The following is a 198975-nucleotide window of genomic DNA, read 5'->3' as shown; positions in this document are numbered from 1 at the left end:
ACAGGGCAAGCCGGTACATGCTCAACGAATCGACCAGGCGGGTGTCCTAGAGCGAGTGAGTTTGCCGCTGGGCGCTAGTACCGGGATTTTACTCTTACAAATAAGCACGCCTACCCAACGTCAGCAGGTCAAGTTACTACGAACGAATTAAGTCTATCCCACCCTGATTTAGTGAATCGCCCGAGCCATAACTGGTTCGGGCTTTTTTGCTCCTTTCTCTCCTTCGGCACTATTCAATTTAGATAGCGATGGGGTTAAGTCGACCAAGGTGTTCTTCAACAGGTGTGCTTAATCAAAATAAGGACGGATTATAGACGGCGGTTAGCATATGAATAAGTGGGCTACTCTTTTTTTTGAAGTTGGTTGACGAGTTGTTACAGTTTAGCTAGTCCCACTTAGTATGTTTGCTTTAACTGGTTGATTTCTTTCAACTAGTTAAAAGCGCCAAGGGAAGTAGAATTCTATGGGAAACCCCCCGACAGCTGCCTAATAGAGAACGTACATAAAGCGTAAATAAAGATGCATAAAACCACAAGCAATCACTTGCTCAATGATGGTTTTGTTCCTCCAGACTTGGTTAGGCCAGACCGGATCCAAAAGAAATAATACCCCATAAAACCAGTAGGGAAATGACGAAATTGACATAAAAATCGCGATTATGCGCCCCTAACCACTGGTTTCGAATCGCTTCCCAATTAGCCGGTAGGGGAGTGGGGCCCCAGTCATTCATGGCCGCATTCATCGTTACGTTCGTCTTTATGGCAATGATTATCCGTTCGACTTCGACTAAGCTGATAAAACTAGCACTATGGTAGCATTATTATTGGTTGCTCGTATTCTCATTGTTATAGGCATGTACTACGCGCTGCGGAAAGGACGTAAGGACTGGACGCTGTTACTGGGTGCTGCCTTGTTTTTACTGACATTTACTGGTTACAGTCTGGATCGGAATTGGTTTTGGGCAGCCCTTCAGATAGTCGTACTAGTCGTATTTCTTTACAGATGGGTAGCATACAGAAAATCAAACTAAGACAATGCTCATTTTTACGGACTGCTATAGATTTTGGCCTCTAAGTAGTTCGTTATACTGAACAAAAATGTTGCCTATTAAACTGTCTTACAAAAACGCTCCTATTTGAGAAAAATCAATCCTTTTGTATTGCATCCAATGAGGGGCGTTCATGAGGATAGTAGTAAGGGGAGTCGAGCAGAGTTGGTAGCATATGCGAAAACAGAGAAGAGAACGAATACCTTTGCTACTCATACAACCATTCTCTTCATTCTACATGTATAAGTATCTATCAGGCGTTTTTTTGTTGTTCATCTCGCTTCATGTATGTGCCCAACAACGGGCTACCCCTAAAATTAAAATACTGCTATTAGGAAGTGTCCATTTCAACCCCTCCACGCAGGATGTCTATCAAAATAAGCAGATTAACCTCACTGACAGGCAAGGCCAGGTGCAACTTGAACAGCTGCTAGCTCAGTTGAGTCAGTTCGCTCCCAATCAAATCTGCATCGAAGTGCCTACCCAAAAACAAAGCAAAATAGATAGTGCCTACCAGCAATACCTAAAGAGTCAATACAAGCTGGGGACTAACGAAATCGATCAGATTGCCTACCCATTGGCCAAACGGCTCAACTTACCCACGGTAACCTGCGTCAACTATCGAGGTTCGTTCGACTTGGATGCGGTTACCAAATATGCCAAGGAGAACAACCAGACAGCGCAACTGGCGGCCTTGGATCAGTTTGCGGCTGGCACAGCGGCTGGTATAGTAGCCGCACAGCAGGAGAAGTCAATCACTGACCTATTCCGGTTTATTAATTCGAACGAAGAGTTGACTAAAAACGCAGCGATCTACACGGCGTATGCCACGCGGATTGGCCAGGGGTCCGACTATCCCGGTACGGATCTAGTCGCGAATTGGTACAGCACCAATCTGCATATTTACACCAACATCTTACGTGCCATTCGTCCTACTGACAAGTCGATCATGGTTTTGTTCGGCTATGGCCACATTACCATTCTAAAACACCTCTTCCAGTCAAACCCTGATTTTGACGTGGTCGACGTAGCTGACGTCCTTAAGCAATAAGTAGTCGAATGTGAACAAACCGGAGTTAACGGGTATCAGCAAATACTCGTATGAAACCCTCTTTTTTAAGCTATGGACTGGCAACAAACCCTGGAACGCGGTCCTCGGGATGCGATCCCCGAAACAACTTCAGTGGTTTGTTACCAGCCCACTAATTAATCAGTATGTGTTTTCAGTCCGGGTCGCGAGCCGAGTTATCTAAGACGAGCTTATAGAAGACACCCGCCAGAGCCGCCCCCGCAAGCGGGGCTAACCAAAATAGCCACAGTTGCTCTAGAGCCCACCCCCCCACAAACAAGGCTTGACTCGTGCTACGAGCCGGGTTGACCGAAGTGTTGGTGACCGGAATGCTGACCAGGTGAATCAACGTCAGACACAAACCGATAGCTAAACCGGCCAGTTCCCGCGGGGCCTTTTTGTGGGTGGACCCTAAAATGACCAGTAAAAAAATGAACGTCAGGATGAATTCACTAACCAGGGCCGCGGTGAGTGAATAGCCGCCCGGGGAGTGCGACCCGTAGCCGTTAGCCGCGAAATTACCCAGCTCAAAGCCTGGCTTACCGCTGGCGATTAGGTAGAGCAGTCCGGCCCCCGCTACCCCCCCGGCTACCTGAGCCCCGATGTAAGGCAAGATCAGGCGTGGCTCGAAACTGCCACCCAAGGTTAAACCCACGGTGACGGCGGGGTTGAAGTGTCCCCCCGAGATACGGCCCACGGCATAGGCCATGGTCAGTACACTTAAGCCAAAGGCTAGGGCTACTCCGCCGAAGCCGATGCCCAGATCAGGATAGGCTGCTGCTAGCACGGCGCTGCCACAGCCGCCCAAAACTAACCATAGAGTGCCCACGAACTCGGCGGCCAGTTTGCGTTGAATTGTCATAGAAGTATAGGTAGTTGGTTGAGTAAATACTACTGAGTATTTTTCAGTAAGTAAAAGGCAGGATTAAGCAAATTGTTTTATAGTAGTCAATTAATTGGGTCCGTTCAGCGACTAACTACTGGTAGCGTGATGAGCACCTACTAGCAAAGGGATCGATACTTGTAGTTGACCGATCAATCGAGGCACCTGCCAATGTCTTGATGGAAACATATGGGGCAACCTTCCACTGTTGTAAGGCCATGTAACGTTACATCGGGTATACCATATCATCGTGGTCCGGTAGAATCAGGACCTTTGAAGAAATATCCTCAGCGCGGAAGAGTGCATTCATACCGATTGCTTCTACGAATATTTGTTATCGTCAACCCGTAGTGTACACTTGATTCAGCCGTAACAGAGCCGTGCTTGACGCTTCCTTTCGGGTATCAGATAACCGTGAGCAAAAAATAAGGACCGATCGAATCAAAGAAAGTTGACCCCTGATCAACCTACTCGTGAAAACGGAAGCTATTGACAAAGTAGTGGACGACTCGAAAAGTTTGCGTGAAAAAGTCAGCGCAGCCCGACCGTCTTCCACGGAGTAAACACGCACACCTGACTACCGCACTACCCAGACCGAATGAACATCGGCTCGTGCTACATTTTTAGCGGGGGGCTGACATTACGCGGCCTCATGGTTTAGCAATGATAGAGCCGCAAAATGGCAGTGTACGGTTATTGTGCTAACTTTGTTGATTAATCAGTAAACCAAGCAAGCAGTCATTGTCATGGAGGAAAATCGTAAGTGGGTGGTTATTGGGGTTTTCTGTTTCGTTGCCCTGATTTATCTAGCACGCTTATTCTATATACAGGTACTCGACGATACCTATTCGCTTGGGGCTTCCAAGAACTCGATCAATCGGGTCATCGAGACTCCTTATCGGGGACAGATCTATGATCGTAACCATAAACTACTCGTCGACAATACACCCGTTTATGATCTGTACGTTACGCCTAAAAAAGTCATCATGGCGGACACGGCGGCCTTCTGTACCCTCATGAATCTGTCCAAAGCGGACTTTGACAGCCTGATGGGATTGGCCAAGAACTACTCAATGGTGAAACCTTCACTCTTTAAACGGCGACTATCGAAGCAGGACTTTGCCCGCCTTCAGGATGCGTTGGTTGACTATAGAGGGTTTCATGCCCAGATCAATTCGGTTCGGATCTATCCGGGACACACGCTGGCCAATACGCTGGGCTACGTCAGTGAGATCAATCGGACTAAGCTCGATGAGCAGGAGTATCCCTACTACCGGCCGGGCGATTACATCGGTCAGAGTGGACTGGAAAGTTATTACGAAGAGCAGTTACGGGGCCGGCGGGGCGTCAAGTTTATGATGCAGGATGTGCATGGGGTCACCAAAGGTTCCTGGAAAGGTGGTGCCTACGATACCCTGGCGGTGAAGGGAAAAGACCTCCTCATTAGTGTCGACTCCGATTTGCAGCGTTTCGCCGACAGCCTGATGGTCAACAAAGTAGGGGCTATTGTTGCCATTGAGCCCGCTACGGGTGAGATTCTGGCGTCGGTATCGGCCCCAACCTTCGATCCTAACTTGTTATCGGCCAGCAACTTTAGTAACCAATACGGCTCGTTGCTCAAAAATCGTTACAAACCGCTGATTAACCGGCCAATTATGGCTAGTTACCGGCCTGGCTCCACGTTCAAACTCATCCAGGCCCTGGTGGCCCAACAGGAGGGTACGTTGACACCCCATACGGTGTACGGCCATGCTGGTTCGCCGATGCGCTGTCACTGTCGGGGGGGTAACGATCTCCGGGGTGCTATCGGTAATTCCTGTAATCCGTATTTCTATCAGGTGTTTCGCCGGATGTTGTATAACAACTCCGAAACGAACACGTTTAAAGCTTCGGCCGTCGGTTTAGCCAAATGGCACCAACGGGTCGAACAGTTTGGCATTGGTCAGCAATTGGGTGTCGACTTACCCAGCGAACGCCGGGGTAACCTGCCCGATGTGCCTTACTACGACCGGCTCTACAAAGGTGAAAATCGCTGGAAGTTTTCGTACATATCCTCCCTGAGTATTGGAGAAGGAGAGCTGCTGATTACGCCCCTGAAGCTGGCCAACCTAGCCGCGGCCATTGCCAATCGAGGATGGTATATTACTCCTCACTACCTCAAAGGCTTCGAAACGATCGGCGCTCAACTGCCAGACCAATACCGAAAGCACCATGATACAGGCATTGACCACCGCTATTACCTGCCGGTCATCGACGGGATGCGCCGGACCGTTGTGAGTGGTAGCGCTAAATCGGCCAATTTGGCTGGGCTCGACATATGTGGTAAAACAGGTACGTCGCAAAATACGAAATACGGTCACCAGTTTGATCACTCCATCTTTGTGGGCTTTGCTCCCATGAACGCTCCGACCATTGCCGTAGCCGTTTTCGTGGAAAACGCCGGTTGGGGGGGCGACGTGGCGGCACCCATCGCTGCATTGGTGGTTGAGCGCTATATCAAGGGGCGCACCGAGACGAAGTGGTTAGCAAATCGGCTCCGGGCGGCCCGGTATCTACCCCCTATTGGTGGAATAAGGGCTTATAAAAAAGCAGCCCCAGTCAAGAGGGACACCACGCCGGGGCAACGACGGGATCCCGTTAATACTCCTCAACCGCTTCGTCCTAAGCCACTGTTAACCACCGTTCAGCCATCGGCGGTTGGGGCAACAAGTCTACCCTGATAAGTACGCATTTGATGGCTTGCATTCAGCTGATAAAAGTGGAGGTTTCATTACTACTGACTGTTCCAAGGTGCCCACTCGATTGCGAAAGGAAGTGGGCACTCATGTCGCTTTCATTAACTAACGCCGGGCGGTGCCACTCCATTTAATTCAGAAAGGCGTACCTGGCGTACCTGAGTAGGTGTGCCGGTATACCAGCGTAACTCTTTCTTTGTACATTTGAGGAATCACTAGTAAACTAATCCATCTTTATGACCAGTATCAAAAACTTCATACCCGCCTTCAAACTTTTTTTGTTTGGGCTGGCTGGACTAATCATTACAAGTAGTTCATTCGCTCAGACAACAGGCACCGCCATTACGCTGGGTGGTAAAACAATTCATACCGTTGGCAAACTGCCGGCTGTGGGAACACCGATCAAAGAGTTTACCTTGACTGGTATTGATCTCAAGGATAACACGTTAGCCGATTATAAAGGCAAATACGTGATCATGAATATCTTTCCAAGCGTAAATACAGGTGTTTGTTCCAAATCGGTGCGAAAATTCAATGAGGATGCAGCTGGATTAAAGAACACAACCGTGCTCTGCATTTCCAAAGATCTGCCGTTTGCCCAAAAAGCGTTTTGTGGCGCGGAAGGCATCAAAAACGTAGTGATGCTTTCTGATTTCAGAACTGATTTTGGCAATTCTTACGGGGTGCAAATCGCCGACGGACCCATGAAAGGTTTGTTGAGTCGTGCGGTAATCGTAGTGAATCCCGAAGGAAAAATCGTTTACGAACAGCAGGTGCCGGAAATAGGGCAAGAGCCTGATTACGCTGCCGCTCTGGCGGTCATCAAGTAAGATACGGGCTGAAACTTTTCATGTGATGGCTCAATATCTGTGAATGCCGAAGAATACGGATTGACGCATTGTCAAATCACCGTGTCACGAACCACCACTGATTTCGAGAGCCAAGTTGTTTCCTCGCCAGTGGCTGTTGTAAAAGTCTGAATTAGGGTTTATCACCCAAATAATCGGACTAAAACCAGACCGATTACGCGTCAGGATCAGTATCTTGATTCAGTTGATCTGGACCATCCTAGACTTTAGCAACAGCCACGGCACGTATACAACAAAATAGGGTTAGCGTTCAGGTATTGAAGTCTATCATTTCTTCGACTGCTACAAAAATTGTTACATGTTATGTAAGCGTCCTGTAGTAAGGAATTAAACCCAGGATTTGTAGACACTACTTCGTTAGCTTCGTTCTCCGAATCGTGAAATTTAGGCCTCTAGCCCTTGACGCAATCCTGCTACCTCTTGGTGAGAGTGCCTACTTGATTCACTGCATCCAATCCCTGTTTAGAATCAGTAATCTTTTACAAACTCACCTGATCGACCTTGTACCATCGGCAACTTCATCCGCTGTACATATCAAACTCAATTGCTTATTAGCGTTATCGTACCAGTTCGCGTATCTGTACCCGCCTGCGGTATCACTTGGAGCGAATCAGTCATCATCAAACTCATGCTTCAGTTTATAGTAGCCAGCTGCTAGCAACGTTGACTATTTTGAAAGGCTTCTGTTTCAACGGCTATGCGGTTTGCAAACCTTCCAACGAAATTATTTTCGGCTCCCTCGTTCCTGTCCCACAAGTTGAAAATCAGTAGTGATACGCAGGCAAAAAGTATGGATCTGTTGTACAAATGCTTACGTGTAGAGGGACGACATTCCGTCCGTAACGATTGATGGAGATAAGTACGTCGCTAATAAATACGCATCTATACGCTCGTAGGCCATTGTATACTCAGTAAGGATAGAGAGGTTTGTTGCCCACACTCCGATACACACTCCGAATTGTATCAGCGGGTAAAGTATAAGGATTCAATAGTTCGCTCACCGTAATCGTTTCGTTGTTCGTGCCGGTTGCTACATAGTATTTAATAAAACCAGCCCCTCCGTATTTTATTAACACCGTGTTGCGCCCATGATCCACGAATGTATGCGTCGTATCTCTCGACGTTTCGTAAACCCGGCGTTGCAACGTGTCGTTCTTATAAAAGCCGACATAGATTCCCTGCTCATCAGTCCCCCCGGAGAACTGCCTGGTGTAGCCGACCGATTGTGGGGTAAGAACACGAGTTGGTGTTGTTGTACTAACCCACTCCCATTTCCCTTTTGTACTGGTAGTTAGCAGGAAGTAATGTTCTCGTTTCCAGCAACTCGTGACGAGCCAGAAAATACACAGGCAACCGATAAACAGCAGGTAAAAGCGACTAATTTTTTTCATGATATCATCTCCTATAGATGGTAGAATCCTACCATCAATAAAGGGTTGGAAATTTGTTTACCGTCTCTATCGCATAAGGTGCGCAGCTCAGGGCCACCGGAGCAATTGCAAAAGTTAGCGCTGATTCAACTAGTTTTAGCAGGCTATTTTCGTTGTGACACGTCGACAAACCAGACTCATTTTCGTAGCTAACCAAACCCTCGGTAGACATTTGCAAACGCACCGGTGGCCCCGAGTCACTCAGTTGATGGTAGTGCACCAAAGAAGAATTAACTCTCCGTCCAACTAGTGATCAACGTTCCTGTAGTCAATTGTTTATCTGGCTCCTTTACCGGGCTAAACCGTGCAATTCGGATTGAAGGGCTTTGTCACTGGGACGTTTCGCTCTGGCCGATATCAACTTCCCCTGCTTATCGAATAATAAGTAGCGAGGAATGGCTTTCAACTGGTATTGTTTGGCTAAATCAGATTGAAATGAATGAGTCAGTAGGTAGCTAAACTGTTTTTCCAGACCGACCTGTTTGAGGGCATTCAACCAAGCTTGTGAATCCTCATCCATCGAAATGTAAAGGAAACTGATGTTGTCTTTCACCAACGAGTTTCGTAATTGATACGAAGCTGGTAGTTCAGCCCGGCAAGGGGCACACCAGCTTGCCCAAAAATCTACGTATACGATTCGGCCACGATGACCAGCGAGCAATTGAGCCCAAGTGACTGACGATCCTAACCCATCCAGCAACTTGACTTCCTTACCAACCGACGATCGCGTTGTCGTTAGAAAACTCATCGATTTCGTTATGTATTTAACGTAAGCATCCTGTTGGCAATCTGCTTGAAAAGCAGGCAGTAACTGACGAGCGAGTGGTAAATCAAAATCCATGTTTGGTAATTTATCTTCTTTCGGCTGGCTCAAGGTTTTCATAATATAAAATAATAAAAAATCACGAGTACCCGCCGAAAACGAGTGAGTAGCCCTCTGGTACATCTGCGCGAAATCAAGCTTGCCTGTAGGTTGATACGCCAGTATACGCAACAGACTGATCGCCCCGGCACGGTACTCGGGAATGTACAATTTGGTGTCATCCTGAAAAAAACGAACGTACTGGTTGATAGAATCGGACGGAATCTGGGTAGCGGTATGGGTCACTAAGCCTCGTATGTATTGATAGAAAAAGTAGTCCTTCCAGGGAGTTACCTGCTTACTCGTTACGTGGTGTTGATTAGCGTACTGGTTGAGAAAAAGTAAACGGCTTTGATAGCGTTTTTGCAGTTCCCGAGATCGTTGTTCAAACGTTAGTTTGGTGTAAGAAACACCTGTTAAGTATTCCCTTTCAAAGTTCCACTCACCTTGATTAAGTGATCTCTGCGTATTCAAATACTGTTGATGACAGTTAGCAAGGGCCTTGGTCGTATCCCCGGCTGTATCAGCGGTTAAATAATGATTTACTCCCCGAGTTAAGGTGTAAGATTTAGTTGGGAACAGCAAGTATAGGGCCTGACTCCGGTGATCAGCGTCCCGCAAAAAAATAGGTTGCTCAACCGACCACTTCGCCTGTTGATTTGTGTTCGATAAAATAGTCAGTTGGTTATTATTAAAAACGTCAATGTATTCAAGGTAAGTTGGCTCTCTAAGCTGACTTTTCAACCGTACAGTTATTGTTGATTGAGACCAACCGACTTGTACGAGTAACACAATTCCCAGAATGAGCAATATACTTTTCATAATTCGTTATAAAGGTGCAGTTATGACCACTACAAAGCCACTTTCTAGGGTATCTTACTCGTAATTAATGCGTTCAAACTATGGATATTCGCCTTGCCTAAAGAAGGTTTTTACCTCCTATGAAAATCAAATTTAGTTCAACCCGCCCTCCCTTGGTTCACTTTTCTACAACAAGTGGCAAGCCCTGCTTTTTTAATCGTCCTTTTTATTCTCGCCGTAGTATCAATCCTGTTTTAACTCGATTCAAGGTAAACGTTTGGTATATTTTTATCGCCTAAACAATTGCTAAGATGAGCCTCTATTGCGATCGTATCAATCTTTTTTTGGGTTATTTATATAGTCTCAATTTTGAAACTGTTTACGATATAGTTCAACTCCTTTCTCTTAAATAATGCTGGCAAGTTTTTGTATTTTCGTTGACATTTGGTAAGTCAACGTCAATTATTTATCTGTGTTTTTGTCAGTACAAGCACCACCCCATTTTGCCTTCCAGCTCATAGCTGTTAACAGGTTAGTGATTGAAATCCAGCCTTATATAGTTAAATGTCATAGCCTAACGCATAAAAAGTCAATATAGTGATATAAGGCCTTAATTATCAGAAAGATACTGATTAAATTTACAGGTAACTTGAGCATTTTCGCACATATTTTCAGGGCTGTTTTATAACTGCTCTGCTGTGAATAGAATAAATTTATATCTTGAGTCTCTATCGGCCCAGCTCACATCTTTGAGACGTACAATGTGATTAAAATAGGTAGAGATCCTACTTACTGGAGACGCTGACAGATAAATTGTTCCGAGTCTATGAGTGCATACCAATTTAGTCGAATTCTTCTTATCAATTGTTTGCTTATAATAGCTGTTAATGGGTTGTTTTACTGGCAATTCGTCAAAACATTGGTAGCGCAACGACAAATAGCAATCTTATTTGGTTTAGCTATTTATTTCATCCAGATTATAGTAACTTATTTGCTGGCAGGAGACCAAAAGATCTGGCTTACCCAGCCATTCAAAGGCAAGACTATTTTACAGGGGTTAGGCGCTATTATAGTTGTGGAAGTACTGACCACTATGCTCCTATCAACCTTCACTACTCATGCTCACATATTCTCACTAACCGATCGTTTACCCAGCTTCTTTTTACTATTTATCCTGAACTCGTTGCCGGGGGCCATACTGGAAGAGTGGATATTCCGTTACTTACCGCTTCGATTTTCCCAGCAATTCAAAAAAGATCATCGAACTATTTTGCTTTGCATAGGATCGTTAATTCTATTTACGCTTATTCATATTCCTGCTTACATTTTCCAGTATGAGCACAGCTTGAGCGAACTGAGTCGGGTCTTTATGATGGGCTTGTTTTTTCTGGTTGTCTACGTATTGACCCAAAATTTGTTTTTTACAGTGCTATTCCACGGGTTAACCAATAATCCATTATACCTGGTTGAATCGCCCTATTACTGGTTGTACTTTTATGGAAGTACTGTAGTTGTCAGCGGTTTCTGGGCTTTACAAAATTGGAGGAATCGACATCGCTCGATTAGTCTATAATAGCTAAAGAAAATAAAGGTAAAACTGTCTACAAATTGCACCACGAAAAGGGACACGATCTCCAAGGTTTACGGACTGTGCTTACTCAACGGTTTTTATTGACACCTACTAATAAGTCAACGATCGTCTTGTGGCATAATGCGGCCCTGCTGATAATTCTGGTAAACCAATTAGTGAGCATTGAGCCAGATCAACGACTTCATCCTATTGGACCAATGCGTGGGAATCCCCTGAAGGGGTTGTGATAGCTTCCCCCACAAAGGTTCCTGTGGATTCTCGGGATGAAGGATGTCGAAGTTAGGGTAAAAGGGTCCATATCCTGTTTTCAGCTGGAACCACCGCCACTGCTTGTGTAGTCAGCTATCCCGAAAGCGAGTTCACCATAAACTGTTGTGTAACACCCACACGTAGGACACGTTTAGACGCTGTTTTTATGAATAATGGCGGTAATGCTCATCCAACTGAATAAGCATAAAATGGTATCGCATAAAACCGATTCATTTAACCTAGCAAAACGCTCCCGCACATTTTAGTCAAGAGTAGCTATGATCATGAGACTTACGCAAATCAAGCTTCTACTGTTAGTGACTTGCCTGGCACTATTAGCGCCTATCCAGTTGATAACCGCTCAACCAGCAATGGCCAGGCCGATGCTCGACTACTATGAGTTAAAAGGCCTACTCCTGAAACAGGAACGAGCCGTACGAACTATATTAAGCCGGAAGCGATTCGAACTAGTCTCAAGCAGGAAAAGACCGAACGGTACTCTTTACACGTACAAGAAAGAAAATGGTACTACTCAGATTCTGATACAAATTCGTAAGAGCGATGGATTAGTTAGTGAGATAGGTTGGCATGAGAATTCGGAGACGTTCGGAAACCTTACCCACGACGCAGTTGATGATAGTTTTGTGCCAGTAGGAGGTAACAGCCACTACTACAATCGCTTTCATAATATAGCGCTTTTCGTCTATTATGAATTAGCTGATGATATTATGATTCCCTGCGTTTTGAGGGTCGTTCAATAGAGCCGTTGTATTCATAGTTTTTTCTGGACCAGTTATTTTTGACATCTCCCCTAAGAAAAGATAGTAATCGAAAAGCCTGATTCGTGGTTGCGCGACAAGGCCAGACAACGTACAAAACCCAATTTTTAAGATGACCGGAATTTGTACATTGTCTGGTTTACCCGAAGCTATAGAGCAAAGGCCAGGCTTATTAGCTGACCTGTCGAATTCACGTAGGCAAGACCGCCACGGACCTTGCCATCTTGGTAGAGATTTAAACTACTTACGCCCGACCCTTTCCTGTTTAGATTGGGAGCAGTAAGATTATACCGGCTGCGAAGACCAGGAATTAACAAGCCATCCCCCTCTAGGTTTGTTGGTGTAATCACAGCCTCATAGCGGTCATTTACCTGCACAGGCCCATCATCGATCTTAACCTCGATAGTCAGCGTATTGTTGTTTTTGCGTTTTAGTTGAACTAGCGACAGCGACCCACTCGATGGACTTTGCTGACTAGTTGGATCAACAATTAAGTAGGTAGCGTTGAATTGTCCCGCCAACGAGGTGGCTAAATCAGGAGTAGCTTCCTGACTAGTTTGGCTACAACCTCCCAAGATTACAGCCATCAGGCCAAGCATGATCAGTGCAAATTTGTTCATGATTGAAACGTTTATAAAGATGAGTTTATGAAATAAGGGATAGCTAATATAATAATTAATAGAATATGTATAACTCAATCCGTAGTATATGTCAAGTTATATCATTGCAGTTGTAGTGGCTACGATCCATCGTGGGGTTGCTCACTCCTTTCAAAAAACGGGCTTCACACTGTTATAATTTACCCAGGAAACAGTCATACTAAGCTTTGCAACCGCCACGACATTCAGACAACTTCGTTCAGTCGGCTATCAACTGTTAATAAAGCTTAATGATTTCAAAACGTTACAACTGTACCAACGCTGGAAGCGTCTCTACGGCAAACAACTTGTTATACGATGAGACGGTATCTATTACTTTTTTGCCTGGTAAGTCCTTTAGTGGGAAAGACCCAAACCTTAAGCGACGGCAAGCAACAGGATCTATTGGGGAAAGGGCATTTTAATGTAGGGGTCAACGTTGGACAGGGCTACCGGGGCACTTATCCAACCACAACGTACGTGATACCTCGTGTTCAGTACTTCATCATGGACGGCTGGTCCATCGCTGCTGAAGCTCGCTATCTGGTCAGTAACATTTATCCTCAGACAGTTGATAAGCCTGACTATCGGTTAAAGGGCGGGGGCTTATCAACGCGCTACTATTTTCTGCGAGGCAACCGGTTAGCCATGTTTGGCCATTTGGGAGCTTCCTATGGTCAAAGCACACTTAGGATGCGGTCTGACGCCCCTCCCGGCACTGGGTATACCTGGCAAACGGAAATAGGGCTAGGCGCTCATTACCGAATTGCGAAGCGATGGTCAGTCGAAGCAATGGCGGGCCGGAGCTGGTCAAGGAACTCGAATGGTGGCTATTATCTGACACCACCCGACGATTTTAACCGGTGGCAGGTCAGTGTTGGCATAAATTTCCGGTTGAAATAACTACTGCTCCAGCGCATTAATCATCTCGCTTTTAAGCCTGAGCTTAGTACTCAGGCTTATTTCTTGCTGTAAATAGTTTCTTTACCTAGTCCTACGCAGATAGTAAGAGACTATTTTTATAGTTATGTCAAAAAGCTTGTAGTTATAGTAAAATGCCTCATACCCTTGTTCGATAATCTCAACCATAAAATCTCTACCGATTGTCAGCATCCGTCCAGCCGTTTCTGTTCTTGACCGACCGGCATTATTTTACCGGCTTTTCGGCTTGTACACCGCTACGGCTACCCGACTGTCAGCACATCCATAATACAAAAACCACTGGCCCCGATGATATACCAAGCCCTCCACGAAGACTGTACCCGCCGGGTATTGGCCACTTTTCTCGAACGGCTCGGTAGGCACAAAAAAAGGCTTGTCCAAGCGGGCGATGACTCGGGAGGGATCCTGCGCATCAAACAATACCTGGCCAGCGGCATAGGTGTTCGCCGTGTAGGTCGTATCGCGGCCTATGCCCGGCTTATTCTTGCCATTATATAACACCAGGATGCCTTTGTCGGTCAGGATGGCGGGCGGGCCACATTCGGTCAGATCGCTATCGAAATAATGTGGCCGCGTCAAGAGTACCGCTTTCAGTTCGCCCCGCTCATCCACCATAGGCTCCCAGTTCACCAAATTATCCGAAGTAGCGATATTCATGAATTTTTCGCCCCAGTACATCATGTACTTGCCCTTCACTTTGGTGATTACTTGCCGCCCCTTTACCAGTTTGGTCACAATGGAAGCAGATTTACTGGCCAAGTCTTTAAATTTGCCCCCGTAGGCCTGGTAGAAGGCGGGACCATGTTTGGTCCAGGTCGTTAGATTTTTGGATGTAGCAACGGCCAGTCTGGGCACGTGTCTATTCCACTGCGTGTAGAGCATGAGATAGGTACCCTCCGGGGTCATCGCAATGCGGGGGTCTTCGCAGCCGCCTGGCCACTCGAACTCTTTCTGATTATCATCGGCGGGGTAAAATACCGGCGTCGGGCGTCGCTTCATGCGAAGACCATCTTTGCTGGTTGCCAGCCCCAGCCGGGATGTGCGTTTGCCAATGCCTTGTCCAGACTTATCTTCGGACCGATAGAGGACATAAATCTTTTTCTTGCGGATAGTCGCTGCTGGGTTGAAGACATCACTGGCTTCCCAGGCTACCCGTTGGCCACTGATGGGGTCGGGAAAGGTGCTTTTAGGATTGGGGGAAATAACAGGATTTACCCCCTGGGGTCTTACGAAAGGACCTAGGGTCCAGTCTTGTGCGATTAGGTTGGGGCCTGCCAGACACAGGATGGCAGCAAGGGTGCGTGTTACAAAGGCCTTACGGCTTACAAACTGAATCATGGAAGCAAAGAAGGAGTTTCTGCCCGCTACGCAGGGCTACGGCTACTATAAGGCTGAATTGGCTCAGAGTTACCGAATCATGCGTTTCTTTTTATGGTCATCTGTTAATTACCTATGTGCCTATAGTTAATTGTGTGTACAGAAGACAGGAGAACGAGTTAGCAAAAAGGACTCTAGACCATTAATTAGCCCAATGTTAGACGTTTTCGAACCAATCTTTGGCAATAGATGGTCTTAACCTCTCTTATTTACCACTTGAAGAGGTATGCGGTCATCCTGACCTCAAGGACCCTTGGACGACCTGAAAGACTGTATGTGATGCGTTTACTCATCAATACACATAACTTGTTGTAGGTACCGGTAGCTAATTTTCAGTTGTCGACTCGAGCAGCCGGTTTGATTCGAAGTACCAATAATATTGAGACGCTTATTAGTCAATACTACTTTACGAATATCATATTGCCTTTCATCAACTGCCAGGCAATGGTAACGGCTTGATTGATGGCCTTTATAGATTTGCCGCTGGTTCTGCTTAACGGCTTCAGCCGCTAACTGATGAGTTGTTCTAATGGTAAATGATAACTTTATGGTGAATTTATCATCTTTTTTCGCTGGTGCTAGTTCAAGTAAATACTAGCAATACCTTGTAACTCCCCGCTAAGCCACTCACAAAACGTTTTTTCTGGTAAACACGTGACCAATAGAATATACATCAAGGCGTTATCAGTATATTTTGCTAAATGTGGCGAATGCACATCGTTATTCAGAACACAGCTTCGTCAAAGGAGCGAACTCAACTAAGAAAAAGAAGACATGACCAAACAGCGGATATTTTTTACGGGCGGGTCGGGAAAGGCCGGAAAGCATGTTGTTCCCTACCTGCTTGACCAGGGACACCGGGTGCTCAATGTCGACCTGACACCTCTGGATCACCCAGGCGTGGATAACCTAGTAGCCGACATCACGGATTCGGGACAAATCTTCAATGCCATGACTTCGTACGCCGGCTTGGATGAGCTGGAGCCCGGTACGGGCGTGCCCAAGTTTGATGCGGTCGTTCATTTTGCCGCTGTACCCCGAATCTTACTCAAACCCGATAATGAAACGTTTCGGGTCAACACAATCGGCACCTACAACGTCATTGAAGCCGCCGTGAAACTAGGCATTCGAAAGATCATCATTGCCTCCTCCGAGACCACCTATGGAATCTGTTTTTCCAATGGCCAGACCGATCCCAAGGTACTGCCCCTGGAAGAGGACTACGACGTTGATCCTATGGATAGCTACGGCTTATCGAAAGTGGTCAATGAACAAACGGCCCGCAGTTTCCAGCGCCGGTCGGGCTTCGACATCTACGCCCTTCGGATTGGCAATGTGATCGAACCCCACGAATACGCTGAGCTGTTCCCTCATTATTTCACGAATCCTGAAGTGCGACGCCGGAATGCCTTCTGCTACATTGATGCGCGTGACCTGGGCCAGATCGTGGATCTGTGTCTGCAAAAAGACCAGCTAGGCTACCAGGTTTTCAATGCGGGCAACGACCACAACGGGGCCATTCTTCCCAGTCAGGAGTTGGCGGCCAGGTTCTTTCCGGGCGTCCCCTTCAGTCGCGAGATGGGTGAGCACGAAGCCTTGTTTTCCAATCGCAAGATCCGGGACGTGCTGGGTTTCCGCGAGCAGCATAACTGGCAGAAGTACGTGAAGTGGGAGGGGTAAGGTGATTGGGTCCTTTTGTCGATAGAGCGTAGCAATTGCCCCAGGTTTCCTGGGGCAATTTACCATCATAAGGTAACTGATCGTAGAATCAATCAGCATGAACGATCTTATTAACATAGAGGGAACGCAGATTTTAGGGGTAACCCGTCAGTTGACACGGTTGATGATTAGACGGGATACAAAGGCCATGAACAAGATTTTGGATGAAAACTACACGCTAACCCACATGACCGGCTATGTGCAGTCCAAGTCAGAATGATTTGCGGAAGAAAAAAAGGAAAGTATGAGCTATTGTTCGGCCAAAGAGGTTGCTCATTCCGTAAAATTGGATGGTAATCAGGATGAATTTGTTCAGCAAAATCTGGTGGATGCCAGAATCCGGGGTAGCCGAAATACCTGGCGAGCCGATTTCCCGTCTTCCTGATACCAGCCTTCACCTCCTGTTACCAATAAAAGCTGTAAACCACCTCAATGTGTATGCCATCGAACCGCCGAGCGGTTATTTCGGCAGCCTAGTTCAAAGGTCACATTGATAACACCAACGTTCACCTTCGGATTAATAATCAGGGTTTTACGATAACTCTGTCCCACAAATATTGGGTATAGGCGTCTTTAGTTCTTCGGCTAATTTTTTACCAATGCTGGATTAGGCTATTGATAAACTTGTACAGTATAGTGCTTCAGTTCCCGTTACATCTTTACAGAAAAAGGAATTCATGACACCATGAAATTTGGGGGTAAAACGCTATGTGTGCTACTGCAATCTTGTCTACGTAACGTTGATCGCTTTTAACGAATCATATCTTTCTCTCTGATACGAGAACCGTACAAGGCATAGACTAGCATCACTACTTCACAAACAACGGTCAGAAACCAGGTCCATCGCCATGAGCCCAATAGATCGGCGAGCCCACCCTGGATCAGGGTAAAAACCGCTCCACCGAACACGGCGGAAATAAATATGCCGGAGGCTTTTGAGGTGTATTGGTTCAGGCCTTTTATCGTCAGCGAATATATGCAACTCCACATTGACGAATGTAATAAGCCGATCGCCACCAGCAACCACAAATTTTGGGTCATCATGGCCGTAAGGGCGAACGTAGTCGCCAGTACGGTTGTCGTGATCAACTGCGTCCTAGCCGAAATCTTACTCAAAAAGCTGGAAATAGCCCTGCCCACCAGGAATCCCCCCCAGTATAGCGTGGATAATAAGGCATGAATACCTAGATCGAGTCCACCCAGGATGATGTCTGTTTTACCTAGGAATGTGATGGGGTGGCCAGCGCCTATTCGTTCAAACGCATATAAGTTGATATTCGCCCCAATCGCCACTTCGGTACCCACATAAAAGAAGATAGCGATGACGCCCAGAGTAAAGTGCCGAAACGACCAGATACTTCGGTCGAGCTTTTCACTGACCGTCGCTCTGGTGTGGGTGATATCCGGTATATGAAGCCTGCTGGTGATGAACGTAACCGCTATAACGGCTAAAATGAGAAAAGCGAAAGGCAACAGTAACTGCTCAATTTTGACATGGAGGATAGAAATGCCACTAAACATCACGACGGTGACGAAAAAAGGGGCTGAAGTAGTCCCAATGGAATTGATTGCCGTGGTAATGTTTAACCGCTGTACGGGTTGGGTTCCCCGCAATTCGTACGAAGCCACATAGGGGTTGACTACCACCTGAATGATAGCCGCTGAGGTACCCATTAAATAAGACCCCAGCACAAAGACAATAAAGCCCAAAGGGATTGTTGCATCATGGCTGACAGAAAACGTTATAGTGGGATATTTGTAGCCCATCCAGGCCGAACACTAATACGTTGATAGACTCGCAAGAATTAATCCCAGGCCACGTATTATCGTTTTTTTGTACCCATGCCTATTAACCCATCGACTGCCTAGTGTTCCGTTGATCAGATAGCCCAGAAAGAAGAAAAAAGAAATTAACGTCGTAAACGTATTTTTCAGACTTCCCGCGTGGGCAAGAAACGTAAATCGCAGGGGGGCTTGTAGTTGTTCATTCACCGTTGTCAAGAACCCGACAATAAAATAGACAAACGTAATCGTGACAAAGGGGAGAAGACTGGGGCGTGGCGTAGCGGTCATAGGTTCACCGGTTAGGGCTTAGGGCGGACGATCTACGTTAAAATGGAAGCGAGCACAGTCTTCATTCCATTGTCGGCAATCCGGGTTGCAAATTGGGTATATAACTCGATGAATGTCGTATCTGCCGCCAGAGAAATGCCTTCAAAAGCCGACATACTCAAAAAATCATTTGGGTCTTCATTCGCGATCCTCTTTTTATCCTCCAGTGTCATCCAAGGCTCGGTAATGGTGTAGCGAATGCCCTTATCATCGATCCCAGCGTGTAGATAATGCCGATAAGCCGCGATTAGAAAAGCCATTCGGGTCAGGTCTTTGCCGTCCTTGATCATTTTATCTAAGTTGGGTAAAATGTACACCGGAAATTTAGAAATCCCATCCGCGCAAAGCCGGCTAAGTTGGTCACTGACCGATCGGTTTGCAAACCGTTCGATGAGCGTCTGCTTGTATACGTCCAGATCCGTATTGCCGGGAACCAGTACATAGGGCGTAATGTCAATATCCATAAAAGTACGGAGCAAGTGTATCAGCTGCTCATTCTGAAGAGCCTCGTCCACCTTCCGGTAGCCCATCAGGGTTGCCGGATAGGATAGTAGTGTGTGGGATGCGTTCAACAGGCTCAGTTTCATGGTTTCATAGCCAGTCACATCATCCGTAAATTCGACGCCCACCCGTTCCCACTGGGGCCGTCCGGCTATGAAGTTATCTTCGATGACCCATTGGATAAAATCCTCGCAGTACACCGGTACTTGATCGTCAATTCCACTTTTTTGGTTGAGCCAAGTTACATCTTCCGGCCGGGTTACGGGGGTAATCCGATCGACCATACTGTTTGGAAACGTTACGTTCGTAGCTACCCACTGGGCTAGCTCGGGGTCTTGAGCCTCGATAAAACGCATGAATGCATACCGGGTCGTGTTGCCATTGTGCTGAAGATTGTCGCAGGACAGAATAGTTAATCCGCCATGGTCAGCGGCTTTCCGTTTACGCAGGCCTTCTGCTACAAACCCGAAAACAGTTGTGGGCCCGTCAGGATGGGCAAGATCATGCTGCACGCGTTTATCATCCAGCATAAAGGTGCCCGAAGCCTTGTCTATATTATACCCGCCTTCGGTAATGGTCAGCGTTACGACTTTAACCGCCTTATCAGCGATCTTATCGGTTACGGCAGCCGGGTTTTCAATACCCCAGATCAGTTCGGTGAGTGCCCCTATACGGTAGACTTCATCATGGCCGTTCCGCCCGCAAACGGTAAGCGTATACTCACCCTGTTGCTGACGCAATTTCTGGATCAATGCCTCGTCAGAAGGTAACAAGGCAACCCCACAAATGCCCCATGACTGCTGGTCCGAATTCTTCAGTAGCAGGTTGGTGTAGAACGCCTGGTGCGCCCGGTGGAAGTTGCCTACCCCGATATGGACAATGCTCACCTGGATATGGCTTCGATCAAATTGGTAAGGAAGTACGTCTGTCGACATGTCGTAGGGGATGATAAGGGCTATTTCTTAAGATTGTTTTACTCCTGATCACTTACCGGTTGTAACCAGGTTACTCGCCCTGGTGCGGTGTTTGTTGTGATGGCCACCGCCCGGCTACGTAAACCCGACCGTTGGGTAAGTACCCTGCCAATGTGGTACATTCGGAAGAGATTTCACGGCATCCCCTTTCTGTAAGATTTGAATGGGCTTTCCCCGCTCTTGATAGTAGCCGATGCCCCCACTGCCAGTAGCACCTGTCCGCCCGCGTGGCTATGCCAGTGCGATCGGGCATCTGGCTCGAAAGTTACATAGCCCACCGGAATATTCATGGTGTTGTCGGGCTCAATTAATGACTGCACCCAGACGATTCCAGTAAAGTTACTGGTCGGAGTCCGTTGCCCTTTTGGAAAAATGGCGCCTGCGTCCGTATCGGATTTTGTTCGGGTCTGAGCGTTAGTGTCAAGCCAACAGAGAGACTAGCTAGTAGTAGAGCAAATTTTATCCGCTTCGCCTGTTTTTCATGGTAGAACATCTTATCACTTACCTTCTGAAAGTTACAACCTGCTTCAGAACCAACCGGCCTCGACTTCCACTTTGCAAACGGCTTTCTCAATCAGTCCCAGCGCCTGGCTCAATTGCGGTTCGGTCAGCCCCAGGTGAAGGCATTTATATTCAGATGATGACTACCCAAAGCGATACAACTCACCCTACTGAATAAACGGGTAAGTTTCATTTCTTTACCGGTGCTTCTACATTAGAAAACGCAAGTACCATTTGCGGCAGACGGTCACCCTTAACTTCGATCTTGGCTAGTTCGGTATTAAATTGCTTGAGCTCATCAGCCGTAAACGGCGCATTGGTTGACCCAATGTTCTCCAGCATGTGCTCCATCTGGGTAGTTCCGGGAATGGGCACAATCCACGGTTTCTGCGCCAGCAGCCAGGCAAGTGAGATTTGAGCGGGCGTTGCTTTTTTTCTAACAGTCCAGCTTTTTACCAAAACCACGAGTGCCAGGTTATGGGGGAGATTCTCGGGCGAGAACCTGGACTCTATCCCGCGGATGTCGCCGGGAGCGAACCGGGTATTGGCGTCGATGGTTCCGGTCAGAAAACCCACGCCAAGCGGGCTCCAGGGCACAAAGCCGATGCCCAGTTCCTCACAGAGAGGAATAATCTTCTCTTCCGGGCCACTCCAGATGAGCGAGTATTCGTTCTGAATAGCCGTCACCAAAAGTTACTGGGTTTCAATCTGCTACCCGAAACATTCACGATGCGGGAAGTACAGGAACTCTATGAAGCCGTTTATAATAAAGCGTTTGTTACATCCAATTTTCAAAAGAAAATACTGGATTTGAATGTATTAGAACGCCTTGAAAAGAAATTTACGGGTGCCTCTAACAAAGCTCCCTATCTATATAGGTTTAAGAAGTAAGGGGTTCTCCTGTGTACTAGTTTAAGTATTAATAACTCACCATTCCCGCTGTTAATCAAAATTGAAGGTTTTTCTGAACGGTGATTGGGTAGGAGATGAGTGGATAAAACGGGCATTTACGCGCGTGTTTATGCCTTGTAGAATGAACGACCTTGAATATATTTAAGCCATAAAGTAATCAACTTATGGTCTATTACGAGGTTCAGTTTCTTTCACCGGTTCACGGTAATTGGATTACGGTAAAGGAATTTGATGATTCCACTGGCGCACTTTTGCCTTTATCTGACTCGGCCGAGCAACTGAGTTCAGACGAAGCGGAGATGCGCTTACTGACTCTTACCAAGAAATATCCATTCCTCACGTTTCGAATTAATAAATTAATCCTGTAGGAGCATGGCTACTAAATCAACCGCTCGACGGACCATTCAATTGATGGCTGGTACCCGACCGGCTCCGGTTAAGTATGTGGCCTATTATCGGGTATCGACCAGAGCGCAGGGTAATTCGGGTTTAGGGCTTGATGCGCAAAAAGCATCGGTGGCCGCATTCGTGAAGGGGTCGGACCATCAAGCAATGATTGTGGCGGAGTTCACCGAAGTTGAATCCGGGAAGAACAACCAGCGTATTCAGCTGGCAGCCGCTATTGATCGATCAAAAAAGGAGGGGGCTGTTCTGGTCATCGCTAAACTTGACCGATTGAGCCGTAACGCTTCGTTCATCTTCACACTGCGGGATTCGGGCGTCAACTTTCAATGTGTCGATATGCCAGACGCTAATACATTGACCATTGGTATCTTCGCGACACTAGCCCAGCATGAACGCGAGTTGATCAGCTCACGGACTAAGGCAGCACTGCAGGCTAAGATAGCTCAGGGTGCCGTATTGGGTAACCCCGAAAATCTTACCGATGAAGCCAGACGAAAAGGAACCGAAGCTACCCGGCGCAACGCTCAGGCTAACCGGGATAACCGGCGCGCTACAACAGTAGCTGAAATGATGCATAAAGCGGGTAAGAACTATACGCAGATTGCGGATCACCTCAATCAAACGGGATTTCGTACTGTTCGGGGCTGCGCGTTCCAGGCTACGCAGGTAATGCGATTGATTAAGCGGAGTTTACCATAGACTGTAGTACCCTACTTCTTCAACCGCTTAATCTCCGCCTGTTGTTGCTCGATCTGCTCCCGCTGTTTTTTCATCATACTGCTATAAAACAAAACCTGCTCCTGGCAGGCCTTTATCTGCTGCTGCTGTATTTTGTCTCTGATGCCGGCAAATTTGGCGTCCGACTGCATTTGCGATAGTTTCAGGTAGCCAAAAATCGCCAGCATGAAAAAGATGAGACCAGAGAGGAGATAGGGCTTCATAAGGAGGGCAAGTTATTGAGTTTGCCTATTCGTAAAGTACACGATTGATTCGTGTTTGCGCAAGGGTATGAACAGCCCAGCTTAGACAAACTATACCTTTACATATACATAAAAGTAAGGCACTGAGGATGCAACAGCTCAATACCGGCGAGCTGGTGCAGGCTATATTGAAGCGGAGTATATAGTTTTTGACTACTTGGTGGAGGTAAGACCGTCTATGGGCAAATTGAGTGGCCAAGAGTTTGATTCAGTCAGACCACTTTTCCTCCCTCATGTTGAGGTACAGTGTCCGCTGTCCGTGACTCTATCATAGCCTGTTGATAATCGTCAGGTACGGCAGTTGTATTCGTTGCAGATGCTTGGAAAATCAATAACTATTTCGAATCGTCGCTTCTGAGAGGCTGATTGATTAAGCTGCAATGAATCAGGGACGATTTTCGTAACAGCACTAGTATATGACAGGAAACGAAAAAACCTCGCTGACTGAATCAGTGAGGTTGCAAAAACGTAACAGAATAAAAACGCCAGCTAGACTGCTTTATTGTGTATGCTGAAACAGGATAAGCTTTATTTGGCACTTTTTTGCCTTCTCATTTTCAACCATATAAATCCTGATGTTAACGGGGTCCACTGTCTGTTGCTCACTCACTGTATAGTATATCGTAGTGCACACTTGCTTATACATAAAACGCTGAAACCGGTATTAGTTGATGGCTACCAGGCGGCTGGGTGAACTAGATAGCTTCGTGGTTGGTGTCACGGTCTGGGTTGAGGTATCTATCCCGTTTGAAATCTCCAGCTGATAGGCACCTTTGGGCAAATCGCTCATGTTCAGGCTAATCCGCGATTTCTTCTCGTTCTTACTCAACTGTTGATCGAACAGGGCCTTGCCAGCTGCGTTTTTGAGTTTGATATCAACCGCACCCGTCGTTTCTTTATCGAGAGCGATGTTCAGATTACCCGCCCTGTTGGTGTAGATGCCGGTTTATAGGTGGTAGCTGTGTCCGCCTGTTTGCCAGGATTGGTTTTAGCCAGTGAAGCCGAGACGGTAACTAAACTTAAGGTGAAGGTAACGAGCAGGGAGTTGAAGAGCGTTTTCATGGTCCTATATGGGTTGGTTTCTGAGGTAAAAGCGAGTCGGGTTGTTCCCGATCGATGAACCAAAGGTATAGGCTATGGCTGGCACTGTGTATAACAAACTACCGGAATAGTCTGGCGGCTGGATGAGTGGCTGACAGGAAGGCCGACTGAGGAAACGGGCCGAGGAAATGACCCAGAATAGTCACTACAAAATCCTGTGCAGCGATTACGAACGAATAAAATAACTGTCACATCGTCCTGACGAGCGAAGATTAACCAGAACTAGCTTGTCTTATTAGGCTAGGGTAATGGTTGGGTTCCTGGCAGACAGATTGTGTAAGCATTCTTACCACGAGAAGCTATTCCAGGATCAACCGGCCCTTATACGCCCTGAAAACAAGCCTGATTGTCCCTGGAAAGAAAGAGGAACACCCAGACACGGTTAGGAAATAGGCCGAAACCAAGCCGTCTAACGACGAGTAAAGTATCCCGAAGAAGGGCTTCTAAGTTATAATAATGTTTGCCTATATAGCACAAAGGTGACGTCAACCAATCAACTGTCCCGTCCTCATCAGATGATAAACAACTACCGCTTAACCTTCATCCTGCTTTGTGGTCTGTACTCGACTAGTTTCGCACAGGATGGAGACCGGAACAGCGACTGGCAGAAAGTGGCCAGTGCGCACCACCAGAAAGGAGGGGGGCTAACTGGGGGTGGACTCACTATCGTTGGGGCTCAGGCCAAACTAGGCAAGTTCGTTGCCAACCGTACCTGGATCGGTCTGGAAGGTGAGGTGCATAATTTCTTTTCACAACGTCAGGAAGCGGGCCTTTTTGCCCGTTATTACTTGTGGAACGGCGGTTTCGTGTCGGGGTTCTCGGAGATTGGCTTCTCCTATGGTCGTTTCAAGGATTGGGTGTGGGATCTTGACCTGGGCAGCGAACCCCCTAAACCATTCTACAGTCCTAAGCTGAACGCGGGCTTTGGTCTTGAGTACACCCTGGGGAAACGATTCTCCCTGGAAGGGGTCGCTAAAGCAGGTAAATTAACACAGGTCAACTGGATTCAACCAAGTTTTCAGGGATCAGTCAATTTCTACTTCGGACGCTAGACCTGGCTTACCTGATGTGTAGACTCTTGTATGACAGGAAAAACTACGCACCTAATAAATGTCAATAGTTATTAGGCAATCGCATAATCATTTCTTGATTACCAGTAGTTTATATGGTTGATTAGTGACTTTTCCCTCTTACCATCTATGAAAACGATCGCTGCTTTATTGGTTAGTTCGCTGACCGCTTCAATCACCCTGGGCCAATCATGGGCTGGTTTTTTGTCGCTGGCCATTGCTCAGTAAGCGTTCTCCGATCATAGCAGTTTTTGAGAGAGTGCCTTGCCTGATTTTATTCGGAGGTCTTTCTAAACGGTGCCGGGTAGGAGAGGAGATGACGCAGAACAGACTTTTTCGCGTTTACTAAACTCGATCCGTATAATCGTTCAGCGTTTTGACTCTTTACACCGTTCAGTTGGCCGAGATCAGTATGGGCTACGGAACCCCTGTTAATCAATCTCCGCCTTTCAGTAAAGCCATACGTTTAGCTTCTGGTTCGGCTAAAGAGGAGTTATCAGTGAGCACACAGGTGGGGTTGCTCAACCGGTGGACATTGCTGGTTATGGGCGGCCCACTAGCATACGCCAGCAACGCATCTTTGCCCGCTCCAGCGGGGCCAACCCGGTGAAACGACGAGCTTGACGTATAAAAAGGTCGTGTGCAGACCAGTTATTTATTCTGTTCAACGGCTTGCAAGATCGCTAACTCGACGCGCCAGCTCTCCGGGAGATCTCGCCGAACGACAGCCGACATATATAAGCGTTGCTCAGGATACTGGAAATCGAATTTGTTAAAGCCTTTCTGATGGCGGGAGAACCATTGGCCAAATAAGCGGCTTCTGACTCGCTCCTGATCGTTCTCTGTACTACACACGTAAAGCAATACCGCTTTGGGAACGGACGCAAAGAACACGTGTAATGCCTGAATGATTGTTGGCTCGATACGAGGATCTTTTCGGTCCAAGGAGCCAGTTACTGGCAGAATAGAGAATGAATAAACCGAATCCGCAAAAGGAGTGTCGGGCAGATACGCTGAATCGGACGTGAAGTCTAAGCGGTAAACAGCTCCTCGTTCGGTTATAAAAGCAAAGCCTGTTTCAGTCTCGCTTAGTGGGTATGGAGAAGGGTTTGACGAACTTAATGCCGACTGGTTTTCTAGACTCATCGCCACTTTGGTAATAGGCTTCTAACTGCTTTTTGTCCTGCATCAGCTTCTGAGCCAGGTCCACAAGACGTTTTGTTTTCGTTGCCATAGCAATTTGTTGTGTTTATGTAGTCTATGGGCACTTCAGATTCTTTCTAACTACTTGTCAGTGTCGTAACGACACAGTAAAGAAACGCAAATTTTACGTATTTAGTTGACGTGGCATGTAGACGCTTATTGACCCGCTGACAGGTGACCCCCGTTGTCAATGATGGGTTGACTAGACATTAAGCTTCTTTAAGCAAGCGCGAACAGATAATGGCCGCCACATCACGCTTTGGTAATAGCAGTCACCCTGCCAATGGTATTGAGCCTGATGGAAGTAGTTTTGAGCCGACCCACGATTAGGCGTTGTTTAATGGTCAACTAAAATGGGCCAACAGCAATTCGTTTTAATAACGCAAACTGGGTTTAACTAGTTGGTGAACTGACCTGTAGATCAATTTTCTCGAGCGCTTTATCGTAGACATACTGATCGTCGATGTTGGTTCGCCAAGCCGTAGTTCGGTCATCAAACCATTGCATGTGGTCACGATAAAAAATGGCAATACGCCAATTTTTGGCTAGGGAAACTGGTGTCAAGAACCGGCACCTCCATGCCTTTTAGCGTTCAGTGAAGCCATAATGTGCTAGAGTGTACTTAATTGCCTGATCAGGCTCGTGACCTTTAGCCGATAAAGTCGAGCAGCAGTTTGCGCACAAGCGAGTTGCCGTTATCGGTACAACAGCCATCGATTACAACGTTCGAAGCCCGAACGCTCGCTCTTCAGTTATACGAGGTGTTGCTGCCAGCTCCACTCATTCCCACCAAAATTTAGTCCGTCATTACGCTCAGTTCATTAAACGGCAAACACTTCCGGGGGATTACTGGTAGTTATCATACAAGCAAATAACGCATTTACAAATGATCAAGAATTGGTTTATAACGGGCGTCAGCACGGGTTTCGGTAAATACCTGGCGGAGCTAGCCTTACAGAGTGGGGACAAGGTAGCCGGCACGTTTCGTAAACAAAGTCAGGCGGATGAGTTTAGCCGTAAATGGGGCGAAAACGGCATCGGTCTCATCGTCGATGTAACCAACGAGTCGCAGGTCAAAGAAGCGGTAGCAGCGGCTATCGATCAGTTAGGGCACCTGGATGTAGTGGTAAACAATGCCGGCTACGGCTCACTGGGTGCCATCGAAGAGATTGACGATGCCGAGGTGCAACGTCAATTCGATAGTAATGTGTTTGGTCCCCTACGCGTGATCAGAGCCGTGCTGCCCCATTTACGAGCGCGTAAAAGTGGGCACATCATTAACGTGACCAGCATCGGTGGCCTGACTACGTTTCCCAGCGCCGGAATCTATCATGGTTCTAAATTTGCTCTCGAAGGCATCGGCGAGAGTTTAGCCAAGCAGGTGAAGCCGCTGGGCATCCATGTTACAAACGTAGAGCCTAGTGGGTTTCGAACAGATTGGGCTGGCCGTTCGGCAACGTATACAAAAGTGGCGATTGCGGATTACGAGCCTACGGTTGGTAAGGCGCTTGAGTCATCCAAGCAAAACAGTGGGAAGCAGGCGGGCGATCCGCAACGGGCGGCTCAAGCGATGTATGATCTGGTGCGCATGGACAATCCGCCGTTGCATCTGCCGCTGGGCAAAATGGCCGTGCGGGAAGCCCTTGCCAAGTTCACCGATCTCAAAACGGAAATCGAGACGCATGCGCACATCGGCAACAACGCTGATTTTCCGGAAGCCAGCTAATGTTTGTCTGTCTACTTACTAATAACTGCCAGCTAATGGGTGGTTTTTAGAGTGGCCAAAGTGATTCGAGCAAAGGTCGGCACTGTTGGTAGTGCCGACCTTTGCTTATCAGCTCATTGTTGGCTGTCCCGAGAAGAAAACTCCCCTGTTCGCTCGACAAGCCCACGCGACTGGTTCGCTGTCGATAAACCCCTGGCCGTAGCGGATGGTGATTGGCTAGCTGACAATCGGTTTCTGAAGCCGACTTGGCACCAACCCCATTAGTGCACTTGGTTTAGTTGCCACTGCCCTTTAGATAAATCAGCATATGGCAACCTCGGCCAATCGGTCCAATCATTAGCTTTGTTAAGCACTTTGCTAGCCGATTCCGCCCCCGTGAATGTTTATTTAGACCTGAGTAACCTGTTCAATCTCTTCTGCATCGTGCAGGGATTGACAACGACGGCCCTGCTGTTTTATCGAACTGAGTCTCCCGCGAACAAGTGGCTGGCCTGGCTTATGGCCGGACTTACGCTTCAGGTTATCGATTATTTTCTGACGCGATCAGGCGTATATTGGACGCACAAGTGGTTGTATTTTCTGCCTTTGTTTTACTCGTGGAGTTTTGGGCCGTTGCTCTATACCTACGTGCGGGCGCGGGCAGGGCAGGCGGTCTCATGGCCATGGTGGTGGTATATGCCGGTGCTGATTCAGGGATTGTTTTATTTGATCCTAACCATTCAGCCCTTCGACAATAAGGCCTGGTTCTGGATTCATGTGCATAAGCCCTTTACCCGGTACATAGACTATTACGGAGCCTCCGCTTTACTGCTCTATGCGATCTACCGAAGTCGCCCGTTTGCCACTGATCGGTGGTTACGACTTCTGTTAAACGGGCTGGGTATTTTTTATGTGATTGCGGTCATTGAACCGCTATTCAATCACGCCTATTTGCCCGACAACTGGCCCAAGTTTTACCTGACTTATCAAGTTTTGCCCCTATTTGTCTACGCATTGGCTCTGATTGGGCTGCTCTATGGCCGGTTTGGCAAAACGGAGCGACTATCCTCAACACTCACCCAGCAGCCCGTAACGCCCCATCAGCGTGACCAGGTGCTGTGGGCCATTCAGCAGCAGCACTTGTATAAAGATCCTGACCTCTCACTGGCAGCACTGGCCAAATACATCGGAGAGTCCCCTAACGTGGTGTCACGTATTATCAATAACGGGTTCAATCAGTCGTTCAACGAGTTGATCAATGCCTACCGGATCGAAGAAGTGAAACGACGCATGGCTGCGGGCGATGCTGACCGGGTTACGATTCTGGGCATCGCTCTGGAGGCAGGCTTTGCGTCGAAGACAACATTTAATCGAGTCTTTAAGGAGACGACCGGCTATACCCCAAAAGAGTACGTAAAGATGTCCCAAATCACACTTCGGGACGACGCAGCCACCTAAAATGGCGAATTTTGACCAATCAATCAGGTCCATCATGGCAACTACATCGTCCCGGCTTTGTCTCTTCAGTCTTGTCCTTTATGGTTTGTTTTCAGCCTGTAACATCCTCGCGCAGCCACCCAAACGGGTTCAGGATCGTATCGCAGCCGTGGAGAACAGCCTGATTCCCTACGTTCCTGTGGTGGGACTGAAGGGTTGGACCCTTCAGGATCGCATGCGGCTCTATAAAGTCCCCGGTGTTAGTATCGTTGTGATCCGCAACTATAAAATTGACTGGGCAAAGTCGTACGGCCTGGCCGATACTACGGCTCATTTACCTGTAACGACCAAAACGCTGTTTTCGGCGGGGTCAATCTCGAAACTTGTAGCGGCAGTAGTAGCGCTCAAACTCGTTGAACAGGGTCAACTTACGCTGGATGTCCCCATCAATACTTACCTGAAATCATGGCAACTGGGTGAGAACGACAAAACCCACCAAACGCCCGTTACCCTTCGAATGCTGCTGAGTCACCGGGGTGGCACGAGTCAATCGGCTTATTTCGGGTTTACACCCGACAAAAATCCATTGCCCTCGGTGCCCGCTATTCTCGCCGGCAAGCCCGGCACTGACAGTCGGCCCGTGGTGGTCAACGGGGAGCCGGGTAAGGGGTTCAATTACTCGGGTGGAGGCTATCTGGTCGTCCAACTGGCCATGATGGATGTGACGGGGAAAGACTTTGCCAGCCTCGCTGATGAACTGATTTTTCGTCCCCTTGCCATGAGGGGAGCCTCGTTTGCCCAACCGCTACCCCCCCCGCTGGCGACCCGGTTGGCGTGGGCCTACTCGCCCAATGGCTGGTTTAAGGGAATGCCATACCTGTATCCGCAACAGGCCGCGGCTGGCTTGCACTGTACCCCAACCGATCTGGCCAAACTCATCATTGATCTTCAAAACAGCTACCGGGGTAGGGGTAAACTGCTGAGTCAGGCGTCGATGAAGGCAATGGTGACGCCATTAGCGCCGGTTTCGGACGGATTTATTAACGAAGAGATTGGTCTGGGCGCTTTCTTGCTGCAACAGAAAGGTAACACTACTGAACAAGGTCGTTATTTTGAACATACCGGGACCAATGCCGGCTACCTTGCCTACGCGCTGGGTAGTGTGGTCGGGGGCAACGGGGTGGTGGTGATGATGAACGACAATGCCGGTGCCAGCGAACTTGGTAAAGAGATTCGTCGGGCCGTGGCGCAGGTATATGACTGGCCGGGTTTCCTACCCCAACCACTCGTGCCCAAATCCCTGCCCGACTCGCTGCTGAATGCGTATGTCGGACGATATCAGCGCGGCCCCGATGAGGTGGTAACGATCCGGCGGTCGGGTGATCTGCTACTTGAAACCATCAACAACGGCAACGATATCATTTGTGTACCCGTTGGCCGCGACACCATTGCATTGACCGACTACACCGCCAAAGCGTACTTTAGTCGGGCCACGCTTGGTCGGGCCACGCGAGGCAAAGCGGATTCACTGCGTTTGGAATGGAACAAAAAACCCTGGCCACGACTGGCGGAAGGGATTTATCTGCCTAACGAACTGGTCCGCCTGGGGCGCTTCAAGGAGGCTATGGAAGGTTATCGGGCAATGAACCTCAATGTCTATCAACTCACATATCTGGCCTATGATTTTACCAGTAACCGACCGGCCAACTTACCTGCTGCTGAGGAGGTGCTGGCCCTGGCCAAAGAGCTGTACCCAAAAGAAAGCATTATCTACGCTCGTTACGGAGATCTGTATCAGAAGCAGGGTAATCGACGTAAAGCGATTATGGCTTACCAAACGGCTCTGGAATTAGACCCGTCGGATCAGGACAGCAACGCTAAATTGATGCTGTTAAGTCATTGACCATATCCCCAACAAAGTATGAAGTAGAGCAAAACAGCCGCTTATTCCGAGCGCAGGCTCTTGACCGGGTTCGTCAAGACGGCCTTTACACTCTGAGAACTGACCGTTAGCAGGGTAATTACCAACGCGCCCCCACCCGACACCGCAAAAATCCACCAGGAGATTGCTGTGCGATAGCTGTACTGCTGAAGCCAGTTAGAGAGAACGTAATACGCAATCGGCGTGGCCACGAAAAATGCGATAGTGACCAGTATAACAAACTCTCTGGAGAGTAACCCCCACAGATGCAGCGCGCTGGCTCCCAACACTTTGCGCACGCCAATTTCTTTGGTACGCTGCTCAGCGGTGAAGGAAGCCAGCCCGAATAACCCTAAGCAGGAGATAAAAATAGCCAGAATAGCCAGCACCAAAGCCAGACGGCCGATACGAGCTTCGGTCTTGAACTTCTGGGCAAATGTATCGTCCACAAAGCGGTAGTCGAAGGGGGCATTGGGATTCAGTTGATTGAAAACGGCCGTCACCTGTTTTAGCGCATCGGCAGTGGCTACGGTGGGATTAAGCCGGAAGGTAATCGTACTCACCATCGTATAGCTTAACTGAAATACGGTAGGCATCACGGGGTTGTAGGGCGATTGCATCAGCAGGTCTTTCACAACGCCCACCACATGCCGGGGTGGTTGCCCCTGCTCCCGGATGAGCGCACCGATAGGCTTGCTCAGGCCCATCACTTTCACCGCTGACTCGTTCAAAATAACACCGTTGGAATCCGAACGATAGGTACGGGAAAAGTCGCGCCCGGATACTACCTGAAACCCCACGGTTTTACCGAAGTCGTGGGTGACGCCCACCCGCCCAATGATCGGTTTTTTAGTCGGTGCTTTATCCGGCCATTCGTACATGTAGGTGTTCGACCAAACGGCGGTGAGAGGACTCAGTGACTCCGCCATGTTTAGCACCGCCCCGGTCGCCAGCAGTTCAGCCCGTAGCCGATTGTAGTTATGGTAAAGTTCGGGAGTGTTCATGGCCAGATCGATCAAGCCCGACCGGTTATACCCGATGGGGCGGTTGTTGGCAAACTGAATCTGTCGATAGACCACCAGCGTGCCGATCATGAGCGCCACTGACACCGTAAACTGCACCACGACCAGCCCCTTGCGCGGGGATATCACCCAGCGGGTCTTGGGTAAGCTCAGGCGACCTTTTAGCACCCGAACCGGCTGAAAAGACGACAGAACGAAAGCGGGATAACTGCCCGCCAGCAGAGTCGTGCCGCCCATGAACAGTAAACAAATCAACCAGAACCAACCCGCATTCCAGGGCAGCCGAACGGACTTGTCGGCCAGCGTATTGAACCACGGCAGCGACGCCCATACCACCAGCAAACTCAACCCGAACGCCAGCACGACCATCAGCAGCGACTCCGTCAGAAATTGACCCGCCAGCTGCCCGCGCTGACTGCCGACAGCTTTGCGGATACCGACCTCTTTGGCTCGTTTCCCGGCGCGGGCGGTGCTGAGGTTGACAAAATTAATACAGGCCAGCACCAATACGAACCCACCGATGAGTCCAAACAGCCATACCAACTGAATCTGCCCCCCTGCCTGATCGAACAGCGATCGAAGGTGCCAGTCGCTCATAGGCATCAGGGTAAGCTCCGGCTGGAAAGGCTTGCCATCAACCCCTCGTCGGTTGGCCACCACCCGCTTGATCTTCGATGAGACCGCGTCGAAACGGGCTTTATCGTGCAGTTGAACAAAAATAAGCCAGGCGTTATTAGCCCAATCCGTTCGGCTCGCTCCAACCCACTCGTTTTCTGTGGCGTAATAGGCCAGTGGTGTCAGGAATTGCAACTGCTTGAACTGCGTGTAGAAAGACGTATTGGCGGGCAGGTCTTCATACACCCCAGTTACTACCAGGTCATTTTTACCATCAATCCGAACCAGCTTACCAACGGGGTTGACCTGGCCAAACAGCGCCGTTGCGGTAGAGGCCGACAACATGATGGATCGAACGTTCTGTAGGCCGTCCTGCACACCCTGACGCATTTTCAGGGAAAACATGCGCGTAAACTGAGGCTCAACGGCATTTCCGTGCCGTGCGATTTTCTGGTCGCCGTACGCTAAAATACGCTCATCATCCCACGAGGAGGCTGCCACTTCTTTCAGGTCAGGATAGTCTGCCCTGAGAGCGTCAGCCAGACCCAGCGGCAGACCATCCTGGGGTTCGCGTTGTCCGCTGAAGGTCTGGTACATGATAACCTGCCCCAGTCGGTCATGGTGGGCGAACGACCGATCGAATGTAAGTTCATCCCGAATCCACAGGCCCGTAAAGATAGCTACGGCCATACCCAGGGCAAGTCCGCCCATGTTGATGGCCGAATAGACTTTATTTCTGGCCACCGTTCGCCAGGCGATTTTGACGTAGTTGCGAATCATAACTGGTTGTAAACTAGCGGTAATGCGAACGTCGACCCAGCGGCCTTCCGATGGTTGGGCTGGCTGTTGAGGATAGGTACGCGATCGTTTGATCACGGAGCTGGTGAAGGGCCGAATCAGTCGGACGACCGCTAACCCATACCGCCAACGAGCGGCCCGTACACCACTGGTTTTCAGCCAGTAGGCGTACATTTCAAGCAGGTCCCCCTGTAGCTCATCCGCTGATCCGGGCGGGCTGAATTGGTTCAATAACCAGCTAGCCCAGCGTGGGGGTCGCCGGGCCGATGGTCGGTTCTCCAGCGGTTTTGAATGGCCTCTCTTATGGTTGGTTAAACGCCCCATAGCTGTAGGATTGGGGTTGGAATCTGATCCCATAGCTGGGCCCGAACCTGTCGACACTCGATCAAGGCCCGCTGGCCAGCCGCGGTGACGGTGAACAGGCGCTTTTGGCGACCACCCCGCTCGGCGGTCGCCCCGCCCATCTGCGAAGCGACAAATCCTTTTTCTTCCAACCGTTGTAACGTAGTGTGGACCGTAGGAAAGCTGATGCTTCGGCCCATTTGCTGGTCAATCGTTTGGGTGATCGAAGCACAGTAGGCAGACTCCTGTAGTGCGGCCACCGTCAGCAAGACAACTTCCTCCAATTCTCCCAAAAAGACTCGTTTCATAACCAAAAGTGTCGGTCAGTGGGTGTTTGTATCATTAGTATAGCTTTTGCCGTACAAATACCTGACCAAATTTTCAAAAATGGCTCAATTAGCTTGAACGGGCTACTATGCGTCTACTGTCGGTGATAATATGTCCAGAAGCGGACAAATGCCCGTGCAAAAACGGACAGGGTTTTCGCGTTTCTCTAAACGCTCGTTTGCGGATTCAGTACATAAAGCTATAGTCGTCTCAGCAAAGAGGCTTTAGTCCATTAGGTTGCGGTTAACAAATGCGGTGTAATCTCATAGCAGATGCCCTTCAACGTGTCGACGCTCTAATCGTAAACACCACGTTCTAACAGACTAAATGTACGGGTAGTGCAATCAATTTGGGCCATTGATCCGTAAGGAATGGTGAAAACGGGGCAGGTGTGGCCAAAGTCCATTTCCGTGATTACAGGCATATCCGTCAAATTCTCTTCGCGTAACACCTTTAGCAATTCCTCAGTATACTCGTTGACATAGTCGTTGTTATCAGGCCTTCCCAGAATAAGTCCACTGGCTGTCTTCAAAATGCCTTGTTCCGCATAATTGCGCAACCACCACCGAAAATAGTCGGGCTATGATCTGGCATCCGATGTTTCAAAGAATAAGATCGAATCGGTCCACAGCTTTTTGTCAGGCCAGAATTCAGTTCCTTTTAACGACTCTAAAGCCTCCATAGTCCGCAAATAAATCCGTTTTGATAGATCAGTAAAGTCAAGTTTATCTAAACAGATCACTAAAACTATTGACTCACCCCTACTTGACTGGCTTTTTATAAACTAGCCGACAAACCATAAATTGACTCCTACCGATGGTAACAAAACGGGGAAAAGTTTAGACAGGGGCCGGTTGAGTCATCTTCACTAATTACGGCAGCATTCTCCATCAATTGTCGGTGAATGATTGCCGGAAGGCTACCGGTGACAGATTGGTCTTGGCTTTAAAAAATTTACTGAACGATTGGGGATGCTCAAAGCCTAAATCATAGGCAATTTCGCCAACCGATCGTTCCGTCGTGGATAACTGCTCTTTGGCCCAACCAATTTGTCTGTCGTGGATGTGCTGCTGGGCCGTTTGTCCGGTCAGTACTTTGAGTAGGCTGCTCAAATACCGGGGGGAAACATCCAGCGCTTCCGCTAAATAATCAACCGTGGGTAACCCGGTTCGAAGTCCCTGCTGATTACTCAGGTAATTCGTCAACACCCCATTCAATCGGTCCAGAAGCGCGTGATTGGTGATCTGGCGGGTAATGAACTGACGATGGTAAAACCGCTCGCCGTACCCTAATAGCGTTTCAATCTGGGAGTGGATAATACCCTGACTAAACTTGTCAATGCGGGCCTGATACTCTAGCTGAATGGTCTCAAGTATACTATTGAGTATGGTCTCTTCCTTACTAGACAAAAATAGGGCTTCGTTGACCGAATAATCAAAGTAGTCGTATTTCCGGATGGTTTTAGCTAGTGGGCTATTCCATAAAAAGTCGGGATGGATCAGCAGCATCCAGCCCGAACGCGGACTTGTAGGGGCTACATCGACTTCAATTCGGAATACCTGGCCAGGGGCAATAAAAAACAGGACACCTTCGTCAAAGTCATAGGATTGCTGGCCGTATTTAAGCTTGGCACCCACGCCCCGTTTGAGGGAAATCTGGTAAAAATCCAGCACCCAATTGACTTGGTTCATGTCCGGCGACCGCTGAACAGCTTTGAAATCAACGATGCTGATAAGTGGGTGTTCCGGTGGGGGCAGACCTCGCAGTTGGTGAAATTCACTGATGGTTCTGATGCGTTGAAGAATAGCCATAGTAAATTAATCAGGGAATGCGTATGTGAAATAATTCGGGGGAGTGCCTGTGGGCCGTACTAAGCTTATCGGTTGAGTACGGCCCTTGGTTTAGTCAACGCTAGTTGAGGTAGCTGGTAGTCTAGTAGCGGGCACTGAGTTGCAGGATAATTTTTCCTCTGGTGCGTCCTTGTTTAGACAGCTGGTGGGCCATACCTACCTGCTCGAGCGGGAAAATGTGCGACACGTGGGGTTGAAGCTTGCCGTCTAGCACGAGTTGACTGATCTGGTCAAGCTCATCTCGGTCTGGTTTACACAGTACGCGCGCGACACGAACGTCATAGGCTTCGCCTTGCCCAGCGGCTGGAAAAGCAACGGATGTGACAATAATTCCTTTCTTTTTGAGGCACTTAAAAGCGCGCTCGAACGTGTCTCCACCGACCGCATCGAACACCACATCCATGTTCGTAACCACCTCGTCAAAGGGTTGTTTGGTGTAATCGACAAACACGTCGGCTCCTAATGCCCGCACGAATGTTTCATTCTCACCCGAAGCCATGCCGGTTACAATAGCCCCTTTTGCTTTGGCCAATTGGACGGCCAGCGAGCCCACCCCGCCGGCAGCAGCAGTGATCAGGATTTTCTGTCCCGCCCCAAGTTTTCCTTCATTAAACATGGCTTGCCAGGCGGTGAGCCCGGCCAGGGGAACGGCGACCGCGTGGAGGAAGTCAATGGTGGCCGGTTTCGGCGCTACCTCGTTAGCGTTTGCCAGCGCGTATTCGGCGTATCCGCCTGCTTTGACCATGCCATAAACTTCATCGCCTACGCTCAGACCGATAACTTCCTGGCCTACCTTTTCCACTACGCCCGCAATTTCGCTGCCCAGGAAAATAGGTAGACTCATGCCAAAGCGCGCTCCTGCCCCGTCGCGAATTTTCCAATCTAACGGATTCACGCCAGCTGCATAAACCTTGATCAATACCTGGTCGCTGGCGGGTTCGGGCTTGGCTACCTCAACCACTTGAAGGACGCGCTCATCGCCATACTGGTCAATTCTGATTGCTTTCATCGTTGTCACTGTGCTGATAAATTTAGCTGTGGCCGTACTGGTTTTATCCAGTGGATACTGCGCTTATTTCGATGAGACAAAATTCGATACTACGATTTCATCCGACGTAGTCTAAATTACTTTTGTTGTTGCCAAAAGTGCACGAATCAAATGGACGATACCTGTCCGTCAGTTAATGAAACGGTTTGTCGTTGCGCTAGTAGAAAGTAACTTAGTGTTGGGTTTACAGTAACTTTACCCGCTGGTTGTTGGCTTCGATAAACGCAGCGGAGGGATTCCCGAGAGCCATCTTCGGTTTCTTGTCTACCTGTAAACGCTCATTTAGGGACAGGTAAAGTTCTTTTGTCTCAAGGAGAAGCGATTGGTGAGCGGGCTGCTTTGCCTACGGTCAGGCATTCTTGTTTTGATTGATCAGCGATACCATGGTTTGGTTGAAACCGGTGAGTGCCGCTTCCGACAGCGAAAAAAAAGCGATGTCGGCCTCTTCGACCGCTTTCAGCGCTTCCTGCAGAACGGCCGCACCGCTATCCGTCAGCGTAATGATTTTGGCTCGGGTGTCGGTGGGGTGCTCTTGTCGACTGATAAACCCTTTCTCTTCCAGCGTGCGTAAAACTTTGGACACCATCATCCGGTCCGCGTTGCTCTGGTTGGCAATGTCAACCTGGGTCACCGCGTCGCTGGTGCGGGAGAGCCAGCCCAGGGCCGCCAGTAACACCAATTGGGTTTGGGTCAAATCCAGGGGGTCAAGTACCCGCTTCTGCTTGCGTTGCCAAAGCATGGTCAACTGACCAAGCAGATACCCGGGGCTATCGGCAGTACTTTTAAAATGGAACTCAATATCGTGGGCCATAGGGATCGTTAAACAGAGTAGTGTATATAGCAATTGCTAATGACAGTCATTTAGAGCGGATAAATCGGTGCCATCAACACGCTGATCAATTCAGACAACTTACTAGTTAAGTACTGTAAGCTAAGGTTTTAGGCGATGCAAGGCCATCTTTTTGCAGTCTACCCAACACGCTGCTCGAACTCGCCTTGGGCAATAGCCACACGAAAGGTCTTCAGTATGTCAACAACCGGATGGGGCAAACAAACCCGATTCATTTGGTTTTCAAAGATAGCCGCATCCGGCGAAATGTACGGAATCGGTTCGTTGACAATCGCCCCAAGTCGTTCCGCAAGGGCGGCAAAAGTTAGTTGTTCACGGCCCTAAAACGCTAATGTTCGGTTTTTGTATCGCTGACGATTGAGCAGAATCATGACTTCGGCCAAATCGTCTTTAGGGGCAAATGAAACCGATCCATCGGCCGTGGGCAAATAAATCATTTTTGTTTTCAGGAGTTGATCCCTGTCACCGATCAGCATTGGGATGACTTCGGCGTATAAATTATGCTTCAATAGCGTGTAGGTAATGCCAGATGCTTTGATGCTGTCTTCCGTTTGTCGATGCGAACCAACTGGCGTTGCCAAGGGGGGAATCGGTTTCGTTTCGCCATACGGAACTCGTATAGATGATGTGCCTGACATGGGCCCGTTGAGCAGCTTCCACTACGTTTCGATGAAGTCGAAGCCGTTGATCATCGTCAACACGTCAATGCCCTGAAAAGCGTTCAGCAAGCTGGCTGGGTTGGCTCGCCTATCTTCACGGCAATTCCTTCGTGCTTATACTGTTCTGCCAATACATTTTTTTTCTTCCCGCACCAAAACGGCCAAGTTTTCAATGGCTACTTTTTGTTTCAGCAGACTGACTACTGTCGCCAGTGGCTCCAGTAATTAATAGTTTGTTGTTCGTACGATCCAACTGGCTAACAGTGAGTAATTTAATTCAGTTAGTCTCTAAAAACGTGAGCTTATAGCCGTCAATGTCTTTGACATGGAATGCTCTGCCGAAAGGGGTTTGGATAACTGGACCGGCGGTGGTTACCCCGTTAGCCATGAACTCGGCTTTCAATTCATCTACATTTTTGTCAACCGCAAACCAGATGGCTACGCCAATCCCCAACTCTCGTCCTTCCAGTGGTTCAAGCGGGGTGCGAATAGCGAAACTGGCTTGCCCTTGATTGTAGGTAAATACGCAGGCTTGTGGGCTGAGGTCGGCCACGTTAAAGCCTAATTTTTGTTGATAGAACTCTGTTGATGCTTCCAGATCGTTGACTTGCAATGACGCAAAGGTTAGTTGTCTCATGATTTGCTTTTTTGTTGTCGTAAATATAGTATACACGATAACAAAAAAGCAAATCATTTTTCGCTTTATGACACTGGCAATTCCAAAATTTAAGATAATTATTTGAATTAGAACAAGTTAACCATTGTCTGTTTTAATCGATCACTCGACATGACAGACGCAATATTAACGAAGTACTGTCTTTCTCAAGTCGGCCTCGATGTTCACTTATTTACTACGCATAGGATAAGATAGATGAAAAAGACTGCGTTGTTTTAATCACGGTTTACCTTATCCGAGTTAATTGGGTAGGGGAATACGATAGGCTATTATACTAACAGATACTAGTGATGAAGAAAGCGTTTTGTTTCACGGCTATGATTTATCGATAGACAGAGACGATGTGGCGACAATGGTCTGGAGTGAAAAGGGGACACTCTCGTCCCGTTAGGTGGAAATACGGGAAGTAATTCAGCAGGTCTCGAATCAGCGTCGACATCCGAGAGGCCGCCGTCTGCATCCGCTCCAGATACACGAATGCCTCGCTGGTTGAGTCCATGGAACGCGTTTTTAAGAGGTCGCCGAACTGTGGAATTTTGCGCAGGGGCTCTTGCAAATCGTGGCTGGCGATGTAGGCAAAGGTTTGTAGATTCGCATTCGAGCGAACCAGCAGGTCATTGGCTTCTGCTAAAGCCTGGTTATTGATCGCCAATTTGTGGTTAGCAGCCGCCAACTCCCCCGTGCGCTGTTGCACCTGACTTTCCAAATACGCCGACAATTGCTGAAGCCGCTCCTCGCTTTGGTTCAGGGCTTTCTGGGTGCGGGCCCGTTCCAGAGACGCCCAGGTGCTCCTAAACCAGTTCAACCTCAGACGAAGTCCAGGAGCGTGCCTGGATACTATGCACCCTCAAGGTGATGACCCACTGCTGTTGCTTAACCAGCAGAACGTTTATATAGGCTCCAATCTGAGCGGCTTGCCGCGTCTCCCTTTCGGACAGTGTATGGATGGGATCCATGGCCACATCGGCAACTACCTGCACCTGACCAGCTTGGTTGGGCACTGGCGATTCTACATCCAAGGTCATGGAGCGAAACGGATCTTTTCTGAGTGGCTGATGGCTGCCATAGCCCGGTGAATGATCACCTCTTGCCCGATCATTTGGCCAAACTGAATCTGGGTGATACCCAGGTATTCCTCCAGCAACCGGACAGCGATCGTTTCAATCCCGATTGGATTCGCCGGGGCGTGTAGCGCATTACTCAGGGCTAGCAAAATGCTTGCTTCTCCTGGCTTTGGCGTAGTGCTGTCGTCAGCTCATATTCAGCTGTTACGTCCAGGTTTGTCCTCATCAGTTTCACGGGGCGTCCTGTCAGATCGGCTACCACATAGAACCGGGAGCGAATATGGTGGACGCTTTGGTCGGGATGGATGCTGGCGATCTGGGCCTGGGCTACGTTGGGTTGATAACCGGTGGCCTTACCGATTAACTCAGCTCCCCGACTATCGAGGTAGCCCTCATTGGTGAGCAGGTTCCATCTCTGGGTGCCCAGTTGGGCAACATCCAGGGCTAGTTGTAGGCGGGTGCTGTGTTGCTGGGATTTTTGAGTCTGTCTGCGGGCCGTGATGTCTTCGTAATGAGCCACAAACTGGTCATTGCCATCAAAGAAGGCCGTCACTTCGAACCATCGGTCCAGCCCCGGAACGAACTGCTCAACGCGAATGGTCTGCCCACTATCTAGGGACTGCTGGTACGTGTCGACCCAACCTGGCTCAAGACTGGGAAAAACCTCCTGAGCTGCTTTACCAACTGCCTCCTGAGAATTGACGTCGTTACCTGTATCAGCCACATACACAGTACCCACCCCATCCACAAATATCCCGCTGGGAAAATTCAGTTGATTAACGGCTGGCCCTTGTCCATTTCCCCCCGCCACGGTGGTGCCGGTCTGGGCCTGGGCGGGGCCGAAGCCACCCAGCACTAGTACCATGAGAACAACGTATCCCCCCGACCACAGCCGCCGGGTAAGCCAGTGAGCCCGATCAAGGGCCCAAGTAGACAAACAAGTAGAGTTAATAAGTATAGCGATAAGAAAATAGAGTAGGTATTATGCGTGAATCAAAGACAGGAGTTCGGGAATTGAAGCCGCCATTCGCACCTCAGAGGGTGGCATGGGAGAATTGGGTGTAGCGGGTAGAAGAAGGTAAAGAATACGTCGTAAAGAGATCAGTTGGTTATAAAAGGGAGTCAATACCGGGTATCATTGTCGGGGATAGGGCATAGTGTCCAATGCGAGGGCAAGTTTAAGTCAATGCCCTATGACATATAGGCAGATTTCACCCACCCAGTGATTTATTTGGTAAGTGCTTCATGAAAAGTACAACACATCAACCCATTCGTTTTAGCAGGACTGGGTACTGCTAAGCTCGATGAGTTACTCGATACTGCAACCACTAACCGAAACACCCACCGAAGAACCATTTTGGTCCTACCTTAGCGAATAAACGCCGGAGCTAGGGATCGGTTAAGTGTCGTTGTTGGCTTGGATAAAACCTGGATCGACTCTGGCAGAAGTAGACTCGATAGCGCAACACCGACGGGCTATTCCCCGCCCTGCGCAGGCGGTTTTTGTCCGGATCAACACACATCTTGCTATTGCCAAAACGACCCGGTTGACGGGACGGAATAGGTCAGCTTGGTTTGCCCGTACGCTACGTACACTAGTTGACAAGTAGTAAAATATGCCGTCCAATCAAACGCCCCATTTCTCGAAGCAGATAAATGAAGGTTGAGTTGTCTCACACAGGAACTTTGGCGCGATAGTTGACCCCTTGCCACAAACGGGCTCTTACGTACGTTGTCGTAGTGGAAGTAAGTAGGGCTACTAAGCTACCGGAACGAGATTTTTGAAGGCAAGCCTCACAAAATGCGTCAGAGCCCGCTAGTGGGAGGGCCTCCGTCACTTCCCAGGTGAACAGTACGTTGAGCTAGAACGTAGCAGCCAGCTGATCGATAACCCATCGTTTCCAGCTCGTTGGCTTACCTAACGGCGTCAAACGGGAGAGCCAGATCGACCTGGTAGCAGTCCGGCTCGTTTACTACCTGAAGAACATGACCGGGGTACAGTAAAGCCAGCCGCTTCCGGACGTTGACCAGCCCCAACCCGCCAATGCTGGCTTCTGGCGCAACGGGTTTGCTGTTGCTGATGGTTAATCGCAGGCCCGCGTTATCGACCACGACCGCTAGCTTGATCCAGGATTTACGCGCACTCCGTTGAACGCCGTGCTTGAAGGCGTTCTCCACGAAAGGAATCAGCAGGAAAGGCACAATGTGAACGCTGTCGTCGACGGTTTCGGGAAGGCATATCTGGAGATCAACGCGTTTGCCCGTCCGGGTCTTTTCCAGGGCGATATAATCCCGGATAAACTGAAGTTCCTTTTGCAGCGGCACGGTGGGTTCGGCGGTTTCGTACAGGGTATATTGCATCAGGCCGGACAACTGATGGACTAGTTGGGCCGCTGGGGGGCAATCCTCTTCCGTCAGGGCGTACACGCTATTGAGCACGTTAAACAAAAAATGCGGGTTAATCTGGCTTTTCAGGTAGCCCAGTTCGAGCTGCATATTTTGCTGTTTGAGTTGCGCGTTGCTGATCTGGGAGGTCATGTTGTCGTACAGCGCTTTAAAGGCCAGCAGCAGCGCTGGATAGGTAAACGACAGCAGAAAATTCCAGCCGAATAAGGAAACGTTGGTGAAAAGGCCCAGCGGTCCATGCTGTTCCATGCGGTGCCACATAAGCGATAGATCCGACCAGACGTTGGCGCGGGGTACCGCCAGCAGGCCATGGTCGGGAAAGCCGACGGTCTGATGAAGCCAGCTAAAGCCAGCGTAGTTGGCCAGATAAACGCCCGTGTACGTCAGGAGAATAAGGGCCAGCAAGGGAAGCGGCCTGAATCGATACAGAAAACGGGGGAAAAGCCAGTAGCCCCAGCCATAGTAAATACCCAGCTGCACAAGAAACTGCCCGTACGTGAACCACTGCCCGGTATCACCGTAGCGGTAACTTAAGCTTACCGTTAGTCCATCGGCGCTCACCAATACATATAAGGCAAGGATAACAATGGCGTGCGCCAGTAGCCGACGGGCTGAGCCGGTGAGAAAGGGGAATTGAACCAGGGACAGTTTCATCCGTCAAACTTCGTGTGTTTCTCTGATTGATGACCCATTTTTCGACCAAAGTGCCCATTTTTTCGATGAATAGGAGCGGAGAGACTTGGTCGAAAACAACGGCGGGTTCACCGAATTAACTGGGGCTACCGACGGGGCAGGGCTAGGTTTGCATCATCAATCACGCAACGCAAATCATCCCATGAACGCCCGTCTTGCCTTCTTTTTTCTTCTCGTCTCACTACCAGCGATCGCCCAGCACCAGCTAACGGGCCGGGTTACCGATACCGCCAATCAACCCATGCTGTACGCCAGCGTAGCCTTGCTGCGATCGGCTGACTCGTCAATCGTTAAAGGAGCGATTACCGGCGAGGACGGGCGTTTCAGGATGGACAAACTCGCGTCGGGGACCTACCGCACCCGGATCAGCGCGGTTGGCTACAGCGACCGCTACTCGTCCTTGATCACCTTAACGGCCGAGACGCCAGCCGTTGATCTGGGCGTGTTGACCGTCGACGCCAGTGCCAAAAACTTAACCGAAGTCACCGTAAAGGCGCAGCCATCACTGGTTAGCCAGCAGGCCGACCGGCTCGTTCTTAACGTAGAAGGCAGCGTTATTACGCGGGGCAATAAAGCGGAAGATCTGCTTCGTTACATCCCCCGCGTTCGCTACGACGGCGGAACGATCAGCATCGGCAACAAATCCAACGTCCTGTTGCTGGTCGATGGGCGGCAGATGGGGCAGGGCAGTCTGGCCAGCTTTCTGCAAACGTTCTCGGCGGAAGATATTCTCCGGATCGAAGTCATCACCAACCCATCGGCCCGCTACGACGCCACCGTGGACGGGGTGATCAACATCATCACCAAAAAGAGCCGTGAGCAGGGTATCAATGGCCGCTCGACGCTGAGCTACTCGCAGGGCCAGTACAGCCGCTCGTCGGCCAACGGATCACTGACGTATCGGCAGGGTAAGTGGACGGTATTCGGTAGCCTGAATGCAACCCTTCCTTCCACGTCGTATTCGACACAGGACCTGAACCGAACCTTCCCCGGTGCTACGCAGCAAAACCGGTTGCTTACCCTGAATACCTACCGCTCGCTGGCGACCAACCTGAGCCTCGATTATGCCTTCGATCCCCAGCACGTACTGAGCCTGCGCCTGAACGGCAACTGGCGCCGGGACAACAAAAATACGGATACCCGTACCCGATCGATGGTTGCGCCATTGGCTGACTCGACCATCCGCACCGAGAACAGGGGGCTGGATCAGGCTGGCGTGTACGACATGAACCTAAGCTACAAAGCAACGTTCGGTCCGAATAAGAACAAAGAGCTGACCGTCCTCGTGACCGAGTCGATGGTCGATAAAGACGCGTCACAATTCATTAGCTATCAGCGAATTGGGTTAGATGAGACAGCAAACGGCCCGGTGACTCAGCTCCGTATCCTGAACCCGAATCAGCAACGAAACCTGATTGGTCAGCTGGATTATGGTACCCCCGTACTGGGCAGCAAGTGGCGATTGGACGTAGGCACGAAGTATGTGTTCATCCAGACTGACAACACGCTTCAGCAGGATAATTTTGTCAACGGTCAGTACCAGTTCGATCCGGCGTTTAGCCAGTCGGGGCTCTACCAGGAGCATACCTATGCCGCTTACTCGAACCTGAGCCGCTCGTTTGGTAAAGGCTGGTCGTGGCAGGGTGGCTTACGGGTAGAACGTACCGAGCAGCACCTGACTCAATCGGCGCTGGCCCGTAGTTACGCCGGACTCTTTCCAAGCATGGGTCTGAACCGAAGCTTGCCGAACGGACGCTCGTGGGGTGTTACGGTCAGCCGGAAAGTAAGCCGTCCCAGCCTGGGCAGCCTGGTTCCCTACCGCAACCTGATCGACCCCTACACGATCATCGAAGGAAACCCGCTGATTCGCCCATCGTTTGCCCATACGCTGGACGCGTTTTATTCGCTTGGCAGCCTGAACCTGTTCGCGAACTATTCGTACATCCGCGATCAGATGACCACCGTGTTACGGGCTGATCCGGCTACGTTCGTGTACACCCAGGTGATGGACAACCTGCGGAACGGCAACGACTTTTACGTGGGAGCAACCTACGCCAAAAACGTAACGAAAAGCTGGCAGACGAATACCACGCTGATGGGCATGGGCAATTACACCAGTAGCCCCGTTAACGAACTGAGCCGCTACCAATCAACCGGCCTGTGGGTGATGGCTACGTCCTCGAACATTATCTCCCTGCCCCGCGACTGGAAATACGAACTGACGGCACACTACATGTCGCCCGCCCGGTCGGGGCTGTTCACCCAGAAAGGATTTGGGGGCGTATCGATGAGCGTAACGAAATCCCTGCTGGCCAAACAGGCGAACCTCCGGATCGAGGTAAGCGATGTGTTCCGGACCATGACCAGCCGGCTGGAATCGGCCTACGGGCAGGTGAACTTCACCATGCGGAGCTACAATGACAGCCAGCGCGTTAAAGTATCGTTCAGCTATAATTTCGGCAAGAAGACCGTCAAAACGGCCCGGCAAGGGACGTTAGGTAACGACGATGAAAAGAGCCGGATGCGCTAGTCGCTGGTTGTTAGCCGATCTGTTCCCGCCGGATGCGCTCTTTAACGGCATCGCGGTAGCTGGGTCCAATCACCAGATTGTCACCGGTCGACAACAGCACCGAGTTACCCTCCAGGACTTTTACGTGGCGGAGCTGGATGATGAACGACCGGTTGATCCGCAGAAAGCGGTCCGGGGGCAGGGTTTCGGCTAGTTTGGTCATTGTTAAATGGGTGACCACGAACCGATCCGGCAGAAAGACCTTGATATAATCGCCCAGGGCTTCGGCGTAGACCAGCTCATTGAGGTGAATCTGCTCGAGTTTCTTGTCGGTCTTGAGGTAGATAAAGTCGGCTGTCGGTGAGTCAATGGCTATCGACCCAGCGTTAGAACGTGTTCTGGCTTCATCAGACAACGGATTGTTGGCTACCGGGGCCGGAGCCGTTTTAGGCATCCGTTCCTTGACCCGACCGATGGCTTTGAGAAAGCGGTCGAAGGCAATGGGTTTGAGCAGGTAATCAACGACGCCCAGCTCAAACCCTTCCAGGGCATGATGGGGATTAGCCGTTGTCATCACCACGAGGGGATGGGGCAAAGGGTAAGCCTGTAAAAACTCCAGCCCCGTCATTTCGGGCATGTTGATATCCAGGAAAATAACCTCGGGCTGCATGGCGGGCAGTTGCTCGAACGCCGTAATGGCATCGTCGAAGGTAGCCACAAGATCAAGCGAGGGAACACGCCGGACATATTTCTCGAGTAGTTGTTGAGCTAAAGGCTCATCTTCGATAATCGCGCAGCGTAGCGAACCGATCATAAAAAATAGTAACGGAGTAGGGTTTCAGCCCAAAATTACGGGAAAAAGTGGTGGTAGTACTAAACGGGCACGAATAGGTTGTCGTGACAAAACGACAAGCTTAAACATTCCGATAGACTAGCCCACCGTCTCGGCGAATGCTCAACACCATCGAACGAACCGAGAGCAGCGTTCCGTGTCTTGGCTTCCTGTTAAGTTGGGCCAATTTTCTGAAAAGGCGGCCACCGTGGCACAGCCGCGCCACGATGGCCCCTGCGGTTGTGTCGCAGATGAGCGGTGCCGCTTCTCGCTTTTGCTGGGACATACGCAACGGATAGTCGTTGATCGTACTTAAAACGAGACGTTCAAGTAAACGCCCGTGGCTGTTGCACAACTCCGCTTTATACATTGATTGTTCAGCGTCTGAACTGGCGAATAAGATTTTCTAGCATCGTCTGCCTTCTTAGTTGAGAAAAAGCACGCCAACGCCCAGAAAAGTGTCTTGAGAAGACAATGACCATTCCACCTTTAGGGCTATGGCCTGGCCCAGAGTGGACTTGGTGGTAAATTTCATATACTTCTTCAGGTTGAAGGCGATAGCCGCCATCAGCATCACTTTATGAGCCCCAGCTTTGCCGCGTACATTTATCTTTCGTAACCCATAGTAGTCGACCAAACTGCCTAAGGCTGGTTCTATCGTCGCACATCGTAACCGCTTCATGCGTTTGCCTCGCCGACTTTGCTGGTGCTCCAGAGCTCGTCGATAGGGTGGATCATAGGCCGAACGAATAATCTGGCGGCATTGGCTGTTAGGAACACATGTGGGTTTGAGGGGACACTGTTGGCAGTCTTGGTAAGCTGCTCGATACACCTTCGATAAGCCTCCGTCCGCGTTTTTGTCGAACGTCTTAAAAGGCAAACGCTTCCCCTGTGAGCAGGTAAAGAGATCTTCTTTGGGTTCACAAGGAAAGCCTTCGATCTGTGGCTTGTACTTGCCAAAAACAGGTATCCATCCGCAACGGCGGACCGTCCGTAATTTTCCACCCCTCCAGCAAGGCGTAGTTACCGCCATTGGAGTACCCCGTATCAGCCAGTACCTCTTCGAAGCGCAGTTCATTGGCGCCCAATCGTTTCTGAAGTTTCAGCGTAATATCAGGCAAGCACAGGCTGTCTCGACCATCGGCAAAATCGGCCTGCACATGACTAATGACGCCTTCGGCCGTATCAACTGCTAGACTGCAATTGTAGTTGAGTTTGCGGGCTTTACCCGGCTTGATAGAAATGCGAGCATCGGGGTCGCTAGGGCTGTAATGGGTTTTACGGTCCGCCGTTGCGGTTGCTCAGTAGCTTTGCCTTTTCGTTACCAGCCCCCAGAGTAGTGGGCTTTGCAAATTCTGCTGGCGCTTAGCCAGTCTCCTTAACTGATGATCAGCAGCCGTGATTACCGAGGCTGCCTGACGGGGGCTGAGTTTCGGGGGCGAATCTACTGACTCATTTCGATCTTCAGCTTGGGGTAGTAACTTGGGCCCAGGTCGCTGGGGCTGTTTTTCCAAGAGTGTTTCCATCGACGCGTTCGCTTTGACAGGGGCTGAGTCGATGGCTACCCGGCGACCAGCTACCGCAGCCGCGGAGGGTCATGTTGTGGGCCACACATAGGCTGAATACTTTATCAAATAGTAATTCAAAAAGTGCTTCTGGATAAAGCTGGCGGGTCCGGCTCAGGGTGGAGTGCCAAGGAAGTGACTCGTCGATGTTGTAGCCCAGGAAATACAGCATATCCAACGGTACGCCGTCGCGGGCGCACGGAACAATGCTCAATCAGCTTTCTGTCTGAAGTGATATTCTCCAGATAGCCAATGAGCATAAACTTGAACCGGGCCGCCGGAGCGGAACACTATGGGGTCAATTGATGGATTGCCTGTTGAGCCATAGCAGTCTTTGGTACATTCATAGAGGAATGTCAAGTCGAGCGTCCCCTTCAGCCGACGATAGAAATTGTCCTTTGGAATGCGGCTGGAAAGTTGGAAATGGGTGATGAGTTTTTCCTTATCGCGTTTTCTACCTTGCATAGTTGAAGATACAAAAACTCAAACCATTAGCCATTTTGTGCACAGGTAGAGTTGTGCAACAGCCACGGGCGTTTCGTGAGTAATAGGCCGAGAGAGTTTGTAAAACCCCTCACCAGTTGAGCATCGGCTTAACGCCGTGAAGTTTATCTGATTTTTGGCTAAGATAAAGGGTATTTCGGCTAAATCTGTTTTGCCGGGCGTGCAGACCTTTGCATGAACAAAAACAGAACTATGAAAGCGATTCGAGTGTATGAGTTTGGCGGACCCGAGGTAATGAAACTGGTCGAAATAGAACGTCCCGTTCCGGCCGCTGATGAGATTTTAGTAAAAATGTACGCCAGCAGCGTTAACCCCGCCGATTACATTTTCCGCGAAGGCGGAAATGAGTTGATACGGCCTTTCCTTACCTTACCCTTGGGTCTGGGTCTGGATGCCGCAGGTATTGTGGAGGAAACTGGTAATCAGGTAACTGAATTTAAAAAAGGGGACAACGTCTACGGCGTCCCAAATTTCCCAGGCGATGGAAGTTATGCTGAATATATTGCCGCCAAGGCAAACCAGTTTTCGTTAATGCCGGACCAGATCACCTTTAACGAGGCTGGGGCCCTTCCTTCCTGTGCCCTTATTGCCTGGAATGGCATTGTGGAGTTAGGTAAGGTACAACGGGGACAGCGGGTACTGATTCACGGGGCAGCCGGTGGTGTGGGCAATTTGGCGGTGCAGTTTGCCAAAGCAATGGGTGGCTATGTGATCGGAACCGCATCTGCCCACAATGTGGATTTTTTAAACGAGTTGGGGGCCGACGAGGTGATCGATTATAACACCGAGCGTTTTGACGAGCTGCTACGCGATATAGACGTCGTCTTCAACGCGTCGCCTGTTCGCGATGAGAGTATCCGGTTGAGGTCGGTGGACGTTATAAAGGAGGGAGGCATCTATGTCTGTACCCATCTGGATCAACCACTTACGGACGATTTTCTGAATGCACTCGCCCAAAAGAACGCCACCGGAACCCTGGTTGGTGGAGGTAGTATAACCTATACGTCATCCCTGAGCGGCACTACCAGGCTGATCAACGAGGGTAAAGTAAGAGCGGTGGTGAGCAAGGTATACCCGTTGCAACAAGTGGCAGATGCCCATCGCCAAAGCGAAACCAAACACGTGCGTGGCAAAATTGTTCTTGAGATAAGACAAGAAAACGAACCCCATGAAGCGGTTTAAAACCATCAGCGAATTTTTGCAGTTCAGACAGCTGCCCAAACCCGAGCACCCCTTAATCAGTGTGCTCGAATTGGCATCAGTTGACAGTTTAAACCTGATTGAACCGGCCACATGGGTTTGTGATTTTTATTGCATTGCCCTCAAACGGGTGGGCAATGTCCATGAAGTTAAATTGAAGTACGGGCAGCAAACCTATGATTATGACGAGGGTATTTTGACATTTATATCGCCTAACCAGGTGTTAAGCCTCTTGGTTGATAAACAGGCTACACAACTCAAACAATCCGGATGGATGCTGCTCATCCACCCGGATTTTCTGTGGAATACCCCCGTAGCCACAACTATTAAACACTATGACTTTTGGGACTACTCGGTCAACGAAGCCTTGTTTCTATCCGAAAAAGAAGAGGCCTTACTAGTGGACATCATGAAAACGATTCAGCAGGAGTACCAGGCAACGATCGATACGTTTAGTAAACCCATTATCGTTTCGCACCTTGAAACCCTGCTTACTTACGCCGACAGATTTTACCATCGGCAGTTTATCACCCGGGAGAAATCCAGTCATCAGATACTAGAACGGTTGGAAAAATTGTTAGATGATTATTTTGGTGATGGTGATCTACTGGCCAAAGGACTGCCAACGGTGGGCCATATCGCCGAAACGTTAAACTTGTCTCCCAAATATTTAAGCAGTTCGCTAAAAGTATTGACCGGCCAAAATACCCAACAGCACATCCACGAAAAGCTGATCGAAAAAGCGAAAGAAAAACTATCAACCAGCGAGTTGAGCATCAGTGAAATTGCCTACGAATTGGGATTTGAACATCTCCAGTCGTTTAGTAAGCTGTTCAAAACAAAAACGAACCAGTCACCTCTGGCGTTTAGAGCGTCCTTTACTTGAGTTGTGTCGATCATAATGTCAATGGATGGATACCACTTAAGCACTCATTTTGAACTAGTAGTTGACGATTATATAATCTCACGAAAATGCTCCCAAATGAGACACAGTAGGGTAGTACTGGTTGGCTCTACCATATCCGCTTCTTGAATGGGGCGATTGACTAAACAATATTCTTTGCTGAGTTGACAGGCTATTCCAGTAGCATACGTTTATGGGTATAAGTACGTCGCGAAGTTCTTTTTAGAACAGGTAATTGACTAACTATGCGTTGCTGGTTCTTCGTCGGCTGGATTACGGCGGTTCTGCTGCTGGGATCGTCCCTACTGACCTATGGGCAGACGACAGCCCTACTGACCGGCTACGTAACGGATGCCACAACGGGAAAACCCATGCCGTTTGCGAACGTCTATGTAAATAGATCAACGCGGGGGGCAATCACGGATGAGAAGGGCTATTATACGTTGGCCGGTGTGCCTTTGGGTACGGTCGAAATAGCCGCTTCATTCGTTGGTTACCAGTCTGCCAGGCAAACAATAAGATTCGATAATACGGCACCGCAGAAGGTGAATTTTCGCCTGAAACCGAGTGAGCAAACGCTGGATGCCGTAACCGTACGCGGTAATCCGAAGCGCTGGGAGCGTAACCTGCGTCAGTTTACCAAGCAACTCTTCGGCGAACCCTTTGGCGGACAGTGTCTGCTTGTGAACAGCGAAGTGCTCAGTTTCAATGACGATAAAGACCATCTTTATGCGACGGCTAGTGAGCCACTAATTATTGATAATCAGGCACTGGGGTATCGACTGATCTACGATTTACAACATTTCGATGCGACTGCGTCGGGTGAGGTGTTTTATGCGGGTACGGCCCGTTTTGACGAACTAAAACCCGAGAATGAACGGCAAGCCAACCGATTCCGACGTAACCGGCTGACCGCCTATAATGGATCTGTTCGCCATCTACTGGCTAGCCTGACCAATAAAACGTTCGAACAGGCCGGTTTTCTGGTTTATCAAGAAGATGTTACCAAAATAATGTCTCTGGAGAAGCGGTCGATTACGCTGGCGGCTGCGGTGAGCGATTACAAACGCCTGATCCCGATTCAGGCTTCTGCGCTGATTCAACCCGGTCGGCTATCAACCGAACGCCGATTGGTTTCACCCATGAAACTGATCGTATTCTATACGAAGGCAATCTCGAATTTCTCACCCTATCCCGACGCACGGTACGCCTATTCAGAAATGAAACTTCCGTCCGGTCAGCTGCAACTGACTGTAGATGGAGTCATTACGTTGCCGGAAGGGATGGAAGTAAAAGGCTCGATGGGCGACGACCGGCTATCGACAATGTTACCCGCCGACTGGAAACCCAAAGGCAATGAGAATGACATATCGACAAGCGGTCCAGTAGCCCTACAGGGGAAACTCGCCCCAACCGATGCCCGCCTGGGACGGATCAGCACGGCCTTCAGCGAACGATTTAAATGGCTGGCTCCCACGTTGTTCGTGCACATCGATAAACCCGTTTATGCCACTGGCGATCGACTCTGGATGAGTACGTATCTGCTGGACGCGGTCAACGATCAGCAGGCCAGTGGCGAAACGGCTGTTCATGTCGATCTGCTTTCTGCGGCAGGCCGACTCGTGCAACACCAGTGGGTACGTATCGTTGACGGACGTGGTGAGGGTAACTTCCGCCTGTCAGATACCTTAACGACGGGAACGTATTGCCTTCGCGCCTACACCGACGACGATGATGCCCAGTTACGCCCTGCTTTCGAACGGTCAGTGGCGATCTACAACCTGTTTCGCAACGAGGTAGCCATACGCAGTGATTCGGTTCCTCAACCAATAGACATTCAGGTTTTACCGGAAGGTGGTCGCTGGATTACGGGATTGCCCGCACGTCTGGGTATAAAAATTGTGCATCCCGATGGGCATGGCTTACCCGTCATGGGACGTATTGTCGACGATTTGGGCGCAGAAGTCATTCGTTTCAAGACCAATCACCAGGGGATGACCAGCGTGTCGACGGAGCCAAAACCGCAGCGCACGTATTACGCCGACGTAACCTACAACAACCAGCCGCAACACGTTCAGTTGCCCAAACCCGAAACGGAGGGGCTGTTGCTTTCGGCCGATGCGATGAGCGATACCACCCGCCTGGCGTTGACCATACTTAGCGCGAATCGGGCCGTTAGCGACTCGGTGTATATCCTGATTCAGCAGCACGGTCGCGTGGTCGATCAGCGAAAAATTCTCCTGCAAAATGGGGTAGCGAAGCTAAGCTTGCCCATGACGACGTGGTTACCGGGTTTGGCACAAATCACGCTTTACGATGCCAGCGCCAGGCCGCAAGCCGAGCGGTTGGTTTTTGTGCCCGAATTCATAACGCCGGTACGGGTGCTGCTGGGTGTCAACAAAACCCGGTATCAGCCCCGCGAACAGGTTATCCTGAGCGTTAATCTGAACGATAATGGAGTACCGGCGTCAGCCGCTTTATCGGCGTCGATTACCGATGCGGACAAAGTGCCAGATGATACCACCGAGGCTAGGTTGCCGGCCCATTTGTTGCTAACGGGTGAGCTTCGGGGCCGTATCGAAAACCCCAATCAATACGTCGCTTACCGCACGGCCAAAACTCGTCAGGCACTGGACGACCTGTTGCTGACACAGGGCTGGCGACGGGTCAGTGGCACGCCCGAAACGGAACGGCTCGGTGGTGTATCGCTCAGGGGCCGCATATTGACGGCGAAAAATGATCCAATACCCGGCGCGCAGCTGATCGTGGCATCGACAGGACCGGGGCAATCGTTTGTAAAATCGGCAGGCGCTGACGAACGGGGTCGCTTTCGGCTGGGGGGGATGGCCATTACGGATACGGTACGGTTACTGACGCGAATCACGGATCGCCAACTAAAAAACATTCCGCCAATGGAGGCTCATCTGGTTCTGGACGCGCCCGGCAACCGATGGGAATCGGGTCAGCTACCGGTTGCGCCAAACAGGGCGACGCTGCGAAATCAACTGGAAGCGGCCCGCATTCGGCAGGAAGCAAACGCCGATTTGTACCGCGATAAACTGGCAAAAGTGCTGAATGAAGTGACGGTTCGGGCGCGTAAATACGAGGGAAGACCTGATGATATTCAGATGAGAAGCTTGCATAATGAGGCCGATGCCGTTCTGGTGTTCGATGAGAAGTCGCCCCCCTACGCCAATCTGTACGAAATGATGCAGGGCCGACTAGCGGGCGTTACGGTTTCGCGAAGTATCGCACCCCCAGGTGGTGTTAAGAAGGGTGACTATCAGGTATTGATCCGCGGGGTGAGTAGTTTCAAAAGTGGTACACAGCCCTTATATCTGATGGATGGCGTGCCCATTCAGGACCCTGACGGAATCGCGCTGATGACCTTCAATCCACGAGATATTGACCGGATCGAAGTATTGAAAAATGCGGCTACGACTGGGATATACGGGGCTCGCGGAGGGAACGGCGTGATTGCTTTTTACTCTAAAACTGCACGGTCCATGCCGGGAAGTACCAAAGCCCAGGGGGGAATGACGCCGATTCAACTTATTAGCTACCCCTCTGTGCAGCGCGAATTTTATGTGCCCCGTTACGATGCGGAGGGAACCGCCAGCACCATTTCTGGCCCCGTCGATTACCGGGATGTTCTGTACTGGAAGCCAATCATGCAAACCGACAGTCAGGGGCGCAGCCAGTTACGTTTTCCGCTGTCCGACGTAGTGCGAACGTTGCGCGTGGTGATACAAGGTGTTACGGCCGATGGTCGTCCGGTGCTGGGCGTTCAGATAATTCGGGTTCAATAACGGCGTGATTTACTTTCCCCAAAATGGCCACGGGCGCAGAGGAGGCAGACAGCTCATCGACGTTGAACCGTCGCCTGGGTCGTTCAAGGAATAAGGTGGTAACCAGCGAGTGAATCGTCTCCTAAAAGACAAGTTTATCCTGCGTCCATTCCAGTGGGCTAAGCGCGATTGATCAGGCTAGTAAAGACGTTTGCTATGGATAAATTGTAAGGGACGATGACCACAGATCGCCAAAAAATTATTGCTAAACGTGGCCAAACTTTCATAGCCCACATCAGTGGCTACTTGCGATACGTTGTCACAACCTAGTTCAATCAGTTCCAGTGCGCGCATGATGCGGGCGATCTTGCAATAACCGGAAAAGGAAGTGCCCAACTGCTGCCTGAATAGCCGACTCAGAGTTCGCACTGACAGGCCAAACTCACTGGCTAACCACTGAACATTGATCGGTCGGGCTAAATGGGTCTGAATATACGTAGTGATCGGCAGGAGTTTGGCGTGAGTCGTCGACGGTAGATAGACGATCACCGCTTTGTCAATTTCTTCTGGCAACAAACCCTGAACGGTTTGCAAAAACGTAGTCGCCTGGGCCTCGTCAACCGGCCCCTGGTTCCACCGGTTGGTATAGCGGATCATTTCCCGAAGCAACGTAGACATTGGAAATACGCTAATGGTTTGTCGCAGAGACCCGTTGTTATCCGCTACCGGAAAGCAAATCGAGCGAATGTTCGTCTGTGAACTCGTGGACCGGATCTCATGATCGGTGTCAGGGGGTATCCAAACCCCATACCCGCTCGGAATGAGGATCTGTTTCGTCCGGCTGTTGACATGAATACACCCCTTTTCGGCATAGATCAATTGTCCCCACTCGTGTTGATGCCAATCGGAATGGAAACAGCCCAGCCGTTGATGGAAACTGACAAATGGACTAGTCGCTTGCTCAACAAGCGAAGAACAGCTGATGGGTTGGCTATACATGGCCGATGCAAACAAAAAGTAGTCTTTCTGGCGTAATTTATCCAAAATAAGGGTCGCTACTTTTGTGCAACAAGTAATCCGCTAGTTTTCTACCCATGATTTCCCATCCGAATATAGAGTTGGTTCACCGCTTTTTCCAAGCCTACGCCACCAATGATCTGTCAACAATTGAAACAATTCTTTCTCCGATCATCCAATGGCATATTCCGGGCCGGCACCCCTTAAGTGGCGTAAAGAAGGGTATTGACGATGTGTTGACGTATTTTGAGCAACTTGGTAAGGCCGATTTTCAGGCCAGCCCGATCGTAATGGGTGTCAATGATCAATATGTGATCGACTGTCATCAAAACTGGAGTCAACTTCAGGGCGTCGATAACCTGAATGCGATGTCCTGTTTACTGTGGAAGATTGACGATGGCAAGATTAGTGAGGTCTATAACTTTCCGCAAGATCAATACGTGGTCGATGCGTTCATCTCAAAACTGTATGCTTAACTAAAATGGTACGGTTAATTAGCGGGTAGATACACTCCCCCGCATGATTCCGCAGTTTCAGGCAGCTTCAACGGACTTTCTCAATTTTATGGCGTTGATGAACCTGACGTCATCCCTGCGGGCTGGGCATAGTCTCCTGATCAGTAAACAAGGGGGCCGCTTCCCCGGGGAATTCTACCCATTGGGGTTAAGCTGTTTGGCGAAAAACCTATATTAACGTACTCGCCGATCTTGGCAAACTACATTCCCGCTACATCCATACAAGCTACTTCGGTTTTCAACGGCGCTTTTGCCGACATTTTAACCTATAATACACCGATCTTGAATCTGAAAGAAAAGAGTATTGGTTACTGGGGCGAGAAGGCAGACTGGCCACTGGATTTCACGATGATGGACGATACGGCGGCTTTCACGGCTGAAGTGGCTCTGGATGATACGGCCCCCCGAAATCTACAGATTGCCAGTTTCCAGGTTAGCCCTACCAAGTTGATGCAAGAAGTAAAACAGGCAACGGGTCAGGAATTCAGGCTTCATCGGTTGTCGGGTCTGGACGATTTTGCCCAGTTTATCCGTAAGCAACGAGCTGACTACCCCGCTGGAGAATATGAGTTATACGCGAAGTGGCAACAGGGCCAGTATATGTATCCGATGTTCACAACCCGCCATACCCAAGTAGCGAACGAACGTTATAACGATCTCACCTGGACCACCAGCCTGGATTTCATCAAGTCATTCGTTAACTGACCAGAATCCGAAGGTTGTAGTGGTAGGGGTGACTGTCACTATGGCCTTCGGTTTAAAAGTCTACTGCCGGTGCTGGTAGCGGCTTTCTGCGTTAAGCTACTTTTCCATTTTGATTAGTACTAACAAGGTGCTTATCAATTTGTCACAGAGGCCGCGTTCAGTCTTTGCGCGTTCAAGTGGCCTGGACGCATGGTGGCTGGATTAGGGTATGTGTGGTGGGCGGCTCCTGTCTGGTGATGGCATTGGTCCTGTAACACTCCCTGGGTAGCCAGCCCGGGGTTTAGTGGTTTGGTAAACCGCCAGAATACGGTTCACCAATCAAGAGAAAGAAGCTGCCGTACCAGCGGTGTTGTCGGGCCGGTGTGCCACCGGTGTATCTGGATAAGAACCGCCGATGGCTCCATCGCACGACCCTACGAGTTTACTCCTGTTTCATCCTAGAATGAAATTTTCTACTAATTACATCTAGTATGGAGGTAGCAGGGCTGCGAAGTACATTTCATTTAGCTTTACAAGGGGTAAAGCTCAGTCCTACGTTCGTAAAATTGTCGCATGAACTCATCTGCGCCATTGAAAATGGGATACGGTCCCGCTCCGGCGTACTGGCCGTTGCGACCGTGAGCGGCTGCGGTTGATTTGTGACGGAACCACCCGGCGGATGGCTTTTTGAGATCGTTAGAATAAGCCAAGAGCGAACACAAATAAGGCAGGGGAGAGTCTCCGAAAAAGGGGCGTCTAACGAGTAACAATTAATCAGCATCAGTGTCAAATGAAGCTGGATCGATGCCATATTGCTGAATGGTTGCACAAACGGACTGATCATTATGATTTTCAGCTTTACCGCTACCCCCGATTTTGACTTTATGACGTACTTTGCCCGGCACATACAGGCAGCGGTACAGAACGGTCTGCTCGTGATACCGGATCATTTAGGGCAGGGCTCCATTCGCAAGCTGGCATTCGGGGAAGACTTCAAGATCACCATACACCGGTACGTACTTAAGGAAGATCTTATTATCAAACGCAAGTCGTCCGGTCAGGGAAATGACCTGATTACCATCTTTTTTTACAGCAACGAACAGCCACTCGAGATTGCTTATAATGATGATCTCCAGGTCCCGTTTTCGCAGCGCGATGAATCGGCAATCCAGGTCACCTCCAACGATCTCAGCTCTACTATCCGCTTTCCTGCCCATCAAACGATTCATTACGTAGTTGTTGCCATAAAGCCACCTCAGTTAAGGGAATTACTGGCCGTTAGCGAACCTAACTCAGTACTGCAAACCATTATCGGCAACGGTAATTCCTTCCTTTTTTTCGAAAGCATGGTTGCCGAGACTAAGCTGCTGCTTAAAAATCTGGCCACTGTGGACATGACTGATCCTCTAAGCCACTTTTACATGCAGATCAGGGTGCAGGAACTCCTCTATCTGGTTTTCCATAAATTGGCCCTACGGGAAAGCGCTCCCCATCAACCGATCAACAGCGCCGATGCGGAAAGGCTTCTGTATATACGCAATCAGATCCTGAACGACCTGAGCGTGCCACCGGTAATCCGTGAGCTGGCTCAAGTCGCTGCCATGAGCGAAACTAAACTTAAACAGCTTTTCAAGCAAACGTTTGGAACCACCATCTACACTTATTACCAGCAAGCCCGAATGGAAGAAGCGGCCTTCCTGCTGAAACAGGGCAAGCATTCCGTTGGGCAGGTGGGTTATGAACTGGGCTTTTCCAATCTAAGCCACTTCAGCCGACTCTTTGAAAAGCATTATGGCCTAAACCCCAAGCGCTACTCGTACACATAACGCGCTGTTTACCCCAGATAAGCGGGCGGGAAGATTTGCTGACCATACTTTTCGGCAATAGTCTGTAGTTTCTTTATCGTAGCGCCATCCAGCGCGGGGGGTGGCAGAAACTGCCCGGCTGCGACGGGCTGGCCGATCTCCTCGAATAACAGTTCCAGACCGGCCGGTACTACGGTGCAAAGCAAATGGGCCGTTTGCCCGCTCGTATTCTTGAAGCCGTGTACCACGCCCCCTTTGGGAATAGAAATAAAAGAACCTTTAGTCGCTACATAACTGCCAAACTCGGATTTGACCTCAATTTCGCCGTCGATGACGTAGAAGGACTCCTCGAAATCGGCGTGGGCATGTGGTCCGGGTCCACCACCGGGTGGTACCAGCATGTCAATCGTGGCGTAGGCTCCTGATGTGTCTTTTCCCGCCACCAGAATTCGATAGGTGCTTCCACCAACAGAAACGCTTTTGCCTTCATCAGCGCCTACCGTGATCGGTTTTTGGTGATTTTTCATGATGCTTGATTTAAATAGTTCACAAATCTAGGAAGGCATTAGACCAGAAAACAGTCCGATGTGACCGCAAATCAGTCCGATCGGACAAACCATAATGCCTATTACTATACAGATACGATAGTCACCGATACCCGGAAGTTGCCGGATGATCTACCTCGTCGGATTCGACTGTTTTTCTGGCCTTTTGGGTTATTTTCAGTTCTTTACTTGGACCAACTTTGCGGTGTAGAAACTAGACATACGGCAATTATGAGAAAAGTAATGTATAACCAGTTTGGCGACGAAAGCGTGCTGGAGCTAATCGAACAAGCGGTGCCCAGCATTCAGGACGATCAACTGCTGATAAGAGTGAAGGCGGTTTCGATCAACCCGCTGGATTGGAAAATTTATGGCGGAGCGATGAAATTGATGTCGGGAACAACCTTCCCTAAATCGGTGGGTATCGATTTCTCGGGCGTTGTCGAACAAGCGGGCATCACCGTGAGTCGCTTTAAGACTGGTGACGCAATCATTGGCTTACTGGATGTGTTTAAAGGGGGAGCCCTGGCCGATTACATTGTCGTTAAGGAGACCGATATTGCCCCAAAACCGACCAACCTTTCGTTTGAGGAGGCAGCTGCTCTGCCCGTAACCGGATTGTCTGCGTTGCAGATCATTGATCAATTGGCTAAGGTCGGCGCTAACCAGGACGTATTGATCAACGGCGCTACCGGCGGGATTGGGGTATTTGCCGTTCAAATCGCCAAAAAACGGGGTGCCCGAGTGACGGCGGTTGTCAGTACGAAGGGCGTTGCCGAAGCCAAAAGATGGGGCGCTGATACCGTGATCGACTACACCAGACAAGACAGCAAACTGCTGGGTCAAACGTTCGATGCGGTTATTGACCTATCCACCAAGCTTTCTTTTACCGAGGCAAAAAACCTGATGAAGCGAAAGGCCATCTTTGTCAGCACACTTCCTTCACCGTTGACGCTCCTTCACTCATTTATTAACAATCTCTTTTCCGGGCAAAAATTGACGATTCTGATCTTAAAACCGACCGTTGACGGATTTAATACGTTAACTCATCTGGCGGAGGCTGGCCTACAGATCGTACTGGACAAGACGTATTCGTTTACCAACGTTAGAGAAGCCTATCGGGAAGCCCGTCAGGGTAAGCTAATTGGAAAGTCGGTGATTGTTCTTGATTGACGTTAGCCTTCGTGACCAAAAACTTGTTGAAATCAAATGGCTGAAAACGGCTAATGGATAAATACCTCCTTCCAGTATGGTTCTTCACACAATACTCAAGGCTGTCTTGGTTAATCCAGCTACGGATTTAGGCAGTGAATAAACAATAGTATAATGCTAAAGAAGAAAGCACAGTCACCTGGTGGTACTTTTATACGTTCATGTAGATTTGATTTAGCAACCACTGGCTACTGGGTTTATTCTCACAAGTATCTCTTTTCTGAGACGAAAGAACCTTAACGTAGCTATCCCCTAATTGGGAGACTGACAAAGAGGTATCGTTTATGTGTCAGCGAGATTGATAAAAATACTGTAAGCCTTTCAGAAAGCTCAGCTGGCCCGTATCCATGTGCCCTAGCTGATCGTAAACTCCGCCCTGAAGGCTAACCTTGTGTGATTGCCTAATGGATGTCGTTAAACCCGAAACAGGCTTAATATCCCATTGTGGGTTTTCTTGGCCACCAACGGACAAAAACAACCGGATCGAATCGGCCTTATTTAACTGGCTCAATTGGGCAGGCAACTGGTTCAGATAGAAGTTGTGATACCAGACGGAAGGACTGGCAGCCACGAAGTTTTGAAAGTCATGGGTCTTCGTTTTAGCCTGGCTTAATAACGTATACAAGGCAAAGTAGCCCCCGAACGAATGGCCAAGTAGCGTTCTATTTTGGGAGGTAGTTCGATAGGTTGAGTCAATCGAAGGGACTAGTTCTCGGCTCAGGAACTGTCTAAACCGCTCCCCGCCACCGGGGGCCTTTAATTCGTCGGAAGCTAATGCCGCCGGATACAAATAGTCCCGTACGCGCAGGGAGTCCATTGCGTTGAACGATCGGTAGCCAACCCCCACCAAGATAAGGGGTGGTAACAGACCAGCTTTTTCGTATTGGTGTACACTGGCGGCCAGCATGGGAAAATGAAAGTTACCGTCTAGGATAACCACCACCGGATAGTGCTTGGTTGTGCTATCGTCATACTCCAAGGGAAGTTGGGTCTGCACGTAGAGCGAATCGTTTACGGCTCTTGAATAGATGGCCCGTAAGGGTGTGTCGGATGATGGCTTATCAGGGCCACTGCTTTTAGGCTGACAGCCGACTAAAACCAGACAGAGGAGGTACAGGATTGTTTTCAACGGCTAACGGCTGATCGATAACTGAATACTTTACTGATCATCAAAGGAATAACCAACCGCTGAATAAGCCTACCTGTGTTGAGTCAGTTTAAGTTATTTTAACGAATATTCAGCCTCATGACATAAGCTACGGGTCAAGCTGAACTGGTGGGCCAGTGGATAGTTCTTTACGTCCAGGAGCTATTCTGAATAGGGATATTTTCGGGAAACGCTCCTAGCCTGATACGCCGGAATTACGTAAATAGTTGCGCATCAAAAGGCCGGGCTGCCATAGCGGGCGTTTGATGCACTCAATGACTCCTTAAGTAAGCTTTGTAAATGAAAACTCAGGGATCGCCTGGTATCAAGAAAATCGACTTTGATCAGGGCTGCCTGACGAAGTCGATTCGCTGAATACCTCGATTCAAGCCCACCCATTGCATGGTTGGTTGGCCGGCCGTGGTTTCCAGCGAAAACGTTTCGTTTATGAGCCCCAAATTTTCCAGAAACGTTTCTTCAGCCTCAGGAAAACGGGTTCCGTTGGGGAAGTGAAAGCTGAACAACAAGAAAGCCTGAGGGCCCTGCTGACTAGGGCTATAGACCCGAGGCCCCGGCCACGTGTTGAACTGAACGGGGTAGGTCTTGGTCTTGTACTGAAGGGTACCGTCGTAGTCGCTGTAGCGGGCATCGACCGGTGTCTGGCGCGGGCTGGCGGCTGGCACGATCGTTAGCAGAGCCACGTCCTGAAAGGTGCTGTCTTTGCTCAGATTGAGTCGATTGATGCGATTAGGTCCGTTTGGGCTGACATGTACCTGCCGAAGTTTCCATGTCCCGACAAGTTGTGGCTTGAGGTCGGTCATGAGCTGAGCCGCTCGCTGATCGTAATCAATTTGGGGTAGTGCATCGGGCGCGCATTGCCAACAAGCGAGGCTCAGCAAGCTGTATGCCCAGCAGGTTAGTTTTTTCTTCGGTCGATACGTCATGTTTTCACAACCAGATTGTGTGGTAAAGCTAATCGTAATTTCAGTTGCACTAATCTGTTTTGAGTCAAGTTTTTCTTCACTTTCACCCCGCATATCACTGATTGAGCCTTGAAGCCGCTACCGCTCCGGCGGTGGTGCGGGTATACCAACCGTGCCGAAGCGGGACTCTGAACAGATAGCATGACAGTTGACTACAATCCTGCGAATAGACGGTCGCTAAAAACGTTCCCGCCTGACTGTATGCTTCGTATTTAAAGCGATCAATACGATACAGCATCCCCCCGCATCAGTCGAGGAAATACGAAAATAAATCTGTTACAAAACGTCCGAATTGTAAGGTATAGGAAGCTTGGGTGGCTAAAGGCGTACCTAGTTTCGTACTTGAGAAGCAAAAGTGCGAAACAGGAAAATGCGCCTGATAGAGTCACTATCAGTTTAGTGCAGTAATTTAGCTACAACCAGGATAACTAGCGCAAGGGCCAGAAAGATGGCTCGCCATTGATTGTAAAATACCGTAGTCGGAGCGCGCAACTGAGGAAATTTAATTCTCATTGTAGTAGAACTTAGCTAACCGTTAAACGCATAATCACCCTCTTCACTAAACACAATAGCACTGCGTTACACTGTGCTTACGCAATTAATGAGGGGATAGAGATAGATTAATTTAAATGGATTGCGAGTGTCTGACACTTGCTTCAACCTATAAATTAGATCTGCGGTAGTTTTGAACTGATTAACGAATTGCTCGTTGAATCTGGTCTGTCTTCGTTCTTTTTGTCAAACGCTTTGGCGATCTTTTTAAGAATGAGGTTGACGCCGATTCCATCAAAGAGCCAAAAAAGCCATTTAGCGAGTACTTCAAATAGGTCCATAGCTAGCAGAGTAGTAAATTAGAAAAACAGCAAACCCTTTGCTGAACGTAAGCAATAACAGCCGTTCTTCTACTCTACCCTTAGAAAGTAACGGAAGCCACTATCACCTGTACGAAAGTGTATAGTTTGTGAACAAACGGTTAGTTACTTGTCTCACCAAACGCTCGGAGTCGATACGAAGAAACCTGCCTATACCTTTTTAGGTGGAAAACTTTACGGAACGAATGACCCACCGCACACCAGTGCTAATTAGTTAATTTGGCTACGATAACCCATAATCTGGATACGTCCGGATGTTGCTCAACGCGGACCTTTGTGGTAACCAAACCACCTAATACTATGATTTTAGTAACCGGAGCCACTGGCCAGCTTGGTACCGCAGTTATCCGTCAGTTATTGCAAAAAGTATCACCTACCCAGATTGCTGCCTTTGTGCGGGATCAAACTAAGGCCGATCATTTAGTTGACCAGGGCGTAATTGTACACGTAGGTTACTATGACGATAAAATATCCCTTGATCGGGCCATGCAGGGTATTGAAACGGTCCTGTTGATTGCCGGTACGGATGAGCAAAACCGGGTAAGTCAACACCAGCATGTCGTCGATGCAGCCCGGAAAGCGGGGGTCCAACGAATTGCCTACACAAGCCGGGCGCTGAAAGACCCCGCGACGCTGGTCAATCAGCTGATGCAAGGGCATTTTCAGACCGAGGACTACATTAAAGCGAGTGGGCTGGCTTATACGCTATTCCAGAACATCCTCTATATGGATGCTATCCCCCAGTTTGTGGGCGGTGAGGCTGTTTTTGAGCGGGGTATTAACCTGCCGGCTGGGCAGGGTAGAGTTGCTCTGGCGTTACGAAGCGAGATGGGTGAAGCGATAGCGAATGCTTTGGTCAAGAACGATCAGGGCAGCACAACGTATCGCTTGACAGGCAGTGAGTCTTACTCGTTTTATGATATAGCCGATGCCCTGACCAAGCTATCCGGCCAGTCTGTTGTTTACTCCCCCGCCGAACCCGCTACGTTTGAAGCCGGACTAATCCAACGCGGTCTGCCGGAGGTGATGGCTCGGCGGATTACCGGGTTTATCATGGACATTGCCAATGGGCAGGAAGACCTTGTCAGCCCTGATCTGGAAAGGCTGTTGGGCCGAAAGCCGACGCCACTTTATGAAGGGTTACGATTGCTGTATACTCGCTAACCAAAACGTTTTAGCTTTACACGAAAGCAAGTTAGGGGCCGTAAACCCGTCGAATCATGTCCACCCAGCCGCCTTACCGGATCGATACCATATCTGCCTATCATCAACTGGCCAATATTCCCAAACCAAGTCATCCACTGATTAGCGTGGTCCGGTTCGAAGATATAAAACCAGGGCGAACGGAAAAGCCCCGAAGCCTAGTCAATAACTTCTACTGCATTGCGCTGAAACGAAACGTCAACGGGCCGATAAAGTATGGCCAACAGCCGATCGACTTTGCGGAAGGGGTGATGGTCTTTCTGGCGCCGGGCCAAGTGCTTACGATTACAGATGAGGAAGTCCATGAGCATACCGGTTGGCTATTAATGATTCACCCCGATTTTCTATGGGGTACTTCCCTGGCCAAAGGGATTCGAACCTACGAGTATTTTGATTATTCCATTCGGGAAGCGCTGTTTTTATCGGACACGGAAGAATCCATGGTCGTTGCCCTCCTCCAGCAGATTCAGCGGGATTATCAAACGCCCATCGACAAGTTCAGTCAGGCCATCCTCGTTGCCCAACTCGAGGTATTACTTAACTATTCGAACCGGTTTTACCAACGGCAATTTATCACCCGCCGAACGATCAACCACGCGTTACTGGACCGATTCGAGGCCCTGCTGGAGGCCTATTTTGCGGGTGATGAACTGATCAAATCGGGCTTGCCAACGGTGGGCTATCTGGCCCAGGAACTCCATTTGTCGCCTACCTACCTGAGTAGTCTGCTCAAAACGCTGACGGGGCAAAACGCGCAACAACATATCCATGAGAAGCTCATTGGTAAGGCCAAAGAACTGCTATCAACAACAAGGTTGTCGATTAGTGAAATTGCGTACAAACTAGGTTTTGAGCACCCCCAATCGTTCAGCAAGTTGTTTAAAACGAAGACGGACTCCTCTCCGGTCGCCTTTCGTGATTCCTTCAATTAGTTAGTTGTGAAGTTGTTACATAACCGGATCGCCCAGTCCCCACCAGATTAATCTTGTGTAGATCCGTCTAGTATTCAGGCTCTCGTAAATCGCTCCTTTATGAGACGAAGGGGCATGGCTAAATACTGATCGGCAATCACCGCCCGCAGGTAATTCCAACCCAATGCGCCAGGCTAGGGTAATCATTTTATTCATGCGTTCATAGGCGGTTGGCTTACTTGGATGCGGGGCTGTTTTATTACCTTACAAGCTAATCATACTAGATATGACCGAGTCTCAAAGACCGCTTTAGCAGAGGTAGAGCGGGCTATTTACGGGCGATGACGAAAAGGCCGATTGCACCAAAAAGGTAAATAAGCAGTACAACGAATGAGTCCAGTCCCATGCGGGCTATCTGGCGTTTGGGGCGAAACAAGGCCCCAAAGATGTAGGGAATAGTAACCAGAATTCCCAGGCCAGTAAGATACATATCGCTTTTTTGAGCGGTAGGCAGTACGGGCTTCCCCGAAACAACCGTTGCCAACACCAATAAGACGGGCAGGAAGGCGTTTCCACCAAATATATCGCTGACGGCCAGCGTATAATTCTTGTTTCTGATAGAAGCCAGCCCCGTCGATACTTCGGGCAGGGAGGTGGCGGCTGCCAGTACCGTTGCCCCAAAGAGTACCCCGTCCATCCCCAGTTGTTTGGCCATCGCATCCCCACTCTCCTCCAGCATCACTCCGCCCGCCAGCGTCGCCAGTGCCGCTAGACCAAACAGCCATAGCGTTTGACCTATACTGCGCTTATTAGCCCCGGTGGGCTCTTTTTGAGCAGCCTGCACCGGCGAGTTGATTTGCCAGGGCAGGCCCTTGTGAGCTCGGCCAATAAGCCATACGCCAACTACCCAAGTGCCCACGAGCAACACACTGTCGGGCGTCAGGCGCGCGAAGACAAGGTCACCAGGCAACTGATGACCCATGACCACGAGCGTCAACATGGCAATCACCAGCGACCCTTCCAGCACTGGCGTCAATGACGACTGCTTGGCCGTCAGTGTGTCCTGCTTACCAACGCCGACTGCATCGAGGAGCACCAGTACCAGCGTTTGTAGGGCGATACCCCCCAAAATATTTCCCACCGCCAGTTCGACTTTATTACTCATGGCCGCGCTCACGGTAATGGCAATTTCGGGTAGATTGGTCACGATCGCCAACACGATGATTCCTCCCAGCGCGTCGCCCAGGCCGAAATGTTTGTCGAGCGCATCCGTGGTGTTTGACAAGGTTATACCCGCCCGCCAAACAACGACTGCCGCTGCCACGAAAATTAGGCCTAAGGCTAGGAGCGAAACGGAATCGAACATTGGGTGGCCTCGTTGTAGTTAAAAAGAAATTGGGAGCAGGGGTGTTTTTAGATAAACCACGCTTTAGTGGGCTTGTTCAGGAGCGACATTTTATTCAAAGCGACTTACCCCACACTGGCCGTCAATTGGGAAGGGTTGGCAATCGTTTTGACTTCTCCACTCGTGTCTGAGCGAGTAGGTTTGCTCTCTCACACTGGATGCGTTCTGTGGAAGAAGTGAGATAATGGTATTGCCCCGGAGAACGCGTCCAGTGAAAACGGGCAGGATTAAAGGCCCAACTCATGCGTATGTGATAATCTGTACGCTTCTATGTGAGGAATCTGGATGAGACTAGCGCTATTGCCATGAGTTATCCTCACGAACTGCAGGCAACCGTGCAGAAGAAATAGGGAGCCTCAAGCAGACCAATTTAATTTGGCAGAGAGAGGGGTAAGACGCGTGTTGCACCCTTTTATCTTTTAAAACGTATAGCTCACGAGGCCAGAAAAACGGTTTGCCATCCGTGCAGTATAGCAGCTCGCAGTATCCGCCCGTAACTAAAGCGACATGCTAGAATATTCTAGATCCGCTCACAGGGCAGACTACACATCACTATGATCGACAGGCGGTTATCGAACAGTTGAAAGATTTATTGAGCGCTACTTCACGCTTGATTGCCGAGATCGCTTACCGGCTTGGCTTTGAACATCCGCAGTCGTTCAGCAAGCTATTTTGACATGAAGACTAACCTGTCCCCGCTGGACTTCCGGCGATTGTTCAACTGGTAGACCCACTTTTCCGTGGTGACTTGGTTGATCTATGAATCAGGATAACCCCGCTTCGTAGGGCTTGCTTCCGGGCCGCTTCAGCGTAAAGGCAGTGAAGGGGCTCTGGAACCGTTTGCCCGTGTATTGCGCTGCGGTGGCGTGCTGACTGGATAGCTATTAACTTATCCGCGTGGTATTCTGAAGGGCCCATACTCCGCAAACACGCTAAACCCGAAACGATGTATTTTTAAACAAACGGTGGTTTGCTTTGGAACAATGGGGTAATTTTTGACATAACCTTTGTAGACAATCTGGCAAACTGATCGGAGGTCAAGGTGGTATACCTGGCGACTAGTTAACCATAAAGCCATGTAGTCGATAAATAGCTAACAGATATTACTAGCATGAGTAACCCAATCATTTTAGTCTATTTCCAAATTAACAAATGTTGAAACTTTCACCTAACAGTAATGTTGAGTCAGTATGAGATCGTTTATTGCTATTGTGTTAGCGTGCTGGATGCTGGGTGGGAGTTTGCTCCCCGGCTTTGGCATTGATCAGTCGGCCCACTGGGGCGATCTGATGCTGCACTTTCAGCAACACCGACAGGCCGATCCAAGCCTGAGCTTTACGGAGTTCCTTAAGATGCATTACGGGGCTAATTCTGAGCACCAGAAGCATCCAAACCATTCACACCAGAATCTTCCTTCCAGCAGTCATTCCGTATCGGTTTACACTCCGAACGCGGTTCAGTTGGTGGCTATTTCGCCCGTACACTGGCTGATTTTGGCCAGAGCTGGTTTCTTCCGTAAGGCGGACCTATATGCCTTTCTGGCGGTTTTCGCCCTGATCAATCCCCCCCGAGCGTAGTTTGTAGTATGCCCCTGGCCGAAGTGTGCCCATACAAAACGTGTGGTATGGTTGCTCGCCTGACCCAATCGCTGTCTTTTTACGGATTATTTACTGTTTAGTAGCCTTCGAGACCGGATTTACCGCGCTCTGGGTAGTAGTTATCCTGTTCGCTTAGGCGTACTGGACACCGCTGACTAGTCTGTCTCGTTGATGCCAACCGCACCAATGAGTTCTGCACCCGGCTGACCATCTTCAGCTTATTGTATACCCATTTACCCTAAAAATTCATTTCGTATGCATCTCAATGGAGCACACTGGCACCTGCTGGTGAATCACTTCCCAATTGTTGGTAGCCTACTGGCGACCATCGTGCTGGGCTATGGCCTTATCCGTCGCCAGGCGTCTGTCATTCAGCTTAGTTTTGGTCTGTTTGTTCTGATGGGTATCACTACGGTAGTCACAAACCAGACGGGTGAGAGCGCGGAACACTACCTGAAGTCGATTCATGCACTCGACCGACCACGACTACACGTACACGAAGAAGCCGCCGACATAGCCAACATCGGTATGTACCTGACGGCACTCCTGTCGCTACTAACCCTGAGTTGGCAACGGGCAAAACAGCTGCGGTTTTTACCTGTGCTGATCTTCATTCTGTCGATCATCACCTTTGGCCTGATGGCCAATGTAGGCCGTTTGGGTGGCCTCATCAGGCACACTGAGTTGCGCGCCGAATCAGTCCCCAATCCCCCGGCGACCAACTAACTCTTCCAACATGAATACCAAGTTCCTATTCTATAAACAATTCATTTTTAAACTCAGTTTTTTCAATTGTTATGAAATTTCAGATTAGTAAACTGAAAATGTGTGTTGCCAGTGGTGTATTTGTCCTGGTATTAGTCGCTCAACCTGTTCTGGCGCAAACCCGGCGTAACGCCGAAACAACCCCGCCTAACCCTACCGGGGTAGCCCCTGCACCGGGTGGTTCATCCGGATCGGACTTAGGTAATTATCGAAATGAAAAGGCGGATCAGTGGATTCCCCTGGAAGCCGAAAAGCGGGCCGCCATCAACACTGATCTACAGGCCACCGTAGTTGAGCTGCTGGAGCTTTTCCACGACGCTAAACAGTCACACTGGAACCTGCGCGGACCACTTTATTTACCGTTGCATGAACAATTGCAGGAGTACGCTGATACGTACCGCCAACAGGCTGATTTGCTGGCCGAGCGGCAGCTTCAGATCGGTATTCCGACCGATGGACGCACTGAGACCATTGTGCAGACCGCCAGCCTGCCCAAGTTTCCGGCTGGCTTCCTGTCAGATCGGCAGGTATTGGCCATTATGACCGAGCGCATTTTTACTATCGCTAAACGCGTCCGTCAACGGGTAGAAAGCACGGCCAAAAATGGCGACGAGGTTACATCCAATAAATTTCAGGACCTAAGTTATATGCTGGACAAGCAGGTTTGGCAGTTCCGCGTACACATGCAGTAAAGCGTCGGCTATCCGATCCCATCACTACACTACCTTTTTTTAATTAGTACACCGGTTTATTCATTACAAAAATTCACGATGAACTTCATTGATAATCCCGAAGGACTTGAGCAATGCCCATTCAGAGGTACCCGCGTAGGCGGTGCCCTGGGAACCGCCCCCCAGATTGACGACTGGTGGCCCAACCGCCTGCCGGTTGAATTGCTTCACCAGGATCAGCCAGCGGCCAATCCCCTGAGCGACGAGAGTTACAAAGAACTGTTCAACAAGATTGACTTTCCGCAATTGAAGCAGGATATCAAAGCGCTGCTCGTCGATTCGCAGGATTGGTGGCCCGCCGACTACGCCAACTATGGGCCGCAAATGATTCGCATGGCCTGGCACTCGGCGGGTACCTACCGCATTGCCGACGGACGAGGGGGCGCGGGACAAGCCATGCAGCGGTTTGCACCCATCAACTCCTGGTGGGATAACGGCAATACCGACAAGTCACGCCGGTTGCTGTGGCCCATCAAGAAAAAATACGGGGCGTCGTTGTCCTGGGCCGATCTGATTGTATTGACCGGCAACTGCGCGCTCGAAATTATGAATTTCCCTACGTTTGGCTTCGGGGGCGGACGCCGGGATGCCTGGGAGCCCGACCGCAGTACGTACTGGGGGCCTGAGTTCTGGGGCGGCAAACCCGTCGATCAGGTGCCGGCATCGGCCAACCACAAAGGCCACCCCGACGAGATGGTAAACAACAACTTGCGCTGGGTGGGTCAACCCAAAGATGCCCACTACGATCTGGAAAACCCGCTGGCCGCTACTCACCAGGCGCTGATTTACGTGAACCCGGAAGGACCGGCCAACAACGGTGATCCGCAGGATTCAGCCCGCGAAATTCGCGAATCGTTTGCCCGGATGGCCATGGGCGATGAAGAAACGGTAGCCCTGATTGCCGGTGGACACGCCTTCGGTAAGAGTCACGGCATGGTGGCCCCGGAAAAGATCGGCGCAGCTCCCGAAGCTGCCCCCATTCACGCACAGGGCTTTGGCTGGCACAATCCGGTTGGTTCGGGCAACGGCGTGAACACCATGACGAATGGGATCGAGGGTTCCTGGACCCAGCATCCTACCCAGTGGGACAACTCGTACCTGGAGAACCTGCTCACGTTCGACTGGAAGAAGGTGGAAAGTCCGGCTGGTTCGACCCAATGGACGCCAATTGATCCAACCGCGCCTAAAACGCCGGATGCTCACGTCGCTGGTCAGCTGAATAATCTGATGATGATGACCTCCGACATCGCGCTCAAGGTAGACCCGGAATACCGCAAAATATGCGAGAAGTTCCTATCTGATTTCGATTACTTCACGGACGCGTTTTCAAGAGCCTGGTACAAGCTGACGCACCGGGATATGGGCCCAAAAGAACGCTACCTGGGTCCCGAAGTACCCGCCGATGACATGATCTGGCAGGACCCCCGACCCGACCGGGATTACGAGCTGATCGACGAGGCTGATATCGCTACCCTGAAGCAGCACATCCTGAACAGTGGTCTCACCGTGTCGGCGCTGGTATCGGCGGCCTGGTCGGCGGCCTCGGTGTATCGCCACTCGGACAAGCGGGGTGGTGCCAACGGGGCCCGCATCAGTCTGGAACCCCAGAACAGCTGGGAACTCAACCGACCCGACGAACTGAACCGGGTGTTGCAGACATTGCGCGGTATTCAGAGCGACTTTGTCAGCAGCCAGTCGGGCAACAAACGCGTTTCACTGGCTGATCTGATCGTACTGGGTGGCTGCGTGGCCGTTGAAAAAGCGGCTCATGATGCGGGTGTTGCGGTGAGCGTTCCGTTTACGCCGGGCCGCGTCGATACGACTCTGGAACTGACCGATGTGGAAAGCTTCAACTGGCTCAAGCCGGTGTCGGACGGTTTCAAGAATTACCATAATGACAACGTAGGCTACCGGGTGCCTCCCGAGCGGATCTTCCTGGACCGGGCTCAGTTGCTGACGCTAACCGCGCCGGAGTGGACGGTACTAGTGGGTGGCCTGCGGGTGCTGGACCAGAATTACGATTACTCGAAGCACGGGGTGTTTACGGACCGTCCGGGGCAGCTGACCAACGACTTTTTTCAGGTGTTGACCAGCATGGATTATGTGTGGTTTCCTCAGGATCCGCAGGAGATGTTCTTCAACATCCGGGATCGGAAGAGTGGCGATGTCAAGTACACGGCCACCCGGTGCGATCTGATTTTTGGGTCCAATGCGCAGCTGCGTAACATCGCCGAAGTGTACGGGGCGGATGATGCACAAGAACGTTTTGTACATGATTTCGTGGCGGCCTGGAACAAGGTGATGATGCTAGACCGGTACGATGTTAAAGACGAATAGCGTCTTGATGCATAGAAACTAATGAATCAATGCCCGTTACCGCCCTGGAGTGGTATCGGGCGTTGGTTTGCGAACCTACGAAGCCGCCATTTCTTCATCAGTAACCAATTGGTCTCTGACTGGCTGGTTTACCGTACCCATCGCAGGCGAACGCAACACGTAATTCATTCCTAACTAGATGGCAGATACGGGTTATATCCACCATGAACAGCATCTCCGCAGTTCAGCCATGATTTCCGACATCGTTATTGGTATGTCGGACGGCTTGACGGTTCCCTTTGCGCTGGCCGCAGGTCTGAGCGGTGCCGTGGCCGATTCATCCCTGGTCGTTACGGCAGGTATTGCCGAAATCGTAGCCGGATCGATTGCCATGGGCTTGGGTGGCTACCTGGCGGGACGTACCGAAGCCGACCATTATGAGTCGGAACGTCGGCGGGAGATGATGGAAGTGGAAACCGTTCCCGAGCGAGAAAAAGAAGAAGTTCGGAAAGTCTTTGCCGAGATGGGCTTGAGTCCGGCCTTGTAAACGACTATCGCCGATGAACTGGCGAAGGATAAAACCAAGTGGCCGGGCCGCCGGTGCGGTGGACTTCATGATGCAGTATGAACTGGGGCTTGACGAGCCGGACCCCAACCGGGCCACGAAAAGTGCGCTAACCATCGGGCTTTCCTACGTAGCTGGGGGACTGGTGCCGCTATCCCCTTATTTCCTGCTTGCCAGCCCGCATGAGGCCCTGCTGTATTCGTGCGGACTGACCCTGATCTGTTTGTTTGTCTTCGGCTATTTCAAGAGCAAAGTCACTGGACAGCCACCTGTTAGCGGGGCGTTTAAGGTGATGCTGATTGGTGCGTTGGCGGCTGCGGCTGCCTTTGGCGTTGCCCGTTTAATTCAATAAAGCACCAGTCACATGCAGCCCATTCGCTACGTTATCCATCAACATACAATCTGGTACAGCGTAACCGAATATGCGCGGTTATTACTGGATACACACACGATGTCGAGCGATAGGCCATCCACGATTCGTAAACGGCGTCATTCCTTAGAAACAGCTGAACCGGCCCTGTTGGCCAAACTAAATCAGTCAGGTGATGCCTATCAGATTCAAATCGATCAGAAACAGTTTGCCGACCGGGTTGTTTTCGAGCATCTCCACTGGGTACTCAAGCCCTTCCACGTCCGGCCAGCCGACTGGACAAACCCAGCTAGCTTATTTCATGAAATACAGGTGTACATCGACCGAACTAAACGGTCCATCGAGCCTGATGTTGATAGTGTTTATTGTAAAAAAATAGAGTCTAAAGGCTGACATACAGCAAGATATGCTTTATTGTTCTTATAACGTTGACTTATTTTTTAGCGACTAGTTGCTGCTTTGGCATGTATTGGCCTATACTCATTGTATGTAGATGACTAGTTGCCACGATCTGAGATTACTTAACCTAACACTGTATAATTATTCAATCGTTTGTCGCTCCCTGTACTTACGTTCAGCCTGCTGCTGATCCGATGAATAGGCTAGTAAAGTGCCTGTTGAAAGACGTACAGCGAGGGTTATCTCTACGAAGATCACATCTCGTTCCTACCACGCGGGTTCATCGGACAATCAACCGAACCCGGCAAGTCATAGGCACTTCTAAGGAATTTCTAATCGTTGCTTAAGCCCCTTCTAAGCCGTTGATACTTATCTTGCAAGAATACACTGAGCGTTCAGTAGCGCATCAACATTATGAAAACGTTTAAATCTTCGTTTAAACGATTGCTCATCGTTTCGTATCGGTTACCTTTTTCCATTCAACAAACGAATGAGGGGCCCTTACTTCAGCAGAATTCGGGTGGACTGGTTTCGGCCGTGCTGTCGATGGCGGAACAGATGGGGCAGAGTCAGGAAGGGGCAGTCACAAAAATTCACTGGGTGGGTCATGGCGATACGTCGTTGCAGCAGGTAAGCCCATCTACGCTGGAAAACGATACGTTTGTTGCGCATCCGGTTTTTATGGATGACGCGGTTCATAAGGGATTTTACGAAGGATTCAGCAACGACCTGATCTGGCCGCTGTTTCACTACTTTCCGTCCTATGCCTCGTTTAGCGAACATGATTTCGACTGCTACAAACAGGCCAATGCCTCTTTTCTGAATGAACTGACCGCTCTGATCGAGCCTGGTGATCTCGTCTGGATTCACGATTTCCAGCTGATGTTACTGCCCGATCTGCTCCGGCGTGCTATGCCGGCTATCAGCATTGGCTACTTTTTTCACATTCCTTTCCCGACCTACGAAATCATTAAACTGTTGCCCCGAACCTGGCGGCAGTCGCTCATTGAGGGTATCCTGGGGGCCAATGTCGTTGGTTTTCATACGACTGATTATGTCCAGCATTTTCTACAAAGTGTTGCGGAGGTGCTGACCCTGCCCGTTATTAATCAACGGATCGTGCTTCCCGACCGCTCCATCAGCGTCCGGGATTTTCCCATCAGTATCGACTTTAATAAATTCAACACAAGTGGACAGGAGGCCGAGGTGTTGGCGACCCAGCAACGGTACAAAAGTCTGCTCCGACACAACAAAATCATCTTTTCGGTGGATCGGCTCGATTACACCAAAGGGATCACATCCCGGTTGCTGGGTTATGAGCGTTTTCTGGTTCAGCATCCAGACTGGCACGACAACGTGACCTTTGTCATGACGATTGTGCCGTCACGCGATAAAATCGGTCATTACCAGGAGCTTAAACGGGAGATCGAAGAAACGATCGGACGTATCAACGGTTTGTTTGGCACCATCGGCTGGCGACCGATCGTATATTCGTACCGGTCGCTGTCCTTCACGGAACTGATGGCCCTGTATACGGCCTGCGATATTGCCCTGATTACCCCCGTTCGGGATGGGATGAACCTGGTCTGCAAAGAGTTCGTAGCCAGCCGCCAGGACCACAAAGGCGTATTGATCCTGAGTGAATTAGCCGGTGCCGCTCAGGAATTGAGCGATGCCCTCATCATTAATCCAACCGATACCCAGGAGGTGGCCGATGCCATCAATCAGGCACTGCTCATGCCATTGGCTGAACAGGAACGGCGATTGATCCATATGCGGAAGCACCTGCAAAACCACAACGTGTTTCGATGGAGTCACGATTTCCTTACCGCCCTCAACGATATGATCAGTAACCCGACCGACTTAGAAACCGACCTGCCCATTCTGCCATTTATCAGCACGTTCAATGACGCTCACAAGCGATTGCTGCTGGTTGATTTTGACGGAACGCTGGCACCTATTGTCAATGATCCCGCCGAAGCCCGACCTTCCGGTGATCTACAAACTATACTGGTGAACCTGGCCGAAAGCAGTGACGTGGTGGTCATCAGCGGTCGGAACAGGGCCTTCCTGGAAAAAACCTTCGCGGGCATTCCCGTTCACCTGGTGGCTGAACACGGGGCCTTTCTGAAAAAGCCCGACCAACCCTGGGAACGACTCGATCTGTCGACTGACAATTGGGTCGATCCGGTTCGATCGATCATGAATTACTTTGTCGATCGTTTTCCCGGATCGTTCATTGAACAAAAAGAAACGGCGATTGCCTGGCATTACCGGATGGTCGGGAGTGAGGATGTGGAAGGGCAGGCCATTGATCTGTCAACGCAGCTGCGTCAGGTGTCATCGTCCATTCCACTGACGGTTATTCAGGGCAACAAAGTCGTGGAAGTTAAACCCGCCCAGCACAGTAAAGGAACTGTAGCGCTCTCGCTTATGGAGCAAAAACCATACGATTTTATCGTCAGTATGGGCGACGACACAACCGATGAGGACATGTTTCGGCAGCTACCAAACTGGGCTTACACCATGAAAGTTGGGCCGGGTACCTCATTCGCGCGGTATCGTCTGGCCCGCCAGCAGGACGTAGAAACACTGTTGAGACAAATGAGCGAAGCCCTGATTGCCGTATAAACGCAAACCAGTCTTTATCTATATGTGATCGTGGTCTGTACGCAAGAAAGCCAGTCCTGAACGCCCTGAGCGACGCCCTAATTGAGTGCTCAGGGTTGGCAGGGTGAAAAGCAGTGATAGGCAGCCGTTGGGTCATAGAATTTACGGAGAACATGAGCGTCGTAAACTCGTTTACAGTAAAAAGGAGCGTACTTTCTGGTTAGGCTCTGCCGCCGGATTGCCCTTTTTTTGACAACAAACCCTTTCTCTTCAGTACGGTATGAAACTCCTGGTTGTTGAAGACGAACCCAAGACATTGCAGGCGATCCAGCAGGGATTGGAAGAGAGTCAGTTCGAGGTTGACATTGCGTACGATGGGCTTATCGCGAAACGACTGGCTCTCAAAACTAATTACGCGGCTATCATAACGGATCTGATCCTGCCGGGGCTGAATGGGTATGAACTCTGTCGGCAGCTACGGGCAGAAGGCATAACGACGCCCATTCTGATGTTGACCGCACTGGGCGAAACCGACGATAAAATTATGGGTTTCGATGCCGGGGCGGACCAGTATCTGACGAAACCCTTTCAGTTTGCCGAACTGCTGGCTCGGGTGCGGTCCCTGACCAAACGGGGTACGCAGGTGTCCATGACGGCTCAAACGTTACGGTATGGCGGTGTTGAAATGAATCTGGATGCCAAAACCGTTACCCGCGATGGGCAGTTAATTGAGCTGACCGCCCGCGAATTTGCCCTGCTTGAGTTTCTGATGCGCAATCAGGGTCGCGTACTGTCGAAGCCATCCATTGCCGAGCACGTCTGGGATCTTAACTTCGATACGGGCACCAACGTCGTGGAAGTCTATATCAACTACCTGCGTAAAAAGATCGATCGGGATTTTTCGAAAAAGTTAATCCATACCCACTTCGGTATGGGTTATATGTTCAAAGAAGAGTAACGGGCGTTGGGCAGCGGGCGATTTGTACGCACCCTGTGCCCTTACTCCTTTGTCCAGTCATGACGATTCGCAAACGGCTAACCTTACGTTTTACAAGCTTGGTGTCCAGCATCTTACTGCTGGCGTTCGTGAGTATTTATGCGTTCTGCTGGCTTTTCATTTCGTCTGACTTTTACCGGCGACTTGACCGAAAAGCCAACACAACGGGCGACATGCTTATTCGACATCGGCTGGATGCCCGACTGATTCAGCAGTTGGGCCGAATCCGGAAAGACCACCTACCGAATCAGCAAATTATAATTTTCGATAGCCGGGATTCGATCATTTTTATCGCGAATGAAACCCGGCCGATAACCCTGTCGAAAGCTATACTGGCTGATATCAGGCAACATAAAAAAAAGGATTTCCGGCAGCATGGGTTTTACCTGTCGGGTATTCGGTTCATGACGGCGTCTGGTCAATATGTGGTGGTGGCCAGCGCCGAAAACACTTATGGCGATGAGTTTCTACGACGGCTTATCTGGTCACTGACTGGCTTGTTTTGCCTGATCGTGGGCATCACGGCCTTCGCTGGCTGGTTCTTTGCGGGCGATGCTCTGCAACCCATGCAGCAGATCGACCAGACCGTCAGCGCCATCTTCCCCCGTAATCGGGATGAACGGCTGCGTATCAACAAAGAGGATGACGAGATCAGCCGGTTATCATCGACGATCAATCGACTGCTGGATCGGGTGGCCGAGTCATTTCGATTGCAGCGAATGTTCGTGGCTAACGTGTCCCATGAGTTGAAAAATCCCCTTACTCAGATTAGTTCGCAACTGGAAGTGAGCCTGCTAAACCAGCGGGAACCAGCGGCTTACCGGCAAACGATACGGTCTGTGCTGGATGATGTCGGTGATCTGGTCGCGTTGACGCACGAGTTGCTGCAACTCTCACAGGTCAACCAGGAGGATGCAACCAGCTTACTGGCAGATAGCGTGCGGATGGACGAAATCATGTGGGATATTCGCGACGAGGTTATCGCGACCCATCCTCGTTATCAGATTAACATAGAACTCGGCGCACTACCCGATGATTCTGATCGGCTCGCTGTGCAGGGTAACCGGACCCTGCTGGCTACGGCCTTAAAAAACCTGACGGAAAACGCCTGCAAATTTTCTGACAATGGGCAGGCACTGGTGCAGATGGACTTTAGCAAAGACGTCGTGAAAGTCCAGATTCAGAATACCGGTCAGGCCATTCCGACCGCCGACCTGCCCTATATTTTTGAACCCTTCTATCGCAGCCGCCAGACCGCCGATGTGCGTGGGTATGGCGTAGGATTGTCACTCGTAGAGCGTATCGTTCGACTCCATCGGGGGCAAATCAGTGTTACGTCCACGCCGGGTAAACCAACGATTTTCAGTATCGAGCTGCCCCGGTAACTATCGCTTTTCTAAGTAGATTCTAAGGAGTTTGTCAGCGAATCTTAAGCCGTAACGAGCAATTTTGGCTACCTGAGAATTCCTATTCCGATACGTAACCGACCGATACGATGCTTGTTAAAAACGTACGTCAACCCTACACACCCTACTCTCCGCCCGAATCAGCCAGCCCCCCGTCGACCCGAATCGACCCGTTGAGCCCGGATAAAGACAGACCCCGAAAACCTGATTGGCTGCTTTTACTGATCGGTGCGCTGATCCTGTTAACGTTGCTCATTGCGTGGCTAGTCGATATACCTACATTATGGCATTGAAGGCCCTGTGTCAATTCTGTTATTCAACCAGTAATTTTATTTTCTTGCTCTTCGTTCGGCTTTGCAGCCAGCGTTCGATCCGTTGTTTTTCGGCTGTCGTATGACGACGCGAAAAACGGGCATATACCAGCATGACTGTATCGGGTTTTGTACTGGTTGCGTTCATGACCAGCGATTGGGCAGCCGTGAACGTTTGCACATCGGGCATGAGTATCTTGAGTTCATTCCGCAGATCAGCTACCGGAATTCGTGATGTTTGTGACCGATCAATAGACCGGCGTAGCGAATCAATGATTTGGTCTTTGCGGGCGATGGATGTCTGGCTGTATTTAATCACCTGATCGGTTACCGTATTTTTCAGCGCATCGACATCAATTTCCGTGTCTTTAAAATTACCCTGTTTGATCGCCAGCGTCGCGTCGCCCAGCCCGTAGGCCGGCATTTTGGTTCGCAGTAGGTCGATCGAATCCTTCGGTAATGGCTCGCCGACTAATGACAGCTCCAGGGTACTCTGCCGCCGATTGAAGTGGGCTGCGAAACTAATGACCTGCCGGTACTGGAAATCACATTCGGCGGCAACGAATCGCTGGGCCGACTCTTCGAAGATGGTTTTGCGAACAATTTGATAGCCCAGGTAGCTACTGGGAATGACCACAACGAACACGGCAAACCAGATGGTGTTCCGTACCCGCCGTTCGACTTCGGGCGTAGGGTACTGTTTCTGGTGATACCCCAGGAATCGGACAATTAGGAAGGTAGCAATACTGATGCATATCGCGTTGATGAGGAACAGGTAAAAGGCCCCCGCAAAGTAGTAGAGATTACCGGTTGCCAGTCCATAACCTGCTGTACACAACGGGGGCATCAGGGCCGTTGCAATCGCCACACCCGGAATAACGTTGCTCACTTTCTCCCGCCGTGAACCGGCCACAATGCCCGCCAGACCACCCAGAAAGGCGACCAGGGCATCCCAGACCGTGGGCGAGGTACGGGCCAATAGTTCAGATTGAGCCAGGTGTAACGGGCTGACGAAAAAGTAGAGCGTGGAGGTCAATAAACTAATGAACGCTGCCAGACTTATGTTCTTCAGCGCCCGCTGGATCATGGCGAGGTCATTGATACCCACACCCATCCCGATCCCCATGATGGGCCCCATCAAAGGCGAAATCAGGAAAGCGCCGGTAATGACCGCTGGTGAGTTGATATTCAGGCCAATAGAAGCAATGAATATAGCAAAAATCAGCGTCCACAAGTTAATGCCCCGAAACTCGATTCCCCGACTAATGGCCTGTATGACATCCGCTTCGTCGTCCTTATCTTCGTCCAGGCTAAAACGCTCACGAATCAGTTGACTAAAGCGGGTAAGCAGATTAGGCCGGTTCGACCGTGGCGGTTTGGGGTCAGTAGCAGTCATTATCGAAACAGGCTAAACGAGCATTGGACTAATGCCAGACAGTTTTTGACGAGCAGGAATCTATATACGTTACTTCATTCGACGGCTGTTGGTTTAGCGGTTCGATCAGAAAGGGTGGACTGCGCCATCGTTTCGCGAATAAATCCTGCTTTCAGATGCTCATAAAATGATACGGGGTCAACCAGCGAGGCTGCTCCCTGCGCCATCAGACCGCCCAGCAATAACTGGAAAATTGCGGAGTGCCGATCCGTCATCTCAAGTACCAGAATAGCCGCCGTAAACGGGGAGCGGACGACCCCGGTCAGGAAGCTGACCATGCTCACCAGAATGACCAGATTCGTGTCGCCGGGAGCAACCTGTATCAGCCGGGAAAGTGCGTCGCCGAGAATAGCCCCGGCGCTCAGCGATGTTGCAAAAATACCACCGGCGGCTCCTCCGCTGTAGCTGAGCGCCATCCCCGCAAACCGCACCGGAAAAAGATACCAGGGCGTTGCATGGTCATTTTGAAACAACAGCCGGTTGATGATGGGTTTTCCGGTGCCGACTGCCTCCGTGCCGACCCAGAAAGCAAGTCCGGCCAGCAGGAGCCCACAAACAGCTACCCAGGCCACTTTCTGAGGCCACGTAGTAAATCGCTGCCGGTAGGCATTGACCCATAATAAGGTCTTGGCAAACAGGGCACCCGCCAAACCGCAGAGCATAGCAATCAGCACAAGAACGCCCAGAAACCAACCCGTCGAAGCCGTGACTTTAGGAAAGCCCAGATACAGGTAAGGCCCCTGAATGGCCTGCGCAGTCATACCGGCAATGATTACGGCAGTGAAAACCGCGGTTCGAAAGCGGGTAATGTGCGTCTGGGTAAGCTCTTCAACGACAAAAACAATGCCCCCCAGTGGCGTGTTGAATGCGGCTGCCAGTCCAGCCGCCCCGCCCGTGACCAGCGCAATTTGCCGGGAGAGTTGTGGCCACCCCGCCGGTTGCAACCGGTTGATCGCCCGAAAAATAGCCGCTGAAATCTGAATGGTCGGCCCCTCCCGACCAATAACCCCACCACCGATCAGCAACACAACGCTACTCAGCACTTTGACGATGGCTACCCGAAGACTCAGCAGATAGCTAGTACGGCCGTGCGTGGTCGGATTCGACAGTTCTATGCCGGCCATGACCTGTGGAATGCCACTTCCCCGAGCGGCTGGAGCTAATTTGGCAACGAGTAGCCAGGCAACCAGAAACGCGATGGGGGTGGTGATAAAGGTCAGGTACGGGTGCGCCTGAATCCATGAAAAACTAATCTGCTCCGCCCAGACAAATAATTCCTCATACCCCACGGCGATCAATCCGGTCAGTAGTGAGGCCACCCAGAAGGGTATGCTCTGAAGAATGACCCGGCGGACACGCTCGGTATAGAGTCGTTTGATGACGTGCTGATCCAGCCAGGCTAGTACCTGTGCGTATCGGGAAAATCGGTTGGCCATGCCAGGAAAGTTATTGACGTTGTAGTGGTAACGCAGCGATGGTACTTATGATTGGCGCAACAGAGAAGTCTAAGTAAATTCTAAGTAGTCTTTAATGCCTTTATAACCAGTCAGAACCACCTTTGCTTCATCCTCAATGCGCTACATGCCTATGAAAACAACGGAATATAACTCGTCAACGCTGGCCTGGGTGCTGGCTACCCTGACCGGATTGGGTGTGGCGGTCGGCCTTTACTGGATCAACGATCAACGGTTAACTACCCGGTATGATCAGGCTGAACAACGGGCCGACTCACTGTTATCCGTGAAACTCCAGCTGGAAGGCGATCTGCGCGATCTGAAGAGCCAGCTTGAGACCGCGACTGATGATACGGCTTATCTGAACAAGCGCATTGCTAACGTGCATGATCAGGTAAACCAGCGCGATCAAACTGTGGGTGAGTTGCGTCGGCAGAACGCCAGCTATAGCCAGGCCATCGGGGCTTTTACCCAACAACTGAGTCGCTTATCGGTCGTCCGCGATAGTCTGGAACACCAAATGATGGCCATGCACGATAAAATTAAGTGGCAGAATCAGGCAAATGAACAACTCAGCAAACAGCAACCGGAACGGCAACCGACCGATTCCGACGCCCAAACCCTGACCAGTGTACCCCATTCTGCCATCAACGGTGACGCCTTTCTGGTAGAAGTCAGAAAGTCGAACAAGAAAGTGACGGCTAAAGCGAAGAAGGCAACTACCCTGACTATTTCCTTCACTATACCGGCTGTGTCAACGCTGGAAGGAACGCAGGAAGTATACTTGAGCCTAACGGATGAGCAACAGCAGCCAATGATGCCCGCCCTGCATACTGCTACAGTTACACGGCCTGACCAGAATGAGGTCATTCCGGTACATGCCACCCAGATCGTGAATTTTGCCCAAAATCCCCATCGTATTTCCGTTAGTTTCAAACCGGAGAATACGATTAAACCGGGCATTTATCGGGCGTCTGTTTTTACAAAAGATGCCTACCTCGGTTCGGTTGACTTTCACCTCCGGGACAGTTTCTGGTTTTTGTAGATGCTGTCGCTCTAAGGTAATTCTAAGCAATTGTTAAGTTTCTTCTTAGGTCTGTCTTGTAGTTTGCCTATGCTTCCCCAGATAACTTGGGTTGTCCGGTGAGGTAACTAAACCTAAACACAGCATGAATACTCAACTCACAGTAATCTTTCTTTCTGGACTGGCCGTTAATGCGTTAGCGCAGACACCTACGCCCGATGCCAATACCCTGACGAACCTTGGACGATTCGATGAAGCCAAGACTATATTACGTCAGAACGCCCAGCAAAACCCTTCCCTACAAACCTATTTCGATGCGGGCTACGGCTATCTTCGTAGTGGTCATCCCGACTCGGCCCGCATTTGGTTCGAGAAAGGCATCCCAATGGATGAGAAGCGGGTTCCACTGAACCAAACCGGTTTAGCCATCACGTATCTGGTCAAAAACGATATGGCAAATGCCGATCCTAAACTAACGGAGGTTGTTGACAGGAGTAAGGGTAAAAATGCAGAGATTCTTTTTCGGATCGGCGAAGCGTATACCGGCTACCTAACCCCCGGCAATGGCTCGATCAAGCCGATCTATCCAAAGGTAGTCAATGCCGCGAAAGCCATCGATTATCTGAACCGGGCGGCCGATCGCGACAAGAAAAATCCCGCTATCCAGCTGACGCTGGGCGATGCGCATTACCTGAATAAAGACGCTGGTACGGCGGTTTCCCGCTACGAAAGTGCGATCGAATTAGGCATGAATCCGTCGCGGGTCTACCAGCGGATCGGCGATATCTACTGGCAGGGGCGTAACCTGAATCTGGCCGTGGAGAATTACAAAAAAGCCATTGACGCCAATCAAACCTACGCACCGGCCTACAACCAGCTGGCCGAGTTGTATTTTCTGGTGAACCGCTACAAAGATGCCGCCAGCTACATTGACCAGTACGTGAACGTGTCGAAAGATAAACGGCAGGAGACACTGCTTCGACAGGCTCAATTTCATTTTCTGGCGAAGGATTATCAGCGGGCCGTCAACCTGATCGACAGCAACCGTGCTGTGCTGGCGCAAAACCCAATCGTATACCGGATCGAAGGCTGGTCTTATTCGGCCCTGAAGCAACCGCAGAAAGCCATCCAGAACCTGACTACGTTCATGGAAAAAGCGCCCGATAAGGTCATGTATGATGATTACAGATACCTGGGCAATGCGTATCTGGGCATTGAAAATCCTGGCAGTGATTCGCTGAAAGCCATCAACGATTCGTTGGGCATTATGAATCTCGCCAAGGCGGCACCCTTCGATACCACGGAGAATCTGTACAGCGACATCGCCAAATATTACTACCGGGCCAAGAAACATCCCGAAGCGGTAGCCGCGCTTGATTCGGCGGCCAAACATGGTTTCAAGGCTGACGTTCAGGACTTGTTTCGGTATGGCATGAGTAATTATACGCTTGGTTTTCAGCGCGATAGCCTTGGTAAGCTAATTCGTGATACGACACGCTTCGCCATGGCGGACTCGGCACTGGCGCTGGCTCAGAAAGCGTCGCCCGATTATGCACCAACGGTCCTCTACCGGGCCAAAGCCAACTACTACGCGTATACGCCGGAAGCCGCCGTTCGAAACGGGAAAGCCAAGCCCTTTTTCGAGCAGTTCATCACGATGACAGCCGACAAAGAGGACGAACGGAATCGGTATAAAAAAGACTTGGTGCTGGCCTTCAAGTATTTGATTTCGTACAACGAGCTGGTTACGAAAGACGAAAAGGCCCGAAATGAATGGCTGACAAAGGGGTTGGCCTTATTCCCCGCCAACAAGGATTTAGCTAAAATTGCCGCTCCCGACCCGGAAGCAACTGATCAGTAAGTGCCTTTTTTTCATAGTTGATACGTCATCTTACCGCTACCGGGGCCTGATTCCTGGTAGCGGTTTTTTAGTCCGCTCAACGTGGATCGCCAGCGGTCGTTTTTGTGTTTTGGCCAGTCGACCCCGTTCAGACTCCCCGTTTCTAAGCAAATTCTAAGAAATTTCTAAGCTGCCCTTAAACGATGTTAGCCTATTTGCGACGGTATTATCAGGCGTATCCGCATTTTCTATGCAATCTACCTTAAGCATCTCCGCCCTGTTCATCGGTACCATACTGGCATCCTGCTCGGCGAAAAGTGAAAAAAAACAGGAGGCTACCGCACCGACGCTTCCAGTTATTCAACTGATACAACAGGACGCCACGCTCGACCGGGATTATGCCAGTAACCTCGAAGCGGTACAGAACGTGGAGGTCCGCGCCCGAGTCGCTGGTTTTTTAGATAAGATTCTGGTCGATGAAGGAAAACCGGTGCATAAGGGACAACTGCTGTTCCAGCTCAACCCCACCGAGTTTCAGGTGGAAGTAGATCGGGCGCAGTCTAATCTGCAAAGTGCCACCGCGCAGGCCGAGTCCGCAGAGGTCGAAATGGGTCGGGTAAAATTGCTGGTGGACAAAAACGTTATATCGCCCTCGGAGCTGAAGCTTGCCCGATCGAAAATGGCAACTGCCCGGGCGGGGATCAACGCTGCCAAATCCGCCCTGGCCAAAGCCCGGTTCCATGTCTCCTTAACCAGCATACGGGCACCCTTCGACGGCGTTATCAACCGGATACCGTTTAAGCAGGGTAGTTTGATTGAAGAAGGGGCGCTGCTGACATCCATCTCCGATCTTCGGCAGATGTATGCCTACTTCAACGTATCCGAAAAAGAGTATTTATCCTTCATCAAAAAACGGCTTGATCCCGACAAAACAACGGTTCGGGAGGTCGATCTGCTTCTGGCCGATGATACCGCTTATCCGCTCAAGGGCAAAATCGAAACCACCGAAACCGAATTTGAGGACAACTCAGGTACGATTGCCTTCCGGGCTACGTTCCCCAATCCAAAACGCCTGCTCCGGCACGGATCGACCGGTAAAATTCGCGTATCTACCGATGTGGACGATGCCGTGCTGGTGCCGCAGAAAGCCGTCTTCGAGGTGCAGGACAAAAACTTTGTGTACGTCGTTGACGCCCAAAATAAAGTCAGTAGCCGAAGTTTTGTGCCCCGCAGCCGGGTCGATCAGTTTTACATCGTCCAGTCTGGGCTCAAGCCGGGCGATCGCATCGTTTTTGAGGGTATTCAGAGCCTCAAGGATGGCATGAGTATCGTACCTAAGCCGCTGCCTGCCAAAAGCTTACAGGCCTTATACGCGGCTGCGCGGTAGTGAGTGTATCGTTTGGGGCTAGACTGACCTCAACTCATTTCGAAACTAACTGACTCATGTTCAATACGTTCGTAAAAAGGCCCTTGCTCTCCACGGCCATCTCCCTGGTTATTGTGCTGCTGGGGGTACTGGCCCTGACGGGTCTGCCCGTTACGCAGTTTCCTGATATTGTGCCTCCGTCGGTGACGGTGACGACCAAATACACCGGTGCCAGTGCCGATGTCTGCGTCAAAGCCGTGGCCACTCCCCTCGAGCGCGCCATCAATGGAGTACCTAACATGACCTACATGACCTCCATTTCGGGGAATGACGGGTCTACACTCATCACAATCTTTTTTCAGGTCGGTACTGACCCCGATCTGGCGGCCGTCAACGTGCAGAACCGCGTGACGACCGTTATGGACGAACTACCCGAGGAGGTGATCAAAGCGGGGGTCGTGACCGAAAAAGAGGTGAATAGTATGCTGCTGTACCTTAACATCGTCAGTAACGATCCAAAGGTCGATGAGAAGTTCATTTACAACTTCGCCGACATCAACGTACTCGCCGAACTGAAGCGGATCGATGGTGTGGGGTTTGCCGCCATCATGGGCAACCGAGATTATTCGATGCGGGTGTGGCTCAAGCCCGACCGGATGACGGCGTACGACATATCGCCCGACGAAGTGATTGCGGGTATTCGCAAGCAGAACGTAGAAGCCGCCCCCGGTAAAGCGGGTGAAAGTGCCGATCAGGCTCCCCAGACCCTCCAGTACGTTCTCCGCTATACCGGTAAATTTTTCGAACCCACTCAGTACGAAAACCTCATTCTACGGACCAATCCGGACGGTTCACCGCTCCGGCTGAAAGACATAGCTGAGGTCGAGTTCGGTTCGCTGGATTACGGGGTATTGTCCAAAAATGACGGGCGGCCATCGGCGGCCATCATGCTCAAACAGCGTCCCGGTTCCAACGCCAGTGACGTTATTGCCAATGTCAAAACGCGCATGGCTGAGCTAAAAGAAAGCTCCTTTCCATCGGGCATGACCTACAACTATGCCTACGATGTATCGCGCTTTCTGGACGCATCCATTCACGAGGTAGTTCGCACGCTGATCGAAGCTTTCGTGCTGGTGTTCATCATTGTTTTCCTGTTTTTGCAGGACTGGCGTTCTACGCTGATCTGTGCGCTGGCCGTTCCGGTGGCCCTGGTTGGTACGTTTGCCTTTATGAGTTCGATCGGCTTTTCCATTAACCTGCTGACGCTGTTTGCGCTGGTGCTGGCCATTGGTATCGTTGTCGATAACGCGATTGTGGTCGTGGAGGCTGTTCACGCTAAAATGGAAGAATCCAGTGGTGGGTCTGAGCCATTGACACCCCGAGCCGCTACGTTTGCCGCAATGGGCGAGATTTCCGGAGCGATCGTGGGCATTACCCTGGTTATGTCAGCGGTGTTCGTACCCGTGGCATTCATGACGGGACCGGTGGGCATTTTCTACCGGCAGTTTTCTCTGACCCTGGCAATCGCTATTGTCATTTCCGGCGTAAACGCGCTGACGCTTACTCCCGCGTTATGCGCCATTTTACTCCGGCCCGTACACGGTGAGCAAACTGGGTTTATGGGTCGCTTTTTTGCCCGTTTCAACCGGGGCTACGAATCGCTGGCGAGTAAATATCAGGGATTATTACGCCGGGTCGCGAACCGGAGCGTCATCACGTGGGGCATATTGGGGCTGTTTATTCTGGCTACATGGGGTATCAGCACGATCTTACCGGGCGGATTTATTCCCACCGAGGATCAGGGCATGATCTACGTTAACGTTACAACCCCCGTCGGTGCTACCGTCGACCGGACGGAGAAAGTGCTGGACGCCATCGAAGCGATTGCCTCGGAACAGGAATCGGTCGAAAACGTATCGACATTGGCCGGATTCAGTTTGATGACCGATGGTGCCGGAGCCTCTTACGGTATGGGGATGATCAACCTCAAGCACTGGGACGAGCGAACGGTATCGATGCGCGAGCTAATTGCCACCCTGGAGGAAAAGACCAAAAACATTACCGACGCAACGATTCAATTCTTCCCCCCGCCCACGGTACCCGGTTTCGGGAATTCGAGTGGCTTTGAACTGCGTATGCTGGATCGGGGGCGCAGTGGCGATCTGACGAAGACAGCTGACGTAGCCCAGAAATTTATTGCTGCGCTGAAAAAACGCCCTGAGATCAGCGATGCCTTTACCAGTTTTGACCCCAGTTTTCCTCAGTATCTATTGCACGTCGATCAGGAGAAAGCGTCTCAGAAAGGGGTATCGATTGATAATGCCATGAGCACGCTGCAAACGATGATGGGAAGCTATTACGCATCCAATTTCATCCGGTTCGGCCAAATGTACAAGGTGATGGTACAGGCCGCGCCCAGCTACCGGACCAAACCCGAAGATGTGCTGAACATGCGCGTCAAGAACGATCAGGGCGAAATGGTACCTTATTCCAACTTCGTCCGGCTGGAACGCGTGTATGGTCCCGAGCAGATTACCCGCTACAACATGTACACCTCCGCGATGATCAACGGCGATGCGTCGCCCGGCTACAGCAGCGGTGATGCGATCCGGGCGGTTCAGGAAGTAGCGGCCAGTACATTACCCAAAGGATACGCCTACGAGTGGTCCGGTATGTCGCGGGAAGAGGTGGAGTCAGGTAATCAGGCGCTTTATATTTTCGCGATCTGCTTGGTGTTCGTCTACATATTGCTGATGGCGCAGTACGAGAGCGTATTTCTACCGTTATCGGTTCTGTTATCACTACCCACCGGCATATTTGGCTCCTTTTTCTTCCTGCAAGTGATGGGGTTACAAAACAACATCTACGCGCAGGTGGCCCTGGTCATGCTCATTGGCTTGCTGGGTAAAAACGCTATTCTGATCGTCGAATTTGCCAGCCAGCGTCAGCGTGAAGGGCTGTCAATTCTGGACGCGGCAATCGAGGGGGCCGTTTCGCGGTTGCGTCCGATTCTGATGACTTCCTTTGCTTTTATCGCCGGACTCATTCCGCTCTGTATGGCGTCGGGAGCGGGCGCGCTGGGCAACCGGTCTATTGGTACGGCAGCGGCTGGCGGTATGTTCACCGGTACGTTATTCGGTCTCATCATCGTGCCGGGTCTATACGTCTTCTTCGCCAAACTCGCCGAGCGGTTTGGTTCCAAGCCCATCGATGATCAGCGTAACAATCCTGTTCAGAAGGCCGACAAGACGTCGGTTCGTTTATCCACCCAACCGCACGTCAATGGTTCCGTTATTCATGACTAAGTCAATTCGTTACAGTTGTTGTTTTCTGCTGGCTGCCGGTTTGCTGAGTAGTTGTCAGTTGCCCAAACCGCTGCTCCATCCATCGGCCCGCCCGATGCCCGTTTCCTTCGCCGGTCGGTCCGATACGCTCGGCATTGCCAGTCAGAACTGGCGAACTTTTTTCGCTGATCCCCATCTGGTACAGCTCATCGATACCGCTTTGGGTGGCAATCTGGACTTACGGATCGCCACCCAGCGTATCGAGGCCGCACGGGCCTCTTTCGATTACAGCCGTGGTTTTCTGGCTCCGCAGGTAAATGCCGTGGCGTCAGCAGGGGTCGATCGCTACGGTCAGAATACACTGAATGGCGTGGGGAATTTCGATACGAATCTGTCCGATAACATTCGGGGGAACCTGGTCATCCCGAACCCTACGCCGGACTACTTCTTGGGGGCTCGCAGCACCTGGGAAATCGATATCTGGGGCAAACTTCGTAATCGGCGAAAAGCGGCTTACCTACGGTTTCTGTCGTCAGAGAAGGGCCGACATGCCGTCATTACGGCCATGGTTGCCGAAGTGGCACACTATTACTACCAGTTGCTGGCGCTGGATGGCGAACTGGAAATCATTCAGAAAAACATCAATTATCAACAGAACGCCCTTGGGCTGGTGCGTATCCAGAAAGAAGCGGGCCGGGTAACGGAGCTGGCTGTTCAGCAGTTTTCGGCCCAACTCCTCAATACCCGAAGCCGACAGGGTCAGGTTCGCCAGCAAATCGTTGAGAATGAGAATCAACTGAACCGACTGCTGGGCCGCTATCCTCAGCCGATCGCCCGGGGCAGTTCTTTACAGGATCGCGAACTGCCGGGCCAGGTCCTTACGGGTATCCCCGCCCAGATGCTGGTTCGTCGACCCGATATTCAGCAGGCTGAGCTTGACCTTCAGGCGTTTAACGTGGATGTAGACGTAGCGAGAGCCGAATTTCTGCCAAGCCTGAACCTGACGGCTTACTTGGGGCTGAACGCATTCCGCACAGCGACCCTGTTCAATCCCGGCTCAATTGCTGCGGGACTGCTGAGTGGGTTGTCGGCTCCGGTTCTGAATCGGCGTTTCGTTAAAGCCAACTATCGGCAGTCGGTGGCGCAGAGCCGGGAATCCCTGTATCGATATCAGCAAACAATTTTAACGGGCTTCAGTGAGGTGACCACCAGTTTGCGAGGGGTAGAAAATTACCGTAGCGTTGCTGAGTTACAGGCGCAGGAGGTAGCTGTTCTGCAAACGGCTGTCACGACGTCAAACGATCTGTTTGCCAGCGGCTATGCGTCCTATCTGGAAGTTATCACCGCTCAGCGCAGCGTGCTGGAAGCCGAGCTAGCCCTTATCAGTACCAAACAGGCTCAGTTCCTGGCAATCACCGATTTATACCGTGCGTTGGGGGGCGGCTGGTACTAAGTGAAGAAAACGCCAACTCCCGGTGGTAACAGATAAGAAGCGGATCTCATTCAGCAATGATGGTTGTCAAACGACTGCCATAAACACGTTCATTTCCGGAACCTCCAGCGTTGTCAATGGTCAAGACCTCGGCAAGGCTGGGGTCTACTGTCCTACGAACTGATCTGATAGGGCCAATGTACTACGGTCTCCGCCAGTGTTGAGTGCCGTCGGCATCGAGCAAATTTCCCGCCATCGCTTCCCCCAGTTCATGCGTTAGCATGGGAAACCCTGGATTCCAGCTTACTTCCAGATTCGCTTCGTGTAAAGCCTCAAATTTGGCCCACCACAGGGCTGGAGGGTGGCAGTCGGGGCGATAGATGTTGGCCGTTTCCGCCACCACAATCTTCTTATCCGGAAACAGCTGTCGGGCCGCCCGGAGCATGTTGGCGATGTCATTCTCGAAATAGATGTTCAAGCCGACGATGTCCAGCAGCTCCCTGTGGCCATGCTCCCAGGTATGACAATCGTTTTGCCGGGCTACCTCATCCACCTGCCCTAATACCGTAGCAAAGGGCCGGGCCTGATCAGGGTAGGGCATGTCGCCCCAGCCCCAGGGTTCGCTCATGGCCGTTAAGCAGGCGGGGTCTGCGGCTTTGAGTCCCTTCGCGATGGCGATAGTGATGGCACTGGTCTGTTGGTAGACCTCCCACCAGGACCGGCCCCCGAAAGGCCATTGGCGGTTGTTGGGAGCCGCAATCCAGTCGGTCCAGATGCCCAGTTCTACCCCGATGTTGTAACTGCGAAAAGCCCCCCTGTAGCGATGAGCAATCTGGTAAGCCTGCTCGTACATGGCTTCGGCGGCCTGCCCGCCCCAAAACATGGACTCATCGATCCACTCGGGTAAGCCGTAGTGATTCAGGGCCAACTCAACCTGACCGTTGCTGATGGCCTGCAAGCGGTCTAGCCAGGCGTAATCGGGGCACCGCTTCGCTTCGTTCCAGAGCACCGTATCGCGGAAAAAGGTAAGGCCCATCTCACGGCCCCGGAGGTAGTTGCGCTCCATCTGGTCTTTATGACCCGTGGCCCAGGTGTTGGAAAAATGGAGCCAGCGCCCATCGTCACCCCATCCCCGGACGACGCTGCCGTCGAAGCACATACCATATTGCATAGACGTATCAGTTAATATGCCCGTTGTGCGAATAAACACCTACTGGCTAAGTACATATTGGCTAACAAGGTAGCTTACCGGTTACAACTTAAAGCTATTTTCTAAACGAAATATTGAATGGCCATAAACAGGCTCGAAGCTAACTATGGCTTTTCTGATCTCATCTGGAATAACCTACGTCATTCTACACCATCTTATGCCTGATTGTGAACCCAGAAAAAGGGACTAACGGGATTCTACTCCAAAAGAAGATAGGTGATTATCAGAAGTCTCATTTATCACCTCCGGCCTGGTTTGTAACACCCTATACGTCACGTGCAAGAATGGGTTCCTAGTCTGTAGTGAGCCACATAGTAGCCGAGCTTGTCATTGCGAATACGTCATAAAAACAGAACCCGCACTAGCTAGCGCGGGCTGTTCCTTATTCTTGTTTATAAAACTTACGTATCCTCTTAACGCGCTCATTCCATTATTGTGCAACCAATTGCGCCAGTGGTAACAAACAGCAGATTCAGTCTGAAGCTACGCTTGTAGAACTCATTCTCTGTTTATTAAGCACACAGGAATGAAATAAAGATGATAGGGGTCGGTGGAGTTAATAATGGGTCGACGAAATTTCTCCGTTCGTGCCAATGATCAACTCATCATCGAACTTGATGCTCGTAATGGTCGCATCTCGTACGCCGGGATGTTCTTTTACGAATCGTTGGTGGGCATTATCCTCACTGATATTGAGATAAGCTTTTTTCCAGGGTTTGGGTGAGATAGAGCCATACCCCGTAACAATGATTAATGTATTAGCAGCCATGAGTAAATTTGATTAAATGTGTTTGTTGTACAGACTAACGGATAGGTTACCGCTGACACCGGTTTCTGACACGTTGTCAGCAGGTCATCTCAACTGGTCTTAGGGAATGTCAACGCTGTAAGGGTTTGACAAGCTGATAGCTACTACTCATCGGATCAGTTCAACCCAACAAAAGCACATCGTGCGAAGTATACGGGCGGGATCAGCTCGATAAGGGCTAAGAAGAATTAAAAGGCTAAGACAAGGTCTGATGGAGCAGCAGAATAACCAACTCCCACAAACAGGATTGGCTGTAAGCAATGAGCGAGTTGATGTTAATTCGACAGATTTATAACGTGCTGGAAATGATAAAGTTTCAAATGAAAAGAATAGAGTTGACTCTTTCCGGCGAATAAGCGGTTCGTTATCATACCCTACTAACCGAATCGTATTGGTCATGTGAGTAACCACGACGATGGAGTGTCAGTTTGTCGCATCAACGCTGGAATGGCGACGGTATACTTCCGAACATTTAGTACGTATTCAATTATCTACTTCGAACGGAAATGGCGCTATTGCGTAGCCTACGCTCGCTATTAAGAATTGGGAGCGCGGTTGATGAATACCAGTACGTTACCACAAAAAAGAGTTTGACCCAGCCCATGTGTTGGTCAATTTCCTGCTTCGAATTAACTTGGTAAAGCACCAGATAGATGTAATTTTGCAGCGGAATTGCCTGCACTCTTTCCGTGTGAAAGAACTCTGGCAAACCAGGAGGACGACCTCCCCCCCACTGGGAAACGTTTCGGGACGGCCCGGCCTAACAAGCCAATGCCATGTCCTGGATTTATTTAGTGTTTGCGGGCCTATTAGAAGTCGTTTGGGCCTATTTTATGAAGCAGTCAGCGGGTTTTACCCGCATCGTCCCCTCCCTGATTACAGCGGTTGCCCTGGTTGCTAGCTTTAGCTTGTTGACACTTGCCATGCGCACGCTGCCGTTGGGCACGGCCTACACGCTATGGACGGGTATCGGAGCCGTTGGGGCTTTCCTGATTGGCATTTTCGTACTCGGCGAATCTGTCAACGCGACCCGCCTGATTGCGGCCTCCCTGATCGTTGCGGGGTTAGTGCTTATGAAACTTTCAACCCACTAAAACCAGCTGTGATAATCATCAAAATGAGCATGATCCGTGATGGTATGATTAGCGGACTCGCTACTGCTCAACAAATTAGATGGAAATAGTTTTAGGAAACGTTGACTGCGGGCAATACCGCAGTCAACGTTCAACCAGTCAGGTAATGTAGGTCGCTGCTTAATCAGGCATTTGTTTCAGGTAGGATTTCATTGTCTGTTTCTTGGTATAAAACTGAGTTGTTTCAATCGTTTCATGGCGGAGGTGTTGCTGCACGTGCTCTAAACTTACCCCATTTTCCAACAGCAACTGACCCACCGTATGACGAAGGCTATGAGCCGACATACCTTCCCGTTTTAAACCATGCTGTCGTAAATATTTATCGACGACATAGCGGATCTGGTATGTCTTCAGTTCATCAAATAGCAACTTGCCCTGCTGATTGGCTTGAAGAGGCCATTGGCCGGTTTCTTCCAGATAAGCCTGTAGGTAGGTCATACAGGCCGCGAAGAGTTTAATGGCTTTCTTGGTGTGTTTTCCTTTCCCCAACACGTTCAACTGCCGCCGGGCAAAGTCGATATCACCTAGGCGAAGCCGGGTCACTTCAACGGTTCGTAGTCCCTCCAGGCTCAAAAGGGCCAGAATAGCGCCGTCCCGGCATGACTCGATTCCTGCCAGAAGTTTGTCGCGCTCGTCCGCTTCCAGGCTATCCTTGTAGAAAGTCCGCTCGATAGCCAGACCCCGAATATCACTGATATCCCGAAGGGCATTCAATTGGGATTCGGTCAACGTTAACTCCGTCCGTTTGCGGATACACCAGGCCGCCAACTGTTTAACGGCTGAAAGGTAAAGATTGATGGTGAATGCCGAGTACTGGTTCACTTTTAACTGCTCAACGAAATCACTCACCGTCAGACCGCTCAGCGAAGCGGGCAATCCGGCCTGCAACTGCCCGTCCATAAACAGGAAGAAAGCGTTTAGCGCTTTGGTATACGTTTCCTTCGACTGGTCACCCCGAAGATTTTTCGCGTCCCGGATAAAGCGGAGAATCAAATCGTTAGCCGCCGGGGAGATCGTTACTCGTTTTGGATCGGGCAGGATCAGTGGGCTGCCCATCTGTTGGAAAAAGAGGAGAAACCGGCGAATGGGTGAAATCCGGTTGGATGGCAGATCGGCTGTATACCGACCAAAGCTGAAACCATCGACGGAGAAACCGTTTTTTAAACAATACAAGACATAAGCTTTAGCGTGCCGTGGATAGTTACTGGATGCCGGAAGATCCGTGGCAAAGTAAGCAATCAGTTGACTGACCGTGTAGCGATTCAGGGCTTGTCCAACTTTTTGCGAATTAGTGGCCGGACTTAGTGGCAGGTCTTCCATTTTTCAGTCGATTGAGTTAGCAAGATAATTCATTTTTGTCGGGTTTCACCAATTCTCGCAAACAACAATTTGCAAGATGGTGAACAAACTTATTTTGGTTCGCAATCGATTGCCGTCTGGTCTGTTGTCGTGGCCTCACTAAATAGGACAGGTGTGGATAAATAATACAACTAATCAATGTAGCTACATTGATTAGTTGTATCTTTGTTTGCTGACTCAAGTAGAGTAATCAGCGCTTACTCCCACGTTTTTTTTCTTTTCATTTTTAACACATTCGTTCATTTTATGAAAACGCTTGTCTTATTTTATTCTACGTACGGCCACGTCTGGAAACTGGCTGAAGCCATAGCCGAAGGAGCCCGCGAAATTGCTGGTAACGAAGTTGTCGTTAAGCGCGTCCCCGAAACACTACCCAGGGAAGTACTCGATAAAATAGGGGCAACCAGTGCTCAGCAGGCTTTCGACCACATCCCGGTTGTAACCCCCGCCGAGCTGGTTGATTATGATGCCATCATCTTTGGCACGCCAACCCGCTATGGTAACCTCTGCGGCCAGATGCAGACCTTCATGGACAGTACTGGAAGTTTGTGGTCGACAGGGGCGCTGGTAGGCAAGGTTGGTGGAGCATTCGTCAGTACTGCAACTCAGCACGGTGGTCAGGAAGAAACATTGCGGGCCTTCCACACCGAGCTGTTGCACCACGGCTTTGTCATTGTAGGGCTACCTTACGCCTGGCAGGGTCAAATGGGCCACACGGAAGTAACTGGTGGCACTCCTTACGGAGCAAGTACGGTGGCAGGTGGCCAGGGCGAACGCCAGCCAAGCGCCAACGAACTGGAAGGCGCTCGCTTTCAGGGTAAGCACACCGCCGAAATTGCCCGTAAGTTAGCCGCTAAGTAACTGCTGTTCAGCTCAAACACAACACTCGATAAGCGGGTGTTGTGTTTGATAGTTTGTTTCGCTGCTTAGCCAATTGACCCCTGCTATCAGCTACCTTTTGGTCTTAGCGGTCAATACAGACTGCGTTGAAATGTGCAGCCTCATCGACCAGTCCCTGATCACGTAACAGGGTTAGTAGCGTCCATTTGCAATATTCGTAGTCTTCACCGTGCTCGATCACATGGTCATACTCGCAGAACTCTCCACAGTCGGGTGAACGGTTACTTTGAGCTGGTTAGGTCAAAAGGAACTACCAGATTGAATTTAACAGAAACAGGCCGGTTAGCTTGTCGGCCTGGCACCCAAGTCGGCATGGTCTGGACCAAGCGTAAAGCTTCCTCATCAAGCCCATAGCCGTAACCTTTCAGAATGGTCACGTCCTCCAGATGACCTTCTTTGGTCACAATAAACGAGACAAACACCCTACCGTCAACCTTTGCTTTACGAGCTGCTTCCGGGTACCGTACATTCGTTCGTAGATAGCTACTTAGTTGAGCATTACCGCCAGGAAAGCTGGGCGGCACTTCTACGACTGTAAAAATCGGCTCGTTGGAAATTGTCTGACTTGTTGGCTGAGCCGTTTTGGTGACCACACTAAGTTGGCTACAGGCCGTCATAAATTCAATCAGGAGCATGAAAATCGGCAGGATTCGTCCGCAGTCGTTGGCTAATCCGTTTTTTCGCTGCTGTGTCATATGCGCTGGTCGTTGAACGTGAAGAGGTTTAATGTTTGTCGAACCTTAGTCGGAATTAGGGTCGATTAGGTGATCAATTCAGGCCGAAACAATTAAAATAACGCTATCCTCGACTCCACGACGTACTAGTTCCGATCGCCCAATTGCCTTTAGGCTGGCACACTAAACTGTTTGTGTGTAGAAAACCGGAAAAGCGACGGAAGGCGCTGACTCCTAGCCTCACTTGCCTAGGTCGAATGGCGAAAATTTCGGTAATAATGGAATAATAAAAATAAATCTTTGAATTGACTAAGGGATAAAGCCGGTTTTGTAGACTTAATAGTATATGAGACTTGGCTACTCCGCTTGATGTCCGAGAATATACCGAACAAACCCACCACAGCGAATCCATTTGGTAAGCCAGCTAGCGATCCGATTGTGGTTGATACCGAGTTTCTGATTCGGGAGGCTTTTGCCGAAGACGTCCGGATGGGCTACGAATTACTGTTTCGACGGTATTATCGAACGTTATGTAGTCATGCGGTGCGGTTTGTCCATTCCCGAACCATTGCCGAAGACCTGGTTAGTGAGGTGTTTCTCAGTTTCTGGAAAAATCAGGTACATCAACACATTACAACCTCCTATCAGGCTTATTTATATGCCGCCGTGCGCAAAAGGGCGTATACCCATTTGCGGCAGGAATTTCAGCCGGAAACGCTAACGGACCAGACAGAAGCCGACGCTTCGGATGCGGCCGTCTCCCTGGACCCCGAGCAACTGCTTCAGTACACCGAACTCGCTCAACGCATCGAAGAAACCGTTCGAACCTTACCGCCCCAGTGCCAGCGCGTGTTTGTGATGAGTCGGTTCGAAGGGAAAAAACATCGTGAAATTGCCGATGAATTACATATTTCTCCGAAAACAATTGAAGCCCATCTAAGCCGGGCGCTGACCCAACTCCGTCAAACGCTCCAACTGGGTCTGTTTGCCTGGCTACTCCTGCTTTTTGCTACGTCACTATCCAACCTGCCGATTGCCGCTGCCTTGGAAAAAATGTCTGTTGACTTATGAATCAGGCCATTACGAAAGAACTACTAGCTGAGCATTTCGCTGGCCGATCGACAGCCTTGCAACGAACAATGATCGCTGAATGGTTGCAGCAACCCGCTAGCCAGGAGCAGTACGTGGTCTGGCTCGATGAGTGGGAACGCCATCACCTCCAGTACCTGGCCGACGATGACAGGGCTTTTCATCGGCTGATGAGTCGAATTGATAGCCTAGAACAACAACCGACGTCGACAATAACCGTTCAGGTCCGTGTTCGTCCGTTACCCGTCAGTACCCGCTGGCTGGTGGCCGCTGCGGTTGTTTTCTGTCTGTCGTTGGGCCTGTATGCCGGTCGGGGATTAGTACTTTACCGAACGGTCGAAACGGCTTTCGGCGAAACGCGTCGGCTAACTCTGTCCGATGGATCACGGGTAACGTTGAACGCCCACTCGACGCTTCGCATACCGCGTTTCGGCTTTGGTACTAAAACGAGAACGGTGTGGTTGACGGGGGAAGCAGCTTTTTCGATTAGTCATACACCGACTCACCAACGATTCATCGTCAATACGAACCGGGGAGTTGATGTCGTAGTACTGGGTACCGAATTCAACGTGTATGATCGCCCGGCGGGAACCAAGGTGGTGTTGAGCAAAGGGGCAATCCAGTTGACTTATACCCGTCCGGCCAAGCCCGTTTACCAGCTCCGATTAAAGCCCGGTGATGTTGTAAATGTAGATCCGTCCGGTCAACTGACCCAGAACCATACGGATGAACCGGATGTCAGTACGGCCTGGCGCGACCACCGATTCGTTTTCAACCGCACCAGCGTTCGCGAAATCACCGATCTTCTGCGGGATACGTATAATCTGCGTGTCGAGCTAAAAAGTCAGGAACTAGCCAGCCGCACGATTACCGGCTCTTTCCAGGCCGATAATGCGGACGAGTTTCTTCGGGTAGTAACTGGCCTGCTGGAAATCAATTACAAGCAACACGATAATACCGTTACTTTTTTCGACTAATAGTCTTTCCCTTTCCCCGATTTTACGTCATGCGTTTCTATTTTTACCCCGCTGCGTTGCCAATTCTGCTTGTTGGTGCGTTAGTAAGCGGTTGGCATCCCGCTACTGGCCAGATAGTTGCCATGGCCCGGCAACAACCCCGAACCCCGTCAGCTTCGTCCGCTGTGGGCACCCGCCGGCTGGCTGATGTGCTGAACGACCTGAAAGCGCGTTACCAAACGGATATTCTGTTTGAAGACCGCACAATTGCCAATCTGACCGTACCCGCCGACGTGCTGGCTGGTAGCACAACGCTGGAAAAGTCACTCGGTCGGTTGTTGAAACCATTCAATTTACGTTACAAACAAGTGAAACCGGGTACGTGGGTTGTACTCACCCGCAAAGCAACGGTCACTACGGATGCCAACTTCCCGGCTTCTGGTTCCGTTCGCCAGGAAGTAGTTAATGGTGAGTTGTTAAATCCGATGATGGTTCAGCCCGTGGCGGCTTTGGTCAATGCGGCTTCTGAAGATATTCCGGTTTCGGGCACCGTTCGGGCAACCGATAATGGGGAAACACTACCGGGTGTAAGTGTAGTTGTGAAAGGCACGAACCGGGGTACAACCACTGATGCCAGTGGTCGGTATCAGCTGAGTTTACCCGAGCCGGCAGCGGGTCCGGCCTCAGTAACATTGGTCTTTTCGTTCGTTGGATACCTGACCCAGGAAGTCGCGGTTGGAAATCGACCTGTGATCGACGTTCAGTTATCGCCTGACGACCAGACGCTTAGTGAAGTGGTAGTGGTTGGATACGGTACCCAAAAGAAAACCGATGTGACCGGCTCAGTGGCCTCCGTTAAATCGAAAGAATTAAATGCATTGCCGCAAACCACCGTTACCCAGGCGTTGCAGGGTCGGGCGGCTGGGGTGCAGGTTACTCAGAACTCGGGCCAGCCGGGCGGAACCGTTACGGTCCGAATTCGGGGGAGTAATTCGATTGTGGGCGGAAACAATCCGCTGTACGTGGTCGATGGGTTTGCTCTGGCGGGTACACCGTCTGCGCTCAACCCCGCCGATATTGAGTCGATCGATGTGCTGAAAGATGCCTCGGCTACGGCTATCTACGGGTCGCGGGGGGCCAACGGCGTTATTATCGTAACCACGCGCCGGGGAAAATCGGGTAAGGGGCAGATCGATATTGATAGCTACTACGCTGTTCAGCAACCCATCAAGGAAATTCCCTTGCTCAACGCCCGTGAGTTTGCCGAGCTTGCCAACGAGCGGGCTAGCAACGATGGGTTAGCCCCTTATTTTACGACCGACCAAATCAACAACTTCGGCACCGGGACCAATTGGCAGCGAGAGCTACTCCGCAAGGCTCCGATGCAAAACCATGTGCTGACGTTTTCAGGCGGTAACGACAAGTTACAGTATTCGGCATCAGCCAATTATCTGCGCCAGCAGGGTATTGTCCAGACATCGGATTACTGGAAAGCGGGGGCTCGGGCAAACATCAACCATAAGGTCAATGACCGGCTGAGTCTGGCTTATTCGCTGGTGGTGAGCCGCACGAACCGTAACCTAGTCAGTGGCGAAAATTCGAGCCGGGGAGAGGGCGTCACATCGGCGGTGCTGGTGGCCCCACCGACCGTTGCGCCCCTCGATGCCAACGGAAATTACAGTAACGTTGTGCCGTATACCTTCAGTCCGAACGTCCTGCGTAACCCATTGGCGCTGGCGAGGGAAGTCGATAACCAGACGCAGCGCGATTATACACTGGCTAATATGGCGTTGAATTATCAGGTACTATCGGGCCTGGTATTCCGAACATCCATTGGTATTGAGAGTGACAAAACGAAAGGAAACCTATACTCGTCCCGCCGGCTAACCGACCTGACTCCCACGGGCTCGGCTCAACAGTCCTATGCTGACCAGTTGAATGTCCTGAACGAGAACACGTTAACGTACACTAAAACGCTGGCCGAGCGGCACAACCTGACGGCCCTGGGCGGATTCACCTATCAGAAACAAACCAATCAGGGCTTCAACGCGTCGGCAACGGGTTTTGCCAACGACAACCTGAAATACTATTCGCTTCAGGCGGGGAGTGCACCCGGTATCCCAACCTCGTCCTATAGCGACTGGGCGCTGCTGTCGTACCTGGGCCGACTCAATTATTCATTTGCTGACAAATACCTGCTGACGGCCAGTTTGCGGGCCGATGGGTCGTCCCGGTTTGGGGAGAATAACAAATGGGGCTATTTCCCGTCAGCGGCCCTTGGCTGGCGACTGATCGAGGAGCCATTCCTCAAAAATGCGCGCTGGTTATCGGACTTAAAACTACGCGGCTCCTGGGGGCAAACGGGTAACACGGGCCTGTCACCCTACCAAACGCTCAATCAGTTGAGTGCCTACCAGACTATTTTTGGCAATGACCTCACGATTGGGTACGCACCTGGCACGGTCCTGTCAAACCCCGATTTGAAGTGGGAAACCACAACCCAATCGAACGTTGGTCTGGACGCGGGTTTTCTGCAAAACCGGCTTCAGGTGACTCTGGACGTTTACGTCAAGAAAACGACTGATCTGCTGGCAACCGTGCCCTTGCCACCCGGTTCGGGTTATAACCAAACCACCCGGAACATCGGCAGCATTCGAAACGCGGGGGTCGAAGTATCGGTGTCGGCGAATGTGCTGCGGGGACCGGTTCGCTGGGATGTGTCAGCCAATGCGTCGGCCAACCGCAACCGGGTGCTGGAACTCTCGAATGGTAGTGATGTATTTGGTACTACGCTGGCTAATCCACTTGGTGTTCCGGTCAATCTGGTGCGGGTAGGGCAGCCGGTGGGGGTGTTCTACGGATTTAAAGAGGCCGGGCTGGACGAGAAAGGGGCCATTAAGTTTGTAGACCTCAATGGTGACGGTATCATTAACGACAACGACCGAACTATAATTGGCAACCCAAATCCGAAGTTCACCTACGGTTTTAATTCAACCGTTTCGTGGAAAAATTTCGACCTTACTGTCTTTCTCCAGGGCGTTCAGGGTGCTGATATCTTTAACTTCAATACGGCCAGTTACGCCAACAGTTTCAATTTTGGCGAAAACCAGTTAAAGGATTTATACGCCAATCACTGGACGGCTGCTGCCCCCGATCCAAAAGCCAAATACCCAAAAATCAGCGTGAATACCCGGTTCCGGGCTTCGGACCGTTATGTAGAAAACGGGTCGTATCTCCGGCTTAAAAATGTTCAGCTGGCCTATAATCTGCCGGCGGCCAAGTTGGGACTAAGCTGGTTACGGTCAGCGCAGATCTACCTGAGCGCGCAGAACCTGCTAACCCTGACCAGCTACTCGTGGTATGATCCGGAAGTGAGTACGCAGGGGGGCTTGCAGGGAGGTGATGTTACGCTAGGTATTGATCAGAACAGTTATCCTAACACTAAACTTACAACCCTCGGTGTTCGCATCGGTTTATAGACCCGTCTTTTAGCCATGAAACGTTTACTCTCAATTATAACCGGTCTGAGTCTGCTGGCACTACCCGGCTGCCAGAACGTATTGACGGAGGTCCCACGGGCCAATCTGTCGCAAGCTAATTTTTACCAGTCGCGGGCCGACCTCGTAGCGGGGTTGAATGCCGTTTACACGATCATGCGGAATGGCAATTATTATGGCACGAACTATCCGGCTCAGTTGGAAGGTCTAACAGACTATGCTATCTCGCGGGGTACGCAAACGCCGGTCAGCGAATACCAGGGCCTCGACGGGACCAATATTGCCCGCACTAACGCCATTTGGGGTCAGACCTATCAGGCAATTAATTCGGCCAACATTATCCTGAAAGCGGCACCGGGTATAGCCATGGCCGATGCTGACCGTAACCCACTGCTTGGTGAAGCCCGGTTTTTGCGTGCGCTCAACTACTACAATCTCGTTCGCAACTATGCCGCAGTGCCGATTCATACTGAGCCAACCGAAAACCTGAGCCAGTTGGGTGGCCAGCGCCAGCCAGTTACGGAGGTGTACAAAGTCATCATCGCCGATTTACTGGAAGCGGAGAAAACGCTGCCCGCGACCACCAGAGAAATTGGGCGACCAACGGTATGGGCGGCCAAAACGTTGCTGGCCGACGTGTACCTGACGAACGAACGCTGGACCGATGCCCGCGACAAAGCCGATGAAGTGATTCAGTCGAAAGCGTATTCGCTGGTGGAGGTAAAAGTATCCGACGATTTCGAGAAGTTGTACGGTGCGTCGGTCGTGACGACTACCGAGGAGATTTTCTACCTCAAATACGCGCAGGTAGCGACCCAGGGCTGGAACTACGTTGCTTATTTGTACCCCGCCGATAACCCGAATGCACCGGGTGGCGTTCGGGCCCACTTTAGCAGACCTGACCTGCCGCTCATTAAAAACTGGGATGACAAAGACCTGCGTAAAAACTTCAACCTGTTCAGCACGTATGCCAACCGGTCGGGCGTACAAACCAGTCTGCCTGCTGCCGAGCCACTTGGTTTCCGTAAATACAAAGATCCCAACGCAGTAAATGTCGGTAGTGATTGCCCAATCCTGCGCTACGCCGACGCTTTGTTGATCTACGCTGAAGCGGCTTCGCAGGCGGGTAATGGCCCAACGGCACTGGCGCTCGAACGGCTCAACATGGTTCATCGGCGGGCCTATGGCTATTCATCGACCGCAACCTCGCCCGTCGATCTGGTCGCTACGGGGTTAACGGCGGCCTCTTTCCGGGAGCTGATCCTGACCGAACGCGCCTACGAATTCATGCTGGAGTTCAAACGCTGGCATGACCTCAAGCGGTTAGGGACCGATCGCTTGAAAGCAATCATAAAAGCAGCCAAAGGAAAAGATGTAGCGACGGCTCACCTGCTCTGGCCTATTCCCATTCAGGAAATTGACAACAACCCGGATATTAACCCATCCGATCAGAATCCCGGCTATTAGGACGGGTGTGCTTCGTCCTAATTTTCGTTCATGTTCAGGGGTTTTTCAATGGCCTTGTTTTTAAGCCATTTTTGATAGTTTTTGTCATCCCTCCTGCCGCACTGGCGGACCGGTCGAGACGACAAAAAATACCGCTTGTTGCTTGATCGAACGTTTAAACAGGTTCATTATCTTCTTACTTAATTCCTAGCCAATGACTACTCGTTTTTTTGATTACCCCATTCGGTTGACAATGACCCACCTGCCTAATCAATGGCTACTACGTACTGCATTGATTTTGCTACTGATTGTTCCCGTCACGACGTATGCGGCAAAACCCGTCGCGGTTCGCCGGGCTGACGTGATCATCTATGGAGGTACGTGTGCGGCTGTGACCGCGGCTGTGCAAGTGAAAAAGATGGGCAAGTCGGTACTCGTTGTTTCGCCGGACAAACACCTGGGTGGGCTGTCGGCAGGCGGATTGGGTTTTACGGATACCGGGAACAAAGAGGTTATCGGGGGCCTATCGCGTGAATTTTATCAGCGACTCTATCAGCATTACCAACAGGATTCGTCCTGGAAATGGCAGAAACGGGAAGAGTACGGCAACAAAGGCCAGGGAACACCGGCCATCGACGGTAATTCGCGCACCATGTGGATTTTTGAACCCCACGCGGCCGAAAAAATATTCGAGGACCTGGTAAAAGAAAATGCAATCACCGTTTATCGGAATGAATGGCTTGACCGGTCGGCGAAGGGGGTAACCAAAAAAGCGGGGGCTATCACCTCGTTTCGTACCCTGAGTGGCCAGGTTTATGAGGGAAAAATGTTTATCGACGTTACCTACGAAGGTGACCTGATGGCCGCTGCGGGCGTTAAATACCATGTAGGTCGGGAAGCCAACAGCGTGTACGGCGAAACATGGAATGGGGTGCAGCCTAACGTGTTTCAACACGGACATTATTTCAAAACCAACATAAGCCCCTACAAAACACCGGGTGATCCCAAGAGCGGCTTACTTCCTGAAATTGCGACCAGTGGGCCGGGCGAGAAGGGCGCGGGCGACAACAAAATTCAGGCGTATTGCTTTCGCATGTGCTTTAGTAACAATCCGGACAACCGGGTGCCCTTCCCGAAACCAGCTAACTACGACCCGGCTCGCTACGAACTGCTGGGCCGCGTGTTTGACAGCGGCTGGCGCGAGACGTTTCAAAAGTTTGATCCTATCCCGAACCGCAAAACGGATACCAATAATCACGGCCCATTCAGCTCAGACTACATTGGCAAAAACTACGACTATCCCGATGCTACCTACGAACGTCGCAAAGAAATTATTCGGGACCACCAGTTGTACCAGCAGGGGCTATTGTATTTTATGGCCAATGATCCGCGCGTTCCGGAAGATGTACGAAAAGACATGGCCCAGTGGGGACTGGCGAAAGATGAATTCACGGATAACAACAACTGGCCGCACCAGATTTATGTCCGCGAAGCCCGTCGTATGCGGGGTGTCTTTGTTATGAAAGAAGCCGATGCGCTTGGGCAAACCAACGTACCCGACCCGATCGGTATGGGTTCTTACGCCCTTGATGCGCACAATGCACAGCGGTACGTACGTTCTGATGGGTTTGTACAGAACGAGGGGGATATTGGCGTTCATCCCAAGCAGCCCTATTCCATTGCCTACGGGTCTATTCTGCCAAAGGAAAGCGAATGCAAAAACCTGCTGGTGCCCGTCTGCGTATCCAGTTCGCACATTGCTTACGGATCGATTCGGATGGAACCGGTGTTCATGATTCTAGGTCAGTCAGCGGCTACGGCTGCCGTTCTGTCTATCGATAATAACGTATCTCCGCAACAATTACCCTATGCCAAACTGCGGGATGTTCTACTGAAAGATCGCCAACGATTGACACTGTAAGGTTTTACTCACCGATTGAATTCTCGGGCCCACAAAACGTCCCGCCGGCAGGACGTTTTGTGGGCCTTCTGCTGAAAAATACGGCGGTAGTAATGCAACCCTATTGTCTTTTTCGTGGTCCTAGTGTGGGATGAACTAATTAGTTAAATGATGAAAACTATTGGTTGGAGTATACTGATGGTGGTGGTTTTTAGCGTCACAAGTTGTCATAAAACAGCACCAATCGATCCCACGTCTGATCCCCTAAAAGAACATACTCAGGATTTGCAACAAGCTAGGACGTGGCTACTGGGTAAGTGGAAGCTCGTTAAGGTATCGGCTATGATTCCCAATCCTGCTGTACCCGCGGTGGAACTTAGCATCGATGAGAACCAGATCAGTCTCATACAGGGGGGTATCCAACGTGATAAAGTTGATTATGAGGTTGTAGAGACTACGTATGGTTTACTAATCAAAACTAATGCTCAACCGAGAGAGGACAATTGGTATATTCGTAACCCTGGCCTGTACATCAATGAGAATCGAATGTTCCTTGATTTGGGGGTTGCTACCGATGGGCCTGGCTATGAGTTCGTGAAAGTGAATTAACGCGGGCCAGTCGAGGGTAAGCGGCTTTTGGGGAAAGAGAGCCGTGTTCACTTATGGTTATTTCGGCTAAACCAATGATACCAATAACTAGTACAGGATCAATCGGTATCGCGGTTAGTATGCACCAGCGTTTCGGAGGTAGTTGTTCCCCATTTACGAACCCGCACACGTACCAACGATTTGCTTTTCACTTATAATCGTATTACTAGCTAGGCTGGTGCTAATTACGCTCTATATATTCTTTAGCAAACTGTTGAGCTGTGCTGTGCAATAGCCGATATACCTCTGTAATTGATTCAGTAGATACCAGAACAGTAAAGGAATAAACGACTGCGTTGTCAAAAAAAGAAAAAAATCTTGGTCATATCAGTTCATAAATTTACTTTTATAGTAAATAATAGCCACTAATTCTCCACCTACTTACATGGCCCGCAAACCTGCTAAACGTACAGATGAAGCTCCACTAGATGCCCTACGCACTGTGCTAAACACCCAACTTATTCAGCTCTCCCCAGGCATCAATCAAATTAGCAATCCCCCCCCAGCGGATCAACGCTTGGAATACTACTTTATCCCCATGCAGTTTATGAAACAATATCAGGCCTTCCACCGGCCTGGAAAACCTCTCAAAAATCTCAAACTCATCAATTACGACAAGCCCGCAATCTCCCTCTCCTTTTTCTACAAACATAAATACTCCATCGAGCGCACCGTTACCCACAGCGACGTCGAACAACACATCAGAAACTACCGCGACGAACTTCTCAATCGTTCCCTGATGCAGCAACTTAGCATAGCCCAACTAAAAGAACTACAACGGACCGACGAAATTCTTCGAACCGTGCGTCAACATCCCGACGCATATCAGGCTTGCTTCTCTAACTATGCCCATAACTATTACTACTGGTATTGCACCTATCGATATTTTGATGATCTGGCCGCCATGACCACGACCACCAGCAGTGAACACCTGCTCAAGCACACCGAACGACCCGGCCATGAAGTGCACCAGCGACTCAATATCATCTTCATTGATCCCGATTATATCAGCGAAGCCGTGCCGCATGACCACAAGCTCATTGATCGGGAATTAAAAACCTTTCCCATTCAGCTCAAGCAGGGTACTACTACTTTGTACTTACGCGAATCAGGAACGTAGTTAAGACGTGATTTTATCAAAACCGATAAACAGCGAGGGACGGTCGAAAGGAGCTGATCAAGTCAGTTGCCATGGCTAAAGAGCGTGCATTTCACGTCAATTGCCTAATTCAGAGTAAGTTGTAAGCCTACCCTGAGAGTTGGCTAAACCGTCGTTTCTCTTCTCCGTCAGCAACCCAATAAGTCGTTGAGGACGATTAGCAAAAGTCAAAGAACACCTGCGCGAAGCGTCTTTTAATTACACAGAGGTCATCTACAGTGCGTAACCAGATAGTCTCGCTCCTCCCTTCGCCCCTACCCGATCGATCAGCCTTCATTTAAGCGGCCGATTCAAGCGGGTAGGGCTTTGCTAACTTTAGTAACGTTGATCGCTACGTCCTGGCATACGACCTGGACGAATTCTCTGTATGTTTACATAGAAACGATTGCAATAGACTTTAACGCTATGTCTATTCGACTAACTTCCTTACTAACCAGTCTGCTCCTGTTGACTACGTATGCAATGACCGTTGCCCAACCCTCCGGGCAAACTATCCCCTTCAACAGACTGACCCAGCAGATCGACAGCATACGCAAAGCCCATAAAATACCGGGACTTCAGGTACTGGTGTTTACGAAGGATTCGCTGCTCTACCAGCACAACGCTGGGGTAAGAAACCGGAGGACCAACGCCCCTGTTACAGCCCAAACACTATTTCCAGTAGCGTCTATTACCAAGAGTCTGGTGGCCGTTTCAGCTCTGATGCTGGTTCAGCAGGGTCAACTGGCCCTCACGGATGAACTGAAAAAGAGGGCTCCCGAAATCACATTTAGCAATGTATGGGAAGAAACGGATCCCATTCGGGTAGCCCATCTGCTGGAGCATACGGCGGGTTTTGACGATTGGTCGCCCAAAGCCTACGCCTTTAATGATCCCACCATTCCTCTCGAAAAAGGCTTGACAATTGCGTCGGAATCCCGACGTTCGCGCTGGCGACCCGGTACGTTTATGGCGTATAGCAATGCCGGACCGCCTGTTGTTGCCCGGCTTATTGAAAAGCAAACCGGACAGGAGTTTGAGTCATTCGTGAGACAGCGTATCTTCAGGCCGCTGGGCATGACCAGGGCTACCTTTCATCGCGACGGAGCCGCCCTGACGGACCTGGCAAGCGGTTACGCAGGCGATGACCAGCAGGAAGCTCCCTACTGGCACCTGTTGCTACGACCTACGGGTGGACTCAATGTGTCGGCGTTGGAGTTAATGTCATTCGTACAAATGCTCATGGGCCGGGGTTCCTACCGGGGACAGCAACTCCTCAAACCGGCCTCCGTAGATCGGATGGAAACCCCAACAACAGCCCTGGCCGCCCATACAGGTTCAAAGCAGGGCTATGGACTCAATAATTTCACTACTTCCTTCCGGGGCCACCTCTTCCATGGTCACGATGGGGCGGGAATCGGTTTACGGTCACACTACCTATACCAGTCTGAACTGAATCGGGGAATCATCGTGCTTGTCAACAGCGACGGCCCTGGCTTTGGTAAACTCAAAGATGCCGTTCTGACAGCAGTGATGCAAAATGTCCCTCAACAGCTGCCACCAGCGTACCCCTTATCGGCTGCACAGAAGACGAGTTGGGTGGGGTATTATCACCCGAGCAATTTCCGGCTGGCAATTACGGGCTGGTTTCTGTCCTTAACCGAACTAATGCACATCAAAGAAGAGGCAGGAGAACTGGTTATGCAGGATGGATTGGGTAGCGAACCCATACGACTTCGACCCATCAACCCAGATCGAGTCCTACGGCTGGATAAACGTGGCTACACACCCGAGGTAACGCTGGTGCACAACGACGAGGGCGAACAGGTACTGGTGCGGTCGTTCGGGGGTGGTATAGTTGCCAATACAGCTACGAAAACGTCGATTTTGGGTGCCTGGCTACCCATTGTTCTAGGTCATTTGTCGCTGTTGCTGTTAGTGATCAGTTTTTTGATGGGTGTTGGCTGGCTCATTCGTTCCGCCTGGCTGAAGCCAAAAGGTCGTCGATTGAGTGCACTTCCAGTTCGGGTAGGGCTATTTGTCTACGCACTGTCTTACCTGGTGATGGTACTATGTTTGAACAGTGGTAATGATTCATTAGGGGGCGTTTCACCCCTTTCGATCACAATTTTCGTTGCCTCCCTCCTGGGTCCGCTTGCGGCCCTTGGAGCACTTCTTGGTTTACTTCGTAATTATAGGCAGATTTCAGGCCGTGCGGACCGGCTTTTTCTGAGCCTCGCAGTGTGTTCGGCCCTGCTGGTGGTAGGCTACATGGCTACCTGGGGCCTTGTAGGTATGCGAACCTGGTTATAAGCTTTTTTTGGGACATATTGCTCGTAGTAGGCGTATAGGGAGTTCATTCGGGGATTTATCCGATTGAACAATTGACAGCGCGCGATCGAGTCGCGAGAAGGGACCGGCACTTTGTATAGCTTACCAGCTCGTTTACTCATTTGTGGCCAGACAGATACCGGGTGTGGCCGGTTGGCTAAACAAATCGTAGGCGGCTTGGGCCATAAACAGGGGAAATCTGTTACAACCTAAAGACATCCCACCTGACACCTGGTCACCCTACTCAACTCAGCACGTATGGCAAACTTCCAAACGGTTATCTTTATCCTCTTCATATTGATTGGTTTGTCGGCCATCGCCGATAAAATCAAACTCCCCTACCCAATCTTACTTGTAGGAACGGGACTGGTAATTGGATTCGTCCCCTTCCTGCCTAATCTAGCCCTTGATCCTGACGTAGCGCTGATCATTTTTCTACCCCCTCTGCTCTACGATGCGGCCTCCAAAACCGCCTGGCAGGAGTTCACCCGCTCAATCCGACCCATTACTACCTTAGCTGTTACACTGGTATTTTTCACCACAACGGCGGTCGCGGTGGCAGCCTATTTCGTGATTCCGGGCTTCAGCTGGCCACTGGCCTTCGTGCTCGGAGCCATCGTATCACCCCCGGATGCAGTGGCGGCTAATAGCATCATTAAAGGGCTGGGACTTAATAAACGAGTCATTGCTATTTTGGAGGGAGAAAGCCTGCTCAATGATGCCTCCGCCCTGGTAGCTTACCGCTACGCCGTAGCCGCTGTCATGACGGGTAGTTTTGTGCTTTGGGAGGCTAGCCTGCAATTTTTGGTCCTGGCCGGTGGTGGACTGCTGATCGGAGGCTCGCTGGGTTGGTTGATGACCGTTGCCCTCCGTCGTATGGAAAGCGCAACGATACAAACCAGCCTGACCTTACTAGCTCCGTACCTAGCTTATTTAGCCGCCGAACATGTGCATACCTCGGGCATACTGGCCGTTGTTAGTGCCGGTCTCTTGATAACCCGCCGAGCACCGGAAGTCTTCTCACCCCAGGCCCGTCTGGAATCCCGAGCCGTTTGGGACACGGTTATATTTTTACTCGAAGGGGTCGTCTTCATTTTAATTGGCTTACAGCTCCCAGCCATCGTGGCAGATCTGGGTGGATACACCGCCGGGGAACTGGCGCTGTATAGCGTTGTGGTCAGCGCCGTCACCATTCTGGTTCGAATTCTGTGGGTATTTTTTAGTTCCTACTACCCCCGTTTGCTGGGTTGGTCCGATCAGTCCACCCTTAGCGGATCAGGCACCGGCGATCCGGCAAACCAGGTAGACTGGCGGAACGTGCTGATCGTAGCCTGGACCGGAACCCGGGGCGTCATCTCGCTGGCCACAGCACTGGCGCTCCCCCTGACGCTGGTGAACGGTCAGTCATTTCCCCACCGTACCCTGATTCTGTTTCTGGCCTTCGTGGTCATCCTGACTACGCTGGTACTCCAGGGACTGACCCTACCCTTGCTGATCCAGCTGCTGGGTGTGAAGCCTCAAAACGATCAGGCGCGGGAAGATCGGGCCCTGGAATTTCTCTTGGCCAGTCAATCGCTGAACTACCTGGAAAGTAATTTTCCGATGCCCCTGCCAAATCCATTAAGACAAATCCTGATCCGCCGGTACCAACTGTTAGCCAGCGAACTTGGCGCTACGCTCAATGAAACTAAATCGGGCTCCAACCCATCGGTTGACGAGCGATCGTTGGTAAGCGAGATGCGGGCGGCCGAGCGAGCCCTCAGCGAATACCAGCAGTCGTTACTGGTCGAGCTAGCCAGTAAGGAGCGTTTCAGTGATGAGGTGTTACGAACGGCCGAACGTCGGTTAGACCTGGAAATGGCCCGACTGGACGCTTCGGAACTAGCCGCTGGGGAGTAAGACCCGGTATCAAGGCTGAACTGACAATCATTGCGATAGAACAATACCGCTATACCTTCTGCATCAGAATAGCCTTACGTATGCATCTATTCAGAAAATTATTACCGGCACCGGGCACGCGTCAACGATCCTGAATAGGGCGATTCCACAGTAATTATAACCCCGCATCAACTTCGTCTGATGCGGGGTTATTTATATAGGCGAGACAAACGGCCTTACCTGGTCTGGGAAATGGACTCTTAGCAGATTGCTGTCGAACAAGTCCATGCGTTGTGAATCGAACTGGATCAGGACACAACTCAGTAATGGAACTACAACGCACATTATAGATTATTTTGGTAGACTTACTTACTATATAAGTTAGCTAAAAAGATAAACTTTATCGTTGTTTTTTTATATATTTAACCGATCTGCCTAAACCATCTACCTTAACAAACCCTTACTTATGAATCACCTCTCCGCAACGTTTTTGACCGGTAAAGCAGCGGTCCTTGCTTTACTTTTATGGCTTTGTTTACTCCAGTTCCAACGGGCGGAGGCCCAAAGTTTTCCCAGCAATTTCGCCGGTGTTCAAGTGGCAACCGGCCTGGATCCAGTCGGTATAGATGTAGCCCCCGATGGTCGGGTTTTTCTGGCAGAGAAAAACGGGAAGGTGCGAATCGTTAAAAATGGCGCATTACTAGCCACGCCTTTTGTCACCATTCCTAATGTTGATAACTTCAACGAACGGGGCCTGCTGAAGGTAGTAGTCGATCCTAATTTCAGTACGAACAACTTCATTTACGTTTATTACACCTACAAAGCCGCCGGGAGTTCGGTGAGCAATAACCGGGTAAGCCGCTTTACCGCTGCCGGTGATGTAGCGGTTTCCGGTAGCGAACTGGTACTGATTACGATTGATCCGTTAGGCTCCGTCGGTTATCATAATGGTGGAGGACTGGCCATCAGGGATGGTAAGCTTTTTATCTCGGTGGGCGAGAACACCGTTGCCGAAAACGCACAGTCTCTGACTACGCTAAAAGGTAAAATTCTTCGGATCAATTTAGACGGCAGTATTCCAACTGATAATCCTTTCTACTCTACCGCTTCGGGCGTCAACCGGGCCATCTGGGCGCTGGGCCTTCGCAATCCGTTCCGATTGGCTGCTCAGCCCGGTACCGGCAAGCTGTTTATCAACGATGTCGGCAATTCTACCTGGGAAGAGATTAACGAAGCGATTGCCGGAAAGAATTACGGCTGGCCCGGTATTGAAGGTGTTCGGACGAATCAAGTATCCCCCACCAATTACCAGGATCCCTTCTATGCCTATGACCACAGCCAGGGGTGTTCCATCACGGCCGGCGCGTTTTACAATCCGACCACAGCTAAATTTCCGGCAGCCTATGTGGGCAAGTACTTCTTTGGGGATTACTGCAACGGCTGGCTAAAAGCGATTGATCCGGCCACTAAAGCGGTCACGACGTTTGCCACGGGCATCAACCGGCCCTTGGATGTAGCCATAGCCAATGATGGAACGCTCTATTTTATCGCCCGAGGGGGCATTGCCGGCGGGTCCGACGCGGCTAACACATCAAGCACCAACGGTGTATTGTGGCGCGTGGATTATACCGGAAATGGCGTTCCGGTCATTGCCGTTCAGCCAACCAGTAAGACGGCCTCTGTCGGTCAGTCTGTTACGTTTAACACCGTTGCTTCCGGCAATCCAACGCCCAGTTATCAATGGCAGCGGAACGGCGTTGCCATTTCGGGAGCCACAGCGTCGAGTTACACAGTATCCAGTCCGGCTTTGGCAGACAATGGCGCAAAATTCAGGGTCATGGTGAGTAATTCAGCGGGGAGTGCCACCAGCAGTGAAGCAACCCTGACAGTGATCACGAACCAATTGCCAGTCGCCACGATCAGCACACCAGCATCAGGGGCACAGTATGCGGGCGGGGATATCATTACGTTTTCCGGCACGGGTACCGACGGCGAAGACGGCACGTTACCGGCCAGTGCCTTTACCTGGAAAGTGGATCTGTACCATTTCGATAACCCCGCTCATGCGCATCCCGCGATGGAACCCGTCAGCGGTATCACCAGCGGCAGCTTTACTGTACCCACTCAGATGGAAACGTCGGCCAACGTCCTGTTCCGGCTATTTCTGACGGTAACGGACTCAAAGGGGGCCACCACGACGGTGTCCAGGGATATTGTTCCCATTGCCTCGACGATTACGCTGGCGACCAACCCTGCCGGATTAGCCCTTAAACTGGATGGCAGTACCGTTACCGGGCCCTCCTCCTTCACGGGCGTCAGCCGTATTGTCAGGAGTCTGGAAGCGGTATCGCCACAAACGGTAGGGGGCATTACCTACACGTTCGCGTCCTGGTCAAACGGAGGAGCCCGTCTTCAGAGCCTGTCTACACCGGGTACCAATACAACCCTGACGGCTACGTTTGCGCCGTCGACGGGCAGCACCGGCATCGTGGCGGGGGGGGTTTATGAACTCGAACCGCAACACGCGTTGAGTAAAAGGCTGGATGTGCGTGCGCTGAGTACAGCGGATCAGGCAATCGTGGAGTTATATCAAAGCAACAGTGGAGCCAATCAGCGATGGAAGTTCATTGACATAGGCAATGGGCTGTATGAACTCGAACCACAACACGCTCCCGGCAAACGACTGGATGTAGCGGGGCGCAGTGCGGGTGATAACATAAAAGTGCAAACGTATTCCAGTAACGGCGGTAGTAATCAGCGCTGGAAATTGATCGATCTGGGTGGGAATATTTATGGGTTAGAACCGCAGTGCGCCATCGGTAATCGCCTTGACATTGGTCTGGTAGATGGGGTTACCAGAGCGGTAAGCAAACTGGCGAATGCGAACAGCAGCCAGCGGTGGAAGCTGATTACGACCTCGGCCACGCGTGTAGGAGCAATTACCGAAATGGCCGAATCTGAATCGTTCATCCTGACGCCCAATCCGTTTACGACCGAGACGACAATCAACTTTCAGCTACCGGCAAAACACCAGCAGGCAACGATCCAACTGCATAACCTTCAGGGTCAGTTGGTGCGCCTGATTGATGTATCGACCAATACCGAGGGCTACGTCCACGTGAGTCGCAAGGGGCTGGCCGCTGGTGTCTATGTCTCTAGCCTGGAGGTCGATGGCACCCTGATCGCCAAGAAGCGGGTGGTCGTAAACTAACTAAACCGGAAGAAACCGCTTCACGGTAAAACAGCATGGCCCAGAACCTGATCGATTCTGGGCCATGTCTGCTCAATGATTTTATACCAGCAGTTTGTCCGGAGTGATGGGCAGGTCGCGGTGACGTTTACCAGTAGCGTGGTAGATGGCATTGGCAATGGCGGAGACGCTGCCGACAATACCCATCTCACCGATGCCTTTCACACCCGCCGGATTGACCGACTCATCTTCTTCAGCGATAAAAATGTTGTCCAGCTCACCAATATCAGCGTTGACGGGCATGTGATATTCGGCCAGATTGGGATTCATGATCCGGCCCGTGCGGGGATCGCGAAGGGTATCCTCGTGCAGGGCCATGCTCACGCCCCAGATCATACCCCCCAGCAGTTGGCTACGAGCCGTCTTTTCATTGACGATCTTACCGGCCGACACCACTGATAACAGGCGCGATACCCGCACTTCACCCAGGGCTTCGTCTACCCGCACTTCGGCGAATATTGTCCCGAAACCATACATCGAATACTTGTTTTTCTCGGCGCCCGCTTTAGATTCCTGCATCTCTTGCAGTGGCTTGCCGCCGTTGCGTTTCAGCAGGCTACTCAGCGATTCACCCTTGCGCGCATCCGACTTCCGGTAGAGCCTCCCCTTCTCGATCATAATCTCTGACTCCGGGGTAGCGTAAAGAGGTGACTTCGTATCATTCAGGGCCATCTTTTTGGCTTTCGTCAAGACCTCTTTGGCCACTTGAACTACCGCCGAACCGGTTGTAACGGTCGTTCGTGAGCCACCCGACCCGACGGCTTCGGGATAACGAGTGTCGCCCGCGGCCAGCGTAACCAAATCGGGCGAAATGTCAAAAACTTCAGCGACCAACTGGGTGAGGATTGTAAACGTTCCCGTCCCCAGATCCTGCGTCGCCGTTTCGACCCGTACGGTCCCATCCGCGTTGAGCTGTACTTTCGCCGACGACTCGCCCCGATTGACCGGATAAACGGTCGTCGCCATACCCATACCAATCAGGTGGTTACCATCGCGCATGGATCGAGGTTCAGCGTTGCGCTTCGACCAGCCAAACTGCTCGGCTCCCCGGTCGTAACAGGCCCGCAACGATTTGCTCGTATACGGCAAATTCCGGTGCGGGTCCGTTTCGGCGTAGTTTTTCAGCCGAAGGGCCAGTGGGTCCATCTTCAGTTGCGCGGCCAGTTCGTCGATACCGCATTCCAGCGCAAAAACTCCCGGTGCTTCGCCCGGTGCCCGCATGGGTGACGTCAGGCCGATGTTGGCCCGAATGACCTTGTGCGTCGTCTCCTGATTGGGAACAGCATAGAGCATACGGCTGATCACTCCGGCAGGTTCGGCAAAGTCATCGAAGTCGCCCGTCTGGGCAATGGTGTAGTGCCCCATTGCGGTAAACTGTCCGTCGGCTTTAGCGCCCAGTGAAAACCGCTGCACCGTAGCCGAACGCGACCCCACCATGCCATACATGTGCTCGCGTTTGAGCACCAGCTTAACGGGCCGCTTGATGAACTTAGCCGCCAGTGGCCCCAGCATGTTTTGCGAAAAAACGGTGCCTTTACTACCAAAACCTCCGCCGATGTACTGGCAAATAACCCGCACGTTTTCTTTAGGGATGCCGAACAACTCAGCGACCCGCTTCTGCGTCGATGAAACCGCTTGGGTGGCCGTATACATGGTGAGTTTGTCTCCTTCCCAGTACGACACCAGCGCGTGCGGTTCGAGAGCGTTATGGGTTTGAGTGGGTGTCCGGTAGGTTTCCTCAAACCGAACCGTTGCCTCGCCCATACCCGCCTTCATGTCCCCCCGTTGCGTATCGACCTGATCGTCCGCACGGGGCAGACGTTCGGGTTTAACGGCTTTGTCCATATTGGCGGGCAATTCCGGTTTGAGCGTCTCGACATCATAGCGTATTCGCACCCGTTCAGCCCCTTCGGTGGCAGCTTCAAATGTTTCGGCCAAAACTACAGCGATCGGCTGATTATTATAATGCACCTGGTTGTCCTGAAACACGTGCAACACGCGATCGGTAGCTTGGGCCGAGTTTTTGTTCTTCTCCGTCCCTCCTATTTTAGGTACGTTCTCGTGCGACATTACGCCCACCACACCGGGTACGTTCAGCGTCGCACTCGTGTCGATCTGCTGAATGCGTCCGTGTGCAATGGTACTCATGACCAGCACGCCATGAACCAGGTCGGGTCGTTTGATATCGGCAGAGTAGCGGGCCGTACCGGTCACTTTCTCCCGTCCATCGATTCGGTCGATTGGGTCACCAATTAATTTCTTTGCCATAACAGGGGAAGGCGATTACAGAACCGTCTGCAAGGAGCGAACGATGGTATTTTCGGCCAGCTTAATCTTAAATGCGTTGTCTTTTTGTGGTTTTGCTTCCGCCAGCAGTTGCCGGGCTACCTCCCGGAAGGTCGCTTCAGTAGCGGGCTGCCCGACGGCCTGTTTTTCGACGGCTGGCATTCGCCAGGGTTTGTGCGCCACTCCGCCCAATGCGATCTGAATATCCCGGATCGTACCGTTTTCAACGGCCATTCGGGTCGCTACCGATACCAGAGCAAAAGCATAGGACGCCCGATCACGCACTTTCTGGTAGTGCGATTTACCGGCCATGCGAGGAGTCGGCAGATCAATACCAACGATCAGTTCGTTGGTTTCCAGCACGTTGTCGCGTTGGGGTGTATTGCCCGGCAGCCGATGAAAGTCAATCAGGGGAACCGATCGGTTGCCGTTCGGCCCCTGAATCTGCACAATCGCGTCAAGCGCACTCAACGCTACATTCATATCACTTGGATTCGTAGCGATGCAACTGGAAGAGGCCCCAAGAATGGCATGAATCCGGTTGAAACCACCAATAGCGCCACAGCCACTTGGCCCTTCGCTGGATTGCGGATTCCGTTTGTTACAGGGCGTACTGGTATCGTAAAAATAGTAGCAGCGAGTCCGTTGCATCAGGTTCCCCCCCATCGTCGCCATATTACGCAACTGGGGTGAAGCACCGGCTAATAGCGCCTGTGCCAACAGCGGAAACTGGTCGGTTATCAGTTTATTGACCGCAACATCGCTATTTCGGGCTAGAGCGCCGATTCGCACGCCTGTAGCCGTTTTTGCTACCGTATCGAGTGGTAGCCGACTTATATCGACCAGCGTATCGGGACTTTCGATCCCGTATTTCATCAGATCGACCAGATTCGTTCCGCCCGCGATGAACCGGGTGGTGGAAGCGGCACTTTTCAGTTTTAGCGCGTCGGCAGGCTGATCAGCCTGTACCAGATCAAAGTTTTTCATACGCGTTTTCCTCCTTTCTGTACCGATTCGACCGCAGCGACAATACCGGCGTAGGCCCCACAGCGACAAATGTTGCCGCTCATCCACTCTTTGATTTCCGCCCGCGAATCAGCGTGCCCCTCGCGAATAGCAGCCACACCCGACATCAGCTGACCGGATGTGCAGAAGCCACACTGAAAGCCGTCGTGTTCCAGAAAGGCCGTTTGCAGAGGGTGCAACTCTGTTTTCCCCGGTGCTAATCCTTCAACAGTGGTGATGTCTCGCCCCTGTTGCATCACGGCCAATAGTAAACAGGCATTCGCCGTTCGTCCGTCGATATGTACCGTACAGGCACCACACTGTCCATGATCGCATCCTTTTTTTGAGCCTGTCAGATCCAGACGTTCGCGTAAGACATCCAGCAGTGTTTCGCGGGGTTCAACGTCGAGCTTATAGGTCTTACGATTAATTTTCAGCGTCAGGGATCGCTTACCTGCTGGTGGCAATCCCGTTGGTTGGTCAACGGCAGCAGCCGTCGAAAAGCGCAGGGGCGGCAGGGCAAACAGACCAGCCAGGGCGGAGGACTGTTTTAAAAACCAGCGTCGGCCCGCTCCGTCAATGAGATATGTTTTTTGATTCGTCATAGGTTATTGAGCTACTCGGGAGCATGATTCTGGTACAAAGTACGAGAGAACCCACCGGGAGTATGTGACCTCACCTGCATAACCCCTAGGTTACTGGAACTGTTTTGGTCGCCTATCTAATAGGTATACTACCAATCAGAATTGACCGTGATCACAAAAAAATCAGCTTGTTTTTCTCTGGTTGAAGTGATCAAAGGGGTTACTTGATGCCAAGACAACCCAGCCAATAAATCACCCGCAAGCCCTGCTTCTCTGCCGAAGAATGGGCTTCTGATTCGAGATTTTGGCGAGTAGGATCACAAACGTTCAGGACAGGCTATGATACCTGCCAATGTCGTAGCGGGAACTGCATGGTACTACCTTACTTTAGTTGAACGTGGCGAAAGCGAATGTTACTCTGTTGTTCTTGCTTCTTCAGTAAACCACGAATAGTAATTTACAAAGCTGGCTACGTCAGATATTATCCAGTAGCGATCGATAGGCTGCACTAGTAGATTGGCTTGTTTTCGCTACTGGTAGTGGGAAACTTTCCGAATGGTCGATCCTAAACAGGGGACAAAAAAAGTCGACTAGTTTTGTAGCCGACTCTAAAAACGCGCTGGACTTTGCAAACCTAAGCCATAGCGAAGGCTTACTCTAGTTCGACGAAGTCGAATTGGCCTTTGTCATCTTTCCCTTGCGACCACTGCGGCCAGTCGATCCACCCTGGGTCGACATCGAACTACCACTTTGGGTGCTGGTTCCATCAGTCGTTGAGTTGTCCCGTTGGCTGCCGGTTCCGGTAGAGCCGTTGCTCATTGAGCTTGAACCTTTCGATTTAGTACGGCCACCCTGTGTGCCATTCATTGAACCCGTAGTACTGCCTGTGCCCATGGTTGAACCATTGCTACGGCTGCTGGCCGACGTTCCGTTTTGGGAAGCCGATCCGTTGGTAGCATTACCCGTACCACTGCCGGAGCCTGTTGTTTGCGCCTGTGCGCTGAAGGTCGCAATGCCTACCAGCATAGCGCCCAAGATGAATGCCTTTTTCATACTGTTGAGTTAACCGTAGCGCTTTCGTCTACGTGTCCAGTGTCTAACTGCGTTTAAGTAGGAAAAGCTTAAACTAGTGAGGGTACGGATGTGGTTTGAGTTAAGCCCGATACTTGTCTCGTCCATCTAGAATCTTACTTAACTCTCTTTTCCCTTCGCAAAGCTACTCCTCAGTCGAAAACTGATCACCTAGATAGGGTTTTGATCGGACGATAGCGTTGTATTTACCTCAGGCCGGGCTTTAAGTATGTTTGGTAGCCTCTCATCTTTTCCCACTTCACACACCTTTTGTTATGCAAATTGCCTGCCTAACCTGTCAAACCACGCGCGTTGTGCCCGATGGATTTTTAGAAGAACGGTTTCAAGCCCGTTTGTCCTGGCTTCCCGGCTATACGGACGAAGCAGGTATCTGGAATCCATGCCCGAACTACACGTTAGGTTCTGCCTGCGTTGATGGCCATACCTGCGAAAATGGACACTGGTTTTACCTGATTTACGAAAAGGGTAAGGCACCCAGGTATTCACTGACAAGGGAGTAACTCGATATGAAAGAACACTATAATGTCTAGCAAGGAGCGGAATGGTACCCATTTATAAATTAGGCGATGGAGAGTATTTGCCCAACCTGACTCACTGTGCGCTTTAACTCATCCGTAGCATCCCTTTTCCCTTCCTGAATTTCAGATAAATATTTGTAGGCATCATCATTCAGCAGACTCCAGGCCCGGGTGGTTGAATCCGGGTCATTTCGAGTTAGGATGACGGCCTGAACCATAATCAGTATCCGGTTATAGGCATCCGTGATAACCTGGATGCTACTGGTGGATGAGAGCTTGTTGAAGGCGCTAAGTTCAAAAGCAAGTTGATCTTTATCGGTGTTCATGCTCGTACTTTTTCAGTAGCTAACCCCTGGCAAGCCATACAGTCTAGATAGTAACAGGTTTTTTTATTTTTGGTTACCCTACTCATTTTTTTAATGGCGGTTAAGTGCGGGCAATGGACCGTTTAATGCCCGAGTCTTTAGCGTAGCAATGATGTCCCAGATCTCGGCTTACCCGATCATCCCCTTTGGCATTTCTCCGCAAGCCGGGCCTGACTGCCGCCAAAGCCAATAAAAAGGCATTGATCTTAGTTTACGGTGATTTAGTCGGTTCGCATGGACAAAGAACGTGGCTGTGAGAGTTTTAGATAGTCTTTCGATCAAGTGCAGCTGTAATAAATCTGCTTCAATTTGCCCGTATTATTTGACAAATAGTTTCGTTTGTCCTAATATTATGACAAATAAGCCCTTGCCTCCATGATCACCAACGCTCACGCTGTAACCTTTTTAAAGTTGAATCCCGCTTTATCTGCCTCCGTCATTGAGCAGGAAGCCGGTATTCCAACCACCACGCTTACCAAGGCCCTGTCGGGGGACCGTGTTCTCAACGCGAAACACCTGGCCGCACTGTATCCCATATTGAAAAAATACGGCTTTGTTGATCCCTCGGCCAGAAAAGCGAAAGTTATTTCAATTGCCAATCACAAAGGTGGAGTTGGTAAAACAACGACGACCTTAAATTTAGGCAAGGCTTTGGCTTTATTAGGCAACCGCGTACTGCTCATCGATCTGGATTCGCAGGGTAATCTTTCCCAGGTCCTGGGGGTTGATGAGCCACAAAAGCAAGTGGTGCACGCCCTGCTGAAAAATGAGCCTTTACCAATCGTCTCTATCGGCGCTAATTTTGATTTGGCACCGAGTGACCTGGAATTGGCCAATGCTGATCTGGAACTGGTTCAGGCAGTAGGAGGTGTCAACCAGCTCAAAAACGTTTTGGCAACGCTCAGAACTCAGTATGACTTCATTCTTATCGACTGCCCCCCTGCCCTGAACATATTCACAAATTCTGCCCTGGTTGCCTCTACTTCCTGTTTGATTACCCTTCAGCCGGAAGCGTCGGCCATGAAAGGAATTAACAATTTGTTCGAACGCATTATGCAGGTGCGGGATCGCATTAATCATGAGCTAACCGTTGAGGGGATCGTTCTCACCTTGGTCGACAAACGATTGAATGTACACCGCGATATGCTTACGTATATTCGAGGAGGGCTCTTAACGAACTTTACCATTTTCAATACGGAGATTCGATTAAACGTTGCGTTAAAGGAATCTCAGATTGCCCAGCAGGACATTTTCACCTACGCTAAGGAGTCTAACGGTGCCGTCGACTACCGCAATCTGGCACTGGAACTAACCGGGCAACCCGCCGAAACGGTTTAATCGAACGGACTCTTAACCAACGAACTTTCTCATGGCAAAAAAATATCAGCTGGCCTTGGCTGCTAATACGTTGATCAAAGATCAAAGTTTACTGCGGCACGAAGACATCAAGCAACACATTCGCATACTACCCGATCTGGCCGCTTATATCCCCCCTCTTTTGGAGGAAGAATTCAGGCAGTTGGAAGAAAACATTAAACAGAATGGTTGTCGGGAAGCGCTTCTCATTTGGGAGACCACCGGGGAACAACTATCGGATCAACAGCCCGCATCGACACCTCAGTATGTACTGATCGATGGACACAATCGGTATACTATCTGCAAAAAGCATCAGCTGGATTTTAAGATTCACCTGATGAGCTTCCCGTCGATGGAGGAAGTGAAGTTCTTTATGATTGATAACCAGCTGGGTAGGCGTAACCTTGCGCCTGAACAGGTGTCGTATTTACGAGGACTTCGGTACCTGAAGGATAAGTTGGCGAAGGGAAAATATATCCGGGAAAACCATAAGGGTCAGAATGACCTTTATGCTACTGCATTGATCGAACAGCCCCCCGTCGCTTCGTCAAATGAGCAAGCTTCACCGGACGATACCAGTACCTCTACCGCGTACCGGCTGGGTAAACAATTCAACGTAAGCGAAAAAACGATCAAGCGCGATAGCATTTTTGCCTTGGGTCTGGACCGTTTATCCCCTCCCTTCAAGCAGGCTATTTTATCCGGCAAAGTGAAAGTAGATAAGGGATTGGTTCAGCAATTGGGGAAGTCTGAAAAACCGGTTTCGCTGATCTCTACCGAGGCCGAGCTACAGGAAATCGTTCAGAAAAGCAGTACGGATCGCAACCGATCCAGTGTCTCCTCCCCGCCTGATACCAAGGAAAAAGCAGCGCAGTTGAAACAACAACTTAGTCAACTGGTGAGTAAGCTGAGCGCAAAAAAAGTAGACCTGAAGCAGTTATGTCAGGAAATCATAGAGTGTGCTCAGTTATTACAGCAACAAAATTAATGCAGTCATCTGCGGGCATATATGCTCAATCCTGAACACAGACTGACTCAGCCCGACGTATTCTCCATAGCTGCTCTTACACAATTCGCTGCCCAAGCAGCTTAACAAATACAGCCTGTTTGCAGCCTTTTATAGCATAAGGGACAATTTGTCCCTTATGCTATAAAAGGCTCGATTTATGGTTGAACTAGTGCAACACTGTCAATACTGTTTAAACAGCTTGACCAATTTGCGGCTAATGATCGCGTACCCTTTGTCCGAGGGGTGTAACCCATCATACGTTCTGTCAATGGATTCGACGGGATACGGATATGCGTCGGTGTCTGGGTTGAACGGTACGTCGATAAATTTAGGATACGGGTAATCAGTATAGGCACCACTTTTGGGGTTTTTCAGGCGTTTAAACTTGACCAGTTTCTTGTGTCGTAACTTATTCGTGTGGTAAAGATCGACCACCGCCATATGCTCGTAACGGCCGATCGAATCGATGGCGTTGGCAAATGATTCGAGGGTCTGCCCGTTTTTGGGCTTGTATGATCCATACGCATTGTTCTTCGGATTCGCGATGTACACAAAATCGACCCGTTGCATGGGCGTAATCAGGACAATGGTCGCCTGCGGATTCAGACTGCGAAGTTTATCGATGATGATACGAAACGAACCATAGACGGTACCATTGCCGGTATTGCGCTGATAATCGGCCAGACGGCCCAGCGGGCGACCAGCCCACCAGTCATTCGTGCCCAGAAAAATCGAATACAGATCAGCCTTTGCCAATCCGAGCGTTTCGATGGCCGAGGCAATGCCCCCGGAAGTCCAGCCATTGTGGCCCTGGTTGGTGTAATGAATAAACGGAAGTCGCTCGACAACCCGGCTCATATAGCCTTTCGTAATTCGATGGCCCGTTTCTTCGGGATGCTCGTTCAGATAGGTGATCGAATCGCCAATCGCGACCCAACTCAGTTCTTTATGTTTGAATGAACTAACCAGACACAACAAGGTAACGAACAGGGTAAAGTATTTCCAGTTAGTTTTTGAATTCGGAACGTATCGGGTCATGTCAGTGTCGCTCATTATTTGCTACAAAGGTGCACGGGCGGAACGTTTACTGATGCGATAGGAGGGAATCAACGAACGAAACGCTGTCAACCAACCATATCTTTTAGTCTGGGGTTGACTATCCATACTGACCCTGGATAGTTCGAAAACAGGAATGAGGGCCTGATCTGGCTAAACAAAGCTTTATTTAGTAAGTAGCGTCTGATCGAAAATGCCTTTTAAAACCGGCCACCTACCAGCGATCAACGCGGCAGCTATGAGTAACCCTATTGATCGCTGGTGATGGCACTGGCTAACAACTGTTTTAGGATGAAAAAAGGGAACGTTCGTTTACTGACAAAGAAAGAAATTATCTGGCTCTGTGCGTTGGCTCCGATGCTCGTTTTAGTGAGCTACCAGACGGAGAAAGATCCGATCGACCGCCGGATCAAGCGCATGGTTCCCGAAAAAGCAGCCCAACTGGCGAAAGCAATCGAGGCTACGGTAACCCCTGAACTGGCCGAGGGCTTGACCCTGCGCCTGTGGGGTGTCGATTCGCTGGTTGCCGATCCGATCGCTATCGACATTGACGATACGGGCCGGTTGTATTACACGCGGACAAATCGGCAGAAAAACTCGGAATTCGACATCAGAAGCCACCAGGACTGGGAAATCGAATCGAACCATTTGCAGAGCATTGAGGACAAACGGGCCTTTCTGCACCGCGTTCTGTCGCCGGAGAACAGCGCTAAGAACGATTGGTTGAAAGACATCAACGGCGATGGCTCCCACGATTGGCGGGACATGACAGTAGAAAAGGAAAATGTCTACCGGATCGAAGACACATCCGGCGATGGGGTTGCCGATCAGTCACAGCTGGTCGTCGATGATTTTCACGATGAGGTGACCGATGTAGCCGGTGGTGTCATGAGCAATGGTGACGATCTGTACGTGGCCGTAGCTCCGGACCTGTGGCGCATGCAGGATAAAGATGGTGATGGTATTGCCGAATCAAAAACGTCGATTTCGCACGGCTACGGCGTTCACGTCGGGTTTAGCGGTCATGGCATGTCGGGTATCGAGATGGGTCCCGATGGCAAAATCTACTGGCAGATCGGCGATATCGGGTTCAACGGAAAAGGACCGGATGGCAAACAGTGGGCACATCCTAACAGTGGCGTCGTTGTGCGATCGAATCCGGATGGATCTGATTTTGAAGTATTTGCGCATGGCGTTCGCAACGTCCACGAGTTCGTGTTCGACGAATACGGTAACCTGATCAGCGAAGATAACGATGGCGATCATCCGGGCGAGAAAGAGCGGCTGGTCTACATCGTAAACGGTTCCGATACGGGCTGGCGTAGTAACTGGCAGTACGGCAAATACCGCGATCCAAACAATAATACGTACAAGGTCTGGATGGACGAGCAGATGTTCAAACCGCGCTTTGAGGGTCAGGCGGCCTACATCACCCCGACCATTGCCAACTTCGTAAGCGGTCCGGCGGGTATGCGCTACAATCCGGGAACGGCGCTTGGCCCTGCGTACAAGAATATGTTTTTCATCGCCGAATTTGTGGGGAATCCCGCCCGTTCCGGTATTCATTCCTTCAAACTGAAACCGAAAGGAGCATCGTTTGAGCTGGGCGAACAGAAAAAAATTCTCGGTAACGTACTCGCTACCGGTATTGATTTTGGCCCCGATGGTGCCTTGTACGTAGCAGACTGGATCAATGGCTGGGATACCAAGGATTATGGCCGCATCTGGAAACTGGACGACAAGGCGGGCGCTGGATCGGCGGATCGTCTACGGACCAAAACGCTGCTTGCCGAAAAATTCGGTCAGCGTTCGGAAGCGGATCTGGGCGAACTGCTGAAGAATGCGGACATGCGCGTTCGGCAGAAAGCCCAGTTCGAGCTGGCGAAACGGGGCGCAAAAGGGGCGGCTGTGTTCACGGCAGCTACCAAACAAACGGATAACCAGTTAGCGCGGGTCCATGGTATCTGGGGAATTAGCCAGCTGATTCGTCAGGATAAGAGCTATGGTCAGTTGCTCATGCCTCTGCTTGAGGACAAAGACCCTGAAATTCGCGCGCAGGCAGCTAAATGGCTGGGTGATGTTCGGTACAAAGACGCAGGGGCTGCGTTGATTCCGTTACTGAAAGACACTAACAGCCGCACCCGGTTTTTTGCCGCCGAAGCTTTGGGTCGTATCGCCTATGAGCCAGCCATTCAGCCTATTGTTCAACTGCTGGAAGCGAACAACGACGACGATGCCTACATCCGTCATGCCGGAAGTCTGGCTTTGGCTCGCATCGGGAAAGCAGCACCCATTGTAGCCCTGGCGAACAATCCATCGCGCGCTGTACGCATTGCAGCCGTCGTTGCCCTTCGTCGTATGAGCGATCCGGGAATTGCCGCGTTTCTGGCCGACAAAGACGAGTTTGTGGTTACGGAAGCGGCTCGTGGCATCAACGATGACCTATCGATTCCGGACGCTTTACCCGCCCTGGGTAAAGTTATGCAAAACACGCGTTTCACCAATGAAGCCCTGCTTCGACGCGCCATCAATGCAAATCTGCGCGTTGGTACACCCGAAGCGATGCAAATACTGATCGACTACGCGCAGAAAGAAGGAAGTCCGGTTGCGATGCGGGCCGAAGCCATGGAAGCCCTGAGTACCTGGGCCAAACCGTCGCTGCTGGATCGGGTCGATGGACGGTACCGGGGCGTTATCGAACGTGATCCGGCGATGGTAAAAACAAAAACTGCCGATTCATACATCAAACTACTGACCCATCCGGAGTTAGCCCTCCGCCTGAGTGCGATCAAAGCCGTTACAAAACTGAACCTAACGGAAGCATCCGAATCATTGTTCAGCCGGTTAACGACGGACAAGGAGGCCGTTGTGCGCGTTGCTGCGTTGCGGGCACTGGCGTCGCTGAACGATAAGCAGTTGAGCAAAGCGATTGAAACGGCGCTGGCGGATAGCGAAAAGAGCGTTCGGGTCGCTGGCTTGGACTTACTGGCCAAGTCGGATATGGCCAAAGACCGGATGGTGACGCTGCTCTCAGAGGTAATTACCACCCGTACGACCGAAGAAAAGCAAGCTGCGTTGCTTACGCTGGGAAAACTGCCCGCTGCCAGTTCACAGAAAGCGTTCGACCAGTTACTGACCAAATTATCAGCTGGTACGTTAGCGCCGGAACTCCAGCTCGAACTGGAAGAAGCCATCGAGAGCAGCCATTCGCCCCAGTTGACTACCCGTTATAAAGCCATCACGTCCAAGCTATCGCCGGACGCATTGGCGGCATCTTACAAAGGAAGTCTGCTGGGTGGCGAACCGGATCTGGGTCGGCGGATTTTCTTCCGCCATCAAACGGCGCAGTGTATCCGGTGTCACGCGTACGACGATCTAGGTGGTAACGCTGGTCCACGCCTGAACGGGGTGGCGAGCCGACTCACCCGCGAGCAGCTGCTCGAGGCCCTGATCAATCCGAGTGCCCGGTTAGCGCCCGGCTTTGGAACCGTCAATCTGAAGTTAAAGAACGGGAAAACGGTTAGTGGCATTTTACAGGAAGAAACCAGCACGGACGTGAAAGTCAAGGTAGGTGATCAGCCTGATACGGCCATCCGCAAAGATCAGATTGCGAAGCGAACTAATTTCCCGTCGAGTATGCCCGAAATGAAATACCTTCTGACAAAACGGGAGATTCGGGATGTGGTTAGTTTCCTGTCGACGCTGAAAGAAGACAAATAGGGTAACAAAAGAAAGCGAAAAGCCGGAACGCCACAGTATGTCTCTATGGCGTTCCGGCTTTTCGCTTTATTCGATATTGAGTGATAGAATCAGCCCTACCCATTTGGATATAGCAGGAGTTGGTAGCCGTTTAGACACGGCATGCTCGCTACCCGACTTGTAACTTGTGTCAAAAGAAGACGAACAGCAACTACTCCATTTAGTCTGCCAGTGAGCGAATGATGCGACACGGATTTCCAGCTGCCAGCACGTTCGCCGGAATGTCGCGGGTGACGACGCTGCCTGCTCCGATCGTTGTGTTGGCCCCGATCGTGACACCGGCACAGACGATCACATTGCCCGCGAGCCAGACATTGTCACCGATCGTAATGGGCTGAGCCAATTCCGGACCTTTAATACGCTCACTGGCCACGACAGGGTGGGTTGCGGCATACAGGCTGACGTTTGGTCCCATAAAGACGTTGTTCCCGATCGTTATGGAGGCACAATCCAGAATGGTGCAGTTATAATTGATAAACACGTTTTCGCCCAGATGAATGTGCGTTCCGTAGTCACAATAAAAAGGCGGCTGAATATCAACCGGTTGCCCCGCTTTACCCAGCAATGCTGTTAGAATTTCCGTTCGGGTTGCCTGATCCGTATTGAGCGTTTGATTGTAGTGCGTGAACAAGGCACGAGCGCGGGCCCGCATCGCCACAAGCATATCATCATTCGCCAGGTACAACTGACCCGCCAGCATTTTTTCCAGTTCGCTCACTATATTTGATAAGTTGCCACAGACTTACCCTGTGGTATGTGCAGAAAGGGTGCCTTTCCGATAGCTAGTATCTAGCTAACTACCCGCGATTCGATCTGTTTGGCGCTGCCTCCTTATTCGGTGAATAAATTCTCTACATCGGACCGGAAGTCCTGGTCATACTATCCAGAAGTGAGGAAAAATTTTACTAATCACTACATTGTGTTTCGTCCGTAGGGGAGGGGTCGATAAGAGTTTATTGAGTCATAGTTAGAAGCGGATACTCAGGCACTTTAGTACACGAGCGGAACTTGACTGTCACGGATCGCTCACTCCTAAGCGCCAGCACAAAAGGCATACCCCGTCTACTCCTTATGCTACATTCCGAATCTATCAGGACCTGCTCAGATGAAACGCAACGTCATACAACGTTTAGCCGTAGGTCGGTACCCGTGACGAGTTGTCTAGCCGCGTTTCTGATTGCACTTGCCTTTCAGGCAACAGGCCAGTCGACATCCGCACGGGAGCAACCAACTCTGGGCGTTCGATCGGTTAAACTGCTGGAGCAGGACGGTCTCAAATTTAAAGATCTGAATCGTAATGGTCAGCTTGACAAATACGAAGACTGGCGGTTATCAGCTCAGGAGCGGAGTCGGGATTTGTTGACTAAAATGTCGCTGGAGCAAAAGGTTGGTTTCATGCTTATTAGTACGACCCGCCTGAAAAATGACCAATCGTTCGGAACGGCTACTGCCAAAGAGCCCATTACCAGCGATTTCAACGAGGAGGATCTGGTCGCCAGTCAGAACATGTTCACCCGTAAGCCGCTGCCCACGCCCATCATGAACGCAGCGGGTACGACCAAGGCCGTAACTCAGTTCCACCTTCGTCACTTCATCCTGCGGGCAAACGTGAGTGCCCGTACCACGGCGGAATGGGCCAATAAATTACAAGCCCTGTGTGAAGGCGACGGTCTGGGAATTCCAGCGATTGTTGCGTCCAATCCACGGAACCACATTACCGCGTCTGCTGCCATTGGCACCAGCGTGGGCAAGACGGTTTTTTCGGCCTGGCCCGGCGAACTGGGCCTCTCAGCCATGCGTGATCTGAAACTGGTTCGCGAGTTTGCCGATATTGCACGCCAGGAGTGGTCGGCAGTAGGCTTGCGGAAAGGGTATATGTACATGGCCGATCTAGCGACGGAACCCCGCTGGCAACGGATTGAAGGTACTTTTGGGGAGGATGCCCAGTGGGCCGGCCAGATGATGACCGAAATTGTATATGGTTTTCAGGGCAAAACACTCGGCGCTGGCTCGGTAGCGGTGACAACGAAGCACTTTCCGGGGGGAGGTTCTGGAGAGGGTGGACAAGATCCCCATTTCGACTGGGGAAAGAAAGAGGTTTTTCCGGGCGGTAAGTTTGCGAACAACCTGATCCCGTTCAAGGCCGCCATCAAAGCCGGTACGTCGTCCATAATGCCCTATTATTCGCTGCCAGCTGATACCAAGTTTGAGCCCATTGCCTATGCGTATAACCGGGCTATCATCCACGATCTGCTGCGTACCGAATTAGGGTTTACCGGCATCATCAATTCGGATACGGGTCCAATCGAAATGATGCCCTGGGGTGCCGAAAACCTCTCGATTCAGGAGCGGTACAAACGAACGCTGGAAGCAGGGGTCAACCTCTACTCGGGTACAGCCGACCCGGCCAACCTACTGGCCACGGTGAAAAGTGGTACGGTCGATACCAAACTAATTGACGATTCGGTGTTGCGGTTGCTGCTGGAAAAATTCAATCTGGGACTTTTCGAAAATCCTTACGTGGACGAAGCGGCTGCTGAACGTCTTGTCGGAAACGCGCAATTTCAGGCCCGAGCCGACCTGGCCCATCGGAAGTCCATCGTTTTGCTGCGAAATGAGACCGGTTTATTACCACTTAAACCCCAGACGAAAGTGTATTTCGACGCTAATGCGGCAAAAACGGGGGGTAGCGCGACGGCGGCTACCAGCTACACGATCAACGACGGAAAATACCCAATTACGTTTGTAGCTACGCCTGATGAAGCGGACGTGGTCGTGCTATGGCTGAAGCCTTCGGCCAAGTCGCTGTTTGCGTCAGATGGTTCGCCGATCTACCTGTCCTTATCAAAGAACGCCATAGACGTTGCCTACGTCAACGCACTTGCGGCAAAAAAACCGACCATCGTGGCCATTAATTACAGCAACCCCTGGGTCATCGACGAAATTTACCGGAAAGAGGCTAATACGGGTATCAAAGGTGTACTGGCTACGTTCGGTACGACCTCCGATGCGCTGCTGGACATTGTAACCGGCAAATTCAGCCCAACAGGTAAAATGCCCTTTACCACTCCCTCTTCAGAGGCCGCCGTTCAGCAGCAGAAAGAAGACGTGCCAGGGTATGAGGAAGGAGGGGGGTATGCCTTATTCAATTACAATGAAGGGTTAACGTACAAAGGGGGCAACAAAAAATTGTCGGTCAGCAAGCGTTGATCAGGCACAGCACGATAAGCGTTGGCCGGGTATTGACTGGTCCGCTCTGCTTCATTGTCGGTCAGGGGAACGGATCGTCAATGTCAGGAGCATTCGCATATTCCTTGTTGATTCTCCTCTAAAACGCGACAGTTCGTTGTGTTTGGCTGCTTTCTATGGCCAGATCAATGACGCGGGCAAGTTGCTGAATGTCGGATGGCGTCACCGCAGGTTCGACTCCATTCACAAGCGCATCGTAGAGGTTGTCATAGAAAGGGGTGTAATTACCTCGTTCACTCTCCAGTACGTCACTCCGACCATCTCGATAAAGTGTGCCCCATCGATCCTGTGGTTCAATACCCCAATCGGCCTGATCCGGCATTTCGTTCCGCCGAAGCCGTTCCTCCTGCACATCCAGGCCGCCTTTGATGAACGAACCGGCTGTGCCATGCAGACTATACCGGGGCTGATTATGGTAAACCATGTAGCTGGACTCGACCCGTACCACTTTATCCGTATACCCTAATTTTATATCCAAATAATCGGTAACCCGGCTATTTGGACGAATGCTTCGAATCGTGGCCTGTACTGTATCCGGTTTACCGAATAGATGCAGGGCCTGATCCAGTAAATGAGGTCCGAGGTTATAAAGGTTACCCCGGCCAATGCCCGGCTGTTCTTTCCAGTTCTGTGAATCAGGAGAAACGGGCGTAAACCGATCATACCGAATTTCGTACTCAATAAGCGTTCCGAGGGAACCTTCCGCCAGAACACGTTTTATCGTTAGGAAATCAGCGTCCCATCGCCGATTCTGATAAGCCGTAACCAGGCAACCTTGTCGCTGGGCCAACGCTAGTATCTGAACCGCGTCTTGTTCGGATAATGCAAATGGTTTTTCGACAACGACATGCTTCTGATGCTCCAGTGCTTTTCGGGCATAATCGACGTGTGTTTCATTGGGGGAACAAACGAAAACAAGGTCTATCGATGGATCGGCAAGTAACTCATCGGTTGATGCGACCCATTCAATCGACGCATCAAACTGACGAACCGCATCAGGACGGCTACTAGCGACTTTCTTCAGGCGAAACTTCGGATTGATCGTCAAAAACGGGGCATGAAAGTACCGTCCTGATAGACCAAAACCAATTAAACCAACTTGAATAACCTTAGACATACTAAACACGAAAAAAAGACAAATGAGGGCTTAAAAGACAAAGCTAACGCCCCATACTTATCTCCTGATTGGGCTTGGATTTTTCCCTTCTACAATGATAATCTGTGTTGATTAACTCTAGCCGGTTTCTGCTGATTGACCAAGTTGATGTATAATGGCTGATAGTATCTAGGCAAATGACTACATGAGCTCTCTGCTGCGTCATCGATTGGCTATCAGCATTTGGTATCACTATGTTAGCTCAACGCTGTTGACCCGACTGGTGTTTATCAGAAAAGTTTATAGTCTAGCACTTTTTATAGCTAACCAACTGATAGTCGAGCTGTCTGCAAATAGAACTATTTTAGTTTCACCTTTTCACCTACCAGCTTGTTTCTTCGATAATTACAGCCGACGTTCAATTCATTCAGAAAAATCAAACATCGAATACTTTAGCGGTATAGGCCCCCCAGTTATCAATGGCTCGTGTTGAGTTCCTTTTTTCAATCTCTACCAATTTTTTCCGGATCGTTGGAATGTCAAACTTCGACAAGACCAGATCGCGCTGATCGGGACGTAAGCCAAATCGCGACATGAGTCGATCAGCCAGTATAGCCGTATCACTATCAATACCAGGCAGATACAACTCCTGCTCAATTCTGATTCGCTTAATTGTAAACGTTAGGTCTGTAATTTTCCGACCCGTTTTATGCTGACGAAAACGTACTATCAAATCGCTACGTTGATTGATTTCATTAATCGCCGGATCAAGTACGAACCGGAAAAAATTGGTGATATTATACTCTTCCTGCTGCGTCTCCGGGTCGTACAGATTCAATCGGTGTTTCAGATCAAGTATCCCTATTCGGAAGTTACCAACATCCTTCCACTGCGAAAACATTTCGTATAACCGTTTTGCATATTTACCGGTTAAACGCATCGCCATCTCTTTTCCGAAAGTTGTATAATTTCCAGTCAAGCCTGTCAGCAAAGGACGCATATTAGGATCAACCCGGAGGCTAATTGTACCTTTTCCATAATCATAAACCGCGCTGGAAAAAGGGTTAACCTGAATTAACTGGCCGTTCACATACATCTCGAAAACGACCTGCATCATTCCCTTTGTGGCTTCCTGTAAGTTTTTATAGCCATTATTGGGATCTCTATCGAGATCAGTCATTATCTCGCGCACCTGAAATGTGTAAACCGTGTCAATGCCATCGTCCGGTCGAATGGCAGCCTGTAAAGTGTACATCAGGTTTTTCTGTAACTCACTCATTTCGTAACGAGCTGCCGTTACACTGTTTCCCTGGTACAGCAGGGTATGATCTACCTTTGAATTTTTGCCTTTACGGCCATTTCCTTTGCCTTTAATCATACGAAGCGGTCAGTCTAACTTATCCACCATACAATTTCTGAAAGTAGACATACAATTTCTGAAAGTTAAGGCTTAATTCACATACAATTTCTGAAAGTTAACACATACAATTTCTGAAATTAACCATACAATTTCTGAAAGTTAACATACAATTTCTGAAAGTTAGGGCCCGTAACTCTCTAAAAGCCAGGGTTTTACGAGGCTCTCAAAATAATCAAAGATTTAAAAAAAAATGATTCACAATATTTGATTGTGGGTAGTTGAAGCTAAAAAAACCAACATCAGACAGTTCGAAAAAAATCAAAAAAGTCATTATTGTACATAACAATTGATTCGCACGGCAACATACAATTTCTGAAAGTTAGTAGTCAATCTATTGATTTATAGACACTTATGAGTAAATACTAAGTTGATGCACAATTGAAAAGCACCTACCAAATAGTCAATAACTTACTTATAGTCAGCTACTTGAGAAAATACAGTAGGATGCGACTGCATATAATTTATCATACAATTTCTGAAAGTTAACGCGTAATATATTGATTTATAGAGTATTATATAGTAAGTATTATTGAGCTATTTTTTTGAGGCCATTACATAGCTACTTGAACTACAATCAATTACGGTTAACTATGGCATAAATAACTTATCATACAATTTCTGAAAGTTAACGCGTAACTAATTGATTTTCATTACACTACGCTTGTCAAAACAGCACTAGATTGATTATGTAATAATTATGAACGAGATGATAGTTCGCTCGTTCTCAAGCATTTGTATTAGTAGGAGTTGCCATTTACTTCGTACAATTTCTGAAAGTTACATGGTTAACTTATTGACTTTCAATATATTGCCATAAAAGGAATACGATTTTTTATCATACAATTTCTGAAAGTTAACACGCAAATATCTGGTTATCAGCAGTCTATTATTTGATGACAACAGAATTTATCGATTAGTAAGTTCTTATCATACAATTTCTGAAAGTATCAAAGATAAATACTTGTCTATCAATAAATTAAGAAAGGATAAATGATAAACAGAATGATTCTTTTTGAGAATGGAAAAGATCAGTGATTTCTAACTCGCTGGAAGCAATGGAGATAATAGTTTTATCAGATTTTTGAGGCTTGGTTTTTATTAGTCAAGTCCCTAAAGGAAGTTGATTACCTATTCATCGTGGAGATTTCATGTTAGGTCACAAACTGAGTAACTGTGTTAGACTAATCCAAAATGGCTATTGCAAAGTCTACAGAAGCGTTTTTAGAGCCCCCTAAGGCACGAACACATTCAATCTGGATATTTGGTACACCTGGAATGAAACAAATGCTTAGAAACGATATTTCAAAAAGCGATCAGTTCATGAAAAGGTAGTACAATGTTGCTAACCTCTCTTCATAACAAAACAGGTTAATGTATAATCACTGTCATTGCATTCTACCACGACTAATCTGCACAACCAACACATCATACTAATTTAATATACTAGATATAAACCTAAAATGATCAGTGGTTATTACTTACATCCATACTCAATAAAACCATTCTTAACTTTCGTTTCCAGGCTCGAACGCTAGACTGAATTTATTACATCGTCTATGAATCAACATAAATTTTCAGACTAGATTAGGAATTGTGGTTCGTTGTACCGTCCTTTGGCCTAAATTAAAATAAAATGCAAACAGGAACTGTAAAATTTTTTAATGAAACCAAAGGTTTTGGCTTCATTAATCCCGACGATGGTGGTGAAGACATTTTTGTCCACGCTTCAGGTCTAATCGATCAAATTCGTGAAAACGACAAAGTGAAATTCACTGTTGAACGCGGTAAGAAAGGCTTAAACGCCGTAAACGTAGAAATGGCTTAATCGAAAGATATATACCAGTACAATCGTTAAGAAAAACATGTCTACTCAGACATGTTTTTTTTTGCCCTGTTAACTCATGAATCAGTTTGATAACTAATTATTTCTACCGGATCAGCTCATTGATACTCGTTAGTATAGAATAGAGTGAAAGCAAACAGCACTATAGTTTTTCTCCATCGATAAAGCTCACTGACCGAGTGAATAGTTAATTGATCCCTAAAGACTGGGCTGAATCCAGTCAGTGCCACTGGCTTTTCCAACTTTAAAAACCCCTTCGAGTGACACGCGTCGCCCAACCAGATACGCCAGACCAAATGCAGCACTGAGCTTTGTCGTTCGGTATAGAGGGTAGTCGAGGGGAGGGTCAGCGAATATAGATCGCTGCTGGAAACGACCGTACGACAAACCAACTTCGGTGAAGCCAACGAACCCGCCATTCCAAAGATAATAGCGCCCAAATAGACCGGCTTCCCGACGTTCAGTAAGTAAACTATGTATCTCGCCTTCTACACCAAGCCATGCACGATTCGCCACGAAATACCCTACCTTGGCCGTTCCACCAAGTACGGTCGGCCCGATGCCAAGTAGCCAGCTTCCGCGCTGGTGATGAGCCGCTGCTATGGTCTTCCCATTATCGACTTTTTCACTGGTGCCGATCTACCCAAAACTAACCATGTGTAGGCAGAAAAGCAGAGTGATAGTCGATACGTAGTTAGTGTTCATAGAGCATAATTAGAAGATATACTATTGATTTTCAATGGTTTGTTGTTAAAGTTTGCCGACAAAATACCTCAAGGGATATTGGTGTAGATCAATCTTGATTTCTGAACAAACCGGGTAAAAGCAAGTAACTGCTCGTTGCTAGAAAACGAAACAGGCTGTCCATCACAACTGAACAGACGAAACGCTAGCCCACCACTGCCCATAGCCATCGTTATGTAAAAGACGTCCTGATCGTTGAATTTCTCCACGTAAATTTCCCCTGTATAATTCCCTGAGTACGTTTTGGCGGTACGGTCCAGTTCAGCCTTTGCTACAATAGCTTTTAACCAACTAAGTTCTGTGGCAGGGTTACTGACACCACATGCTGTTGGAACCGAAACTGGTGTAGTTTCTTTACGTTGGCAGCTCTGGGCCAGGCAAATCAAAACGATAGCAAGGAGAAGTCTAGTCATAAGGCAATGGTTTTTGTAAAAATACGCCTGACTACCATTGGTGTTTTACCACGTTGATTCGGCGCTAAAAACGGATCAGCCTATATGCTGTTCTCATTGAATAATGCACTAATCAACACACGTCTAGCCAATGGTTTATGCTCTGCCAGCACCGATAGTTTAGTGTTGATTCAGAGTCATTGAGTCGATTTGACTAGGGTAACGCTCGGTCATATAGATACGCTCTAGCATAGTCCCACAACCTAATTGTATACTATTTTCATCCCCTGATAAATCTAGTCAACCATTGTACAAAGACCGATTAACTCTCTTATACCCATTACGCTTCCAGTTGCAGACCCCTTAAGAAGCTGTATCGTTGGAATAGGTGGTGAAAATGGACCCGATCAGTTTTCACCGAAGCACAGTTGAAGCGTAATGAACGTGTGATCACGGAAGAGTAAAGCGTACACACTTTTCTGTAGTAATAATCAGTGGTACGAAATCAAGGCTTGGCAGAATTCAGGGCAGTATCAGTAGATAGCCTATAAACCTTGTGTATCGTTAATAGCCCTATGGCAAATTTACCGTACTGGTTCACCTGCCTCCAGTTGTCGCGAGCCTATCGAATAATGTATTGCTTCACCCGCAGTATCTACCTTTCGCCCGAATTGACATGGTTAGCCAACTACCTATTCCCACTGATAGTCGATTGACGAATTGATCGTTGACTGACAACGTACCTGTTGACGTGGGATTTTTGGCTTAGTTCAACTTACCGCTGGCTTGATGAAGTCATCTATACTTTTGACGCAATAGTTGTAGCGAAGGTACACGCCAGTTAATCGCGCATGCCGACCGGAGAATGGATGAGGGGTTTGCGTTGTGCCACTGCGTCGGTCGAAGCGGCCAGTGACTTTTTGAGCACGTATTGAGCCAGTACCGGAAAATGATCGGAAAAGGAGAGGCTCGACAGGGTCTGACATGCTTTGATGTGCCAATCACTGCTAACGAACTGCTGATCGAGTCGCACACAATACGGATGCCGGTTAAGAGTAAAACCAAGACCCTGCCCCGCTTCCTCGAAGGCATTTCTGAAGTTCTGGCTCAGCTTGCTATACGAGTAACCCATGGGCGTTTCGTTGAAATCGCCACAGATAATGACCGGGTATCGACTCCCCACCACGTACGATTCGACCTCCTGAAGTTGCTCGTTCCGATTCTCGAAGCCCTCTTTCAACCGGCTGAACGTATCGAACACTTCGGACGTAAATACTCCTAGTTTACCCGCTTTCAGCGCATCCATCGCCTGATTCGTTCGCACACCCATCGACCACAAATGGACGTTGACCACGCGAATTGTATCGGCACCGTAGGCGATATCGGCACATAGAAACCCATTAATGGAAGGCGCATGGGTTCTATTCCAGATACGACCGTACTGATTAACGATCGGGTAGTTGGAAAACAAAGCCAGCCCTATTTCCCGGCCTTTGTCGAAGCAGGTCAGCTTTTCGATTTTAGACGAGTATTGACGTTCGATCTGACTGGTAGGGGAGTACTCCTGAAAACAGGCGATGTCTGCTTTTAACGGGGAGGCATCAAATCCGTTGTTGATCGTTTTCGGGAACGTTTCGCTATTGAAACTAAGTACGTTCAGGGTTTGTGCCTGACTTATCTTGATCTCTCCAACATTAAAGCCCATAAGCCTTTTGACAACCACGAACGAGAATACTATCCAGATGAGGCCCGCCGATGCGATCATCGTTTGTTGCTTGTAAAGCAGATAAACACAAGCAATCAGCCCACCGGGAATGGCCAGCGGCAGACTCATCATAATAAATCCCGTCAGCCAGTGGCTGGCTACGGGATAATAACAAAAAGCCATCGTGACGAATAGATAGCTGAGCGTTGTGTAAGCGACGGGATACTGCCGGTATCTGGCCAATAAAGCGCTACCCGCGTCGACCAGCATTGTTAGCAAAAACGCCAGAACGCCAGACAGTAGATCGATGATTTTATAAAGTGTTGCCATAGTGTAGTTGATGAGTGAACAGACAGGAAACTAGGTAGCTAGTGAAGCTACTTCACCTCAAAACGGCTAGTGCCAATTCTGAACCCTTCCGCGTATAACTCCACGGTATAAGCACCCGGCTTATACGGAGCATCCCGGTGGAAAAAAATAGAGACCCGTTGATCCTGATTCTCAAAGGGAACCGTCTGGCGGGTGCTGTAGCCAATCTCATTTCCCTCGTACCAAAGAACACCACCGATGCCGCTGTCACTGATAACGGAGCCGTTGGCATCCAGAATGCGCACGTAAATATCCTTATTGTCCTTCGACGCTACCGGATTCGAGGGCATCACAAAATCAATTTTCAGCCGATCGATACGTGATGCTTTATAGATACCTCCCCGACGTTCTCTGCCGTTGCCGGCTAGGGCGTTAACCTCGACGTTAACTGCTTTCATGGCGGAAGCCAGCGTCATTTTAGTTTTCAGATCAGCGTTCTGAACCGAATAATCGACGACAACCTGGGTCAATGCCGCTTTCTCGTGTTTCAACCCTTCGTTTTCACTGAGAATCGTTTGCTTTTCTTCCTCAAGCTGCCGGGTCTGATTGAGCAGTGAGCCATTTTCCTGCTTCAGTTTATGCTTGTCATTCTCGTGAAGGGCCAGAAAACTCTTGTAATCTCTGATTTTCAGGTTGTAACGCTGAATCGAAAAGGTCAGATCGTAGGTGAGTTTCTTCTTGTCGTTTTCCAGTTGCTGCTTAATACGTTCCAATTCGGTAACGCTGCCGCCGAGCCGACGGACTTCGATGATTTTCGCATCCAGCACGGCGGAAAGAGAATCGAGCTTGAGTTGGGTGGAAGCAAACTGCTCAACCTTAGAGGTCAGCAGCTTCTGAACTTCCAGCGTATCATTTCGGGAGCCCATAAACAGATAAGCCAGAAGGGCGAGAATGCCGATCAAAGCGCCGATGGTCATGTTTACCACACTCTGCTGATTACTTGTGACTTCTGCCTCCATTATCTAGATTGAGTAGGTAGTCTACAAAGCAACAACACTGAACTTAAGCTCGACTTAAGCTGACCTTAAATCGAGCTTAAAATGAAGCCATAGTCGATAAAACAATGGTAAATGTGGTTCCTTCGAACGTTGAACGTACACTAATCTCACCTGAATGGATCTCTATGATCTGCAAAACGATAGCAAGGCCCACGCCGTGTCCGTTGCTCGATTGAGCCGTGGCATTACTTCGAAAGAAGGGCTGAAAAATATGCGGTAGGTCCGCTTCCGGTATCTGCGGTCCTTCATTGAATATGGCGATCGTTATTGTCCCGTTTTGGGAGAGAAAGTTGACTTTCGACGTGTTTGCGGGCGAAAATTTACAAGCATTGTCAATGAGATTCATTAGCAGGACATTGAGCGACGCTCGGTTTCCCCGTACGATAAGAGCGTCTTCGTCGTCCGGGAAATCGGGGAACAGGAGCTGAATTTGATAATCCTTGTGCCACTCCAGTAATTGCGTTTTGGTTTCCCACAGTAGCTCGTCCATACGAACGGGTTCAAACGTCATGGCGGTTGCCTGGATAGACGTATTGGCGAGTTCAAGCAATGTGTTGGTCAGGCGAGTCAATGTACGGCCATCCTCCTGAAGTGATTTGAGCGTTCGTTCATAAACGTCCGGACTCCGCTTCTGAATCAGCGCTACATCGATCTGCGAGTTGATTTTGGTGAGCGGGTTTTTTAGCTCGTGCGAAATATTGGCAATAAACATTTTCTGCGTGTTCAGTGCCTGCTCAATACGGTCGAGCAACTGGTTGAACGTGGCAACCAGCAAGCCAATTTCGTCGGAGCGATTCGGATGCGATACCCGCTTGCCAACATTGGCCGGAAAGAACGTGTTCACCTGCTGGATAATGCCTGACATCGGAGCCAGCGCGCGGTTGGCAAAAAGCCAGCCCGATATGCCGAGTAGCAGGATAGCCGCCAGAATCATAACCATCAAGATCTTCTTCAGATCATCCAGTGCTTCGGTTCCGGCCTGATCGATGCCGCTGACGATTACCCAGTTTTTGCCTTTCTTATCGGTCAGGTGAATCGCTACGATCTGGTATTCATTTTTACGCAGGTACAATGTCTGTGCCGCCGAGTCGAGTTGCGGAATGAACTGCTCGTGAAACTGCGTATTGGCTGGATTGGTGGAGAACAAAACTTCTTTGTTGGTCTCGTTATAAACCGAAATATTCTCATTGAGAAGCGGTTCTTTGTCGGCCGCGTCAATGAGTCGCAGTACGGTGCTGTCCGTTTGCTTTAGGTCAAAGAGGAGCGTCGTAGTGGTGATGGCGCGATCCTGAAGACGCTTGAAAAATCGCTTTTCGAGGTAGAGCTTACTGAAGAAAAAAACGCCCAGCGAGAAAAAGAGCAGGATCAGGGTTACCAGAAAAACGAACTGGTAGGTGAGCCGGGTACGAATATTGATCATTACGCCAGTAACTTTACGACATAGCCCATGCCAATCTGGGTATGGAGTAACTTGGGCTCGTAGTCCTTATCGATTTTTTTGCGGAGAAAGTTTATGTATACCTCAATGATGTTGGTACCCGTATCGAACGTCAGATCCCAGAAGCGCTCCGCCAGTTCAACTTTGGAAATGACCCGTCCCTGATGACGTAAGAAGTACTCAAGAAGTTGGAATTCCTTGGCTGTCAGGGCAATTTCGTTGCCTGCCCGCACCACTTTTTTCGTGTCCGGATCTAATTCCAGATCGGCAATTTTCAGGAGATTAGCCGACTGAGCCAAGCTATTGTTCCGACGGGTCAGCGCCCGGACGCGCGCCATAAGTTCGCGAAACTCAAATGGTTTCGCCAGGTAATCATCAGCGCCCGCGTCGAGTCCAACGATCTTATCATCCGTCGTTCCCAGAGCCGTCAGCATCAAAATGGGCGTCGTTACGTTGGCTTGCCGGAGTTTTCGACACAATTCCAAGCCATTCATGCCGGGCAAAATAATGTCGGAAATAATCAGGGCATAAGGCGACCGGGTAGCCAGCTGAAACCCCATCGTTCCATCATAGGCTACATCCACGTCCCACTGATGTTCCTCAAGCCCTTGTTTAATACTTTGAATCGTTTTGACCTCATCCTCAATAATCAAAATTCTCATGGCACCGTATTTCTGTATCCGAATGTATAGAAATATCGCCAAAAACGAACGTTTTGGCTAAAAGGAGGGTGTTTTTTGACTAGCTGACTACCTTGCTTGACCTGTAGGGCGGTTGAAAACCCGCGCTTCTTAGTCAACGATCGCGGGTTTCCAACCGCCCTACAAGCACCGGTTCAAACTATTGGGTCTAGCTACTTCAGATACGTTTTTGCGTCGGCTATATGCTGCTGCATCATCTGCCGCAACGCGTTTACTTTTTGCTGTTGATCCTTCAGATAGGCCAACGCCTTCGACTGATCAAGCTTCGCGAGTGTATCGCCATTATAGCCGTGCATCCAGTCCATCATGGCATTATCCGTTTTGACGAGGGCAAGGCTCACCGCTAATCCCTGCTCTTTCTGTTGGGTCAACGCTGCCGATGGTGGCTGACTGTTCAGATCGGTCAATCGGGTCTTCAGCGCTTTTTGAAGTCGCATCAGCTCGCTCATCTGCGGCATCAGGCTATCGTGAACGGCCAGAACGTCTTTTTCCAGACTGGCGACCGCTGCTGGTTTATCCGCAGTCGACGCGGCTGAGTGTGAATGTGAATGCGTGGTCGTGTCGGCGTGTTGATTCGATTGGCAACCAGCAACGAATAGCCACAAAAGGCTGCTCACTAAAAAATGAATGTTAAGCATGCGATAAGCAATGGATTATCCCGCCACGGCCTGTTGCCAGTGGGAGGATGATGGAAAATGGAGATAGAGGGAAGTCACGCGGTGATTACCACATCACAAGGGTGCACAGAACGACATGCTGCTCCCTGCCGGATGGTCAAAACAAACGCTCCCGGATGAAGGTGGGGTCAGTTCTGCCATCGCTTCACGACGGGAAACCCCTGGTGTTGGTCGCTCGACTACAGACGCGGAGGGCGGAGTAGTCGGCTAAGTGAGGAATCATAACGGGATAGCAGGTAAGCGAATTGAGGAGATGGATCGGACTGAACTGGTCTACCGAAGTTGATCGAAAAAGCCGCTTCACAGAAAAGCTGAATCAGGGGCATGTTTTGCACATGCTCGGTCGTCTGCTTATCCTGTTTATCCTGCTGGGCTTTCAGGCGTTTGGCCAGGTAGCACTGACCATTACAGTGCAGTTCCGGGCGGTTGCGATTCTCGCACAGCACACGGGCAATGTAGTCCCTATTTACCTGATAATACGCGATTGTTCCCAACGGACTGATGCTGGGCAACAGTACGGCGAACAGGAGTATATAGATGATCAGGATACGCATCGGCCCGCAAAGGTACACGTGAATGCGGTGACTCTGACACTCAATGGCCTACTTTATCAAACCAGGGCTTGACCTGCATTCGTGACAAAGATGTGCTATTTGCCTACTTTTGAGACGGGAGACAACAGCAGCTTATTGCGCTTTCATCAAACGACAACGTACAGTCACCACACAACAAAATAAATGCTCTTATGTCGTACTGCCTGGCTATAGAAACAATGAGCGATCCCCGAAAGGCGCTGCACAAAGCCTATCACGATACTCTTTACGGCTTTCCGATCGAGGATGACAATGAGCTGTTCTGTCGATTGGTACTGGAAATAAATCAGGCGGGTCTTAGCTGGGAAACCATTCTGAAAAAGGAGGCTGGTTTCAGAAAAGCGTACGACAATTTCGACATTACTACAGTCGCTGCCTATACCGATGCCGATCGGGAGCGGTTGATGGCTGATCCGGGTATTATCCGTAACCGATTGAAAATAAATGCGGCCATAGAAAATGCGAAGACGATCCTGGGCTTACAACAGGAATATGGTTCGTTTAAGAACTGGCTCGAAGGGCAGCATCCAAAGACGAAGGAGGAGTGGGTGAAGCTATTCAAAAAGACGTTTCGCTTCACGGGTGGTGAAATCGTAAACGAATTTCTAATGAGCATAGGATACCTGCCGGGTGCTCATTCAACGAGCTGTGCGATCTACGCTAACGTGCAGGAAGCAAATCCCCTCTGGATGAGATAGCTACGTCAATACTATACTCATGATGACGGATAATGTGCGGTTCATCCGCGAATGAACAACGGGTTAAAACCCGTGGTACGTTTCTACACTGTCCACTGTCACTGCCCCAGCGAGACCTGCATGCTGTGCACGGACGGATTCAATAGTTGCATGGCTGCCGACGACGATAAAAACTCGCTGTCACATATGAGTTTGTTGGGTGGATCGTAAATGCCGTTCTTTCATTTCCGGGTTTCGGTCGATAGGGTGCACGTCTCGCGTGGGCAAGTTTAGGCTTTTATTCCGGCGTTCCGGTCGACAATTTAAACGCCCCGATTGGGCAGGTATAGGCTTGCATTTCGGCCTTTCGGCTGACAAGCCAAACGCCCCAACGGGTAAAAACAGCAAGATTCGGGTTTCGCAATCTTGAACTGACTCTGAGATTTGCATTTCAATAAATTAACGAGGTGCAAATGGAAATCAAAAATTGTACGCTGAGTGACGGTAATGAAATTTTGTTGCTCTACCAAGCCGCAAGAAATCTCCAAGTTCAACGAAAAATGGTGATGTGGCCTCCCTTTGAAAAGTCGTTTATTGAACGAGAAATTCAAGAAGGAAAACAATGGAAAATTACCTCCGGCGACGTAATTGCTTGTAATTGGGTTGTTACTTTCGAGGATAAGGAAATTTGGGGCGAGAGGGACATGAAGGATGCGATCTATATCCATCGCATCTGCACTAACTCCACCTTACGCGGGAATCGGTACATTGATAATATTGTCGAGTGGTCGAGAGGATACGCAAGCCAAACAGGAAAGCGATTTGTCCGGTTGGATACTTTGGGCAACAATACAAAATTGATTGAGCATTACACATCAGCAGGTTTCAACTTCTTGGGAATGTTTGAATTGACTGATACATCAAGTTTGCCGAGCCACTACCAAGACGAACCAAATTGTTGCCTGTTTGAGATTGATTTACATGCTACTTAATCGGAAGTGCGTTGGTAGTTCGCTCCGCGTAGGCGGCTGTCTGGCGACAGGCAGCACGTCCCATAGGAAGCGGGGCAGCCCAACCAAATGAGGGTGTAAAGGGTGGAAGCTGTTACGGTTCAATGACGTATCGTTATCATCCATCAACCCTCATGGTCGTTATACGCCTTCTCCTGCGCGGGTGTCCGCGTAGCGGGTGGACCCAGCGCCAGAGAAAGAACCATTTTTTTGTCAGACTGAGCCAGTTTTCCCGCTTGCCAATTCGACACCAGCCCGCCATAATCCCATTCAAATCCCCAAAGTCTAAACGGCTTTCCATTGCGTTTTTCCAACTGGATTCCATACCGATAGCCAGTCGTAGCGACAGGTGATCATCGTCGTTCCGTGTTGAGTGCTGATGGTGACGCTGGGATTGTTCTTAAACTTGGCTAGCGACGAGTGCCGACCAATGCTAACGTGTATTTCTACGCAGTTCAGTGATCAGCTAATGACCTTCTCGTCAAACCGGTCGGTCGGTAAAAATGGTTTCGATCTGTGCATAGTCAATGTGACCAACTGTATTGACGTGTAGCCTTAGGGTCGGAATTTTTATCAAAAAATTTACTGAGAGGTAGGTGATGTATTTTATTGTTAATCAATAGGATACATGAATTGTGTAATTATGTAAAAAAATTAATAAATCCGAAGGGGAATCTATAATAGGCAGAATGACGTATTGTCTTAAAATTAAATACCGATTAAAAATACAGTCAATTAACATAAAGACCAATAGTTATGCTGAAATCTGTAATGAATCGTTTAGGCATGGCAACGGCTGTGCTGGCAACGGGCTTCCTCGTTAGCAACTGTAAGTCTGACCTCACTATTGAAACACCGACACCGGTGAACACAGCGGCAGGTGCGCGTCTGGCAACTGGTGAGCAGTACGTGCCGGGTGAAGTATTGATCAAGTTCACAAACGGGTTGAGCGCCGTCAGCCGCCTGCCTATACTTAATCTGATTGGTGGCACCGTTGCCGAAACGATTTTGACTAAAACAATGCAGGAGGCCGGTATCAGTGACGGTATTCTGCGCGTAAAAACAAGCAAAGAAATCGCGCAGGTGCTGACCCTGCTGAATGGCTTGCCGGGCGTAGAATTCGCCGAGCCCAACTTTATTTACACCCACCAGGCTACGTCTAATGATCCTTTGTACACCAACGGCTCGCTGTGGGGTATGTATGGTCCGGCTACGTCGCCTGCCAACCAGTTTGGCAGCGCAGCCGGAACGGCCTGGGCCAATAACAAAACCGGATCGAGTTCGGTCATCGTCGGCATTATCGATGAGGGGTACATGACGACGCACGCTGACCTGAGCGCCAACGCCTGGGTGAATCCGTACGAAACAGCAAACGGTGTCGATGATGACGGTAACGGTTACATTGACGACGTAAACGGCTGGGATTTTGCCGCCAACGACGCCAGCGTATACGACGGCACGAGTGACGACCATGGTACGCACGTTGCTGGTACGATCGGTGCCCGTGGCGGCAATGGCGCGGGAGTAGCGGGTGTCTGCTGGAACGTAAAAATGATTTCGCTGAAGTTCCTGGGCTCCAGTGGTGGATCGTCAACGGCAGCTATCAAAGCCATCGACTACTTGACCGATCTGAAAACACGGCACGGTCTAAACATCGTAGCCAGCAACAACTCGTGGGGCGGTGGTGGCTACTCGCAGGCCTTGCAAAGCGCAATTGGCCGGGCTAATAACGCAGGTATCCTGTTCGTAGCGGCTGCTGGTAACGGTGGTAGCGATGGTGTAGGCGATGATAACGACGCTACACCAAACTACCCATCCAACTATACCAATGCCAACGTAATTGCCGTTGCGTCGATTACGTCGTCGGGGGCGCTGTCAAGCTTCTCGAACTATGGCGCGCAAACGGTTGACATCGGCGCACCCGGATCGACCATTCAGTCGACGCTGCCCTACACTGGAACAACACCAGCCTACGGTGCCTACAGCGGTACGTCAATGGCGACGCCACACGTGACAGGAGCGGTTGCCTTGTACAAATCGATCAATCCATCGGCTACGGCTGCGCAGATCAAGTCGGCGATCCTGAACGCTGGGGTTGCTACCAGTTCGCTGTCGGGCAAAACCGTAACTGGCGACCGGCTACGGGTAAGCTCGTTCTAAGTACCTGACGAATACGCGTTGATAGGTGCCGGAATAAACTCCGGTACCTATTTTAGTATCAGTTGGTGGGCTGCCGTAAGCCGTTATCAGGAGTTAACCGACACGTAAATAGACCGAAACAATGGATGTGCTGCCGGGCCACCGGCGCGGCCCAGGGTAAAATATTTACCAACAAAGACCGATCGCCGGTAGGAGCAGCCGACCAGTGGAGAACATAGCACTGACCAGGCGTTTCATTAAGCAGTGAACTAGTTCTTTTTGGGCTCAGGCCATTTACTATGGTACAATAGTGCAGAAAAAGTACTGCTCTTCTACTTTTGCTTGAGATCAATGAAACTACTTACTGGACAACTTCACGTGGTTGATGTCAACCTATTTTCGGTGTAATACAAGTGAGTATTTACGGAATCAGCTTTTCTTCCCGGAGTCGGGTAAAAAGATCGAAGAACGAATCACGGGTATCCTGGTAAACGGTAAAGCCCAGTTTCCGGCTCTTCGCCATATCTGTCATCACTTCAATAGGACGGCCCAGATCCAAATCCGTATGCCAGGCCGATGCCAATCGGTCCAGTTGGGATTCCTTCAACTGATACTTGGTCGCCATCTCATGCCATAGCGTCCCGTCGTGGGCGATCGCTGCTTCCAGTGGACGAACAGTCCCATCAAACCCGTTTGCGTCGACGCCGAACCAGTCGGCTATCTGTTGCCACAGCCAGCTCCAACGAAATACGTCCCCATTGGCTACGTTAAAGGCCTGATTTTGGGCCGCTTCCGTCGTTGATGCCCAGATCATATGCTTCGCCAGCACCCGGGCATCGGTTACATCGGATAGTCCGTTCCATTGGGCATCGGAACCCGGAAACTGAAAGGGCCTGCCGGTTTCTTTACAAATGGACGCGTAAACGGCAAGCGTAGTGCCCATGTTCATCATATTGCCTACCGCTTTACCAATTACCGAGTGCGGACGGTGAATGCTCCAGGTAAACCCATCCCGCTCCGCGGCTGCGTACACCTCATCTTCCTGAGCATAATAGAAGTTTTCGATCGGCAGTCTGGGATGCTCTTCGCGTACCGGCGTTATGGGTAGTGTGCCTTCTTTGGCGTAGGCCTCAAATGGTCCCAGGTAATGTTTCAAGCCGGTTACCAGTGCTACATGCTGCACCGTTTTCTTCGGCGAAACGGCATCGAGCAGGTTGCGAACCATCAGGCTGTTTACCCGTATGTTTTCGGCTTCCGTTTCGTTGCGCATCCAACTCGTAATGAACACATGCGTCGGGTTAACGTCGGATAAGGCGGTATTCAGGCTATCCATACGAAGAAGGTCCGCTGCGACAGGGATTAGTCCCTCAAGCTCCGTTCCAGGGCTCCGAGCCAGCCCATATACGATCCATCCCTCAGTGAGCAATCGTTCAGCCAAGTTACTGCCAGTTATACCGCTGGCACCAACCACCAATGCTTTTTTCTGCATAATTAACCGTGAATTCCCTGGTTTGTATGAAGAAAAGAACCAGGACTCTTGCTCTCATAAGAGGTAAACTACACCTTCTGTTCATTATTATTCGCTTCCGGGTCTACACTGTCTGGCCGGGAAGGGTATGTTTACCCATGAAGAGTGGCTACATCGTTGGATGGCGTCGACAGGGATTGGTCTACTTTCGCGTAACCGTTTTTCTCACTGACCAGATCGTTCTTTTGCTAGTTATGACCTCAGGGTCAAGTCTTAATCGTCGGGTTGACTAACGGCGAATGGTCAACCAAAATGGCGACGGGAGATGCGCTACTCGTTCAGGCAACAGTAGTGCCCGTTTCGGTTACCGTTCGGGCGCAGGGGCATGAGCTACTTCGCGGGCGTCGATGAACTGGTCAGGTACTGGATGGGGTGTACGTAAGGCCGAAAGTTGATGGCATTGGCACGTTCGACAAAGGGCAAAGCAAGACTGTCAATGGGTGTTTAGCGTCTTAATGACGGATCACTCCTAGCTTACTTTCCGGGTCATATTGAATCTTCGGTGAAACAGTTTGATGCCTTTGTATATCGTTACATCAATTGCCTGTGGGTCAATCATCGACACTTCAACGCTTAACTTGATCCCCGTTTTTGGGTGAATCAATTGCCCATCGGACCACATTTGTCCATCGTACCGCAGATTCCGAATGATAACCGTGTCTTTGACCAGACCGAAGTTCCTTTCTCCGGCCTGGTCAACCTCGGCTACACGGGCAAAATAACGATTGCCTACCCGAAAAATATTGACGCTGGACCCTTTGGACGGAAATAGCCAGTGGCCTAACAGTCGATCGGCTTGCTGATCCGTTTTCGCACCAATGAATAAAAACGGTAAAAGGACAGCCAAAAGAAGGTTTCGTAGTACTACTATTCTCATCGGTTCACGTTCTGTTTTGAGCCAACCTGCACGTAGGTTGGTCATTCGGTTATATTCACTTCTATACAGACAAGACTTATCGAGTCCTGTTGATTTCTATCATTCGGTCAGAGCCCTCCCTCTGATTGGTTGTTCTTGACAACCGGATGATACGCTGGGCCTGAACCGCCTGGTTACCTCACCGAATCAGGTCAGACAACCATACGTATTGAAGGGACAGGCAATCCGGAATTAACCGGTATCGGTTTGTGTCAGGGTCTTTACAAATACGACTCCTCAACTGTTTCCGCGCTGATGGTCATTGGGTTGTCAAGTCTTAACAATGGCTGATGGCGTTAAGTTTGCCCAACCTACCCACCAGATGCGCTGCCGTCTCTATCGGACCGATTTTTCAAGTAGGCTCACCAATAATTTTCCGTTCGCACTGAACGCTGCGAATCAGGAGCTTTTCGGGAGCAAATTGTCTTTGTACCTATCCCTGCGGAAGGGGTCTGACACTTGATTCCAGCACGGAACGATCCCATTGCGAATGAGTCAGTTCATATGGTCACTGCACGAATCTGTTCGTTGATTTACTTATAAACGCTTCCTCCGGCGTAGTATTTCAGGTAAGTTAGTAAACACAAGATAAGGGAAGTAAACGGAACGTTCATTCGTTAAAACGGTTATTTCGTGGATGTGAAATTACCAAAATCCGCTACATTTAACGTGTGAACCAACGCATCCGCCCCGACGATCTCGATTCTGCACCCTATAAAGAGCTGATTCAGTCCCTAACCCTCCAGTGGGTACGTATTGAGCTACCAGCCGACGAACTGACCTTCACTGATTATACCCGTACCATTCGTGTATTGTTGCTAACGACTCAGGACCCGGATCGAACCGCAGAAATTGTTCGTGCCGTTCTTACTCAGGCTACGGATCTCAACAAAACGTCTCGCTGGGTAGACCAGGAACTCAAGTTTGAAGGCATGATCCACGGTGCTGACCGACATGACTTTCTGCGACTCGAACTCAGCCAGGCTCCGGACATTGACGACGCCTTACTTGACATGTACAATGAACGGCTGAACCGGTTCGCGACCAGGGGTGACACGGCGGGACTGTAGTACGTTTACCGGAAAACCAAAAAGCCCCACTGGCTGGACCAATGAGGCTTACAAAACGGTATAGCACTAAAACGTCTGTTGAAGCGCTTTATTGTGTGCTATGAAACAGAATGCATTTTATTTGGCATTTTATTTACGTATCTGATGCGTTGGTTGCTAGCCATCCTGTGAAGCCTGATCGTGATAGCGATATGTCAGCATCCAGGCGGCTACTACGTCGCAAACGACAAGTAGTTCGGTACCGCCAAACAAAATCACCAGAAGAAAGAAGGTAAACAGGCCAAACACGAATCGCAGGTAGTAGTCCATGCGTTGACCGAGCGCGTAGAGAACCGCCCGAAAAACCAGTGTTGTACTTAACAACAGGCCGGCTCCAAGTAGTCCCGCTCTGAGGTCACCAACAAGCAGAAACCAGAGTAGCTCAGGTAGCAACAGGAAACCAAACAGAGCCCCTTGCTGGACGAATAATTGCCACTGGCGATAGGGAAAGTTTCGGGTAAAACGCAGGTAGAACAACTCAAATTCACTCGACTGATAGATGAGAACAACATGTGTCAGCGCACTGCACAGACTGAGTACCCCAAATAGTCGTACGTCCGTGTGGGCGTCCGGGAATACGCTGAAAACGAGAGCAATGCTGATCGCTGACGCTACTTTAGTCAGGACATAGGGGACGCGTTTCTTACTAATGATTTCGTATAGGAACAGGCTGAAAAAGGGCTTGGGCCACCTTTGTAGCCAGGTCAGTTTACCCGCCGTTGCTGGTTCGCCAAGGGGCGTATTGATCAGGCGCGTATAATACCAGGCACTGTAGGCGATAAGCGTTAGCAGATAGATGGGAATTACCGAAGGAATGACCCAGTGACCAAACGCAAACCCGATGATCAGGGTAAATACGCCCAGGCCAATAATAGGTAGTGACAGCACAAACTGAAGTATTGCCCAGGACTGACGTTGTCGCGCGGGGCTTAACGCCGTACTGCTATACAATAAAAATTGCACGTCTACGCCTGTCAACCGTCCGGCAACGTATTGCCAGCTCTTCACGCTGTACAGCAGGAAAATACCGAACAGAACGATCACGCCCAGGGGCTCACTAACGGATGTGAGGACTAGTTTCAACGCATTCAGAATGATCTGTTCCTGGGTGAGGTGCGTCTGATTCAGGACACTGGTGTAAAAAAAATTGATGAAAATCAGGATGAACAGAGTCAGCAGCAAGCCGGTATGTTCCCGGTAAAAACCGCTGGCTACTACTTTGACTAACACGCGGGTCAGGGGTTTTTTCATGTGGTGTACCGGATCGTCGTATGGTCAACGAATATGTCCTGCACGGTTGGTAGAAGCCCTTCCTCGAAGGTCTGATGAGATGACATCAAAACGATTGTTTCCTGCTGCTGGCGAAGGCCGGTGATCCAGGAGTACAGAACAGGCAGCGATTCGGCGTCGAGGGTAGTGAGGGGCTCGTCTAGCAGAATACAGGTTGGTCGTCCCAGGAAAGCCAGGACAAGCGAAAGCTTTTTGAGCATACCACTCGAATAGGTGCTGACCGGCTCATTCACATAAGCCGTCATCTTCATGCTTTCCAGATAGAAATCTTCCTGATGAGCTGGCGCGTTTTTCGCTGCTTTGAACAACGCAATGAGTTCAGTGCCGGTTAGAAAGTCGGGAAAAATCGGCTCTGCTTCGGCAAAGTTGACAACGCTGCGATAGGCTACTGCCTGTTTTTTACTGTTCACCCGTTCGTTGAGGATGATGTCGCCTTCGAACGCCGTCATGCCTGCCAGTGCTTTGAGCAGCGTACTCTTACCCGACCCGTTACTGCCCCGAACCCAATACATACCCGGTATAATAGTAAAATTGTCGATCTGAAGAACGACGTGGCCCATGTATGCTTTTCTGAAATTTTTAAGTTGCAGCATTTGACAAAAGAAGGAACAGTCCGCCGAACTGCTCTGATACTAAAAATAGCGATTAGTTGTACGCTCCTCACCCGTTCGTCTGACTGAGAATACAGTAAGCCAGAGGAACCTTATTCCTCCGACATTGCATTTGGTGAAAGTATTGAAACATCAGGAAGACCCCCTCGCGAAATTGTACGAGCGGGGAAAAAACAGGATTATAGGAATCGGTTGTGACCCAGGTCATCGAGCGGCATATCATCCGCCGTGTTTTAACAAACGGTGGCAATCCTGATTGTCAATTGATCCCCGGCTTGTATCGTTACGCAGGTAATCACGCAGAAAAGGATTGACTAGTTCTTCGTGGGCGCACTCGTCGATGGCGATTGATTCGTTCGGAGAGGTTTAAGCGCCTGGGCCACGTCGATGGGCCGATCCGATTCCAAAATGCTTGCGCCATCCTCGATGATGGCCCGGTACGCGCTGAATCGTTCCTGCTCATCAGCCAGCTTATCGTAACTCGATGCAGCTGAGATCATACACATAATTCCCTTGCTGTTAAGTAGTTGATAGAGCTGCTTGTTGTCCGGTTTGATCGCTGGCCCGATGTAGGCAATCAGACTGGAAGCCGGTATACCCGCTTTTTCGTAAGCTTCCCACTCGTCTTTGTTTTTGATAAAGGCCGAGAACATCCGATCTTTATTTTCCCGATAATAGTACTGTGCCTGCTGGGGCGAGTGAACGGTAAGCATCACGAACGCATCGGCTTTGTGCTTGCGGATGATGGACGCCGTCATCGAAAGGGGCACCTCTTTATGGTCCAGATTGAGTACCGTCTTTCCCCTTGCCCAATCAATGGCTTCGTCCAGCGTGGGAATCCGATCCTGCGTCACGCGACCCTGGGCATCTTTCAGGCGGAGTTTTTTGACCTCCTCCCAGGTGTAGTCGGAGAGCTTACCGGTGCCGGTTGTCATTCGGTCCAGGGTGGCGTCGTGGAGCAGCACAACGACACTGTCCTTGGTAAGCCGGGGGTCAGTCTCAAAAAAAGCCGGGGTGTGTTCCAGCGTATGTTCGAACGAGGACAGCGAGTTTTCCGCAAAGCCTTCATACATCCCCCCTCGGTGTCCACTGATGATGGGGGGCTTACCGGGTTTCCAGTTAAAATAGTCGTGAAGCTCCTGAACGGTCGTGATGGGGAGCCGATGTAGCGATTGCGCCAGTAAACGGGCCGGGTTGTTAAGCGCCAGTAAGGCCGTTATAGCGGAGAGAAAAAGTTGCGTTTTTACCAATTGACTCACTGGGCGTATGATTTGCTTGTTTTGGATCGATAGTAAACGAGCCGGTAAAGTACTAAAACCCGTCAACAAGTAATCACGTGTTCGCTTTAAACACCCGGTAAAGGCGTACTCACTCAGTTCTCCGGGCTAAGGGTGTGTCTTTATCCCGCTTAGTTGCCTGAGAAGCGACCAGGTGTTTGCCGAATACTATTTATTCGCAGCAAGTCAGTGCGAAACTAGACCAGAAGAAACTAATTCGATAGCCTCAGGTTCTACCTTTGGGACTGGAAACGGAAGTCTGTACCGTTGTATCTGGAGTTATTCTTCTTTTCATGACAAAAGCTATTTTTATCGCGTCCGTAGAGCCGTATACCGGCAAATCACTTCTCGCGCTGGGCCTGGTGAACAGCCTGCTGGGGAAAACGCAGAAGGTCGGTTACTTCAAACCCATCATCACGCAGCAACTTCCGGGTCAGAAAGAAATCCACATCGAGGCTATTCTGGACTACTTTGCGCTGCCGATCAGCTACGAAGATACGTATGCGTTTACCCGCCAGGAGGCCCTGCAACGCATGGAACTGGAAGGGCGGAGTGAGATGCTGAACACGATCATCAGCAAGTACAAGAAGCTGGAAGAAAGCTGCGATTTCACGATTATCGAGGGCAGCGATTTTCTGGGTGAGGGCATTGCGTTTGAGTTTGATTCGAACGCCGATATCGCCAAAAATTTGGGCGTACCCGTCCTGATCATCATTAGTGGCGAAAACAAATCCACCGCGCAGATCATCAGCTCGGCCCTGAGCGCGCTGCAAGGCTTCGAGAGTCGGGAAGTGCAGGTGCTCGGTCTGGTTGCTAACCGGGTGCAGCCCGAGCAGGTAGACGACGTTCGGGAGTTGCTCCGGATGCAGTTACCTACCGACATGATGCTTACCGTCATTCCATGGGAAAAGCAACTGCAAAGCCCGACCATGAAGGAGATTCGGGATGCGCTGGGGGCCAAAGTGCTCGTTGGCGAAAGTCTGCTATCCAATCAGGTCGACAATTTCGTGACGGGGGCCATGATGCTACCCAACTTCCTGAATTACATCAAAGAAAACGTACTGATCGTAACACCGGGCGACCGGGGCGACATCATCATCGGCGCGTTACAGGCAAATCTATCCGCGAATTATCCGAAAGTTGCGGGTATTGTACTAACGGCCGGAACAGTACCTGACGAACCCGTTACGCGCCTGATCGAGGGATTGCAGACGGTTATTCCGATCCTGACCGTACAGCAGGGCACCTTTGGGACAACGACTGCCATCGGCGGCATTCACTCCCGCATTACGGTCGACAACCGGAAGAAGATTGAACTGGCGATCGATGTGTTCGAGAAGAACGTAGACACCAAAGCGCTGGATGCTCGCCTGGTCACGTTCCGATCGGAGGGCATAACGCCACACATGTTTCAGTATCAGCTCGTTAAAACGGCCCGGAGTCAGCGGAAGCACATTGTCTTGCCGGAAGGAAACGACGACCGGATTCTGAAAGCGGCTGTCCGGCTGGTGACCCAGAACGTGGTGGACCTGACCATTCTGGGCGACGAAACCGAAGTATTAGCTTCCATCAAACGGCTGGGCCTGACGCTCGATACCAGCGTCGTGAACATCGTCAATCCAGCTACTTCGGAAAATTACGAAGCTTACTCAGCTACGCTATACGAACTGCGCAAAGCCAAAAATGTGAACCTGGACATGGCGCGGGACATGATGCTGGATGTATCGTATTTCGGTACCATGATGGTGTATCAGGGACACGCCGACGGCATGGTTTCGGGGGCGGTCCACACTACCCAGCACACCATTCGCCCGGCGCTGCAATTTATCAAAACCAAACCGGGCGTATCGCTGGTCTCGTCGGTCTTTTTCATGTGCCTGCCCGACCGCGTATCCGTCTTCGGTGATTGTGCCGTGAACCCGAATCCGACGGCACCGCAACTGGCCGAAATCGCTATTTCTTCCGCCGAGAGCAGTGCCCGGTTTGGTATCGAGCCACGCATCGCGATGCTGTCTTATTCGTCGGGAACATCGGGTGAAGGCGAAGACGTAGAAAAAGTGCGGCAGGCCACGGCCATCGTTCGGGCGAAGCGTCCCGACCTGAAAATCGAAGGGCCGATCCAGTACGACGCAGCGGTTGATCCTTCGGTAGGTAGCCAGAAATTACCCAACTCCGACGTAGCCGGTCGGGCCAGCGTACTGATCTTCCCCGATTTGAATACGGGCAACAACACGTACAAAGCCGTACAGCGGGAAACGGGTGCACTTGCCATCGGCCCCATGCTGCAAGGGCTCAACAAACCCATTAACGATCTGAGTCGGGGCTGTACAGTCGATGACGTCTTTAACACCGTCGTTATTACGGCCATTCAATGTCAGGATAGCCAATAGCCAACTCGCTCATTTTCAGATTTATGTATATTCTAGTGATCAACGCGGGCAGCAGCTCGTTAAAATATCAGTTGTTCGATATGCCTTCCGACAAACCGCTGTGCACGGGATTGATCGAACGAATTGGCACCAACGAAGCCTTTATCAAACACAAAATTCTGACGGCTGAACCCGCTCAAACCATCGAGCGAAAAGGCTCGATAGCCGACCATACGGCCGGTCTTCAACAAGTTCTCCAGCTATTACTAGACCCTGACACTGGCTTGATTCACTCGGTCGATGAGATCAAGGCGGTTGGGCACCGGGTCGTGCACGGGGGCGAACGCTTTGCCAGCGCGACCCTGATTACGCCAGCAGTAAAAGAAACGATTAGAGCCCTGTTTCCGCTGGCTCCGCTCCATAACCCCATCAATTACCAGTGCATCGACATTGCCGAGCATACGTTTCCTAATGCCCAGCAAATCGCGGTTTTTGATACGGCTTTTCACCAGACCATGCCCCAGTATGCGTTCCGCTACGCGCTTCCCGAATCGCTGTACACGAAGGATGGCATTCGGGTGTACGGATTCCACGGCACCAGCCATAAATACGTGAGCGAACAGGCTGCGGTCTGGTTGGGAAAACCGGATGCCAAACTGATCAGCATTCATCTGGGAAATGGATGCAGCATGACCGCTGTGCGGGCTGGGCAGTCGATCGATACCAGCATGGGCTTTAGTCCGCTGGCTGGTCTGGTCATGGGAACCCGTTCGGGCGATGTCGATCCGGCCATTATTTTCCACCTGATGTCAACGGGCTACAGTCCCGATGACGTAAATACGCTGCTCAATAAACAGTCGGGTATGCAGGGCCTTACCGGCCAGAGCGATATGCGTGACATTCGGAAAGCGCTGGAAGCGGGCGATCGGGCAGCGGCTCTAGCCCTCGACATCTACGCGTACCGAATTCGAAAATACATTGGCGCATATGCCGCCGTGTTGAACGGGCTGGATGCCCTGATCTTTACGGCAGGAGTAGGCGAAAACGACACGGCTATGCGCGAACAGGTTTGCGATGGTCTCGACTTTCTGAACATTAACCTCGACTCCGAAAAGAACAGCATTCACTCAGCGGGTATTCGGGAAATTAACCGCAGCGATTCGGCGGTTAAAATTCTGGTGATACCCACCAACGAAGAGCTGGAGATCGCTAATCAGAGTTACGCGGTGCTGAGCGCTAACTGATATAACCCAGTGCTATGCGAAAAACGCACCTGTTTACGATCCGCTTTCAGGACCGTTGAGTAGACTCGCTCTCGTTTTTGGGCGTCTGCTCTTTAGACGGAGCGGAAAGTTTTGGGGCTTCTGTTACTTTTGATGAAAAATAAAGAAAATTTATGAGTTTATACGATCAGGTTTTCAATCATAACAAAGAATGGGTGCAGCGACAGCTGCAACTCGATCCAGCCTATTTCTCGGAAATGGCTAAAAACCAGACCCCTGACTTTCTCTACATTGGCTGTTCCGATAGCCGGGTATCACCAGATGCCTTTATGGGCACCAAGCCGGGCGACGTATTCATTCACCGCAACATTGCCAATCTGGTACCTAACAACGATATTAGTTCGCTGGCTGTGTTGCAGTATGCCGTTGAGACGCTGATGGTTAAGCACGTCATCGTTTGCGGGCATTACGGATGCGGTGGCGTAAAAGCCGCCACCACCCACAATGATTTTGGTTACATGAATACCTGGCTGCGTAACATTCAGGACGTGTATCGTATCCACCGCGATGAACTTGATGCCCTTGAAGACGGGGAAGAGAGGCATCGGCGGCTGGTCGAGCTGAACGTACGGGAGCAGTGTCTGAATGTGATGAAGCTATCCTTTGTCCAAAAGCGGCTGTTTGGTAGTCAGGATATCAAGGTGCATGGCTGGGTATATGATCTTGAAAACGGTCAACTCAAGGATACGAATGTTAGCCTCGACGATCTGATACCAAACCTGGCTATTTACCGCTTCAAAGATGCCGTGGTTTAGCATTGGGTGTCATCGTAGTTCCAGATTCTCCGCCATAAAAAAGCGCCCGACGGATCAATCCGTCGGGCGCTTTTTTATGGCGGGAATTCGTATTCGTTTAGAGAGGGTTCTGGACCATTGCTTTGTTTGCGTTTAGCTCGCGCCGTGGAATTAAAAACTCCCACTGGTTGTCGCCAGCCGCCACGTCGAAGAGCACGACAACGGCCGAATTGGCATTGGTGTTGTTTCGGTTCAACGGCAGGTTCAGGCGCTTCAGATCCGTAAACCGAACGCCTTCACCCCACATCTCAACGCGCCGATTAAACATGATCTCATCCGTCAGGGCAGTCCCCGTTTTGGTTGACAGCTTATACGATGCATCACGTTTGCTAACCAGGTCGAATAACACCGTAGCCGCTGCCGCTGCATTTCCCTGCCGTGCCTGCGCTTCGGCTTCGATCAGGTACATTTCAGCCGCCCGCATGTAGGGAACATCGCCTTGAGCACTAGTCGACGGTGTACCCGGTAACCGAAACTTCTGATTCATGTAAGGAACCCGTATTCCACCCGTTGGGACGACTGAATTGGTCGCTGTTGGCGTTTTGACCCACATCTTCGAGCGGACGTCCGTTGTTGGGATCTGGTCATAAAGCGTACTGTTGATCTGTTTGGGGTCTACGCGGATATTCGTGGAATTATAGTTGCTGGATATGTACGAGTGGAACGCGCCAAAAAATTCCGACTGATCTTCCAGGTGATCGAATCCCCACATCCACTCGGGATTGCTGATATCCGAAAATCCCTCCTGATACTGAGCTGCACTCATGAGCGTGTAGGATTTACGCGCTTCGGCGGCAAATTTTGCCGCATCTGCCCAGTTCTGTTGCGTTAGTGCCACCCGCGCCTGAAAGCCTTTTATGACGTCCAGATTAATGTGCGACTTGTACGTACGCGTAGAGGTAAGGAGGGAAGCAGCATCGATCAGATCTTTGTTGATCTGCGTATAGATGTCTTCCACGGTTGTGCGGGCCAGCCCTTCGGTCGTAGGCGTCAATATAAGCGGTACGCCGAGCTGGCTGTTCGGTTTTGCGGCTGCATTGTACCGTTTTCCGTAGAGCTGCACCAGGTTAAAATACGAGAAAGCCCGTATGCCCAATGCTTCGCCTTTGATCTGATTTTTTTCTGCCTGTGTACCCGCAGCATTATCGATACTGGTAATAGCAATATTGGCGTTGCCGATCAGCCGATAGTAAAGCTCATAAGGTAACTGGTTCCCTGCGGAGGTTTCTGACCGGTGAGCCTGCCAGCGTGTTTCGGCCAGATGCCCTGTATTGGATGTGTTCGCAATCAGGACGTCTTCACCCAGTACATCCAGAATGATCATCATGGCCGGATGCCCGAAATGAGCCTGTGAGCTTAAATACCGAACAATCATGGCCCGATAGATGCCGTTGATTGCAGCCGAAGCATTTTTGGTAGTGGCATAAGCCGCTCCGGCGTCGATGCTACCGGTTGGCGAGGTTTCTAAAAATTCTTTTTCGCAAGCCATTGTCAGTAAGCCTAGGGCCATGACCAGCGTTAGGTATCTTTTTTTCATGAGTTTTCTGTTGCTTAAAGTGTAAAGGAGACGCCGATTACCAGGTTCTTGGCGGGACTAAACGCATTGCTGGTTACACCATTGAACTGCTGCTGAACGTTCATACCTTTCCGACGGGACAGGATGAGCAGGTTCTCGCCACTCACATAAATCTGCGCGTTTTCCAAGAACAGCTTACGCGACAATGTCGTGGGTATTGTGTACGAAAGCGTGATATTCCGAAGGTTCACGTAGCTCGCATCGATCAACCACCGATCAGACTGGGCGTCGAAATCGGACGTCCGACCCGCATCCATCCGGGGTACGTCGGTGACGTCACCGGGCTTTTGCCACCGTCTCAGAATGTCGGTGCTTTTTGCGCTACCGTAGCCACCCGAACTCATCAGCCCGGCATAAGCGCCATCGTATGTTTTGCCCCCTAGTTGATAGACGAACAATGCGGAAAGCGATAAGCCTTTATACCGGAACGTATTGGTAAAGCCACCCGTCAGGGCTGGAATCGACGAGCCAGTATAGTGATAACGGGCATTGTTTACGCTGGTTGTGAGCGTGTCTCCTGTTTCGGTGATGCGGGAATTTGCCGCCACGAAGTTTGTCGCTCGGTACTCCACTTCACCCGTGTTCGAATTGATGCCTTTGTACTCACGCAGCCAGTAATCGTAGATGGAATGGCCAACGGCCAGTTTCTTGGTTCCGTCGATGATCTCAGGATTTTCATCCGGCATTTTCGTGATCTGGTTTTTTATCGTGGTCGCGTTCAGGTCCAGCCGCCAAACGAAATCTTTCGCGCGAACTGGTTCAAGGCCCAGTTCAACTTCGAAGCCCCGGTTGTACATCGTTCCGATGTTCCGCGTAACGGTAGAAATACCAGCCGATAAAGGCAGGGGTACGTCAAAAATCAGGTTCGACGACTGGCGATTAAAGTATTCGGCCGTACCGGATACGCGGCCCTTGAACAGGCTGAATTCCAACGCTACGTCGAACGAGTTGCTCGATTCCCATTCCAGATTGCGGTTACCCAGACTGGTTTGTAAAATACCGGCTTCCGATGCGTTGTTCCAGCCCAGTCCGTAGAGTGGCTGCCAGGCGTAATAGCTGATGCTCGCATCTTCGGATCGGTTGCCGCCACCGTCGTTACCCGTCTGACCATACGACGCGCGAAGTTTCAGCGCATTGATCGTCGGAATCGACTTCAGAAATTCCTCCTGATCGATCCGCCAGGCACCACTCACTGAGTAGAAGTTACCCCATCGCGTATCCTGATAGAATTTGCTCGACCCATCGCGACGGGCCGAGGCCGAGAAGAAATACTTTTGATCGTAGTCGTAATTGATCCGTGACAGATATCCTTCGACCCGGCGCGTGTTCAGAACGGAAGACAGGTTTGTCGTCGTCGTGAAGTTAACCAGTTCATAGTTGCCCTCCAGAATCAGCTGCGAACGGGATCCGGTCAGGTTGTTATCACCCACCTGAAAATTTTCATGCCCTACCAAAACCTCCAGGTTGTTCTTCCCGAACGATTTGTTGTAGTTCAGCAACTGGTTGAGATTGTAGCCAGTAACGTTCTGAAATTCGTGCGACGCACGACCTGCCGGAGCACCATCACCCACTTCCGGGTTGCCAAAGGTGTAGCCGTTGTAGTTCGTGATATCCGTACCAACGTTGGCCGTAAATTTGAAATCCTTGAGGAAGGAAACCTCGGCGTAGCCACGGGCACTCAGTACGTTCCGGCGGAAATAGTTTTGGTTCAGCACTGTTTCAGCCACTGAATGACGGCCGCCGTATTGAGGACGGGCCGGGAGACCCAGTGCCGTCAGGTTACCATAATCCCAGCGTCTGTTCCCATTGGGCAGCGTTAGGAACTGGCCTGGATTATTCGGATCATACGCATAGACTGGGTAGATCGGGCCGATATTTCTGGAAAAGAAGAAGGGATTCACAAACGCTGTACTCCCGCCCGATCCACCGGCATCGGCCTGATTTGATCTGTTCAGCGTCATCGAGATGTTGGCCCCCGTCCGGAACCAGGATTTCATCTGCGAATTGATGTTGAGACGTCCCGTAATCCGTTCGAAATCAGAGCGGATTAGGTAACTCTTGTCATTCAGGTACGACAGCGACAGGAAGTAATCGGTCTTGTTTTGTCCGCCCGAAAAACTGACGTTCAATTCATTCCGGTTGCCCTGGCGGCTAATTGGTTTCTCCCAGTTTAAATCATCGAGTGAATACTTCAACTGAGCATTCGGATTCATCTGTCCGTTTACATCAACCACCTGATTGTCCGGTACATTATATACGTTGTAGCCAACCAGACCAATCAGCCGGCTGGTTGCATCGGCATTGGCGGTGGCCAGCGCTACGGGATTGGTCGCCCGGTACGCCACACTATTCCGGTACATTTCCCACATCAACGGGTAATACTCGCCAACACTTACGCGGTCGTACTCAGGTACGCCCCGTTCGCTGAAGCCTTTCGTGTAGCGAACGTTTATTGAGCTGCGATCTTTCTGCCCTTTTTTCGTCGTTACAACGACTACGCCATTGGCAGCCCGCGAACCATACAGCGCCGTTGACGCAGCATCTTTCAGGACCGAAATGCTTTCAATATCATTCGGGCTGATGTTCGACACGTCGCCCGAATACGGAATGCCATCGACGACGTAGAGAGGGGAGTTACCCGAAGAGATTGAGCCAAAACCACGAATCCGGATATCCGGAGCAGAACCCGGCTGACCAAGGCCAGCATTCGTCTGAACGCCCGATACGGCTCCTGACAAGGCTTGCGCGAGGTTAGTGACCGGACGATCCTGAAACTGCTTGGGCGATAGTGTACCGGCTGAACCCGTGAAGGAGGCCCGCTTGGCCGTACCGAACGTCGTGACGATAACTTCATCCAGATTCGTCGCATCAGGGACTAGACTAACGGCAATGGACGACTTGTTACCTACGGCGATTTCCTGCGATGCAAAGCCGATAAAGCTAAAGACCAGGCGACCGTTGGACGGCGCATTTAACCGGTACTTTCCGCCAGCGTCGGTGGTTGTCCCGCGCGTTGTCCCCTTTAACTGTACACTCACCCCCGGTATGCCCGTTCCATCCTCTGATGACGTGACACGACCACTTACCGTAAAGTCCTGCGCCAGCACTGGCAGACAGAAAAGAGCAGTAAGTATCCAACTGACCAATAAAATTTTTCTCATGAAGTGATACAACGCTAGGTTCTTAATCGTTTTTTAATTTTTATCAAAAGTACTATATTATTATCAAGAACAATATAATATATCTAATTAAAGCTTATGTAGCATATTAAATATTGTAAAAATGGATAATAACATCATTTAATGAACAAGTATAAATTTTCTGTGTTTCACCATCGTATAGTATTAATCGGAGATTGAGCGTAGCCATAAGCGACTGTATTTAGACTAAGACATACCGACTGGTAGTACACAGGTATTCAGCGAGTTGCTATCGTTAGCAGGCTATGGCAAACTAGTGCCTGCTTGAACGGGTTGGGTTAGCGGGTAGCGTAGCTCCTGTAAATGGCGAAAAGTAAAACGCCCCACCCATGTCTCAGTACACGGATGGGGCGCAGTGGAAAGCAGTTGATTCTACTTGAGAAAACGCAATGGTCGTTATTCGCCCGGCAGTGTCCGGCCAAACAGTAGTGTTTCAGTGCCGTCGGATCTGAACATGATCTTCTTCTCGAAACGTAACCCAAGCTTTTCGAGTAGTCGAATCGAGTTTTGATTCATGGCTGACGTGAGGCCCGTTATACGGGTCAGCCCCAAGGTGTTGGTCGCATAGGCCATTACCGCTGAAGCCGACTCATAACCATAACCACTTCGGGCATAGTCGGGTAAGAAGCCAAACCCAATATCGACATCGTCGAGGGTATCGCGCTTGAATAGACCACAAAGGCCAATTGACGTGCCATTGGTTTTAAGTTTGACTACGTACGAGCCAAAGCCAAATTGCTCATACGATTTAAGTGCCCCGTTCAAAATGTACTGACGTGCTTCGTCCAGCGTTCGCACGTTTCGGTCGCCAATGAACGTCAGCCAGGCAGGCGTATTGAGCAACTCGAGCATAAACGGGGCGTCGTCAACGGTAAATTTTTGAATGAGCAGACGGTCGGTTTCAATCATGGTTCGTTCGCTTATCAAACAGGTAATTAGCCAACGCTTATTGGCGGATAGACCTGTCGTAAATTATTCGTTTTGATGGTTTCCAAATGAGTAAACGCGCTATCTTATCTTTGTCGAAAAAGCAACATCACACGTCGGTCGCGGTAACCCATTTGCCAACAAGAGGGGCCTGATAAGCAGTCATCTGCACGAGCAAATTGTCTAGTGTAGCACTCACCAGCATCATTTCCCGGTTGACCGGTTTGAGGAGCCCGTTCGCGACCATGGTGTCCGCTAACGTGAGCAGACCATCATAGAAACCGTTGATATTCAGTAAGGCTATTGGTTTTTTATGTAAGCCGAGTTGTCCCCAGGTAAGCATTTCAAAATACTCTTCCAGTGTTCCGTACCCACCCGGTAGCGCGATAACGCCATCCGATAATTCGTGCATCTTCAGCTTGCGTTCGTGCATCGATTCGACCAGGATCAATTCCGTAAGTCCATGATGGGCAATCTCCTTTGTCTGTAAAAACTGGGGCAAAACGCCAATCACCCGTCCGCCCCGCGCTAACGCACCATCAGCAACGGCACCCATCAGGCCAACTTTAGCTCCGCCGTACACCAAATCAATTCCATCCGTGGCTAATCGGTGACCTAGTTCGTAGGCCGTTTTCATCAGCGAGGGATCATTACCGGGGCTCGACCCACAAAATACTGTAACTGCTTTCATCATCAATCCAGGTCTTAAAAAGACGAATATAGGCAGATTACAGGTTTTGCCATCGTCTCACAACGGGGAAGCTATATGCCAGCGTCTTCCGGAACAACGCTGGGTCGGGTAGGAGGGAGAGTGTGTCGATCGAGCGACCTCTTTTCCCATGCTGCCAGTTGTTTTTACCTGCTCTTGATTTGACGCGCCAAATTTCGGTGATCCACGTGCCGGTTCGCTGTTGTTTGGGGGCGGTATGATAAAGGTGTGTTCTGACGGTGGAGACTAAAAAAGGACCATTGATCAGGACGCTCCAATCACGATGGGCTTATTTGCCAGCCAGCAAATCGATCAATAGCCATTACTGATTAGTTTTGGCTGATGGAAGAACTTCTTGCGTATCTGCTTCAGTTTGGCCAACTCGATCAACAACAACGGGACCTGATTCAGGCCAGGGTCAAAGCCAGGCACATTCCCAAAGGCGCTTACTTTTCTGAAGCGGGGAAAATAGCCAGACACATTGGCTACGTAACCGAAGGAATTTTCAGGGTCTGTTACTACACTAAACAGGGTGACAGTATCACCCGATACTTCGTCTACGAGAACCGCTTTGTCGTGGACATCAACAGCTTTCGCGAAGAGACGCCGTCCGCTGAGTACATCGAAGCGGTCACGGATTGCCGGATTCTGGTCTTTTCCAAACAAGACTTCACCGAGCTTGCCGCCCTCATTCCCGGATGGCAGGATTTATTCGTTAAAATCACTTCCTACGTTCTGGAAAATAAGCTACGAGTGACCAGCAACATGTTAGCCCAGGACGCTCAAACGAGGTACCTGAATTTTATTGACCATTACCCCGGACTGGTCAATCGCGTTCCGTTAGCTATGCTGGCCTCTTACCTGGGTATTACCCCCTCTTCGCTCAGTCGGATCAGAAAAAATATCCTCTGATGAATTTCTTGTCAATTGGCAATTGCGTTGACATCTTCATCCGGCAATTTTGTCTGTTCATCTAAACAACGACAACATGGAGTTAACGAATCTTTTCAGGCAGATCGAGTTCATCAAGGAAGTGGATAAGCTCAAATACATCCTGCGTAAGACGAAGTTATTTGCCAGCGACCGAAACGAGAATGACGCCGAGCACAGTTGGCATCTATCCCTGATGGCCATTGTCCTGGCCGAGCACGCAAACTTTCCGATCGATGTGCTCAAGGTCATCAAGATGCTGCTGATTCATGATCTGGTCGAAATTGACGCGGGTGATACGTTCATTTACGACACCCAAAAAAGCCACGATAATACGGTTGAGGAGCGACAAGCGGCTAAACGAATATTTGGTTTACTACCTGATCATCAGGCTGCTGAATTGATCGCTCTCTGGGAGGAGTTTGAAGAACAGCAAACCAATGAAGCGAAGTTTGCCCGAGCGATGGACAGACTTGAGCCTCTCCTACAGAATACATCGAATAATGGGGGAACATGGCGCGAGTTCGGTGTGGGTTATGGTGACGTATATGCAAAAAAACAGGTGATTCAGCAGGGTTCTCTAACGATCTGGCAGTATGCCGAGCAGCTACTCAATGACAGCGTTGAGAAGGGTATCCTGACGAAATAAGGCCAAGGCTTATGTACTGTTCCGATCACAAAAGATGATGCTGGCAGCTAGCTCCTGAACGGGTCAGGACGTTGATCTACATTCTGGCTGGGTCAAGCTCCGGCTTGGCCCTGGTGTGTCGGTTAAGGGGCGAATCTGGCGCTCGGCCCAGCCAGCTTTCGTAGAACACCAATTACAGTCGCTGCGAAAGAAAAGTGCTTAACTCCTGGGGACTACTATCTTTCCGAATGATCGTACCGTTCTCATCCAGCAAGAAATTAGAAGGAAAATAATTAATGGACAGCAGGCCAACCGTGAGTTTACCGGATGGGTCTAGGTACTGAGTCCAGGCTAAGCCATTGGCTTGAATCGTTTTCCGCCAGAACTCTGTTTCCGGTGATTTATCGATGGAAATTCCAATGATAGTGAACCCCTTGGCTTGATACCTGGCGTACAGCTCCTTGAGTGTAGGGAATTGGTCTAAGCACGGGCCACAACGGCTAAACCAGAAATCGACGAGCGTGTATTTCGATTTGCGGTCAGCGGTGAGGAATACCGGTTTGTTATTCATATCAACCAGGCTCAGAGAAGGAAAAATTTGCCCGACAGCGGTCATTTTCGACGAGTTCAGCCGTTGCGCGATCATCCTGCCGGTTGGTGTGGCTTTCAGCGAGGCCGAAAAAGCCTGATAGAGTGAATCAAAGATGGGTTGATAGCCCTCACCCATGTCCCTAACCAACTGCCATAAGGGTACGTATGATGCAGGATGCTGCGTGATATAGGTTAGGTATCCCCGTTGCTGTTGGTGGATTAAACGAGATCGGTTCTGACTATAAGCCGTTTGCAAACTATCCAGTACATGTGGCTTTGTCGTAGCCAGTTTTTGATCCATGTATTGCTCGAAAGCCTCTTCTCGCTGCTTACCAATTGGCGCAACATAGTCGGCCATGAACTGAGTATACTCCGCCATTATCTTCGTCGTTAGTTGGGGCGTCTCCCGGAGTGAGTCAACGTGACAAACGATGGTTTGCTTCCCCGGCTCGATCAGAAAATAGGATGATATATAGCCGGGTGAAATTCGAATTCTGTAACTACCGGGATAGGCCATTTTTCCCGTTAGCAGAAAGCGTCCGTGTTTAAGTATAGTCTGGTAATTGTTGGTCAGATTTGGATCGAATCCCTCACCGTTTGGCAGTAACGTGACTGTTCCCGTATCGCGATCAACAACCCCCTGTAACTGATAGGTCAAGTTGCCGGTTTGCCCGCGTGTGATGTGATGCGTAAAACAACAAGCGAACACCATCAGGAGGGAGTAACTTACTTTCATTTTTCTCATAGACTTTAATCGATAGACCCCACCGTTCCCCGTAAGGTTGTAGTCGTACATCTTTACAATTGATGGACGGGGCCGTACGGTGTACGGCGGTAAGGCCGATAGTCGGGAGCGCATCTGGATTTGTTAAGTACCAAGTTCGATAATTTGGGGCTACTTCTAAATGCGATCGCCAATTTAGTTCAGTTAATGGCGGCTTACGTAAACGTGGAGATCATGGCTGATGTCAAAGCGAACCCTAGCAAGTAAGCTTATCAAGAGCAAACCCACGATCAGAGTGGTAGACCGGTTTTCGATGCTTAACTTCACCAAAGACGTCTGACTATCGAACCCGCCAATACCTGACTGAACGGCACCGACTCAATCCGTAGCGTATCCCACCCGGTTACGATTGAGTAGAAACAGTGAATCGCTTTATCGTTTATCGTATCGTGACCGATTAGGCATCACCCTTGGCTAGTGAAGCCGTGTCCTGATTAGTTGCCTGGCAGTACCACATCCCTGGCCCGCTCCGGGGGGCTTACCCGCAACTGTTCGAGCTTGCCATTCACCACCCGACCTTCCACCACCGTCTGATAGGGTGCATGAAGCCGAAAAACCACATCCCACGTTCGGGGCCAGGCGGGCAGGAGTTGAATCGTACGGCCATCGGTTTGCATGAGCATTTCCTGCAAACCGATCATGCCCGAGCCACCCCAGTTGTGGTCGGGGGTCCAGTCGAATCCTGGCCCCCAGAAGGCAGGAAAACGACGCGCCGAATTACCCAGCTTCTGCTCCGTTAGCCGGGCGGCCTCGTTGGTCAGCCCTAATCGGGCACAAAAGATGTTGTCCTGTTTCCACCCTACATAATCTTTGACTTTTGCGGCTTCACTGTCGTACTGCCATGTGTTCAACGCCAGCTCAAAGTCGGGCTTCCCCAGCCCGTACAAATTATACGGAAACACGGGGTACAATTGAGGAATCTCCACGTTGTTAATGCGTTCCCAGGCCTGGGCGGGGGCCAAGGTACGATGACCCTGCATGATCCGGGTGGGGATGGGCGGAACACGGCTGAGCATTGCCTCATAATACGACCGCTTACTGGCTGGTATATACCGGTCTGATAACGCCAAGAGCCGCGAGAGAACCGCCCGCAAACCCGCCACCGTCGTAATGGCGTTATAAGTAGTCTTATACGTTTCAGCCGCACTGCCTGGGTAGAGTACAAAGTGGCCCTGCTCATCCAACGACTTCGTACTTCGCTGGCGTTGGGCCTGTTGATAATGTTCATCGAAAAACCGTACGCTACTGTCAATCAGTGGCAAATAGGGCGCAATATCCTGTCCGCTAAACCGTTCGGCGTCCAGGATCATCAGGCAGAACTCCAGCACGGTGTCCCAGGTGTAGGCCAGCCAGTTATTGAATTCAACTCCCTTATCGTAAGTCGGCGGGCGCTGCGTTTTGAATACATACTGATTTGCCAGGTACTCAAAAGCCTGGGGCAGACCGAAGTTTTCGAGCTGTTCACTAAAACAAGCCCCTCCGTGGCCCCAGTAAAAACGGCTGCGCTGTTCAGCCGTGGGCAAGGTCCGCCGGTAAAACTCGAACTGGGGTTTCATCAGGTCCACATCCCCGCTCTTGAGTAAGGGCCAGTAGACCAGTCGCTGATTCTGGGCCGTAAACGTTCCCCCGCCCCAGGCGCGAAAGTCGGGCGAAAAGGCCAGCTCGGGCTTGACCCAGACCGGGTCGTAGGTGAACAGACCTCCGTTAAACTTGGTCGGGTAGCTACCGTAGGCGTTGCAGCCCAGCATGTACCGAAACAATTGGTAGTTGCGGCCTATCTGCCAGGGTATAGCACTTGAGTCGGCCTTGTCAGGCTGAATAACGATGTAGCTGCGGTTCCAGAACTGATGCCACCAGGCCTGACTTTGACTACGGGCTGTTTTGGCTACCTGATCGGCTTGCTTTCGCTGGTGCTCCAGGCCCCGCTGCCAGTCGGCCAGGGTCGGGGTCTGCTGCTGATGGAGGACTAGGCTGATCTGGGTCGAGCGGGTTGGTCTGCGGCTTTTCAAGTGCCAGCCGGTAAATGGCGTATTCTGATAGACTCCGATGGTTGAGCCGTCGGCAATCATAGCTGTGCCGCGTAAATCGCCCCCAAAAGTGAGCTGATGGAGTGGATTCCACAGGCTATCTTTCAGCGCCGTTAGCCCCTGTTGCTTCACGGTATAGTCGAATACCGTCGAATCTTGGTTACGGTGGTAGAAGTGCAGGACGTTGCCCATGAACGCCACCTGGTCGCGTCGCTGCACTATGGGCAGATTAGGTAGGGTTTTGTAAGAAGTGGCGGCTCCTTCGTTGACGGCTAACAAGCGATCCTGGGTACGCCAGTTTTCGTAGCTAAGCCGGGCAATCAGCGGTTGGTGGCTCGTCAAGTCCAGATGAACCACGGGCCGAAACACATCCACCCAAATAATGATTTGAACAACCTGACCTCCCCGCTGGCCCGTCACACGCACATAGCCTTCCTGCAAGTGGAGTTCCTGACGGAAGCGATAGCCGGGCGTAAACGGGTTCGGATTCAGGTGGAGCCGCAGCCGTCCCAACTTGAGCAGCGCGTTATTTTCATCAAAAGTGCCACTGCGTGAGACGTAGAGCAGCAAATCCCCTTTTTCTACCCAGACGTTAAGGCCAATGTCACCCCCACCGCAGGGCATCGATTCTCCCGAATTCGCGCTTTGCGTAGTCCACACTACGTTATAGGGGGCTAGTGAAACCGACTGAGCGAAGGTTCTGGGACTCAGCAGGCCCCAGGCCACCAGGATCAGCCAAGCACCTTTTGCCCACGAGCATCGAGTACGTACATGTGTGTCCATAAGGGTTGGATTTAAACCAAAAGCGTTTTTGCTAATATGTCGATGCTACGAGAGGACTACGGCGAAGTAGATCGCGCATTGTTTGCACAAAGGTGAGATAAATTAGCGCTTTTTCGATATAGCCAATACAGTTCCGCACTACAAAGCGACCGACAAGCGACTGTACTGGCTTCAGTAATGGATTCCGTACCCTTCGCTTGAGCCACCCTTTTCTTCCAGCACCTTTTCCAATAAGCTCTAAACGGCTGCGCTACTAGTCAGAATCAGTACAAGGATGTGCCTATTCTTTCGCTTATACTGGACATATAGAGTAAAAACAGGATCGACCATGCGTTTTAATGATCGAACTGCAATGAACCGACAAGCAAAATAAGCTGGGTCCAACGCTGTGTTGAAAGGCTACCATGAGTTACACGAAACTTACCGCTGTTTTATGGCTGGGAGCGCTATACGTTCTTTATCTCGCACTGCCCGGCACCTGCCAGGTAACCCAAAAGACGTTCAGTCATCTCACGGTCGACGAAGGTTTGTCGCAGAACAGCGTGTACGCTATTACGCAAGATCGTCGAGGGTTCATGTGGTTTGGAACCCGCGATGGACTGAACCGTTACGACTCTCGGAAGGTGGTCGTTTACCAGAACCAAAGCGGGAACAAACACAGCTTAGTTTCCAATACGATCAATAGTCTTTTGCTGGACGAGGAAGGCCGCTTGTGGGTCGGCACAACAAAAGGGCTGGCACAATACCGGCCTGAACAGGATAATTTTCAGCGAATTCCGATCGGGGGCACTACCACCAACAAATTGCTCGACCCCACCATTAATTGCCTGCTCGACGGTCACCAGAAACACATTTGGGTGGGCACGCAGAATGGCCTCTACCGGCTGCAAACCGAGAGTCCATACCGAATTGAAACGTTACCGGACCTAACTCAACAGCATCGTACTATGGATAATCAACAGGTTCGGGCATTAGTTGAAGATCGCGACCATGACGTATGGGTGGGTACAGCCGGCGGATTGACCAAACTTCATCCAACGCCGTCGGGCAAGTTTCAACTGACGCATTATTACCTGAAATACGCCGATTCACTTTACCACAATGCGACGAACGGTATCAATACCATTGCCGAAGATCGGCTGGGACGGCTGTGGATTGGCACGGAAGGGAATGGAATTGCTTTGTTCGACAAGAAGTTGGGCCGTGTTGTGTCGTGGAACCCCACTACCAGCCTGGATTTGAGTACGCAAACCGTTCGGACAATCCAACCCGATGGGAAAGGGGATTTCTGGGTGGGCACGATGTCGGGGCTGTATATTATGGCGCAGGATGGCAGCCGGTGTCAGGCGCTGATTAACCAGCCTGTTGATCCGAATTCATTGGGCGATAACTCGGTTCGATCGGTGTTCCTAGACAGAGATGGCTCGTTCTGGGTGGGCACGTATTATGGCGGAGTTGACGTATATAGTCCGTTGGCCCGGCAATTTGGCTCATTCCGTCCGCTGGATCGACAGGGGGGAACACCGTTTAAAATTGCAGGTCCTATACTACCCGCCAGTGCGCCCGGTCAACTTTGGCTTGGTACTGAAGACCGGGGGCTTTTTCTGATCAACGCCAATAAAACCATTGCCCGGCATTACAGCCATGACGCCAAAAATAGCCAATCGCTGTCGAACGATAAGGTAAAATGCCTGTTGAATGAAGGTTCGGATGGCCTGTGGATTGGCACCCTGAAAGGACTCAATTACCTGGATTTCCGCCGGCAAACGATTACCCAGTACCGCCATGAACCGCACAACCCGCATTCGTTACCCAATGATCGAATTTATGATCTTAAACGCGACGCTAAGGGAACGCTCTGGGTCGTTACAAACCTGGGCGGTCTTTGCCGATTTGACCCTGAAACACAGTCATTTGAGCGAGTGTCGTTAGCACCAATCTCGCACAGTTCAAGCAATCTAACCAGTTTGCTGATCGATTCGAACGCAACGATGTGGGTTGGAACAACAGATGGCTTACAGCGTAAAATGGCCGGTCAGCCTACGTTTGTTCGTTTTGTTCATGACGACAACGACACGACGTCGATCAGTGCCAATTACGTCAGCTGTTTTCTCGAAGATCGTCAACATCGCCTTTGGATCGGCACACGCGACGGGGGATTAAACGTGCTATTGCCAGGTAAACAAACATTTCGCCACTTCACAATGGCGCAGGGATTGATCAGTAACACCATTGTTGGCATTCAGGAAGATAGCCGGGGACATCTGTGGATCAGCACCGACAAGGGACTAACCCAATTTGATCCCAGTCGGGCACGGTTTTCGAATTACAATAAATACGATGGGCTGGTTTGTAAAGAATTTACGACCAATTCGACCTACCAGGACAGGCATGGTACTCTTTATTTTGGGGGGTATAACGGCATTGTCCTGTTTCACCCGGATCGCATACGTAGCAACACCATTGTGCACCCGCTGGCATTCACCCAACTGCGCCTGTTCAACGAGCCGGTCAAAAGCCTGTCCTCCGACGACACCGGTGAGTCGGGCATAAACTACGAAAACGGGCTTACGTTCACGCACCGACAAAATGTGTTTTCGCTGGATTTTGCTAGTTTCAACTACATCAACGCTGACAAAAATCGGTACGCCTACAAATTGCTGGGTTTCGACAACGCCTGGAACTACGTAAGCGAGCCACGAGCTACGTACATGAATCTTCCGGCGGGTGATTACGTACTTCAGGTAAAAGGCACCAACAACGATAATGTCTGGAATTCAAGGCCGCTTGAATTGACAATCAAGGTGTTGCCGCCTTTCTGGAAAACGACATGGGCCTATATCCTTTACGCGTTGACCTTTCTGGGGCTATTGCAGCTTTGGTCCCGATTTAACCGATATCGGCTGAAACTGACGCACGAACTTGAAGTCGAACATACCGAAAAAGCCCGGCAACAGGAGATCCATAGACTAAAGCTGGACTTCTTCACCGAGATTGCCCACGAGATTCGAACGCCACTCACGCTGGTGATGGGCCCCATTGACGTGCTGGCCGACCATTACAAAAGCGATCCGTTCATTCGAAAACAAGTGTCCATGATGCGCGGAAGCACCGACCGATTATTGCGGTTGCTGAACCAGCTACTCGATTTTAGAAAGCACGAAACGGGAAACAGCCAGTTGCACTGGAGACAAACCGATTTAGTCGCGTTTTTGAGCAGCATCACCGACTCATTTCGCGAGCACGCCCGAGCGCGGCAGGTAACGCTGACCAACGAGTCGGACGTATCGGCTTTACCCGTTTGGTTCGATGCTGGCGAGATTGAAAAAGTAGTCTATAACCTGCTTCTGAACGCGGTGAAGTTTACGCCATCCGGTGGTACAATCTCCGTTCGTTTGCAGGAACATAGTGCGTTATCAGACATCAATGATCAGGTACGAATTACGATCGAGGATACCGGCAGTGGCATTCCCACCGAGGATTTGAATCGTATTTTCAACCAGTTTTATCAGGTTGGGCAGACCAAAACGCGTGATTCAGGATTTGGCCTTGGTCTGGCTCTTAGCAAGCATATTGTCGAGCAACATAACGGAAAAATCAGCGTCGAGAGCCAGGAAAGCCGGCCTGGGCAGGAGGGATTTACCCGATTTATCTTTACGCTGCCACTCGCCGATCCTGATTTCGCTCAGCGAAACATGGAGGCCTCATTGCCTGAACAAAGCCCGCTACTGCCGACTTCGCTGCAACCATCCCTGTATGTCGAATCAACAGACTCGCGAACTGATCCGGACGATCTGCCCGATTCAGACAGGCCATTGATCCTGGTTGTTGACGATAACGACGCGATAAGAGCGTATGTCCGGGATTTGTTTTCCGAAACGTATCAGGTAGTCGAGGCCGCCGATGGAGCAATCGCCTGGGAGAAGGCAGCCAGCGTATTGCCCGATCTGATTATCGCCGATGTCGCCATGCCATTCATGGATGGTTTTTCGCTAACCCATCAGCTCAAATCCGATCCGCGTACCAATCACATTCCCGTTATTCTGCTAACGGCTAAAAACGAGCTAGACAGTCAGTTGACGGGCCTGCAAACCGGCGCCGACGATTACCTGACAAAACCCTTTCAGCCGATCTTGCTCCAAGCCAGGGTTCGTAATTTGCTGCTGCTTAGGGAACAGCTGAAAGCCAAATACCATCAGCTCATCACGGTACAGCCACAGGCGCAGACACTGGACCACCCCGACGAGAAATTCCTAAATCAGTTGATGAAAATACTGGATTCGCACCTCACTGACCCTGAATTTAACGTTACCGGTCTGGTTGGCGAGATGGGAATGAGTCGTCCGGTTTTGTTTCGTAAAGTGAAAATGCTGACGGGTTTGTCGGTCATTGATTTGATCCGTACAACCCGCTTGAAAAAAGCCGAACTGTTGCTGAGACAGCGAAAAGCAAGCGTATCAGAAATCGCTTTTGCTGTTGGGTTCAGTGATCCGAAGTATTTCAGCCGGGCTTTCCGCGCCCAGTTTGGCCTGACCCCAACCGAATACAGCCAGCAGACGGCTGACCAGCTGGAAGAGGTGGCATAGTGTCAAAACAACGGCTTCTTCTCGTTCAGTTTTTTGGAACGGAGCAGCGCTTCCAGAAAATAGTAATCGGCATAAATCAGTGGTACATCAATTTCGCTGGTCTTCGAGCCGGTGCTGTGTAACAACAGAAACCCGTGATGTTGACCAACCGGCGACCTGTACTGCTGCACTAAACTGCGAATCACCTGATCGGCCCTGGCGCGATATTGCGAGCTGGAACTATATGTACTAAGCTCATACAGTGCAGAGGCCATGATCGCAGCGGCCGATACGTCGCGCGGTTCGTTTGGAATGTTGGGCGCATCGAAATCGTAATAAGGCACCAGATCGGCGGGCATATGGGGGTGATTGAGCATGTAGCGGGCAATCGCTTCGGCCTGTTTCAGAAATTGCGGATCGTTCGTTTCCCGGTAGCACATCGTATACCCGTACAATCCCCACGCCTGTCCCCGTGCCCAGGCTGACTCATCGCTAAAGCCCTGGTGCGTATTTTTTTTGAGCACCTTTCCCGTCAGCGTGTCATAATCCACGACATGATAGGAGCTATGATCAGGCCGGTAATGGTTCTGGATGGTCGTTTTCGCGTGCGTGACTGCGATTTTATAGAACGTAGAGTCGCCCGTCAGGCGGGTAGCGGCAAACAGCAGTTCCAGATTCATCATGTTGTCGATGATGACCGGGCATTGCCAGACCTCTTTGTGGTGATCCCACGAGCGAATGATCCCCGCCGTTGGTTTGAACCGCTTTATCAAACTTCGCGCACCCTGAACAATAATCTCCTGATACGCTTTATCGCCCGTTAACCGATAGCCATTACCATAGCTGCAATACAGCTTGAACCCCATGTCGTGTGTTCCTGTATTCAGTTTCTCCCGCTCCAGGTTAGCCGTAAAACGCCGTGCCTGATCAGCCCACGCCCCCCGACCCGTATATTCGTAGAGATACCACAATTCGCCGGGAAAGAAACCACTCGTCCAGTCGCGGGCAGGAACCAGTTGCAGCGCGCCCGCTTCGTTGAGTGTTCGGGGTGATACCAAAGCTACTTTGGAATCTGCCGCCTTGGCAGCCGCTAGTTCATTGAGCATTAGCTTCGTCTGCTGTTCGGCCTGGTTGAAGGCTGTTTTGATCAGGGAATCGGGGACGAAAGCTGCTAGGAAGCAGGTTACCAGGAGGGATGCGAAAATGAATCTGCCTTCTTTCATGTGTCTGTAGGGTAGGGTTTAGTTTAGCCAGATAATTGGATTACGAACGGGTAGGTTACGTAAGACTTCTTCGACCTGAGGACTATGATCCAGTTTCGTCCAGGTGTTGAACCAGTCGGTTTGCCCGAACGTAACGGCCCCGAACACCAGAAATGGGTGCGCTACAGGCCAGTCGTTCCAGTACATCACATCCGGTTTCAGTGGCCACTTCGCTTTCGTTTGCACAAACGGATACAGGTACGTGATGCCCCGGCGAATGCTACGCCCGTCGGCCGTCTGGTACGTCCAGAGGTTGTCGGTAGGTGTAGATAATAGCTGGCAGATCGTCGTCATCGCATCCAGATTAAACAGCGAATAGCCGTAAGGTTTGGTCCGCCGAAGCTCTTGCGGAAAGCTCCCGTCTGCCGCCATCTGATCAGGTAATAAATGGGTTTTATAGCGCGTCCGGCAGACGTTCAGCAGTGAGTCATTGTTGGTGAGTCGGGCAAAAGCGGCTACCTGCATCACCCAGCAGGTGCCGTGGTTATTTTTAGCGTTCATCTCGTCCTTGCCATACGAGTGTGTCGTGAGCCAGGTCAAATAGTCGGCGAACCAACGCCGAATAGCCGCAACAGAGTGCCTGTTAACCCCGTTGGCTTTTTCCATAGCTCGTAAACCCTGCGCTACTTCCATCAGGTGAATGGTATCGATAATGCCGATACCTCGTCCTGTGAATCGCCCTTTTATCGCCTGTGCGTACAACAGCGACGGATTCATGCGGGTAGCCGGGTCCACGAACCAAGCATTTAGATGCCGAAACGCCTGCCGAACATAGCGTTCATCTTGCGTCAGTAGGTAGGCTGATGCCAACGCGCCCACAATGCGGCTAAAGCGAATGAGGGCTTGCCGATGCGCTACAAAATTGGCTGGATTCGTCAGTCCGTCCCGCTGGATGTAAGGTCCTTCAAGATTTGTCGAATCCGGCCACCAGTAGTCACCCTCCGAAAAGAAATCATGTTTGCCGCCCGAACTACGTGGCGAGGTCTGCGCCGTCACCGTGAGGGGTTGCTGTTGCATGGCCCAGCGAGCTTCTTCCAGATTGTGTAGTTTCAGGATCGAGATGACAGCCGCTTTTGATGGGCTGGAACCGACCGGCTGGGCGCGAACAACCACGGCCAGACACAGGCCAGCGAGAACAACGGAAAGGGATAGCCGCTTTGGCATGGGGTCGAGTAGGGAAAAGGGTTGTCCGACCACGCTGATTTGATCGGATGGGTAAACTAAAGAACGATCGATAGCAGATACAGGAGCAACGAAACGAGCAGCATCACTGATCCCACCTCAGCAAAGGTTACGACAACTCTGTTTTTTTTCACATGGATTACTGAGACATACTGGAGGTGCAAGTTTAGTTACGTTCAATTTTTTCCGGATGGCGTTTACGGGTCTACCAGGCGGACTGATCGTTCAGGCCCCTGAAAAACCGTTCAAAGAGGTGGACGAACCGTTCGATTTGGCTTATTTCTACATTTTATAGGCTCCTGCTAACTACTATTGTTTCATAAAATGAGAAAACCGAATTCACTTAGTTAACAAACCCCATGAGAATTCATGACATTACGTATCCTGTTGGTCCCAATCTTATGAAAAGAAATGGTGTCCGTATCAGCCGATGGATCTGGCTCGCCTGGCTGGTATGCCTGCAATTCCCATTGCTGTTGATGGCTCAGCAAGCCGCCCCGGTTTCCGGGAAAGTGATCGGCGCTACTGGGGAGGCTATTCCCGGAGCGAACGTCGTTGTGAAGGGCACAACAACCGGAACCTCCACCAATGCGCAGGGTAATTTTAGCCTGAACGCCCCGTCTGACGGAACGCTGGTCATCTCGTCGCTGGGCTTTATGTCGCAGGACGTAGCCATTGGTGGTCGCAGCCAGCTGACCGTTAAGCTGGTCGACGATCAGAAAGCACTGGAAGAAGTGGTGGTCGTGGGATACGGTACGCAGCGGAAAAGCGATGTGACCGGTTCATTGTCGTCGGTAACGGCCAAAGAGATTAAAGCCCTTCCGGTAACGGGCGTCGGGCAAGCCCTGCAAGGCCGGGCCGCCGGGGTGCAGGTAACGCAGGCATCGAACGCGCCGGGTGGTGGCGTAACGATTCGGATACGGGGTGGCAATTCCATCAATGCCGGAAACGAGCCGCTGTACGTGATTGACGGGTTTCCGGTCTACAACGAAAGTGGGGCTAACCTGAACCCGAACGACATTGAGTCGATGGAAATCCTGAAAGATGCGTCGGCCACGGCCATTTACGGATCGCGGGGTGCCAACGGGGTCGTGCTGATCACGACCAAACGAGGAAAGTCGGGTCAGAATCGCATCGAATTTGAAACCTATTATGGGATTCAGCAGGTGCGAAAAAAACTGCCGCTGCTGAACGCAACGCAGTACGCAACGCTGGTGAATGAAGCAAATGCAAACGCGAGTCGGCCTGCGGTTTTTACGGATGCGCAAATCGCCGGTTTCGGTGAGGGGACCAACTGGCAGGATGAAATTTTCCGGGATGCCCCCATTCAAAACTATCAGTTGACCGCTTCGGGCGGTTCGGATAAAACGCGCTACGCAGTTTCGGCCAACTACCTGAACCAGCAGGGAATCATTATCAATTCGAAATATGACCGGGCTTCGTTCCGGTTCAATTTCGATCATAAAATCAACGACAAAGTTAACATCGGAACCAGCCTGAACGTCATCCGGAGCCGCAACAACGCCGTTCCAACGGATGCCGATGGGGGAACGAGCGGAACGGTGGTGTATAGTGCCCTGAATTTCTCGCCCACGCAGCCGGTTTACAACGCCGATGGTACGTTGGTGGTCTTCAATACGCCGGGTCGGATCCAGATTGGCAGCCCGGTGGCGCAGGCGTTGGGAACCTATAACCTGACCGTCGGCACGCGGGTAATCGGCAGCGTATTTGCCGACTACAAAATTCTGCCCGGTTTAACGTTCCGGACAAGTTTCGGAGCGGATGTGAATTACGCCAAACGTAGCCTGTATCTGTCGCGGAATACCGCAACCGGTGCACAGCTGGGTGGTCAGGCGTCGATCGTCAATAACCAATCGTCGACCTGGCTGAATGAAAATACGCTGACCTACAACAAGACTTTTGCCAGCGTACATAACCTGACGTTCTTGGCGGGGTACACCATGCAGGGCAACCGGTATGAAACTGTCGAAGCGCGTTCGCAGGGATTTGCCAATGACATCTTAACGTACGAAAACCTGGGCTCGGCTTCCACGGCACTCGTTCCGGGATCGTCGGCCAGCAACTGGCAGCTCAACTCGTACATTGGCCGGGCGAATTACGATTATGCCGGTAAATACCTGCTTACCGCTACCGTGCGGGCCGATGGTTCGTCTCGGTTCGGATCCAGTAACAAATGGGCGGTTTTCCCCTCGGCTTCGGTGGCCTGGCGGTTAACGGAAGAGAACTTCCTGAAAGGCAACACCGTCATCAACGACCTGAAATTGCGGGTTAGTTACGGGTTAAGTGGTAATCAGGAAATTACGCAATACCAATCGCTGGCGACGCTGGGAACCCAGAATGCCAATTTCAACAACACGGTGGTGATTGGCATCGGGCCGTCGCGAGTGGCTAATCCGGATTTGCGCTGGGAAACCACGGCTCAGACAGACATCGGTATCGATATGGGCGTACTGAACAACCGGATCACCCTGACGGCGGATTATTACAACAAGAAAACGACCGATCTGTTGCTGTCGGTGCCGCTGCCCTACGTTTCCGGCTATGCGTCGGCGCTGCAAAATCTGGGCAGTATTCGCAACCAGGGTTTCGAGCTGGGGATCAACTCGACCAATCTGAACGGCGCTTTCAGATGGACGACGGCGTTCAACATTGCCGCAAACCGCAACAAGGTGCTGAACCTGGGCGATCAGACGGAGTTTGCCTCGGGTGATGCCAGCGGACACCTTCAGTTACCAAACTCAGGTCTGGTGCGGGTTGGTGAGCAGATCGGTTTGTTCTACGGGTATCAGTCGAGCGGTATCTTTCAAAACCAGGGCGAAGTAGATGGCTCGGCGCAGCGAACCGCTAAACCCGGCGATCGTCGGTATGTCGACCAAAACGCCGACGGGGCGATCAATGCCAGCGACCGCGTTATTCTGGGATACGCCCAGCCGAAATTATACGGCGGTATCACCAATACGTTCTCCTACAAAGGCATTGAGCTGAGCGTTTTCATGCAGGGAACGTCTGGCAACAGCATTTTCAACATCAACCGGTTCGAACAGGAATCGCTGACGGGCGTGAGTAATCAATCGGCCGAAACCCTGAATCGCTGGACACCAACCAACCCGAGCAACGAGATTCCCCGCGCCAATGCCGTCGGGAATGCCTATGTGCTGTCGAGTCGTCAGATCGAAGATGGCTCGTACCTGCGGGTGAAAAACATCAACCTGTCCTATACGTTACCGGCGTCGCTGGTGAGCAAAATCAAACTGTATAACGTGAAAGTGTACGTCAGTGCCCAAAACTGGGTTACGATCACCAGGTACAGCGGTTTCGATCCCGAAGTGAACCGGTTTGGACAAAGCACACTGAGCCAGGGTAGTGACTACGGTAGCTATCCGGGTAATAAAATGATTCTGGCCGGCCTGAACATCGCACTCTAACCTGCCATTCTTTAGCTCTTTATGAAAACGAATCGAATCTTGTTAATAGCTGCGCTGGCGCTTGGTCTGGGAGCCTGTTCACTGGAAGAAACACCACCTTCGTCGCTGGCTCCGGTCAATTTTTACACGAATGCGAACGATGCTACGGCAGCGGTCAATGCCGTCTACGACATCTCCAACCAGGTGGGCGACCAAAGCCGGAATTTTATCATCATGGGCGACTTGCCGTCGGATGATATGGACCCTCTGCTGAACAATGCCGACCGGGTTCAGCTCTGGAGTTTCCAGACCATTGCCACCAATAGTGTGGTGTCGCAAACCTGGCAGGTAATTTACCAGGGTATCAACCGCGCCAATACCGCCATCGACCGGATTCCGGGGATTCCGATGGATGAAACGCTGAAAAAAAGGCTGATCGGTGAAGCGAAATTCCTGCGGGCCTACTATTATTTTTATCTGGTTCGATGGTATGGCGGGGTGCCGCTGATCCTGAAAGAAACCCAGTCGCTGAATGTCGGTAAAGATGTGGCCCGTGCGAGCGCCGACGAGGTGTATGCGCAGATTGTCAAGGACCTGACTGATGCCGAAACGTCGCTGCCCGACAAGTTTACGGGTATCGATCTGGGCCGGGTGACGGCTGGCGCGGCCAAGTCGATGCTGGCGCGGGTTTACCTGACCCGCAAAGATTTCGCCAATGCCCGCGCCAAAGCCAAAGATGTGATCGACAATGCCGCCAAATACGGCTACGGCCTGTTCGACAAGTACGTTGATGTCTTTGCTATTTCGAATAAGAATGGCAAAGAGTCGGTTTTTGAGATTCAGTTTGTGGGCGGGGGCAGTGGCCAGGGCAGCGGCATGGTGACGTATTTTGCGCCAGAAAACTCACCCATCACGGGCCGGGGTTTTGGGTCATTTATTCCGACGATGGACTTATACAATAGCTTCAAAACCGGTGATAAACGCAAGGAACTGTTCATTAATTCGTACATCGACGGTGCCGGAAAAACCGTCAATACGTTCCAGCACTTCAACAAATACGTTGATCCGTCGGCAAGAGCGTTCGGCGATGCCAACAACAATTTCCCGATCATTCGGTACGCCGATGTGTTGATGATGTTTGCTGAAGCCGATAACGAAATCAGTGGCCCAACGGCTGCGGCTCTGGATGCCATCAACCCCATTCGTCGCCGGGCTTTCGGTTTTCCATTGATCGGAGCCTCCTCGGTCGATTTCACGACTGCATTGACCAAAGACACCTTCCGGCAAGCCATCTGGGACGAACGGCGGTGGGAATTCAACGCCGAAGGTCACCGCTGGTTTGATCTGGTCCGGACCGATCGGCTGGTACCATTGCTGAAAGCGAAAGGCAAAACCAGCATCACCGAAACGCACAAGCTATATCCCATTCCGCAGCGCGAACGCGATCTGAACCCGGTCCTGACGCAAAATCCGGGCTATTAACTACATACGTTATTGCTCGTTGCAAAACCGGCAGGAAGAGGCAAATAGCCAATTCCTGCCGGTTTTGTCTATGGCGGGATTTGCTGTAGTGCATCGGATAATCCCGAGGTGATCTGGCTCTGCCTAAATGCAGATCAGTCTTCCGCTCTGAATAAACCTGGTAAAGCACTAGCTTACCTCTGGAAGGGTCAACGTTGATCCGTCGCATATGAAAGAGGGAGGTCAGTTACTCCTTATCCCGGTAACTACTGGGAGAAACTCCTTTTTCTTCCGAAAAAACCCGGCTGAAGTACCGGGGATTGTCGAAGCCCACGGCGTAGGCAATGTCAGCAACACTCAACGTTGACTGGAGAAGCAGCTCTTCGGCTTTTTGCAGGCGAAGAGTCCTCAGGTAAGGAATTACGGACAGGCCGGTCAGCGCCATCATCTTACGGTACAACGAGTTACGGCTCATGCCCATCAACTGGCAGATCATGGTCGTATCGAGGGCTACATTAGCCAAATGAAGCTCTAGGGTATTGCGCAGTTTCGTTACGAACTGGTCCTCCCGTGCATCAGCTCCGTCGGAGAAAACCGGGTCAGGCTGCACGTTGCCCAGCGCCCGATGGCTATAGTAACGTTGGAGCAGTCGTCTGGTCTGTAGAAGATTACCTAAAACGAGCAGCAACTCTTCCCGCCGGAACGGTTTAACCAAATAGGCATCGCTCCCCCGCCGTAAGCCCGCAATCCGGTCGTCTACCGCGGCACGGGCCGTGAGTAGTACGATTGGAATATGGCTGGTGCGTTCGTCGTTCTTCAGGGTGTCGCAGAGTGCAAAGCCATCTTTGGCGGGCATCATCACATCGCTCAGAATCAAGTCCGGTGTGATCGCCAGGGCCTTGTCAATGCCGATCTGGCCGTTTTCGGCCCGGACGATCTGGTACTCCTCCCGCAGGCAAGTCTGGACATACGTAGCGGTATCGTCATTGTCTTCCACCAACAACAACAAAGGGCGATCAGGAGCTTCCTCCAGCCCGGATTCGACCCAGTCGTGTAGCTCACTCGGATCCCTCCAGACCGGATCTGACGTGACCCGGTCTGACGTGACCCGGTCCGATGCGGGTAAGATGGGCGTTGGCCGCACATCGTCGACCAGAGGTGCCTGCCGCGTCAGGGGCAGCCGAACCACGAATTCAGCACCTGCCCCGGAAGGGTCCGATCTGGAAGGATCAGATCCTTCCAGATCGGATCGATTACGAACCGCCAGGCCGCCCTGCATCAGGCTAACCAACTCCCGCACCAGCGAGAGACCAATGCCGGTGCCACCGTGGGCCCATTCGGTACGAGGTAAACCCGGCCCGGCGTGAGGTGGCCCGGCCTGATAAAAGCGATCGAAGATCTTGGTCAAGCTGGCCGGGTCAATGCCGGGCCCGGTATCGCTGACGGTAAGTTGAATCCAAGGGCCGTTCAGATGCCGGGTTGGCGTCAGTGCTTCGTGGTAATCCGCCTGGGTAAGGGGCTGCCAACGGGATTGACTAACCACTTCACAGCGTACCTCTCCCCCCGCCGGGGTAAATTTAAGGGCATTACCCAGTAGGTTGACGATGATGTCCTGTAGTTTATCCGGATTGAAATCGGCCTCACCTGTCTCCTCCGTGTGTACGATCAGGTGTACGCCCTTCGCCTGCGCTTGCCACTGAAACGTTTCACCGACAAAGCGAATGAAGCGCATCAGGTCCGTTCGCACGAGTTTGAGCGGCATCTCGCCAGCCTCTAGCCGGGAGAGGTCCAGAATCTGATTGATCAGTCGCAGCAGGTTGCGGCCACTGCGTTCGATCAGAAGGGCCGATTGTTGCAACTGGGGATCGGTCCGCTGGGAGAGATTATCAGCCATGCCCAGAATCACCGTCAGGGGCGTACGGAACTCATGGGAGATGTTGGCAAAAAAGCGTGATTTCGTCTCGTCGAGCCGTTGCAGATCCTGCGCCTGCCGGGCAATGGTCTGGGTGGCCTCGTTGACCTGGGTTTGCAGCCGGATCTGTGCCCGCTGGTATCGCCGGTCCCGCCACCGGCCCCAGGCCCACACCCCACCCATCAACAAAAACACCAGCGGAAAAGCAAACCAGCCCCGCAGATAAAACGGCCGCAGCACGTGTACCTCGATGGAGAGCGGGGCCGCCGACATTCGCCCGTCGGCCGACTGCCCCCTGATCAGCAACTGATAGTCACCATAGGGCAGGTTGCCCAGTCGCAGGTACGGTTCGGTCTGGTAGTGCCAGCTATCGTTCAGCCCGCTGAACTGGTAGGCGTACGTATTTTTCTGGGCATCGGTATAGTTGAGCAGCGCGAAGTCGAGGATACTGCTTCGGTCGTTGGGTTGCAGCGTGATCTGATTGGTCCTGAGCAGTTCCGCGGTCTTGTCGATCAGTTTGTTACGGCCGGTGTCGAACTGGCGAAAGGAAACCACGCGCAGGGGCAGATCGGGCAGGGGCGGCTCGGCCTCGAAATCCTGGGGATTGAAGGCCGTTACCCCGTTCAGACCCCCAAAATAAAGCCGTCCCTGCGCATCCTGGTAATGGGCGATGCGGTTGAACTCGTTGTTGGTGATACCATCCTGCACGGTGTAGGTCCGGGTCGTGAGCCGGACTGGATCGAACTGCATGATGCCGTTGTCGCTGCTGAGCCAGAGGTGACCCCGCCGGTCGGCATATACCGCGTAAATATTATCGTTGTTCAGCCCGTCAGCCCGCCGAAACTGGCGGTAGCGGCTCCGGGTACGGTCCCAGCGAATCAGTCCGGCGTTGGCCGTTGCCAGCCAGAACAGCCCCTGCGGGTCCTGGTAAAAATGCTGGTAGCTGTCGGCTGGTAGCCTGAAAGCCCCCCGGCCACCCCGCCAGTAGCGGGCCGTAACGCCCCTTTTGGGATCGATGGTGTAAAGGCCCGTTGTGGCGCAGAGCCAGAGCGTACCTTGCCGGTCGGTGCCAATGTGTAGTACGTGGGCGTGCGCCAGCTCGGGAAACTGATTGTAGCCCCGGAAGTTGGTAACCTGGCTAGTGACCGGGTCGACCAGCCACAAACCGGGGTCCCCACCGGCCAGCAACCGGCGGGGACTGGCCAAAAACGGATGAATGTTCCAGATGGCTCCGGGCCTGGGTATGGGCGTTATGCTGGTTTTGGTAGTTTGATAGTCATAGGTCACCAGCGTATTTTCTTCACCCAGATATAATTTGCGTCCCACTTTACCACTCAAACTTCTGAATGACCGTCGATTGGAAAACACCTGGCGGACCGAGGTTCCCGAGAGACTGCTGGCGAATAGCCCCATGTCATTCTCCAGATTGGTATAGAGTGTATCGCCCACGACGGTAATGCCCCGGGCTGCGGGTTGTTTTCCGATGCCGTCCAGGTAGAACAACCGCTGGAAATAATTCTGACTAATCCGGGTCTGGTAGAGGCCAAAGCTGGTGCCCAGCCAGAAACTCCCGTTTTTGTCGCGAAAAAAGCTTCGGTTGTCGACAGAACCACCGGACAGTTTGTTGCTGATGTCGACAAACGGCCGATTGGCTGTATCTCGCAACTGATACCCATTCCAGACCAGTCCGCTCCGGTCGAAGGCATAGAGAAGTCGCTGTTGTAGTTTCTCTGAACTGATCTGCTCAACGGGTTGCTCCTGCCGCCGACCCGACACGTCGATTTTGAACAGGTGGCCCGAATACGGTTGCAGCGGGTCTGTCGACGTCGTGTAAAAGAATTCCGTACCCGCATGGCGCTGCCCGAAACAGGTATGAATAGTTTCGGAGTGGTCGTACGTACGGAGTACGCGCCCATCCGGTGTGAGTTCCACCAGTTGTTTCCCGTTGGCAATAACCCAAACGGTATTGCGGGCGGTAAAGGCCACCAGTGTCAGTGTCGTATACTGGGGTAACGGTACCGTCTTCAGGCCCGATCGGGGGTGGTAGGTATTTAGCCGGCACGGCTGATAATCTACGAAGGCGATTGTTCCTTTTTGACTAGTCAGCAGTGTCTGTTGCGGAAATATCGGGGGGAGGTTAGGCCGGAGCTGTTTGAAGCGTTTCTCGAAGGAGGTGGCCACGCCCGTTACCGGATCGAAGAGGGTGATGTCTGCTTTCCCCTCGGGCCCTAGGAGCCACAGCAGCCCGTCGGCATCCTGCGCGATGGAACGAATATCGTCAAAGTCGAGCCCGTTTTTCTCCTGGGTGTACGTCGTGAACGTTGCCCCGTCGAAGCGGTTGAGCCCAAACTTGGTACCGAACCACATGAAGTCCCGGCGATCCTGGAAAATGGCGTTCACTTCACGGTGGGCCAGGCCGTCTTCGGGGCCATATCGCTGAACGGAGGCCACAAAATGCTGCGCCCTGGTAAATGAACAGAAACCGACTAACAGGGCTAAAACCAGGCCAACTACTTGCTTCAACGTATGCTATTTTAGTACCTGTTTCGACGAACGGGACGCCAAATATAAGTAGTATCTTAGTAAGATAGGTATACTAGACATGTATTCATTTACGGCTCACTGGCCTACCCGGAAGGGGCCGGGAAGCCGCTCCTGACAAATGGCCTGAGTCGCTGAAAATACAATACATAAGATACGTTTACCCGTTGTTTTTTGCACTTTTTGACCATACTGCACCAAATGTGCACATGCTTGGGTGAAATATGCACCTATTTGGGCGAAATATGCACATATGTTTTTGGGCATTGACCTAAACTTGCCCCGGCATTGTCTCACCCCGCTTCCTCCCTTCACTGGGCAGACGTTGCCCCGATCTTTTCCACAGACAACGTCTAACCTGCCAACACCATACGGGGCGGATTTTCTTTCTACGTAACCATCCAACTGATCACTTTATGACGTGTTCTTTACCTTCTTTTTTCTGGTTTAGCCTGCGGGCGCTCAGCCTGCTCCTGCTAAGCAGCGGTCTGCTGGCCCAGGCCCAGTCGAGCGTGACCCCAGCCACCACCGGGGCGCAAACCGGGCAGCCCGGCACAACTGTTCCGGAGATAAATCTACTACCAACGGACCACCAGCCCCTGCCAGTTCCAGCCCCGACTCGATCAGCCCGGTTGATGGCCCCGGCTGCGTCTACCATCCGGTACGTCAAAGCGGGCGCTACGGGTACGGGCGCGACCTGGAGCAATGCCTCGGGTGATTTGCAGGCCATGATCAACGCGTCAGCATCAGGCGATCAGGTCTGGATGGCGGGGGGCACCTATAAACCCAGTACCAGCGGGCTGACCGACGCCCGAAGCGCTACCTTTAGAGCGAAAGCGGGAGTGACTATTTTGGGCGGCTTTACAGGGGCGACAGGCACCGAAGGTAACGCTGGTGCCCGTACGACCACCCCGTCGTCCACGACGCTATCGGGCGACCTGGGCACCATCGGCGATCAGGCTGACAACGCCTACCATGTCGTCTACGTCGGCCTTAATGCAGGCGAAGTAGCGCTACTCGATGGCCTTTGTATGACGGGAGGTAACGCCAACGGCAGTACTGGTACAGACAAGCGGGGGGGCGGTATATGGATCAGTGGTAACGTGTCGCTGGCCAACTGCCAGATCACGGGCAACACCTGTATTGAACTTGGCGGTGGCATCTATCTGCAGAACGGCGCTACCGGCGGGAGTTGGAACAACTGTCAGATTATCAACAACAGCGCGCCCCAGGGCAATGGCTCTGGGGCCGGGGGAGCGCTACTAAACTGTTCCAACTACCAGTTGCGCAACTGCCAGTTTACGGCTAACCAGACGTCCTATCTCGGCGGAGGTCTCTATATAAGTGGATCAACCCCAATTCAGCTAGTGAGTTGCGTCTTTGATCAGAACGCGGCCACGGCCTTTGGCGGGTTTGGGGCCGGGCTAAATCTCAACTACAGTAGTGCGACGATTGTCAATAGCTTCTTCACGCGTAACAGGGGTAACTACGGGGGCGGTTTGTTGAGCGGCAACGGGTCGGTAGCCACGTGCATCAATACAACCATCAGGGCCAATACGTCGGGCGTAGCGGGAGGGGCCGTGTATTCCTTTAATGATGGCAGGATCAACCTGACCAATTGCGTCTTATGGGGCAATGGCGGACAGAACGTTGCGGCTGGGTTTAATAACTATTTTAGTTACACATTAACGCAACCCATCCCTTTCAATTACAACGACCAGGGCGGTAACATCATCGCCACGTTTGATCCCTTTGAGAACAGCACCGGACCGGACCTCAAGGCCTGCGCCCCCGCCATCGATGCGGGCAGCGATGCGGTCAACGCGACGACTACCGATGTGCTGGGCAATGCCCGCAAGGTGCGCACCATCGACATGGGGGCCGCTGAATTTAGGGGCACGTCCTACACCCTGTCCGTGACGGCGCAGGCTACGCCCTCGGTGGTTTGCGTAGGCATCAGTACGAGTCTGCAAGCTACTCCCAGCGGATCACCCAATACGCCATACAGCTATACCTGGGTTGCTCCAGCGGGAGCCACGCTAAGCAGTACCAGCGATAATCCTACTTTGGTCAAGCCCACCACTGCGGGAACGCCTAACTTTACGGTCAATGTAACCGATAGACTGGGCTGTCTGGCTACCGCCAGCGTGAGCGTCACCGCCAATGCAGTACCAACTCAATACAGTGTTACCGGCGGGGGCAGCTACTGCGTCGGGAGTAACGGGGTAGTCGTCGGCCTGTCGGGTTCTGAGACGGGGGTGAATTATCAGCTACAGCGCGACGGTAAGGCCGTGGGTAATACGATAGCCGGCACCGGTAGCGCGCTCAGCTTTGGCAGCCAGACCGCAGCTGGTAACTACACCGTGCAGGCCACCAATGCCAGCACGGCCTGTCAGCAAAGCATGACCGGCTCCGCCGTCGTAACGCCCAACCCGCTCCCGACTCCGTTCAGTGTCACCGGTGGCGGCAGCTATTGCGCAGCGGGTAGTGGGGTGGTGGTTGGCCTGGCGGGCTCGCAAACCGGCGTGAGCTACCAGCTGCTGCGCGATGGCAATGCGGTGGGTAATGCGGTAGCCGGCACCGGTAGTGCGCTCAGCTTTGGCAGCCAGACCACCACAGGCACCTACACCGTACAGGCGATCAACACCAGCACGACCTGTCAGCAAACCATGAGCGGTTCGGCCACGGTCATCGTGGGCAACCTGCCCACCGCTGGCCTGATCAACAACGGCCCTCTGAGCTGCACGATGACGACCGTCACCCTGACGGCCACTGGAGGCCGTTCCTACACCTTTACCGACGGAAATGGCCAGGTACTGACCGGGACCGGGGATACCCGGAGCGTGAACAGCCCGGGCATCTACACCGTGCGGGTGGCCAACGAGGCCGGCTGTACCAGCACCACGACCACCAGCGTGACCAGCAATACAGTTGTCGTTACGGCTACCCTATCAGCCAGCCCCTCGACCACGCTCACTTGCTCCCAGCCCACCCTGACGCTGACGGCCTCGGGCGGGGACACCTACCGCTTCAGTCCCACCGTGGCCTCCCAAAGTGGCAACCGGGCTACGGTGACCCAGGCCGGGGTGTACTCGGTGACGGCGACCAGCACTACCACGGGCTGTTTTAGCACCACCAGTATCACCATCAGCCAGGACAATGCGGCTCCGTCGGCTAGCCTGGCCAGCAGTGGGCCCTTGAGTTGTACCATGACCAGCATGACGCTGACGGCCAGCCCCGGGGGGCAATCGTATAGGTTCAGTGACGGAGCCATGCCCATCGGAACCACCAATCAGGCCATGGTCACGACAGCGGGTATTTATTCGGTGACGGTGCTGGCGGGTAATGGCTGCTCATCGGTAGCCAGCACCACCGTGACTGGGGATCAGACGCCCCCGACGGTATCAATCAGTCCATCGAGCGCCACCTTGACCTGCGCTAACCCATCAGCAACGCTGACGGCGGTGGGTACGGGTAGTTTCCGCTGGAACACCGGTGCGCAAACGACCACCATCACGGCCACTACCGCTGGCCCGTATTCAGTGACGGTGATGGGCAGCAACGGCTGCGTAGCCACGGCCAGTGCCCTGGTGAGCAGCGATCAGACCGCCCCGTCAGTAAACATTACTCCCACCAGCGGCACGCTGACCTGCGCCAGCCCGACACTGACGCTGACGGCTAATACCAGCGCCCCGACCCTGCTATGGAGCAACGGGCAGACGACACCCAGTATTACGGTGAATACAGCGGGTACCTACTCGGTGACGGCAACGGGCAGTAATGGATGCTCGGGCACCAGCAACGCGGTACACATCGAATCCGCCCAGGATGTCCCACCGGCTACGCTGGTGGCCAGTGGCGGGCTGAGTTGTGCGGTGACGAGTGTGACACTAACGGCCAACGCGGGTGATGAGCTGAGTTACCGCTTTAGCTCAGGGGTCACTCAGATGGGAACTAGCAACACGGCCACGGTGAACATCGCCGGAACCTACTCGGTCACCGTGACCAACACGGCCACGGGTTGCACCAACACGGCCAGTACAGTCGTGACTCAGGACAACAGCCAGCCCACGGTGAGCATTAGCCCCACCACAGCGACGCTCACCTGTGGCCTACCAACCGCCACGCTCACGGCCAGCACGTCGGTCAGCAGCCTCACCTGGAGCACGGGCCAAACCACGTCGAGTATTTCGGTCAGTGCGTCCGGTACGTATTCCGTAACCGTAACCAGTGCCAACGGCTGTATGGCGATGGCGCAGGCAACGATCAGCGGCACGACGAATGCCCCTACCGCCCCAACGCTGGCGGCTAGTCCAGCGACCGCTACCACTAACCAGCCCATCACCGTCACGGCCAATGGCTGCCCGGGGGGGACGATTAACTGGACCGCTTTGGGTGGAACAGGGCAGGCTAACGGCAACACCTACACGCTCTCCCAGCCGGGCAACTATACCCTCTCAGCCACCTGTAGTTTGAACGGTTGCACCAGCAGCTCGTCCACTCCGCTGAGCGTGCAGATTCGTCCCGGTGGCTTTGCCATTACGGGGGTGAGCATGGTCAACTGTCAGTTGATCGATGAAGCTAAGGGTGGCTACCAGGTGCAGTTCACCCCCCAGTACGCGGGGCAGAACAGTAATCCCATCAGCTTCTCGGTGGTCAACGAACTGGCCCCCACGACGGCTCCGGCACCCTACGCGCTGCGGCTCTACACCGACAACCCGGTGATCACCCTGGTCGCTACGCAGGCGGGTAACGCGGAAGCGCGCTTTGCTTACAATTGGCTGGCTTCCTGCCAGAGTGGCACGAGTCCGAATCAGCCGCCGACCACCACGGGTGTTCCTAGTCAAAGCATTCTGGTAGGTCAAGGCTATCAGTTACAACTCGCCACTTATTTTTCTGATCCTGATGGACAGGCGTTGAGCTTCCAGGCGTCGGGTTTGCCAGCGGGCTTAAGTCTGAGTGGTTCGATCATCAGCGGTGCTCCTTCGCAAACAGGGGTATCCACCGTCAACGTAACGGCGATTGATCCGGGTGGCTTGCAGGTGAGTACGAGCTTCCAATTGACGGTGAACCCGATGCCAGTGACTCCACCGACAGGTTTCGCCATCGTGGGGGTCTCGACGGTGAGCTGTCAGGTGCTCAGTGCGGGCGAACGGCGGTTGACCTTCACCCCCCAGTACGCCGGGGTAAGCGCAGCACCCATCAGTTTCTCGGTGGTCAACGAGCTGGTGGCTACTACCAATCCGGGTCCGTATAGTCTGAACCTATACACCGACAACCCGACCATCACCCTGAGCGCCCAGCAGGGAGCCACCGTGAGTACGTATCGCTACAACTGGCTGGCTGTGTGTACGCCATCGGCCCGAATAGGCAGTGGTGAAGCGGGTGCGCGTCTAACCGTTCGGGTGTTGGGTAACCCCGTAGCCGGTAACTCCGCCGAGGTAGAGATCAACGGAGCAGCGGGTCAACCGGTGCAGCTCAACGTAGTGGATGGGCAAGGCAAGTCGGTCCATACGCAACGAATCGATCAGGCGGGTGCCGTGGAACGGGTGAGTCTATCGCTGGGTGCCAGCAACGGGGTTCTGCTTTTACGCGTGAGCACGCCCACCCAGCAGCAACACGTCAAACTCCTACGCTTCTAGCTGGTTCGCATGCCTCCATCCCTTCGACAGGGCCCATCCTCAACCGATGCCGCCCTGTCGAAGGGATTAGACTCACCCAGTAGCCGATTACACCCTTACTGAATGACGATGAAAAAACAGACCCCCGCCGACGAGCCGCTCGGCCACCCTTTGCCGACGACTCCCGCCGATCACGACTTTGAATTACTCTACCAGCGCTATCTGGGCAAGGTTTACCAGACCTGTCTGTCGCTTACCAACGATACCCAGGCCGTCCAGGATATCTCTTTAAATCGGGATTGGTTGCGGAATCTCTGTGTTCGGGCGAGGGATGAGTAGCGGCTGGCTGGTTTCCGGCGCTGCGCGAGTCGTCCGCCATTTTTCATAAATCAACGTCTTTTCTCCGTAAACAACGATTTTAAAAGTATCCTATGACACGTTCTTTACCTTCTTCTATCCGTTTTCTGGTGCGGGCTCTCTGTTTGCTCGGGCTGCTGTCAGGCGCTAGTCTGCTGGCTCAGGCCCAGTCGAACGCGACCCCGGCCGTTCGCTACGTTAAACCAGCAGCTACCGGGAACGGTAGTGGCAGCAGTTGGGCCAATGCCAGTGGCAACTTGCAGGCCATGATAACGGCCAGCAGCAGTGGTCAGCAGGTCTGGGTGGCAGCCGGTACGTATAAACCCGGTGGTAACGACAACGCCGACCGGACCATCAGCTTTGCTATGAAGAATGGTGTGAGCATGTACGGAGGCTTTGCCGGCAACGAAACGGCGCTGAGTGCCCGCCCAGCCATTAACCTGACCACCCCCTCGACCACCATTCTTTCCGGTGATATTGGCGAAGTAGGCTATCCGGATGACAACAGTTTTCACGTCATTCTGAATCGCCTTGGAGTAACCAGCATCACGGTGCTGGATGGCTTTGTCATTACGGGTGGCAATGCCAACGAACCAGGGCCAGTTCAGGAGCCACAGAATATTGGGGGGGGAATGTGTAATGTTGGCCAGTCATCGTTCGCAAACCCAAGTTCCGGTCCGCCCAGCAGCCCACAAATCAGCAATTGTTTGTTTACGGCTAATTCGGCTGTTTCCGGTGGGGCTATCTACAACGGCGGTATCTCGGGAGCGAGCGGCTCTGTACTAACCAACTGTGTCTTTCGGGCAAATACCGCTTCCAACGGTGGGGCAATCTATAACGTTGGAGGATCTGATTCCGCCATCCAGCCCAAACTGACGGACTGTCTTTTTCAGGCCAATTCAGCGACCATCTCCGGCGGGGCTATCTATAACAATGGTTCTTCTAACCGTACGAGTAACCCCGAATTGACGAACTGCTCGTTTCAGGACAACAGTGCTGCCTCCGGCGGGGCAATTTACAACGATGGAAAAAGCGATGGAGGTAACAGCAGCCCGACGCTGACCAACTGTTCGTTTAAATCCAACCGTGCAGACAGCAGAGGTGCCGCTAGCAACGATGAGTATTTTGATGCCAACAATAGCGGAGGAGCCATTGTCAACTATGGGGATTTTAATGGTAACAGCAGCCCACTCATTCGTAACTGTTCGTTTCAGTCTAATTCGGCGGTTAGCGGTGGTGGGGCCATTTTCAACCTAACGGGTCGTGTTCGCGGGGGTAACATGAGTAGTCCTAAGCTGACGAACTGTTTGTTCCAATCCAATATCGCTCCCTCCGGCGGTGCCATCTACAACTTTACCAGATACGAGGGTGAAATCAACCTGGTGCTGACCAACTGTACCTTTCGAGCTAATACAGCAGCTAACGGCGGGGGAGTGCTATATGGCTTTGGGTATGGCAATAATTCTGTATCTACATCCACCCTGATCAACTGTATACTGGTTGGCAATGGCGGAGCCAACACGTTTTACAATAATTCAACGACGATCTCAGCCACGTATAGTTTATTTGATGCCTCCGTGACTGGCTATTCGGGAAGTACGGGTAATCGTACCGCCACCGTCTCGCCCTTCGCCAGCGCCAGCGATCCAGCTCTCTTCGCCTGTAGCCCGGCTGTCAACGCGGGGCTGAACTCGGCTACTGGTTTAGTAGGGGTTACGACTGATCTGGCGGGTAATCCCCGCATCTTCGGAGACCGGGTTGATATGGGTGCCTACGAGTATCAGGCCGCCGGAGGACTTACCATCACCGTCCCCATCGTGAGCACGGCGACGCTAGGTGTAGCCTTCAGCCAGACCTTTACGGCATCGGGCGGCACTGCCGGATCGCCGGACCGTTCCTACAGCTACAGTCTGGCCAGCGGTAGTTTACCCGCTGGACTAAGTCTGGCGTCCAATGGCACGCTGAGTGGCACACCTACTCAGTTGGGCAGTTTTTCGATTACCGTTAAAGCTACGAATGCCACCAGTTGTTCGGGGGTGAGTGCGGCCTACGTCCTACGCGTAGTGTCCGCTACGCCCATCCGCTACGTCCGGGCGGGTGCGACGGGCAGCGGCAACAGCTGGGCCGACGCCAGTGGGGATCTGCAAAGCCAGATTAACTTCACCGGTGCTGAGCAGGTCTGGGTAGCTGCTGGTACGTATAAGCCCGGCCCGGCGGGCAACACCGACCGCACAATCAGCTTCTCGATGAAAAACGGGATACCCATTTACGGCGGCTTTGCGGGTAACGAAACCAGCCTGAGCCAGCGGGTGCTGAGTAATCCGCTGATGACCGTACTCAGTGGCGACATTGGTACCGCGGGCAATTCCGCTGATAACAGCTACCACGTTGTCAATAACCCCCCCGGCCTGACCAACTCGGCGGTGCTCGATGGCTTCCTCATTACCGGTGGTAATGCCAACAGCAACTCACCTGACGATTCGGGCGGGGGAATGATCAACAATGGCAATGGCGCTAACAACGGCTGTAGCCCCCTGATTCGTAACTGTCTGTTTGTTGGCAATTCAGCCGCCAATGGGGGCGGGGCCCTCTATAACGCCGGTTTCACCAACGGCAACAGTAGTCCCAGCCTGATCAACTGCGCCTTCCAGAACAATACTGCCGGTCAGGGTGGGGCTATCTTCAACGATGGCAGCGTAGGGGGCAACAGTAATCCCAGTCTGACCAACTGTTCGTTTCAGGCCAACTCGGCGGGTTCCGGCAGGGCGATGAGCAGCGTTGCCTTTCAAGGAACCAGCCGCCCCGTCCTGATCAACTGCGTGGTGTGGGGTAACGGCGGGGCTAGTACCTTCACCAACCAGCAGGGCGCTTTGATCACCACCAGCTACAGCTTGTTCGAGTCGTCGGTAACGGGCTACAACCCTGGCACGGGCAACCTGACCACCACTACGTCACCGTTTGCCAGTACTACGACCACCCAGTTGAGATGTGGCTCGGTAGCCATCAACGCGGGCGACCCGGCTACCCCAGCCACCACCGTTGGCAGCATCGATCTGGCCGGTAATGCTCGTTTCTTCAATGGGGGGCGTATCGACATGGGCGCTTACGAAGCGCAGGGTAATTCGTTTAACGTAGTCATTACGGCTAGCCCATCATTGACCATCACTTCAGGCCAAAGTGCTACCCTCACTGCATCGGGAGGGTCAGGTCAACCGGCCGATGCCTACGCCTGGAGCACTGGGGCTACTTCAACCAGTATAGTCGTCAGCGCGGCCGGGCTTTACTCGGTAACAGGTACCACCACGGCGGGTTGCTCGGGTACGGCCAGCGTCACGCTGACGGTTAACCCGCTCGCTTGTGGGGCAGGCTTAACGGGTCCCATCTGGACAGGTTGCTTAAGTACCGACTGGAATACGGCCGGTAACTGGGCCTCGGGCGCGGTGCCCACCGCCACCGATGACGTGGTCATTCCCTCGGCACCGGCCAATCAGCCTGTGCTGAGCACCGCGGCAACGGCCAAATCGGTCGAGGTGCAAAGCGGGGCCTCGCTGAGCATCACGGCTGCGGGTACCCTGACCATCAACAACGCAAAGAGTCTGGATGGGAATACAGTGGCGTTCAGCAACCGGGGAACGGTGCAAAACGCGGGTCAGCTGGTGCTGGGCAACACAGCCGCCCTTGGTCAGATCGGCTTCTGGAATCGTGGCATAGCCAACAACGCCGGGGGGCAGATCAGCATCGACCGGTCTACGGCTTCGGCATTGCTAAACTCATCGGGAACGTTTACCAATACCGGGGCCATCACGATTGGCGGCACTGCGGACGTGGGCAGTTTTGGCCTTCGAGTGGACGGGGGAACCGTTACTAACAATCCGGGGGGAGATATCACCATCAACCGGACTGCTGCCAGAGGGCTAATAAATGAAGCCAACTTCGTCAATGCGTCGAGATTGACCATTGGTAACGTAGCGCTGTCAGCGCAGGACTGTATCGCCAATAATAGGGCGTTTACCAATACGGCCACCGGTGAGATCAGGGCTGACCGGGCATTTGGCAATGGCATCTGGAACACCGGCGGGGCGTTCCGGAATGACGGAAAAATCGGCATCGGAACGATTGCCTACACGGGTGCTGCGGGTATTCTCGTCGATGGCACCTCATTCGTCAACAGCGCCGGTGCCGAAATCCAGATCGACCGGGTAAATCGCGGTCTGACGAACAGAGGTAATTTTACTAATGCGGGCCAGATCCGTATGGGTAACCGCGTGGCCCTAGGTGAACGGGGTATGCGGAATGGCAATGGGGAGGGGACCGCAGCGGCTGTGTTTACCAACCAGGCCGGGGGGCTCATCCAAATCGACCAGACGGCGTCCGGTCAGGACGGTATTACCAATAATGGGATGGCCACCTTCACTAATGCCGGTACAGTCGCTATAGGCACGTTGGGTAGCATCGGGGGCAATGGCATCAGTAATGCGGGTACTTTTTCCAACAGCGCCTGCGCCACGTTAACGGTCGCTGCTCCGATCAGCAACAGCAACAGTTTCACCAATGCGGGCCTGTTCACCGTCAACACCACCCGAACCCACAGTAGCACCGGTACGCTGACCAACAACGGCCTCCTCAGCTATCCCCAAGGCAATCCTTTTACCAACGTGGTCAATAACGATGTGATCGCGGGACCCGTCAGCAGTTGCGGCAACACCATCAATCCGGCCCTGCAACTGGGCGGTAACAGCAGTCAGTTTTCGGTGGGCACAACCTGGTATACCGATCCGGCACTAACCCAGTCGGCGGGCACCTATGACCAGGGCAGTAATACGTTCACGGCCACTAATCTGGCTCCCGGCAGCAGTACGACGCTGTATGTTGCGGCCACTGACAAGGCGAATGGCTGTACCAAAACGTTGTCAGTCAGCGTCACGCTGAATGCAACCGTGACAGCCAGCATCAGCCCAACGAATCCAACATTGACCTGTGCCAGCCCGACGGTGAGCCTGACAGCCAGCGGGGGCAGTAGCTACGTCTGGGACGATAAGTCAACCAACGCCGTTCGGACGGTCAGTTCGTCCGGTACTTATTCGGTAACGGTGGTGTCAGCCAACGGCTGTTCGTCGGTGGCCAGTGTAAGTGTAGGTCAGGATCAAACGGCTCCGGTAGCGAGTCTGGTGAGCAGCGGCAGTCTAACCTGCTCGGTAACGAGTGTGACCTTAACGGCCAGTCCCAACGGGTTGAGCTATCAGTTCAGCAATGGGGCAAGCCAGATCGGTAACACGAATCAGGCCACGGTGAGCAGTGCTGGGATGTATTCAGTAACGGTCCTCTCGGCCAATGGCTGTTCGTCGGTGGCC

The 198975-nt window shown here is 51.0% G+C and carries 146 protein-coding genes and 3 pseudogenes; 75 read left to right on the top strand and 74 right to left on the bottom strand.

Annotated features, from left to right (window positions below):
- Window positions 1-1286: 1286 nt before the first annotated feature.
- Window positions 1287-2099, top strand: coding sequence for a DUF5694 domain-containing protein (locus GK091_RS26390; RefSeq protein ID WP_164043730.1), 813 nt, complete (start codon window positions 1287-1289; stop codon window positions 2097-2099).
- Window positions 2100-2271: 172 nt separating this feature from the next.
- Here GK091_RS26390 and aqpZ read toward each other — a convergent pair whose 3' ends face one another.
- Entirely contained in the window at window positions 2272-2979 is a 708-nt protein-coding gene (aqpZ, locus tag GK091_RS26385) for an aquaporin Z (protein WP_164043729.1), read from the bottom strand.
- Between the two features lie 767 nt (window positions 2980-3746).
- Between aqpZ and GK091_RS26380 the strand changes: the two genes are divergently transcribed.
- Together GK091_RS26380 and tpx are read left to right on the top strand one after the other, a co-directional pair.
- Complete coding sequence (locus GK091_RS26380; RefSeq protein WP_164043728.1) at window positions 3747-5720, top strand: penicillin-binding transpeptidase domain-containing protein; 1974 nt, start codon at window positions 3747-3749, stop codon at window positions 5718-5720.
- 251 nt (window positions 5721-5971) lie between these two features.
- Window positions 5972-6565, top strand: coding sequence for a thiol peroxidase (gene tpx / locus GK091_RS26375; RefSeq protein ID WP_164043727.1), 594 nt, complete (start codon window positions 5972-5974; stop codon window positions 6563-6565).
- Window positions 6566-7512: 947 nt separating this feature from the next.
- Here the strand turns inward: tpx and GK091_RS26370 are convergent.
- Window positions 7513-7995: a hypothetical protein gene (locus GK091_RS26370; RefSeq protein WP_164043726.1), complete on the bottom strand. Its 483-nt coding sequence runs from the start codon at window positions 7993-7995 to the stop codon at window positions 7513-7515.
- 328 nt (window positions 7996-8323) lie between these two features.
- Entirely contained in the window at window positions 8324-9718 is a 1395-nt protein-coding gene (locus tag GK091_RS26365; protein WP_164043725.1) for a TlpA family protein disulfide reductase, read from the bottom strand.
- 805 nt (window positions 9719-10523) lie between these two features.
- On the opposite strand from GK091_RS26365, the gene GK091_RS26360 reads away from it, so the two are divergent.
- Window positions 10524-11270: a CPBP family intramembrane glutamic endopeptidase gene (locus tag GK091_RS26360; RefSeq protein WP_164043724.1), complete on the top strand. Its 747-nt coding sequence runs from the start codon at window positions 10524-10526 to the stop codon at window positions 11268-11270.
- Window positions 11271-12465: 1195 nt separating this feature from the next.
- Here GK091_RS26360 and GK091_RS26355 read toward each other — a convergent pair.
- The gene (locus GK091_RS26355; protein WP_164043723.1) at window positions 12466-12936 is read right to left on the bottom strand and encodes a hypothetical protein; all 471 of its coding nucleotides are present in this window, start codon (window positions 12934-12936) and stop codon (window positions 12466-12468) included.
- Between the two features lie 336 nt (window positions 12937-13272).
- Between GK091_RS26355 and GK091_RS26350 the strand changes: the two genes are divergently transcribed.
- Window positions 13273-13857 (top strand): outer membrane beta-barrel protein, encoded by a 585-nt coding sequence (locus tag GK091_RS26350; RefSeq protein ID WP_164043722.1) that lies wholly within the window; start codon window positions 13273-13275, stop codon window positions 13855-13857.
- 249 nt (window positions 13858-14106) lie between these two features.
- Here GK091_RS26350 and GK091_RS26345 read toward each other — a convergent pair whose 3' ends face one another.
- Window positions 14107-15234: a glycoside hydrolase family 130 protein gene (locus GK091_RS26345; RefSeq protein ID WP_164043721.1), complete on the bottom strand. Its 1128-nt coding sequence runs from the start codon at window positions 15232-15234 to the stop codon at window positions 14107-14109.
- Between GK091_RS26345 and GK091_RS29935 the strand changes: the two genes are divergently transcribed.
- The 4 genes from GK091_RS29935 to GK091_RS26330 all read left to right on the top strand — a co-directional run bounded on the left by GK091_RS29935 (window position 15233) and on the right by GK091_RS26330 (window position 17377).
- On the top strand, window positions 15233-15364 hold the full coding sequence (locus GK091_RS29935) for a hypothetical protein (protein WP_262889235.1): 132 nt from the start codon (window positions 15233-15235) through the stop codon (window positions 15362-15364). The genes GK091_RS26345 and GK091_RS29935 overlap by 2 nt on opposite strands.
- A 683-nt stretch (window positions 15365-16047) precedes the next feature.
- Window positions 16048-16953 carry an NAD-dependent epimerase/dehydratase family protein gene (locus GK091_RS26340; RefSeq protein ID WP_164043720.1) on the top strand — a complete coding sequence of 302 codons (906 nt, stop codon included), beginning with the start codon at window positions 16048-16050 and terminating at the stop codon, window positions 16951-16953.
- A gap of 97 nt (window positions 16954-17050) precedes the next feature.
- Window positions 17051-17212, top strand: coding sequence for a nuclear transport factor 2 family protein (locus GK091_RS26335; protein WP_164043719.1), 162 nt, complete (start codon window positions 17051-17053; stop codon window positions 17210-17212).
- A gap of 24 nt (window positions 17213-17236) precedes the next feature.
- Window positions 17237-17377 (top strand): hypothetical protein, encoded by a 141-nt coding sequence (locus GK091_RS26330; RefSeq protein WP_164043718.1) that lies wholly within the window; start codon window positions 17237-17239, stop codon window positions 17375-17377.
- 365 nt (window positions 17378-17742) lie between these two features.
- Here the strand turns inward: GK091_RS26330 and GK091_RS26325 are convergent, their stop codons facing one another.
- The 5 genes from GK091_RS26325 to GK091_RS26310 form a co-directional block, all read right to left on the bottom strand.
- On the bottom strand, window positions 17743-18702 hold the full coding sequence (locus GK091_RS26325) for an MFS transporter (protein ID WP_212593013.1): 960 nt from the start codon (window positions 18700-18702) through the stop codon (window positions 17743-17745).
- Window positions 18703-18771: 69 nt separating this feature from the next.
- Window positions 18772-19065: a hypothetical protein gene (locus tag GK091_RS29475; protein WP_212593012.1), complete on the bottom strand. Its 294-nt coding sequence runs from the start codon at window positions 19063-19065 to the stop codon at window positions 18772-18774.
- 32 nt (window positions 19066-19097) lie between these two features.
- Window positions 19098-20540 carry a mannitol dehydrogenase family protein gene (locus tag GK091_RS26320; RefSeq protein ID WP_164043717.1) on the bottom strand — a complete coding sequence of 481 codons (1443 nt, stop codon included), beginning with the start codon at window positions 20538-20540 and terminating at the stop codon, window positions 19098-19100.
- A 173-nt stretch (window positions 20541-20713) separates the two neighbouring features.
- The gene (locus GK091_RS29470) at window positions 20714-20869 is read right to left on the bottom strand and encodes a cupin domain-containing protein (protein WP_212593011.1); all 156 of its coding nucleotides are present in this window, start codon (window positions 20867-20869) and stop codon (window positions 20714-20716) included.
- A 400-nt stretch (window positions 20870-21269) separates the two neighbouring features.
- Window positions 21270-21767, bottom strand: coding sequence for an aldo/keto reductase (locus tag GK091_RS26310; protein ID WP_317166363.1), 498 nt, complete (start codon window positions 21765-21767; stop codon window positions 21270-21272).
- Between GK091_RS26310 and GK091_RS29750 the strand changes: the two are divergent.
- Together GK091_RS29750 and GK091_RS26305 are read left to right on the top strand one after the other, a co-directional pair.
- Window positions 21768-21971 (top strand): annotated as a pseudogene (locus GK091_RS29750) (NrtR DNA-binding winged helix domain-containing protein); the annotation flags it as partial.
- Between the two features lie 432 nt (window positions 21972-22403).
- On the top strand, window positions 22404-23096 hold the full coding sequence (locus GK091_RS26305) for a recombinase family protein (RefSeq protein WP_164043739.1): 693 nt from the start codon (window positions 22404-22406) through the stop codon (window positions 23094-23096).
- 11 nt (window positions 23097-23107) lie between these two features.
- Here GK091_RS26305 and GK091_RS26300 read toward each other — a convergent pair whose 3' ends face one another.
- The 3 genes from GK091_RS26300 to GK091_RS29740 all read right to left on the bottom strand — a co-directional run bounded on the left by GK091_RS26300 (window position 23108) and on the right by GK091_RS29740 (window position 24439).
- Complete coding sequence (locus tag GK091_RS26300; RefSeq protein WP_164043716.1) at window positions 23108-23338, bottom strand: hypothetical protein; 231 nt, start codon at window positions 23336-23338, stop codon at window positions 23108-23110.
- 703 nt (window positions 23339-24041) lie between these two features.
- Entirely contained in the window at window positions 24042-24287 is a 246-nt protein-coding gene (locus GK091_RS29745; protein WP_317166362.1) for a T9SS type A sorting domain-containing protein, read from the bottom strand.
- A gap of 2 nt (window positions 24288-24289) precedes the next feature.
- The gene (locus tag GK091_RS29740) at window positions 24290-24439 is read right to left on the bottom strand and encodes a hypothetical protein (RefSeq protein ID WP_246202430.1); all 150 of its coding nucleotides are present in this window, start codon (window positions 24437-24439) and stop codon (window positions 24290-24292) included.
- 554 nt (window positions 24440-24993) lie between these two features.
- On the opposite strand from GK091_RS29740, the gene GK091_RS26290 reads away from it, so the two are divergent.
- Together GK091_RS26290 and GK091_RS26285 are read left to right on the top strand one after the other, a co-directional pair.
- Window positions 24994-25530, top strand: coding sequence for a hypothetical protein (locus tag GK091_RS26290; RefSeq protein WP_164043715.1), 537 nt, complete (start codon window positions 24994-24996; stop codon window positions 25528-25530).
- A gap of 394 nt (window positions 25531-25924) precedes the next feature.
- On the top strand, window positions 25925-26158 hold the full coding sequence (locus GK091_RS26285) for a hypothetical protein (protein WP_164043714.1): 234 nt from the start codon (window positions 25925-25927) through the stop codon (window positions 26156-26158).
- A gap of 41 nt (window positions 26159-26199) precedes the next feature.
- Here GK091_RS26285 and GK091_RS26280 read toward each other — a convergent pair whose 3' ends face one another.
- Complete coding sequence (locus GK091_RS26280; RefSeq protein WP_164043713.1) at window positions 26200-26493, bottom strand: DUF6169 family protein; 294 nt, start codon at window positions 26491-26493, stop codon at window positions 26200-26202.
- A gap of 133 nt (window positions 26494-26626) precedes the next feature.
- Entirely contained in the window at window positions 26627-26782 is a 156-nt protein-coding gene (locus tag GK091_RS26275) for a hypothetical protein (RefSeq protein WP_164043712.1), read from the bottom strand.
- 855 nt (window positions 26783-27637) lie between these two features.
- Between GK091_RS26275 and GK091_RS26270 the strand changes: the two genes are divergently transcribed.
- From GK091_RS26270 to GK091_RS26260, 3 genes are all read left to right on the top strand, one after another.
- Window positions 27638-28477, top strand: coding sequence for an oxidoreductase (locus GK091_RS26270; RefSeq protein WP_164043711.1), 840 nt, complete (start codon window positions 27638-27640; stop codon window positions 28475-28477).
- Between the two features lie 375 nt (window positions 28478-28852).
- Window positions 28853-29914 (top strand): helix-turn-helix domain-containing protein, encoded by a 1062-nt coding sequence (locus GK091_RS26265; protein WP_164043710.1) that lies wholly within the window; start codon window positions 28853-28855, stop codon window positions 29912-29914.
- Between the two features lie 34 nt (window positions 29915-29948).
- Entirely contained in the window at window positions 29949-31796 is a 1848-nt protein-coding gene (locus tag GK091_RS26260; RefSeq protein WP_164043709.1) for a serine hydrolase domain-containing protein, read from the top strand.
- 41 nt (window positions 31797-31837) lie between these two features.
- On the opposite strand, the gene GK091_RS26255 is transcribed toward GK091_RS26260, so the two are convergent.
- The 13 genes from GK091_RS26255 to GK091_RS26195 all read right to left on the bottom strand — a co-directional run bounded on the left by GK091_RS26255 (window position 31838) and on the right by GK091_RS26195 (window position 44125).
- A complete protein-coding gene (locus GK091_RS26255; RefSeq protein ID WP_164043708.1) occupies window positions 31838-34573 on the bottom strand; it encodes an ABC transporter permease in 2736 nt (911 codons plus the stop codon).
- Window positions 34561-34899, bottom strand: a complete 339-nt coding sequence (locus tag GK091_RS26250; RefSeq protein ID WP_164043707.1) for a PadR family transcriptional regulator — start codon at window positions 34897-34899, stop codon at window positions 34561-34563. The genes GK091_RS26255 and GK091_RS26250 overlap by 13 nt, the downstream gene beginning before the upstream one ends.
- Before the next feature lie 314 nt (window positions 34900-35213).
- Complete coding sequence (locus GK091_RS30155; protein ID WP_394351902.1) at window positions 35214-35477, bottom strand: hypothetical protein; 264 nt, start codon at window positions 35475-35477, stop codon at window positions 35214-35216.
- A 331-nt stretch (window positions 35478-35808) separates the two neighbouring features.
- On the bottom strand, window positions 35809-36729 hold the full coding sequence (locus GK091_RS26240; protein WP_164043706.1) for a helix-turn-helix domain-containing protein: 921 nt from the start codon (window positions 36727-36729) through the stop codon (window positions 35809-35811).
- A gap of 121 nt (window positions 36730-36850) precedes the next feature.
- Window positions 36851-37777 (bottom strand): NADP-dependent oxidoreductase, encoded by a 927-nt coding sequence (locus GK091_RS26235; protein ID WP_164043705.1) that lies wholly within the window; start codon window positions 37775-37777, stop codon window positions 36851-36853.
- A 388-nt stretch (window positions 37778-38165) separates the two neighbouring features.
- The gene (locus GK091_RS26230) at window positions 38166-38627 is read right to left on the bottom strand and encodes a MarR family winged helix-turn-helix transcriptional regulator (protein ID WP_164043704.1); all 462 of its coding nucleotides are present in this window, start codon (window positions 38625-38627) and stop codon (window positions 38166-38168) included.
- A gap of 359 nt (window positions 38628-38986) precedes the next feature.
- Window positions 38987-39304: a Rossmann-fold NAD(P)-binding domain-containing protein gene (locus GK091_RS26225; protein ID WP_164043703.1), complete on the bottom strand. Its 318-nt coding sequence runs from the start codon at window positions 39302-39304 to the stop codon at window positions 38987-38989.
- Between the two features lie 298 nt (window positions 39305-39602).
- Entirely contained in the window at window positions 39603-39962 is a 360-nt protein-coding gene (locus tag GK091_RS26220; protein WP_164043702.1) for a VOC family protein, read from the bottom strand.
- Between the two features lie 361 nt (window positions 39963-40323).
- Window positions 40324-40806 (bottom strand): histidine kinase dimerization/phospho-acceptor domain-containing protein, encoded by a 483-nt coding sequence (locus GK091_RS29460; RefSeq protein ID WP_212593009.1) that lies wholly within the window; start codon window positions 40804-40806, stop codon window positions 40324-40326.
- The gene (locus tag GK091_RS26210) at window positions 40793-41026 is read right to left on the bottom strand and encodes a hypothetical protein (protein WP_164043701.1); all 234 of its coding nucleotides are present in this window, start codon (window positions 41024-41026) and stop codon (window positions 40793-40795) included. The genes GK091_RS29460 and GK091_RS26210 overlap by 14 nt, the downstream gene beginning before the upstream one ends.
- The gene (locus tag GK091_RS26205) at window positions 41023-41214 is read right to left on the bottom strand and encodes a hypothetical protein (RefSeq protein ID WP_164043700.1); all 192 of its coding nucleotides are present in this window, start codon (window positions 41212-41214) and stop codon (window positions 41023-41025) included. The genes GK091_RS26210 and GK091_RS26205 overlap by 4 nt, the downstream gene beginning before the upstream one ends.
- Window positions 41208-42002, bottom strand: coding sequence for a nitrogen regulation protein NR(II) (locus GK091_RS26200; protein WP_164043699.1), 795 nt, complete (start codon window positions 42000-42002; stop codon window positions 41208-41210). The genes GK091_RS26205 and GK091_RS26200 overlap by 7 nt, the downstream gene beginning before the upstream one ends.
- Before the next feature lie 977 nt (window positions 42003-42979).
- Entirely contained in the window at window positions 42980-44125 is a 1146-nt protein-coding gene (locus GK091_RS26195; protein WP_164043698.1) for a sensor histidine kinase, read from the bottom strand.
- A 181-nt stretch (window positions 44126-44306) separates the two neighbouring features.
- Between GK091_RS26195 and GK091_RS26190 the strand changes: the two genes are divergently transcribed.
- On the top strand, window positions 44307-46694 hold the full coding sequence (locus tag GK091_RS26190; RefSeq protein WP_164043697.1) for an outer membrane beta-barrel protein: 2388 nt from the start codon (window positions 44307-44309) through the stop codon (window positions 46692-46694).
- Window positions 46695-46704: 10 nt separating this feature from the next.
- Here the strand turns inward: GK091_RS26190 and GK091_RS26185 are convergent, their stop codons facing one another.
- From GK091_RS26185 to GK091_RS30220, 3 genes and pseudogenes are all read right to left on the bottom strand, one after another.
- A complete protein-coding gene (locus GK091_RS26185; protein WP_164043696.1) occupies window positions 46705-47487 on the bottom strand; it encodes a LytR/AlgR family response regulator transcription factor in 783 nt (260 codons plus the stop codon).
- A gap of 100 nt (window positions 47488-47587) precedes the next feature.
- A complete protein-coding gene (locus GK091_RS26180; protein ID WP_164043695.1) occupies window positions 47588-47791 on the bottom strand; it encodes a hypothetical protein in 204 nt (67 codons plus the stop codon).
- 138 nt (window positions 47792-47929) lie between these two features.
- Window positions 47930-49535, bottom strand: a pseudogene (locus tag GK091_RS30220) (IS1182 family transposase).
- 231 nt (window positions 49536-49766) lie between these two features.
- On the opposite strand from GK091_RS30220, the gene GK091_RS26170 reads away from it, so the two are divergent.
- The 3 genes from GK091_RS26170 to GK091_RS26160 all read left to right on the top strand — a co-directional run bounded on the left by GK091_RS26170 (window position 49767) and on the right by GK091_RS26160 (window position 55487).
- Window positions 49767-50756 carry an NADP-dependent oxidoreductase gene (locus tag GK091_RS26170; protein WP_164043694.1) on the top strand — a complete coding sequence of 330 codons (990 nt, stop codon included), beginning with the start codon at window positions 49767-49769 and terminating at the stop codon, window positions 50754-50756.
- Window positions 50743-51660 (top strand): helix-turn-helix domain-containing protein, encoded by a 918-nt coding sequence (locus GK091_RS26165; RefSeq protein ID WP_164043693.1) that lies wholly within the window; start codon window positions 50743-50745, stop codon window positions 51658-51660. The genes GK091_RS26170 and GK091_RS26165 overlap by 14 nt, the downstream gene beginning before the upstream one ends.
- A gap of 263 nt (window positions 51661-51923) precedes the next feature.
- A complete protein-coding gene (locus tag GK091_RS26160; RefSeq protein WP_164043692.1) occupies window positions 51924-55487 on the top strand; it encodes a carboxypeptidase-like regulatory domain-containing protein in 3564 nt (1187 codons plus the stop codon).
- Window positions 55488-55664: 177 nt separating this feature from the next.
- Here GK091_RS26160 and GK091_RS26155 read toward each other — a convergent pair whose 3' ends face one another.
- Entirely contained in the window at window positions 55665-56510 is an 846-nt protein-coding gene (locus GK091_RS26155; RefSeq protein WP_164043691.1) for an AraC family transcriptional regulator, read from the bottom strand.
- A gap of 50 nt (window positions 56511-56560) precedes the next feature.
- On the opposite strand from GK091_RS26155, the gene GK091_RS26150 reads away from it, so the two are divergent.
- The 3 genes from GK091_RS26150 to GK091_RS26140 all read left to right on the top strand — a co-directional run bounded on the left by GK091_RS26150 (window position 56561) and on the right by GK091_RS26140 (window position 59508).
- Window positions 56561-56959, top strand: coding sequence for a nuclear transport factor 2 family protein (locus GK091_RS26150; protein ID WP_164043690.1), 399 nt, complete (start codon window positions 56561-56563; stop codon window positions 56957-56959).
- A 231-nt stretch (window positions 56960-57190) separates the two neighbouring features.
- The gene (locus GK091_RS26145) at window positions 57191-57703 is read left to right on the top strand and encodes a Rossmann-fold NAD(P)-binding domain-containing protein (protein WP_246202428.1); all 513 of its coding nucleotides are present in this window, start codon (window positions 57191-57193) and stop codon (window positions 57701-57703) included.
- A gap of 824 nt (window positions 57704-58527) precedes the next feature.
- On the top strand, window positions 58528-59508 hold the full coding sequence (locus tag GK091_RS26140; protein WP_164043689.1) for a helix-turn-helix transcriptional regulator: 981 nt from the start codon (window positions 58528-58530) through the stop codon (window positions 59506-59508).
- An 8-nt stretch (window positions 59509-59516) separates the two neighbouring features.
- On the opposite strand, the gene GK091_RS26135 is transcribed toward GK091_RS26140, so the two are convergent.
- Complete coding sequence (locus GK091_RS26135; protein ID WP_164043688.1) at window positions 59517-60014, bottom strand: cupin domain-containing protein; 498 nt, start codon at window positions 60012-60014, stop codon at window positions 59517-59519.
- A gap of 249 nt (window positions 60015-60263) precedes the next feature.
- On the opposite strand from GK091_RS26135, the gene GK091_RS26130 reads away from it, so the two are divergent.
- Window positions 60264-61205, top strand: a complete 942-nt coding sequence (locus GK091_RS26130; RefSeq protein WP_164043687.1) for an NAD(P)-dependent alcohol dehydrogenase — start codon at window positions 60264-60266, stop codon at window positions 61203-61205.
- A 328-nt stretch (window positions 61206-61533) separates the two neighbouring features.
- Here GK091_RS26130 and GK091_RS26125 read toward each other — a convergent pair whose 3' ends face one another.
- Together GK091_RS26125 and GK091_RS26120 are read right to left on the bottom strand one after the other, a co-directional pair.
- On the bottom strand, window positions 61534-62373 hold the full coding sequence (locus GK091_RS26125) for an alpha/beta hydrolase (RefSeq protein WP_164043686.1): 840 nt from the start codon (window positions 62371-62373) through the stop codon (window positions 61534-61536).
- Between the two features lie 362 nt (window positions 62374-62735).
- A complete protein-coding gene (locus tag GK091_RS26120; protein WP_164043685.1) occupies window positions 62736-63335 on the bottom strand; it encodes a hypothetical protein in 600 nt (199 codons plus the stop codon).
- Window positions 63336-64546: 1211 nt separating this feature from the next.
- On the opposite strand from GK091_RS26120, the gene GK091_RS26115 reads away from it, so the two are divergent.
- Window positions 64547-65410 carry an SDR family oxidoreductase gene (locus GK091_RS26115; RefSeq protein WP_164043684.1) on the top strand — a complete coding sequence of 288 codons (864 nt, stop codon included), beginning with the start codon at window positions 64547-64549 and terminating at the stop codon, window positions 65408-65410.
- 56 nt (window positions 65411-65466) lie between these two features.
- Window positions 65467-66381: a helix-turn-helix domain-containing protein gene (locus GK091_RS26110; RefSeq protein WP_164043683.1), complete on the top strand. Its 915-nt coding sequence runs from the start codon at window positions 65467-65469 to the stop codon at window positions 66379-66381.
- 307 nt (window positions 66382-66688) lie between these two features.
- Here the strand turns inward: GK091_RS26110 and GK091_RS26105 are convergent, their stop codons facing one another.
- On the bottom strand, window positions 66689-67726 hold the full coding sequence (locus GK091_RS26105; RefSeq protein WP_164043682.1) for a sodium:calcium antiporter: 1038 nt from the start codon (window positions 67724-67726) through the stop codon (window positions 66689-66691).
- Between the two features lie 619 nt (window positions 67727-68345).
- Between GK091_RS26105 and GK091_RS30150 the strand changes: the two genes are divergently transcribed.
- The 11 genes and pseudogenes from GK091_RS30150 (at window position 68346) to GK091_RS26050 (ending at window position 79815) form a co-directional block, all read left to right on the top strand.
- Window positions 68346-68441: a helix-turn-helix transcriptional regulator gene (locus GK091_RS30150; protein WP_394351901.1), complete on the top strand. Its 96-nt coding sequence runs from the start codon at window positions 68346-68348 to the stop codon at window positions 68439-68441.
- A 514-nt stretch (window positions 68442-68955) separates the two neighbouring features.
- Complete coding sequence (locus tag GK091_RS26095; protein WP_164043681.1) at window positions 68956-69342, top strand: hypothetical protein; 387 nt, start codon at window positions 68956-68958, stop codon at window positions 69340-69342.
- A 276-nt stretch (window positions 69343-69618) separates the two neighbouring features.
- Window positions 69619-70089 carry a hypothetical protein gene (locus GK091_RS26090; RefSeq protein WP_164043680.1) on the top strand — a complete coding sequence of 157 codons (471 nt, stop codon included), beginning with the start codon at window positions 69619-69621 and terminating at the stop codon, window positions 70087-70089.
- Between the two features lie 71 nt (window positions 70090-70160).
- Window positions 70161-70820, top strand: a complete 660-nt coding sequence (locus tag GK091_RS26085) for a Dps family protein (RefSeq protein ID WP_164043679.1) — start codon at window positions 70161-70163, stop codon at window positions 70818-70820.
- Window positions 70821-70898: 78 nt separating this feature from the next.
- The gene (gene katG, locus GK091_RS26080) at window positions 70899-73196 is read left to right on the top strand and encodes a catalase/peroxidase HPI (protein WP_164043678.1); all 2298 of its coding nucleotides are present in this window, start codon (window positions 70899-70901) and stop codon (window positions 73194-73196) included.
- Between the two features lie 178 nt (window positions 73197-73374).
- Window positions 73375-74092, top strand: a pseudogene (locus GK091_RS26075) (VIT1/CCC1 transporter family protein).
- Window positions 74093-74104: 12 nt separating this feature from the next.
- Window positions 74105-74503, top strand: a complete 399-nt coding sequence (locus tag GK091_RS26070) for a hypothetical protein (RefSeq protein WP_164043677.1) — start codon at window positions 74105-74107, stop codon at window positions 74501-74503.
- Between the two features lie 420 nt (window positions 74504-74923).
- A complete protein-coding gene (locus GK091_RS26065; protein ID WP_164043676.1) occupies window positions 74924-77140 on the top strand; it encodes a bifunctional alpha,alpha-trehalose-phosphate synthase (UDP-forming)/trehalose-phosphatase in 2217 nt (738 codons plus the stop codon).
- A gap of 259 nt (window positions 77141-77399) precedes the next feature.
- Entirely contained in the window at window positions 77400-78077 is a 678-nt protein-coding gene (locus GK091_RS26060; RefSeq protein ID WP_164043675.1) for a response regulator transcription factor, read from the top strand.
- Window positions 78078-78136: 59 nt separating this feature from the next.
- Complete coding sequence (locus tag GK091_RS26055) at window positions 78137-79501, top strand: sensor histidine kinase (protein WP_164043674.1); 1365 nt, start codon at window positions 78137-78139, stop codon at window positions 79499-79501.
- 110 nt (window positions 79502-79611) lie between these two features.
- Entirely contained in the window at window positions 79612-79815 is a 204-nt protein-coding gene (locus GK091_RS26050) for a hypothetical protein (protein ID WP_164043605.1), read from the top strand.
- A 19-nt stretch (window positions 79816-79834) separates the two neighbouring features.
- On the opposite strand, the gene GK091_RS26045 is transcribed toward GK091_RS26050, so the two are convergent.
- Together GK091_RS26045 and GK091_RS26040 are read right to left on the bottom strand one after the other, a co-directional pair.
- Entirely contained in the window at window positions 79835-81229 is a 1395-nt protein-coding gene (locus tag GK091_RS26045) for a DUF389 domain-containing protein (RefSeq protein WP_164043673.1), read from the bottom strand.
- A gap of 74 nt (window positions 81230-81303) precedes the next feature.
- Complete coding sequence (locus GK091_RS26040) at window positions 81304-82704, bottom strand: chloride channel protein (RefSeq protein WP_164043672.1); 1401 nt, start codon at window positions 82702-82704, stop codon at window positions 81304-81306.
- A gap of 151 nt (window positions 82705-82855) precedes the next feature.
- Here GK091_RS26040 and GK091_RS26035 point away from each other — a divergent pair, with 151 nt between their 5' ends.
- From GK091_RS26035 to GK091_RS26015, 5 genes are all read left to right on the top strand, one after another.
- A complete protein-coding gene (locus GK091_RS26035) occupies window positions 82856-83767 on the top strand; it encodes a hypothetical protein (protein ID WP_164043671.1) in 912 nt (303 codons plus the stop codon).
- A gap of 124 nt (window positions 83768-83891) precedes the next feature.
- Window positions 83892-85607: a tetratricopeptide repeat protein gene (locus tag GK091_RS26030; protein WP_164043670.1), complete on the top strand. Its 1716-nt coding sequence runs from the start codon at window positions 83892-83894 to the stop codon at window positions 85605-85607.
- A 229-nt stretch (window positions 85608-85836) separates the two neighbouring features.
- Window positions 85837-86973: an efflux RND transporter periplasmic adaptor subunit gene (locus GK091_RS26025; protein ID WP_164043669.1), complete on the top strand. Its 1137-nt coding sequence runs from the start codon at window positions 85837-85839 to the stop codon at window positions 86971-86973.
- Between the two features lie 56 nt (window positions 86974-87029).
- Window positions 87030-90257, top strand: a complete 3228-nt coding sequence (locus tag GK091_RS26020; RefSeq protein WP_164043668.1) for an efflux RND transporter permease subunit — start codon at window positions 87030-87032, stop codon at window positions 90255-90257.
- Window positions 90250-91689, top strand: coding sequence for a TolC family protein (locus GK091_RS26015; protein ID WP_246202427.1), 1440 nt, complete (start codon window positions 90250-90252; stop codon window positions 91687-91689). The genes GK091_RS26020 and GK091_RS26015 overlap by 8 nt, the downstream gene beginning before the upstream one ends.
- Before the next feature lie 181 nt (window positions 91690-91870).
- Here GK091_RS26015 and GK091_RS26010 read toward each other — a convergent pair whose 3' ends face one another.
- The gene (locus GK091_RS26010; protein WP_164043666.1) at window positions 91871-92839 is read right to left on the bottom strand and encodes a hypothetical protein; all 969 of its coding nucleotides are present in this window, start codon (window positions 92837-92839) and stop codon (window positions 91871-91873) included.
- A 595-nt stretch (window positions 92840-93434) separates the two neighbouring features.
- The gene (locus GK091_RS26005; RefSeq protein WP_164043665.1) at window positions 93435-93647 is read right to left on the bottom strand and encodes a hypothetical protein; all 213 of its coding nucleotides are present in this window, start codon (window positions 93645-93647) and stop codon (window positions 93435-93437) included.
- Between the two features lie 815 nt (window positions 93648-94462).
- Here GK091_RS26005 and GK091_RS26000 point away from each other — a divergent pair.
- A complete protein-coding gene (locus GK091_RS26000) occupies window positions 94463-94780 on the top strand; it encodes a DMT family transporter (protein WP_164043664.1) in 318 nt (105 codons plus the stop codon).
- Window positions 94781-94939: 159 nt separating this feature from the next.
- On the opposite strand, the gene GK091_RS25995 is transcribed toward GK091_RS26000, so the two are convergent.
- Window positions 94940-96139, bottom strand: coding sequence for a tyrosine-type recombinase/integrase (locus tag GK091_RS25995; protein ID WP_164043663.1), 1200 nt, complete (start codon window positions 96137-96139; stop codon window positions 94940-94942).
- A 285-nt stretch (window positions 96140-96424) separates the two neighbouring features.
- Here GK091_RS25995 and wrbA point away from each other — a divergent pair, with 285 nt between their 5' ends.
- Entirely contained in the window at window positions 96425-97039 is a 615-nt protein-coding gene (wrbA, locus tag GK091_RS25990) for an NAD(P)H:quinone oxidoreductase (protein ID WP_164043662.1), read from the top strand.
- Window positions 97040-97299: 260 nt separating this feature from the next.
- On the opposite strand, the gene GK091_RS25985 is transcribed toward wrbA, so the two are convergent.
- Window positions 97300-97773: an energy transducer TonB gene (locus tag GK091_RS25985; RefSeq protein ID WP_164043661.1), complete on the bottom strand. Its 474-nt coding sequence runs from the start codon at window positions 97771-97773 to the stop codon at window positions 97300-97302.
- A gap of 348 nt (window positions 97774-98121) precedes the next feature.
- On the opposite strand from GK091_RS25985, the gene GK091_RS25980 reads away from it, so the two are divergent.
- The 10 genes from GK091_RS25980 (at window position 98122) to GK091_RS25935 (ending at window position 115846) form a co-directional block, all read left to right on the top strand.
- Window positions 98122-98823, top strand: coding sequence for an RNA polymerase sigma-70 factor (locus GK091_RS25980; RefSeq protein WP_164043660.1), 702 nt, complete (start codon window positions 98122-98124; stop codon window positions 98821-98823).
- Window positions 98820-99818: a FecR family protein gene (locus tag GK091_RS25975; protein WP_164043659.1), complete on the top strand. Its 999-nt coding sequence runs from the start codon at window positions 98820-98822 to the stop codon at window positions 99816-99818. Before GK091_RS25980 ends, GK091_RS25975 begins: the two co-directional genes overlap by 4 nt.
- Window positions 99819-99847: 29 nt before the next feature.
- Entirely contained in the window at window positions 99848-103276 is a 3429-nt protein-coding gene (locus GK091_RS25970; RefSeq protein WP_246202426.1) for a SusC/RagA family TonB-linked outer membrane protein, read from the top strand.
- A 15-nt stretch (window positions 103277-103291) separates the two neighbouring features.
- Window positions 103292-104761, top strand: a complete 1470-nt coding sequence (locus GK091_RS25965) for a RagB/SusD family nutrient uptake outer membrane protein (RefSeq protein WP_164043658.1) — start codon at window positions 103292-103294, stop codon at window positions 104759-104761.
- Between the two features lie 193 nt (window positions 104762-104954).
- Entirely contained in the window at window positions 104955-106661 is a 1707-nt protein-coding gene (locus GK091_RS25960; RefSeq protein ID WP_246202425.1) for an FAD-dependent oxidoreductase, read from the top strand.
- A 147-nt stretch (window positions 106662-106808) separates the two neighbouring features.
- Window positions 106809-107249: a hypothetical protein gene (locus tag GK091_RS25955; protein WP_164043657.1), complete on the top strand. Its 441-nt coding sequence runs from the start codon at window positions 106809-106811 to the stop codon at window positions 107247-107249.
- A gap of 586 nt (window positions 107250-107835) precedes the next feature.
- A complete protein-coding gene (locus tag GK091_RS25950) occupies window positions 107836-108408 on the top strand; it encodes a hypothetical protein (protein ID WP_246202424.1) in 573 nt (190 codons plus the stop codon).
- 444 nt (window positions 108409-108852) lie between these two features.
- On the top strand, window positions 108853-110739 hold the full coding sequence (locus GK091_RS25945; RefSeq protein ID WP_164043655.1) for a serine hydrolase domain-containing protein: 1887 nt from the start codon (window positions 108853-108855) through the stop codon (window positions 110737-110739).
- A 276-nt stretch (window positions 110740-111015) separates the two neighbouring features.
- Window positions 111016-112656, top strand: coding sequence for a Na+/H+ antiporter (locus GK091_RS25940; RefSeq protein WP_164043654.1), 1641 nt, complete (start codon window positions 111016-111018; stop codon window positions 112654-112656).
- Window positions 112657-113101: 445 nt separating this feature from the next.
- The gene (locus GK091_RS25935; protein ID WP_164043653.1) at window positions 113102-115846 is read left to right on the top strand and encodes a PQQ-dependent sugar dehydrogenase; all 2745 of its coding nucleotides are present in this window, start codon (window positions 113102-113104) and stop codon (window positions 115844-115846) included.
- An 81-nt stretch (window positions 115847-115927) separates the two neighbouring features.
- Here GK091_RS25935 and GK091_RS25930 read toward each other — a convergent pair whose 3' ends face one another.
- The 4 genes from GK091_RS25930 to GK091_RS25915 all read right to left on the bottom strand — a co-directional run bounded on the left by GK091_RS25930 (window position 115928) and on the right by GK091_RS25915 (window position 120813).
- Entirely contained in the window at window positions 115928-118153 is a 2226-nt protein-coding gene (locus tag GK091_RS25930) for a xanthine dehydrogenase family protein molybdopterin-binding subunit (RefSeq protein ID WP_164043652.1), read from the bottom strand.
- A gap of 15 nt (window positions 118154-118168) precedes the next feature.
- Window positions 118169-119158, bottom strand: a complete 990-nt coding sequence (locus GK091_RS25925; protein ID WP_164043651.1) for an FAD binding domain-containing protein — start codon at window positions 119156-119158, stop codon at window positions 118169-118171.
- Window positions 119155-119781: a (2Fe-2S)-binding protein gene (locus GK091_RS25920; RefSeq protein ID WP_164043650.1), complete on the bottom strand. Its 627-nt coding sequence runs from the start codon at window positions 119779-119781 to the stop codon at window positions 119155-119157. Before GK091_RS25920 ends, GK091_RS25925 begins: the two co-directional genes overlap by 4 nt.
- Window positions 119782-120417: 636 nt before the next feature.
- Window positions 120418-120813 carry a hypothetical protein gene (locus tag GK091_RS25915; RefSeq protein WP_164043649.1) on the bottom strand — a complete coding sequence of 132 codons (396 nt, stop codon included), beginning with the start codon at window positions 120811-120813 and terminating at the stop codon, window positions 120418-120420.
- Between the two features lie 293 nt (window positions 120814-121106).
- On the opposite strand from GK091_RS25915, the gene GK091_RS25910 reads away from it, so the two are divergent.
- The gene (locus GK091_RS25910) at window positions 121107-121352 is read left to right on the top strand and encodes a hypothetical protein (protein ID WP_164043648.1); all 246 of its coding nucleotides are present in this window, start codon (window positions 121107-121109) and stop codon (window positions 121350-121352) included.
- A gap of 59 nt (window positions 121353-121411) precedes the next feature.
- On the opposite strand, the gene GK091_RS25905 is transcribed toward GK091_RS25910, so the two are convergent.
- A complete protein-coding gene (locus GK091_RS25905; protein WP_164043647.1) occupies window positions 121412-121696 on the bottom strand; it encodes a hypothetical protein in 285 nt (94 codons plus the stop codon).
- 414 nt (window positions 121697-122110) lie between these two features.
- Here GK091_RS25905 and GK091_RS25900 point away from each other — a divergent pair, with 414 nt between their 5' ends.
- Entirely contained in the window at window positions 122111-123073 is a 963-nt protein-coding gene (locus GK091_RS25900; RefSeq protein WP_164043646.1) for a ParA family protein, read from the top strand.
- Between the two features lie 31 nt (window positions 123074-123104).
- The gene (locus GK091_RS25895; RefSeq protein WP_164043645.1) at window positions 123105-124079 is read left to right on the top strand and encodes a ParB N-terminal domain-containing protein; all 975 of its coding nucleotides are present in this window, start codon (window positions 123105-123107) and stop codon (window positions 124077-124079) included.
- 201 nt (window positions 124080-124280) lie between these two features.
- Here GK091_RS25895 and GK091_RS25890 read toward each other — a convergent pair whose 3' ends face one another.
- Entirely contained in the window at window positions 124281-125153 is an 873-nt protein-coding gene (locus GK091_RS25890) for an SGNH/GDSL hydrolase family protein (protein WP_394351900.1), read from the bottom strand.
- Between the two features lie 294 nt (window positions 125154-125447).
- On the opposite strand from GK091_RS25890, the gene GK091_RS25885 reads away from it, so the two are divergent.
- Window positions 125448-128876: a HEAT repeat domain-containing protein gene (locus tag GK091_RS25885; protein ID WP_164043644.1), complete on the top strand. Its 3429-nt coding sequence runs from the start codon at window positions 125448-125450 to the stop codon at window positions 128874-128876.
- A 199-nt stretch (window positions 128877-129075) separates the two neighbouring features.
- Here GK091_RS25885 and GK091_RS25880 read toward each other — a convergent pair whose 3' ends face one another.
- Window positions 129076-129633 carry a sugar O-acetyltransferase gene (locus tag GK091_RS25880; protein ID WP_317166357.1) on the bottom strand — a complete coding sequence of 186 codons (558 nt, stop codon included), beginning with the start codon at window positions 129631-129633 and terminating at the stop codon, window positions 129076-129078.
- 455 nt (window positions 129634-130088) lie between these two features.
- Here GK091_RS25880 and GK091_RS25875 point away from each other — a divergent pair, with 455 nt between their 5' ends.
- The gene (locus GK091_RS25875) at window positions 130089-132125 is read left to right on the top strand and encodes a glycoside hydrolase family 3 protein (RefSeq protein WP_246202432.1); all 2037 of its coding nucleotides are present in this window, start codon (window positions 130089-130091) and stop codon (window positions 132123-132125) included.
- Between the two features lie 118 nt (window positions 132126-132243).
- On the opposite strand, the gene GK091_RS25870 is transcribed toward GK091_RS25875, so the two are convergent.
- Window positions 132244-133281 (bottom strand): Gfo/Idh/MocA family oxidoreductase, encoded by a 1038-nt coding sequence (locus GK091_RS25870; protein ID WP_164043642.1) that lies wholly within the window; start codon window positions 133279-133281, stop codon window positions 132244-132246.
- A 415-nt stretch (window positions 133282-133696) separates the two neighbouring features.
- Window positions 133697-134638, bottom strand: a complete 942-nt coding sequence (locus GK091_RS25865) for a replication initiation protein (RefSeq protein ID WP_164043641.1) — start codon at window positions 134636-134638, stop codon at window positions 133697-133699.
- Window positions 134639-136313: 1675 nt separating this feature from the next.
- On the opposite strand from GK091_RS25865, the gene GK091_RS25860 reads away from it, so the two are divergent.
- Entirely contained in the window at window positions 136314-136505 is a 192-nt protein-coding gene (locus GK091_RS25860; RefSeq protein ID WP_164043640.1) for a cold-shock protein, read from the top strand.
- A gap of 216 nt (window positions 136506-136721) precedes the next feature.
- Here the strand turns inward: GK091_RS25860 and GK091_RS25855 are convergent, their stop codons facing one another.
- The 8 genes from GK091_RS25855 to GK091_RS25820 all read right to left on the bottom strand — a co-directional run bounded on the left by GK091_RS25855 (window position 136722) and on the right by GK091_RS25820 (window position 144101).
- Window positions 136722-137039, bottom strand: a complete 318-nt coding sequence (locus tag GK091_RS25855) for a hypothetical protein (protein WP_164043639.1) — start codon at window positions 137037-137039, stop codon at window positions 136722-136724.
- Between the two features lie 257 nt (window positions 137040-137296).
- Window positions 137297-137680, bottom strand: a complete 384-nt coding sequence (locus GK091_RS25850) for a hypothetical protein (RefSeq protein WP_164043638.1) — start codon at window positions 137678-137680, stop codon at window positions 137297-137299.
- 820 nt (window positions 137681-138500) lie between these two features.
- Complete coding sequence (locus tag GK091_RS25845; protein ID WP_164043637.1) at window positions 138501-139694, bottom strand: endonuclease/exonuclease/phosphatase family protein; 1194 nt, start codon at window positions 139692-139694, stop codon at window positions 138501-138503.
- A gap of 47 nt (window positions 139695-139741) precedes the next feature.
- Window positions 139742-140692, bottom strand: a complete 951-nt coding sequence (locus tag GK091_RS25840; protein ID WP_164043636.1) for a hypothetical protein — start codon at window positions 140690-140692, stop codon at window positions 139742-139744.
- A gap of 76 nt (window positions 140693-140768) precedes the next feature.
- A complete protein-coding gene (locus GK091_RS25835) occupies window positions 140769-142151 on the bottom strand; it encodes a sensor histidine kinase (protein ID WP_164043635.1) in 1383 nt (460 codons plus the stop codon).
- A complete protein-coding gene (locus GK091_RS25830) occupies window positions 142151-142831 on the bottom strand; it encodes a response regulator transcription factor (protein WP_164043634.1) in 681 nt (226 codons plus the stop codon). The genes GK091_RS25835 and GK091_RS25830 overlap by 1 nt, the downstream gene beginning before the upstream one ends.
- A gap of 191 nt (window positions 142832-143022) precedes the next feature.
- Window positions 143023-143508 (bottom strand): hypothetical protein, encoded by a 486-nt coding sequence (locus GK091_RS25825; RefSeq protein ID WP_164043633.1) that lies wholly within the window; start codon window positions 143506-143508, stop codon window positions 143023-143025.
- Window positions 143509-143726: 218 nt separating this feature from the next.
- A complete protein-coding gene (locus tag GK091_RS25820) occupies window positions 143727-144101 on the bottom strand; it encodes a hypothetical protein (protein ID WP_164043632.1) in 375 nt (124 codons plus the stop codon).
- Between the two features lie 218 nt (window positions 144102-144319).
- On the opposite strand from GK091_RS25820, the gene GK091_RS25815 reads away from it, so the two are divergent.
- A complete protein-coding gene (locus tag GK091_RS25815) occupies window positions 144320-144838 on the top strand; it encodes a DNA-3-methyladenine glycosylase I (RefSeq protein WP_246202423.1) in 519 nt (172 codons plus the stop codon).
- 452 nt (window positions 144839-145290) lie between these two features.
- Window positions 145291-145809, top strand: a complete 519-nt coding sequence (locus GK091_RS25810; RefSeq protein WP_164043630.1) for an N-acetyltransferase — start codon at window positions 145291-145293, stop codon at window positions 145807-145809.
- A gap of 143 nt (window positions 145810-145952) precedes the next feature.
- Here the strand turns inward: GK091_RS25810 and GK091_RS25805 are convergent, their stop codons facing one another.
- Window positions 145953-146141 (bottom strand): hypothetical protein, encoded by a 189-nt coding sequence (locus GK091_RS25805; protein ID WP_164043629.1) that lies wholly within the window; start codon window positions 146139-146141, stop codon window positions 145953-145955.
- A gap of 442 nt (window positions 146142-146583) precedes the next feature.
- Between GK091_RS25805 and GK091_RS25800 the strand changes: the two genes are divergently transcribed.
- A complete protein-coding gene (locus GK091_RS25800; RefSeq protein ID WP_246202422.1) occupies window positions 146584-147987 on the top strand; it encodes a S8 family peptidase in 1404 nt (467 codons plus the stop codon).
- Window positions 147988-148387: 400 nt separating this feature from the next.
- On the opposite strand, the gene GK091_RS25795 is transcribed toward GK091_RS25800, so the two are convergent.
- Window positions 148388-149455, bottom strand: coding sequence for an SDR family oxidoreductase (locus tag GK091_RS25795; protein WP_164043628.1), 1068 nt, complete (start codon window positions 149453-149455; stop codon window positions 148388-148390).
- A gap of 508 nt (window positions 149456-149963) precedes the next feature.
- Window positions 149964-150341 carry a DUF2147 domain-containing protein gene (locus tag GK091_RS25790; protein WP_246202421.1) on the bottom strand — a complete coding sequence of 126 codons (378 nt, stop codon included), beginning with the start codon at window positions 150339-150341 and terminating at the stop codon, window positions 149964-149966.
- Window positions 150342-151081: 740 nt separating this feature from the next.
- Between GK091_RS25790 and GK091_RS25785 the strand changes: the two genes are divergently transcribed.
- Entirely contained in the window at window positions 151082-151480 is a 399-nt protein-coding gene (locus tag GK091_RS25785; protein ID WP_164043626.1) for a hypothetical protein, read from the top strand.
- Window positions 151481-151636: 156 nt separating this feature from the next.
- Here GK091_RS25785 and GK091_RS25780 read toward each other — a convergent pair whose 3' ends face one another.
- From GK091_RS25780 to GK091_RS25770, 3 genes are all read right to left on the bottom strand, one after another.
- Entirely contained in the window at window positions 151637-152770 is a 1134-nt protein-coding gene (locus GK091_RS25780) for a hypothetical protein (RefSeq protein WP_164043625.1), read from the bottom strand.
- Window positions 152767-153402, bottom strand: a complete 636-nt coding sequence (locus GK091_RS25775) for an ABC transporter ATP-binding protein (RefSeq protein ID WP_164043624.1) — start codon at window positions 153400-153402, stop codon at window positions 152767-152769. Before GK091_RS25775 ends, GK091_RS25780 begins: the two co-directional genes overlap by 4 nt.
- Window positions 153403-153734: 332 nt before the next feature.
- Window positions 153735-154679 carry a glycerophosphodiester phosphodiesterase family protein gene (locus GK091_RS25770; RefSeq protein WP_317166356.1) on the bottom strand — a complete coding sequence of 315 codons (945 nt, stop codon included), beginning with the start codon at window positions 154677-154679 and terminating at the stop codon, window positions 153735-153737.
- A 311-nt stretch (window positions 154680-154990) separates the two neighbouring features.
- Here GK091_RS25770 and pta point away from each other — a divergent pair, with 311 nt between their 5' ends.
- The 3 genes from pta (at window position 154991) to GK091_RS25755 (ending at window position 159104) form a co-directional block, all read left to right on the top strand.
- Window positions 154991-157087 (top strand): phosphate acetyltransferase, encoded by a 2097-nt coding sequence (gene pta / locus GK091_RS25765; RefSeq protein WP_164043623.1) that lies wholly within the window; start codon window positions 154991-154993, stop codon window positions 157085-157087.
- 23 nt (window positions 157088-157110) lie between these two features.
- Window positions 157111-158310: an acetate/propionate family kinase gene (locus tag GK091_RS25760; RefSeq protein ID WP_164043622.1), complete on the top strand. Its 1200-nt coding sequence runs from the start codon at window positions 157111-157113 to the stop codon at window positions 158308-158310.
- 152 nt (window positions 158311-158462) lie between these two features.
- Window positions 158463-159104 carry a carbonic anhydrase gene (locus tag GK091_RS25755; protein WP_164043621.1) on the top strand — a complete coding sequence of 214 codons (642 nt, stop codon included), beginning with the start codon at window positions 158463-158465 and terminating at the stop codon, window positions 159102-159104.
- 97 nt (window positions 159105-159201) lie between these two features.
- Here GK091_RS25755 and GK091_RS25750 read toward each other — a convergent pair whose 3' ends face one another.
- From GK091_RS25750 to GK091_RS25735, 4 genes are all read right to left on the bottom strand, one after another.
- The gene (locus GK091_RS25750; protein WP_164043620.1) at window positions 159202-160680 is read right to left on the bottom strand and encodes a RagB/SusD family nutrient uptake outer membrane protein; all 1479 of its coding nucleotides are present in this window, start codon (window positions 160678-160680) and stop codon (window positions 159202-159204) included.
- 14 nt (window positions 160681-160694) lie between these two features.
- Window positions 160695-163880, bottom strand: coding sequence for a SusC/RagA family TonB-linked outer membrane protein (locus GK091_RS25745; RefSeq protein WP_164043619.1), 3186 nt, complete (start codon window positions 163878-163880; stop codon window positions 160695-160697).
- A 435-nt stretch (window positions 163881-164315) separates the two neighbouring features.
- The gene (locus GK091_RS25740) at window positions 164316-164828 is read right to left on the bottom strand and encodes a GNAT family N-acetyltransferase (RefSeq protein ID WP_164043618.1); all 513 of its coding nucleotides are present in this window, start codon (window positions 164826-164828) and stop codon (window positions 164316-164318) included.
- Window positions 164829-164955: 127 nt separating this feature from the next.
- Window positions 164956-165537, bottom strand: coding sequence for an LOG family protein (locus tag GK091_RS25735; protein WP_164043732.1), 582 nt, complete (start codon window positions 165535-165537; stop codon window positions 164956-164958).
- 360 nt (window positions 165538-165897) lie between these two features.
- On the opposite strand from GK091_RS25735, the gene GK091_RS25730 reads away from it, so the two are divergent.
- Window positions 165898-166467 (top strand): Crp/Fnr family transcriptional regulator, encoded by a 570-nt coding sequence (locus GK091_RS25730; RefSeq protein ID WP_164043617.1) that lies wholly within the window; start codon window positions 165898-165900, stop codon window positions 166465-166467.
- Window positions 166468-166543: 76 nt separating this feature from the next.
- On the top strand, window positions 166544-167134 hold the full coding sequence (locus GK091_RS25725; protein ID WP_164043616.1) for an HD domain-containing protein: 591 nt from the start codon (window positions 166544-166546) through the stop codon (window positions 167132-167134).
- Between the two features lie 172 nt (window positions 167135-167306).
- On the opposite strand, the gene GK091_RS25720 is transcribed toward GK091_RS25725, so the two are convergent.
- The gene (locus GK091_RS25720; RefSeq protein ID WP_164043615.1) at window positions 167307-168449 is read right to left on the bottom strand and encodes a TlpA disulfide reductase family protein; all 1143 of its coding nucleotides are present in this window, start codon (window positions 168447-168449) and stop codon (window positions 167307-167309) included.
- A gap of 473 nt (window positions 168450-168922) precedes the next feature.
- Window positions 168923-171298 carry a DUF5703 domain-containing protein gene (locus GK091_RS25715; RefSeq protein WP_246202419.1) on the bottom strand — a complete coding sequence of 792 codons (2376 nt, stop codon included), beginning with the start codon at window positions 171296-171298 and terminating at the stop codon, window positions 168923-168925.
- 404 nt (window positions 171299-171702) lie between these two features.
- Between GK091_RS25715 and GK091_RS25710 the strand changes: the two genes are divergently transcribed.
- Window positions 171703-175884 (top strand): hybrid sensor histidine kinase/response regulator transcription factor, encoded by a 4182-nt coding sequence (locus tag GK091_RS25710; protein ID WP_164043614.1) that lies wholly within the window; start codon window positions 171703-171705, stop codon window positions 175882-175884.
- 2 nt (window positions 175885-175886) lie between these two features.
- Here the strand turns inward: GK091_RS25710 and GK091_RS25705 are convergent, their stop codons facing one another.
- Both GK091_RS25705 and GK091_RS25700 read right to left on the bottom strand, forming a co-directional pair.
- On the bottom strand, window positions 175887-177086 hold the full coding sequence (locus tag GK091_RS25705) for a glycoside hydrolase family 88 protein (protein WP_164043613.1): 1200 nt from the start codon (window positions 177084-177086) through the stop codon (window positions 175887-175889).
- A gap of 18 nt (window positions 177087-177104) precedes the next feature.
- Complete coding sequence (locus GK091_RS25700) at window positions 177105-178289, bottom strand: alginate lyase family protein (protein WP_164043612.1); 1185 nt, start codon at window positions 178287-178289, stop codon at window positions 177105-177107.
- A 377-nt stretch (window positions 178290-178666) separates the two neighbouring features.
- Here GK091_RS25700 and GK091_RS25695 point away from each other — a divergent pair, with 377 nt between their 5' ends.
- Both GK091_RS25695 and GK091_RS25690 read left to right on the top strand, forming a co-directional pair.
- Window positions 178667-181753: a SusC/RagA family TonB-linked outer membrane protein gene (locus GK091_RS25695; RefSeq protein WP_164043611.1), complete on the top strand. Its 3087-nt coding sequence runs from the start codon at window positions 178667-178669 to the stop codon at window positions 181751-181753.
- A gap of 21 nt (window positions 181754-181774) precedes the next feature.
- Window positions 181775-183214, top strand: coding sequence for a RagB/SusD family nutrient uptake outer membrane protein (locus GK091_RS25690; RefSeq protein ID WP_164043610.1), 1440 nt, complete (start codon window positions 181775-181777; stop codon window positions 183212-183214).
- A 226-nt stretch (window positions 183215-183440) separates the two neighbouring features.
- Here the strand turns inward: GK091_RS25690 and GK091_RS25685 are convergent, their stop codons facing one another.
- Window positions 183441-187628 carry a hybrid sensor histidine kinase/response regulator transcription factor gene (locus GK091_RS25685; RefSeq protein ID WP_164043609.1) on the bottom strand — a complete coding sequence of 1396 codons (4188 nt, stop codon included), beginning with the start codon at window positions 187626-187628 and terminating at the stop codon, window positions 183441-183443.
- Between the two features lie 434 nt (window positions 187629-188062).
- On the opposite strand from GK091_RS25685, the gene GK091_RS25680 reads away from it, so the two are divergent.
- The 3 genes from GK091_RS25680 to GK091_RS25670 all read left to right on the top strand — a co-directional run.
- Entirely contained in the window at window positions 188063-193288 is a 5226-nt protein-coding gene (locus GK091_RS25680; RefSeq protein WP_164043608.1) for a beta strand repeat-containing protein, read from the top strand.
- A gap of 108 nt (window positions 193289-193396) precedes the next feature.
- Complete coding sequence (locus GK091_RS25675) at window positions 193397-193606, top strand: hypothetical protein (RefSeq protein WP_164043607.1); 210 nt, start codon at window positions 193397-193399, stop codon at window positions 193604-193606.
- A 92-nt stretch (window positions 193607-193698) separates the two neighbouring features.
- On the top strand, window positions 193699-198975 hold a 5277-nt coding region (locus GK091_RS25670; RefSeq protein ID WP_164043606.1), incomplete at its 3' end, for a beta strand repeat-containing protein.

The organism is Spirosoma agri (assembly GCF_010747415.1).
In the GTDB taxonomy this organism is placed as follows: Bacteria; Bacteroidota; Bacteroidia; order Cytophagales; family Spirosomataceae; genus Spirosoma; species Spirosoma agri.
The sequence above is the reverse complement of the archived record's forward strand: the minus strand, read 5'-3'. Positions and strand labels throughout refer to the sequence as shown.

What these genes read in the sequence shown, in the direction of transcription:
- GK091_RS26390 (WP_164043730.1), top strand. Translation starts at nt 1,287, where the DNA reads ATGTATAAGTATCTATCAGGCGTTTTTTTGTTGTTCATCTCGCTTCAT.
- aqpZ (WP_164043729.1), bottom strand. Translation starts at nt 2,979, where the DNA reads ATGACAATTCAACGCAAACTGGCCGCCGAGTTCGTGGGCACTCTATGG.
- GK091_RS26380 (WP_164043728.1), top strand. Translation starts at nt 3,747, where the DNA reads ATGGAGGAAAATCGTAAGTGGGTGGTTATTGGGGTTTTCTGTTTCGTT.
- tpx (WP_164043727.1), top strand. Translation starts at nt 5,972, where the DNA reads ATGACCAGTATCAAAAACTTCATACCCGCCTTCAAACTTTTTTTGTTT.
- GK091_RS26370 (WP_164043726.1), bottom strand. Translation starts at nt 7,995, where the DNA reads ATGAAAAAAATTAGTCGCTTTTACCTGCTGTTTATCGGTTGCCTGTGT.
- GK091_RS26365 (WP_164043725.1), bottom strand. Translation starts at nt 9,718, where the DNA reads ATGAAAAGTATATTGCTCATTCTGGGAATTGTGTTACTCGTACAAGTC.
- GK091_RS26360 (WP_164043724.1), top strand. Translation starts at nt 10,524, where the DNA reads ATGAGTGCATACCAATTTAGTCGAATTCTTCTTATCAATTGTTTGCTT.
- GK091_RS26355 (WP_164043723.1), bottom strand. Translation starts at nt 12,936, where the DNA reads ATGAACAAATTTGCACTGATCATGCTTGGCCTGATGGCTGTAATCTTG.
- GK091_RS26350 (WP_164043722.1), top strand. Translation starts at nt 13,273, where the DNA reads ATGAGACGGTATCTATTACTTTTTTGCCTGGTAAGTCCTTTAGTGGGA.
- GK091_RS29935 (WP_262889235.1), top strand. Translation starts at nt 15,233, where the DNA reads ATGGAAGCAAAGAAGGAGTTTCTGCCCGCTACGCAGGGCTACGGCTAC.
- GK091_RS26345 (WP_164043721.1), bottom strand. Translation starts at nt 15,234, where the DNA reads ATGATTCAGTTTGTAAGCCGTAAGGCCTTTGTAACACGCACCCTTGCT.
- GK091_RS26340 (WP_164043720.1), top strand. Translation starts at nt 16,048, where the DNA reads ATGACCAAACAGCGGATATTTTTTACGGGCGGGTCGGGAAAGGCCGGA.
- GK091_RS26335 (WP_164043719.1), top strand. Translation starts at nt 17,051, where the DNA reads ATGAACGATCTTATTAACATAGAGGGAACGCAGATTTTAGGGGTAACC.
- GK091_RS26330 (WP_164043718.1), top strand. Translation starts at nt 17,237, where the DNA reads ATGAGCTATTGTTCGGCCAAAGAGGTTGCTCATTCCGTAAAATTGGAT.
- GK091_RS29475 (WP_212593012.1), bottom strand. Translation starts at nt 19,065, where the DNA reads ATGACCGCTACGCCACGCCCCAGTCTTCTCCCCTTTGTCACGATTACG.
- GK091_RS26320 (WP_164043717.1), bottom strand. Translation starts at nt 20,540, where the DNA reads ATGTCGACAGACGTACTTCCTTACCAATTTGATCGAAGCCATATCCAG.
- GK091_RS29470 (WP_212593011.1), bottom strand. Translation starts at nt 20,869, where the DNA reads ATGAATATTCCGGTGGGCTATGTAACTTTCGAGCCAGATGCCCGATCG.
- GK091_RS26305 (WP_164043739.1), top strand. Translation starts at nt 22,404, where the DNA reads ATGGCTGGTACCCGACCGGCTCCGGTTAAGTATGTGGCCTATTATCGG.
- GK091_RS26300 (WP_164043716.1), bottom strand. Translation starts at nt 23,338, where the DNA reads ATGAAGCCCTATCTCCTCTCTGGTCTCATCTTTTTCATGCTGGCGATT.
- GK091_RS29740 (WP_246202430.1), bottom strand. Translation starts at nt 24,439, where the DNA reads ATGAAAACGCTCTTCAACTCCCTGCTCGTTACCTTCACCTTAAGTTTA.
- GK091_RS26290 (WP_164043715.1), top strand. Translation starts at nt 24,994, where the DNA reads ATGATAAACAACTACCGCTTAACCTTCATCCTGCTTTGTGGTCTGTAC.
- GK091_RS26275 (WP_164043712.1), bottom strand. Translation starts at nt 26,782, where the DNA reads ATGGCAACGAAAACAAAACGTCTTGTGGACCTGGCTCAGAAGCTGATG.
- GK091_RS26270 (WP_164043711.1), top strand. Translation starts at nt 27,638, where the DNA reads ATGATCAAGAATTGGTTTATAACGGGCGTCAGCACGGGTTTCGGTAAA.
- GK091_RS26260 (WP_164043709.1), top strand. Translation starts at nt 29,949, where the DNA reads ATGGCAACTACATCGTCCCGGCTTTGTCTCTTCAGTCTTGTCCTTTAT.
- GK091_RS26255 (WP_164043708.1), bottom strand. Translation starts at nt 34,573, where the DNA reads ATGGGGCGTTTAACCAACCATAAGAGAGGCCATTCAAAACCGCTGGAG.
- GK091_RS26250 (WP_164043707.1), bottom strand. Translation starts at nt 34,899, where the DNA reads ATGAAACGAGTCTTTTTGGGAGAATTGGAGGAAGTTGTCTTGCTGACG.
- GK091_RS26240 (WP_164043706.1), bottom strand. Translation starts at nt 36,729, where the DNA reads ATGGCTATTCTTCAACGCATCAGAACCATCAGTGAATTTCACCAACTG.
- GK091_RS26235 (WP_164043705.1), bottom strand. Translation starts at nt 37,777, where the DNA reads ATGAAAGCAATCAGAATTGACCAGTATGGCGATGAGCGCGTCCTTCAA.
- GK091_RS26230 (WP_164043704.1), bottom strand. Translation starts at nt 38,627, where the DNA reads ATGGCCCACGATATTGAGTTCCATTTTAAAAGTACTGCCGATAGCCCC.
- GK091_RS26225 (WP_164043703.1), bottom strand. Translation starts at nt 39,304, where the DNA reads ATGTCAGGCACATCATCTATACGAGTTCCGTATGGCGAAACGAAACCG.
- GK091_RS26220 (WP_164043702.1), bottom strand. Translation starts at nt 39,962, where the DNA reads ATGAGACAACTAACCTTTGCGTCATTGCAAGTCAACGATCTGGAAGCA.
- GK091_RS26210 (WP_164043701.1), bottom strand. Translation starts at nt 41,026, where the DNA reads ATGACCTTGGATGTAGAATCGCCAGTGCCCAACCAAGCTGGTCAGGTG.
- GK091_RS26195 (WP_164043698.1), bottom strand. Translation starts at nt 44,125, where the DNA reads ATGAAACTGTCCCTGGTTCAATTCCCCTTTCTCACCGGCTCAGCCCGT.
- GK091_RS26190 (WP_164043697.1), top strand. Translation starts at nt 44,307, where the DNA reads ATGAACGCCCGTCTTGCCTTCTTTTTTCTTCTCGTCTCACTACCAGCG.
- GK091_RS26185 (WP_164043696.1), bottom strand. Translation starts at nt 47,487, where the DNA reads ATGATCGGTTCGCTACGCTGCGCGATTATCGAAGATGAGCCTTTAGCT.
- GK091_RS26180 (WP_164043695.1), bottom strand. Translation starts at nt 47,791, where the DNA reads ATGTCCCAGCAAAAGCGAGAAGCGGCACCGCTCATCTGCGACACAACC.
- GK091_RS26170 (WP_164043694.1), top strand. Translation starts at nt 49,767, where the DNA reads ATGAAAGCGATTCGAGTGTATGAGTTTGGCGGACCCGAGGTAATGAAA.
- GK091_RS26165 (WP_164043693.1), top strand. Translation starts at nt 50,743, where the DNA reads ATGAAGCGGTTTAAAACCATCAGCGAATTTTTGCAGTTCAGACAGCTG.
- GK091_RS26160 (WP_164043692.1), top strand. Translation starts at nt 51,924, where the DNA reads ATGCGTTGCTGGTTCTTCGTCGGCTGGATTACGGCGGTTCTGCTGCTG.
- GK091_RS26150 (WP_164043690.1), top strand. Translation starts at nt 56,561, where the DNA reads ATGATTTCCCATCCGAATATAGAGTTGGTTCACCGCTTTTTCCAAGCC.
- GK091_RS26140 (WP_164043689.1), top strand. Translation starts at nt 58,528, where the DNA reads ATGATTTTCAGCTTTACCGCTACCCCCGATTTTGACTTTATGACGTAC.
- GK091_RS26135 (WP_164043688.1), bottom strand. Translation starts at nt 60,014, where the DNA reads ATGAAAAATCACCAAAAACCGATCACGGTAGGCGCTGATGAAGGCAAA.
- GK091_RS26130 (WP_164043687.1), top strand. Translation starts at nt 60,264, where the DNA reads ATGAGAAAAGTAATGTATAACCAGTTTGGCGACGAAAGCGTGCTGGAG.
- GK091_RS26120 (WP_164043685.1), bottom strand. Translation starts at nt 63,335, where the DNA reads ATGACGTATCGACCGAAGAAAAAACTAACCTGCTGGGCATACAGCTTG.
- GK091_RS26115 (WP_164043684.1), top strand. Translation starts at nt 64,547, where the DNA reads ATGATTTTAGTAACCGGAGCCACTGGCCAGCTTGGTACCGCAGTTATC.
- GK091_RS26110 (WP_164043683.1), top strand. Translation starts at nt 65,467, where the DNA reads ATGTCCACCCAGCCGCCTTACCGGATCGATACCATATCTGCCTATCAT.
- GK091_RS26105 (WP_164043682.1), bottom strand. Translation starts at nt 67,726, where the DNA reads ATGTTCGATTCCGTTTCGCTCCTAGCCTTAGGCCTAATTTTCGTGGCA.
- GK091_RS26095 (WP_164043681.1), top strand. Translation starts at nt 68,956, where the DNA reads ATGAGATCGTTTATTGCTATTGTGTTAGCGTGCTGGATGCTGGGTGGG.
- GK091_RS26090 (WP_164043680.1), top strand. Translation starts at nt 69,619, where the DNA reads ATGCATCTCAATGGAGCACACTGGCACCTGCTGGTGAATCACTTCCCA.
- GK091_RS26085 (WP_164043679.1), top strand. Translation starts at nt 70,161, where the DNA reads ATGAAATTTCAGATTAGTAAACTGAAAATGTGTGTTGCCAGTGGTGTA.
- katG (WP_164043678.1), top strand. Translation starts at nt 70,899, where the DNA reads ATGAACTTCATTGATAATCCCGAAGGACTTGAGCAATGCCCATTCAGA.
- GK091_RS26070 (WP_164043677.1), top strand. Translation starts at nt 74,105, where the DNA reads ATGCAGCCCATTCGCTACGTTATCCATCAACATACAATCTGGTACAGC.
- GK091_RS26065 (WP_164043676.1), top strand. Translation starts at nt 74,924, where the DNA reads ATGAAAACGTTTAAATCTTCGTTTAAACGATTGCTCATCGTTTCGTAT.
- GK091_RS26060 (WP_164043675.1), top strand. Translation starts at nt 77,400, where the DNA reads ATGAAACTCCTGGTTGTTGAAGACGAACCCAAGACATTGCAGGCGATC.
- GK091_RS26055 (WP_164043674.1), top strand. Translation starts at nt 78,137, where the DNA reads ATGACGATTCGCAAACGGCTAACCTTACGTTTTACAAGCTTGGTGTCC.
- GK091_RS26050 (WP_164043605.1), top strand. Translation starts at nt 79,612, where the DNA reads ATGCTTGTTAAAAACGTACGTCAACCCTACACACCCTACTCTCCGCCC.
- GK091_RS26045 (WP_164043673.1), bottom strand. Translation starts at nt 81,229, where the DNA reads ATGACTGCTACTGACCCCAAACCGCCACGGTCGAACCGGCCTAATCTG.
- GK091_RS26040 (WP_164043672.1), bottom strand. Translation starts at nt 82,704, where the DNA reads ATGGCCAACCGATTTTCCCGATACGCACAGGTACTAGCCTGGCTGGAT.
- GK091_RS26035 (WP_164043671.1), top strand. Translation starts at nt 82,856, where the DNA reads ATGAAAACAACGGAATATAACTCGTCAACGCTGGCCTGGGTGCTGGCT.
- GK091_RS26030 (WP_164043670.1), top strand. Translation starts at nt 83,892, where the DNA reads ATGAATACTCAACTCACAGTAATCTTTCTTTCTGGACTGGCCGTTAAT.
- GK091_RS26025 (WP_164043669.1), top strand. Translation starts at nt 85,837, where the DNA reads ATGCAATCTACCTTAAGCATCTCCGCCCTGTTCATCGGTACCATACTG.
- GK091_RS26020 (WP_164043668.1), top strand. Translation starts at nt 87,030, where the DNA reads ATGTTCAATACGTTCGTAAAAAGGCCCTTGCTCTCCACGGCCATCTCC.
- GK091_RS26015 (WP_246202427.1), top strand. Translation starts at nt 90,250, where the DNA reads ATGACTAAGTCAATTCGTTACAGTTGTTGTTTTCTGCTGGCTGCCGGT.
- GK091_RS26010 (WP_164043666.1), bottom strand. Translation starts at nt 92,839, where the DNA reads ATGCAATATGGTATGTGCTTCGACGGCAGCGTCGTCCGGGGATGGGGT.
- GK091_RS26005 (WP_164043665.1), bottom strand. Translation starts at nt 93,647, where the DNA reads ATGGCTGCTAATACATTAATCATTGTTACGGGGTATGGCTCTATCTCA.
- GK091_RS26000 (WP_164043664.1), top strand. Translation starts at nt 94,463, where the DNA reads ATGTCCTGGATTTATTTAGTGTTTGCGGGCCTATTAGAAGTCGTTTGG.
- GK091_RS25995 (WP_164043663.1), bottom strand. Translation starts at nt 96,139, where the DNA reads ATGGAAGACCTGCCACTAAGTCCGGCCACTAATTCGCAAAAAGTTGGA.
- wrbA (WP_164043662.1), top strand. Translation starts at nt 96,425, where the DNA reads ATGAAAACGCTTGTCTTATTTTATTCTACGTACGGCCACGTCTGGAAA.
- GK091_RS25985 (WP_164043661.1), bottom strand. Translation starts at nt 97,773, where the DNA reads ATGACACAGCAGCGAAAAAACGGATTAGCCAACGACTGCGGACGAATC.
- GK091_RS25980 (WP_164043660.1), top strand. Translation starts at nt 98,122, where the DNA reads ATGTCCGAGAATATACCGAACAAACCCACCACAGCGAATCCATTTGGT.
- GK091_RS25975 (WP_164043659.1), top strand. Translation starts at nt 98,820, where the DNA reads ATGAATCAGGCCATTACGAAAGAACTACTAGCTGAGCATTTCGCTGGC.
- GK091_RS25970 (WP_246202426.1), top strand. Translation starts at nt 99,848, where the DNA reads ATGCGTTTCTATTTTTACCCCGCTGCGTTGCCAATTCTGCTTGTTGGT.
- GK091_RS25965 (WP_164043658.1), top strand. Translation starts at nt 103,292, where the DNA reads ATGAAACGTTTACTCTCAATTATAACCGGTCTGAGTCTGCTGGCACTA.
- GK091_RS25960 (WP_246202425.1), top strand. Translation starts at nt 104,955, where the DNA reads ATGACTACTCGTTTTTTTGATTACCCCATTCGGTTGACAATGACCCAC.
- GK091_RS25955 (WP_164043657.1), top strand. Translation starts at nt 106,809, where the DNA reads ATGATGAAAACTATTGGTTGGAGTATACTGATGGTGGTGGTTTTTAGC.
- GK091_RS25950 (WP_246202424.1), top strand. Translation starts at nt 107,836, where the DNA reads ATGAAACAATATCAGGCCTTCCACCGGCCTGGAAAACCTCTCAAAAAT.
- GK091_RS25945 (WP_164043655.1), top strand. Translation starts at nt 108,853, where the DNA reads ATGTCTATTCGACTAACTTCCTTACTAACCAGTCTGCTCCTGTTGACT.
- GK091_RS25940 (WP_164043654.1), top strand. Translation starts at nt 111,016, where the DNA reads ATGGCAAACTTCCAAACGGTTATCTTTATCCTCTTCATATTGATTGGT.
- GK091_RS25935 (WP_164043653.1), top strand. Translation starts at nt 113,102, where the DNA reads ATGAATCACCTCTCCGCAACGTTTTTGACCGGTAAAGCAGCGGTCCTT.
- GK091_RS25930 (WP_164043652.1), bottom strand. Translation starts at nt 118,153, where the DNA reads ATGGCAAAGAAATTAATTGGTGACCCAATCGACCGAATCGATGGACGG.
- GK091_RS25925 (WP_164043651.1), bottom strand. Translation starts at nt 119,158, where the DNA reads ATGAAAAACTTTGATCTGGTACAGGCTGATCAGCCTGCCGACGCGCTA.
- GK091_RS25920 (WP_164043650.1), bottom strand. Translation starts at nt 119,781, where the DNA reads ATGACGAATCAAAAAACATATCTCATTGACGGAGCGGGCCGACGCTGG.
- GK091_RS25915 (WP_164043649.1), bottom strand. Translation starts at nt 120,813, where the DNA reads ATGAAAAAGGCATTCATCTTGGGCGCTATGCTGGTAGGCATTGCGACC.
- GK091_RS25910 (WP_164043648.1), top strand. Translation starts at nt 121,107, where the DNA reads ATGCAAATTGCCTGCCTAACCTGTCAAACCACGCGCGTTGTGCCCGAT.
- GK091_RS25905 (WP_164043647.1), bottom strand. Translation starts at nt 121,696, where the DNA reads ATGAACACCGATAAAGATCAACTTGCTTTTGAACTTAGCGCCTTCAAC.
- GK091_RS25900 (WP_164043646.1), top strand. Translation starts at nt 122,111, where the DNA reads ATGATCACCAACGCTCACGCTGTAACCTTTTTAAAGTTGAATCCCGCT.
- GK091_RS25895 (WP_164043645.1), top strand. Translation starts at nt 123,105, where the DNA reads ATGGCAAAAAAATATCAGCTGGCCTTGGCTGCTAATACGTTGATCAAA.
- GK091_RS25890 (WP_394351900.1), bottom strand. Translation starts at nt 125,153, where the DNA reads ATGAGCGACACTGACATGACCCGATACGTTCCGAATTCAAAAACTAAC.
- GK091_RS25885 (WP_164043644.1), top strand. Translation starts at nt 125,448, where the DNA reads ATGAAAAAAGGGAACGTTCGTTTACTGACAAAGAAAGAAATTATCTGG.
- GK091_RS25870 (WP_164043642.1), bottom strand. Translation starts at nt 133,281, where the DNA reads ATGTCTAAGGTTATTCAAGTTGGTTTAATTGGTTTTGGTCTATCAGGA.
- GK091_RS25865 (WP_164043641.1), bottom strand. Translation starts at nt 134,638, where the DNA reads ATGATTAAAGGCAAAGGAAATGGCCGTAAAGGCAAAAATTCAAAGGTA.
- GK091_RS25860 (WP_164043640.1), top strand. Translation starts at nt 136,314, where the DNA reads ATGCAAACAGGAACTGTAAAATTTTTTAATGAAACCAAAGGTTTTGGC.
- GK091_RS25850 (WP_164043638.1), bottom strand. Translation starts at nt 137,680, where the DNA reads ATGACTAGACTTCTCCTTGCTATCGTTTTGATTTGCCTGGCCCAGAGC.
- GK091_RS25845 (WP_164043637.1), bottom strand. Translation starts at nt 139,694, where the DNA reads ATGGCAACACTTTATAAAATCATCGATCTACTGTCTGGCGTTCTGGCG.
- GK091_RS25840 (WP_164043636.1), bottom strand. Translation starts at nt 140,692, where the DNA reads ATGGAGGCAGAAGTCACAAGTAATCAGCAGAGTGTGGTAAACATGACC.
- GK091_RS25835 (WP_164043635.1), bottom strand. Translation starts at nt 142,151, where the DNA reads ATGATCAATATTCGTACCCGGCTCACCTACCAGTTCGTTTTTCTGGTA.
- GK091_RS25830 (WP_164043634.1), bottom strand. Translation starts at nt 142,831, where the DNA reads ATGAGAATTTTGATTATTGAGGATGAGGTCAAAACGATTCAAAGTATT.
- GK091_RS25825 (WP_164043633.1), bottom strand. Translation starts at nt 143,508, where the DNA reads ATGCTTAACATTCATTTTTTAGTGAGCAGCCTTTTGTGGCTATTCGTT.
- GK091_RS25820 (WP_164043632.1), bottom strand. Translation starts at nt 144,101, where the DNA reads ATGCGTATCCTGATCATCTATATACTCCTGTTCGCCGTACTGTTGCCC.
- GK091_RS25815 (WP_246202423.1), top strand. Translation starts at nt 144,320, where the DNA reads ATGAGCGATCCCCGAAAGGCGCTGCACAAAGCCTATCACGATACTCTT.
- GK091_RS25810 (WP_164043630.1), top strand. Translation starts at nt 145,291, where the DNA reads ATGGAAATCAAAAATTGTACGCTGAGTGACGGTAATGAAATTTTGTTG.
- GK091_RS25800 (WP_246202422.1), top strand. Translation starts at nt 146,584, where the DNA reads ATGCTGAAATCTGTAATGAATCGTTTAGGCATGGCAACGGCTGTGCTG.
- GK091_RS25795 (WP_164043628.1), bottom strand. Translation starts at nt 149,455, where the DNA reads ATGCAGAAAAAAGCATTGGTGGTTGGTGCCAGCGGTATAACTGGCAGT.
- GK091_RS25780 (WP_164043625.1), bottom strand. Translation starts at nt 152,770, where the DNA reads ATGAAAAAACCCCTGACCCGCGTGTTAGTCAAAGTAGTAGCCAGCGGT.
- GK091_RS25775 (WP_164043624.1), bottom strand. Translation starts at nt 153,402, where the DNA reads ATGCTGCAACTTAAAAATTTCAGAAAAGCATACATGGGCCACGTCGTT.
- pta (WP_164043623.1), top strand. Translation starts at nt 154,991, where the DNA reads ATGACAAAAGCTATTTTTATCGCGTCCGTAGAGCCGTATACCGGCAAA.
- GK091_RS25760 (WP_164043622.1), top strand. Translation starts at nt 157,111, where the DNA reads ATGTATATTCTAGTGATCAACGCGGGCAGCAGCTCGTTAAAATATCAG.
- GK091_RS25755 (WP_164043621.1), top strand. Translation starts at nt 158,463, where the DNA reads ATGAGTTTATACGATCAGGTTTTCAATCATAACAAAGAATGGGTGCAG.
- GK091_RS25750 (WP_164043620.1), bottom strand. Translation starts at nt 160,680, where the DNA reads ATGAAAAAAAGATACCTAACGCTGGTCATGGCCCTAGGCTTACTGACA.
- GK091_RS25745 (WP_164043619.1), bottom strand. Translation starts at nt 163,880, where the DNA reads ATGAGAAAAATTTTATTGGTCAGTTGGATACTTACTGCTCTTTTCTGT.
- GK091_RS25740 (WP_164043618.1), bottom strand. Translation starts at nt 164,828, where the DNA reads ATGATTGAAACCGACCGTCTGCTCATTCAAAAATTTACCGTTGACGAC.
- GK091_RS25735 (WP_164043732.1), bottom strand. Translation starts at nt 165,537, where the DNA reads ATGAAAGCAGTTACAGTATTTTGTGGGTCGAGCCCCGGTAATGATCCC.
- GK091_RS25730 (WP_164043617.1), top strand. Translation starts at nt 165,898, where the DNA reads ATGGAAGAACTTCTTGCGTATCTGCTTCAGTTTGGCCAACTCGATCAA.
- GK091_RS25725 (WP_164043616.1), top strand. Translation starts at nt 166,544, where the DNA reads ATGGAGTTAACGAATCTTTTCAGGCAGATCGAGTTCATCAAGGAAGTG.
- GK091_RS25720 (WP_164043615.1), bottom strand. Translation starts at nt 168,449, where the DNA reads ATGAGAAAAATGAAAGTAAGTTACTCCCTCCTGATGGTGTTCGCTTGT.
- GK091_RS25715 (WP_246202419.1), bottom strand. Translation starts at nt 171,298, where the DNA reads ATGGACACACATGTACGTACTCGATGCTCGTGGGCAAAAGGTGCTTGG.
- GK091_RS25710 (WP_164043614.1), top strand. Translation starts at nt 171,703, where the DNA reads ATGAGTTACACGAAACTTACCGCTGTTTTATGGCTGGGAGCGCTATAC.
- GK091_RS25705 (WP_164043613.1), bottom strand. Translation starts at nt 177,086, where the DNA reads ATGAAAGAAGGCAGATTCATTTTCGCATCCCTCCTGGTAACCTGCTTC.
- GK091_RS25700 (WP_164043612.1), bottom strand. Translation starts at nt 178,289, where the DNA reads ATGCCAAAGCGGCTATCCCTTTCCGTTGTTCTCGCTGGCCTGTGTCTG.
- GK091_RS25695 (WP_164043611.1), top strand. Translation starts at nt 178,667, where the DNA reads ATGAGAATTCATGACATTACGTATCCTGTTGGTCCCAATCTTATGAAA.
- GK091_RS25690 (WP_164043610.1), top strand. Translation starts at nt 181,775, where the DNA reads ATGAAAACGAATCGAATCTTGTTAATAGCTGCGCTGGCGCTTGGTCTG.
- GK091_RS25680 (WP_164043608.1), top strand. Translation starts at nt 188,063, where the DNA reads ATGACGTGTTCTTTACCTTCTTTTTTCTGGTTTAGCCTGCGGGCGCTC.
- GK091_RS25675 (WP_164043607.1), top strand. Translation starts at nt 193,397, where the DNA reads ATGAAAAAACAGACCCCCGCCGACGAGCCGCTCGGCCACCCTTTGCCG.